The sequence below is a fragment of the Chryseobacterium sp. 1B4 genome, assembly GCF_036631475.1.
In the GTDB taxonomy this organism is placed as follows: domain Bacteria; phylum Bacteroidota; class Bacteroidia; order Flavobacteriales; family Weeksellaceae; genus Chryseobacterium.
The window spans coordinates 1-230,686 of sequence record NZ_JAPNUF010000007.1; the positions used below are offsets into that span (position 1 = coordinate 1).

General features: G+C 38.9%; 202 protein-coding genes, 5 tRNA genes, 33 pseudogenes and 1 CRISPR repeat array (1 of these 241 cut by a window edge). Of the genes and pseudogenes, 159 read left to right on the forward strand and 81 right to left on the reverse strand.

Going from position 1 to position 230,686, the window contains the following annotated elements; genetic code table 11:
• The 12 genes and pseudogenes from OWR28_RS09135 to OWR28_RS09190 all read left to right on the forward strand — a co-directional run.
• Positions 1-800: hypothetical protein (locus OWR28_RS09135; protein ID WP_332386368.1), on the forward strand; the 800-nt coding region annotated here is incomplete at its 5' end.
• Positions 763-1,083, forward strand: coding sequence for a hypothetical protein (locus OWR28_RS09140; protein WP_332386369.1), 321 nt, complete (start codon positions 763-765; stop codon positions 1,081-1,083). The genes OWR28_RS09135 and OWR28_RS09140, both read left to right, overlap by 38 nt.
• A 544-nt stretch (positions 1,084-1,627) precedes the next feature.
• The gene (locus OWR28_RS09145) at positions 1,628-2,524 is read left to right on the forward strand and encodes a helix-turn-helix domain-containing protein (RefSeq protein ID WP_332386370.1); all 897 of its coding nucleotides are present in this window, start codon (positions 1,628-1,630) and stop codon (positions 2,522-2,524) included.
• 156 nt (positions 2,525-2,680) lie between these two features.
• The gene (locus OWR28_RS09150) at positions 2,681-3,718 is read left to right on the forward strand and encodes an efflux RND transporter periplasmic adaptor subunit (RefSeq protein ID WP_332386371.1); all 1,038 of its coding nucleotides are present in this window, start codon (positions 2,681-2,683) and stop codon (positions 3,716-3,718) included.
• A 20-nt stretch (positions 3,719-3,738) separates the two neighbouring features.
• Entirely contained in the window at positions 3,739-3,954 is a 216-nt protein-coding gene (locus OWR28_RS09155; protein ID WP_332386372.1) for an efflux RND transporter permease subunit, read from the forward strand.
• A 138-nt stretch (positions 3,955-4,092) separates the two neighbouring features.
• Positions 4,093-6,875, forward strand: a pseudogene (locus tag OWR28_RS09160) (efflux RND transporter permease subunit).
• 444 nt (positions 6,876-7,319) lie between these two features.
• Positions 7,320-7,736 carry a hypothetical protein gene (locus tag OWR28_RS26925; RefSeq protein WP_494168448.1) on the forward strand — a complete coding sequence of 139 codons (417 nt, stop codon included), beginning with the start codon at positions 7,320-7,322 and terminating at the stop codon, positions 7,734-7,736.
• Positions 7,737-7,738: 2 nt separating this feature from the next.
• The gene (locus OWR28_RS09170) at positions 7,739-8,245 is read left to right on the forward strand and encodes a TolC family protein (protein ID WP_332386373.1); all 507 of its coding nucleotides are present in this window, start codon (positions 7,739-7,741) and stop codon (positions 8,243-8,245) included.
• A 142-nt stretch (positions 8,246-8,387) separates the two neighbouring features.
• Positions 8,388-8,849 carry a hypothetical protein gene (locus tag OWR28_RS09175; protein ID WP_332386374.1) on the forward strand — a complete coding sequence of 154 codons (462 nt, stop codon included), beginning with the start codon at positions 8,388-8,390 and terminating at the stop codon, positions 8,847-8,849.
• A gap of 26 nt (positions 8,850-8,875) precedes the next feature.
• Entirely contained in the window at positions 8,876-9,496 is a 621-nt protein-coding gene (locus tag OWR28_RS09180) for a TetR/AcrR family transcriptional regulator (RefSeq protein WP_332386375.1), read from the forward strand.
• 486 nt (positions 9,497-9,982) lie between these two features.
• Positions 9,983-10,549: a two-component regulator propeller domain-containing protein gene (locus tag OWR28_RS09185; RefSeq protein ID WP_332386376.1), complete on the forward strand. Its 567-nt coding sequence runs from the start codon at positions 9,983-9,985 to the stop codon at positions 10,547-10,549.
• 20 nt (positions 10,550-10,569) lie between these two features.
• Positions 10,570-12,495: an RCC1 domain-containing protein gene (locus tag OWR28_RS09190; protein WP_332386377.1), complete on the forward strand. Its 1,926-nt coding sequence runs from the start codon at positions 10,570-10,572 to the stop codon at positions 12,493-12,495.
• Between the two features lie 103 nt (positions 12,496-12,598).
• On the opposite strand, the gene OWR28_RS09195 is transcribed toward OWR28_RS09190, so the two are convergent.
• The 3 genes from OWR28_RS09195 to OWR28_RS09205 form a co-directional block, all read right to left on the reverse strand.
• Positions 12,599-12,913, reverse strand: coding sequence for a hypothetical protein (locus tag OWR28_RS09195; RefSeq protein ID WP_332386378.1), 315 nt, complete (start codon positions 12,911-12,913; stop codon positions 12,599-12,601).
• A 311-nt stretch (positions 12,914-13,224) separates the two neighbouring features.
• Complete coding sequence (locus tag OWR28_RS09200; protein ID WP_332386379.1) at positions 13,225-13,836, reverse strand: hypothetical protein; 612 nt, start codon at positions 13,834-13,836, stop codon at positions 13,225-13,227.
• 62 nt (positions 13,837-13,898) lie between these two features.
• Complete coding sequence (locus OWR28_RS09205) at positions 13,899-14,111, reverse strand: hypothetical protein (protein ID WP_332386380.1); 213 nt, start codon at positions 14,109-14,111, stop codon at positions 13,899-13,901.
• Positions 14,112-14,834: 723 nt separating this feature from the next.
• Between OWR28_RS09205 and OWR28_RS09210 the strand changes: the two genes are divergently transcribed.
• The 47 genes and pseudogenes from OWR28_RS09210 to OWR28_RS09435 all read left to right on the forward strand — a co-directional run bounded on the left by OWR28_RS09210 (position 14,835) and on the right by OWR28_RS09435 (position 68,092).
• Positions 14,835-15,416, forward strand: a complete 582-nt coding sequence (locus tag OWR28_RS09210; RefSeq protein ID WP_332386381.1) for an NrtR DNA-binding winged helix domain-containing protein — start codon at positions 14,835-14,837, stop codon at positions 15,414-15,416.
• A 15-nt stretch (positions 15,417-15,431) separates the two neighbouring features.
• Positions 15,432-16,916: a xylulokinase gene (locus OWR28_RS09215; protein WP_332386382.1), complete on the forward strand. Its 1,485-nt coding sequence runs from the start codon at positions 15,432-15,434 to the stop codon at positions 16,914-16,916.
• A 106-nt stretch (positions 16,917-17,022) separates the two neighbouring features.
• Positions 17,023-18,350, forward strand: a pseudogene (xylA, locus tag OWR28_RS09220) (xylose isomerase).
• Between the two features lie 94 nt (positions 18,351-18,444).
• A complete protein-coding gene (locus OWR28_RS09225) occupies positions 18,445-21,339 on the forward strand; it encodes a SusC/RagA family TonB-linked outer membrane protein (protein WP_332386383.1) in 2,895 nt (964 codons plus the stop codon).
• A 12-nt stretch (positions 21,340-21,351) separates the two neighbouring features.
• Positions 21,352-23,310 (forward strand): RagB/SusD family nutrient uptake outer membrane protein, encoded by a 1,959-nt coding sequence (locus OWR28_RS09230; protein ID WP_332386384.1) that lies wholly within the window; start codon positions 21,352-21,354, stop codon positions 23,308-23,310.
• Between the two features lie 100 nt (positions 23,311-23,410).
• A pseudogene (gene uxuA / locus OWR28_RS09235) lies at positions 23,411-24,561 on the forward strand (mannonate dehydratase).
• 32 nt (positions 24,562-24,593) lie between these two features.
• Positions 24,594-25,409, forward strand: coding sequence for an SDR family oxidoreductase (locus OWR28_RS09240; RefSeq protein WP_332386385.1), 816 nt, complete (start codon positions 24,594-24,596; stop codon positions 25,407-25,409).
• Between the two features lie 264 nt (positions 25,410-25,673).
• Positions 25,674-27,092: a glucuronate isomerase gene (gene uxaC, locus OWR28_RS09245; protein ID WP_332386386.1), complete on the forward strand. Its 1,419-nt coding sequence runs from the start codon at positions 25,674-25,676 to the stop codon at positions 27,090-27,092.
• Positions 27,082-28,050, forward strand: a complete 969-nt coding sequence (locus tag OWR28_RS09250; RefSeq protein WP_332386387.1) for a sugar kinase — start codon at positions 27,082-27,084, stop codon at positions 28,048-28,050. Before uxaC ends, OWR28_RS09250 begins: the two co-directional genes overlap by 11 nt.
• Before the next feature lie 40 nt (positions 28,051-28,090).
• Positions 28,091-28,723 carry a bifunctional 4-hydroxy-2-oxoglutarate aldolase/2-dehydro-3-deoxy-phosphogluconate aldolase gene (locus OWR28_RS09255; RefSeq protein ID WP_332386388.1) on the forward strand — a complete coding sequence of 211 codons (633 nt, stop codon included), beginning with the start codon at positions 28,091-28,093 and terminating at the stop codon, positions 28,721-28,723.
• 4 nt (positions 28,724-28,727) lie between these two features.
• The gene (locus OWR28_RS09260; protein WP_332386389.1) at positions 28,728-29,180 is read left to right on the forward strand and encodes an MFS transporter; all 453 of its coding nucleotides are present in this window, start codon (positions 28,728-28,730) and stop codon (positions 29,178-29,180) included.
• Positions 29,165-29,440 (forward strand): MFS transporter, encoded by a 276-nt coding sequence (locus OWR28_RS09265; protein ID WP_332386390.1) that lies wholly within the window; start codon positions 29,165-29,167, stop codon positions 29,438-29,440. Before OWR28_RS09260 ends, OWR28_RS09265 begins: the two co-directional genes overlap by 16 nt.
• Positions 29,434-29,655, forward strand: a complete 222-nt coding sequence (locus OWR28_RS09270) for a hypothetical protein (RefSeq protein WP_332386391.1) — start codon at positions 29,434-29,436, stop codon at positions 29,653-29,655. The genes OWR28_RS09265 and OWR28_RS09270 overlap by 7 nt, the downstream gene beginning before the upstream one ends.
• Positions 29,637-29,999, forward strand: coding sequence for a hypothetical protein (locus OWR28_RS09275; protein WP_332386393.1), 363 nt, complete (start codon positions 29,637-29,639; stop codon positions 29,997-29,999). The genes OWR28_RS09270 and OWR28_RS09275 overlap by 19 nt, the downstream gene beginning before the upstream one ends.
• 32 nt (positions 30,000-30,031) lie before the next feature.
• Positions 30,032-30,694, forward strand: coding sequence for a glycoside hydrolase family 95 protein (locus OWR28_RS09280; protein ID WP_332386395.1), 663 nt, complete (start codon positions 30,032-30,034; stop codon positions 30,692-30,694).
• Positions 30,649-32,388 (forward strand): glycosyl hydrolase family 95 catalytic domain-containing protein, encoded by a 1,740-nt coding sequence (locus OWR28_RS09285; RefSeq protein WP_332386396.1) that lies wholly within the window; start codon positions 30,649-30,651, stop codon positions 32,386-32,388. Before OWR28_RS09280 ends, OWR28_RS09285 begins: the two co-directional genes overlap by 46 nt.
• A gap of 17 nt (positions 32,389-32,405) precedes the next feature.
• Complete coding sequence (locus tag OWR28_RS09290) at positions 32,406-32,540, forward strand: hypothetical protein (protein ID WP_332386397.1); 135 nt, start codon at positions 32,406-32,408, stop codon at positions 32,538-32,540.
• 11 nt (positions 32,541-32,551) lie between these two features.
• Positions 32,552-34,270 carry a glycoside hydrolase family 43 protein gene (locus OWR28_RS09295; protein ID WP_332386398.1) on the forward strand — a complete coding sequence of 573 codons (1,719 nt, stop codon included), beginning with the start codon at positions 32,552-32,554 and terminating at the stop codon, positions 34,268-34,270.
• Positions 34,271-34,413: 143 nt separating this feature from the next.
• Positions 34,414-35,790: a glycoside hydrolase 43 family protein gene (locus tag OWR28_RS09300; RefSeq protein ID WP_332386399.1), complete on the forward strand. Its 1,377-nt coding sequence runs from the start codon at positions 34,414-34,416 to the stop codon at positions 35,788-35,790.
• 13 nt (positions 35,791-35,803) lie between these two features.
• Complete coding sequence (locus tag OWR28_RS09305; RefSeq protein WP_332387430.1) at positions 35,804-36,025, forward strand: beta-xylosidase family glycoside hydrolase; 222 nt, start codon at positions 35,804-35,806, stop codon at positions 36,023-36,025.
• 347 nt (positions 36,026-36,372) lie between these two features.
• The gene (locus tag OWR28_RS09310; protein WP_332386400.1) at positions 36,373-36,852 is read left to right on the forward strand and encodes an alpha/beta hydrolase-fold protein; all 480 of its coding nucleotides are present in this window, start codon (positions 36,373-36,375) and stop codon (positions 36,850-36,852) included.
• 210 nt (positions 36,853-37,062) lie between these two features.
• Positions 37,063-37,368, forward strand: coding sequence for a hypothetical protein (locus OWR28_RS09315; protein ID WP_332386401.1), 306 nt, complete (start codon positions 37,063-37,065; stop codon positions 37,366-37,368).
• A 67-nt stretch (positions 37,369-37,435) separates the two neighbouring features.
• On the forward strand, positions 37,436-38,080 hold the full coding sequence (locus tag OWR28_RS09320; protein WP_332386402.1) for an alpha/beta hydrolase-fold protein: 645 nt from the start codon (positions 37,436-37,438) through the stop codon (positions 38,078-38,080).
• Positions 37,981-38,292 (forward strand): hypothetical protein, encoded by a 312-nt coding sequence (locus OWR28_RS09325; protein ID WP_332387431.1) that lies wholly within the window; start codon positions 37,981-37,983, stop codon positions 38,290-38,292. The genes OWR28_RS09320 and OWR28_RS09325 overlap by 100 nt, the downstream gene beginning before the upstream one ends.
• Positions 38,293-38,647: 355 nt before the next feature.
• Positions 38,648-40,212: pseudogene (locus OWR28_RS09330) on the forward strand (glycoside hydrolase family 31 protein); the annotation flags it as partial.
• Between the two features lie 144 nt (positions 40,213-40,356).
• The gene (locus tag OWR28_RS09335; protein WP_332387432.1) at positions 40,357-40,968 is read left to right on the forward strand and encodes a DUF5110 domain-containing protein; all 612 of its coding nucleotides are present in this window, start codon (positions 40,357-40,359) and stop codon (positions 40,966-40,968) included.
• A gap of 12 nt (positions 40,969-40,980) precedes the next feature.
• Positions 40,981-41,337: a hypothetical protein gene (locus OWR28_RS09340; RefSeq protein WP_332386404.1), complete on the forward strand. Its 357-nt coding sequence runs from the start codon at positions 40,981-40,983 to the stop codon at positions 41,335-41,337.
• Positions 41,334-42,008, forward strand: a complete 675-nt coding sequence (locus OWR28_RS09345; protein ID WP_332386405.1) for a glycosyl hydrolase 115 family protein — start codon at positions 41,334-41,336, stop codon at positions 42,006-42,008. The genes OWR28_RS09340 and OWR28_RS09345 overlap by 4 nt, the downstream gene beginning before the upstream one ends.
• 2 nt (positions 42,009-42,010) lie before the next feature.
• The gene (locus tag OWR28_RS26930) at positions 42,011-42,163 is read left to right on the forward strand and encodes a carbohydrate-binding protein (protein WP_494168462.1); all 153 of its coding nucleotides are present in this window, start codon (positions 42,011-42,013) and stop codon (positions 42,161-42,163) included.
• Between the two features lie 117 nt (positions 42,164-42,280).
• A complete protein-coding gene (locus OWR28_RS09350) occupies positions 42,281-44,302 on the forward strand; it encodes an NPCBM/NEW2 domain-containing protein (RefSeq protein ID WP_332386406.1) in 2,022 nt (673 codons plus the stop codon).
• A gap of 3 nt (positions 44,303-44,305) precedes the next feature.
• Complete coding sequence (locus OWR28_RS09355; RefSeq protein ID WP_332386407.1) at positions 44,306-45,712, forward strand: glycoside hydrolase family 43 protein; 1,407 nt, start codon at positions 44,306-44,308, stop codon at positions 45,710-45,712.
• A 139-nt stretch (positions 45,713-45,851) separates the two neighbouring features.
• Entirely contained in the window at positions 45,852-46,370 is a 519-nt protein-coding gene (locus OWR28_RS09360) for a family 43 glycosylhydrolase (protein WP_332386408.1), read from the forward strand.
• The gene (locus tag OWR28_RS09365) at positions 46,337-46,735 is read left to right on the forward strand and encodes a family 43 glycosylhydrolase (RefSeq protein WP_332386409.1); all 399 of its coding nucleotides are present in this window, start codon (positions 46,337-46,339) and stop codon (positions 46,733-46,735) included. Before OWR28_RS09360 ends, OWR28_RS09365 begins: the two co-directional genes overlap by 34 nt.
• Entirely contained in the window at positions 46,702-47,232 is a 531-nt protein-coding gene (locus OWR28_RS09370) for a carbohydrate-binding protein (RefSeq protein ID WP_332386410.1), read from the forward strand. The genes OWR28_RS09365 and OWR28_RS09370 overlap by 34 nt, the downstream gene beginning before the upstream one ends.
• The gene (locus OWR28_RS09375; protein WP_332386411.1) at positions 47,222-48,730 is read left to right on the forward strand and encodes a glycoside hydrolase family 97 N-terminal domain-containing protein; all 1,509 of its coding nucleotides are present in this window, start codon (positions 47,222-47,224) and stop codon (positions 48,728-48,730) included. The genes OWR28_RS09370 and OWR28_RS09375 overlap by 11 nt, the downstream gene beginning before the upstream one ends.
• The gene (locus OWR28_RS09380) at positions 48,694-49,164 is read left to right on the forward strand and encodes a glycoside hydrolase family 97 C-terminal domain-containing protein (protein WP_332386412.1); all 471 of its coding nucleotides are present in this window, start codon (positions 48,694-48,696) and stop codon (positions 49,162-49,164) included. Before OWR28_RS09375 ends, OWR28_RS09380 begins: the two co-directional genes overlap by 37 nt.
• A gap of 162 nt (positions 49,165-49,326) precedes the next feature.
• On the forward strand, positions 49,327-50,115 hold the full coding sequence (locus OWR28_RS09385) for a hypothetical protein (protein WP_332386413.1): 789 nt from the start codon (positions 49,327-49,329) through the stop codon (positions 50,113-50,115).
• Entirely contained in the window at positions 50,082-50,546 is a 465-nt protein-coding gene (locus tag OWR28_RS09390; protein ID WP_332386414.1) for a GDSL-type esterase/lipase family protein, read from the forward strand. Before OWR28_RS09385 ends, OWR28_RS09390 begins: the two co-directional genes overlap by 34 nt.
• Positions 50,547-50,665: 119 nt before the next feature.
• Entirely contained in the window at positions 50,666-53,086 is a 2,421-nt protein-coding gene (locus OWR28_RS09395; protein WP_332387433.1) for a glycosyl hydrolase 115 family protein, read from the forward strand.
• 267 nt (positions 53,087-53,353) lie between these two features.
• Positions 53,354-56,092 carry a T9SS type A sorting domain-containing protein gene (locus tag OWR28_RS09400; protein WP_332386415.1) on the forward strand — a complete coding sequence of 913 codons (2,739 nt, stop codon included), beginning with the start codon at positions 53,354-53,356 and terminating at the stop codon, positions 56,090-56,092.
• 296 nt (positions 56,093-56,388) lie between these two features.
• The gene (locus tag OWR28_RS09405) at positions 56,389-59,022 is read left to right on the forward strand and encodes a glycoside hydrolase family 3 C-terminal domain-containing protein (protein WP_332386416.1); all 2,634 of its coding nucleotides are present in this window, start codon (positions 56,389-56,391) and stop codon (positions 59,020-59,022) included.
• A 197-nt stretch (positions 59,023-59,219) separates the two neighbouring features.
• Positions 59,220-61,073: an alpha-L-arabinofuranosidase family protein gene (locus OWR28_RS09410; RefSeq protein WP_494168449.1), complete on the forward strand. Its 1,854-nt coding sequence runs from the start codon at positions 59,220-59,222 to the stop codon at positions 61,071-61,073.
• 128 nt (positions 61,074-61,201) lie between these two features.
• Entirely contained in the window at positions 61,202-62,902 is a 1,701-nt protein-coding gene (locus OWR28_RS09415; protein ID WP_332386417.1) for a ribulokinase, read from the forward strand.
• A 27-nt stretch (positions 62,903-62,929) separates the two neighbouring features.
• On the forward strand, positions 62,930-63,640 hold the full coding sequence (locus OWR28_RS09420) for an L-ribulose-5-phosphate 4-epimerase (RefSeq protein ID WP_115956358.1): 711 nt from the start codon (positions 62,930-62,932) through the stop codon (positions 63,638-63,640).
• 39 nt (positions 63,641-63,679) lie between these two features.
• Complete coding sequence (gene araA / locus OWR28_RS09425) at positions 63,680-65,176, forward strand: L-arabinose isomerase (protein WP_332386418.1); 1,497 nt, start codon at positions 63,680-63,682, stop codon at positions 65,174-65,176.
• Positions 65,177-65,203: 27 nt separating this feature from the next.
• Complete coding sequence (locus OWR28_RS09430) at positions 65,204-66,361, forward strand: aldose epimerase family protein (RefSeq protein ID WP_332386419.1); 1,158 nt, start codon at positions 65,204-65,206, stop codon at positions 66,359-66,361.
• Between the two features lie 3 nt (positions 66,362-66,364).
• Entirely contained in the window at positions 66,365-68,092 is a 1,728-nt protein-coding gene (locus tag OWR28_RS09435) for a sodium:solute symporter family transporter (protein WP_332386420.1), read from the forward strand.
• A gap of 125 nt (positions 68,093-68,217) precedes the next feature.
• Here OWR28_RS09435 and OWR28_RS09440 read toward each other — a convergent pair.
• Positions 68,218-68,903 (reverse strand): annotated as a pseudogene (locus tag OWR28_RS09440) (NUDIX hydrolase).
• 513 nt (positions 68,904-69,416) lie between these two features.
• On the opposite strand from OWR28_RS09440, the gene OWR28_RS09445 reads away from it, so the two are divergent.
• From OWR28_RS09445 to OWR28_RS09495, 11 genes and pseudogenes are all read left to right on the forward strand, one after another.
• Positions 69,417-69,881, forward strand: a complete 465-nt coding sequence (locus OWR28_RS09445) for a beta-L-arabinofuranosidase domain-containing protein (RefSeq protein WP_332386421.1) — start codon at positions 69,417-69,419, stop codon at positions 69,879-69,881.
• A pseudogene (locus OWR28_RS09450) lies at positions 69,878-70,590 on the forward strand (beta-L-arabinofuranosidase domain-containing protein); the annotation flags it as partial. The gene OWR28_RS09445 and the pseudogene OWR28_RS09450, both read left to right, overlap by 4 nt.
• A 33-nt stretch (positions 70,591-70,623) precedes the next feature.
• Positions 70,624-71,790, forward strand: coding sequence for a DUF6805 domain-containing protein (locus OWR28_RS09455; protein ID WP_332387434.1), 1,167 nt, complete (start codon positions 70,624-70,626; stop codon positions 71,788-71,790).
• Positions 71,791-71,823: 33 nt separating this feature from the next.
• The gene (locus OWR28_RS09460; RefSeq protein WP_332386422.1) at positions 71,824-73,272 is read left to right on the forward strand and encodes a sialate O-acetylesterase; all 1,449 of its coding nucleotides are present in this window, start codon (positions 71,824-71,826) and stop codon (positions 73,270-73,272) included.
• Positions 73,179-73,727, forward strand: a complete 549-nt coding sequence (locus OWR28_RS09465; RefSeq protein ID WP_332386423.1) for a hypothetical protein — start codon at positions 73,179-73,181, stop codon at positions 73,725-73,727. The genes OWR28_RS09460 and OWR28_RS09465 overlap by 94 nt, the downstream gene beginning before the upstream one ends.
• Positions 73,728-73,755: 28 nt before the next feature.
• Positions 73,756-75,201 carry a glycoside-pentoside-hexuronide (GPH):cation symporter gene (locus OWR28_RS09470; protein ID WP_332386424.1) on the forward strand — a complete coding sequence of 482 codons (1,446 nt, stop codon included), beginning with the start codon at positions 73,756-73,758 and terminating at the stop codon, positions 75,199-75,201.
• Positions 75,170-76,321 (forward strand): endo-1,4-beta-xylanase, encoded by a 1,152-nt coding sequence (locus OWR28_RS09475; protein ID WP_332386425.1) that lies wholly within the window; start codon positions 75,170-75,172, stop codon positions 76,319-76,321. Before OWR28_RS09470 ends, OWR28_RS09475 begins: the two co-directional genes overlap by 32 nt.
• Before the next feature lie 20 nt (positions 76,322-76,341).
• Complete coding sequence (locus OWR28_RS09480) at positions 76,342-77,070, forward strand: family 43 glycosylhydrolase (RefSeq protein ID WP_332386426.1); 729 nt, start codon at positions 76,342-76,344, stop codon at positions 77,068-77,070.
• Positions 77,013-77,315 carry a hypothetical protein gene (locus OWR28_RS09485; protein WP_332386428.1) on the forward strand — a complete coding sequence of 101 codons (303 nt, stop codon included), beginning with the start codon at positions 77,013-77,015 and terminating at the stop codon, positions 77,313-77,315. The genes OWR28_RS09480 and OWR28_RS09485 overlap by 58 nt, the downstream gene beginning before the upstream one ends.
• Positions 77,316-77,667: 352 nt before the next feature.
• Positions 77,668-78,566: pseudogene (locus tag OWR28_RS09490) on the forward strand (alpha-glucuronidase); the annotation flags it as partial.
• 39 nt (positions 78,567-78,605) lie between these two features.
• Entirely contained in the window at positions 78,606-79,373 is a 768-nt protein-coding gene (locus OWR28_RS09495; RefSeq protein WP_332387435.1) for a hypothetical protein, read from the forward strand.
• Between the two features lie 138 nt (positions 79,374-79,511).
• Here OWR28_RS09495 and OWR28_RS09500 read toward each other — a convergent pair whose 3' ends face one another.
• Positions 79,512-80,093, reverse strand: a complete 582-nt coding sequence (locus tag OWR28_RS09500) for a hypothetical protein (protein ID WP_332386429.1) — start codon at positions 80,091-80,093, stop codon at positions 79,512-79,514.
• Between the two features lie 155 nt (positions 80,094-80,248).
• Here OWR28_RS09500 and OWR28_RS09505 point away from each other — a divergent pair, with 155 nt between their 5' ends.
• The 23 genes and pseudogenes from OWR28_RS09505 (at position 80,249) to OWR28_RS09610 (ending at position 96,795) form a co-directional block, all read left to right on the forward strand.
• The gene (locus tag OWR28_RS09505; RefSeq protein ID WP_332386430.1) at positions 80,249-80,455 is read left to right on the forward strand and encodes a hypothetical protein; all 207 of its coding nucleotides are present in this window, start codon (positions 80,249-80,251) and stop codon (positions 80,453-80,455) included.
• A gap of 115 nt (positions 80,456-80,570) precedes the next feature.
• Positions 80,571-81,119: an AraC family transcriptional regulator gene (locus OWR28_RS09510; RefSeq protein WP_332386431.1), complete on the forward strand. Its 549-nt coding sequence runs from the start codon at positions 80,571-80,573 to the stop codon at positions 81,117-81,119.
• Positions 81,120-81,283: 164 nt separating this feature from the next.
• A complete protein-coding gene (galK, locus tag OWR28_RS09515; RefSeq protein WP_332386432.1) occupies positions 81,284-82,468 on the forward strand; it encodes a galactokinase in 1,185 nt (394 codons plus the stop codon).
• A complete protein-coding gene (locus tag OWR28_RS09520; RefSeq protein WP_332386433.1) occupies positions 82,452-83,501 on the forward strand; it encodes a UDP-glucose--hexose-1-phosphate uridylyltransferase in 1,050 nt (349 codons plus the stop codon). Before galK ends, OWR28_RS09520 begins: the two co-directional genes overlap by 17 nt.
• 139 nt (positions 83,502-83,640) lie before the next feature.
• Positions 83,641-84,377 (forward strand): annotated as a pseudogene (locus OWR28_RS09525) (HAD family hydrolase).
• Positions 84,378-84,409: 32 nt separating this feature from the next.
• Positions 84,410-84,616, forward strand: coding sequence for an ArsR family transcriptional regulator (locus tag OWR28_RS09530; RefSeq protein WP_332386434.1), 207 nt, complete (start codon positions 84,410-84,412; stop codon positions 84,614-84,616).
• A 275-nt stretch (positions 84,617-84,891) separates the two neighbouring features.
• Positions 84,892-85,143 carry an alpha/beta hydrolase gene (locus OWR28_RS09535; RefSeq protein ID WP_332386435.1) on the forward strand — a complete coding sequence of 84 codons (252 nt, stop codon included), beginning with the start codon at positions 84,892-84,894 and terminating at the stop codon, positions 85,141-85,143.
• Complete coding sequence (locus tag OWR28_RS09540) at positions 85,038-85,712, forward strand: alpha/beta hydrolase (protein ID WP_332386437.1); 675 nt, start codon at positions 85,038-85,040, stop codon at positions 85,710-85,712. Before OWR28_RS09535 ends, OWR28_RS09540 begins: the two co-directional genes overlap by 106 nt.
• Positions 85,713-85,728: 16 nt before the next feature.
• Entirely contained in the window at positions 85,729-86,040 is a 312-nt protein-coding gene (locus OWR28_RS09545; RefSeq protein ID WP_202842857.1) for a phosphoribosylpyrophosphate synthetase, read from the forward strand.
• 33 nt (positions 86,041-86,073) lie between these two features.
• Positions 86,074-86,706 carry a hydrolase gene (locus tag OWR28_RS09550; protein ID WP_332386439.1) on the forward strand — a complete coding sequence of 211 codons (633 nt, stop codon included), beginning with the start codon at positions 86,074-86,076 and terminating at the stop codon, positions 86,704-86,706.
• A 64-nt stretch (positions 86,707-86,770) separates the two neighbouring features.
• On the forward strand, positions 86,771-87,121 hold the full coding sequence (locus OWR28_RS09555) for a hypothetical protein (RefSeq protein ID WP_332386440.1): 351 nt from the start codon (positions 86,771-86,773) through the stop codon (positions 87,119-87,121).
• A complete protein-coding gene (locus tag OWR28_RS09560; RefSeq protein WP_332387436.1) occupies positions 87,117-88,112 on the forward strand; it encodes an alginate export family protein in 996 nt (331 codons plus the stop codon). Before OWR28_RS09555 ends, OWR28_RS09560 begins: the two co-directional genes overlap by 5 nt.
• 20 nt (positions 88,113-88,132) lie before the next feature.
• A complete protein-coding gene (locus OWR28_RS09565; protein WP_332386441.1) occupies positions 88,133-88,876 on the forward strand; it encodes a M17 family peptidase N-terminal domain-containing protein in 744 nt (247 codons plus the stop codon).
• Between the two features lie 6 nt (positions 88,877-88,882).
• Positions 88,883-90,036 (forward strand): annotated as a pseudogene (locus OWR28_RS09570) (amidohydrolase).
• A gap of 2 nt (positions 90,037-90,038) precedes the next feature.
• Positions 90,039-90,770: an amidohydrolase family protein gene (locus OWR28_RS09575; protein WP_332386442.1), complete on the forward strand. Its 732-nt coding sequence runs from the start codon at positions 90,039-90,041 to the stop codon at positions 90,768-90,770.
• A gap of 12 nt (positions 90,771-90,782) precedes the next feature.
• Positions 90,783-91,208: a DoxX family protein gene (locus OWR28_RS09580; RefSeq protein ID WP_332386443.1), complete on the forward strand. Its 426-nt coding sequence runs from the start codon at positions 90,783-90,785 to the stop codon at positions 91,206-91,208.
• Position 91,209: 1 nt separating this feature from the next.
• Entirely contained in the window at positions 91,210-91,683 is a 474-nt protein-coding gene (locus OWR28_RS09585; RefSeq protein ID WP_123899386.1) for a Dps family protein, read from the forward strand.
• A gap of 3 nt (positions 91,684-91,686) precedes the next feature.
• Positions 91,687-92,352 (forward strand): YoaK family protein, encoded by a 666-nt coding sequence (locus OWR28_RS09590; protein WP_332386444.1) that lies wholly within the window; start codon positions 91,687-91,689, stop codon positions 92,350-92,352.
• A gap of 159 nt (positions 92,353-92,511) precedes the next feature.
• Entirely contained in the window at positions 92,512-94,665 is a 2,154-nt protein-coding gene (locus OWR28_RS09595) for a histidine kinase dimerization/phosphoacceptor domain -containing protein (protein WP_332386445.1), read from the forward strand.
• A 78-nt stretch (positions 94,666-94,743) separates the two neighbouring features.
• A pseudogene (locus tag OWR28_RS09600) lies at positions 94,744-95,543 on the forward strand (sigma-54-dependent transcriptional regulator); the annotation flags it as partial.
• Between the two features lie 155 nt (positions 95,544-95,698).
• A pseudogene (locus OWR28_RS26935) lies at positions 95,699-95,803 on the forward strand (AAA-type ATPase lid domain-containing protein); the annotation flags it as partial.
• A 78-nt stretch (positions 95,804-95,881) separates the two neighbouring features.
• A complete protein-coding gene (locus OWR28_RS09605) occupies positions 95,882-96,028 on the forward strand; it encodes a helix-turn-helix domain-containing protein (RefSeq protein ID WP_332386446.1) in 147 nt (48 codons plus the stop codon).
• Between the two features lie 125 nt (positions 96,029-96,153).
• A complete protein-coding gene (locus tag OWR28_RS09610) occupies positions 96,154-96,795 on the forward strand; it encodes a TMEM175 family protein (RefSeq protein WP_332386447.1) in 642 nt (213 codons plus the stop codon).
• On the opposite strand, the gene OWR28_RS09615 is transcribed toward OWR28_RS09610, so the two are convergent.
• From OWR28_RS09615 to OWR28_RS09670, 12 genes are all read right to left on the reverse strand, one after another.
• Positions 96,774-97,100 (reverse strand): AAA-type ATPase lid domain-containing protein, encoded by a 327-nt coding sequence (locus OWR28_RS09615; RefSeq protein ID WP_332386448.1) that lies wholly within the window; start codon positions 97,098-97,100, stop codon positions 96,774-96,776. The genes OWR28_RS09610 and OWR28_RS09615 overlap by 22 nt on opposite strands.
• A gap of 2 nt (positions 97,101-97,102) precedes the next feature.
• Entirely contained in the window at positions 97,103-98,332 is a 1,230-nt protein-coding gene (locus OWR28_RS09620; protein WP_332386449.1) for a sigma 54-interacting transcriptional regulator, read from the reverse strand.
• A 312-nt stretch (positions 98,333-98,644) separates the two neighbouring features.
• The gene (locus OWR28_RS09625) at positions 98,645-99,466 is read right to left on the reverse strand and encodes an alpha/beta hydrolase (protein ID WP_332386450.1); all 822 of its coding nucleotides are present in this window, start codon (positions 99,464-99,466) and stop codon (positions 98,645-98,647) included.
• Between the two features lie 50 nt (positions 99,467-99,516).
• A complete protein-coding gene (locus OWR28_RS09630; RefSeq protein ID WP_332386451.1) occupies positions 99,517-100,035 on the reverse strand; it encodes a thioredoxin domain-containing protein in 519 nt (172 codons plus the stop codon).
• Positions 100,036-100,037: 2 nt separating this feature from the next.
• Complete coding sequence (locus OWR28_RS09635; protein WP_123899497.1) at positions 100,038-100,499, reverse strand: redoxin domain-containing protein; 462 nt, start codon at positions 100,497-100,499, stop codon at positions 100,038-100,040.
• A gap of 37 nt (positions 100,500-100,536) precedes the next feature.
• A complete protein-coding gene (locus OWR28_RS09640; RefSeq protein ID WP_332387437.1) occupies positions 100,537-101,616 on the reverse strand; it encodes a cupin domain-containing protein in 1,080 nt (359 codons plus the stop codon).
• A 91-nt stretch (positions 101,617-101,707) separates the two neighbouring features.
• A complete protein-coding gene (locus tag OWR28_RS09645; RefSeq protein WP_332386452.1) occupies positions 101,708-102,265 on the reverse strand; it encodes a hypothetical protein in 558 nt (185 codons plus the stop codon).
• A gap of 202 nt (positions 102,266-102,467) precedes the next feature.
• Positions 102,468-103,019 (reverse strand): putative antibiotic biosynthesis monooxygenase, encoded by a 552-nt coding sequence (locus tag OWR28_RS09650; RefSeq protein ID WP_332386453.1) that lies wholly within the window; start codon positions 103,017-103,019, stop codon positions 102,468-102,470.
• 22 nt (positions 103,020-103,041) lie between these two features.
• On the reverse strand, positions 103,042-104,178 hold the full coding sequence (locus OWR28_RS09655; protein WP_332386454.1) for an NADH:flavin oxidoreductase/NADH oxidase: 1,137 nt from the start codon (positions 104,176-104,178) through the stop codon (positions 103,042-103,044).
• On the reverse strand, positions 104,111-106,294 hold the full coding sequence (locus OWR28_RS09660) for an ATP-binding protein (RefSeq protein ID WP_332386455.1): 2,184 nt from the start codon (positions 106,292-106,294) through the stop codon (positions 104,111-104,113). The genes OWR28_RS09655 and OWR28_RS09660 overlap by 68 nt, the downstream gene beginning before the upstream one ends.
• Before the next feature lie 129 nt (positions 106,295-106,423).
• Positions 106,424-107,119 (reverse strand): LytR/AlgR family response regulator transcription factor, encoded by a 696-nt coding sequence (locus OWR28_RS09665; RefSeq protein ID WP_332386456.1) that lies wholly within the window; start codon positions 107,117-107,119, stop codon positions 106,424-106,426.
• Positions 107,120-107,173: 54 nt separating this feature from the next.
• The gene (locus OWR28_RS09670; protein WP_332386457.1) at positions 107,174-107,647 is read right to left on the reverse strand and encodes a Dps family protein; all 474 of its coding nucleotides are present in this window, start codon (positions 107,645-107,647) and stop codon (positions 107,174-107,176) included.
• Between the two features lie 258 nt (positions 107,648-107,905).
• On the opposite strand from OWR28_RS09670, the gene OWR28_RS09675 reads away from it, so the two are divergent.
• Positions 107,906-108,571, forward strand: a complete 666-nt coding sequence (locus OWR28_RS09675) for a Crp/Fnr family transcriptional regulator (protein WP_332386458.1) — start codon at positions 107,906-107,908, stop codon at positions 108,569-108,571.
• 16 nt (positions 108,572-108,587) lie between these two features.
• On the opposite strand, the gene OWR28_RS09680 is transcribed toward OWR28_RS09675, so the two are convergent.
• The 9 genes from OWR28_RS09680 to OWR28_RS09720 form a co-directional block, all read right to left on the reverse strand.
• Positions 108,588-109,409, reverse strand: coding sequence for a sugar phosphate isomerase/epimerase family protein (locus tag OWR28_RS09680; RefSeq protein ID WP_332386459.1), 822 nt, complete (start codon positions 109,407-109,409; stop codon positions 108,588-108,590).
• Positions 109,410-109,427: 18 nt separating this feature from the next.
• The gene (locus tag OWR28_RS09685; protein ID WP_332386460.1) at positions 109,428-110,234 is read right to left on the reverse strand and encodes a carbohydrate porin; all 807 of its coding nucleotides are present in this window, start codon (positions 110,232-110,234) and stop codon (positions 109,428-109,430) included.
• Positions 110,231-110,836, reverse strand: a complete 606-nt coding sequence (locus tag OWR28_RS09690; RefSeq protein ID WP_332386461.1) for a carbohydrate porin — start codon at positions 110,834-110,836, stop codon at positions 110,231-110,233. Before OWR28_RS09690 ends, OWR28_RS09685 begins: the two co-directional genes overlap by 4 nt.
• A 5-nt stretch (positions 110,837-110,841) precedes the next feature.
• On the reverse strand, positions 110,842-112,086 hold the full coding sequence (locus tag OWR28_RS09695; RefSeq protein ID WP_332386462.1) for a sugar MFS transporter: 1,245 nt from the start codon (positions 112,084-112,086) through the stop codon (positions 110,842-110,844).
• Positions 112,087-112,097: 11 nt separating this feature from the next.
• Positions 112,098-113,012, reverse strand: coding sequence for a carbohydrate kinase (locus tag OWR28_RS09700; protein ID WP_332386463.1), 915 nt, complete (start codon positions 113,010-113,012; stop codon positions 112,098-112,100).
• A 53-nt stretch (positions 113,013-113,065) separates the two neighbouring features.
• On the reverse strand, positions 113,066-113,365 hold the full coding sequence (locus OWR28_RS09705; protein ID WP_332387438.1) for a substrate-binding domain-containing protein: 300 nt from the start codon (positions 113,363-113,365) through the stop codon (positions 113,066-113,068).
• Positions 113,308-113,832 (reverse strand): hypothetical protein, encoded by a 525-nt coding sequence (locus tag OWR28_RS09710; protein ID WP_332386464.1) that lies wholly within the window; start codon positions 113,830-113,832, stop codon positions 113,308-113,310. The genes OWR28_RS09705 and OWR28_RS09710 overlap by 58 nt, the downstream gene beginning before the upstream one ends.
• The gene (locus OWR28_RS09715) at positions 113,802-114,071 is read right to left on the reverse strand and encodes a LacI family DNA-binding transcriptional regulator (RefSeq protein WP_332386465.1); all 270 of its coding nucleotides are present in this window, start codon (positions 114,069-114,071) and stop codon (positions 113,802-113,804) included. Before OWR28_RS09715 ends, OWR28_RS09710 begins: the two co-directional genes overlap by 31 nt.
• Before the next feature lie 471 nt (positions 114,072-114,542).
• Entirely contained in the window at positions 114,543-114,935 is a 393-nt protein-coding gene (locus OWR28_RS09720; RefSeq protein WP_332386466.1) for a hypothetical protein, read from the reverse strand.
• Positions 114,936-115,536: 601 nt separating this feature from the next.
• Between OWR28_RS09720 and OWR28_RS09725 the strand changes: the two genes are divergently transcribed.
• The 3 genes from OWR28_RS09725 to OWR28_RS09735 all read left to right on the forward strand — a co-directional run bounded on the left by OWR28_RS09725 (position 115,537) and on the right by OWR28_RS09735 (position 118,588).
• Complete coding sequence (locus OWR28_RS09725; RefSeq protein ID WP_332386467.1) at positions 115,537-115,920, forward strand: 5-fold beta-flower protein; 384 nt, start codon at positions 115,537-115,539, stop codon at positions 115,918-115,920.
• Between the two features lie 144 nt (positions 115,921-116,064).
• On the forward strand, positions 116,065-117,864 hold the full coding sequence (locus OWR28_RS09730) for a hypothetical protein (protein WP_332386468.1): 1,800 nt from the start codon (positions 116,065-116,067) through the stop codon (positions 117,862-117,864).
• A 181-nt stretch (positions 117,865-118,045) separates the two neighbouring features.
• Positions 118,046-118,588, forward strand: coding sequence for a hypothetical protein (locus tag OWR28_RS09735; RefSeq protein WP_332386469.1), 543 nt, complete (start codon positions 118,046-118,048; stop codon positions 118,586-118,588).
• 110 nt (positions 118,589-118,698) lie between these two features.
• Here OWR28_RS09735 and OWR28_RS09740 read toward each other — a convergent pair whose 3' ends face one another.
• The 6 genes from OWR28_RS09740 to OWR28_RS09765 form a co-directional block, all read right to left on the reverse strand.
• On the reverse strand, positions 118,699-119,157 hold the full coding sequence (locus tag OWR28_RS09740) for an organic hydroperoxide resistance protein (protein ID WP_332386470.1): 459 nt from the start codon (positions 119,155-119,157) through the stop codon (positions 118,699-118,701).
• Positions 119,158-119,168: 11 nt separating this feature from the next.
• Complete coding sequence (locus OWR28_RS09745) at positions 119,169-120,497, reverse strand: epoxide hydrolase family protein (protein ID WP_332386471.1); 1,329 nt, start codon at positions 120,495-120,497, stop codon at positions 119,169-119,171.
• Between the two features lie 341 nt (positions 120,498-120,838).
• Positions 120,839-121,645, reverse strand: a complete 807-nt coding sequence (locus OWR28_RS09750; RefSeq protein ID WP_332386472.1) for an SDR family NAD(P)-dependent oxidoreductase — start codon at positions 121,643-121,645, stop codon at positions 120,839-120,841.
• 85 nt (positions 121,646-121,730) lie between these two features.
• Positions 121,731-122,318: a TetR/AcrR family transcriptional regulator gene (locus OWR28_RS09755; protein ID WP_332386473.1), complete on the reverse strand. Its 588-nt coding sequence runs from the start codon at positions 122,316-122,318 to the stop codon at positions 121,731-121,733.
• A gap of 403 nt (positions 122,319-122,721) precedes the next feature.
• A complete protein-coding gene (locus OWR28_RS09760; RefSeq protein WP_332386474.1) occupies positions 122,722-123,858 on the reverse strand; it encodes a PKD domain-containing protein in 1,137 nt (378 codons plus the stop codon).
• A 398-nt stretch (positions 123,859-124,256) separates the two neighbouring features.
• Positions 124,257-127,259 carry a reprolysin-like metallopeptidase gene (locus tag OWR28_RS09765; protein ID WP_332386475.1) on the reverse strand — a complete coding sequence of 1,001 codons (3,003 nt, stop codon included), beginning with the start codon at positions 127,257-127,259 and terminating at the stop codon, positions 124,257-124,259.
• A gap of 416 nt (positions 127,260-127,675) precedes the next feature.
• Between OWR28_RS09765 and OWR28_RS09770 the strand changes: the two genes are divergently transcribed.
• Positions 127,676-128,137: a hypothetical protein gene (locus OWR28_RS09770; protein ID WP_332386476.1), complete on the forward strand. Its 462-nt coding sequence runs from the start codon at positions 127,676-127,678 to the stop codon at positions 128,135-128,137.
• A 473-nt stretch (positions 128,138-128,610) separates the two neighbouring features.
• Positions 128,611-128,889 carry a LuxR C-terminal-related transcriptional regulator gene (locus OWR28_RS09775; RefSeq protein ID WP_332386477.1) on the forward strand — a complete coding sequence of 93 codons (279 nt, stop codon included), beginning with the start codon at positions 128,611-128,613 and terminating at the stop codon, positions 128,887-128,889.
• 238 nt (positions 128,890-129,127) lie between these two features.
• On the opposite strand, the gene OWR28_RS09780 is transcribed toward OWR28_RS09775, so the two are convergent.
• Complete coding sequence (locus OWR28_RS09780) at positions 129,128-129,487, reverse strand: hypothetical protein (protein ID WP_002978832.1); 360 nt, start codon at positions 129,485-129,487, stop codon at positions 129,128-129,130.
• A gap of 238 nt (positions 129,488-129,725) precedes the next feature.
• On the opposite strand from OWR28_RS09780, the pseudogene gnd reads away from it, so the two are divergent.
• The 5 genes and pseudogenes from gnd to OWR28_RS09810 all read left to right on the forward strand — a co-directional run bounded on the left by gnd (position 129,726) and on the right by OWR28_RS09810 (position 136,000).
• A pseudogene (gene gnd, locus OWR28_RS09785) lies at positions 129,726-131,142 on the forward strand (NADP-dependent phosphogluconate dehydrogenase).
• A 12-nt stretch (positions 131,143-131,154) separates the two neighbouring features.
• Positions 131,155-132,637 (forward strand): annotated as a pseudogene (gene zwf, locus OWR28_RS09795) (glucose-6-phosphate dehydrogenase).
• A gap of 130 nt (positions 132,638-132,767) precedes the next feature.
• Complete coding sequence (gene pgl, locus OWR28_RS09800; protein WP_332386479.1) at positions 132,768-133,373, forward strand: 6-phosphogluconolactonase; 606 nt, start codon at positions 132,768-132,770, stop codon at positions 133,371-133,373.
• A 788-nt stretch (positions 133,374-134,161) separates the two neighbouring features.
• Positions 134,162-134,743: a TetR/AcrR family transcriptional regulator gene (locus OWR28_RS09805; RefSeq protein ID WP_332386480.1), complete on the forward strand. Its 582-nt coding sequence runs from the start codon at positions 134,162-134,164 to the stop codon at positions 134,741-134,743.
• A gap of 723 nt (positions 134,744-135,466) precedes the next feature.
• Complete coding sequence (locus OWR28_RS09810) at positions 135,467-136,000, forward strand: TetR/AcrR family transcriptional regulator (protein ID WP_332386481.1); 534 nt, start codon at positions 135,467-135,469, stop codon at positions 135,998-136,000.
• A gap of 67 nt (positions 136,001-136,067) precedes the next feature.
• Here OWR28_RS09810 and OWR28_RS09815 read toward each other — a convergent pair whose 3' ends face one another.
• The 6 genes and pseudogenes from OWR28_RS09815 to OWR28_RS09840 all read right to left on the reverse strand — a co-directional run bounded on the left by OWR28_RS09815 (position 136,068) and on the right by OWR28_RS09840 (position 143,069).
• Complete coding sequence (locus OWR28_RS09815) at positions 136,068-137,537, reverse strand: peroxidase, FMP-type (protein ID WP_332386482.1); 1,470 nt, start codon at positions 137,535-137,537, stop codon at positions 136,068-136,070.
• 74 nt (positions 137,538-137,611) lie between these two features.
• A complete protein-coding gene (locus OWR28_RS09820) occupies positions 137,612-139,066 on the reverse strand; it encodes a ferritin-like protein (RefSeq protein ID WP_332386483.1) in 1,455 nt (484 codons plus the stop codon).
• 4 nt (positions 139,067-139,070) lie between these two features.
• Positions 139,071-141,146, reverse strand: coding sequence for a GMC family oxidoreductase (locus OWR28_RS09825; protein WP_332386484.1), 2,076 nt, complete (start codon positions 141,144-141,146; stop codon positions 139,071-139,073).
• Positions 141,143-141,589: a hypothetical protein gene (locus tag OWR28_RS09830; RefSeq protein ID WP_332386485.1), complete on the reverse strand. Its 447-nt coding sequence runs from the start codon at positions 141,587-141,589 to the stop codon at positions 141,143-141,145. Before OWR28_RS09830 ends, OWR28_RS09825 begins: the two co-directional genes overlap by 4 nt.
• Before the next feature lie 449 nt (positions 141,590-142,038).
• Positions 142,039-142,464 carry a RidA family protein gene (locus OWR28_RS09835; protein WP_332386486.1) on the reverse strand — a complete coding sequence of 142 codons (426 nt, stop codon included), beginning with the start codon at positions 142,462-142,464 and terminating at the stop codon, positions 142,039-142,041.
• Between the two features lie 159 nt (positions 142,465-142,623).
• Positions 142,624-143,069 (reverse strand): annotated as a pseudogene (locus OWR28_RS09840) (FMN-dependent NADH-azoreductase).
• A gap of 266 nt (positions 143,070-143,335) precedes the next feature.
• Between OWR28_RS09840 and OWR28_RS09845 the strand changes: the two are divergent.
• Both OWR28_RS09845 and OWR28_RS09850 read left to right on the forward strand, forming a co-directional pair.
• Positions 143,336-143,692 carry a winged helix-turn-helix transcriptional regulator gene (locus OWR28_RS09845; protein WP_312285451.1) on the forward strand — a complete coding sequence of 119 codons (357 nt, stop codon included), beginning with the start codon at positions 143,336-143,338 and terminating at the stop codon, positions 143,690-143,692.
• Between the two features lie 106 nt (positions 143,693-143,798).
• Positions 143,799-144,395, forward strand: a complete 597-nt coding sequence (locus OWR28_RS09850; protein WP_332386487.1) for a Crp/Fnr family transcriptional regulator — start codon at positions 143,799-143,801, stop codon at positions 144,393-144,395.
• Between the two features lie 13 nt (positions 144,396-144,408).
• On the opposite strand, the gene OWR28_RS09855 is transcribed toward OWR28_RS09850, so the two are convergent.
• A complete protein-coding gene (locus OWR28_RS09855; protein ID WP_332386488.1) occupies positions 144,409-145,251 on the reverse strand; it encodes a universal stress protein in 843 nt (280 codons plus the stop codon).
• Between the two features lie 40 nt (positions 145,252-145,291).
• The gene (locus tag OWR28_RS09860) at positions 145,292-145,723 is read right to left on the reverse strand and encodes a MarR family transcriptional regulator (RefSeq protein WP_332386489.1); all 432 of its coding nucleotides are present in this window, start codon (positions 145,721-145,723) and stop codon (positions 145,292-145,294) included.
• A gap of 220 nt (positions 145,724-145,943) precedes the next feature.
• On the opposite strand from OWR28_RS09860, the gene OWR28_RS09865 reads away from it, so the two are divergent.
• Entirely contained in the window at positions 145,944-146,297 is a 354-nt protein-coding gene (locus OWR28_RS09865) for a DUF488 domain-containing protein (protein WP_332386490.1), read from the forward strand.
• Positions 146,298-146,316: 19 nt separating this feature from the next.
• Here the strand turns inward: OWR28_RS09865 and OWR28_RS09870 are convergent, their stop codons facing one another.
• From OWR28_RS09870 to OWR28_RS09890, 5 genes are all read right to left on the reverse strand, one after another.
• On the reverse strand, positions 146,317-146,904 hold the full coding sequence (locus OWR28_RS09870; RefSeq protein ID WP_332386491.1) for a hypothetical protein: 588 nt from the start codon (positions 146,902-146,904) through the stop codon (positions 146,317-146,319).
• Positions 146,894-147,523 carry an MFS transporter gene (locus OWR28_RS09875; protein WP_332386492.1) on the reverse strand — a complete coding sequence of 210 codons (630 nt, stop codon included), beginning with the start codon at positions 147,521-147,523 and terminating at the stop codon, positions 146,894-146,896. The genes OWR28_RS09870 and OWR28_RS09875 overlap by 11 nt, the downstream gene beginning before the upstream one ends.
• An 88-nt stretch (positions 147,524-147,611) precedes the next feature.
• Positions 147,612-148,157 carry a helix-turn-helix transcriptional regulator gene (locus tag OWR28_RS09880; RefSeq protein WP_332386493.1) on the reverse strand — a complete coding sequence of 182 codons (546 nt, stop codon included), beginning with the start codon at positions 148,155-148,157 and terminating at the stop codon, positions 147,612-147,614.
• A complete protein-coding gene (locus OWR28_RS09885) occupies positions 148,121-148,525 on the reverse strand; it encodes a hypothetical protein (RefSeq protein ID WP_332386494.1) in 405 nt (134 codons plus the stop codon). Before OWR28_RS09885 ends, OWR28_RS09880 begins: the two co-directional genes overlap by 37 nt.
• Before the next feature lie 161 nt (positions 148,526-148,686).
• A complete protein-coding gene (locus OWR28_RS09890) occupies positions 148,687-149,202 on the reverse strand; it encodes a hypothetical protein (RefSeq protein ID WP_332386495.1) in 516 nt (171 codons plus the stop codon).
• A 116-nt stretch (positions 149,203-149,318) separates the two neighbouring features.
• Between OWR28_RS09890 and OWR28_RS09895 the strand changes: the two genes are divergently transcribed.
• The 4 genes and pseudogenes from OWR28_RS09895 (at position 149,319) to OWR28_RS09910 (ending at position 153,030) form a co-directional block, all read left to right on the forward strand.
• Positions 149,319-149,819, forward strand: a complete 501-nt coding sequence (locus OWR28_RS09895; protein ID WP_332386496.1) for a GntR family transcriptional regulator — start codon at positions 149,319-149,321, stop codon at positions 149,817-149,819.
• Positions 149,795-150,555: pseudogene (locus OWR28_RS09900) on the forward strand (aminotransferase-like domain-containing protein). Before OWR28_RS09895 ends, OWR28_RS09900 begins: the two are co-directional and overlap by 25 nt.
• Before the next feature lie 468 nt (positions 150,556-151,023).
• A complete protein-coding gene (locus tag OWR28_RS09905; RefSeq protein WP_002978882.1) occupies positions 151,024-151,200 on the forward strand; it encodes a BF3379 family histone-like protein in 177 nt (58 codons plus the stop codon).
• A gap of 258 nt (positions 151,201-151,458) precedes the next feature.
• Positions 151,459-153,030, forward strand: coding sequence for a M20/M25/M40 family metallo-hydrolase (locus tag OWR28_RS09910; RefSeq protein WP_332386497.1), 1,572 nt, complete (start codon positions 151,459-151,461; stop codon positions 153,028-153,030).
• Positions 153,031-153,095: 65 nt separating this feature from the next.
• Here OWR28_RS09910 and OWR28_RS09915 read toward each other — a convergent pair whose 3' ends face one another.
• Both OWR28_RS09915 and OWR28_RS09920 read right to left on the reverse strand, forming a co-directional pair.
• Positions 153,096-153,746, reverse strand: coding sequence for an HAD family hydrolase (locus OWR28_RS09915; RefSeq protein WP_332386499.1), 651 nt, complete (start codon positions 153,744-153,746; stop codon positions 153,096-153,098).
• Positions 153,747-153,787: 41 nt separating this feature from the next.
• Positions 153,788-155,908 (reverse strand): annotated as a pseudogene (locus OWR28_RS09920) (Tex family protein).
• Positions 155,909-156,129: 221 nt separating this feature from the next.
• Here OWR28_RS09920 and cas9 point away from each other — a divergent pair.
• From cas9 to OWR28_RS09940, 4 genes and pseudogenes are all read left to right on the forward strand, one after another.
• Positions 156,130-160,361, forward strand: a pseudogene (gene cas9, locus OWR28_RS09925) (type II CRISPR RNA-guided endonuclease Cas9).
• Between the two features lie 12 nt (positions 160,362-160,373).
• Positions 160,374-161,267: a type II CRISPR-associated endonuclease Cas1 gene (cas1, locus tag OWR28_RS09930; RefSeq protein ID WP_332386500.1), complete on the forward strand. Its 894-nt coding sequence runs from the start codon at positions 160,374-160,376 to the stop codon at positions 161,265-161,267.
• Positions 161,264-161,602, forward strand: coding sequence for a CRISPR-associated endonuclease Cas2 (gene cas2, locus OWR28_RS09935; protein ID WP_007842732.1), 339 nt, complete (start codon positions 161,264-161,266; stop codon positions 161,600-161,602). Before cas1 ends, cas2 begins: the two co-directional genes overlap by 4 nt.
• 58 nt (positions 161,603-161,660) lie before the next feature.
• Positions 161,661-164,476: a CRISPR direct-repeat array (repeat unit 47 nt; unit sequence GCTGTGATTAATCACGAAGGTAATAATTTTTGAAAGCAATTCACAAC).
• A gap of 619 nt (positions 164,477-165,095) precedes the next feature.
• The gene (locus OWR28_RS09940) at positions 165,096-165,773 is read left to right on the forward strand and encodes a YceI family protein (protein ID WP_332386501.1); all 678 of its coding nucleotides are present in this window, start codon (positions 165,096-165,098) and stop codon (positions 165,771-165,773) included.
• A gap of 79 nt (positions 165,774-165,852) precedes the next feature.
• Here OWR28_RS09940 and OWR28_RS09945 read toward each other — a convergent pair whose 3' ends face one another.
• Positions 165,853-166,209 carry a hypothetical protein gene (locus tag OWR28_RS09945; protein ID WP_332386502.1) on the reverse strand — a complete coding sequence of 119 codons (357 nt, stop codon included), beginning with the start codon at positions 166,207-166,209 and terminating at the stop codon, positions 165,853-165,855.
• Between the two features lie 80 nt (positions 166,210-166,289).
• Between OWR28_RS09945 and OWR28_RS09950 the strand changes: the two genes are divergently transcribed.
• From OWR28_RS09950 to ychF, 6 genes and pseudogenes are all read left to right on the forward strand, one after another.
• Positions 166,290-166,544 (forward strand): DUF1294 domain-containing protein, encoded by a 255-nt coding sequence (locus tag OWR28_RS09950; RefSeq protein WP_332386503.1) that lies wholly within the window; start codon positions 166,290-166,292, stop codon positions 166,542-166,544.
• Between the two features lie 111 nt (positions 166,545-166,655).
• Positions 166,656-166,862, forward strand: coding sequence for a bacteriocin-like protein (locus OWR28_RS09955; protein ID WP_332386504.1), 207 nt, complete (start codon positions 166,656-166,658; stop codon positions 166,860-166,862).
• 135 nt (positions 166,863-166,997) lie between these two features.
• Positions 166,998-168,802, forward strand: a pseudogene (typA, locus tag OWR28_RS09960) (translational GTPase TypA).
• Positions 168,803-168,932: 130 nt separating this feature from the next.
• The gene (locus OWR28_RS09965) at positions 168,933-170,549 is read left to right on the forward strand and encodes a glycoside hydrolase family 10-like protein (RefSeq protein WP_332386505.1); all 1,617 of its coding nucleotides are present in this window, start codon (positions 168,933-168,935) and stop codon (positions 170,547-170,549) included.
• 243 nt (positions 170,550-170,792) lie between these two features.
• Complete coding sequence (locus tag OWR28_RS09970) at positions 170,793-171,344, forward strand: ferritin (RefSeq protein ID WP_142722778.1); 552 nt, start codon at positions 170,793-170,795, stop codon at positions 171,342-171,344.
• Positions 171,345-171,524: 180 nt separating this feature from the next.
• Entirely contained in the window at positions 171,525-172,616 is a 1,092-nt protein-coding gene (ychF, locus tag OWR28_RS09975; protein ID WP_332386506.1) for a redox-regulated ATPase YchF, read from the forward strand.
• A gap of 168 nt (positions 172,617-172,784) precedes the next feature.
• Here ychF and OWR28_RS09980 read toward each other — a convergent pair whose 3' ends face one another.
• Positions 172,785-172,943, reverse strand: a complete 159-nt coding sequence (locus tag OWR28_RS09980; protein WP_002978915.1) for a hypothetical protein — start codon at positions 172,941-172,943, stop codon at positions 172,785-172,787.
• A gap of 235 nt (positions 172,944-173,178) precedes the next feature.
• Here OWR28_RS09980 and OWR28_RS09985 point away from each other — a divergent pair.
• Both OWR28_RS09985 and OWR28_RS09990 read left to right on the forward strand, forming a co-directional pair.
• Positions 173,179-174,116, forward strand: a pseudogene (locus OWR28_RS09985) (helix-turn-helix domain-containing protein).
• Positions 174,117-174,205: 89 nt separating this feature from the next.
• Positions 174,206-174,969, forward strand: a pseudogene (locus tag OWR28_RS09990) (SDR family NAD(P)-dependent oxidoreductase).
• A 74-nt stretch (positions 174,970-175,043) separates the two neighbouring features.
• On the opposite strand, the pseudogene OWR28_RS09995 reads toward OWR28_RS09990, so the two are convergent.
• A pseudogene (locus OWR28_RS09995) lies at positions 175,044-176,191 on the reverse strand (methionine aminotransferase).
• Positions 176,192-176,432: 241 nt separating this feature from the next.
• On the opposite strand from OWR28_RS09995, the gene OWR28_RS10000 reads away from it, so the two are divergent.
• The 11 genes and pseudogenes from OWR28_RS10000 (at position 176,433) to OWR28_RS10050 (ending at position 185,946) form a co-directional block, all read left to right on the forward strand.
• A complete protein-coding gene (locus OWR28_RS10000) occupies positions 176,433-176,939 on the forward strand; it encodes a DUF2867 domain-containing protein (protein WP_494168463.1) in 507 nt (168 codons plus the stop codon).
• Between the two features lie 229 nt (positions 176,940-177,168).
• Positions 177,169-179,055, forward strand: coding sequence for a DNA topoisomerase IV subunit B (locus OWR28_RS10005; RefSeq protein WP_332386507.1), 1,887 nt, complete (start codon positions 177,169-177,171; stop codon positions 179,053-179,055).
• Between the two features lie 110 nt (positions 179,056-179,165).
• On the forward strand, positions 179,166-179,642 hold the full coding sequence (locus OWR28_RS10010; RefSeq protein ID WP_332386508.1) for a hypothetical protein: 477 nt from the start codon (positions 179,166-179,168) through the stop codon (positions 179,640-179,642).
• Between the two features lie 7 nt (positions 179,643-179,649).
• Positions 179,650-182,239: pseudogene (locus OWR28_RS10015) on the forward strand (DNA gyrase/topoisomerase IV subunit A).
• 36 nt (positions 182,240-182,275) lie between these two features.
• Positions 182,276-182,916 (forward strand): annotated as a pseudogene (locus tag OWR28_RS10020) (rhomboid family intramembrane serine protease).
• A 31-nt stretch (positions 182,917-182,947) separates the two neighbouring features.
• Positions 182,948-183,451, forward strand: a complete 504-nt coding sequence (locus tag OWR28_RS10025) for a hypothetical protein (RefSeq protein ID WP_332386509.1) — start codon at positions 182,948-182,950, stop codon at positions 183,449-183,451.
• Positions 183,452-183,477: 26 nt separating this feature from the next.
• The gene (locus tag OWR28_RS10030; RefSeq protein ID WP_332386510.1) at positions 183,478-183,693 is read left to right on the forward strand and encodes a hypothetical protein; all 216 of its coding nucleotides are present in this window, start codon (positions 183,478-183,480) and stop codon (positions 183,691-183,693) included.
• A gap of 47 nt (positions 183,694-183,740) precedes the next feature.
• On the forward strand, positions 183,741-184,034 hold the full coding sequence (locus OWR28_RS10035) for a helix-turn-helix domain-containing protein (protein WP_332386511.1): 294 nt from the start codon (positions 183,741-183,743) through the stop codon (positions 184,032-184,034).
• A 159-nt stretch (positions 184,035-184,193) separates the two neighbouring features.
• Positions 184,194-184,730 carry an SDR family NAD(P)-dependent oxidoreductase gene (locus OWR28_RS10040; protein WP_332386512.1) on the forward strand — a complete coding sequence of 179 codons (537 nt, stop codon included), beginning with the start codon at positions 184,194-184,196 and terminating at the stop codon, positions 184,728-184,730.
• 20 nt (positions 184,731-184,750) lie between these two features.
• Positions 184,751-184,978: a hypothetical protein gene (locus OWR28_RS10045; protein ID WP_332386513.1), complete on the forward strand. Its 228-nt coding sequence runs from the start codon at positions 184,751-184,753 to the stop codon at positions 184,976-184,978.
• The gene (locus OWR28_RS10050; RefSeq protein WP_332386514.1) at positions 184,975-185,946 is read left to right on the forward strand and encodes an NAD-dependent epimerase/dehydratase family protein; all 972 of its coding nucleotides are present in this window, start codon (positions 184,975-184,977) and stop codon (positions 185,944-185,946) included. The genes OWR28_RS10045 and OWR28_RS10050 overlap by 4 nt, the downstream gene beginning before the upstream one ends.
• A 51-nt stretch (positions 185,947-185,997) precedes the next feature.
• On the opposite strand, the gene OWR28_RS10055 is transcribed toward OWR28_RS10050, so the two are convergent.
• The 10 genes and pseudogenes from OWR28_RS10055 to OWR28_RS10110 form a co-directional block, all read right to left on the reverse strand.
• Positions 185,998-187,539 carry a lectin-like domain-containing protein gene (locus tag OWR28_RS10055; protein WP_332386515.1) on the reverse strand — a complete coding sequence of 514 codons (1,542 nt, stop codon included), beginning with the start codon at positions 187,537-187,539 and terminating at the stop codon, positions 185,998-186,000.
• Positions 187,540-187,546: 7 nt separating this feature from the next.
• The gene (locus tag OWR28_RS10060) at positions 187,547-188,119 is read right to left on the reverse strand and encodes a phage tail-like protein (RefSeq protein WP_332386516.1); all 573 of its coding nucleotides are present in this window, start codon (positions 188,117-188,119) and stop codon (positions 187,547-187,549) included.
• A 510-nt stretch (positions 188,120-188,629) separates the two neighbouring features.
• Positions 188,630-188,988: pseudogene (locus tag OWR28_RS26940) on the reverse strand (DUF4180 domain-containing protein).
• Positions 188,989-188,990: 2 nt separating this feature from the next.
• Positions 188,991-189,830, reverse strand: coding sequence for a serine hydrolase domain-containing protein (locus tag OWR28_RS10075; RefSeq protein WP_332386518.1), 840 nt, complete (start codon positions 189,828-189,830; stop codon positions 188,991-188,993).
• Positions 189,808-190,011 carry a hypothetical protein gene (locus OWR28_RS10080; protein WP_332386519.1) on the reverse strand — a complete coding sequence of 68 codons (204 nt, stop codon included), beginning with the start codon at positions 190,009-190,011 and terminating at the stop codon, positions 189,808-189,810. Before OWR28_RS10080 ends, OWR28_RS10075 begins: the two co-directional genes overlap by 23 nt.
• Before the next feature lie 27 nt (positions 190,012-190,038).
• Positions 190,039-190,886 (reverse strand): annotated as a pseudogene (gene prmC / locus OWR28_RS26945) (peptide chain release factor N(5)-glutamine methyltransferase).
• On the reverse strand, positions 190,887-191,645 hold the full coding sequence (gene yaaA, locus OWR28_RS10095; protein ID WP_332386521.1) for a peroxide stress protein YaaA: 759 nt from the start codon (positions 191,643-191,645) through the stop codon (positions 190,887-190,889). It abuts the pseudogene before it with no gap.
• A gap of 29 nt (positions 191,646-191,674) precedes the next feature.
• The gene (locus OWR28_RS10100; RefSeq protein WP_332386522.1) at positions 191,675-192,142 is read right to left on the reverse strand and encodes a CPBP family intramembrane glutamic endopeptidase; all 468 of its coding nucleotides are present in this window, start codon (positions 192,140-192,142) and stop codon (positions 191,675-191,677) included.
• Between the two features lie 13 nt (positions 192,143-192,155).
• Complete coding sequence (locus OWR28_RS10105) at positions 192,156-192,350, reverse strand: hypothetical protein (RefSeq protein WP_332386523.1); 195 nt, start codon at positions 192,348-192,350, stop codon at positions 192,156-192,158.
• Positions 192,351-192,360: 10 nt separating this feature from the next.
• Positions 192,361-192,972, reverse strand: a complete 612-nt coding sequence (locus tag OWR28_RS10110) for an L-threonylcarbamoyladenylate synthase (protein WP_002978952.1) — start codon at positions 192,970-192,972, stop codon at positions 192,361-192,363.
• A 101-nt stretch (positions 192,973-193,073) separates the two neighbouring features.
• Between OWR28_RS10110 and OWR28_RS10115 the strand changes: the two genes are divergently transcribed.
• The 5 genes from OWR28_RS10115 (at position 193,074) to OWR28_RS10135 (ending at position 193,590) form a co-directional block, all read left to right on the forward strand.
• Positions 193,074-193,146, forward strand: a tRNA-Met gene (locus OWR28_RS10115).
• Between the two features lie 38 nt (positions 193,147-193,184).
• A tRNA-Met gene (locus OWR28_RS10120) sits at positions 193,185-193,257 on the forward strand.
• 38 nt (positions 193,258-193,295) lie between these two features.
• A tRNA-Met gene (locus tag OWR28_RS10125) sits at positions 193,296-193,368 on the forward strand.
• A gap of 38 nt (positions 193,369-193,406) precedes the next feature.
• A tRNA-Met gene (locus OWR28_RS10130) sits at positions 193,407-193,479 on the forward strand.
• 38 nt (positions 193,480-193,517) lie between these two features.
• Positions 193,518-193,590, forward strand: a tRNA-Met gene (locus OWR28_RS10135).
• A 111-nt stretch (positions 193,591-193,701) separates the two neighbouring features.
• Here the strand turns inward: OWR28_RS10135 and OWR28_RS10140 are convergent.
• Together OWR28_RS10140 and OWR28_RS10145 are read right to left on the reverse strand one after the other, a co-directional pair.
• Complete coding sequence (locus OWR28_RS10140; RefSeq protein ID WP_332386524.1) at positions 193,702-193,953, reverse strand: Ada metal-binding domain-containing protein; 252 nt, start codon at positions 193,951-193,953, stop codon at positions 193,702-193,704.
• 12 nt (positions 193,954-193,965) lie between these two features.
• The gene (locus OWR28_RS10145; protein WP_332386525.1) at positions 193,966-194,679 is read right to left on the reverse strand and encodes a 2OG-Fe(II) oxygenase; all 714 of its coding nucleotides are present in this window, start codon (positions 194,677-194,679) and stop codon (positions 193,966-193,968) included.
• 192 nt (positions 194,680-194,871) lie between these two features.
• Between OWR28_RS10145 and OWR28_RS10150 the strand changes: the two genes are divergently transcribed.
• Positions 194,872-195,327: a GNAT family N-acetyltransferase gene (locus OWR28_RS10150; protein ID WP_332386526.1), complete on the forward strand. Its 456-nt coding sequence runs from the start codon at positions 194,872-194,874 to the stop codon at positions 195,325-195,327.
• A gap of 256 nt (positions 195,328-195,583) precedes the next feature.
• On the opposite strand, the gene OWR28_RS10155 is transcribed toward OWR28_RS10150, so the two are convergent.
• The 3 genes from OWR28_RS10155 to OWR28_RS10165 all read right to left on the reverse strand — a co-directional run bounded on the left by OWR28_RS10155 (position 195,584) and on the right by OWR28_RS10165 (position 198,090).
• Positions 195,584-196,744, reverse strand: a complete 1,161-nt coding sequence (locus OWR28_RS10155; protein WP_332386527.1) for a T9SS type A sorting domain-containing protein — start codon at positions 196,742-196,744, stop codon at positions 195,584-195,586.
• A gap of 89 nt (positions 196,745-196,833) precedes the next feature.
• Complete coding sequence (locus OWR28_RS10160; protein WP_332386528.1) at positions 196,834-197,433, reverse strand: Crp/Fnr family transcriptional regulator; 600 nt, start codon at positions 197,431-197,433, stop codon at positions 196,834-196,836.
• 75 nt (positions 197,434-197,508) lie between these two features.
• The gene (locus OWR28_RS10165; RefSeq protein ID WP_332386529.1) at positions 197,509-198,090 is read right to left on the reverse strand and encodes a hypothetical protein; all 582 of its coding nucleotides are present in this window, start codon (positions 198,088-198,090) and stop codon (positions 197,509-197,511) included.
• Positions 198,091-198,425: 335 nt separating this feature from the next.
• Here OWR28_RS10165 and OWR28_RS10170 point away from each other — a divergent pair.
• The 7 genes and pseudogenes from OWR28_RS10170 to OWR28_RS10200 form a co-directional block, all read left to right on the forward strand.
• Positions 198,426-198,785: pseudogene (locus OWR28_RS10170) on the forward strand (BlaI/MecI/CopY family transcriptional regulator); the annotation flags it as partial.
• Between the two features lie 67 nt (positions 198,786-198,852).
• Positions 198,853-199,623 carry a M56 family metallopeptidase gene (locus OWR28_RS10175; protein WP_332386530.1) on the forward strand — a complete coding sequence of 257 codons (771 nt, stop codon included), beginning with the start codon at positions 198,853-198,855 and terminating at the stop codon, positions 199,621-199,623.
• On the forward strand, positions 199,551-200,765 hold the full coding sequence (locus OWR28_RS10180; protein WP_332386531.1) for a hypothetical protein: 1,215 nt from the start codon (positions 199,551-199,553) through the stop codon (positions 200,763-200,765). Before OWR28_RS10175 ends, OWR28_RS10180 begins: the two co-directional genes overlap by 73 nt.
• 57 nt (positions 200,766-200,822) lie before the next feature.
• Positions 200,823-201,725 carry a GLPGLI family protein gene (locus OWR28_RS10185; RefSeq protein ID WP_332386532.1) on the forward strand — a complete coding sequence of 301 codons (903 nt, stop codon included), beginning with the start codon at positions 200,823-200,825 and terminating at the stop codon, positions 201,723-201,725.
• 144 nt (positions 201,726-201,869) lie between these two features.
• On the forward strand, positions 201,870-202,436 hold the full coding sequence (locus OWR28_RS10190) for a sugar O-acetyltransferase (RefSeq protein WP_332386533.1): 567 nt from the start codon (positions 201,870-201,872) through the stop codon (positions 202,434-202,436).
• 21 nt (positions 202,437-202,457) lie between these two features.
• Complete coding sequence (locus OWR28_RS10195; RefSeq protein ID WP_332386534.1) at positions 202,458-202,865, forward strand: hypothetical protein; 408 nt, start codon at positions 202,458-202,460, stop codon at positions 202,863-202,865.
• Positions 202,811-203,323, forward strand: a complete 513-nt coding sequence (locus OWR28_RS10200; RefSeq protein WP_332386535.1) for a GLPGLI family protein — start codon at positions 202,811-202,813, stop codon at positions 203,321-203,323. The genes OWR28_RS10195 and OWR28_RS10200 overlap by 55 nt, the downstream gene beginning before the upstream one ends.
• A 70-nt stretch (positions 203,324-203,393) precedes the next feature.
• On the opposite strand, the gene fsa is transcribed toward OWR28_RS10200, so the two are convergent.
• Complete coding sequence (gene fsa, locus OWR28_RS10205; RefSeq protein WP_002978975.1) at positions 203,394-204,047, reverse strand: fructose-6-phosphate aldolase; 654 nt, start codon at positions 204,045-204,047, stop codon at positions 203,394-203,396.
• A gap of 274 nt (positions 204,048-204,321) precedes the next feature.
• Between fsa and OWR28_RS10210 the strand changes: the two genes are divergently transcribed.
• Positions 204,322-204,828: a YdeI/OmpD-associated family protein gene (locus OWR28_RS10210; protein ID WP_332386536.1), complete on the forward strand. Its 507-nt coding sequence runs from the start codon at positions 204,322-204,324 to the stop codon at positions 204,826-204,828.
• Positions 204,829-204,867: 39 nt separating this feature from the next.
• Here the strand turns inward: OWR28_RS10210 and OWR28_RS10215 are convergent, their stop codons facing one another.
• Entirely contained in the window at positions 204,868-205,398 is a 531-nt protein-coding gene (locus OWR28_RS10215; protein ID WP_332386537.1) for a tetratricopeptide repeat protein, read from the reverse strand.
• Between the two features lie 194 nt (positions 205,399-205,592).
• Between OWR28_RS10215 and pepE the strand changes: the two genes are divergently transcribed.
• The 4 genes and pseudogenes from pepE (at position 205,593) to OWR28_RS10235 (ending at position 209,790) form a co-directional block, all read left to right on the forward strand.
• Positions 205,593-206,285 (forward strand): dipeptidase PepE, encoded by a 693-nt coding sequence (gene pepE / locus OWR28_RS10220; RefSeq protein ID WP_332386538.1) that lies wholly within the window; start codon positions 205,593-205,595, stop codon positions 206,283-206,285.
• On the forward strand, positions 206,285-207,136 hold the full coding sequence (locus OWR28_RS10225; protein WP_332386539.1) for a hypothetical protein: 852 nt from the start codon (positions 206,285-206,287) through the stop codon (positions 207,134-207,136). The genes pepE and OWR28_RS10225 overlap by 1 nt, the downstream gene beginning before the upstream one ends.
• A 148-nt stretch (positions 207,137-207,284) precedes the next feature.
• Positions 207,285-208,616: pseudogene (gene dacB / locus OWR28_RS10230) on the forward strand (D-alanyl-D-alanine carboxypeptidase/D-alanyl-D-alanine endopeptidase).
• A gap of 57 nt (positions 208,617-208,673) precedes the next feature.
• A pseudogene (locus OWR28_RS10235) lies at positions 208,674-209,790 on the forward strand (sensor histidine kinase).
• 121 nt (positions 209,791-209,911) lie between these two features.
• Here the strand turns inward: OWR28_RS10235 and OWR28_RS10240 are convergent.
• The 9 genes and pseudogenes from OWR28_RS10240 to OWR28_RS10285 all read right to left on the reverse strand — a co-directional run bounded on the left by OWR28_RS10240 (position 209,912) and on the right by OWR28_RS10285 (position 218,686).
• A complete protein-coding gene (locus tag OWR28_RS10240) occupies positions 209,912-211,057 on the reverse strand; it encodes a M61 family metallopeptidase (RefSeq protein WP_332386540.1) in 1,146 nt (381 codons plus the stop codon).
• A complete protein-coding gene (locus OWR28_RS10245; protein WP_332386541.1) occupies positions 211,021-211,623 on the reverse strand; it encodes a M61 family metallopeptidase in 603 nt (200 codons plus the stop codon). Before OWR28_RS10245 ends, OWR28_RS10240 begins: the two co-directional genes overlap by 37 nt.
• Before the next feature lie 269 nt (positions 211,624-211,892).
• A pseudogene (locus OWR28_RS10250) lies at positions 211,893-213,521 on the reverse strand (M1 family metallopeptidase).
• A 139-nt stretch (positions 213,522-213,660) separates the two neighbouring features.
• The gene (locus OWR28_RS10255; protein WP_332386542.1) at positions 213,661-215,304 is read right to left on the reverse strand and encodes a GEVED domain-containing protein; all 1,644 of its coding nucleotides are present in this window, start codon (positions 215,302-215,304) and stop codon (positions 213,661-213,663) included.
• Positions 215,289-216,092, reverse strand: coding sequence for a reprolysin-like metallopeptidase (locus OWR28_RS10260; RefSeq protein ID WP_332386543.1), 804 nt, complete (start codon positions 216,090-216,092; stop codon positions 215,289-215,291). The genes OWR28_RS10255 and OWR28_RS10260 overlap by 16 nt, the downstream gene beginning before the upstream one ends.
• Positions 216,089-216,370 carry a hypothetical protein gene (locus OWR28_RS10265; RefSeq protein ID WP_332386544.1) on the reverse strand — a complete coding sequence of 94 codons (282 nt, stop codon included), beginning with the start codon at positions 216,368-216,370 and terminating at the stop codon, positions 216,089-216,091. The genes OWR28_RS10260 and OWR28_RS10265 overlap by 4 nt, the downstream gene beginning before the upstream one ends.
• A 44-nt stretch (positions 216,371-216,414) precedes the next feature.
• Positions 216,415-216,615 carry a hypothetical protein gene (locus OWR28_RS10270; RefSeq protein WP_332386545.1) on the reverse strand — a complete coding sequence of 67 codons (201 nt, stop codon included), beginning with the start codon at positions 216,613-216,615 and terminating at the stop codon, positions 216,415-216,417.
• Between the two features lie 220 nt (positions 216,616-216,835).
• Positions 216,836-217,643: pseudogene (tatC, locus tag OWR28_RS26950) on the reverse strand (twin-arginine translocase subunit TatC).
• Positions 217,644-217,726: 83 nt separating this feature from the next.
• Positions 217,727-218,686, reverse strand: a complete 960-nt coding sequence (locus tag OWR28_RS10285; protein ID WP_332386548.1) for a KpsF/GutQ family sugar-phosphate isomerase — start codon at positions 218,684-218,686, stop codon at positions 217,727-217,729.
• A 157-nt stretch (positions 218,687-218,843) separates the two neighbouring features.
• On the opposite strand from OWR28_RS10285, the pseudogene recQ reads away from it, so the two are divergent.
• From recQ to lpdA, 5 genes and pseudogenes are all read left to right on the forward strand, one after another.
• A pseudogene (gene recQ / locus OWR28_RS10290) lies at positions 218,844-221,044 on the forward strand (DNA helicase RecQ).
• A gap of 203 nt (positions 221,045-221,247) precedes the next feature.
• Positions 221,248-222,324: pseudogene (locus OWR28_RS10295) on the forward strand (glycosyltransferase).
• Positions 222,325-222,581: 257 nt separating this feature from the next.
• A complete protein-coding gene (locus OWR28_RS10300; RefSeq protein WP_332386549.1) occupies positions 222,582-222,731 on the forward strand; it encodes a hypothetical protein in 150 nt (49 codons plus the stop codon).
• A 39-nt stretch (positions 222,732-222,770) separates the two neighbouring features.
• Positions 222,771-223,157: a cupin domain-containing protein gene (locus tag OWR28_RS10305; protein WP_332386550.1), complete on the forward strand. Its 387-nt coding sequence runs from the start codon at positions 222,771-222,773 to the stop codon at positions 223,155-223,157.
• A 130-nt stretch (positions 223,158-223,287) separates the two neighbouring features.
• Positions 223,288-224,697, forward strand: coding sequence for a dihydrolipoyl dehydrogenase (gene lpdA, locus OWR28_RS10310; RefSeq protein WP_332386551.1), 1,410 nt, complete (start codon positions 223,288-223,290; stop codon positions 224,695-224,697).
• A gap of 121 nt (positions 224,698-224,818) precedes the next feature.
• Here the strand turns inward: lpdA and OWR28_RS10315 are convergent, their stop codons facing one another.
• Positions 224,819-225,265 (reverse strand): hypothetical protein, encoded by a 447-nt coding sequence (locus OWR28_RS10315; RefSeq protein ID WP_332386552.1) that lies wholly within the window; start codon positions 225,263-225,265, stop codon positions 224,819-224,821.
• Between the two features lie 134 nt (positions 225,266-225,399).
• On the opposite strand from OWR28_RS10315, the pseudogene OWR28_RS10320 reads away from it, so the two are divergent.
• Positions 225,400-226,223, forward strand: a pseudogene (locus OWR28_RS10320) (CvfB family protein).
• A 39-nt stretch (positions 226,224-226,262) separates the two neighbouring features.
• Here the strand turns inward: OWR28_RS10320 and OWR28_RS10325 are convergent.
• From OWR28_RS10325 to OWR28_RS10335, 3 genes are read right to left on the reverse strand one after another with little or no spacing between them, the layout of a single operon-like run.
• The gene (locus OWR28_RS10325; RefSeq protein ID WP_332386553.1) at positions 226,263-228,353 is read right to left on the reverse strand and encodes a T9SS type B sorting domain-containing protein; all 2,091 of its coding nucleotides are present in this window, start codon (positions 228,351-228,353) and stop codon (positions 226,263-226,265) included.
• Positions 228,323-229,495: a hypothetical protein gene (locus OWR28_RS10330; RefSeq protein ID WP_332386554.1), complete on the reverse strand. Its 1,173-nt coding sequence runs from the start codon at positions 229,493-229,495 to the stop codon at positions 228,323-228,325. Before OWR28_RS10330 ends, OWR28_RS10325 begins: the two co-directional genes overlap by 31 nt.
• The gene (locus OWR28_RS10335) at positions 229,417-230,169 is read right to left on the reverse strand and encodes a DUF7948 domain-containing protein (protein WP_332386555.1); all 753 of its coding nucleotides are present in this window, start codon (positions 230,167-230,169) and stop codon (positions 229,417-229,419) included. Before OWR28_RS10335 ends, OWR28_RS10330 begins: the two co-directional genes overlap by 79 nt.
• Before the next feature lie 165 nt (positions 230,170-230,334).
• On the opposite strand from OWR28_RS10335, the gene OWR28_RS10340 reads away from it, so the two are divergent.
• A protein-coding gene (locus tag OWR28_RS10340; RefSeq protein ID WP_332386556.1) for a TetR/AcrR family transcriptional regulator crosses the window boundary here: on the forward strand, positions 230,335-230,686 show its 5' portion. The gene runs 242 nt beyond the window's last position; the window shows 352 of its 594 coding nt (coding positions 1-352); the start codon lies at positions 230,335-230,337; its stop codon lies off the right edge, out of view.

Below are 230,686 nucleotides of genomic sequence, written 5' to 3' on the forward strand. Positions count from 1 at the left end.
AGACAAAGCTGAGATTGATAGGATTAATATTTTGTTTTTCTACTTCAGAAGATGAAAAAATTAGCTTTGATGAATTTCTCAGTCAAAGAATTACAATTGTTGAGGAATTAGAAAATAGACCGCTTTCCACTATAAAAGAAAACAGAGAAGAAGCTGTATTAGAATTTAATAAACAAAAGGATGAATATTTTAAACTCAAAGATTATATTGAAAGATTTGAGAATAAATTAAGAATCGAAAAGCAACAATTTGCAAGCATAAATAAACAATTAAGCATTGTAGAGTCCGAGATTAAGGACCATATCAATCTACAAAAAGTTTTTAGTGAAAACATCATCAATGAGAGGGGAGCAAATCATTGCCCAACTTGCTCTCAGGAAGTTACAACTGATCTTATTTCTACAAATAATATAAAAATTCCCCAACTTACTCTAGAAGAGAATACCAACTTTTTGAAAAGTCAAAAGAAAATTATTGAGTCTTCTATTGGAAGTTTGAAGGAGACTGTAGGTGAAAAAGAAACGCTTTTACAATATTTTAAAAATTCGCTTCGGCAAAAGGAAATATTAATAAAATCACTTTCAAAAGATTTGATCGCAGATGATAGAGCTTTTTCAGAATCAGAAGTGGTAAAAAAACTTCAGTTAGAAAGAGAAATCGAAAGTTTAAGACTACTTAAAGAATCTATTACAGAGCTAAAAAATGAACTGGAAGCATTAGCCAATAAATATCACAATAATACCATAGAAATTGCAAATTTGGATGAATCAGAAAAAGGAGGACGAAGTAAAATTATCTGATTTTGAAACTCAATATAAGGATTACCTTTTTGGATTTGGTTACGAGAGTAATGAAAAATATCAAATTTCAATAAATAGAAAAGAACCATTTAAATATTTTCCAGTATATAAGAATCATAGAAATGATACTATACCTCAATCAATTCGTATCAATTCTTCTGCTTCAGACTTTGTTCGAAACATTTGGGCTTATACAATAGGTTTATTGAATAATGGAACTAATCATCCCGGTGTCATAATTTTTGATGAACCAGGACAGCACCGGACAAATTTGAGTAGCTAAAATCACTTTTTAAAACTACATCTGAAATAACGAAGAAACAGACCATAATTTTCACTTCTATTGATAAGCCTCTTCACAATGAGGAAAACGAAAAAATTGACTTGGATATCCTAATAGAAGATTTAGACAATTCTAAGTACAAATTAATAAGGCTTAATAATGTTCATAAGGTAATTGGGAAGTTATAAGTTAGTTGGAAGAATCTTACCATGAAGAAAGTTTCTTAATAGGTTTATATAGTGAGAAAATGTAATTTATATTATCTTAACATCTCGCAAGGTCATAAAAGTGTTTAAGAAGATTACATCTGATTAAATATCAAGTATCAAGAGTACATAATCGCCTTAAATCCTCTAGGAGAGAGTTCGAGTTTTGTACTGGTAAGGTCACTTATCGCCCCTTATTTAGGGGCTTTTTTATTGGGATATACACATAAAAAACTCTTTTCCTGTATCGACACGATAACGCTAAATAATAAAAAATAGAGATGTCAAATGGTATTGAGTAACAGCTGTAATATTTAATTTTGTACCAAAGAAATATTTTGGAAAAAGCAACTTTTCACAGCCATAAGGAAATTCTTGAAATTCTGGGTGAACAAGATCCGCACAGTGATTTTCATGTTCATTATATAGACCGGTATTTTGAAGAGAATCCTATTTCATATCCTTACAAAACGGATAATTCTGCTCTTTTGCTTTTACTGGAAGGTGAAATGAAAATTAATATTAATCTGGAAATGAACCACATTAGTAACAATAGTATTATTTTCCTTCCTTCACAGTCCTATACTCACATTATCAATATTACGAAGAATATAAAATGTATAGCCATAGCTTTTTCAGACGACTTCGCTTTTTCAAACTTAAAAAACTATAACGATATCAATATTGTACGTCTGCTTTCAGACAACAGTACGCTTGTTATTTCTTTATCTTCCGATGAAAGCAGAAATATTGTGAACCTTACGGATAATCTGCATAAACTGAATTCTGACCGGGAACAGCTTCATGCCATGGAAAGGATTTATCATTATTTCAACGCACTTGCTCTGGAGCTCAGGGTTCTGCACAGTCTGGCGGAGGAGAAATATCACCCCAGAACGAGCAGACAGAAATCCTTGATTCAAAATTTTATGACCCTGCTTTCCTCTCATTGTAAAAAAGAACGTTCCGTACAGTTTTATGCAGACAGATTAGCTGTGACTCCGGGATACCTTTCTAAAGTTTTAAAAGAAGCTTCAGGGCAAACGGCAAGCGATATTATTGAAGAAGCTGTAGTAATAGAGGCACGGGATCTGCTTCAGAATTCAGAATGGACAGTTGCTCAGATTGCTGATCAGCTTCACTTCAGTGATCAGTCTTTTTTCGGAAAATTCTTCAAAAAGAAAATGAAGGTCTCACCCAAAGAATTTCGGAAACAACAGAATTCTGCTTTGTAAATGTGAGTACTTTCGGATCATTAATATATTTTCACTAGTATCGAAATAGACCAGTTTTGGCAGAAAAGTAACCTTTTTTTGATTTTTTACTGATGGATATTTGCAGAATCAGCCAATAGAGTTGTGCTGACCGGTAAATATAAATTTCAAAAAATTATGGTGATTAATTTAAGAAGTATTTCATTAAGTATGTTTTCTGTATTGATGTTATACTCCTGCGAAAGCAATGACAAAACAAATACAGAGAAAAAAGTATCTTCACAGCAGGTTTCCATACAGACTGTCCAGCTAACCCATCAACTTCAAAATTTAACATACAGTGGGAATATAGAAGCGGATAATTCTGTTTCTATAGGCTTTAATGTTCCCGGAAGAGTGGTAAGCATCAATGTACAGGAAGGACAACGCATCAGCAAAGGGCAGCTTTTGGCTGTTATTGAGCAGAATACTTATTCAAATGCTTTTGCCGTTGCCAATGCAAGTCTGGAACAGGCCCAGGACAATTTTAAACGGCTGGATCAGCTTTATAAGAAGCAAAGCCTTCCAGAGAGAGACTATATCTCTGCTAAAACTGCACTTGCACAGGCAAAAGCAAACAGAGAATCTGCAATTAAAAATTTACAGGATACAAAGCTGTATGCGTCATTTTCCGGAATAATCTCTCAAAAATTAACTGAGGCCGGAGGATATGCTGCCCCGGGAGTTCCCGTTTTTAATATTGTAAAAACAGACAACGTATATGCAACAGCGTCTGTGACAGAAAATGAAATAGGAACCCTGAAGATAGGAACGCCGGCAGAAATTACAGTTCCGGCATTAAATAAAAAACTGAACGGAACAATTACCATTATTAATCCTCAGGCAGATAATCTTTCCAAGACATATAAGGTGAAAATAAGGCTTTCAAATCCGGGTGGTCAGCTGATGCCCGGAATGATTGCCGATCTGAATCTCAACACCGGTGAGAATATTCCTTCTATTATTATTCCGGCCCAGGCTGTTGTGCGGGATCCGGACAATGTGAGCTACGTATACCTGGCTAAAGAAAACCATACAGCATTTAAGAAAAGAGTAGAGATAACGGGAACAGCCGGTTCTAATGAGGTCGTCATTGCAAAGGGCTTGCAGCAAGGTGATAAGCTTATTGTTGAGGGACAAACCAAATTAACTGACGGCAGCAGAATAGCATTCTAATCAATCGAAAAATAGAAGAAATGACCAAAAGAAAAATGCATTTTCTGGAAGCTGCTATGAAACATAAGCAGGTAGTGATCGTATTGGTTGTACTGCTGATGATAATGGGAATATTTTCATTAAAGAATATGCCAAGAAGTGAGAACCCCAGAATAGAAATGCCGACTGCCATGGTATATGCTTTTTATCCCGGTGCTGATGAGCATCAGGTTGAAGAGGAAGTGGCTAAAAAATAGAACAATATCTTTTTCCTTTGAGGAAATCAAAAAGAAAAAGGTAAAAACGGAAGTTAAAGAAGGTCAGGTTTTTCTGACGGTAGAAATTTTGCAGAAGTCAAAGACCGTAAGAAATTCTGGCATACCCTGCAGCTTGATATGGACGCAAACCTTCGCTCCAAACTGCCGGCAGGAGTTATCGGCCCTTTTATAAACAGCAATTTTGCAGATGTTACAGCGATGATTGTTTCGGTATCATCCAAAGAAAGATCGTATGCTGAAATTGAAAAATATATTGATAAACTGGAAGATGGATTAAAAGTTATTCCAACTGTTTCCAAAATCAACAGGTCCGGAGGGCAGAGACAGCAGATTTATATTAAGATCAATGATCAGAAACTTCAGCAGTATGGTTTTGATGTTTCAACTGTAATGAGAGCATTACAGCAGCAGAATGTTACAGGATATTCCGGTGAGCTGTCAATGGGATCCAATAATATTATTCCTGTCTATACCAACAGCCGGTATAAAAATGAAGCCGAAATAGGTAATCAGATTGTTTATACCACTCCTGCGGGAGCTGTTGTACGCCTTAAAGATGTTGCTGAATTAGAAAGACGTTTTGAGGAAAAATCATCATTTGTAAAAGTTGGAGATGAAAATGCAATGGTTCTGACCATTGATATGAAGCCAGGAAATAATATTGTTGCTTTCGGTAAAGAGGTTGATGAAAGAATTGCTGAGATACAGAAAACTTTCCCTCCTGATATCAAGATGAATACCATTGTTGATCAGCCGGAAGTTGTGCGTGAAAGTATCAGCCATTTTATGGTGGAGTTTGGGATGGCGATTGGTTCTGTAGTTCTTGTAGTGATGCTTCTGTTACCATTCCGGGTGGCTGCGGTAGCTTCTGCTGCTGCCCCAATTTCAGTGATCATTACATTTGGAATCATGCAGATTGTAGGCCTGGAACTTCATCAGGTAACACTGGCTGCACTCATTATCGTATTGGGAATGGTTGTAGACAATGCCATAGTGGTGGTAGATAATTATATAGAAAAACTTGACGAAGGAGTTACTCCGTGGACTGCTGCCTGGCAGGCTGCACAACAGCTTTCTATTCCTATCTTCTCAGCGACAATGGCTATTATCTTTGCCTTTGCTCCATTGGCCTTCTTTATGGAAGGGATTGCCAAAGACTTTATGGTTTCGTTGCCTGTGACCGTCGCGATAGCATTATTAACTTCAATGTTTATCGCCCTTCTTTTTACTCCCTACACATGCTATATATTTATCAAAAAGGGACTGAAGCACAAAATGAGTGACAGGCCTTTGAAGAAGAGCCTTTTAGATCATCTTCAAACCATCTTTGACAAAGGTGTGGAGAAGGCATTTAAATGGCCTAAAGTAACAATGGCCATTGGCGTCTTATCTGTTTTTGCAGCGTTCTTTTTAGCAGGAAATAAGGTAGACAGTGAGTTTTTCCCGATCAGTGAAAGAAACCAGTTTAATATGGAGGTCTGGATGCCTAACGGCTCTTCACTGGATAAAACAGAAGCACAGGTAAAGAAACTGGAAGAGCTCCTGAAGAAAGATAAGAGGGTCGTTAATATGACAAGCTTTGTAGGAATGAGTTCTCCAAGATTTCATACATCATATGCTCCGGAGACTCCCAAAAAATATTTTGCACAGGTTTTCATCACAACTTCCGGAAGTAAAGAAACCGATGAAATGGTAAAAGAATATTTGATCAAGTTAAAAAACTTTGTACCGGATGGAGCTGTTAAATTAAAACAATTGAGTTTCCAGGAAGGATCTCCTATTGACATACGAATTATAAGCGACAATGAAGCTGATCAGAAAAGAACGGCCCTTCAGGTAAAGAAGATTCTGGAAGAGGCGGAAGGGACGAACTATGTGAGGCTGAGTAATGAGTCTGACTATATGGGCGTAAAACTGAATGTAGATGATGTAAAGGCTAACAGGCTGGGGATAACAAGCCAGATGATTACCCAGACATTGGGAGCAGGATTGAAAGGATATTCCGTATCAACCATGTGGGAAGGAGACAAGCCTGTTGATATTTTCGTACGGTATGACTCTGCCAGCAGAAGAGATCTGGAGGCTGTTCAGAATTTACACATCACTTCTGTGTATGGAACTAAAATTCCTCTGAAAGAAGTAGCTTCTCTGGAACCGGAATGGCACACAGGTCTTTTGACCAGGAGAAATGGGCTTAAATTATTAAGCGTCTACTCAGAGGCACAGATGGGAATAAAACCTTCACGAATCTTAAAAAATATACAGCCTAAGATTGATGCATTACAGCTTCCTGCGGGAACTACACTTCAATACGGAGGAGACGCAGAATCCAGTGAGGAAAATGCTCCGGGAATGGGACTGTCCTTGAGTGTCAGCCTGATACTGATCTTTTTGACTCTTTTATTCCAGTTCAGAAGCCTTGGGAAATCATTGATTATCTTATGTACTTTCCTTTTAAGTCTGTTCGGTGCCTTCTTCGGATTGTATATTACAGGCAACCCTTTAGGAATGACCGGCTTTATGGGGATTATCAGTCTCATAGGGATTGTGGTACGTAACGGAATTATTCTGGTTGATTATGCTGATGAACTGATCAGGGAACATGGTTATAAGCACAAAGCAGCAGCTATTGCCGCCGCAAAAGAAGAATGCGTCCTATTTTCCTTACTTCAGCAGCTGCAGCAGTGGGAGTTGTACCTATGATTATCAGCAAATCTCCGATGTGGGCACCTTTAGGAAGTGTCTTGGCTTTCGGGTTGATATTCTCAATGATCCTGACCCTTTTTGTAGTACCGGTCATGTATTATAAGCTGCTTAAAGATCCTTTGGTGAAAGAGGAAGCACCGGAAGATCAGTCCGGTGAAGATGAAATTTTATACAAACCAAAGCCGGCTCATTAAATGCTTTAGAGATTCCTTTTATTTTCAGTTCTGCCTCATTTCCTGTTGGAATTGCCGGATACAACAGGTATGGGGTAGATTTTTCAAAATTAAATTTAAACCAATGAATATAAAAAAAGTCTTGCTCGTCTTTCTGATAGTTTCTGGACAAGCTGTCACCGTAAAGGCACAGAAAGAAAACTAGGATTAGAAGAAATCAAATCTTTAGTTATTCAAAACAATAAAAAGCTTAAAAAAGCACAAAATAATATAGAATCGGCGTTGGCCGCAAAAGCAGCAGCAGAAGCTTCCAATAAGCCTACACTGGAAGGAAGTGTTACGGGAACCTATTTCACAGAGCCATTAACCGCTTTTTCCTGAAGTGATGGGAAATACATCCTTATCGGTTACCCAGGTATTATATGCAGGGGAAAAATTAAAAATGCCACTGCCCTGAAATCTGTATTGGTAGATATCCAGAAAGATCAGAAAAACCTTACAGAAGATGAGGTGCTGTTAAAGGCTGAAAAGACTTACTGGCAGATTATTAATGTAAAAAATAAAGTAGCACTGGCAAAAGAATACATCCGTCTGCTGAGCTCCTTAAGAAAAGATTTGAAAAATGTTTATGATGCAGGCCTTACTTATAAAAATGACCTTCTGAAAGTGGAGGTCCAGCTTAATGAAGCAGAACTAAACCTTACCAAGGCCAATGATGGATTAACGCTGGCTAAATTAAGCCTTGCCCAGCTTATCGGAAGTACAGACACGGATTTTGATATAGACAATACCCTTGATGGGAATTTCGGTTTGGTGGGTCAGACCGATATTAAAAACTCCATTACAAAAGACCCGAGATTTCGATTTTATCAAAATCAGTAACAGTGAATGAGATACAGGAAAAGCTACTGGAAGGAGACCGGAAACCGACAGTTGCCCTCTCCGGGTATGGCTTTGCCGGATTGGGTAAACATGCGGATCCCGTTAATGGAAAAGATCTTGTAAAAGGCTTTGTGGGAGTGCTTTCTGTAAATATTCCCATCTATGACTGGGGAGCCAGAAAACAGAAAGTAAAGGAACAATATTATAAAACCCAGGCGCAGAAAGAGGAACTGGAAGAAACAAAAGAAATGCTTGAGCTGGAGGCACAAAGTGCATGGCTGTCCCTTAACCAATCTGTCAAAAAAATTGAATTGGCAGAGAAATCAAAAAAACAGGCAGAAGAAAATCTAAGACTGAATCAGGACCGTTTTGATGCAGGAACAGTTATAGGGGAAGAGGTATTAAAAGCCCAGGTTCTGTGGCAGCAGGCAAATACCGATATTATTGATGCCCAGACAGAATATAAGATAAATGAAGCCGCCTATAAAAAAGCAATCGGGGAATATTAATTTAAAAAGAAATCAGATGACGGAAAACAGTAAACATATTGCAGCATATTTTACAAATGATCAGTCTCTGAGGCTTATTATCCCATCAGGAACAGTAAACCCACGCCCGACAGAAATTATATTTTAACTAAAAACAATACCAATGGATGATAACGTGTATTCATCGTTTTCCAATAAAATTACCTTTGATCAGATGTGGCAGCTTATCATAGAAATAGGGAAGTGGGATCAATGGGATTTTAATATTGAATATTCTTCAAAAAACGGGAGTTTCTCCTCCGGAAATGGCATTCACTTAAAGAACAGAATACTTCCACAGTCAGGTATGGTTATTTTTAACAGAGATGACTTAGGGAAAAGAATAGTTTATCTACTGGTATTTCCATTAAATAATCTATTCATTTCATACTATCATGTACGGTTGGAAGATGGTGTGGATATTATTGTAACCCTGTCTATGCATGGTATTTTATCTCCTTTTTGGTATCTGATTTATGGCAGGGCTATCGCAAAAAATTTTCCTGAAGATATTAAAATGATGATTGATGAGACAATGGTCAGGAAATTTAAGAATAATTTGATTGATAGCCCTGCTGTATTTTAGTTCATCATTAAAAATAACTTATAGAAATGACCACCAGACAAAAAATAATGCAGTCTGCAAAAACCTTAATTTTCGGAGAAGGAAAATTTAATTTACTGCTCTCAGAAATTTCTGATAATGCAGGCATCAGCCAAAGTACTTTACATTATTATTTCAGAACACGTGAAAAACTATTTATAGTTGTAGAGAATGAAATGATTGCAGAATTTATGGAAGAAGGGAAAAGCTGGATCACATCTGGCTTACCTATACGGGAAAAAGTGGAACTGTATATCTCTACTTCGTACAAAAGACTTTCTTTATATCCATTCGCAGACCTTTACCTTTTAAGCCGTATAAATAGGAAGTCTGATACTTACACTGATGAGTTCCATAATGATATCATGCAGTTTTCATCCGAAATACAGAGGGCGATCAATACAAAAATTATCACACGATATGATAATCCTGTTCATTTTATCATCAATATGATTTCTCTTACGGCACATCCTTTCATATTATTGGAATTGCTGCAAAAGACACACGTTATTGAACAGTCTGAAAAGCATAATATTCTGGAACACCAGAAAAGAATAATTATTGAAAATTTATTTTTTGATCACAGCAGAGATTGCTTTTGTTTTATATTGTTTAGAAATAGTACATAATCATTAAAATTAAATCTTTTTTCCTTATAAAGAACATAATAGAAATATATACTCCATTCAATAAAAGCTACCGCATCATTCCTTAGTGGATAGTTTTTGTGTGTAAGAAAATACCACAAATAGGTAATTTCGAATTAATTATTTGAATATCCGTAAGAAAGGTATATTTTTGCAGAATACAATGTGAAATCATACTTAATTTCATTTGTTAACTAAAAACTAATTACACCATGAAAAAAACTATCCTGGATTTTATTTTATTATTCCATCCACATTGATTGTTTCCAACAATTAAGAACATCATCGGACCCTGAAAATTTCTTTGGAAATATAAGCTGTATCTATCGGTATGGCTTACTGATTATTTCTGAAGCAGAACTTTCTGGGAGTTCAGAAACCATGTAAACAAAGCGGAACCGAAAAGCTAAACGAGTAGGAAGAACATTAGCAAACTTAAACATGAAGAGAATTATTTTACTAAAAACCATGAAAAAACTTTATTTTTTACTATTAATTTGTATTTCATTTTCTGCATTGGCGCAGACGTATACGTACACGACGTACAATACCTCAAATTCAGCAATAGGAAGTAATTATATTGCTGACATTAAAACAGATACCAATGGATTATTGTGGCTGGCTACTTACAACGGTGTTTCTTCTTTTAACGGAACCGCTTTTACCAACTATAATACTGCGAATTCCGGTATTGCATCTAATGCAACTCTAAAAATTGAAATTGACGGCCAGAACAGAAAATGGATCGCGTCTCAATTTAATGGGATCATCTTATACAATGGTACAGGTTGGACCAATTATACCACGTCTAATTCGGGACTTCCCAGCAATGAGATCATCGATATAGCGGTTGACGGGCAAAATAACCTTTGGGTTGTAACACCTGCAGGTCTTACAAAATTCAATGGTACTACCTGGACGACTTATAATTCAGTATCAAATTTAAATTCAGTAGCAACTGACAGTAATAACGGAATCTGGGTTACAAATGGGGAGTATTATACAAATTTAATGGTGTTGATTTTAATTTTGTAGCCCAGGGAACTCAAAAAATATTGAGGATTGCAAACAATACCATTTATGTAAAAGGATCTGATAGTTTAATTACTTTAACGACAAGTGGAACTAACGTTACATTTATTTATCAGAATAATTCCTGTCTGGCAGGATACAATCCCAATGCATTAGATGTTGACAGTAGCAGCAAAGTATGGATCGGATTTAATGGTGCAGGCCTGCAAAACTTTACAAATTGTACGACCTATACCAAAACCAATACAAATTCAGGTTTGCCTGACGACTATTTTAGTGCTGTCAGAACACAATCTTCAGGAACTATCTGGCTGGGAACACTGCAGCTTGGTCTGGTAAAAATGACACCAGCCGCAACCGTTTGCAATCCACCTACCCAGCTGTATACTTCTAATATCACATCTAATTCTGCTACCCTTAACTGGCTGCCTTCAACATCGGCACCTAACGGAGGGTATTATTATGTTTACAGCACCAGTCCTACAATGACAGGTTCAGCTACTGCCAGCTCTTCTACAACTGCGAATATTGCCAATTTACTTCCTAACACGACTTACTATTGGTGGGTCACTGCAAATTGCGTTACCAGTCAGAGTACATGGGTTCCGGGAGGAGCTTTTACTACACTTCCTGCCCAGACGGGATGCTGGAAAACAGTAAGTGCAGGATATCTTCATTCATTGGGAATAAAAGCGGACGGAACGCTTTGGGCCTGGGGTAATAACAGCAATAATCAATTGGGAGACGGAACCAATATTAACCGAAATAATCCAGTCCAGATAGGAACAGAAACCAATTGGAAAAAAGTTTTTGCAAGTGAGAAATATAGTGTTGCTATCAAAACAGACGGAAGCCTTTGGGCATGGGGAAATAACCAGTTCGGGTATTTAGGAGACGGAACAACTGCCAACAGAACAACTCCTACAAAAATAGGGACAGCTACAGACTGGGAAGATATTGCAGTTGGAGGCAGTCATAATTTAGGTCTGAAATCAAACGGAACGCTTTGGGCCTGGGGAATGAATATAAACGGAGGTCTCGGAGACGGAACAACTACTGATAAACTTGTACCTGTTCAAATAGGGACAGCCAATTGGAAAAGCATTGCTGCCGGTAGTTTTTATTCAGTGGCAGTAAAGACGGACGGTACATTATGGGCCTGGGGATACAATGGGCATGGACAATTGGGCGATGGTACTTTAACTAACCGTATGGTGCCGAAACAGATTGGAACCAGTACCGATTGGGCGGATGTGGTTACAGGGAATTCACACACTGTAGCAAGAAAAACAAACGGGCTTATTTATACCTGGGGCTTCAACGAATCTGGTCAGCTGGCTGATGGAACTACCGCTAGCAGATCTACCCCTTATTTAGCCGCTGATGGAATTCAAAAAGTTATTGCAGGAAGCTTCAATACCATGGCCATTACAATATCAGGCACCGTGATTGCCTGTGGAAATAATACCACCGGATCTTTTGGCAATAATACTTCTGTAAGCTCTTCAAACTGGGTGAGCCTGGGTGCCAATACGAATATAATCCTTTCTACGGGAGGATGGCATACCTTATCGGTAAATAATGACGGTATCTTAAAAGTATCCGGAGCTAATAACTATGGCCAGATCGGCGATGGTACGAACGTTCAAAAACTTGCATTTACCCAGCTTGCATGTCCGGTAAGTAATTTAGCCGTTGAAGAAATTTCGATAGCCTCTGAAAATATGAAAGTTTTCCCGAATCCGGTACTTGATCGTCTCAACGTTTCATCCGATAAAAATATCCTGTCTGTAGTGGTTTACAATGCAGCTGGACAACAGGTTCTTGTTGAAACTATCAATAATGCTCAAGGAACAGTTGACTTTTCTGCTTTAACGTCAGGAGTGTATATGGTAAAAGTAAATGCTGCCAACAATACTGTAAAAACGGTAAAAGTAATCAAACGTTAAAGAGTAGTTTAAGGCAGTAATTTCAAAGAACTTTTATTTTCTGAGAACAAAACTGAAACTACAATACCCTGCTGTAACAGCAGGGTATTGTTTTTATCAAATATCACTTTTTTACACGTTGTACTTTGCCTTCTACATTGTGTGCACTGTCAGATACGGCAGCATTGATATTGCCTGTAGCATTACCTGTATTATTATTGCTGGTTTTTCTTCCTCCAATGTGAGTTTTTGTATTAATGCTGTCCTGACTTGTTTTGCCGCTTTTCTGGGTATCCGAAGCTGCTGAAACCGCTGTGTCAGAATAATTGCGGTGGGTATTGACAGAATCGGTAACAGAGATATTATTTTCTGTATTGTTCTTTTTGCAGGCTAAAATAATACAGCTGGTGGCTGCCATTGATAAGATTAGATTTTTCATAACATATTTCATAATGGGTTATTGGGCTCCTGAGCTTAATCAAATTTCGATATTTAACTTCTGCAATTATATGAGTATGATCATAACACAGCAATCACAAGCAGACATTCGGCGGAAAAGGATATTGGTATATCGGATGCTAATTGTAAATTAAAAAAGAATTTATTCTTTCACATATCCCTGAAAAAATCTCCCACATTTGATTTGTAAATGCAGAAGAAACCTTATTAAAGAAAAATAAATTTTTAAGTACGCTTGAATATCGTTTAAATAGGTACAATTATTTTAACAAAGTCAGGGTGAAACTGTTTTCAGCAAACGTATTTCTGGATGTATTCGTAGTACAGCCTGCAGCACATCACCTGCATATAGTAAGTTCCGGCCGTCAGGTAAGCTATATTGGAAGTATAAATAAAATCAAAACCTCCCGTGCCGGTAGCCAAATGAATATCCTGGGAAGGAAAGGAAGGGTTTACATATGCTGTTGCACTTTTGCTCAGATTGTAAGCAATAAAGGCTCCGCAGCCTGCCGGGCTTTTGTTGGTAATAAGGCGGGGCGAAACAATATAGTATCCGGGGGCAGTAACGACAGCGCTTGCCCTCACATAGGTCATTGAGCCTACAATATTAACACTATTACCTGTTGTTGAATTAACTATAAGGGCGGAACCGGTAGTATCACGCCAGGTACCGATACCGTTTGAATCAGAAACCAGCACCTTTCCTTCACCCTGGGTTCCGTCTGTAATTTTAATCGCTCCCGGAATTGCTCCGTTGTTGATATCCAATCTTGCCGCTGGAACTGCTGTACCTAAACCTACTCTGTTATTGACGGCATCTACATTCAAGGTTGTATTATCTGCCTGAAAATGACTGGTTCCGGTAGTGGCAGAAGAAGTGAAAGAAAGAGTTTTATCAGCCATTGTTACCACCCGGTCAGATAGAAGCACTCCGTTATCTTTGTATATATTGATATCTGCAGTGTTTATTTCCTGCCATGCTGCTCCATCAAAAAATAATATCCTTCAGCTGTAATGTTTATTGTTTTTGGAGATACGGAATTTACTGCAGAAGTGGCGTAGACAATACTTCCCTTTTGATCCGTTGTATACTGGTTATCTGCTGCTTTAATCTGGTCTCCGGTAAGTCTGGGTGCAATAAGCCCTTCCGGTCTGCTTCCATCAGTAGTTTTTGCCATTCCCGGAAATATTTCAGCTATGTTTTTCAGTTTTATTTTACCTGTTTAAACTTAAAGCTTACAGCGGAAACCTCTAAGACAGATATTACCGTTTAGTGGAATAAACTTAGTATTTACGCATAAAGCATGCCATGATTTTAAGGGTTCGCAGACTATGAATTTTCCTGTTCACAGTATCTCATCATATTAGTGTTTAAGTTAATTGTTTCGTAATTATTTGCAGTTAGGGCATGGAAAATGGTAAATAAAAATCCATTTTTGGTGGCGTTTTATTAATAAAAAGTGTGTTTTTTACATTTTTTTCAAGCAAAATGAAAAAAAAATTAATTCTTCTTATCATAATATTTATTCTGAAAATTCAGATTTTTTTGAAGCTGATTATGATTGCAATTAATTGTGAATTCATATCTTATGAAAATGGTAAGTGTAAAATTAATGATAACCTTATCATAATTTTTATACAATTGATATCATAAAAAATCGATATGTAATGTATTGATAAGCAGTAGATAATGGCGGATTTATTTTTTATTCAGATGAATTTTTATATTTGTAATGTTACCAAAATGTTAACAAACTAATGAATCAGAACTTTATTCATACCTATGTCTCTGTAGATTGTGTTGTATTTGGATTTGACCATGAAAACCGGTTGAATATCTTATTAGTACAACGCCATGTTGATGATATCCCGCTGGAAAAACAAGAAAACTGCCGGGAAGCTTGATCTTTAGCGATGAAGATGTAGATGATGCCGCACAAAGGGTACTTCATGAGCTTACGGGAATAAAGAAAATGGTTCTTAAACAGTTCCGGTGCTTTGCGGATCCTATGAGGGCAAGCAACGTACATGATATAAAATGGATGGATAAGGAATACAAGCATCATATAGACAGGATCATCACAGTGGCTTATCTTTCCCTTTGTAAAATAGACCATAAGATCAACAGTACAAAATATGATACTGTAGACTGGTATCCTGTTGATGAGGTGCCGATACTGCCGTTTGACCATAACAAGATTATCAGTGAATCCCTGATTGAGATCAGAAAATGGATTGAATCCGATTTTTCCATTATTTTCGAGCTGCTGCCGAAAAGATTCACCATAAGACAGCTTTATCAGCTGTACAGCGCTTTAAGCGAAAAAAATATTGATATAAAGAATTTCCATAAAAAAATATCTTCATTCCCCTATATTGTTCCTTTGGACGAAATCCAAAAAGATGTATCACACCGTGCCGCAAGATATTACAGGTTTGATGCTAAGATTTACAAGAAAAACAATACAAAACTTATAAAATAATCTTTTTTAAATATTATGTACTTACTAGGCTATGACATTGGCAGTTCTTCTGTGAAAGTTTGTCTCATCGAGGCATCCAGTGGAAAAGTGATTGCTTCTGAATTTTCTCCCAAAAAAGAAATGAAAATCACTGCTATAAATCCGGGATGGGCAGAACAAAATCCAGTTGACTGGTGGACCAATCTGAAATTGGCGCACGAAGCTGTCATGCATGAATCTGGGGTACATGCTGAAGATATCAAAGGAATCGGAATTACCTGGCAGATGCATGGGTTGATTCTGGTAGATAAAGATCAGAACCTTTTAAGACCTTCAATTATCTGGTGTGACAGCCGTGCTGTACCTTATGGTGAGCAGGCTTTTAAAACCATAGGCGAAGAAAAATGTCTTTCCCATCTTTTAAATTCACCGGGAAACTTTACAGCATCAAAGCTTGCGTGGGTAAAAGAAAATGAACCCGAAATTTTTGAAAAGATAGACAAAATAATGCTTCCCGGAGACTATATTGCCATGAGACTCTCCGGACAGATAGGAATGACCATTGAAGGGTTATCAGAAGGAATTTTCTGGGATTTTAAGAACAACTGTATCTCGGAAGATATCATTAACTATTATGGAATTCCTAAAAGTTTTTTCCCGGAAATTGTTCCCACGTTTGGTATTCAGGCAACAGTTTCAAGAGCAGCAGCGGAAGAACTAGGCTTGAAAGAAGGTACGCCTATCTCTTACAGAGCGGGAGACCAGCCCAACAATGCGCTTTCCCTGAATGTTTTTAATCCGGGAGAAATTGCCTCTACAGCAGGAACTTCAGGAGTGGTATACGGAGTTCTGGATCAGCTGGAATATGATAAATTATCAAGGGTAAATACATTTGCCCATGTCAATTATACACCGGAACAGATCAGACTCGGGGTTTTGCTGTGTATCAACGGAACCGGTATTTTAAATTCATGGTTAAAGCACAATTTTGCAACCTCACTTTCTTCTTACGGGGATATGAACGATATGGCTTCACTTTCACCTATCGGTTCAAAAGGGTTAAGTATTATTCCTTTTGGAAACGGAGCAGAAAGAGTGCTGGAAAATAAAGATACAAGCTGTTCTATTCACGGAATTAATTTCAATATACATACTAAAGGAGATATACTGCGTGCGGCGCAGGAAGGTATTGTATTCTCTTATGAATACGGAATGGATATCATGAGAAATATCGGAATGGATATCCAGGTCATCCGTGCAGGAAATGCCAACATGTTTTTAAGTTCAATTTTTCGCCAGTCGCTATCCAGTGTGAGCAATGCGGTCATTGAACTTTATGATACCGATGGAGCGGTAGGAGCAGCAAGAGCTGCCGGAATGGGAATAGGATTTTATTCAGATTCCAGAGAAGCATTTTCTTCACTTGAACAGATAGCGGTGATAGAGCCTGAACACGAAAAACGGGAACAATATTTAGAAGCTTATGGCAGATGGAAACATCATCTTAACGAAATAATCTAGGACCATTACAACAGTATTTTTCATCCTCTTACTGACTCTTAAGAACCAGTGAGAAGGGGAGCTCTACGCAAAAAATTAAAAATAAATAAAAAATAATCAAATAAATATGAACACTTTAACAGGTACAAAAGAGTTTTTTACGGGTATTGAAAAAATTAAGTTTGAAGGGAAGGAGAGTAAGAACCCGTTGGCATTCCGCTATTATGATGCGGAAAAGATCGTGATGGGAAAACCTATGAAAGACTGGACCAGATTTGCGATGGCATGGTGGCACACCCTGTGTGCAAACGGAAGTGATCCGTTCGGGGGACCTACCATCCACCACCCATGGGATATCGGAAATGATCCGGTAACAAGAGCAATGCACAAAATGGATGCAGGTTTTGAATTCATGTCTAAAATGGGCTTCAGCTATTACTGCTTCCATGATATTGATCTGGTAGACCCAGCGAATAACTGGAAAGACTACGAGAAGAATATGCAGACTATTGTGGAATACGCCAAACAAAAGCAGCAGGAAACAGGAATTAAGCTTTTATGGGGAACAGCGAATGTTTTCACCCATGAAAGATACATGAACGGAGCCTCTACAAACCCGAATTTTGATGTAGTGGCATGCGCAGGAACGCAGGTTAAAAATTCAATAGATGCAACGATAGCGCTTGGTGGTGAAAATTATGTTTTCTGGGGCGGAAGAGAAGGATATATGAGTCTTTTGAATACTGATATGAAGCGTGAAAAAGATCATCTTGCACGTTTCCTTTCCATGTCGAGAGACTATGCACGTCAGCAGGGCTTTAAAGGGACTTTCCTGATTGAACCAAAACCAATGGAGCCTACCAAACATCAGTACGATTATGATTCTGAAACCGTAATCGGATTCCTGAGACATTACGGATTAGACAAAGACTTTAAGCTGAATATCGAAGTGAATCATGCTACATTGGCAGGACATACATTCGAGCATGAGCTTCAGGTAGCTGTTGATGCAGGACTTTTAGGAAGTATTGATGCCAACAGAGGAGACTACCAGAACGGCTGGGATACGGATCAGTTCCCGATCGATTATTATGATATGGTTCAGGCATGGCTGGTACTGCTTCCGGCAGGAGGTCTGGGAACAGGAGGAGTAAACTTCGACGCTAAAATCAGAAGAAACTCTATTGATGCTGAAGACCTATTCATTTCTCACATTTCAGGAATGGATGTATTTGCAAAAGGTCTTCTTGCAGCAGCTGATATTCTTGAAAATTCGGATTACAAAAACTGAGAACAGACCGCTATGCTTCTTTTGATAACGGAAACGGAAAAGCATTTGAAGAAGGCTCGCTTACCCTGGAAGATCTGCAGAGAATCGCTCACGAAATCGGCGAACCACAGCCAAAAAGCGGAAAACAGGAATTGTTTGAGGCTATCGTGAATATGTATATATAATAAAAAAATAAAAGGCTTATAAACACTAAGGATTTTTATACACTATAATTATTAAACAGCCTTTTATTCAACAACTAATACTAAAATAATAATTATGAACCGATTTTATTTCAATAAAAGCAATAGAGCCGCATTATTCTTTGCAATGACTTTATTGCCTTCCGGCATAGCATATTCACAGGTTAAGAAAGATACAGTAGCTAAAGAAAATAAAATAGATGAAGTTGTTGTGATAGGATATGGAACCCAGAGAAAAGAAGCTGTAACAGGTTCTGTAGCCACTGTAAAAGGAGATGCCCTGCGTGAAGTACCCTCTGCCAACATTACCCAGGCATTACAGGGAAGAACGGCAGGGGTAGATATCTCGCAAAGTTCCACTAAGCCGGGTGCTGCCATGCAGATCCGTATCAGGGGAACAAGATCCCTGACAGGGGATAATAACCCGTTGATCGTACTGGATGGTATTCCTTTTGTGGGATCGCTGGGAGACATAAGCTCAAGTGATATCAAAAGTATTGACATCCTGAAAGATGCCTCCGCTACAGCCATTTACGGGTCAAGAGGAGCAAACGGTGTTATTCTCGTTACCACCAACAGAGGAGCAAAAGGGCAGAGACCTAAATTCACCTATAACACCTTTACAGGAGTTCAGACTTTGTTTTCAAAATATCCGATGATGGATGGCCCTCAGTTTGCAAAGCTGCGTGCTTATGCCATTCCTGCAGGAAATACAACACCGTTGTATTCAAACGGGGCTGATGAAAACAACAGCGTCAATACGGACTGGCAAAGCCTGTTTTATAAGCCGGCGATGATGACCAGCCACGACATCGGGGTTTCAGGAGGAACAGAAGGCGGAAATTATAATGTGGGATTATCCTATTTTAAACAAAATGCGTTAATTCCTGTTCAGAGTTACGAAAGATTTGCCCTGAGAATGGCGATTGACCAGCAGGTAGGATCTGTCTTTAAGTTTGGTTTTACAACCAATACAAACTATTCCGTTTCGGAAGGAAACGGAGTAAATCCGGGGGCGGTTCTGGGATATTCTCCTATTGCCGATCCTTACAATGCGGACGGAAGCCCGAAAAGAGTAATGAGCACCGCAGGAGGTATCGATCAGACATGGATTTATACCAGAAAAAGCCTGGAGAGCCTGGCAGACAAATATATTGATGAAACCAAAGCTTTTGCATCCTATAATAACCTTTACGGAGAAGCCAGCCTTCCCATCAAAGGATTGAAATACAGGTTAAATGTAGGGTTGGATTTCCGTACCTCAAACAGCGGAAACTACAGTGGTGTGGGAGTATTCAATACAAACCCTCTGGGGCCGTCAGCGGCAGGAAAAGGGAATAACCAGACTTATCACTGGGTATTGGAAAACCTCCTGACGTACGACCGTACATTCGGAAAACATAAGATCAACGCTGTCGCATTATACTCTGCGGAACAGAATAAATATACAAGCTCATACATGAGTGCAAAAAATGTCCCTGCAGACTTTTTCCAGTATTATAACCTGGGACAGTCGCCTCAGGCAGACATTACGGTAAGACCTGACGACCAGGTGTATTCGAAAACCGGTTTGCTTTCTGCCATGGGAAGAATCATGTATACCTATGATAACAAGTATATGCTTACAGCAACACTCCGTGCCGACGGATCTTCTAGGCTGGCACCGGGTAACAAATGGCATACATATCCCGCATTATCATTAGGATGGAATGTTACCAACGAATCTTTCATGCAGAATATCAAAGCAATTAATCTCCTTAAATTCAGAGCAGGATGGGGGCAGACTTCCAATCAGGCAGTAGATCCATACACTACGATGGGAAGATTTAATGTTGCTCCTTATAATTATGGGCTTGCAGGAAGTACAGGGATTTACGGAAGCCAGCCGCCAAACCCGAATTTAGGATGGGAATATTCAAAAACACAAAACTACGGGGTAGATTTCGGAATACTGAACAACCGCCTTACGGGAAGTGTGGAATATTACAAAACCCATACCTATGACCTGCTGACACAGAAAAGTCTTCCGGCATCAAGCGGTTGGTCATCCATTGTTTCCAATGTGGCAGAAACAGAAAATAAAGGATTGGAAGTTTCCTTAAACGGGGTAATTTTTGATAATCCTGATGGATTTACGTGGGAAGCAGGAGTTAATTTTTATACCAATAAAAATAAAATTTTATCACTTGCTTCCGGAACACAACGTGATATCAATAACTTATGGTTTGTAGGACATAATATTAATTCATTGTATGACTATCAATACATCGGTCTTTGGCAGGCTGGTGACCCGTATCAGAGCATTCTGGAGCCGGGAACTGCTGCTGATGTGGTAGGATCTATCAAGGTTCTTTACACCGGAGGCTATAATGCCGACGGAACTCCGGTAAGGGCAATAGGACCTGATGACAGACAGATTTTTGATACCGCTCCGAAATTCCAGGGAGGATTTAATATGCGCTTTGCCTACAAGAATTTTGAGCTAAGTACAGTAGGAGCTTTCCAGCACGGAGGAATCCTGGTGAGTACTATTTACGGATCTGCAGGCTATCTTAACAGATTAACGGGAAGAGGAAATAACGTGGATGTGGATTACTGGACAGAAGATAATACCGGTGCCTATTTTCCGCGTCCGGGACGTCATTTGAGTGGTGACAATCCGAAGTATTCTTCTACTTTAGCGATGTTTGATGCTTCTTACCTTAAACTTCGTACCATTACATTAGGCTATAATGTCAATAAAGACTTTTTAAAAGATTTGAAAATCAACAGCTTAAGAATTTACTTCACCGTAACCAATCCTGTAGTATTATTCTCTCCTTATCATAAGTTCTCAGGAATGGATCCGGAACCAAACTCTTTTGGAAATGAAAACCAGGCAGTAAGCGGATATCCAAACCGCCAGCTTGTTATAGGAGCCAACAACCCTTCCACAAGAAATTACTTAATGGGACTTAACTTAACCTTTTAAAACTGTACTGTCATGATAAATTTTAACAAAAAACTGCTATTAGGAGCAATCTTTTTATCCTTAACATTTACAGGTTGTAATGAAATTCTTGATGAACAGCCAAGAGCAATCTATACAGCTGACTATTTTAATACACCGGACGGGGTTAATCAGGGATTTACAGCTTTATACAGACAGATGAGATTACTGTATGGCAATGGCTACTTTATGAGCAATTGTCAGAACGGAACTGACGAATCTACCTGGGCACAAAGTGCGGATGGTAACTTTAAAGAATTGGATATGTCCGGAAACGGGATTATCAATTCCAATACTTTTCCTACAAGTATGGTCTGGAACTCTGTGTTCCCGTATATCAATACTGCCAACGGAATTATTGAAAAAGGACCAGGATTCGGAATTGCAGAATCTATGATCTCTGAAGCCCGTTTCTTCCGTGGATTTTACTACTTCATGCTCGTACAGACCTATGGAGGAGTTCCTCTGGATTTAGGGGCAGGAGAATTGAAATATAACACTTTACCTTCCACCTCTTCCGCAAGAAATACCGTGCCGGAAGTATATACAAAAACTGTTTTTGCGGATCTTAAAAAAGCAATAGAAAACCTGCCTGCCTCACCAAGAGTAACCGGAGGGGTAACCAAAAATGTAGCAAGATTGATGCTTGCCAAAGCTTACCTTACTTATGGATGGTGGCTGCAGAATCCAAACGGCATTCCAACTTACCCTGAAGTGGCAAGAACTGATCCTGACGGGCACAATGCCCAGTGGTATTTTCAGCAGGCTTATGATATCGCCTTGGAAGGAATCAACAATCCCGGGCCTTACGCGCTTCAGCCTACCTTCTATGATGTCAATGTAGGTTCAAATGACAGGAATACCGAATCGATGCTTTATGCAGACCATACACAATCAAGTACTTATTATAACGAAAGCGACCCTGTAGGATTTGGATCAGGCTGGGCTCCGGACAATTTTGCAGCATGGATGCAGACCTGGAACTATACTGCCATCAAAAGTAGTAAAACAACAGCATGGGCTGGCGCAGACGTTGTAAGTTCAGTACAGAGAGAAGCGGCACAGTCACTGGGACGTCCTTGGGTTCGTATGTGTCCTACGTTGGGAGTTATTAAAAATACTTTTGCAGATAAAACCAACGATTCCCGTTATGATGGAACTTTTGTAACCACCTACAGAGGAAACTGGAACAAAAATGGAACAGGCCTTACAACGGTTCCTGTACTTTATAACGCGAATAATTTACCTGTACAGCCGGGAGGAGCTATCTTAAGCTTCCTGAATGATGACAGCCAGATGCCTTCTTATCCTACAGGATCCGGACAAAGCGGTGTAGGAGCAGGAACCCTTCCGGGGAGAGCAGACTGGGTCATTGCACCGAACGGAATCAGCAGAATTGTATACCCTGGTTTATGGAAAATAGGAACTTACCGTACCGATGATCCGAACGGTTTAGGATATCCGAATGCAGGATTAACCCGCCCTTTCAGTGTCGCTAAGTTTTCAGAATTCTATTTTATCGCAGCGGAAGCAGCCGTAAAAGGAGCTGCAGGATCTATGACAGCCAGAGACCTTATCAACGTAATCCGTGCCCGTGCCGGAAAATGGAAGTTCAATAATGCCCAGAATACCGCTTATGTAGCAGATAACAGCGCTGCAATGACAGCGGCCACACCAGCCGTAATTACCATTGATTATATCCTTGCAGAAAGATCCCGTGAATATTACGGAGAATTCTACAGATGGTATGACTTGGTACGTACACAGAAATGGGGAGATTATGCGGCAAGTTATCAGATCGGAGGTGCTTCTTATGGAGACCACAGCCCGCAGACGGTTACAAGAACCATCAAACCTTTTCACTATCTGAGACCTATTCCTCAGAGTCAGATTGATGCGATGGAAGTATCAGCAGATATTAAGGCAAAATACCAGAACCCCGGATACAACTAATTTCATTCTACATTCATATCAGCAACAGAGTAGGTGTGAAAACACCTGCTTTGTTTATCTGAATTAAAACTTTACATTATGGAAAAAACCTGGCGTTGGTTTGGAAAAAGACAAAATACAGCTGAACACGCTTCGTCAAATAGGAGTAGAAGGCATTGTTTCTGCGCTGCATGATATCCCAAACGGAGAAATCTGGAATTTAGAGGCCGTCAATGATTATAAAAACTATATAGAAAGCCACGGACTTCGCTGGTCTGTTGTGGAGAGTCTTCCCGTAAGTGAAGCTATCAAATACGGAGGTGAAGACCGTGACTCTTTAATAGAAAATTATATTACAAGCCTTGAAAATCTGGGTAAAGCAGGAGTTACAACAGTTTGCTACAACTTTATGCCCGTTCTCGACTGGGCACGCACCGACCTCTTTCATGAATGGGAAGACGGTTCGTCATCACTTTATTTTGACAAAGCCAAGTTTGCCTACTTTGAAATTCATATCCTTCAAAGAGAAGAAGCCGAAAACGATTATACTTCAGAAATTCTTCAAAAAGTAGAAGAATTAAAAAATAGCTTAACGGAAAAAGATAACAATGACCTGATAGATTCAGTCATTGTAAAAACACAGGGATTCGTGAACGGAAATATCAGAGAAGGTGAATTGAATCCTGTAGAAAAGTTCAAAAGTTTACTGGCATTGTATGAGGGTATAGATAAACATCAGCTTCGCCGGAATATGAAATATTTCCTTGAAAAAATAATGCCTGTCTGTGAAAAGTGGAATATCCAGATGTGCGTACATCCTGATGATCCGCCGTTTTCACTATTAGGCTTACCAAGAATAGTGACCAATGAAGAAGATATTGACTGGTTTCTGAAAGCTGTTGATAACCCTCACAACGGGTTAACATTCTGTGCCGGATCTCTAAGCGCTAACCTTCAGAATGATGTTCCCAAGCTGGCGCAGAAGTTTGCCCACAGGACCAGATTCGTTCACCTGAGAAGCACGAATGTCTTTGAGAACGGTGATTTTATCGAGGCTCATCATCTGGGAGGAAGAGGAAAACTCATTGAAGTGATCCGTGTATTCGAAAAAGAGAATCTGATCTTCCGATGAGAATTGACCACGGAAGACTTTTAACAGAAGATTTTGACAAAGGATATAATCCCGGCTATTCATTTTTAGGAAGAATGCTGGCATTGGGCCAGATCGAAGGAGTAATGGCTGCCGTTCAGTCAGAATTACAGAAAAATTAATCTGCGTTTGTAATAAAATAGTAAAAAGTAAAATGAAAGACCTGTTTAGTATTAAAAACAAAGTAGCAGTCATCACAGGGGCTTCAGGCGTTTTGGGAGGCAGCCTTGCCAAAAGTTTTATAGAGGCCGGAGCAAAAGTTGTTGCATTGGGAAGAAACCAGGAAACATTGGATGCCCGGGTAAAAGAGCTTACAGATCTGGGAGGGGAAGCACTTGCTGTAGAAGCCAATGTGATGGATATTGAAAGCCTTGAAGCTGCTTCTGTGAAAATAAAAGAAAAGTATGGACGTATTGACATTCTGCTCAATATAGCCGGTGGAAATATTCCGGCAGCCACTTTAACTCCCGAACAGTCATTTTTTGATATGAATATGAAGGGATGGGCAGAGGTTACCGATCTTAATATCAATGGAACCGTTTACCCGAGTTATGTTTTCGGAAAAGTAATGGCGGAGCAGAGGAGCGGCAATATTATTAATATTTCTTCAATGGCTGCTTACTCAGCGATTACAAGGGTAGCCGGATATTCTGCCGCCAAATCGGCAATCACCAATTTTACCCAATGGCTGGCCTCTGATCTGGCATTGAAATTCGGAGATAAGATACGGGTAAATGCTGTGGCTCCAGGTTTTTTCATTGGAGATCAGAACCGTGCTATTCTGTTGAATCCGGACGGAAGTTTAACCGAGAGAAGTAAAAAAGTGATGGCGAAAACCCCCATGCAGCGATTTGGGGAAGTAGAAGAACTGAACGGGGTTGTGCAGTTTCTGTGTTCCGATGCCGCAAGTTTTATTACAGGAGCACTGATTCCTGTTGACGGAGGTTTCAGCGCATTCAGTGGAGTATAAAAAATTAATTTCTTCATATATAAATTGGAACAGGACCTTAATGGTTTCATTCAAGGTCTTGTTTTTAAAATCCAGACTCACTTAAAGTCTGACTATGTAAAGAGAAAATCCTTGATTTTCATCTTATGTGAACTATGCTGCAGAATCATTTTAAACTTTCTTAAGTGAGCTAAAGTGTTTTAAAAATAAAGCTTTTGTGACTTTTGTGGTTTTGCAAAGGTTAAACAAATTTAGAATTAAAATTCAGGATTATAACAATAAATCATGAGTCATTCCATTAAAAATAAAGAAGTTTTCGGAGAATTGTTTTTGCTTGAATCGGCAAAGGCAGAGAATCTGTATTTCGGTTATGCTAAAGATATGCCGGTTATAGATTACCACAATCATTTGGAGCCGGACGTTATTGCGGCCAATCAGAATTTCCGTTCTCCAACCGCTATCTGGCTGGATGGTGACCATTACAAATGGAGAGCCATGAGAAATTTTGGCATTGATGAACAGTTTATTTCCGGAAATGCTTCAGATCACGAAAAATTTATGAAATGGGCAGAAGTGGTGCCGTATACCCTTCGGAACCCACTGTTTCACTGGAGCCATCTGGAACTCAAAAATCCTTTTGGGATCAGTGAATATTTATCATCCGATAATGCAGATACTGTCTATCATCAGATGAATGAAAGCCTGCAGACATCCGTTTTTTTGCCACAATCCATTATTGAAAATTTTAAGGTAGAAGCGTTGTGTACTACGGATGATCCTGCTGATGATCTGGCTCATCACAAAGCATTAAAAAACAGTGGATTTAAAACAGCTGTTCTTCCGGCTTTCCGCCCCGATAGCTATATTAATATCATTAATCCTGAACAATATCTTTCAGGAATCAAAAAGCTTGAAGAAGTCTGTGGGTTTTCAATCACATCAGCTTCTGATCTGTTGGATGCACTTCAGGGCAGAATCAATTATTTTGCGGAAACAGGAGCAAAAGTAGCCGACCACGGCTTTGAATATTTTCCGGATACCACAAAATGGAACCATAACCTTGAAAAAGAGTTTTCCGGATTTCTGAAGGGTAATCTGCCAACGTTTTCCGATCCGGATGCATTATGCGGCTATTTGCTGAAAGAGCTTTGCAAAATGTACGCAGAAAAAGGCTGGGTACAGCAGTTTCATGTAGGGGCAACCCGAAACAACAATTCAGAAATGTTCAGAAAAATGGGGGCCAATGCAGGATATGATGCCATTGGCGAACTGTATTATGCCCAGAGGCTGAGTGTTTTGCTGGACAAGTTGAATACAGAAGGAAAACTGGCCAAAACCATTATATACAATCTGAACCCGGCATTTAACGAAGTTCTGGCATCCCTTGCCGGAAACTTCAATGAAGGAGGCATCAAATCCAAAGTACAGTTTGGAGCAGCATGGTGGTTTCTCGATCAGCTGGACGGGATGACGAAACAGATGAATACGCTTTCCAATATCGGTCTGATCAGCACTTTTGTCGGCATGTTGACCGATTCCCGAAGCTTACTGTCATTCTCAAGACACGATTATTTCAGAAGGCTTTTATGCAACCTGTTCGGAAGTGAAATGGAAAGAGGGCTTCTTCCCGATGACGAAAAATGGGTAGGAAAAGTCATTCAGGATATCTGTTATCACAATACAAAAAATTATTTTGAAATATAAAACCATGCAGGATTCAGCAAAAATACTATGTTTCGGGGAACTGCTTCTTCACTTTGCCCCGGATTCCGAAGGGAACTGGCTCAATGAGCAGTCTCTGAAGATCTACGTGGGCGGTGCTGAATACAATGTAGCGTCAGCGCTTTCCCAGTGGAAGAATCCTGTGAAATTATTATCAGCTTTACCGGAGAATTTCGTAGGGAACCAATTGGAATATCAGCTTAAAAATAAAGGAATAGAAGTCCTTGCAGAAAAGAACAAGGGAAGAATAGGAACATTTTATCTTTCTTCCGATGGCGATATGCAGAATGCTTCAGTGGTTTACGACCGCTTTCCGTCTGTTTTTACCCAATCGGATTTTGAAACTTTCAGTGATGAAGAAATATTTTCAGGAGTAAAATGGCTGCATATCAGTACCATCACACCTGCTTTGAGTGACTATGCATTCCGCACATGTCTGCATATCATGAAAGAAGCCGGAACAAGAAATATTACGGTTTCCCTGGACCTGAATTACAGAGCGTTGCTTTGGCAAAACCAGCATCCTTATAAAATTAAGGAACTGATGCCTTTTGTCAACGTTCTCATGGGAAATATCTGGTCTGTAGAGCAGTTTCTGGAAATTCCTGTTGAGTACGTGCTTAACGGGAAATTTGATGATGAAAACCTTCTGAAACAGGCTGAAAAAACAGCGTTGGAAATCCGGAAACAATTCCCGGCTGTGGAAAAAATTGCGAATACTTTCCGTTTTACAAACGGCGAACAGGTGAATTATTTTGCCACCTTATTTACTGATGGGAAACTTTTGATTTCAGAAAAGTATAATGCAGAAAAAATTGAAGAAAGGGTAGGAAGCGGTGATTCTTTTATGGCCGCTTTGATTCATGGAATTTTAAGAGGAAATCCTGATCAGCAGATCCTTGAGGATGCGACAAAAGTTGCTTTTAAAAGCTTTTTGTAAAGGGAGATACCATTGATGAAAGCATTAATATCGAAACATTATGAGTGAAATAGTACAAAAAATAAAAGACCAGAAAATAGTTCCGCTTTTCTATAACGAATCGTTTGAAGTCTCAAAAAATATTATAAAAGCTTTATACGAAGCGGGAATCCGTGTGATAGAATATACCAGCCGCGGGCATCAGGCATTGGAAAATTTCACCAGACTGAAAGAAATTTCCCATACAGAATTTCCAGGCCTTCTGTTAGGAATAGGGACGGTAAAAAACGTACAGGAAATGGATGATTATATTCATGCAAAAGCAGATTTCATCATTACACCGGTCATCAGTGAAGCATTGGTGAAACATGCGCTTGAAAGAAATATCCTTTTGATTCCGGGCTGTTTTACCCCTTCCGATATCAATATTGCCTATCAGAATGGCTTAACACTCGTTAAAATATTCCCGGCTGATGCTTTAGGGAAGAACTATATCAGATCGGTACAGCCTGTTTTCCCGGGAATGAATTTTATGCCCACCGGAGGGATCCATGCTGAATTTGAAGATATTATGGAATGGCTCAATGGCGGAGCTGCAGCAGCAGGCTTGGGAAGCTCACTCATCGGAAGAGATGTTAATGAAGAAGAACTGGCTCATAAAACAAAAAATTTATTACAACAACTTAATCCATAATTAAATGCAGGCTCCTCAAAACCGCAATATAAGATGGTGGATGCTGTCCCTTGTCTTTCTCGCCACTACGATCAATTACCTTGACCGTCAGGTAATGGGTTTGCTGAAACCTGTACTGGAAAAAGAATTCAGCTGGGACGAAAAAGATTACAGCTATATCGTTATGGCCTTTACCACGACTTATGCTATCGGTTATATGGCGATGGGAAGGTTTATAGACAAGGTGGGAACCAAAATCGGGTATGCTGTTTCCCTTATTGTATGGAGCCTGGCCTCTATAGGACATGGTTTTGTGAAAAGTACCATCGGGTTTATCATTGCGAGAAGTACTTTGGGAATCAGTGAGGCAGGAAACTTTCCTGCTGCCATCAAATCTGTAGCTGAATGGTTTCCGAAAAAGAAAGAGCACTGGCAACGGGAATTTTTAACTCAGGAGCAACGGTGGGAGCTATTTTAGCACCGCTGCTGGTTCCGTTCATTCTCGGACATTACGGCTGGAGGCAGACTTTTGTATGGATCGGAGCTTTGGGTATGGTTTGGATTATCCTTTGGTGGAAATTCTATGCCGTTCCGGAAAAAGCCAAAAATCTCAGTAAGGAAGAACTGCAGTACATAAAAAGCGATCAGGCCGAAAAAACAGAGGAAAAACCAAAATTCCTTTATCGGAATTACTCAAATATAAAGTCACATGGTCATTTGCCATCGGTAAAATGTTAACCGATCCTATCTGGTATTTCTTTATGTTCTGGCTGCCGGCCTATTTCTCGGATGTCTTCAAAATGGATTTAACAAAACCATCCTTTCCGTTAATTATTATTTACAGCGGAACTACGATCGGAAGTATCGGCGGAGGATATCTCTCATCGTTTCTGATCAAAAAGGCTGGGCCATCGGAAGAGCCAGAAGCATTACGATGTTACTGTTTGCATTGATGGTGGTTCCGGTCATGTTCTCAAAATATGTAGATAATATGTGGATGATCACGATCATCATTGCCTTTGCAACAGCCGCGCATCAAGGTTGGGGAGCCAATCTTATGACAACGGTTGGAGATCAGTTGCCTAACAGCTACGTCAGTTCTGTCATTGGTTTTGGAGGAATGCTCGGTTCAGCGGCAGGAATTATTTTTCCTTTGTTCATCGGAATCATTTTAGACACCTTCAAAAAGGCAGGAAACGTCAATGGCGGTTACAATATTATTTTCTTTATTGCAGGAATTTCATATGTTGCCGCATGGGGACTCATTTCGGTGATTAACAGAAAGAAAACAGTGTAACAATAATACAGTTTGAAATTTAAAAAGTAAAAATGAAATCCGGGCTTTACATGACCATAGGTCTTCTGATCAGTATATTTTCCTTTGCCCAGAAAGGAGGAAAGTATAAGCTGTGGTATGACAAGCCCGCAAAACAATGGGTGGAAGCTTTGCCGGTAGGAAACGGAAACATTGCAGCGATGGTGTATGGAGATCCTTACCAGGAAAAACTTCAGCTGAATGAAGGGACATTCTGGTCCGGGGGGCCTTCCCGGAATGATAATCCGGATGCACCAAAAGTCCTGGATTCCATCCGCTATTATTTATTTAACGGAAGCTATAAAAGAGCCCGGATCCTGGCGGATAAAGGACTAACAGCAAAAACAGTTCACGGTTCGGCATTTCAGAATATGGGTGATTTTACGCTGGATCTGAATCATCTTAAAGATATCAGTAATTATTACAGAGAACTGGATATTGAAAAAGCGATCGCAACCACTACATTTACTTCTGGTGGCATTAATTTTAAAAGAGAAGTTTTCGCCTCGGTTCCTGATCATGTGATTGTCATTAAATTGAGCTCAGACCACAAAAATGCATTGAATTTTACAGCGAAATTCAATAGCGAGCTTAAAAGAACGTTAAGGCTATTGATGCCAATACCTTACAGATGGATGGAATTTCTTCTACATTGGACGGCATCCAGGGTCAGGTGAAATTCAATGCGCTGGCGAAATTCATTACCAAAGGCGGGAAAACTCAGACCTCAGAGGCCGGAATTTCAGTAAGCAATGCTCATGAGGTCATGATTCTTATTTCCATGGCCACTAATTTTACAGACTACAAAAATTTAAATACAGACGAAGTTGCAAAAGCCGGAAAGTATATTGAAACAGCAGCAAATAAAAGTTTCAAAACTTTAGTTCAAAACCACCTGAATGCTTACCAGAACTATTTTAAAAGAGTAAATCTGGATTTAGGAACTTCTGAAGCTTCGAAAAATCCAACGGATATCAGAATTAAAAATTTTGCCAATGGTTATGATCCTGAACTCATTTCATTGTATTATCAGTTCGGACGCTATCTCCTGATTTCCTCCTCTCAGCCGGGTGGCCAGCCTGCCAATCTGCAGGGGATCTGGAACAATTCCAACAAACCGGCCTGGGACAGCAAATATACCATCAACATCAATACGGAAATGAATTACTGGCCGGCAGAGAAGACCAACCTTCCTGAAATGCATGAACCATTGATCCAGATGATAAAAGATTTGAGCGAAACAGGAAAGGAAACAGCAAAAACAATGTACAGCAGCCGTGGCTGGGTAGCACATCATAACACCGATATCTGGAGAATAACAGGGGTAGTGGATTTTGCCAATGCCGGAATGTGGCCCATGGGCGGAGCCTGGCTTTCACAGCATTTATGGGAAAAATATTTATACAGCGGAGACAAAAATTACCTGAGAACAATTTATCCTGTTCTGAAATCTGCAGCACAGTTCTATGAAGATTTCCTGATGGAAGAACCTGCACATCACTGGCTGGTAGTAAGCCCGTCAATGTCTCCCGAAAATATTCCGCAGGGACACCAGGGAAGTGCTCTGGCAGCAGGAAATACAATGGACAATCAATTGATGTTCGACCTTTTCACCAAGACTAAAAAGGCGGCACAGATTCTCAATACAGATGCAGATAAAATTCAGGTCTGGAACACGATTATTTCAAAATTACCGCCGATGAAAATCGGAAGCTACGGACAATTGCAGGAATGGATGGAAGACCTGGACGATCCTAAAGACAACCACAGACATGTTTCCCATTTGTACGGATTATTTCCTTCCAACCAGATCAGTCCGTTTACCACACCGGAATTGCTGGAGGCTTCCAGAACCGTACTCATTCACCGCGGAGACGTATCCACAGGCTGGTCAATGGGCTGGAAAGTCAATCTCTGGGCTAAATTGCTGGATGGAAACCATGCCGGCAAATTAATCAGAGACCAGCTGACGCTCGTAGAAAAAGACGGTTGGGGCAGCAAAGGCGGAACATATCCGAATCTTTTCGATGCACATCCTCCATTCCAGATTGATGGAAATTTCGGCTGCACTTCCGGGATTACCGAAATGCTTCTGCAGACTCAGAATGGATTTATAGACATGCTTCCCGCACTTCCGGAAACGTGGAAAAGCGGCAGCATTTCCGGGCTGAAAACGTATGGAGGATTCGAAGTCAAAGTGATCTGGGAAAATAATAAAGCTAAAGAAATTACCATAAAATCCGGATTGGGAGGAAACTGCAGAGTCAGGCTTCCAAACGAAATGCAGCTTTCCGGAAACACAAAACTGAAAAAAGCAGAAGGTAAAAACCCGAACTCCTTTTTGAAATTCCGGAAATTCCTAAGCCGTTGATATCCGGCAAAGCAACATTGAATCCTGTTGAAGTTAAAACTGATCTTATCTATGATTTCCCGACTGAAGCAGGAAAGGTGTATACATTAACATGGAGTGATAAAAGCTCTGAAGGACAATCTGAAACTAAATCTATCTACAATAAAAACTAAAAAATCTATATATGAAAAAGAGTCTAATGAATCCTGTTTTTTTAAGAAATAAAACCCATGTTATTGCAGTGGCAGCCTTACTTTCCATCAGTAATCTCTCTGCACAGACTTTTTCCGACTTCAGCTACCGTGGAAACGATAAAATATATAATGACAACCCTCTTAAACCGGACGAGTTTTATTCTCCGATTTTACAGGGCTGTTACCCCGATCCCAGCATTACCAGAAAAGGCGAAGATTATTATCTTGTGAATTCCTCATTTTCAATGTTTCCGGGAGTCCCGATTTTTACCTCTAAAGATCTGGTAAACTGGAAGCAGGTGGGACACGTTTTAGACAGGCCTTCACAGCTTAAAGTTGAAAAATCAGGCGTTTCCCATGGAATTTATGCACCGGATATCAAATACAATAAGCACAACGATACTTTTTATATGATCACTACCCAGTTTGCAGGTGGTATCGGAAATATGGTCGTAAAAACAAAAGATCCGGCAAAAGGATGGAGCGAAGTTCAGAAACTGAATTTTGAAGGTATTGATCCTTCTATCTTCTTTGATGATGACGGAAAAGCATATATTGTTCATAACGATGCCCCGCCACAAGGTACCGAACAGTACAACGGGCATCGTGTTATCAAGATGTGGGACTATGATCTCGAAAAAGATCAGGTAGTTGCGGGCTCGGACAAGATTATTGTAAACGGCGGCGTGGATCTTTCCCAAAAGCCCATCTGGATTGAAGGTCCCCATATTTACAAAAAGAACGGTAAATATTATCTGATGTGTGCAGAAGGAGGAACCGGCGGTAATCACAGTGAAGTTATTTTTATGTCCGATTCTCCGAAAGGACCTTACGTTCCGGCTGGAAACAACCCGATTCTGACACAGCGCTATTTCCCGAAAGACAGAAAAGAAAAAGTAGACTGGGCAGGCCATGCAGACCTGGTAGAAACGCCGGACGGCCAATATTACGGAGTATTTCTGGCGATACGCCCGAATGAGAAAAACAGAGTCAACAAAGGCCGTGAAACATTCATCCTTCCGGTTGACTGGAGCGGAAAATACCCGGTTTTCCAAAATGGACTGGTTCCGATGAAACCCAAACTGAAATTACCTGCAGGTGTTCAGAATCAAACCGGGCAAAACGGATTTTTACCCAACGGAAACTTTACCTATACTGATAAACTAACCGATAAAAACCTTGACTTCCGATGGATTGCCATGCGTGGACCTCGTGAAAGCTTTATTACGGTTACAAAAAACGGTGTAAAAGTAAACCCTTTTGCAACCAATATCAAGGCATTGGCTCCGGTTTCGGCACTGTTCCACAGATTGCAGCATGAATCATTTGAAACTTCTGTAACCCTGGATTTTAAACCTAAATCAGAAAAAGAACTGGCAGGAATTACCTGTTATCAAAGTGAAACATTCAATTATGTTTTCGGAATCACGAAAAAAGATAAAGATTTCTACATCGTATTGGAAAGAACAGAAAAAGGACAATCAAAGCTGATTGCCAGCGAGAAGATTTCATTATCCAAACCGGTTAAACTGCAGGTGGTTGCCGATAAAGATGAGCATAGCTTTAATTATTCTCTGGATGGCAAGAGCTATAAAAATCTTGGCGGGCCGGTTTCAGGAGATATACTTTCTACGGATGTTGCGGGAGGTTTTACAGGAAGTCTTATCGGGCTGTACAGTACTTCTTCCAACGATATTGTACCGCAATAGTATGAAAGATCTGTCATTCCGAATGAAACGAAGTGAATGAATAATCTCGTCTTTTACTGACAGCAGAGAAAAAATACTTAGTGACAGCAATTAAGTATTTTAAATTGAAAAACTAAGCGTAAAACCAAACACAGTAGTATATTTTGAAAATCAAAAAATCTTATATAGTTTCTTTATTGGGATTTATCGGGCTGAATCTTCTTTCAGCCCAGGTAAATCCTTCCGGAAAACAGGGGACAGCATTTACCAATCCTATCATCTGGGCAGATGCACCGGATTTATCCATTACCAGAAACGGAAATGATTTTTACCTGATCAGTACCACCATGCATCTGATGCCGGGAGCTCCGGTAATGCATTCCAGGGATCTGGTACATTGGGAAATGTCCGGGTATGTTTTCGATACTTTGAATGATAATTCAAAATATGATTTATTGAACGGAACCGTTTACGGCAGAGGCCAATGGGCTTCTTCAATCCGTTATCATAAAGGGAAATATTACGTTTTATTCTCTCCGAATGATGAACCTTTCAAATCTTATTTCTATGTGACTGATCATCCCGAAAAAGGAAAATGGAAACTCATCACCAGAACACGGCATTTTCATGATGCTTCACTGTTTTTCGATGATGATGACAAAGTATATGTTTTCACTTCCAACAAAGTTTTTGAACTGAGTCCTGATTTTAAAGAGGTTATCGGAAATCCGGATGGAACTGAGGTATTTCAGAAAGATGCTTCGGAGACCGGACTTCTGGAAGGAAACCAGATCATCAAAAGAAACGGGAAATATTATATGATGATGATATCCTGGCCCAAAAACGGAAAACGCCGTCAGGTAGTCTACAGAGCAGATAAAGTGACAGGTCCTTACGAGAAAAAAGTAATTCTGGAAGACGATTTTTTAGGATTTTCCTATGCAGGGCAGGGCGCTTTGATTGATGATAAAAACGGAAACTGGTATTCCCTTATTTTCCAGGACAGAAACGGAGTGGGACGCGTTCCGCTGCTGCTTCCCGTACAATGGGAAAATGACTGGCCGGTATTGGGAGATAAAGGAAAAGTTCCTTTGAAAGGAGAAGTTCCGCTTCCGCCATTCAAACCCAAAAATCATCTGGTGGAAAGCGATGAATTCTCTGACAAAAAAATGAAAATTCAATGGCAATGGAATCATAACCCTGTGAATGAAGCATGGTCTTTATCCGAAAGAAAAGGCTTTCTGAGATTGAAAACCAGCAGGGTTGTAGATAATCTGTACGCTGCACCCAATACTTTGACCCAGAGAATGGAAGGCCCTACTTCTTCAGCAGTTGTTGCCATGGATCTCAAAGAAATGAAAGATGGGGACGTTGCAGGTTTCAGTGCTTTCAACGGGGATTCCGGGATTTTATCAATAATAAAGGAAGGTAAAGAAAAATTCATTGTTTTTTCAACCAGCGAAGTGAGCCTGGACAATAAAACGAAAGCCATTACTGGAGTTAAAAAAGAAGAAAAAACGGATTCCTCTCAATTCGGATAAGGTTTTCCTCCGTATTGATGCCGATTTTAACCTCGGGAAAGATCTTGCAGACTTTTATTACAGTACGGATCAGAAGAACTGGACGGAAATGGCAAAAGACTACAAAATGATCTTTGATTACCGGAGATTTTTTATGGGATCAAAATTCGCAGTTTTTAATTATGCGACTAAAAATACCGGAGGTTTCGTAGACGTGGATTTTTTCAGAGTCAATAAAGCCGGGAATGAAAAATAATAAAATTAACAGTGAAAAGTCTGCTGTAAACAGATAAATAAAATAAGTATTCAGATGTTTAAACTTTATTAACCACAAAAGTCAAAGGGTTTCATTCTAAAACACTTGAGTTCACTTAAGTAAGTTTAAAGTGATATCGCAGAAAAGTTCACATAAGATGAAAATCAAAGATTTTCCCAAAACCTAGGTGTACTTATTACACATGAAGTTTGGCTCTGAAAAGATTAAAGTGTTTAAAACTTTTGTGTCTTTTGCGGTTAAAAAATAATCAATTATAAAACTTTAAAACAGCGTTGCTATTATTTTTTTATCTGAAATAATAAGTGTAAAAAATACAAATAAAAATCATGAATAAATCAGTTGTATGGGCTTTAGGACTTGTTTTGTCGGGAATGTTTGTTTCCGCACAAACTCTTGATAAACAGGCGCCGCAGGGTTTCGATGTGGAAAATACTGCTATTTCCCACGGGAAAATTGACACGATTCAATACCAGTCAAAAACTGTTGGAACAACAAGGAAAGCTTTGGTTTACACACCGCCGGGATTCAAAAAAGGGGTAAAATATCCCGTTCTTTATCTTCTTCACGGCATTGGCGGAGATGAAAAAGAATGGTTCAGCCAGGGAAAGCCCAATATTATTCTGGACAATCTGTATGCACAGGGAAAACTGCAGCCGATGATTGTTGTGCTGCCTAACGGTCGTGCAATGAAGGATGACAGGGCGACGGGAAATATCATGGCTCCGGATAAAGTTGAAGCTTTTGCCACCTTTGAAAAAGATCTGCTGAATGATCTGATTCCGTTTGTAGAAAAAATATCCGGTTAAAAAAGACCGTGAAAACCGTGCATTGGCAGGACTGTCAATGGGAGGGGGCAGACACAGAATTTTGCGTTTGGAAACATCGGTAAGTTTGCCTGGCTGGGTGCATTTTCTTCCGCACCCAATACGAAAGAACCCAATAAGCTTTTACCCAATCCGCAAGATGCGTTAAAGCTGAAGCTGATTTTTATTTCCTGCGGTGATGCGGATGGGCTGATGCCTTTCAGTAAAAGAACCAGCGATTATCTGAGAAAAAATAAAATCCCCCATATTTTTTATATAGAGCCGGGTGGCCACGATTTCAAAGTCTGGAAAAATGATTTGTACATTTTTTCACAGCTGTTGTTCAAGCCGGTTGATACAAATAAATTTGATGGATTTACCGTTTTGGGAACTCCTGCAGCAACCAATATCAGAAATGCTCAGTATCCTCAGATCTTTCCCGACGGAAGGGTGATGTTTAAAGTGAAAGCTCCGGAAGCGCAGAAAGTTCAGATCGATTTAGGAAAAAATATGACCTGAAAAAGATGCTGACGGCTTCTGGACAGGCATAACCGATCCTCAAAGCGGAAGTTTCCATTATTATTCTTTGCTGATTGACGGTGTTGCGGTTGCAGATCCGTCCAGCGAAACATTTTACGGAATGGGAAGGTATGCCAGCGGAATTGATATTCCTTTTGAAGGAGATGATTTTTATGCCTTAAAAGACGTTCCGCATGGTGATATCCGTATTAAAAATTTCTATTCTAAAATCACCAATTCCTGGAGAAGGGTTTTTATTTACACCCCGCCGGGTTACGACCAGAATCCTGCTGAATCTTATCCTGCACTGTATATTTTACATGGCGGAGGGGAAGATGAAAGCGGCTGGGCCAGCCAGGGTAAAACCAACCTGATCCTGGATAATCTGATCGCAGAAGGAAAAGCAGAAAAAATGGTCATCATTATGCCGGATGCCAATATCGGACAAGGAGGGATCCGGAATTTTGGTGAGCGCAATCTTCAGATGTTTGAAAAAGAACTGAAGGAATCCATCATTCCGTTTGCCGAATCTGATTACAGAATAAAAAAGGTAAAGAAAACCGTGCATTGGCAGGACTTTCCTTGGGTGGAATTTATACGCTGTATGCCGGAATTCAGAATTCTGATATGTTTTCCGGCCTGGGAGTTTTCAGTTCAGGATATATGCTGCCGATGCTCCAGGATGTTGCCGATAAACAGTATAAATTTTTAAATCAAAATAAATCTGCTTTTTCATCCAATGTCAGAAATTTCTGGATTTCAATGGGTGGAAAAGATGATATTGCTTATGAAAACGGTCAGAAAATGCTGAAAGAACTGGATAAAATAGGAATTACATATTCTTACACCGATTATCCGGGAGGTCATACATGGCCGGTTTGGAGAAACAGCCTGCATCAGTTTGCCCAGGTACTTTTTAAATAGTAAAGCTAGAATCACAAAAGTCACAAAAGCTTTCATTTAAAGCCACTTGAGTTCGCTTAGTAAGTTTAAAATGAAACTGCAGAAAAGTTCATATAAGAAGGCATCAAAAAACTTAAGTGTTTAAAACTTTTGTGCCTTTTTTGGTTAAAAATAATAAATATAAAAGTTAAGACAACTTCAATATTTTAAGTTAATGGTATAAATAGAAATAATTCAAATCTGAAATGAAATGCGCTTTACAAAGATGAACATCAAAACTTCCACTATTACGGTCATCATGTTTTCCGGAATAGTAATAATCAATGCACAGTCTTATCAAAAAACAGATTCAGGATTGAAGTTTTCTGCTGATCACATGAATGTTGAAGTGAAATTGTATGGAGAAAATACGATTAGGATTATTAAATATCCTGCAGGCAGATCATTTGTCAAAAATAGTTTGTCGGTCATAAAGCAGGAGCAGAAAATTAAATTCTCAGTTTCAGAAAAAAATAATATTATTTCATTAAAAACAAATGCTCTGCTGCTTTTCATTAATAGTAAAAATGGAGTGATCACCTATACATTACCATCCGGAAAAGAGCTTTTGAAAGAAACCGCAAATGATTTCAAACCATTTAATGATGCCGGAACGCAGACTTATTCCGTAAGACAGGATTTTCAGCTTGAAAAGGATGAACCCATCTACGGTCTGGGAATCCTGCAAAATGAAAAAATGTCCCAGCGGAATACCGATGTAAAAATGATCCAGAATAATACCTGGGATTTTGTGCCTTTTTTTCAGTCTGTAAAGGGATACGGTATCTTTTGGGATAACTATTCGCCGACACAATTTACGGATACGCCTCAGAAAACATCCTTTTCATCAGAAGTGGGAGATGGTATAGATTATTATTTCATCTACGGAAAAAACGCCGATGGAGTCGTTTCCGGAATGCGTGATCTTACGGGAAAGGTACCTATGCTTCCTTTATGGACATATGGCTACTGGCAAAGCAAAGAACGTTACAAAAGTCAGGATGAACTGGTGGACGTTGTTAAAAAATACCGTGATCTGAAAGTTCCTCTGGACGGGATTATACAGGATTGGCAATACTGGGGAAATAATTACCAGTGGAACGCGATGGATTTCATAAGCCCCGATTTTCCGGATGCTAAAAAATGGTACAGGATATCCATGGCATGAATGCCCGTCTTTCGGTTTCCATCTGGTCATCATTCGGGCCAATGACCAAACAGTACCGTGAAATGGATTCAAAGGACATGCTTTTCAATTTCAGCACGTGGCCGGAATCAGGCAGGGAAGTCTGGCCTCCGGACATGAATTATCCTTCCGGTGTACGCGTTTACGACGCTTATAATCCGGAAGCCAGAAATATATACTGGAAATATCTCAACAAAGGCGTGTTCAGTCTAGGTGTAGATTCCTGGTGGATGGATTCAACAGAACCCGATCATCTCAGCCAGAAAGCGGAAGATCTGGATACTAAAACTTACCTTGGCTCTTTCAGAAAAGTAAGAAATGCGTATCCGCTGATGACGGTAGGCGGTGTTTACGACCATCAGCGTGAAACCACCAGTGATAAAAGGGTTTTTATTTTAACAAGATCAGCGTTTGCAGGCCAGCAGAGATACGCCGCCAACACCTGGTCCGGTGATGTCAATTCCTCCTGGGAAACATTACGTAAACAGGTACCGGCAGGATTGAACTTCAGTCTTACCGGAAACCCGAATTTCAACTCCGATATCGGAGGTTTCTTCGCCGGTACTTACAAAAGAAATGGAGGTTCAAAAAATCCAATGTTCCAGGAACTGTATGTCCGGTGGCTGCAGTATGGAACCTTTACGCCGATGATGCGCTCGCACGGAACTGATGTTGCGAGAGAAATTTACCAGTTTGGGAATAAAGGAAACGTTGTTTATGATGCGATAGAAAAATTCATCAGACTGCGTTACAGTATGTTACCGTATATCTATTCTGTTTCCCATGATGTTTCAAAAAACGGGTCAAGCTTTATGAGAGCCCTTTCCATGGATTTTCCTTCAGACAGAAAAACATGGGATATGAATAATGAATATCTTTTTGGAAAATCATTGTTGGTAGCACCGGTTCTCAATGCCCAATATACCCCTGAAAAGGCCGTTAAAACTGATGAAAATGAAGGGTGGAATAAAACCGATGGCAACAAGGAAAATTCAGTTTCCAACATAGATTTTACCCAAAATAAAACCGTTAAAGTTTATCTCCCGGAAGGAACAGATTGGTTCGACTTCTGGACCAATGAAAAACACAGCGGAGGGAAGGAAATTCAGAAATCTGTCAATCTTCAAAGCATTCCTTTGTATGTAAAAGCAGGAAGCATTATTCCCTTTGGTCCTGATGTTCAATATGCCACTGAGAAAAAATGGGATCATCTTACGGTAAAAGTTTATCCGGGAGCAGATTCAGATTTTATTTTGTATGAAGATGAATTTGATAATTATAATTATGAAAAAGGCAATTACACTGAAATCCCTTTTCATTGGAACGAAAAATCAAAAACACTGACAATAGCTGCCCGAAAAGGAAAGTACAAAGGAATGATTGAGGCAAGAACTTTTATTGTAGTTCTTTCGAATGGTCAACAAAAACCAGTGAATTATTCCGGGAAAAAAGTGAGTATAGATTTTAAATGATAAACCTTATTCATGAAAAAGCGTCACAAAAATAATAAATTGTTAATCCTGTTTCTGTTTTTTGCAGCAAGATTTTTTGCCCAGCAAACCTCAGGAATTCCGGAAAATATCATTTCAGATGATAGAGGTTTTCCTATTGTTTCAAAAGAAGGAAAAGTTACCGGTTTATTTTATGACCAATCAGAAAATATTGCCGTCATTCGTGCTGCAAAAGACTTACAGACCGACATTCAGAAAGTGACAGGGAAACTGCCCAATTTGGGAACAACAGACACTTCCAACGAATTTGAAATCATCATCGGAACTGTTGGAACCAATAAACAGATTGATCAACTGATTTCCTCAAAAAGATCAATACTAAAGATTTGAAAGGAAAATGGGAAAGTTTTGTAATAACGACCATAGAAAATTCAAAATTTCAAAAACAGCTCATCATCGCAGGAAGTGACAGACGGGGAACGATTTATGGAATTTATGAAATATCAAAACAGCTTGGTGTTTCGCCATGGCATTGGTGGAATGATGTTCCCATTCGGAAACGTCCTTCAGCATATGTTATTCCGGGATATTTTGCTTCGGGCGAGCCAAAAGTTAAGTACCGTGGAATTTTTATTAATGATGAAGAACCTGCTTTTGGAACCTGGGCAAGAACGAAATTCGGAGGTATCAACAGCAAAATGTATGCGAATATGTTTGAGCTTCTGTTACGTCTAAGAGCCAATTATCTGTGGCCTGCCATGTGGGGAAAAGCCTTCAACGAAGATGATCCGCTTAATCCGAAAGTAGCCGATGAATATGGAATCATAATGGGAACTTCACACCACGAACCGATGATGAGAGCCCAGAAAGAATGGGGAAATCACCGTAAAGAATACGGAAACGGAGAATGGAATTACCACACCAATAAAGAAGCACTCCTGAAGTTTTGGGAAGACGGATTCCGTCGTAACAAAAATTATGATAATCTCGTAACAATGGGAATGCGCGGTGACGGCGACGAACCGAAATTCGTGCTGATGCGGTTGACGGGGAGGTTTTAGGAATTGTAAAAGTAACAGGAAAAGCCGAAGGTGATATTTTCAAAACCATTAAAACACCGGTGAAAACAGTTACAGGTATTCATGATCTGTACTTCGTATTTAAAGGAGATAGAGATCTTTTCTATTTCGATTGGTGGAAGTGTAATGAAAATTAAAGCTGAATTCAGGAATATCAATAGAAATGGGCTTTAGCCCATTTTATACAGAAGTAGGTGATTGGTTTTAACCAAAACGTATTATTATGAGTTACATTAATTATTAAAATTTTAAAAATGTTCAGATTTAAACTTTTTGTTCTCAGCTTTCTCATTGTCGGATGCTATTTAAATGCACAATCGACCGTTTGGTTAGATCAGTTGGATTTGAGTGTTGTAACACAGGGACACGGAAAACCCGGCATCAATACTTCGGTGGATGGAAAACCTATAACCATTGCCGGCGAAGTTTTCAAAAGAGGCTTCGGAACCCACGCTGAAAGTTCTTTACTGATTACATTAAACGGGAATGTCAAAAAATTCTCAGCCTTAGTAGGAATAGATGATGAGATCAAAGGACAGAACCCTGCTTTGGAATTTGAAATTTACGGTGACAACAAAAAACTTTGGTCTAGCGGAGTAATGAAATTAGGCGATAAAGCAAAGCCTGTTTCCGTTTCGCTGCAAGGTGTGAAACAATTAGAATTAGTCGTAACAGACGGCGGAAACGGACCTTATTATGACCACGCCGATTGGGCAGATGCTAAGTTTGAAACAGCGGATGGTACAAAACTGATAACATTTAACCCGGTTTCGTCAGTACCTTATATTTTGACGCCAAAAGCTGCGGCAATTCCAAAAATTAATTCAGCAGGCATTTACGGAGTTCGTCCTGGCTCACCTTTTTTGTTCAGGGTTGCAGCAACGGGCGACAGACCGATGGCTTTTACGGCAAAAAATCTTCCCGAAGGTTTAAAAATCGATGCTCAAACCGGAATTATTACCGGGAAAATAGAAACAAAAGGAAATTACGAAGTTGTATTGACTGCTGAAAATGCAAAAGGTTCAGCTTCAAAAAAATTGAAGATAGAATGTGGAGACAGAATCGCCCTCACCCCTACAATGGGCTGGAATAGCTGGAACTGCTTCGGGCATGAAGTTTCTGCCGAGAAAGTGAAACGTGCAGCAGATGCCCTTATAAAGTCAGGACTGATCAATCACGGATGGAATTATATCAATATCGATGATTCCTGGCAGTTTAACAGGGAGGGGAAAGACCCTTCATTCCAGGGAAAAATGCGTGATGAAAACGGTTATATCCTGACCAATTCCAAATTTCCGGATATGAAAGGCCTTGCAGAGTACTTGCATAACAATGGACTGAAAATGGGAATTTATTCTTCCCCCGGTCCATGGACCTGTGGCGGATGTGCAGGAAGCTACGGTTACGAAAAACAGGATGCTGAAAGCTACACTAAATGGGGCGTTGATTACCTGAAATACGACTGGTGCAGCTATGGCGGTGTGATTGACGGGCTGCCGGATAATGATCCCAATAAAGTTCCTTCTCTTGCTTTTCAGGGCGGCGGGGATCCGGATAAAGGCGTGAAACCGTTCCAACTGATGGGAAGCCTTTTGAAACAGCAGCCCAGAGACATAGTCTACAACCTCTGCCAATATGGAATGGGCGATGTGTGGAAGTGGGGTGATGAGGTCGGTGCGCAATCCTGGCGTACCACCAATGATATTACAGACACTTGGTCAAGCGTAAAGAATATTGCCCTTGCTCAGGACAAAGCTGCTCCTTTTGCGAAACCCGGAAACCGGAACGATCCGGATATGCTGGTTGTTGGCGTTGTCGGTTGGGGAAATCCACATCAGAGCCGTTTGAAGCCGGATGAACAGTATCTCCATATGAGCTTATGGAGCATTTTTTCAGCCCCGTTGCTCATTGGCTGTGACCTTGAGAAACTGGATGATTTCACCCTAAACCTTCTGACCAATGATGAGGTTATCGCCGTCAATCAGGATGCTTTGGGAAAGCAGGGCGTTTGCTTGCAGACCATCGGCGAACTCAGGATGTATGTCAAAGAACTGGAGGACGGAAGTAAAGCAGTAGCTTTTGCCAATTTCGGAAGGGAAAAAGTAAAGCTGCCGTATAAAGATTTTAAAAAATTAGGAATTTCCGGTGTTCAGACGGTTCGTGACCTTTGGAGGCAGAAGAATATTGCAGAAATCAATACGGACAAAAAAGTCTTTCACTGGACATTCCGGCACATGGCGTTGCTTATTATCAATTCATTTCACTCAAATAATTAAAATATGAATCAGCGAAACCTAAAATATAGTATACTTTCTTTTCTGTTGGCAGGGATCGGTATTTCTGCGCAGAATCCGGTTATTCAGACCCACTTTACGCCAGATCCGGCTCCCATGGTCTATAAAGGAAAAATGTATGTTTATACAGGGGATGATCAGCCGGGATTTGATTTTTATACAATGACCAGATGGCGGGTGTATTCCACAGCAGATATGGTCAATTATACAGACCATGGTTCGCCTATTTCTTTAGAGTCTTTCAGCTGGGCACGGGACAGGGCCTGGGCAGCACAGTGTATTGAAAGAAACGGAAAATTCTACTGGTATATCTGTGCACAGACCGTTGACAACAATATGGCTATTGGGGTAGCGGTGTCTGACAGTCCTGCCGGGCCGTTTAAAGATGCTTTGGGAAAACCTCTGATTTCAACCGGAACCTGGGATAATATTGATCCTACGGTTTTTATAGACGATGACGGACAGGCTTATCTGTACTGGGGAAACAGTAAATTATTTTATGTGAAACTTAATAAAGACATGACTTCTTATCAGGGACAAATCACAGAAATTCCACAGTCTGCAGAAGCCTTCGGCGGGCTGAGACGTCCCGGGAAAAGTGATGAAGTTCTGCAAAAGCAGGAAAAATTTGATGATGTTTATGTAGAAGGGCCATGGCTTTACAAGCGTAACAATCAATATTATATGATGTATGCCGGAATGACCGGAAGGACAGAATGTTTATCCTACTCAACCAGCCCTTCACCAACCGGGCCGTGGAAGTATCAGGGAAAAATAATGACCGACCAGCCGACCAACAGCTTTACCAATCACGGTGGAATTATTGATTTCAAAGGAAAGTCCTACCTGTTTTACCATACCGGATTATTGCCGGCTGGCGGAAGCTACGGACGTTCAACGGCTGTAGAAGAATTCAGATATAATGCTGACGGAACTATTCCGAAGATCACAATAACCAAAGAAGGCGTATCTCCGGCAGGAACCTTAAATCCATACCGGAGAACAGAAGCAGAGACCATGGCATGGTCGGAAAAATGCAGCACTTCCGAAAACAAAAAAAACGGAGTGTATGTCTCTGATGCCAGAGCCGGAGGGTATATCAAAGTCCGTTCGGTGGATTTTGAAAAAGGAGCTTCCGGATTTTCAGCTTCCGTGGCCGCAGGAATTGATGGCGGTATTCTGGAAGTACATCTGGATGATGTTAAAGGACCGAAAATAGCTCAGATGGAGGTTCCAAGAACCGGTGGCTGGGAAGAATTTAAAACGCAGACAACAAAAATTTCAGAATCCGTTTCCGGTGTTCACGATCTGTATTTTGTGTTCCAGGGAAAAAATATTACGGCAGGAAGAAAGCTGTTTAATTTCGATTACTGGAGTTTTCAGAAAAAATAAGATAAAAATTCCCCTTCTTTGGAGGGGTGGCAAAAAACCGGAGATTTTTTGACGGATGGTTAAAATGGCTTGTGTAACAATCTGAGAAACCAGATTTCGAAAACCTTAACGCTCCTTAGTGTTCAAATAAAAGTTAAATATGAAAAAAACAATAAAAGCAATACTTTATCTCTGTTTAACAGGATATTCGGGAATATTATTTTCCCAGAACCCTATTATTCAGACTAATTACACTGCAGATCCTGCACCAATGGTCTACAATGACAGGCTGTATGTGTACACCACACACGATGAAGACGATTCTACCTGGTTTACCATGAACGACTGGAAAGTATATTCCACGAATGATATGGTGAACTGGACAGATCACGGGACAATCCTCTCGTATAAAGATTTCGACTGGGCGAAACGCGATGCCTGGGCCGCACAATGCGTAGAAAGAAACGGAAAGTTTTTTTTATACGTTCCGATGTGGTCCAAAACCAATAACAAAGGCGCTATAGGGGTTGCCGTTGGCGATAGTCCGTTTGGACCTTTTCATGATCCGCTGGGAAAACCTCTTGTTCAGAGCGAATGGGGGATATTGATCCCACGGTTTTTGTGGATGATGACGGACAGGCACACATGTACTGGGGAAATCCCAAACTTAAATACGTAAAACTGAATGAAGATATGATCTCTTATTCCGGAAATATTACAGAAGTTCCGATGACTGAAGAATCATTTGGAAAAAGGGACGGAAAACCTAACCCGGAAAGACCCACAAAATACGAAGAAGGCCCGTGGCTGTACAAAAGGAAAAACCTGTATTATCTTTTCTGGCCGGGTGGCCCGCTTCCTGAATTCATAGGCTATTCTACAGGAAAAACAGCACAGGGACCCTGGAAATATGGAGGCATTGTGATGCCTACGGAAGGAAAATCATTCACCAATCATCCCGGTGTTATTGATTTCCGGGGAAAACCTATTTCTTTTATCACAATGGTGCATTGCCGGGCGGCAGCGGGTTTACAAGATCGGTAAGCCTGGAAGAGCTTACATTCAATAAAGACGGTTCTGTTTCACCGTTTAAAATGACCAACGGAATTACAAAAGCTATCGCTGCAGTTAATCCTTATTCATTCAATCAGGCGGAAATGATTGCCTGGTCGGAAAATGTAAAATCCTATCAGAATAAAGAGGCTGGTGTTTTCATCAAAGCAAAGAAAAATGGAGCGTATACCAGTGTAAAGAATGTGGATTTCCGGAAAAAAGGAGCTGCTGCTTTCTCCGCAAGGGTAGGAACTACCCATAACAGTGATGTAACAATGAGTGTTCATCTGGATGCTGTGAACGGCCCGGTTGCTGCAACGGTAAAGATTCCGCTGACAGGTGGGGATGACCGCTGGGAAACCGTAAAAGTTCAGCTTACTGAAAAAATCACCGGTGTTCATGATCTCTATTTTGTATTCAATGGAAAAGCCTCAACAGATATTATGTATTTCGATTACTGGACCTTTCTTGAAAATAATGAGTTATGAGAAAAAAGTTTTATATATCGTATTCAGCCTGTTTCTGATCTGCAAAAGCTTTGCGCAGGTAGCAGAAATTTCAAGTCCTGACGGACATCTGAAGATTCATGTTTTTTCAGAAGACGGAAAAGCCTTATATGATGTTATCCTTCAGGGAAAAACAATGCTTGAAAAATCCCCGCTGGGTTTGGTAACCAATGAGTCCGATTTTTCAAAGAATCTGAAATTTACCGGCAGTAAAAAAGATATCGTTTCTAAGAAATATACGAACGGAAAAATCAAAAAATCTGAGGTCAATTATAATGCGAATACTTTGACCGTTAATTTCACCAACGCAGACCAGCATCAGATAGGCATTGAATTTCAGGTCAGCAACAACAATATTGCTTTCCGCTACCATATTCCACCGGTGAAAGAACGGCTGAGTGTTGTGGTACAGTCAGAAACCACAGGGTACAGATTCCCGTCACAGTCCACTACTTTTCTTTCCCCTATGATGAAGCCGATGACGGGATTTGCCCGTACAGCGCCAAGTTATGAAAGTGGTTATAAAGCCGATGCTGAGCTGGGAATACCATCTGATTATGGGTACGTCTTCCCTGGGCTGTTCCATATCGGAAATGAGGGCTGGGTATTACTTTCCGAGACAGGAGTGAACAGTACGTATTGTGCTTCACACCTTGAAACTACAGCAGAAAAAAGTCTTTATAAAGTAGCTTATCCGAATATTGCTGAAAATAACGGTTTCGGAAGTACCGGAGCAGCTGTTTCTCTTCCCGGAAAAACACCGTGGAGAACAATTACAGTGGGGAATTCTTTGAAATCCATCGTAGAGACTACGATTCCTTTTGATGTCGTGGATCCGATGTATGAGCCTTCACAGGATTATCAGTTCGGGAAATCTACCTGGAGCTGGATTCTGTGGCAGGATAACAGTATGAACTATGATGACCAGGTGAAATTCATCGATCTCGCTGCTGCGCTGAAATATCAGTTTATTCTTATTGATGCGCTTTGGGATAAAAATATTGGAAAAGAACGAATGAAAAGCCTCGTTCAATATGCAAAATCGAAGAATGTCGGGGTATTGCTTTGGTATAATTCCAACGGAGCAGCCAATGATGCACCGATGGGACCGAGAAACAAAATGAGTTCATCCGTTGAACGTAAAAAGGAAATGAAATGGCTGAAAGAAGCAGGGGTAAAAGGACTGAAAGTGGATTTCTTCGGAGGAGACAAACAGGAAACCATGCGTCTTTATGAAGATATTTTATCAGATGCCAATGATTATGGACTAACCATTATTTTTCACGGAGCCACTTTGCCGAGAGGCTGGGAAGTGATGTACCCGAATTATGCAGGAAGTGAAGCGGTTCTGGCCTCAGAAATGCTCTATTTCTCAGAAGATGTACGGAAACAGGAAGCTTTTTTGCCACGCTTCATCCTTTTATCAGGAATACGGTGGGAAGTATGGAGTTTGGCGGGACTTTCCTCAACAAATATTTAACAAAATCCAACAGGGATAAAAATAAAAGACATACCACAGACGGCTTTCAGCTGGCTACGGCAGTGCTGTTTCAGAATCCCGTTCAGATGTTTGGTATCATGCCGAATAACCTGACCGATGCTCCGGAGTTTCAGCTCAGCTTTATGAAAGAAGTTCCGACCCTTTGGGATGAGACAGTTTTCATCGACGGTTATCCCGGAAAATATGCTGTGGTGGCGAGAAGACATCAGAATCAATGGTATGTGGCTGGTGTAAATGCTGAAAAACAATCCCGGAAACTGAAAATAAAACTTCCGATGTTTGCCGGGAAAACCGTAAAGCTTATCAATGATGATGCAAAAGGAAGCTCATCAGAGAAAGAAATAAAAGTAAATGTAAAAGGAGATTTCAGCATTGAAATTCAGTCGCAGGGTGGTTTTGTACTGAAAAATTAACAGAAGTAAACCTTATAGGTTTTTAAAACCTATAAGGTTTGAAGAGATTGGGCTTTGCCTGCAGATCTATGCTGCAGAACCGTTTATCAGTACTGAGAAAATCCCCCGACGGAGGATTTGTAGTAAGAAATTAAAGGCTTGATAAAACAAAAAACAGAAAAAATGCGCTTCAAAAACTTATACATCTTTATCATCTCGGGATTTTTGGTTTCCTGCTCTTCCTCACAAAGTCTGGAAAAGCAGTCATCCAAAGACCGCTGGCTTACCACCTGGGCAACAGCTCCCCAATTGGTGGAACCCAAAAATCTTCCACCGGAACCGGGGCTTTCGGGGAACACCCTGCGTCAGATTGTGCGTGTATCTGTAGGTGGAAAAAAACTGCGGTTACGTTTTTCCAACAAATATTCCATGGATAGCCTGGCGGTAAAAGCCGTTTCTATTGCCGTGCCATCCGATAGCAGCAATGTGGATGCAGCCACTATCAGATCATTAACGTTTGAGAAGAAAAACAATTTTAAAATTGCTCCCGGATCTGATATTTATTCTGATGAGGTGAACTTTAATCTGAAGCCTAATTCGCTGCTGGCCATTACCATTTCTTACACAAAAGTAACCCAATCCATTACCGGACATCCGGGTTCAAGAACAACTTCTTTTATTGTTAAAGGTGAGCAGACCAATGCTGCGGTATTTAAAAATCCTGTAAAAACAGATCATTGGTATTCGCTTTTTAACATTGATGTGAAGACCGTTGAACCTTCATATGCTGTGGCAGTCATGGGAAATTCTATTACCGACGGAAGAGGGTCGGGAACCAACAGACAGAATCGCTGGCCGGATATTTTTTCTCAGCGGTTACTGACGAATCCTTCTACCCGGAATATAAGTGTCCTTAATTTCGGGATTGGGGGAATTGTGTGGTCCGTGGCGGACTGGGCCCTACAGCATTAGACCGTTTTGATTATAACATTCTCAATCAGCAGGGCGTAAAATGGCTGATCATTCTGGAAGGAGTGAATGATCTGGGAGGAACAAGAGATCCTGATGATGCTTCCAAAAGAACAGAAGAGCTGATTGCCGCTTATCAGGTAATGATTGATAAGGCACATGCTAACGGAATTAAAGTATACGGAGCCACGATTCTTCCTTTCGCGAAGTCGTTTTATGACAAACCTTTCCGTATTGAGGCCTGGAAAAAAGTAAACGACTGGATCAGAAACAGCGGGAAGTTTGATGCCGTCATTGATTTTGCCAAACACATGCAGAGTGAAAATCCGGAGGTCATCTTAAACGATATGCACGATCATGATTTCCTTCATCCCAATGAAGCCGGCTACAGAAGAATGGGAGAATTTGTTGATCTGAACTTATTTAAAAATTAAAATCAAAAAGATATAGTATGAATTTTACAAAAAACATTTCGTTGTTTCTTACATTGTTGTTTATATTTTTTGTAAAAGCAGCCGAACCTTTTATTTCTTTTGCTAGGACAGAAAATTCGGTGGTATTGAAAGAAAACAATTCAGGGTTGATGCTGTTTTCAGATAACGATTCGGACAAAGGAATTCTGCGTGCCGTTACGAATCTTCAATCCGATTTTCAAAAAGTAACCGGTGTTCTGCCGCATCTTATTTCCCAAAATTCCAGTGTGACCGGAATGATCATTATTATTGGTGAAGCAGGTAAAAGCAAGGCCATTGATGGTTTAATAAGACAAAAAAAGCTGGATGGAAAGGCATTGGCAGGGAAAAGGGAAAAATATATCATTCAGAATGTCAGTAATCCTTTTCCGGGCGTTTCTGAGGCTATTGTGATTGCAGGAAGCGATAAAAGGGGAACTGTTTATGGGATCTATGAAATGTCTCAGCAGATAGGCGTTTCGCCCTGGTATTACTGGGCAGATGTTCCGGTTCCGGTAAAAGAAAATTTATATTTCAAAAAAGGAATCTATACCGATGGAGAGCCTGCGGTAGAGTATCGCGGTATTTTCCTTAATGATGAAGAGCCTTCACTCGGAGGATGGGCGAGAGCAACTTTTGGAGGGGTAAACAGTAAATTTTATGAAAAAGTTTTTGAACTGATTCTGCGTCTTAAAGGAAACTATATCTGGCCTGCAATGTGGGGAAAGGCATTCTATGACGATGATGCTCTGAGCGGACCGTTAGCGAATGAAATGGGTGTTGTCATGGGAACTTCGCACCATGAGCCTATGGCTTTGGCACAAACCGACTGGCACAGGTATATCAAAAAAAATAACCTCCCGAATGTCTGGGACTACTCTAAAAACGCAGAAGTGCTGCAAAAATTCTGGAAATCCGGACTCGAAAGAAGCAAAAACTGGGAAAAGCTCGTTACAGTGGGAATGCGGGGTGACGGCGACGAAGCGATGGGAGAAGGAACCAATATTTCCCTGCTCGAGAAAATTGTAAAAGATCAGCGCAAAATCATTGCAGATGTTACGGGGAGAAAAGCAGAGAAAACACCTCAGGTCTGGGCACTGTATAAAGAAGTTCAGGACTATTATGATAAAGGAATGCGGGTTCCGGATGATGTGATCCTGCTGTTCTGTGATGATAACTGGGGAAATGTAAGAAAGCTTCCGGACCTTTCAAAACCTTTGCATAAAGGAGGCTATGGAATCTATTACCACTTCGATTATGTAGGAGGTCCGAGAAATTCCAAATGGATCAACATAAGCCCCATCCAGAGAGTCTGGGAACAGATGAATCTTTCTTATGAACATAAGGTAGATAAGCTTTGGGTAGTGAATGTGGGAGATTTAAAACCCATGGAGTTTCCGGTCAGTTTTTTTCTGGAAATGGCCTGGAATCCCAAACAGTTTAATGCTAAAAACCTTTTGGAATATACTGAAAAATGGGCTGCTCAGCAGTTTGGTGAAAAACACGCAAAAGAAATTGCGAAGATGATTAATCTGTATTCCAAATACAACAGAAGAGTAACTCCTGAAACCCTTGACAGCAAAACGTACAGCCTTGAGAACTACCATGAATTTGAAACGGTTTTAAATGATTACAGAGCATTAGCCGTAGAAGCTTTACGGTTAAAAGAGCAGATTCCGGCAGAATACCAGGATGCCTATTATCAGTTGGTTTTGTATCCAATAGATGCGTGCAGTAATTTATACGAAATGTACTACGCAGTAGCAAAAAACAGGGAACTGGCAGCGAAAAAAGATCCGGAAGCTAATTTCTACGCAGATAAAGTGAAGGCATGTTTTGAAAGAAACGCTTATCTGGACAATCAATACAATAATGTGATTGCCGGCGGGAAATGGAAGCATATGATGGATCAGATGAGGATAGGATATAAAAGCTGGGCAGACGGAAAAGAAAATATAATGCCTGAAGTGACCTATATTTCTGATGCTGAGATTCCCAAAGAAAAGATATTTCAGGAGAAAAACGGGTGTGTTTCCATTGAGGCAGAAAATTTTGCAAGAATGAGCAATTCTGACCGGATCCATTGGGAAGTGATTCCTGATTTCGGAAAAACAAAGTCGGGAGTGACAACGTTTCCACAGAATGCCTATCCAAAAGCTGATGAAAATATCTGGCTTGAATATGATATAAACTTTGAATCCAAAGGAGAATTTGAGGTTGAGCTTCTTTTAGCACCGACTTTAAATTTTAACCACAACAAGGGACTCCGTTACGAAATTTCATTGGATGATCAGCCTGCACAGGTTGTGAATTTCAACGGCCATTACAAAGGAGAATTGGGAAGATGGCAGTCAGAACATATTATTAAATCCGTTACAAAACATTCGGTTCAGCAGGCTGGAAAACATACCTTACGTTTCAGAGTGCTGGAACCCGGCATTGTCCTTGAAAAACTCCTGATCAACACCGGAGGATTAAAACCTTCTTACCTGGGCGCTCCAGAAAGTGAAATGCTTCACTGAGTGACCAATACTCATCACAAACAATACTTTAATTATGAAACACTAATCTTAATTCACATTCCAATCTGAAATACAGTTCCCTGACAGAGAATGAAGAGAAAAACAGCGGATGATTTTGTAAACAGCTTTATTTAACAGATCGCTGCCTGATCTATTTCAGGGTATTTTCCTGACGGTTTCTGAAAATGAACTGTCTTGATAGGGAATCTATTGCCCTTACTTTAATTGTTAACAGTCAAAATCACGAATATTTAAAACTAAACCATTATGAAAAAACTTTTAAATCTTGTCAGCATTCATTCTGTATGCTTGTTTTTCAGCTGTCTGGTGCATGGGCAGCTTACCACTGTAAAAATTGATAAGAACACATCTTATCAGAAAATAAAAGGGTTCGGGGGATTTGTATGCAGTCCCCAGTTTGCGTATAACCATATGTCTACCTCAGAAATTCAGACGCTTTGGGGCGCTTCCAGTGAAGGCGGATATAATATTATGAGATTATATATCCCTGAAAACAGCAGCAACTGGAGTTCCGTACTGGCTACAGCACAGCTGGCCAAATCTATGGGACTTACCATTTTTGCTTCGCCCTGGACCATGCCTGCAGCCTGGAAAACCAATAACCATGTCAATGCTGTTTACACTGATGCTAACGGAGTACAGCAGATCGGATATTTAAAACCGGAAAATTATCAGGACTATGCCCTTTATCTTAACAGTTTTGTTACCTATCTTCAGAACAACGGAGTTGATCTCGATTATATCTCCATTCAAAATGAACCGGATGAAATGGCCCAGTATCAGGGATGTATATGGACGCCTGCACAGATTACCACTTTTATCAAGAATTACGGGCAGCTCATCAATTGTAAAGTGATTGCCCCGGAAAGTGTGGGATTTACGGATAATTTTGCCAGTGCGTTGCTGGATCCTGCGGCAATGGCTAATTTTGAAGTGTATGGCGGGCATCAATATGGGCTTATGCAGTCTACCTACAAACAATTTCAGAATTATAACAAAGAAATCTGGCAGACAGAATATCTGATCAACTGGAACTCTTCATCTACCCAGCCGGCCCGTGACTTCAGCTGGAATACAGATGCGTTTACTTTCGCCGGCAGTGTCAACAATGCATTATTGGGTAATGTCAATGCCTGGATCCATTACTCTGCCAAACGTTATTATGGCTTAATGGGGGACGGAACTTACGGAACTCCTGCAGGTGTAATGACCAAAAGAGGCTATATTCTTTCACATTATGCCAAATACACAACAGGAAAGACGAGAATAGAAGCCAAATGGGATGACAAAACCGGAGTATTACAGGGATCTTCCTATATTTCCCAGGATGGTAATCAGGTCGTTCTTATGGTCATCAATCCTTCTCAGAACACGTATAGTTTGAAGGTTGACCTGCCTTTTTACACAACTTCAGGAACAAAAGTACTGACCAATACACAATCCAATATGGTGAGTACACCTATTTCTTTGAGTACGGCAACATTCCGGCCTACTGCTGATATCAGCCCTTCCAGTGTCATGACATTTGTTTTTAACAAAAGCGGCGACAGGCCTGCTTCTCTCATGACAGGCGGAGATATTCATTATAATAAAATCGAAACACAAACGGCTACCAGTACATCTTTTGGAACAGGATTCAATATCAGCAATACAACGGTGACATTCTCCAATCCAAGTCCTCTTATCAGCAATAATATGACTGCGGCTAACGGATATCTTCAGCTTAATGACCGGTATAATAAGCTGATCCTGCATGTAAACAGCTATACAACGGCGGGACAAAGCTATTCGGACAATACTACTTTATACTATATCAACAGCCAGGGGGTAACGAAATCATATAATTACGGAAAGATTAATTTTCCGCAGGGAGGAAATTTCGATATCACATTCGATATTTCAAGACAGGTGCTTACAGACGGATGCAAAGGAATTTTAGGACTGAGAAATTCCAATTACAGCTCTGTCCTTACGCTTAATCTGGGCGATGTTTATTTCAATGTGGGTAATGAAATTGCTTCAAAATTCGGAGGTACCTATTCTGCAAGCGACAGCTATCTGATGGATGCCCTGGAAAATGGCTACTACACTTCTGTAGACTTCAGAAATACAGCAGGAATTACTTCCTCCAATAACTGGCAGCCTATGAGTGCTAACACTAACAGCATTTATTATGTGAATTCAAACGTAAGTTCATCTGCCGATAATGTGATCTCCGGTACTACATGTTCAAATCTTGTCCTTTCCGGTCAGGGTATGGATTTTCAGGTACCATTTAACTTTACAGCCAATACAGCTTCTTACAGCCGTACATTTAATGGTTACGATGTGCTGATCCTGCCGTTCCAGGCTAATGTGCCGTCCGGAATTACTGCCTATACGATGTCACCGGGAGCAAGCAATATCAACTGTACCGCAATTTCAAACGGAATCATTCCTGCAAACACTCCGGTAATCATCAACGCGACAGGAAATATTACTTTCAGCGGTACAGGAAACGTCTCCACTCCTAAAGCAATTACTGTTAACCAGATGAACGGAGTTTATCAGAGCATTAAAGTTCCTGCCAACGCTTATGTGCTGAAAACAGAAAACGGAGTAACAGGCTTCTATAAAGTAACAGCCGGAAGTGAACCTGTAATAGGATCTTTCAAAGCCTATCTTACAGAAGAAAATGCCTATTCTGCCAACCTTCTTCCTTTAAATTTCGGATCGTTAAATGCCAGAAACATTCCTGATGAAGCTAAAAAAGAAGTTGTGAAAATATATCCTAATCCGGCAAAAGCAGACCTTTTCATTGATTCTGATCTTTCAGAAGCTGCTGCCACCATTTTTGATGCAAAAGGAAGTGTCATCAGAGCCGGATTGAAAATAAGTTCAGGGAAAAACCAAATTAATGTGGGAGATTTCCCCGCGGGTATTTACTTTATTGAGGTTGCTCAAAAAAATAATACAGTAGTAAAACAAAAATTTGTCAAAGAATAAACTGAATCCAAAGCCATCATGAGCATTGCTTATGGTGGCTTTATTTCCACAATTTGGTAGATGAAAACCAAAAGTAAGCAGGATTTACCATTAATTTAAGTGTATTATTTACATTTATTTAAAATAGAACGTTATATTTGTTTTTTAGTGCATTTCTGCTCAGTGACAGGGGCAATTTGTATAAAATAATAATGAAAACATAATTATCGGTGAAGATCTGTGAAATCAGTGGTTTGAAAAATATTAATCACAAAATTCACAGCCTTTTTCCGGATTTTATTGAAACCATACTACCTATGAAAAGCATTGTATCAATCCTATGTGTAACCCTGGCAGCACCTTTATTTTTTGCCCAGAGCCATTATAAATACCCATTCAGAAACCCGGAGCTTCCGGTTAATGAAAGAATAGAAAATCTTATCAGCTTACTCACAACAGAAGAAAAGATAGGGATGATGATGGATAACTCCCAGGCAGTTCCCCGTCTGGAAATTCCTGCCTACGGATGGTGGAATGAAGCACTGCATGGGGTGGCAAGAGCAGGAACAGCTACTGTTTTTCCCCAGGCAATAGGAATGGCAGCTACATGGGATGTTCCGGAACATTTTAAAACGTTTGAAATGATTTCTGATGAAGCACGGGCAAAATACAACAGGTCTTTTGATGAAGCCCAAAAAACAGGGCGGTACGAAGGACTTACCTTCTGGACCCCCAATATCAACATTTTCCGTGACCCAAGATGGGGAAGAGGCCAGGAAACTTATGGTGAAGACCCTTATCTTACCTCTGTTCTGGGTGTTGCAGCGGTAAAAGGCTTACAGGGAAACGACCCCAGATTTTTTAAAACCCATGCCTGCGCCAAACATTTTGCGGTACACAGCGGACCGGAATGGAACCGCCATTCTTACAACGCAGAAATCTCAAAAAGAGATCTGTATGAAACGTATCTTCCTGCTTTCAAAGCATTGGTTCAGGAAGGAAATGTAAGAGAAGTGATGTGCGCCTACAATGCCTTTGACGGACAACCGTGTTGTGCCAATAATACGTTGCTTACTGAAATTCTCCGTGGAAAATGGAAGTATGACGGAATGGTGGTCTCAGATTGCTGGGCACTGGCCGATTTCTTTCAGAAAAAATACCATGGCACCCATCCTGACGAGAAAACAACCGCAGCAGATGCTTTGAAACATTCTACAGATCTGGAATGCGGAGATACCTATAACAATCTGAATAAATCCCTTGCAAGCGGGCTGATTACCGAAAAGGATATCGATGTATCGATGCGCCGAATCCTGAAAGGCTGGTTTGAGCTGGGAATGCTTGATCCGAAATCTTCCGTTCACTGGAATACCATTCCATATTCTGTAGTCGATTCTGAAGAACATAAAAAGCAGGCACTGAAAATGGCACAAAAATCAATTGTGCTGATGAAAAACGAAAAGAATATTTTACCTCTCAGCAGAAGTATTAAAAAAATTGCAGTTGTAGGACCAAACGCCAACGACGGATTGATGCAGTTAGGAAACTATAACGGAACTCCTTCTTCCATTGTAACGATTTTAGACGGAATCAAAACCAAATTCCCGAATGCTGAAATTATTTACGAAAAGGGAAGTGAAGTCACAGATCCTTCGTCCAGAACGTCACTCTATCAGAATTTTATCAGTCAGAAAAACGGCGCGAAAGGAATGAAAGTAGAGTTCTTCAATAATAATGAATTCAAAGGGCAGCCGGCCAATACTTCCGTAAACTCAACTGCCATCAGTTACAACAGTTTTGGCGGGACTCAGCTTGCTCCCAATGTAGGAAGAGAAAATACCTCAGCTGTTATTTCAGGCATTTTCAAAAGTACTTATACAGGAGATGTTATATTTTCTGCGTCTACCTCTGATATCTATACACTTTTCGTGGATGGAAAAGAAATCGCAACAAGGAAAGGACCTGACGCAAGACATCCTTCAGAGTTTCCTGTAAAAATGGAAAAAGGAAAAGAATATCAGATAGAACTGCGTCATACACAAAAAGGAAAATATGTGAACATCACCTTTGAAGTGTACAGAAAAGACCCTGTTAATTTTGCTTCGGTCAGAGAAAAGGTGAAAAGTGCGGACGTCATTGTCTTTGCAGGCGGACTTTCTCCAAGCCTGGAAGGTGAAGAGATGATGGTAAATGCAGAAGGTTTCAGAGGAGGTGATAAAACCTCCATTGCTCTTCCTGAAGTCCAGCGGGAACTGCTGGCGGAGCTGAGAAAAACGGGAAAACCTGTTGTCTTTGTTCTTTGCACCGGAAGTGCCCTGGGATTGGAACAGGATGAGAAAAATTATGATGCTTTACTAAATGCCTGGTATGGCGGACAATCCGGAGGAACGGCCGTTGCAGATGTTTTGGCAGGGGATTATAATCCTTCGGGAAAGTTACCCGTTACTTTTTATAAAAACCTTGAACAGCTGGACAACGCTCTTTCAAAGACAAGCAGGCACGAGGGATTTGAAAATTATGATATGCAGGGGAGGACGTACCGTTATATGACGGAAAAACCTCTTTATCCGTTCGGGCATGGCCTGAGCTATTCAAAATTTGTTTACGGAGATTCAAAGCTGAGCAAAAATACGATCGGTACCGACGAGAATGTGACAATCATAATTCCGGTAACCAATATTTCAGAAAGAGATGGAGAAGAAGTGGTTCAGGCCTACATCAAAAGAAACAATGATGCCCAGGCGCCGGTAAAAACGTTAAGGGCTTTTGAAAGGACTTTAATCAGATCTAAAGAAACAAAAAACATTCAGCTGACCCTCTCTAAAGATTCATTTGCGTTCTACGATGAAAAAACAGATGATCTGGTTTCAAAACCCGGCGATTATACCATTTTTTACGGTGGAACTTCTGATAATGCCGGGTTGAAAACGATTCCGTTAAAAGTAAAATAAAAAATGATTAGGAAGACTTGTAAACATTGCAAATCCTGATGCAACTTTCAAAATATACGATCTATGACAACCAAAAATAAAATATTTTCCATTGCAATTTCCCTCAGTGCTGCTTTTTTTCGGCTCAGAATAATACGGTCCGTACTTTTAACCTGGATCTGAAAGAAACCTCTGCTCCTGTTAAAATACAGCCCACCATGTACGGGATTTTCTTTGAAGACATCAATTTTGCAGCAGATGGCGGATTGTATGCGGAACTGATTAAAAACCGGAGCTTTGAATTTGACGAACCTTTCACAGGATGGAAACAGCCTAACACAAAAACACTTTCTCCTAATCTGGATTCCGGGTTTCTGACCATTTATTCCAACCCAGCAAAAACCAATAAAAATTACGCGAGAATTACCGTTCTGAACGATAAAAATTATATTCTGGAAAATGAAGGATTCAGAGGAATAGGTCTTCATCAGGGAGAACAATATGATTTCAGTTTTGATCTGGAGAATGTTTCAGGAAATATTGCTGCAGTAAATGCAAGTCTTGTTGATGAAAACGGGAAGGAAATTTCTTCAGCTTCCACGCTCATCAAAGGAAAGGGGTGGCAGAAGTATACAGCCGTTTTCAAAGCACCGAAAACCGTTGAAAAAGCAAAACTACGGATTACATTTACCGGAAACGGTATTGTCAACATGGATATGATCTCACTTTTCCCTCAGAATACCTGGAAAGGGAGAAAAGGAGGCTTACGAAAAGATCTCGTTCAGAAACTATACGATTTGCAGCCCGGATTTTTAAGGTTTCCTGGAGGCTGTATTGTAGAAGGAAGAACTTTGGCAGAACGCTATCAGTGGAAAAAAACAATTGGAAATGTTGCAGACCGCGAACACCTCATCAATAAATGGAGCACAGGATTTCCGCATCGGCTTACACCGGATTACGGACAGTCTTTCGGACTGGGATTTTATGAATATTTCCAGCTTTCCGAAGATCTGGGTGCAGAACCTGTTCCTATTCTGAGCTGTGGAATGGCCTGCCAGTTCAATACTGCAGAGCTGGTGAAAATGGAAGACCTCGATCCTTACGTTCAGGATGCCCTTGACCTTATTGAATTTGCCAACGGAGATTCCGGAACAAAATGGGGAAGAATCCGTACTGAAATGGGACATCCAAAGCCTTTTAATCTAAAATTTATCGGAGTAGGAAATGAACAGTGGGGAGCAGATTATATTGAACGTTATAAAGTATTTGAAAAAGCCATTCACACAAAATATCCTGATATGAAGATCATCTCCGGAAGCGGGCCGTCACCCGATGGCGAATTCTTCGAATATGGCTGGAAAGAGCTGAAGCAGCTTAACGCACAGATGGTAGATGAGCATTACTACAATTCTCCCGAATGGTTTATGAAAAATGCAGGCAGATACGACCAGTACGACCGTTCCGGACCAAAAGTCTTTGCCGGAGAATATGCAGCCCAGTCTGTAGGAGTAGTAAAGCCTGATAATAAAAATAACTGGCTGACGGCCCTTTCAGAAGCTGCATTTATGACAGGTCTTGAAAGAAACGCAGATGTTGTCTATATGACTTCCTATGCACCGCTTTTTGCCCATGCTGACGGCTGGCAGTGGACACCTGACCTTATCTGGTTCAATAACCTGAAATCCTATGCAACCCCGAATTATTATGTTCAGAAATTATTTTCCAACAATAAAGGAACGGATGTACTGAAAATAGAAAGCAACGGAAAAGCAGTATCCGGTCAGGAAAAGTTATACGCTGCAGCAGTGAAGGACACTAAAAATAAGGAGATTATTATTAAAATCGTCAATACTGATACTCAGGCTAAAACGGTTACTATCAAACCAGGAACTCTGAAAACGGGTAAGAAAATAACCAAAATCCTCCTGTCTGCCCCACAGCTTTCTACTGAAAATAATTTCGATGCTGAGCCCATAAAACCTGAAGAAGAGATTTCTGAAGTCAAAAATGGTGAAATTTCAACGGAAATTCCCGCCAGTTCTTTAGTTGTTTTAAAGCTAGAAATAAATTAATTAATTGATATACAGTTATTTATTAAAAATAAGTGTATTTTATACATTTATTTAAAATAGAATCTTATATTTGTTTTTATCTCATCAGGAGAATTTAAAATCTCAATAATCAAAAACGTTTCACCACCATGAAAAAATATGTTATCGGGCTGGACTACGGTACAGATTCCGTACGGGCCGTCCTTATTGATACTGAAAACGGTTCTGAAATAACTTCTTCAGTCAGCTATTACCAGAGATGGAAAGAAGGTAAATTTTGTAATCCCGCAGCCAACAGTTTCAGACAGCACCCTTCAGATCATATTGAAGGCCTGGAAAAGACTATTTCAGAAGTAGTAAAAGAAAGCGGGATACCGGCAGAGCAGATCGTCAGTATTTGTATTGATACTACAGGTTCTTCGCCGCTTCCTGTAACCAACGATGGAACAGCTCTGGCACTGGTTCCGGGATTTGAAGAAAATCCCAATGCCATGATGGTTTTATGGAAAGACCACACTGCCATTCGTGAAGCCGAAGAAATCAATACCCTTGCGAGAACCTGGGGTGGTGAAGATTATACAAAATATGAAGGCGGTATTTACTCTTCAGAATGGTTCTGGGCCAAAATACTGCACATCAGCAGAGCTGATGCAGAAGTAAAAAATGCAGCTTATAGCTGGATGGAACACTGTGATTATCTGACTTTCCTTTTATCAGATCATAAAGACCTGGCCACGTTCAAAAGAAGCCGTTGTGCTGCCGGCCACAAAGCCATGTGGCATGACTCGTGGGACGGTCTGCCTTCCGAAGAATTCCTCAACAGGCTTGATCCATCTCTGGGAGCGCTCAGAGCAAGACTATACCGTGAAACCTATACTTCAGATGAAATTGCCGGCTACCTGAATGAAGAATGGGCTGCAAAAACCGGTCTTACCACCAAAACCATCATTACCGTAGGAACCTTTGATGCCCATTCAGGAGCTGTAGGAGCCAGAGTGGAAGAAAATACACTGATCAGAATCATGGGAACTTCTACCTGTGATATTATGGTAGCCTCACAGGAAGCTATCGGGGATACAACTGTAAAAGGAATATGCGGACAGGTTGAGGGCTCCGTAATTCCCGGACTGATAGGGCTTGAAGCAGGGCAGTCCGCCTTTGGAGATGTGCTCGCATGGTATAAAGATATCCTGATGTGGCCGGTTCACCAGGTGATGGTGCATTCCGAAAGTATTTCAGACGAGCAGAAGATAAAGCTTGCTGAAGAAATGGAGGCAGGGCTTATCAGAAAATTAACCCTTGAAGCAGAAAAAATTTCTCTTTCAGATACCGTTCCGGTTGCATTGGACTGGGTCAACGGAAGAAGAACACCGGATGCAGACCAGGAACTTAAGGCAGCCATCAGCCAGCTTTCTCTGGGAACAAAAGCACCCCATATTTTCAAAGCTTTGGTGAATGCCATTTGTTTCGGAGCTAAAAAGATCGTTGACCGTTTTGAAGAGGAAGGGGTGAAAATCAATAAAGTGATCGGAATCGGAGGAGTAGCAAGGAAATCACCGTTCATCATGCAGACACTTGCTAATGTTCTGGATATGCCGATTGTGGTTGCCGCTTCGGACCAGACTCCTGCGTTAGGGGCTGCTGTTTATGCGGCAGTATCAGCAGGAATTTATCCTACCGTACAGGAAGCAAGCATGAAAATGGGCTCCGGATTTGAAGCGGAGTACCAACCCAAAGCTGAAGAAGTGCTGCACTACAGAGAATTAATGCAGCAATACCAGAAACTCGCTGATTTTGTAGAATACAATACCAGGTTGAAAAACAACAGAAAAGAACTTCAGAACTCCTGAATATTAACCTTTTGAATGATACCCAAAATGAATACTTATAAAGAACTCCAAAGAGAATGCTATGAAGCGAATATGCAGCTGGATGCGCTGAAGCTGGTGGTCTATACCTTCGGGAATGTGAGTGCTGTAGACCGTGATAAAGGTGTTTTTGCCATTAAACCAAGCGGTGTTCCCTACGACATTTTAAAGCCGGAAGATATGGTGATTCTGGACTTTGATGCCAATATCATTGAAGGCAGGCTCAGACCCTCTTCCGATACCAAGACCCATGCTTATCTGTATAAAAACTGGGAAAATATCGGTGGAATTTCCCATACACATGCCATCTATTCCGTGGCATGGGCACAGGCACAAATGGATATCCCTGTTTTCGGGACCACCCATGCGGACCATCTTACGACAGATATTCCCTGCGCTCCGCCTATGCGGGATGAACTGATTGAAGGAAACTACGAATACAATACAGGAATACAGATTCTGGAATGCTTTAAAGAAAAACAGCTCTCTCCGGAAGAAGTAGAAATGGTCCTGATCGGCAATCACGGTCCGTTTACCTGGGGAAAAAATGCGGAGAAAGCAGTCTACAACAGCAAAGTGCTGGAAACCATTGCCGAAATGGCTTATCTCACCAGGCAGATCAATCCTGATGCAGAACGTCTGAAAGATTCTCTCATCAAAAAACACTATGAACGTAAGCATGGCAAGAACGCCTACTACGGACAGGAATTTAAACACTAAACACTTCAACATAAACAACTATTAACGATCAACAAAATTATGTTAACACCTCTCAATACCAAAGAAGTATGGTTCATCACAGGAAGTCAGCATCTATACGGACCCGAAACACTTGCCCAGGTGGCAGAACACTCACAGAAAATAGTGGCAGAACTTGAAAAATCTTCTTTCATTCCGGTAAAAGTCATTGTAAAGCCAACGGTAAAAACTACCGAAGAGATATTTGAAACCATTGCAGCAGCCAATCAGGCAGAAAACTGTATAGGAATTATTACCTGGATGCATACCTTTTCACCCGCCAAAATGTGGATCAGAGGGCTGAAAATTTTACAGAAACCTCTTCTGCATCTGCATACCCAGTTCAACAGAGATATTCCGTGGTCTACCATGGATATGGATTTTATGAATCTTAACCAGGCAGCTCACGGAGACCGTGAATTCGGTTTCATGGTAAGCAGACTCCGAAAAAACAGAAAAGTAGTGGTAGGACACTGGTCAGAAGAAAGAGTTCAGAAGCAGATTGGTGACTGGAGCCGTGTTGCTGCAGGTTGGGACGACTGGCAGGGAGCTAAATTTGCACGTTTTGGAGATAATATGCGGTTTGTAGCCGTTACAGATGGAGATAAAGTGGAAGCTGAAACTCAGTTCGGTTTTTCAGTCAATACCTGGGGAATCGGTGATCTTGTAGGCGTTATCAATTCTGTAAGCGAAGGAGAAATTAAAAACCTTATGGAAGAATATGAATCTTCTTATCACATGGCAGCATCCCTTTTAGAAGGAGGAGCCAACAGAAGTTCATTGCACACCGCAGCAAAAATTGAGTTGGGACTTGAAAAATTTTTAAAAGACGGAGGATTTAAAGGATTTTCAGATACCTTTGAAGACCTTCACGGACTGGAACAGCTGCCGGGAATTGCCGTACAGCGCCTGATGCAGAAAGGATACGGATTTGCAGGTGAAGGAGACTGGAAAACAGCAGCGCTGGTACGTGCCATGAAAACAATGGGGCAGGGTCTGGAAGGAGGAAATGCTTTCATGGAAGATTATACCTATCATCTGGATCCTTCCAATCCTTCTATTTTAGGTTCCCATATGCTGGAAGTAGACCCGGTTCTGGCAGCCGGAAAACCTTCATGTGAGATCCATCCGCTGGGAATAGGGGGAAAAGCAGATCCGGTTCGTCTTGTCTTTAACTCCAGGGGAAATATTGATTCCCTGAACGCTGCACTGATGGATTTTGGAAACCATTTCAGGCTGCTGATCAATAAAACCAGGGCATTGGAAATTACAGAAGAGCTGCCAAAACTTCCGGTAGCAAGAGTCTTATGGAAACCTCTTCCTGATTTATATACCGCTGCAGAAGCCTGGATACTGGCTGGAGGGGCACACCATACATGTTACAGTGAAAATATTTCAGCAGAACAGCTGGAGGATTTTGCTGAGATAGCGGGGATTGAATCATTAGTCATTGATGAAGATACCAAAATGCGTGACTTTAAAAATACACTTCGTTGGAATGAAATGTATTATCGTTAATTAATTTTAAAAAATATGTAAATAATTATGAAAAAAGCAACACATAATGGCATTTTTATTTTATTATTTTTAATTATTTTCGGCTGCAGAAAAGAAAATAACAAACAGGATATTTCAGGAAAAATGGAGAATGTGCATACTTCAGACTATGGAGTGACGCCAAAAGGCGATTCTATTAAAAAATACACGCTGACCAATAAAAACGGGATGAAAGTTGAGGTCATCAACTTCGGGGGAATTATCACTTCTTTAACCGCCCCGGACAGGAAAGGAAAATATGAGGATATAGTCCTTGGCTTTACAAAACCTGAAGGGTATTTCGATGGCAATCCTTATTATTTCGGGGCATTGATCGGAAGATATGGCAACAGGATTGCCAACGCTAAATTCACACTGGAAGGTAAAGCATACGAAATCGATAAAAATGATGGTCCCAACAGCCTTCACGGAGGAAAAGAAGGATTTCACACCAGATTCTGGAATATTGAAGTCGTAAAGGATGCAAAATTTCCGACATTGAAGTTATCCTATACCAGTGCAGACGGTGAACAAGGATATCCGGGAAAACTGACAGCAACTGTTTTTTATACCCTTACAGACGACAATGCTTTGGAAATTTCCTATGAAGCAGAAACCGATAAACCTACCGTGGTGAATCTTACCCAGCATTCTTATTTTAACCTGTCCGGAAATTTCACTAAAACGATTACCGATCATGAACTGCAGATTAATGCAGATCATTTTCTTCCGGTGAACGAAACCTTAATTCCTACCGGTGAGCAGAAAGCCGTAAAAGGAACTCCTTTTGACTTCACGGTTTCAAAACCAATTGGAAAAGATATCAGTGCAGAAGACGATCAGCTGAAAAAAGGAAAAGGATATGACCACAACTGGATCCTGAATGGAAAAGGCCTGAGAAGCATCGCTAAAGTGTATCACCAGGGAACTGGAAGGCTGATGGAAGTCTTCACGGATGAACCCGGTGTGCAGTTTTATTCCGGTAATTTTCTTGACGGAAAGTTTGATACCAAAACTGGCGGTAAAAATGAATTCAGGACAGGATTCTGCCTGGAGACACAGCATTTTCCGGATTCACCGAACCAGCCTTCTTTTCCTTCCACAGAGTTGAAGCCCGGACAGAAGTATCAGTCGAAAACCATCTATAAATTCTCCGTTAAAAACTAAACTATGGGAAAATTAGCAACTATTGATATTATCATATTCCTGATCTATTTCGTAGTGGTGGCTTCCTACGGACTATGGATCTATAAAAAGAAAAAATCTGAATCTACAGGAAGTAAGGACTATTTCCTGGCAGAAGGATCTTTGACCTGGTGGGCGATCGGAGCCAGCTTAATCGCTTCCAATATTTCTGCTGAACAGTTTATCGGGATGAGCGGTGAAGGTTTCTTTGTCGGAATTGCTGTTGCCGCTTACGAATGGATCGCTGCCGTTGCGCTGATCATCATTGCGGTCTGGTTTATTCCGATCTATCTTAAAAATAAGATTTATACCATGCCTCAGTTCCTTGAGAGAAGGTATAACAAATCTGTTTCATTGATCATGGCAGTCTTCTGGCTGTTTCTGTATGTCATCGTGAATCTTACTTCCATTCTTTACCTTGGTGCTCTTGCCATTGATACTTTATTAGGAGGAGAACATCTTCACGGTATTATGATCGCTCTTTTGCTTATGGCCCTTCTGATCGGTCTGGGTGGTATGAAAGTGATTGGATATACAGACGTTATACAGGTGGCTGTCCTGATTATCGGAGGTTTTGCAACGGTGTATATGGCGTTGCAGATTGTAGACCAGAGAATCAATGGCGCGGCTGTAGGAAATGCGCTGGCAGGATTCAATACCCTGATCAATGAGGCTCCGCAGCACTTTAAGCTGATTCTTCAAAAACCAACAACTACCACCACCACTTTGGCAATGCCTCAGAACCTTGATGTACAGAAGTATGTTGTGCTACCAGGTTTGGCCATGTATTTTGCAGGTCAGTGGATTGTTAACCTGAACTATTGGGGCTGTAATCAGTACATCACCCAGAGAGCTTTGGGGGCAGATCTGAAAACGGCAAGAACAGGGATTCTGTTTGCTGGTTTTCTGAAATTATTCATGCCTGTCATTGTAATGCTTCCGGGAATTGCGGCTTACGTTTTATATTCCAAAGGACATCTTCCGGGTTTCAACGGAGTGAAGGACGGAGCCTACTCTGCAATATTGGGATTCTTACCTGTAGGATTGAAAGGGTTGGCTATTGCAGCGTTAACAGCAGCAATTGTAGCTTCACTGGCAGGAAAAGTGAACAGTATCTCAACCATTTTTACACTGGATATCTATAAAAAATACCTTAAAACAGATGCCACTGAAATTCAGATGGTGAGAACAGGCCGCTGGGTCATTATTATCGCGATGATGGCTGCATTGGCTTTTACCTGGACAGACGTTCTGGGAATTGGTGGTGAAGGAGGCTTCACGTTCATTCAGAAATATACGGGCTTTATCAGTCCGGGAGTTTTTGCCATGTTCCTTCTGGGAATGTTCTGGAAAAGAACAACGGGTACAGCGGCTTTGGTAGGAGTAATTTTAGGCTTTGTTCTTGCGATTTTCTTCAACAGCTTTGCCGTAGGAATTTTCGGGAAAGAAACCTGGATGTATACCGCATTCACTTATGAAAAACTGGAGAACGGGGTAGTGCATACCATTACCGAGATTCCTTTCCTGATCAATATGGGATGGTCATTCTTTATCACCATAATCGCCATGATCCTGATCAGTCTTGCAGGTCCGAAAATTAACCCTAAAGCCTTCGCCATTGATGTAACAATGTTTAAAGTAGACAACAGAACTTTGGTATTGATCGTGATGACACTGCTTTTACTGACTGCCTTGTATGTAAGGTTCTGGTAAAAGTGAATAGTCAATAGTGAATTCGTTTCACTTGTCAATTTTTTAAAATTCATTATTGACTTGCGAAGCAAATTGACTTTTCATATAATAAAAAACAGGATGCTTAAAAAGCATCCTGTTTTTTATTATATTTTAAACATAAATCCCTGCGAGATTTTTTTGTTATATTTTTTTCGTCAAAGCGGTAGAGGAAAGATCCTTTTCTGGACGAGGTCATATCCTTTTTGTTGGTATTCACAAGGATATCCATACTGTTGATCTTGCTGGTAAAATTCCGCTTGTCAAATTTTTCATCAAAAATAGCTTCATAAAGATTCTGAAGATCCTTCATCGTAAATTTTTCAGGAAGAAGCTCAAAACCTATAGGCCCTGTGGAAGCTCTTCTCCTCAGCCTGGCTACGGCATCCTTTACCATTTCATTATGATCGAAAATAAGGTCAGGCGCTTTCTGCAGTTCAACCCATTTTGCACTGTACTGCTCATTGATCTGAATATCTTTCTCAATATTGATCAGTGCATAATAGGAGATAGACATGATTCTGGCTGTTGGCTCACGCTTGATTTCCGTATAACATTTCAGCTGCTCAAGATAGATGTTTTCAAGACCGGTCAGCGTATACAAAACCCTGTTGGCCGCCTCATCAGAAGTCTCATCACTGCCAATGAAGCCACCCATGAGCGACCATTCACCCATCTGAGGTTCAAAATTTCTTTTTACCAGAAGGATTTTAAGATTTTCGCCATCAAAACCGAAAATGATACAGTCAACGGCAACAAGGTGTTTGGGATATTGGGAGTAATCCTCAGTCATCTTTTATAGTTTACTGCAAATGTAAAGCTTTTATAGATACGATATTATATAAATGTAATTCTTACACTTTTAAATCCGGATGATTTATTTCATTAAAATTATTTTTAAAGGATATTTTGGGAGCTAAAACAGTCAGTAAAACCGGAAAATATCACTGAAATCAGGTTAATCATACATGAATTGAATGTTAAAATTGTGTTAAAATTAAAATAAGGATTGATAATAATCAAGAAAAGAGACTTAACGTTAAAAATACGATAAGGTATTTGCTGTATCGTTGAAATTTTTACCAAAACATATCCTGAATTCATTTTCATAGGGAATCATATGATTTTAAGGTTTTGTTTCTCTGTTAATTAATTATCTTATTTTTTATGATAAGCTAATGTGTTTTTTGTTGTTTTTAGGGCTTTATAGAAAGTTTTAAATGAAAAAATAAGTCAAATAGACTCAGGAAATGTTTCGTATATTGAATCTTTCCAGTATTTTAGAAATGTTGAATTAACATTTATAATGGCCCCGAAACTTTCTGCTTTTTTATTGTGTTTTGCTTCATTTGCCTCAGCTCAGATGAAGGAGAAAATCCATTATTTTCCTTTGGAAACTGTAAAATTATCAGAGAGCGTTTTCAGCAAAGCGATGGCGGCAGACCATAAATACCTGATGGCTTTGGAACCGGATAGGTTGCTGGCTCCTTATCTTAAAGAAGCCGGATTGAAACCCAAAGCAAATAATTATCCCAATTGGGAAAATACAGGGTTGGACGGCCACATAGGAGGACATTACATTTCAGCATTATCCCTGATGTATGCTTCTACAGGAGATCCTGCAGTACAACAGAGAATTGATTATATGATCAGTGAACTGGCACGCTGTCAGAATACCTCTCCGGACGGATACATTTCAGGAATTCCCGACGGAAAAAAATCTGGAAAGAAATTAAACAGGGAAACATTCGTGCTTCAGGCTTCGGTTTGAATGACCGGTGGGTACCTTTATATAATATTCATAAACTGTACTCAGGATTACGCGATGCCTATTGGTATGCGAAAAGTGAAAAAGCAAAAACAATGCTGATCAGACTCACGGATTGGATGATGAATGAAGTATCCGGCCTTTCCGATGAGCAGATACAGGATATGCTGCGCAGTGAACATGGAGGGCTTAACGAAGTTTTTGCAGATGTTTATGAGATCAGTCATGACCGGAAATATCTGAAACTGGCCCACCGTTTTTCCCATCAGGCTATCCTTACGCCACTTTTATCAGGGGAAGATAAGCTTACAGGACTTCATGCCAATACACAGATTCCAAAAGTAATCGGATACAAACGTATTGCCGATCTTGAAAATAATACATCCTGGAATAATGCCGCTGATTTTTTCTGGCATACCGTTACTGAGAAAAGATCTTCAGTTATTGGAGGTAACAGTGTGAGCGAGCATTTTAACCCTGTCAATGATTTCAGCAGCATGATAAAAAGTATTGAAGGTCCGGAAACCTGCAATACCTATAATATGCTGAAGCTGACCAAAGAGCTTTATGCAACGCTGCCTGAATCTTACTACATCGATTATTACGAAAAAGCATTATATAATCATATTCTTTCCACAGAAAATCATGATCAGGAGGATTCGTGTACTTTACCCCTATGCGTCCCGGGCACTATCGTGTGTATTCACAGCCACAGACCAGCTTCTGGTGCTGTGTAGGATCTGGAATGGAAAACCATGCCAAATATGGGGAAATGATTTACGCCCGGTCGGATAAGGATTTATATGTAAACCTGTTTATCCCTTCCACGCTGAAATGGAAACAGCAAAAAATAGTGCTCCGTCAGGTCAATAACTTCCCGGAAATTCCTGAAACAACATTGATTTTCGATGCTGCAGGAAAGTCAGAATTTGATTTAAAACTGAGATGTCCGGAATGGACCACACCTTCAGAAGTACAAATTCTGATCAACGGAAAACAGGAAAAAGTACAGCGTGGTTCTGACGGCTATTTTACCCTGACTAAAAAATGGAAAAAAGGTGATGTTGTGAAAATGATTTTACCGATGCATCTTTCTGCAGAACAGCTGCCTGACCATTCCAATTATTATGCATTTAAATACGGTCCTGTAGTGCTTGCCGCAACATACGGAACCGAAAACCAACAGGGACTTCTTGCGGACGATAGCAGAGGCGGCCATATTGCTCATGGTCCGCAGATTCCTTTAAATGAAATTCCTGTTATCCTTGGAAATCCTTCCGAGGTGGTCAATCATGTTACGCCTTTGAACAATAAACCTCTAAACTTTGCCGTTAAGGGGCTTTATCCGGCTGAAAAATTCGGCAAAGGCCTAAGTCTTGTGCCATTTTACAGTATTCAGGCAGAAAGATATATTCTGTACTGGCCACAGGCGGACAAAAGCGGAATAGAAAATATACTGAAGCAAAGAGCAAAAGAAGAAGCAGAAATCAGAAAGCTGGATATGATCACTGCAGATAAAATCCAGCTGGGTGAACAGCAGCCGGAATCAGATCATTTTATAGAAAGCAAGGACTCCGGTACAGGATATATGGAAGACCGTCATTTCCGTGATGCCAAAGGCTGGTTCAGTTACCAGATGAAAAATAACGGAAAAAATGCTTCATACCTTTACCTGCTTTATTTTGATGACAATAACAGCCGTACGTTGAATATTGAGATCAACGGTAAAAAAATTACTGCTCAAAACCTGGAAGGAAAGTCCGGAGCTTCACCTCAATATCTGGTCATTCCGATACCGGATTCAGAAAAGAATAAAGAAACTCTTACGGTGAAATTTCTGGCAGAAGAAAAATTGATGACCGCTAAAGTCATTGAATTGCGGTTACTGACAGAAAATTACGAAAAGAAATAAAGCTGAACCAATTTTAAAAACAGATTTTTTCCCATGAAAAACAGAATCCTATGCGTATTATTTTTTCTTGCAGCCATTTGCAGTTTTCATGCAAAAGTAAGGCTGCCTGCTTTGGTTTCAGATGGAATGATCCTTCAGAGAAATCAGGATCTGAAGATCTGGGGGTATGCAGATGCAGGAGAAAAAATTACGGTTAATTTTATCAATAAAGCGTATCATACAACAGCCGACCCAAATGGAAACTGGTCTCTTATGCTTCCAAAGCTTAATGCCGGCGGGCCATATACCATGTCAATTAATGAGATCACTCTTAAAGATATTCTTATTGGTGATGTGTGGGTAGCTTCAGGACAATCCAATATGGAACTTCCGATGCGGAGGCTCACACCTCTTTATGAAAGCGAAATTAAAAACGCCAATAATCAGAATATAAGATTCTTCACAGTTCCGCAGAAATACAATTTTAAAGCGCCACAAAATGATCTTGACGGTGGGAAATGGGAAAGTACCAATCCTCAGACTATTCTTGATTTTTCAGGAGTTGCCTATTTCTTTGCCAAAGAACTGAATGAAAAAAATAAAGTCCCTGTAGGAATTATTCATACCAGTCTGGGAGGCTCTCCGGTTCAGGCCTGGATGGATGAAAAATCACTGAAAAAGTATCCGGGATATCTTGCGGAAGCAGAAAAATGGAAAAATGATGACCTCATACAATCTACAGAATCCCAGGAAAGATCATTGAGCAAAGCATGGTATGCAGAGCTGGATCAGAGTGATATTGGGTTCAATCAGCACTGGGAAAAAGATAACGCCAATGATTCCGGATGGAAGACCATGATGGTTCCGGGATCATGGGAAGATCAGGAAGGTTCGTTTGACGGTTCGGTATGGTTCCGTAAAGAAATTATCCTGCCAAAAGGAGTGGATCAGAAAACAGCATTTCTCAATCTGGGAAGAATAAAAGATGCTGATATTACCTACATCAATGGAGTAAAAGTAGGCAATGTAACCTACGAATATCCGCCACGCTGGTACGACATTCCGAAGGGTGTTTTAAAAGAAGGAAAGAATATCATTACGGTAAGAGTCATCAATGGCAGCGGAAAAGGACAGTTTATAGCTGATAAACCGTATTATTTAGAAATTGACGGACAAAAAACAGACCTTAAAGGCGAGTGGAAATATAAAACAGGAGCAAAAATGGAGAAAATGGCTCCCGGACAAACATTTATCCGCTGGAAACCGGTAGGACTTTACAATGCCATGATTAACCCGCTGATCAATTATAAAATCAAAGGATTTATCTGGTACCAGGGTGAAAGCAATACCGGGGTCCCAAAAGAATACGGTGATTTGCTGTCAACCATGATCTCAGACTGGCGTTCAAAATGGAACAAAAAAGATATGCCGTTCCTGATTGTACAGCTGGCCAATTTTATGGAAAAAAGGATGAACCCATTGAAAGTAACTGGGCTGAGCTGAGAGAACAGCAGAGACAGGTTTCTCTGAATGTTCCTTATTCAGGACTTGCGGTAACAATAGATGTGGGAGAATGGAATGATATTCATCCCTTAAATAAAAAAACAGTGGGTGACAGGCTTGCTTTACAGGCTCTGAAAGTTGGTGAAGGCAAAAAAATCATAGCTGACGGACCCGTTTATCAGTCGATGAAAACAGAAGGAAATACCATGATACTATCCTTTAAGCCCGGAACAGATGATCTGGTACAGGGAAGCCTTAAAGGTTTTGCCATACAGCAGAAAGACGGCAGCTATGAATGGGCAAAAGCAGAAGCAAAAGGAAATAAAGTGATGGTATGGAATGATCAGGTCTCAAACCCAGTCAATGTACGCTACGACTGGGCAGACAACCCGGACGGCAATCTTAAAAACAAAAGCGGGCTTCCTGCTTCACCTTTTACAACAGAAAAAAATTAATTTAACATAGAAAACCTTATCAAAATCAATGGATAATCAGCCACAAAAAATATCGGTAGTAGAGAAAGTAGGGTATAGCCTGGGAGATCTGGCGGCCAACCTTGTTTTTCAGACCTTAGTAACTTACCTGACTTATTTTTATACGGATATTTACGGACTCAAAGCGGAAGATGCTTCTGTCATTACCCTTACCGTAGGTTTAATTGCCGGATTTGGTTTTAACCCGCTTATCGGAGCACTGGCAGACCGAACAAACTCACGATGGGGGAAATTCCGTCCATGGATTTTATTTACCGCTGTACCGCTTGGTATTGCAGCACTTTTAGCCTTCAGCACACCTCACTTTTCTTACCAGGGTAAAATGATTTATGCTGCAGTTACCTATTCATTATTATTGTTATTATATGCTTCCAATAACTTACCGTATGCTGCTCTGAGCGGTGTTATCACGGGAGATATGGGAGAGAGGAACAGTATTTCTTCATACCGTTTTGTAGCAGTGATGTTTGCACAGTTCTTTGTACAGGTATTTATGCTGCCTATCATTCTATATGTTGGGCACGGAGACAAAGCACAGGGGATCGAGACCGTTATGACATGGCTGGCTGTGATCGGATCCGTCATGTTACTGATTACCTTTTTTACCACCAGAGAAAGAATCATTCCCAAGCCGGAGCAGAAATCAAGTCTGAAAGAAGATTTAAAAGATTTATTCCAGAACAGACCCTGGATTATTATGCTTACCGTGACCGCATTTATATTCATCACGCTGGCCATGAAAGGAGGATCTTATGTATATTATTTTAATAATTATGTGGATGAGAATGCTCTGAAGAACTTTATTTCACCCATTACAGCATTCTTTAATTCTGCAGGGATGAATTTCTTCGGGGAAGACCCGAAGTCTGCAGGGTTCGGATTGTTTAATGCAGGAGGAATTGTAATGATGATTATAGGAATTACCTTCTCTAAAAAACTGGCAGACCGGTTTGGAAAACGGGATACTTTTATCGCTTCATTATTTATCTCTACACTTTTCATTCTGTTCTTTATATTTTATCCTCCGAAAGCAGTGGGAATTATGTTCCTGTCGCAGATTTTACACGGATTCTTTTACGGGATCAGCACGCCGCTTTTGTGGGCTATGATTGCTGATGTGGCCGACTATTCGGAATGGAAAAATAACCGCAGGGCTACCGCTATTATCTTTTCTGCCATGATGGTAGGACTGAAAGTTGGTCTCAGCATCGGAAGCTCTCTGGTAGCTTTGATTATAGGAAAATACGGATACATCTCCGTACACGGAAGCGAACAGGTGATTCAGCCTGAAACAGTGGCGGCAGGAGCCAAAATGCTTGTGAGTATTTTCCCGTCCATACCGTTTTTCATTGCCTGCGGACTGCTTTTATTCTACAAAATCAACAAAAAAATGGAAGTTCAGATTGAAAAAGATCTGGCTGAAAGAAGAAAATAAAACGATTACTATGAAACGTATTTTAATTGGTTGGGCGGTTATTACCGCTTCCGGGCTGTCGGCGCAGAAATCTGGCAGTACATTAAAAAAAGCATTTCAGGATAAATTCTATATCGGAACTGCCATGAGCCTTCCCCAGATTGACGGAACAGATCAGAAAGCTGCAGCGATTATCAAAAAACAATTCAGCTCTGTTGTTGCTGAAAATTGCATGAAATCGATGTTTCTGCAGCCTCAGGAAGGAAAGTTCTTCTTTGATGATGCCGATAAATTTGTTGATTTCGGGATGCAAAACAATATGTTCATCATCGGACATACGTTAATCTGGCATTCCCAGCTTCCAAAATGGTTTTTTGTGGACAGCAACGGAAAAGATGTTTCTCCGGAAGTATTGAAGCAGCGCATGAAAAACCACATTACAACCGTAGTTTCCCGTTACAAAGGAAAAGTAAAAGGATGGGATGTGGTCAATGAGGCTATTCTTGAAGACGGATCCTACAGAAAAAGTAAATTTTATGAAATCCTGGGTGAAGATTTTATTCCTTTGGCGTTTCAGTATGCACAGGAAGCCGATCCCAATGCAGAATTATATTACAACGATTATAATGAATGGTACCCTGAAAAGGTAAAAACAGTCATTACAATGGTTGAAAAACTTAAGTCAAGAGGAATCCGTATTGATGGAGTAGGAATGCAGGCCCATGTCGGGATGGATAACCCTTCCATCGATGAATATGAAAAAGCAATTCTGGCATATTCCAATGCCGGAGTTAAGGTCAATATTACAGAACTGGAAATCAGTGCACTGCCTTCTCCATGGGGAAGCTCTGCCAATGTTTCGGATACTGTTGCCTATCAGAAAGAAATGAATCCTTACACCACAGGACTTCCCAAAGAAGTAGAAATGAAATGGGAAAAACGTTACCTCGATTTCTTTGGTTTATTTTTGAAACATAAAGATAGAATAAGAAGGGTCACCTTATGGGGGGTAACCGACAAGCAGTCCTGGAAAAATGATTTTCCGGTAAAAGGAAGAACAGATTATCCGTTACTGTTTGACAGAAAAGACCAGGATAAACCTGTAGTACAAAAAATAATAAAGCTGGCAGAGAAAAATTAAATCAATAGAATTTTTACTTAATGAAAAAATCAAAATATTTATTCCCGGAAGATTATATGGCAGACCCTTCCGTTCACGTTTTTGAAGATAAAATCTATATCTATCCTTCTCACGACCGCGAAAGCGGAATTGAAGAAAATGATAACGGAGACCATTTCGACATGAATGATTACCATGTCTTCTCAATGGATGATGTGGACAGCGGAGAAATTAAAGACCATGGCGTAGTTCTTTCGGTAAAAGATATTCCTTGGGCGGGGAGACAGCTTTGGGATTGCGATGTTGCCTTCAAAGACGGCAAATATTATATGTACTTTCCTCTGAAGGATCAGAATGACATTTTCAGAATCGGTGTTGCTGTGAGCGACAAACCTTACGGTCCTTTCGTTCCTGAGAAACATCCGATGATGGGAAGCTACAGCATCGATCCCTGCATTTTTGAAGATAAAGGAAAATATTATATGTATTTCGGAGGAATCTGGGGTGGACAATTGCAGCGCTACAGAGATAATAAAGCACTTGAATCTGCTGTAATTCCCGAAAATAATGAACCTGCAATCCACTCAAAGGTGGCTCTACTAAGCGATGATATGCTTGAATTTGCGGAAGCTCCTAAAGACGTCGTGATCACCGATGAAAACGGAAAACCACTGCTTCATGGTGATAAGCACCGCTTTTTGAAGCATCATGGATGCATCAGTACAATGGTACATATTATTTCTCTTATTCTACAGGAGACACCCACCTGATTTGTTATGCAACCGGGGATAACCCTTACGGACCGTTTACTTTTCAGGGGGAAATTCTTACTCCGGTGGTAGGATGGACAACCCATCACAGCATCGTGGAGTTTAAAGGAAAATGGTACCTGTTTTTCCATGATTCTGTTCCGAGTGGCGGTAAAACATGGCTGAGAAGTATGAAAGTAATTGAACTGGAATACGATCAGGAGGGCAAAATCAAGACGATTGAAGGTCTGGAAGACCGGTCATAGTCATCTTTAATAACTTAAAATTTTTCAATGCGATATCTGAGATTCAACATTCTATTTTTTCTGATCATTCCGTTACTGGTTTTTGCGGAGGACGGAAGTCAGCTCTGGCTTCGGTTTCCTGCAAAGAACGGAATATCGGCAGATCAAATTATTGCCAAAGGCAGCAGTCCAACCCTGAATATTGCCAGAAAAGAGCTGGGCAGCCACTGGCAGGGACAGGCGGTGGAACTTCGTACAGAAAAAAGACAAAAACCTGAAAGACGGTTACAGGATTGTTTCCACGCCTGAAAAAATCGTTATTTCTGCAGGAAAAGAAATAGGATTGTTGTACGGGGTCTATCATATCTTACGATTGCAGCAGACAAAAGCAGATCTGTCTCATTTAAATACTGTTGAAAAACCATCATACGATGTAAGAGTTCTGGATCATTGGGATAATCTCGACGGAAGTATTGAAAGAGGATATGCCGGAAGATCACTCTGGAAATGGGAAGATTTACCGGGTAAAATTTCTCCGCGCTATGAAGAATATGCAAGAGCGAATGCTTCAATAGGAATCAATTCCGTTGTTTTGAATAACGTGAACGCATCACCCAATATGCTTAGGGAAGATTATCTTAAAAAGTAAAGGTTCTGGCTGATATTTTCAGGCCTTATGGCATTAAAGTATATCTTTCCGTCAATTTTTCTTCACCTAAAGTGCTGGGCGGATTACAAAATTCAGATCCGTTGAATAAAGACGTACAAAAATGGTGGAAAGATAAAGCTGCTGAAATTTACAGGTTAATTCCCGATTTCGGCGGATTTTTAGTGAAAGCCAACTCCGAAGGGCAGCCCGGACCTCAGGATTACGGAAGAACCCATGCAGACGGAGCCAATATGATGGCAGATGCCCTGAAACCTTACAATGGGATCGTCATGTGGAGAGCCTTTGTCTACAGCCCGAGCAAAGACGACAGAGCCAAACAGGCTTACCTTGAGTTTGTTCCTCTGGACGGTAAATTCAAAGATAATGTGATTATTCAGATCAAAAATGGTCCGGTTGATTTTCAGCCGCGTGAAGCATTTAATCCTCTTTTCGGTGCCTTAAGAAAGACTTCCGAAATGGTAGAATTTCAGATCACCCAGGAATATCTGGGCTTTTCAAATCATCTCGTTTATCTGGCCCCTTTATTCAAGGAAACACTGGATAGCGACACTTATTCTGACGGCCAGGGTTCTACGATTGCTAAAATCACAGACGGTACTTTAAGACCCGCAAAAATTACAGCTATCTCTGCCGTTGCCAATATCGGGGAGGATACCAACTGGACGGGACATCATTTTGCACAGGCCAACTGGTATGCATTCGGGAGATTAGCATGGAATCATCAGCTGGGTGCAGAGCAGATTGCCGATGAATGGATCAAAATGACCTTCACAGACGATCAGAACTTCCTGAATCCGGTAAAAGAAATCATGCTTTCATCCAGAGAAACTGCTGTAGATTATATGATGCCGTTAGGGTTACACCATATCTTTGCGGGAGGACATCACTATGGACCTGAACCATGGGGTGACTATAAAGGCGGAAGACCGGACTGGTCACCTGTCTACTACCATCAGGCTGATGCCCAGGGATTGGGTTTTAACAGGACAAAAACAGGAAGCAATGCGGTTTCACAGTATTTTCCACCGCTTAATGAAAGATACGGGAATATCTCAGCCTGCCCGGAAAATCTTATTCTGTGGTTTCATCATGTTCCGTGGGAGTATACGATGAAAGATGGAAAATCGCTGTGGGATGAACTGTGCTATACGTATGATTCCGGGGTGAAAAAGGTAAGGGATTATCAGAAAACCTGGGATAGAATGGAACCTTATATAGATAAACAAAGGTTTGCTGATGTTCAGTCAAAGCTTAAAATTCAATCTAAGGATGCGGTATGGTGGAAAGATGCCTGTCTACTTTACTTTCAGACTTTTTCCAAAAAACCGATTCCTTATGACATTGAACGGCCTGTTCATGAACTGGAAGATCTGAAAAAGATTAAACTGAGCATGGGGCATCACAATTAAAAAATGAGGCAGCTCTTTTTCCTGATTGGAAATGAGCTGCCTCAAAACAATAAACTGTAAGTAAAATTTTAATCCAAAAATAATTTGGAATGATCGATAGGTCAATCTATCTGTATATTCCGTTTTATCGGAGAGAAATTATCTTATTAAAAACATTTCCGTTTTCTTCAACCTGGATGATGTATTGGTCTGCGGTTTTAGGATCAAGATCAAAAGTGATATCCACTTTGCCGTCAGCATATTTTTATTTGAAGTATAGTACGTTGTATTGGAAAGATCATATACTGAAATGCTTACAGGTCCTTTTACATCAGACATGTGAAGTTTGGCCATATGCCCGGAAATCGTATATTCAGGCTTATGCACAGCGCTTACAGGTGTTTTTTCCACCTCCATTATATTATCAGCATTGATTTTGATTTTGTATTTCTCTATCTTCGTTTCTGATTCTGCTACCAGATAATACGTCCCAGGTGTAAAACTTTGAAAATCATACGTTTTGATCACATGGTCTCCATCTGCAAGATTTTCTGAAAACAGCTCGTCATGGGCAGTGTTATAGACAAAAACAGAAACACTTTTAGCATTTGAAAGCTCAAAGTTTAACGTTTTGGCCTCTACGTTTCCAAAGGAAAGGGAAAAATCTCTGTCCTTACTCATTACATTTGCTGAGAACAATAAGGTTCCTGCAAAAAATACGGCTTTTAATAATGTGCTCATGGGTTAAGGCTTTTAGGATTACTATTGCAAAGCTATGGCAGCAATAATTCTCAGGCTATAATTAAATTTTCATATTGATGTACTATATTAACCTTGTTGATTGATATAAATGTATTATTTGTTAATTTTGCATATGAAATCATTTGTTTTGCACTATGAAACATGTAAATCCTTCTTTTGAGGCGATAAGGCCCACCATAGGAAGCAGTTTTACCAGCCTGAAATTTCTCACCAATGAGAATATAAAATCCCATGTCTGGCATTACCATCCTGAGATTGAGCTGATCTTTGTATGCAAAGGTTCCGGGAAAAGGCAGATCGGAAGCAGTATTTCCTATTTTTCAGAGGAGACCTTGTGCTGATAGGAAGCAATCTTCCGCATTGCGGACTGACCAATGAAAGTACGCATAATGAGTATGAAATGGTAATCCAGTTTAAACCTGATTTTTAGGAGAACCTATCTGGGATATACCGGAGATGCAAAGGATTTCTGCTCTGCTTGAAAAATCAAAGGCAGGAATCGTCTTCGGGGAAGAGGTGAAGAAAAAAATAGGAAAAGAGATTACTGAGATGCATGAAACCTCCTCACTGGACAAGCTGTGCAGATTTCTGAAAATATTGGACGAACTTTCTGTGACTCAGGATTACAGGATTTTAAATGCGGGAAAATATTACCTTCAGACCCAGGTGGAAGACAATGAAAGGATCAATCTTATATTCAATTATGTTAAAGATCACTTCAAAGAAGCCATAACCCTCGAAGAAATGGCTGATCTTGCCAATATGAAAGTACCGTCTTTTTGTCGCTACTTTAAAAAAATTACCAATAAAACTTTTACGCAGTTTGTTAATGAATACAGAATTACCCATGCCCTCAAACTTCTGGCAGAACAGCCTTTAAGCATCACGGAAGTCTGCTTTCAATCGGGGTTCAACAACTTCAGTTATTTTAACAGGACTTTTAAAGAATACATCCAGAAAAGTCCTTCACAATACCGTAAAGAATTTAATTATTTTATGGAGTAATTCACAGTTGGATTTAAAAATAAGGCACTGTTTTGGAATGTATTGAAATATAAGTGTATATTTAACACTTATAAACAATATTTGTAAAGTATAATTTCTCTGTTATAAATTCAGTAGTTTTATACTTGAGATCCCCAGGATCTGTTTGATCAGATAAGATTGATATGCATGAACAGTTAATCAACCCAACCCTACAAAAGTTTAGGACCGAATTCAAAGAAGAGGCTGAACATATTTTCCTTTCTCCCGGTAGAATAAATATTATCGGTGAGCATGTAGACTATAGCGATGGCTTCGTATTGCCTGCTGCCATAGACAAATACATCTGTTTTGCTGTCCGCAGACGGCCAGAGACCAATTTCTGCAGGATCATTGCCAAAGATCTGGGAGAAGAATATACATTTGATGTCACAAAGAAGGTAAAGCCGGTACAGCAGATGTGGATGAACTATATTCTGGGCGTTTTCAGCCAGCTGCAGCAACAGGAAAATCAATTTTGCGGAATGGAAATTGTTTTCAGCAGCACCATTCCGATGGGATCAGGACTTTCTTCCTCGGCTGCTCTTGAATGCGGTTTTGCCTATATCCTCAATGAACTTTTTGATCTTCATCTCACCAGAAAAGAAATCGCAGTGATCGGACAAAAATCAGAACATACTTTTGCAGGAGTTCAGTGCGGAATTATGGATCAGTTTGCCTCCGTTTTCGGGAAGGAAAATAAGGTCATTATGCTCGACTGTAATTCCCTGGAACATCAATATTTTGATGCTGACCTTAAAGGATACAGCTTATTGCTTTTTGACAGCTGTGTAAAACATAGTCATCTGACATCCGGATATAATGAGAGGCGTAAAGATGTAGAACACGGTAAAAAAGTCTTATGGAAAAAATTCCCTGAAGTAAAGAAGTTCCGGGATTTTACCGCAACTATGCTTGGCACTGTTAAAGAGGAAATGGGAAGTATTTCACACAAAAGATGCCTCTACTTACTGAAAGAAATTAAGAGGGTAGAAATGGCGGCAAAAGCTATTTCAGAAGGAAATATTGAATATCTGGGAAGACTTCTCACGGAAACCCATGCCGGGCTGTCCACTGAATTTGAAGTCAGCTGTAATGAGCTGGATTTTTTGGTTGAAAACACATTGCAGCAGGAAGGTGTGCTGGGAGCAAGAATGATGGGAGGAGGTTTCGGAGGGTGCAGCATCAACCTGATTCAGGAAGATAAAGCTGAAAAAGTAATTCAGGCTATCAGTGAAAAATATCTTGAACATTTTAATATCCAGATGAAAGTTTACCAGGTTAAAATTTCAGACGGGATAAAAGAATACACCAATGAATACATCATTTGATCCTAAAAAACATCCCCACAGAAGATACAATCCTCTTTTGGATGAATGGTTACTGGTTTCTCCACAGCGGGCAAACCGTCCATGGCAGGGGCAGAGAGAAGAATCGGCAGAAGAAAACCGTCCCGAATATGATCCGGACTGCTATCTCTGTTCAGGAAATATCCGTGCTAACGGAGACCGCAACCCTGAGTACAAGGGAACTTACGTCTTTAACAATGACTTTGGAGCATTGCTGAATGAAGAAGTTGAGTTTTCTGAAAATCATTCCGGATTTTTTACCCTTCTTCCGGAACGCGGGATCAACAGGGTGGTTTGTTTTTCCGAAAATCACAGTCTTACCTTGCCCGAAATGCCTGTGGAACACATCAAAAATGTGGTGGATGTATGGCAGGAGCAGTTCAATGAACTGGCTGCTCTGGACCATATCAATTATGTGCAGATTTTTGAAAATAAAGGAAGCATTATGGGCTGCAGCAACCCACATCCGCACGGCCAGATATGGGCACAGTCGTCCATTCCGGCAATGGTTCAGAAAACCCAGAATCAGCTGAAATCTTATTTTGAAAAAAATAAAAGAACATTACTGGAAGATTATCTTGAGCAGGAAATCACCGCTGGTGAGCGCATCGTGACAGAAAATGAACACTTTGCCGCATTGGTACCGTTTTGGGCATCGTGGCCATACGAAACAATGATGATCAGCAAACAGAAAAGAAAAAATATTGCGGCATTTTCTGAAGCAGAAAAAGAATCTTTTGCAGCCATACTCAAGGATCTGACCACAATATATGACAACCTTTTTGAAACGTCATTTCCTTATTCTGCAGGAATTCACCAGTCTCCTACAGATGGCAAAGAACATCCGGAATGGCATTTTCATATGCACTTTTATCCTCCGCTGCTCAGAAGTGCGGAAGTTAAAAAGTTTATGGTAGGATACGAAATGCTGGCTGAGCCTCAACGGGATATCACCCCGGAACAAAGTGCCACAATATTAAGAAACCTTTCCACCATTCATTACAAGAAAAAATAATAAATCAATATCTTTGAAAAGAATAAGCAAATTATGATGCTGCCAGGTACAGAATTTCGCTTTTCCCAATAAAATTATGGAACAGATTAAATTAATTGTGACGGACATGGATGGAACGTTTCTCAACTCCAGCCATGAAATGAGCCCTGAGTTTTCAGAAGTTTATAAAGAACTGAAAAAAGAAATATTGTATTTGTGCCCGCAAGCGGAAGACAGATGCCGGGTATTACCCATTATTTCGGAGAGATAGAAAGTGAGATCGGTTTTATTGCTGAAAACGGAGGGTACGTGATCTATAAAGACCAGGAGCTTTTCGCCGATACGCTGGAATACAAATATATTGTTGACATCATTAAAGCAGTCCGTGAAATACCGGGTGCCAAAGCCGTATTGTCAGCTAAAAAAATGGCGTATTACGAAACCGAGGATCAGCAGTTTGTAGACTTTTTCTCAAAATACTATACTGAAAACATGAAGAAGGATGACCTGACGGAAAAAATTGATGATACCGCCTTTAAGATAGCAGTTTATCATCCTGAAGGTTCTGAAAAGTATTTGTATCCGGCGCTGAAAAGATTTGAAGAATTCGGTCTGGAAGTAGTGGTTTCAGGAGCATATTGGCTAGATGTTATGAATAAGGATATCAATAAAGGAAATGCCCTGAAAATTCTCCAGAAATCGCTGGGCATCTCTCCTGAAAATACGATGGCTTTCGGGGATTATATGAACGATATAGAAATGCTGAAGAATGCCAAATATTCATACGCCATGCAAAATGCCCATCCGAATGTAAAGCAGGTGGCTAATTTTGAAGCATGTACCAATGACAGCTTCGGAGTTTTAAAAACGATTAAGGATTATCTGCATTTGAATTAATGCAACCAAATAATACCAATTAAACTAATAATATGAATACATCAACCGGCAGAAAACCCGCTAAGACCTGCTATGAGCATATCGGCGGAAAATTAGGGCAGCTTCTTTTAGAACAATTTGTTGAGAAAGGCTGGATTGCCAAGGAAAATCCTGCAGACCGTCATTATTATATTACCGAAAAAGGGCAGGAAGAATTTACAAAACTGGGTCTTGACCTGTCACAAATAAAGGAAGAATAATAGCCACCATAGCAGCTTTCCGGTATACAAACTATTAATACTATTATTAAAAAAATCAGACATATGTCTGATTTTTTTGTTTTTAAGCATGCAGCCATGCATTAATGGCTGCATGCTTTTCATATAAATTACAATAGATGAATCATAAAACTACGATATTTCGTAGTGTAATTTACTGACTGTTTTTATTAATGTGCTGAAAGCCAATTTCTTTATTGTTTTGGGTTGTTTTTTGGCATTATGCTCATAAGTTTAATTCAAAAAATAGTACAACAATGAGCACATTAACATTAAAAGACGGAACAGAAATTTTTTACAAAGATCAGGGGCAGGGACCTGTATTAATGTTTCACCACGGCTGGCCTTTATCATCAGACGATTGGGATGCACAGGTGATCTTCTTTTACAGAAAGGCTACAGAGTGGTTACCCATGACAGAAGAGGCCACGGACGCTCCAGCCAGAACATCTACAATCACACTATTGAACAATACGCTTCTGATGCCGCAGAACTGGTTGAATTCTTAGATCTGAAAGATGTTGTACACATCGGACACTCAACAGGTGGTGGTGAAGTAATCCGTTATGTTAACAAATACTCGAACGGAAGAGCTAAGAAAGCGGTTTTGATCAGTGCCATTCCACCGGTAATGGTGAAGAGTGAGACGAATCCTGACGGTGTTCCTATGGAAGTTTTCGATAATATCAGAGAACAGACGATGAACAACAGAAACCAGTTTTATTACGACCTTACTATTCCTTTCTATGGCTACAACAGAGAAGGTGCTGATGTAAAGGACGGAGTACAGAGAAACTGGTGGAGACAGGGACTGATGGGTGGCATTATTGCTCATTATGACGGGATCAAAGCCTTTTCAGAAACCGATTTAACCGAAGATTTAAAAGCTGTGGATATTCCGGTATTGGTTCTTCACGGTGAAGATGACCAGATCGTACCGATTGAAAATTCAGCAATAAAATCAGCCAAATTACTGAAGAACGGAAAGCTGATCACCTATCCTGGTTTCCCTCACGGTATGCCGACGACAGAGCATCCAACCATCAACAAAGATATTTTAGCTTTTATCACAGAATAATCAGCATTCTTTACAAATGAATACGATACAGCCAGCTTTTGATACGTTGACTGAGGCCGTTCAGTGGCTTAATCAAAACGGATATACAGAAGATTTTAACCTTAAAAATGATTGCATCAGGCTCAATAACTTTCTTGATGTCTCTCCGGAAGATTTTAAAATACGATACACATTCCGCTTTGAAGGAGATACCGATCAGGGAGATGAAGAAGTAGTCTACGGCATCGCTTCCGACAAGTATTCTGTGAAAGGCATCCTGACGAGCGCTTACGGAATCTATGCTGATACTGTAAGTACAGAACTCATCAGAAAACTATCATCCCATTAATTTAACCCCAATTATTTAAATAAAATAAACTTTATGAAACCATCATCAAAACTACTTTCTCCTGAAAATCATGCACTGGTACTGATTGATTTCGAAGGACAAATGGCATTTGCCACCAAAAGTATCTCTATGAACGAACTGCGTAATAATGTTGCGGTACTGTGTGGGGCATCCAAAATATTCAATGTTCCTACCATCGTTACTACGGTTGCAGAACAAAGCTTTTCAGGTCCTGTTTTCCCGGAAATCGAGGAAGCATATCCTATGGCAACCTCAGGGTATATCGACAGAACTACTATGAATACATGGGAAGATGAAGCTGCTTATAAAGCAATTGTGGGAACACAGAAACAGAAGCTGGTTTTCGCAGGATTATGGACAGGCGTTTGTATTGTGGGTCCTGCATTATCTGCACTTGAGGAGGGCTATGACGTGTATGTCATTACCGATGCCTGTGGCGATGTGAGTGATGAGGCGCATGAAAGGGCTGTGCAGAGAATGATCCATTCAGAAGTAAAGCCTATGACTTCCATTCAGTATATCCTGGAACTTCAGAGAGACTGGGCACGTCAGGAAACCTATGGTCCTGTAACTGACCTTATGAAAAAATATGGGGCTTCTTACGGATTAGGAATTCATTATGCTCATCATATGCTGAATCATTAAATATAATATACCATTTTCAATGTTGAAATCTGCACCTTCAATACTGTTTTTAAAAGCTTTTATCATGACCGTTCTTGTATGTTCTGAAACTTTATCGTCCCAGAGCTTTAAACTTCTGCGGTATGATGAAAATTATGAATATCTGAAAGATTCCACAAAGAGCTTTTATGATAACATTAAATATCTTCCTCTCAATAAAAAGAAAGATATCTATCTCTCATTGGGTGGCGAAGCAAGGTATGAATATGTGGATTTCAGCAATGAAGATTGGGGCAGGCTTAACATAGGGCACAACGACTTTTTCTTCAGCGCTATGACCTTCATGCAGACTGGCATTTCGGGAAAAACTTCAGAATATTTTCACAGATCAGAAGCGCTTTGCAAAACGGAAGAAAAACGGTTCAAGAGGCATTGATGAAGACCAGCTGAGTATTCAGAATCTCTTTCTGGATGCAGGTTTGGTGAACAGGGAAGATCAGAAGCTGATAGTGAGACTGGGAAGACAGGAGCTGGACTACGGTTCCGGCAGATTAATTTCTGTAAGGGAAGGGCCGAATGCAAGGCTGTCTTTTACAGGAGCCAAAATCATGTATTCCTATAAAAATGTTTCTTTAGATGCTTTTGCGATGATGGCAGACTCTGTCAATACCGGAGTTTTTGATAATACCATTTCAAAGCAGCTTAACCTTTGGGGACTTTATTCCAAAATTATTATTCCTGAAGCCGGAAATCTGGATCTCTATTACCTCGGCATCCGAAGAGACGAATCTGTTTTTGAAGCAGGAACAGCCATAGAAAAAAGGCATACGGTCGGCGGAAGACTCTGGAAATATGGCGGCGGATTTATCTATAACCTGGAAGCTGCCTATCAGTTCGGACGTTTTGGAAACGAAAAGATCAGTGCCTGGACGGGCTCTGTGGATGTAGGGTACCTCTTTGAAAACCTTACATTCAAGCCAAGCATCAATCTGAGAAACGATTATATATCAGGAGATCATTCTAAAAATGACGGAAAGCTCAATACTTTTAATCCTTTATATCCGAAAGGAGGGTATTTCGGCTTCAGCCCGCAGGTGGGACCTGTCAATTTAATTGATATTCATCCGTATATGACCCTTGATCTGACTTCCAAACTCAAAATGCAGCTGGATGTTGTCTTCAACTGGCGATATTCCCTGAATGACGGAGTTTACCGGCCAAGCGGCGCATTGAACCGGCCCGGAAGCAGCTCAGATAAAAGGTATATCGGAACGGCTTATTTAACCAGCTTTACCTATAATTTCAACAAGCATTTCTCTCTGGTGAGCGGACTTCAGTATTTCCACAAAGGGCCTTTTATTGAAGATATCATTCAGGATGCAAAAAGCGGTGTTTTCTGGAATATCAGGCTGGGATTCAAATTTTAATCATTACTAAACCATTTATTATGCAAAATTCAATTTCAAAATACATCAATTGGTCAAAAGCATTCTTTACAGCATTGATGTTGGCAACTGCGGGAACCCACTTCGTTTCAGCACAGGCTGCCGCAGAAAAAACAGCTATTGGAACCTCAAAAACATGGGGAACCGTTGACGGTATTTCTGTTGTAGGACTGGTTCAGGGTCCTTCTGCCGCCAAAGCAGATTTACAGATCGCCTGTGTTTTCGAGTATACGGAAGGCGATATTTTCAATCCGCCGGCGCTTCCCAAAGAACTGAACGGAATGGTTCATCTGGATGAAGCACTCAAAGGAATAATTACAGAAGTCCGTAAAAAAGGACAGTTCAAAGGACACGCTTTGGAAACCTTATTAATTAATCCTCCGAAAAGAAGCCTTGCCTCAGGGAAATTATTGCTGATCGGGCTGGGAAACAGAAATTCTTTCGATGCCGAACTCATGAAAGAAGTAGGAAGTGTTGCCATGAGAGAAGCTTTGAAACTGCAGGTACATACCGTATCATTTGCCAGCGATATCAAAGATGCCGGAATTGATTCTCCAACCGCTTTAGTGGCAGAAAATGTGGTTTTGGGCGCTTTTGATGCCTACCGTACACAGTCTTATTTAAATAGTCAGCATTTATCCGATACAATAAAACTAAAAAAACTGATTCTGCTGGCCGGGCCGTCATTTTTCACCGTTGCCGGAGGAGGAATTCAGGATGCTATTTCAACGTTGAACACCAAATAATTAAAGATGAAAGCAGATCTTATTGTATACAACGGAAAAATACACACTTTCAATAAAGAAACTCCGGAAGTTTCTGCAGTCGCCATTAAAGACGGGAAAATTATTGCGGTTGGAAATGACGGACTGGCAGACCAGTTCGCAGATGAATCCACGGAACTGATTGATCTTAAGAAGAAAAGAGTGGTGCCGGGAATCAATGATTCTCACATCCATCTGATTCGTGGCGGATTGAATTACAATCTGGAATTAAGATGGGATGGCGTTCCTTCACTGGCTGATGCGCTCAGAATGTTAAAAGACCAGGTAGACCGTACACCTTCCCCGCAATGGGTTCGTGTCGTAGGAGGATGGTCCGAATTCCAGTTTGCAGAAAGAAGGATGCCAACCCTGGAGGAAATTAATGCTATCGCTCCCGAAACACCTGTTTTTATCCTGCATTTATACGACAGGGCTTTAATGAACAGAGCTGCATTAAAAGCAGTAGGATTTACCAGGGATACCCCGGCTCCGGCAGGCGGACATATTGAAAGAGATGCTAACGGGGAACCCACAGGGTTGATTATTGCCACACCCAACGCCATGATCTTATATTCAACACTGGCAAAAGGCCCGAAGCTTTCTTACGAACACCAGCTGAATTCTACCCGACATTTTATGACAGAACTGAACCGGTTCGGAATTACCAGCGTCATTGATGCCGGCGGAGGATTTCAGAATTTCCCGGACGACTATCAGGTGGTTAATGAGCTGAATGAGAAAAACAGCTTACCGTAAGGATCGCCTATAATCTTTTTACCCAGAAGCCTAAACATGAATTTGAAGATTTCAGTGATTGGATCGACACCGTAAAATTATATCAGGGCGATGACATGTACCGTCACAACGGGGCAGGAGAGATGCTGGTATTTTCGGCAGCAGATTTTGAAGATTTTCTGCAGCCAAGACCCGATCTGCCTGAAAATATGGAAGCAGATCTTGAAAAAATAGTTCGCTTACTGGTAGAAAACCGCTGGCCATTCAGGCTTCACGCCACCTATAATGAAAGCATCAGCCGTTTTTTAAATGTTTTTGAAAAAGTAAACCGGGATATTCCTTTCAATGGTCTTCCATGGATTTTTGATCATGCAGAAACCATTGATGAAAAAATATCGAACGGGTGAAAATGCTTGGCGGCGGAATCGCTATCCAGAGCAGAATGGCTTACCAGGGAGAATATTTTGCAGACCGTTATGGTTCCCCGGCAGCAGAAAGTACACCACCCGTGAAAAAAATGCTGGAAATCGGAGTTCCTGTAGGAGGAGGTTCGGATGCCACGAGAGTAAGCAGTTACAATCCTTGGGTTTCCATGTATTGGCTGACCGCAGGAAAAACTGTTGGCGGACTTCAACTGTATCATGAAACAAAGCTGGACAGGTCAACTGCACTGGAACTGTATACAAAAGGCAGTGCATGGTTCTCTCAGGAACAGCAGAAAAAAGGCGATATCAGAGTGGGAATGTTTGCCGATCTGGCAGTTCTTGATCAGGATTATTTCACGGTTGATGATGAAGAGATCAAAAATATTGAAGCGGAAATGACCATTGTAGACGGGAAAATTGTCTATGCAAAAGGAACCTTTTCATCCTATGCACCGCCATCTATTCCTGTGCTTCCGGATTGGTCTCCAACGAATCTTTATAACGGATATTACCCTACCGGAGGACATTTTCAGAAAGAAATCGAAAAAAATGCGAAACAGGATTTAAAAGCTCCGTTAGCTTCGCAGATTCACAGCTGTGCAGGAAGCTGCGATATTCACCATCATAACCATAACCAGGCAAGAATGAGCAATGTGCCCGTTAATAATTACCATACATTCTGGGGAGCTTTAGGCTGTTCGTGTTTTGCTTTTTAAATATCAGTATATATGGAAATTTTAAAACAGATCCTTTCATCGGATTTAGGCTCATCATTCAATGATGCTTCATTTCTGGTTTTCCGGGTACTCCTTGCCATTCAGCTGTTCAGAGTGCATGGTTTAAAGAAATTCAGGCTGGAAAACGGACAGAGGGAAGTGATTCCAAATCCTCTGGGATTGCCTGATCAACTCAATGCCATCGTTGCATCATTGGCCGATCTGGTGGTTCCGTTTCTGATCATTTTAGGATTGGGAACCAGGCTTGCGGTTTTACCGACAATCGGGGTGACGGCTATCGGATATTTTGTGGTTCACAGAAAAGATTCACCGGAAGTGCGGGACGTTCCTTTCATGTACACCCTTTCCCTGTTACTGGTTCTTGCATTGGGAGCAGGAAGATATTCACTAGATTATTACATATTAAATACATTATAAAATGAAAACTTCAATCGGAATTAAAAACGAAAATTTAGCAAAAGTTGCTGAAGTATTGATTACCACTTTAGCAGATGAATTTGTATTGTATACCAAAACAAAAAAAGCGCACTGGAATGTGGAAGGACCGGACTTTTACAATAAACACCTGTTTTTCGAGGCACAATACGGACAGCTGGACGACATCATCGATGATCTGGCAGAAAGAATCAGAACACTGGGACATTACGCACCGGCCACTTTAAGAGAATATCTTGCATTAACGCATTTGTCTGAGCATCATCTGGAATCGAATGACAGCCTGACTTACATCAGGGCACTTCTTTCCGACCATGAAAGTATCATCATTCATCTTCGTGAAAATATTGAAAACTTCGCTGTCGAATTCCGTGATTCAGGGACAAGTGACTACATCACAGGATTACTGGAAACTCATGAGAAAATGGCCTGGATGCTCCGTTCACATTTACAATAAAAAATGGAAGTAAAACATAATATCGGTTTTGTCACCTTATTGTTAACCATGATTGCCGGATATTGCGATACCGTGACTTTTGTATCGGCAGATGCCCTTTTTTCGGCCCATGTTACGGGAAACTTTATTGTCTTTGCCTATCAGTTTGTGAAAGGATCGGATATTCATGCCTGGGTAAAGCTGCTTACTTTTCCGGTCTTTATTCTTGCGGTTATGGCAGGAGGAAGAATCGCCGGGAAAGTCATCAACCATTATACCCTGTTGTTCTGGGAAGGAGCATTGCTTTTGTCGGCCGGAATTATTGTTGCCGTTTTCAGTTACTATGGAACATTTTCAGAAACCGTGATGTATACTGTGGCTATGATTACCGTTTTTGCAATGGGACTTCAGAATGCTTTCGGAAAACTCTATGCAAAGGAAACCCATGGCCCGACTACGATGATGACAGGAAATGTAACCCAGGCCTCCCTGGATTTCGGAACGCTGTTGTCAAACGGTTTTCACCACCCTGATGCATGGGCAAGCCTGAAGAAGCAGCTGGTTACCATACTTGGATTTCTGGTAGGCTGTTTTTTAGGGGCTTATGCAGGAAAACAATATGGGTTGGTAACATTGGTTTTACCCGGACTGGCAATGATCATCTGCTATTTTTACCACCGTAAAAACTAGCACAGGACTATGGCAGATTACAGGATAATAGATTACCTTTAAAAAATGAATTTCAGTCTTTATTTTTTATCTAAAAATCTACTTAAAATAGTATGTTTTTCGTTGATTTTGATGTTTTCATGCAATATAAAAGCACAGACTCAAGAAAATCCTGCACTGTTGAGAAAACAGATTTCCTCTTCCGCCAATACCGCTCAGAAAATCACTTTATTGCTGCGCCTGAGTGACTATTACATTACCAAAAAAGGAGAGTTGAAAACTGATCTCGACAGTGCCGCTATTCTGAACAGACAGGCAAAAGCACTCAATATGAAATCCGGGGATCCGATGTCTGCCGGAAAAATCATCTTTCTGGAGGCTAAAATAGATAAAGAAAGAGGCCGCAAAACGATTGCTTTTTCCAACATGAAACAGGCGCTTTCTTATTTTGAAAACCATCATTTTAAGGAGCAGGCCGGAGAAGCATACAATGAATTATCATATATGTATGACAATAAACCTGAATACTTTGATACTAAAATCAAACTGAAAGAAAAAGCATTGGAACGTTTTAAGAATTCAGGATCAAAACTGAATCAGGCAGGCGTTTTAAAAGATCTTGGTGAGCTTTACTACATCAAAGAAAATTCTGATAAGGCACTGGGCTTGCTCAGGCAGTCCCTGTCTGTTTATCAGTCCGTTAAATTCAAAGAATTGCAGAGTGTTTATAATCTTATCTCCCAGGTCGAAATTCAGAAGGCAGATTATGAGGAAGCACTCCGTTATGGTCTTCTGGCAGAAAAAACAGCCGAAAGTGTGAATGATTATTCTTTGCAGATGTGCTCTATTTACAGCAATATAGGAATGGTGTATTATTATCTCCGTAAGAATGACGATGCCATGAAGTATTGGGAAAAATCACTGGCCACGGCAAAGAAAAACAAAGATAACAGCTACATCAGAACGGTGGCCAATAATATTTCTACCATGCTGATCAGGCAGAAAAAGTTTAAGCAGGCCATTACCATGATTCAGGAGTACAGAGAAAAGTATCCCATTGTAGACAAGGATTTTGAAATGTCAGAAAACTATATCCTGTTCAGTACCTACACTATTTTAAAGCAGTTTAACCAAGCTGAGGTCTACTACAAAAAACTGGTAGCCTATTACGGTGAAAATGCGGAAAAAAATAACCAGCAGGCCTCATTGCTGCGAAGCTTTGTTTTCTATCATTACCAGACCCGGAACTTTGATAAAATGTACCGTGAAGCCAGACTTTTTGATTCAATTGCTAAAAATAACGGAAATGATATGCTTCGTTCGGAAAATCATTTAATGTGGTTCAAAGCAGATTCCATACAGGGAAAATACCTTGATGCCATACAGCATTATCAGCTGTACAAGAAACTTTCCGATTCTGTTTTTAACGGTGAAAAAAGCAAGCAGATCAACAGTCTTAAAATTCAGTTTGAGACGGAACAGAAAGATAAAAACATTCAGCTGCTGACCCAGAAAGCCAAACTTCAGGATATTAAGATTGCCAATGACACCTTTATCAGATATGTTTTCATCGGGAGTATTCTGGCGCTGATCCTTTTTGCTGCTTTGCTGTATAACCGTTCAAGGTTAAAAAGCAATGCCAATAAAAACCTGGAACTGAAACGTAAGCAGATTGATGAACAGAACGAACAGCTGAAAAAATTACTTTCCGAGAAAGAATGGCTTTTAAAGGAAATCCATCACAGGGTTAAAAATAACCTGCAGATTGTGATCAGCCTGCTGAATACACAGTCCGCTTATCTCGACAATGAAGATGCCCTGATGGCTATCCAGAACAGCCAGCACAGAATGCATGCGATGTCCCTGATCCATCAGAAGCTTTATCAGTCTGACAATCTTTCAATGATTGACATGTCATGGTATATTTATGAGCTGATTACCTATATCAAAGAATGTTATTCATCTGACAGGAAAATTAATTTTACAGTGGATACCGATAAAGTGTTTCTTGATGTGGCACAGGCCGTTCCGATGGGATTGATCGTCAATGAAGCAGTCAATAATGCCGTAAAATATGCGTTTCCGGATGACCGCAAAGGTGAAGTTTCTGTTTCATTTAAAAATACCGGTGAAAACCTTTGTGAACTGAAGATTTCAGATAATGGAGTAGGACTTCCGGAAGATTTTAATATCGAAGAAACAGAATCTTTGGGGATGAATCTGATGCGCGGGCTTACCGATCAGCTGGACGGAACCTTCCATCTCGAAAACAAAGGTGGCTTAAAAGTCACCATTACCTTCAGAAAAAATACAGAAATAACTCCTTCAAATTAAAGGCTGATTATTATGAAAGAAAAAATATTAATTGTAGAAGATGAATTTATTGTAGCCAATGATCTGAAACTGATGCTGATGAAAGCCGGTTACCAGGTTACGGGCATTGCATCTTCAGTGGTTCAGGCCAGAAAACTGATTGCAGACAACAAGCCGGATTGGGTACTTCTTGATATCATTTTAAAAGGTGACCTCACAGGAATTGATCTTGCCTGGGAACTGCGTGAGATGAACCTGCCTTTTCTTTATATTTCAGCCAATACCAACCAGTCTACCCTGGAAGCAGTAAAGGAGACACAGCCCTACGGGTTTATGGTAAAGCCTTTCCGGGAGCGTGATATGATTGTTATGCTTGACATTGCCAGATACCGCTATGATATGGAAAGAGGCTGTGAATTGTGTACTGATACCGGAAATAACGAAGTGATTGAAGGAATTATCGGGAAAAGCAAGGTACTTCTGGATGTTGTTGAAAAAATAAGAATAGTCGCTCCTACAGATACCTCTGTTCTGGTGGTCGGGGAAAGCGGAACAGGTAAGGAAAAAGTGGCTCATTCCGTTCATGAGCTTTCAGACCGCAGCGCTCATCCTATTGTTGTAGTCAACTGTGCTGCACTGCCGCATGCGCTTATCGAATCCGAGCTTTTCGGGCATGAAAAAGGAAGCTTTACCGGAGCCAATACATTGAGGATCGGAAAATTTGAACAGGCTAATGGAGGAACCGTCTTCCTGGATGAAATAGGAGAGCTTCCATTGGATTCGCAGGTTAAACTGCTGAGGGTTTTACAGGAAAAGAAATTGAACGGCTGGGAGGAAATAATACGATTAAAGTAAACGTAAGAATTGTTGCAGCAACCAACCGTTCCCTGGAAAAAGAAGTGGCGGAAGGAAGATTCAGGCTGGATTTGTATTACCGTTTGAATGTATTTCCTATTGAGCTGCCTCCGTTGAGAGAACGAAAGGAAGATATCGTATTGCTGGCCCATTTTTCCTGAATAAATATGCGGCTTCCTCAAGAAGAAATATTACATCCATCAGTGAAAAAGCGCTGGAGCAGCTGCTGAATTATCACTGGCCCGGAAATATCCGTGAGCTGGAACATCTTATTGAAAGAAGTGTTCTTCTGGCTAAAACTACGGAAATAGAAAACTTTGATCTGCCTCAGATTATTGAAAAACCTACAGAAACACAGAGTCCGCTGAAATCATTGGAAGATATGGAAAGAGATCATATCATGAGTGCGCTTCAGACTTCCAACGGAAAAGTTTCCGGACCCGGCGGTGCTGCAGAGCTGCTGAAAATACAAGCTCAGACTTTATATTCCAAAATGAAAAAACTGGGAATTGATAAAGGGTATAAATAATCCCGGGCAAAGCTAGCCGGAGACCATATTTTCTTTCAATTTTCAATAATTACTCTTCAAATAATTGAAGATACCATCATTATGTCTTTACACAAAATATCAAATCATAAATCAATCAGGTAATTATGGAAAAAGAAACGCTCAGAATAGAAGGATTCAGCGATGGTGTTTTTGCAATAGCCGTTACGCTTTTGGTGCTGGATCTTCATTTTCCTGAAGAACATTCAATACAGAACGGGAATGATCTGCTGGTCTTTCTGAAGAATCAATGGCCGGCATTTCTGGCATTTATCCTTTCATTTTTCAGCATTTTCATCATGTGGGTGAATCATCATAAGATTTTCAAACAGATCTACAGCCGGAATTCCGCAATTATGTTTGCCAACGGGCTGATCCTTTTCCTGGTTTCGGCAGTTTCTTATCCTACCGCTTTGCTGGCAAGGTATTTTGATGGTGAAGCCTCTTCTGTTGTTGTGGCACTTTATACCGGTATTTTTGTTCTCATCAATCTTGCTTACAATTTATTATGGTTTCTGGCCACCCGGAATAAAAAACTTTTACGCCCCGGCATTACCGATGCTGCCATAAAAAAGATCCGTAATAATTACTTATACGGGCTTCCTATTTATATTATTGCATTAATCCTGTCATTCTGGATCCCGGCAGTTTCCCTGATGATCATTTTAGGACTTTGGATTTTCTGGGCGTTGTCTTCAGGAAAAATAGAAATGGGGCTTGACAAACATTATTCAGATTCCCTGAAATAGTGCTTTTTCTCTATTCCAAGTTTCTGCATTTTTGATACCAGCGTTGTTGGTGGTAATCCCAGCAGTTTCGCAGCACCTGTTTCCCCGAAAATACGGCCGTTACATATTTTGATTATTTTTAAAATATATTCCTTTTCAAACTCCTGCAGCGTTTTAACCTGAAAATCCTGATCCGTATTTTGATAATTGATAATTGTTGGAAAATCCATTTCCCTGATCATATCTCCTTTTGCAGTCAGCATGCTTCTTTCAACAATATTTTCCAGCTCGCGGATATTACCAGGCCATGGATTGGCGGTCATCATTTTTATGACTTTCTGAGAAAACCTGTAATCTTTTTGCCTGTCTTTGAATATAATTTTTCAAGAAAATAATCTGCCAGCAAAGGGATATCTTCTTTTCTTTCCCGCAAGGCAGGAAGATGGATAGGAAATACATTCAGCCTGTAAAAAAGATCACTTCTGAACCGTCCTTCCGCCACTTCTTTTTCAAGTTTCCTGTTGGTAGCCGTAATGATCCGTACATTTACTTTTATTCTTTTGTTTCCACCGATTCTTTCAATTTCTTTTTCCTGGAGAACTCTCAGAAGCCTTGCTTGTAATTCCAGGGGAAGTTCACCAATTTCATCCAGAAAAATAGTGCTGTTATGGGCCTGTTCAAACTTCCCTTTCCGCTGCTCAGTTGCTCCCGTGAAGCTTCCTTTTTCATGCCCGAAAAGTTCGGATTCTATTAAATTGGCAGGAATAGCCGCACAGTTTATCCTGATCATCTTCTTCCCCGAAAATTCTGAAAGCTCGTGAATTGCCTGTGCTATAAGTTCTTTTCCCGTACCCGTTTCTCCAAAGATAATCACATTGGATTGTGATGGAGCTGCCTGCGAGATCTGTTCGAAAATAAGCTGCATGGCTTCACTTTGCCCCACAATTCCCTGAAAGCCGTGTCTGCTTTTCTTTTCTTCTTCAGTTTCTTTCGGAAAATTCCGGATATTTCCCTGAAATGTTTTCAATTGCTCCTGAACATCAATATTATGAAGGGTAATGGAAAGCTGGGTAGAAATGGCGTTTAAAATCCTTTCCGGAATACTGTCTCTTGACATAAAGCTTCTGTAGAAAAGGAAAAGTACATTTTTACTTTCACTGACAGCCGGAAGTCCCAATCCGACAGCCATCCGCATTCCCGAATTTTTAGCTTCAGTAAAACAGGAAGGAAGAGGTGACCCTTCTTTAAGATCAAAAAGCAGCGGTTCTGCGGAATCAAGACAGTTTTTTAAATACCTGTCAAGCTGTTGATCTGTGGTATGGTTCTGATTTTCAATCCGGCCGCCGAGTATTTCAATAGTTCCTTTTACATCCCTGATAATCATACAATCATTGAATCCCAGTTCAGTTTTGAAAGATTTATGGATAACAAACTGAAGCTGTTTCTTATCTAAAATGGTAGAAAACTCTTTGGTTAAACGGGAAATCATAAGCTGTTCTTTCTGCATGTCCTGCAGGCGTTTCATCATTTCTGCATTGGGATCAGAAGGCTTACTCATAGAAATTCTTACTTGAAAGTTTAAAGATAGGAAAAATTGAAAAGATTTATATATGAGTGATTACAATCCCTGAAATAAAAGTTTAACCTTTATTTGTTAAGTGTATGGTAAGACATTAAGAATAGTAAGATGATCTCTGTTTTAATCATAAGAAACCGAAGGCTGAAGCTAAAGTGGACATCTTTACCCATTCTTTACACTTACAATAACTAAAGTGTCTGAACTTTTGTGCCTTTTGTGGATGAAAATGATTGAAATAAAAAAGATGAACTTTAAAGGTTCATCTTCAGTATATTGAGAAAAGATCTGTTTTTAAGATATGATAAATTCCAAGAGGTCTTTATTGATAGTCGGATGCTCTGTAGTCGGCATACCGTGAGGGAAACCAGGATAGGTGATCAGCTTTCCGTTCTTTAATAATTTAATGGATTTTAATGCTGCATTGGCAATGGGAACAATCTGGTCATCTTCACCATGCATCACCAAAACAGGAATATCCACAGCTTTTAAATCTTCGGTTAAATCGGTTTCTGAAAAGGCTTTGATCCCGTCATAATGAGCAACAATGCCACCCATCAGTCCCTGTCTCCACCAGTTTCTCTGTACTCCGTCTTTTACATCAGCACCTTCTCTGTTGTAGCCATAGAAAGGGAAAGTCAGGTCAAAATAAAATTGGTTTCTGTTGTTCATCGTCTGTTCCCTGATGTTGTCAAAAACTTCCATAGGAACGCCGTCAGGATTGTTTTCACTCTTCACCATTACCGGTGGAATGGCACTGATAAGAACTGCTTTCTTAGCTCTTCCATTGGAATATTTGTTGACATAACGGATTACTTCACCACCACCTGTTGAGTGTCCGATGTGTACAACATCTTTCAGATCTAAGAATTCAACCAGTTCTGCGGCATCAGAAGCGTATTGTTCAATAGTGTGATTGTAGATGTTCTGGCTGGAGCGTCCGTGGCCTCTTCTGTCGTGGGTAACCACTCTGTAGCCTTTCTGTAAAAAGAAGATCACCTGTGCATCCCAATCGTCTGATGATAAAGGCCAGCCGTGGTGAAACATTAATACAGGTCCCTGCCCCTGATCTTTGTAAAAAATTTCTGTTCCGTCTTTTAATGTTAATGTGCTCATGTTGTTTATTTTTAATGTTATGAATTGATTTTGTTTAAATATTTTTCTGATTAATAGGCAGTATTTTCACGTACCAGCTGAAAAAGGTCTTCAGCACCGCCATTGAATTTATTTCCGTTAATGAAAAAAGAAGGTGTTCCGTTTACGCCGCTGATGATACCGCTTTCAAAGTCTGTATCTACTTTTTCTGCCAGTTCCTGCTTATGGATATCCGCTTTGAACTGGGGAATGTTGAGTCCCAGTTTTTCTGCAAGTCTTAGCGGGAGACTGTCATCCAGATGAGCCTGGTTTTCATAAATAGCATCATGCATTTCCCAGAATTTTCCCTGCAAAGCTGCGGCTTCTGCTGCCAGCGCTGCCGTTCTTGCATACTGATGCATTTCTGACAGCGGAAAATTTCTGAATATAAATCTGATCTGATCTCCGAATTCCTTCATTAATTCTTTAAGGACCGGATAGGCTGCTCCGCAGTAAGGACACTGATAATCCCCGTATTCTACAATGACTAAGCCGGCATCTGAGTTGCCCTGAGTGTGGTCAGCACTGCTGACTGATGGTTTAAGTGACATAATTATTTCGTGTTAAGGTTTTCTAATGCTTCTAAAATTCCATCTGCGCCAGGATTGATGGCGGTGGGAGAGAGGTAGCTCCATTCGATGATGCCGTCTTTATTGATGACAAAAAGGGCTCTGTTGCATTCTCCTTCTTCGTCATTGTAAACACCATATTTCCTGGCTGTTTCTCCCTTGGCTTCAAAATCTGCAAGCAGTGGAAAGTGCAGGTTTCTTGATTGTGAAAATGCCAGGTGGCACCATTTGCTGTCTACGGAGATTCCGAAAATCTCCGCATCATATTTTTTGAAATACTTCAGCATTTCGTTGTATAATGCCATCTGGTCACTACACACCGGGCTCCAGTCTGCCGGGTAAAATGCAAGGATAACATTTCGTCCTCTGAATTCGGATAAGGTAATTTTCTGGTCCGGGGTTGCAAATAATGTAAAATCAGGGGCAACCGTATTTTTTTCTAGCATAGGATTAGTTTTTTAATGGTTGGAATTGGTTTTGGAATTATTTTCCAGGTTTGATGAATACTTTCGTTTGCGGAAACTTCTCTATTTTTCCTTCTTTCAGTCCAAAATTGGTGATGACCACATCTTTCGGGTTTCCTGCCAGCCACTCGCTGATATCAATGGATTCGTAGGTGCCGCTGTTAAATCCGATTAAGACTTTACAGACCGTATCTCCTGTATTTTTGATATAATGCCCGGCTCCCATAGGTACATAGCCTACATCACCTGCATTGAACTGCTCCGTCACAGAAACTCCTTCTGCCAGGAACACCGACATTTCTGCCTGTCCGGAGATAAAATACTGCCATTCGTCCGCATTGGGATGCCAGTGCATTTCTCTTAAAGCACCGGGCTGCAGTTCCAATATAGAACCCGCCATTGTGGTGCTGATCGGAAATTCCTTACGGGTAACCAATCTTTGCAGACCACCACCGGGAATGATTCTTGGCTGCTGGGAATGCAGAGGATAGCGGTGCAGGCTAGTCAGTTCAATATCTGATTCCTCGGGACGGGCTGCAGCATTCACGGACAGTTCATCCGGAACAACTCCTGCTGCGAAGTAAACCTCTTTCTGCGGAAGTTCTGCCACTTCTTCAAGGCTCAGACCTAAATTCTGTGCAACGATTTCAGGAGGCATACTTGAAACAAAATCTGTAACGCTGAAGGTATGGTCTTCTGAAAAATTACCGTTGTCAAAAATCAGGATAAAATGACATTCTTCTGTTCCTGTAGCCTGAATGGAGTGTCCGTAACCTTTTGGAAAATACCAGACATCACCCGGCTCAAAATTATCAGTATAACTTCGTCCGTCCGGATGGATAATGGTGGTACGTACCGTTCCTGAAATCACATACGCCCATTCTGCGGCATTGGCATGCCAGTGAAGTTCTCTCATGCTTCCGGGCTGTAATCTCATGGAAACTCCGGCAATACCTACAGAAGCAGGGAATTCTTTTACGGAAGCACCTCTTGTTGTTCCACCGTCACTGGTACGCGGTTCTTTTTTTCTAATTCGTATCTGAAACTTAATGATGATGGATTCATAGTATTGTTTTTTGTGATTAATTCTTTTTGCTATTGTAAAGCTACTCCTGAATTTTACTTTTACCTGATGTCATTCGGTGAAAAGGCAAAATGAGTCGTTGAGGATATAGAGGTTCTGCCATTTTTTAAAAAGGCTGGTTATATTGACCTGTCAGTGCTTTATTTTCAATGCTTTTTGCAAAATTCGGGGTTTCCTCATGATTATGGGCGTCAGAAGCTGCCTGTCTGGATGCAGCGGCATCTGCAAGGTTGATTCCGTGTTCTTTCAGATATTCAAACATTTCGGGAGTGGCTGTCGCATGAATTTCATTGGTGTAAAGACAGGTCTTTTCATCAGTCTTTGTTACTTTCAGTTCCCATAAGACCTGAACTTTTGTACGTCCGTTTTTTGTAATTGAATCAGAGATGGAAAGCATGCGGCAGTAATCGGGACGGTGAACATCTGCAACATAATGCTGAACCATCAGTGCATCTCCGATCGTTTCTACATTTAAAGACACTGGCTTACCGTCAAAAGTAACTGAAATAGCAGCTCCGATATGCTGGGTAGAGCAGCGTTGGTATTCCGCGTCCGGCAGATTAAGCAGCCAGTCTGCGATATTCACTTTTTCAATGGGTGCATTGATGATGGCGTTTACACTTGAATGCGATAAGGTATTTTCGGGAGTTTGTAAGATTTCCATAATAATTGATTTTGATTGTTTATCTTATTGATGATGTAAAGCTACAACCCGGTCATTTTAATTTTGCCTGCTGTTCGGTAAACAGGCGGAAAGTGTCGTTGAATAAACTGGTGATGTTCAAATGGTAACAGGGCGAACGTTCCTGAAAACAAAAAAATCACTGTGGGTTACAGTGATTGATATGAATAATTTTTAAATGGGGCTATTGATACAGCCATTTTTTGATCAGTCTGGTATAATTGGGCATCACGGCAAATACCATCAGAAAAACAATAATTCCGGAATTGATGAATCCGTCAGAATAATGATTGGCTGGAATATGTAAATACCGTAAAACAGGAATTATTAAAGCAGGAATAAGTACAGACAGCGGGTAAATAGCTGACCAGGTTGCCAGAAACTGTTTCCAGCGTACCGGAACCTTATTGCCTTCATTTTCTGCAGTAAAAAGAAAATCCAACCCGGATCTGATCTGGTAATGATCATTTTTTCTGAACAGCGGACTGGCTTTCTCAATGAGTTGTTTCCGGTCCTCTGATTCTATCCACATTTTAAGATGGTTTATCGTATCAAAACGGATAATGACGGTATATACAAAAGTCAGATCAGGAATCGGACGAACGATCTGAAGATCAATAAAACCTTCAGAATGTTTGGTAACAGGAACAATTTCGTCCAGCCATTTTTCATACTGTGATTGTTTACCATCCAGAATATGATGGGTAATCACTACGGAGGCGCCTTGATTTTCCATAACTGATTTTTTAAGGTTTTATTTAATACGCTCTTTTATACTGCCAGGGAATTTCTGTTTCAGTACCTAATGCTTTAGCAGAATGGATGGCAAAATAAGGATCTCTCAGATGTTCCCGGGCGATGATCACCAGGTCAGCATCTCCGTTGACAATAATATCATTGGCCTGTTCTGCTTCTGTAATCATTCCGACAGCTCCTGCCAGAATCCCGGTCTGCTCTTTAATGGCTTTTGCAAAAGGAACCTGATATCCCGGAAACACTTTATCCTTGCTTACATTGGTAAATCCTCCGCCGGATGCCGTAATGAAATCTACACCATTTTCTTTAAGAATTTCCGAAAGTCTGATACTGTCTTCCAGAGTCCAGGCTTCATCCGATTCTATATAGTCAACGGCAGAAATTCTTACAAAAAGAGGCATTTCAGCAGGAATAACTTTTCTGATTTCCTGAACAGTTTCTACAAGAAAACGGATCCTGTTCTCAAAACTTCCGCCATATTCATCCTGTCTTTTATTGATTACTGCAGAATAAAACTGATGAAATAAATAACCATGGCCTGCATGAAGCTCAATGGTATCAAAGCCTGCTTCAATGGCACGAAGGGCTGCCTTAATAAACTTCGTCTTCAGTTCCTGGATCTCATCAATCGTGAGTTCTTCTGCAAAAACTCCGTTGAATTCGTGGGCAGAAGAAGATTTCACCGTCCAGCCTCCTTCTTCCGGAGTAAGCGGTTTCATTCTGTCATTGGGATGCTTCAGGCTTCCTTTTCCTCCGGCGTGCCAGAGTTGAACTCCTATCTTTGCGTCCTGCTCGTGGATGAAATTCACAATGTTTTTCCATGCATTTTCCTGTTCATCGTTCCAGATTCCTACATCAGATAATGTAGCCAGACCTTCTTGTGAAACGGCGGTACATTCTGTAAGAATTAATCCCGCTCCGCCCACTGCACGGCTTCCGAGGTGGACAAGGTGCCAGTTGCCGGGAACTCCGTTTTTTGCACTGTATTGCTGCATGGGAGATAATGCAATCCTGTTTTTAAGGTAAGGTTGCGAATGTGTATGGGTGAAAATAAATTCATTTTTTTCTTTTTTAAATTGTTTTTGAAAATGCTTCAGCTTCAGAAACCGCCTCTGATAAAATTTTCTGTACTTCTTCAAGTATTTTTTGCAGATCAGAGCTTTCTGCTGAAGCTGTTTCAAGAATATCGAGTTTTTCCTTTAAAAGAGGATGTAATCCCATGATGGCAATGCTGGATTTCAGATCATGAGCCCACAGTTTAACACCGGCAAAATCCAGATTTTCATAGGCCGTTGTCAGTTTCTGTACATGGTTGGGAATGTTTTCAATAAACTGTTGGGTAACCATTTGTTCGAAACTTCTATCACCACCGCTTACGGTCTGCATATAAGTGAGATCAATATACTGAAAGCCGGATGATGGATTTTCAATTTTCTTTTCGTTTTTATTCTTTTCTTTAAACCCGAATTTGGAAATCAGCATAAACAGTTCTTCTTCATTAACAGGTTTGGAAATGTATTCGTTCATCCCGCGGCTCAGGCATCTTTCTCTTTCGCCTGCCAGCGCATGGGCGGTCATTGCAATGATCGGAATATCCAACCTGAGTTCTTCCCGGATTTTCTGGGTAGCTGTATACCCGTCCATGTGCGGCATCTGTATATCCATTAAAACCAGGTCGCATGCATTGCTTTTGAGATAACTGACTGCTTCAAGACCGTTCGATGCCATATGAAAATCAATATTCCATTGGGAAAGCAGATGCTTCATCAGGCTTTGATTAATGACATTATCATCAACCACCAGAACTTTCAGGGGGTTGGATTTATCTTTAAAATAATGCGGATCAGCGGCTGGCAGCACGGTAAGCTGCTCTTCAGCAATTCCGTAAGGAATATAGAAATGAAAGGTAGTTCCTTTCCCTTGTTCACTGCTTACTTCTATATTTCCGTTCTGCAGGAGAATTAAGCTTTTCACGATGGATAAGCCTAGCCCTGTTCCTCCATAATTTCTTGTCGTCGAATCTTCTCCCTGGTTGAATCTTTCGAAGATTTCAGTAAGCTTTTCTTTGTCGATTCCAATTCCCGTATCTGAAATTTTAAATCCGAGAACTGCGTCTTTCTCCGTCTGCTGTTTACTGTAGATTTTAACAAAGATATTTCCCTGATGGGTAAATTTTATGGCGTTTCCGATGAGGTTTACCAAAATCTGCGTCAGTCTTGTGGCATCTCCTACCAAAGTATCAGGAATGGAAGGGTCAATGGTACTTGAGAGGGTAAGTCCTTTCTCTCTGGCCCGTTCTGTAAAAAATGTTTCTACGGAATTGACCAGTCCGTTGATGCTGAAAATTCCGGGGGTAATGCGCATCATTCCTGCCTCTATTTTGGATAGATCAAGAATGTCATTGATGATGGCCATCAGGTTTTCCCCGGAACGTTGTATGGAAGAGACAAATTCTGCTGAAGTTTCATCCAGAGGACGTTTTTGCAGTAAATTGGTGAAGCCAAGAATCCCGCTTAAAGGAGTCCTGATTTCGTGGCTCATATTGGCAAGGAAATTTTCCTTGGTTTGTGCTGCTACCAATGCTTTTTTCTCGGCAATATCAAGTTCGTTTATGAGTAATCTCTGACGTTTAAACTGTCTGAGGATGTGATAACCTACGACAGAACCGCTCAAAATCAGTAAGATCAATATTGAAATATCATAAAATCTTGCTTTTTGTCCCATTTCTTCACTTTTCTGGCTGAGTTCAACCATATTCAGCTTTCTGCTTTCATATATTTTAGCCGTGATGCTGGTGATTTCATTGGAGATCTTCCTGGCACGCGGGTTGGCAATGGAGGTATTGTCGTCCATATTTCCAACGGACAGATAACGGTGCAGAAGCTTGTCTTTGGTTGTCTTCTTTTCCATGGCAAGAACGCTTAACCGGTGGATCAGCTTTTCTTCTTCAGCATTTACATTGTCTTTGGACAGAGAATCCAGAAAATTTTCAATCTGACTGATTTTTTGATCGATGCCTTCGAGATGCGTGGTGTCATTCGTTGCAATGGAAGCTCTGATTCTGCTTTCCACGCCCAGAATATCACGGTCAATCTCCCGTAAATGATTGCTGGAACGTAATTCGCTCAGCAAGGTATTGTTATTCTGAATCAGCGCCTTGGTATTGCCTGCAGAATTGAGCTGAACAGCTATCAACAGGAGTGAGCCTGCAATAAATGTCAGGATAATAAAATAGCTGAATCGCTTGTTATCCATTACTGAAGATATATTTTTCATAATAACGGTCTGATTTAAAATAAAATACCGATAAAGGTTGATTAAACCCTAAACTATTCAGGGATTGAGATCAAAAAACGAAGTCAGATTTCTGATGGCCGGCAACGGCTAAAAGACATTCATTCTGGTGTTGAGAGCTTTCCTGTAGGCATCTGCCACGGGAATGAATTTACCGTTGATCATAATACCGCCGTCCTGAAGGGTGTCAATTTTACCTACAGAAACAATGTAGGAACGGTGGACTCTTATAAAATGATCCTTAGGAAGACGTTCTTCAGCAGTTTTCATTTTACCGTGAATGGCAAACATCTTTTCTTTGGTGTAAAACTTTACATAATCACCCATGGCTTCTGCATAGAAAATATCATCCAGCTTTAAGCGCCTTGTAATATTGGAATCCCTCACGAAAAGGAATTCATCCCTTGTGATTTCCACATTTTCTTTTCTGCTTTCAAGAATCGTCTGCGCTTTGCTTACTGCCTGCAGAAATCTTACCGGCATAATGGGCTTCAGAAGATAATCTGCAATATTAAGCTCAAAGGCTTCCAGTGCATATTCCTTTTTTGAGGTCGTGAAAATAATGATGGTCTCTTTACCGGAAAGGGTTTTCGTGAGCTCAATCCCTGTCATTTCCGGCATTTCTATATCGAGAAATATCAGATCGACTGAATGGGCCTGAAGATAATGGTAAGCATCTATGGCACTGGAAAACTCGCTGACAATGGAAAGATCCGGAACCTGTTTCGCGAGGTGGGCTAATGTTGTTCTTGCAATATCATTATCATCCACGATTAAGGCTTTCATAGGTATAGTTGTTTATGATTTACACAAAGATAATTATAACTTTTTTATTTTGTGTTATCTGAAATAGGAACGGATCATCCATGCCATTTCTTCATGGGTTTCCATCAGTCCTGTAATAAAATCGCTGGTACCGTAATCTTTATAGGTTTCTGCAAATGGAGTGATATTTCCGCGAAGAAATTCGATGATGCTTTCATGATCGCTTAACAGATCTTTCATGTATCCGAGACCGTCATTTGTTCTTTCGCTGTATTCCGTTAAATGGGTCAGTTCCAGGTAGATTTTCATAGTCGCCGGTGCATAATGCCCGATTTTACGCATCCGTTCTGCAACGCTGTCCATCAGTTCATCCAGCTGTTTGTACTGTTCTTCAAAGAAAATGTGGTTGGCATGGAAGTTATCTCCGGTTACATTCCAGTGGGCATTTCTTGTTTTGATGTAAAGAATCGTTTCGTCTGCCAGTAATTTTGCTAATTGCTCTGCAACGGCTTCAGTGTTTTTTTCTGTAATTCCGATTTTTGTTTTCATAATAATAAGATTTTAGTTGAACATTATTGCCTTTTTCTGATGTAAAGGTCTGTAATAACACAACAAAACTGTCTGAAATTTCGATGAACGGGCAGAAAGACTCGTTGAACGGGCGGGCAGATTCTCTGGGCTTTATACGTTGATATCTGAAATAGAAAAAACTTATCGGTATATTGTACTTTACATATGCTTTAAAAATAAATTTGCATTCTTTTTTCACCTTTGAACATAAAAATTACTAAAGCAATAGAATACTTTATGATAAATAACCAGTTTATTACTGAAAAATTTGGATTCCTTGGATCAGACTTTATCCGTGAACTTGAAAAATGCTGTGTAATCACGGATATACAATCTAAAACGGAGATCGTAGGCCCGGGACAAAGGATTCATTATGTACCCATTCTGATCAAAGGTTCTGTAAAGGTTTTTACCCTTAACGAAGGAAGAGAGCTTTTATATTATTATATGAAGCCGGGGGAAAGCTGTATTATGACCTTTGCTTCCATATTCAAAAACTGTATAAGTTCCGTATATGCTTATGCCGAAGAATCATCCAAAGCACTCCTGATTCCTGTTTCCAGCCTGCTTACGCTGATGAGCAGTTTTCCGGGGATGAATAATTTTTTCTATAATGAATACGACAGCAGGTTTACTGCGCTGATGAACATGGTGAATGATGCTGTTTTTCATAAACTGGATACCAGAGTATTTAATTATATCAGCCAGCGTTCTGTTATTACCGGATATAATCCTGTAAAAATTACCCATAAAAATATTGCATCAGCTTTGGGAACATCCAGAGAAGTGATAAGCCGTGTTCTTAAAAAGCTCGTTAACGAAGGGAAGATTATCCAACACAAAACGGCTATTGAGATAATAGCCGTGAAAAATGGAAATGAATCATCATTGAATATTGATTAATTTTTTAAATGCTTCCTTAAAAAAGCAAGACTTCCTTCAGCCAGCTCCTGCGCTTCATGGGGTGATTGCTGCCATAAAGAAACCTTTTCCTGCATTCCCGGAATTGAGGAACTGAAATTTTCAAGAACCAGATTCCCTTCAAAATTGATTTTTTCAATGCCGAGAAGAATTCTTCCCAATTGATAGTGCCTTCTCCCGGCATCCCCCGGTGAGACTCTGTAATATGGATGTGCTTCAGCATTTTTCCGGAATTGATGATCGGGTCATAGAAATTCTTTTCCTCGATATTCATATGGAAGGTATCAAGGTGAAGGAAGAGATTATTTCTGCCCGTTTTCTTAATAAGTTCCAGGACATTTTCTGCTGTATTGCAGACATAGGATTCATAACGGTTTATAGGCTCTATGGCAATATCTATATTTTTTGTTTGGGCATAATCTGCCACATCGCACCATACTTCAGCAATGATTTCTTTTTCGTTTTCTGTGAGTGGTTTTCCTGTAAAAACACCGATTCCGCTATGCAGGACACCAGCCAGCAGATGGGTTTCCAGTTCATCAACTTTATCAATTGCTTTTTTGATAAGTTTTTCCGCAGCTTCAGGATAGAACGCAATATGAGCATCTTTGGGAAGATTCAGTGAACAGACGGCTTCCAGATGGTTGTCTTTTAGCTGTCTTTTTACGGTGGCCGCATCAAAATCCATTGATCCGGGCAGCAGTATTTCGATCAGATCAAACCCGGCCTGTGCCGTTTTTTCTATCGCATATTTTCCTGATGCTGCATTCCATAACGGAGTCATCCAGGAGAGCAGAGAAGCTCCTAATTTTATATTCATTATTTTATTTATTTTAATTTAAAAAATCCACCATTCTGTGCGTATTCCGAAATAAGTGCCGAATCTTTTGGCTCCTGACTGCTGTAAAAACGGTGAGTAAAGACTGTTCATAGCCTGATCATTATACCTTGATACTTCTGCAATAAAACGGATGTGAGGTCTTGCCCAGACACTTCTTTCCGCCGTAGGAACAATGGTGGGAGCCAGAACAAATTTCATCATCGATGCTGCATCCTGCGTTCCGTTTTTACGGGTTGCATAGTGAAACTCGGAGAGAATATGGAACCAGTTGTTATAATAATAAGTGGCCCTGATTCCTGTATTAAATTCTGTTTTCCTGTTGAAAATTTCACGGCTATAATAATCCGGAGCTTTATCAGTACTGCCTGATCCTCCTTTACTTTTGGTAAAAACAGCATAGGGATTAAGCGACCAGCGATTAGAGATGTTCCAGAGGAAATGTTCAACAACCGTAAAAGAGTAAGCTCCTTTGTATGTTTTTGTCACCTCATCAGGAGCTCCGTAGGTGCGCCAGGTCTGTGTATTTCCATTATCGCCTCCATTGGCAATTCCGGTCCCGTATCTTACAGAAAGCTGATTGAATGAACCCGGAATTGCTGTTGCCATATCGGTATTTAATTTAGCCCCAAAAACCCATCCCTGATCCGACGGGTATTGCTCCACGGAATTTTCCCCTGACTTTTCTACATGATGAAATTCCGCCAGTAATTTGAGCTTGTGCCTTGTATTTTTAAATGGCAGCGTCTGTTCCAGGACAAAAACTTCCCTTTGCCTGTAGATCAGGTTTTTTGACCCGCTGATCACATTGGTGTAGGAATAGGAGTGGAGTTGCTGGCCGCAGTATCAATAGCTGCCGGGAAAAACATTGAAAACCTGGTGTTTTTATGCCTTACGCCCCAACCGGTTGCAGAATGATCATCAAAATAAAAGTAATCGGCAATGTGAATGTCATCATATCTCAGCCATCTTGATCCGGCCCAGACATCCCAGTCACTTCCCATAATGTTTCTTGCTTCAACAAAGGCTTCCGGCAAGGCAATAATCATCCCCTGATTGGATTTTGAATCTACATTTCCCAGAAAAGTTCCCCCTGAATAAAAACTCAGCCTCGCCTGCATATCGATCTTTGTACTTTTTGTACTGTCACCGTTTACCACCGGACTAAAATGGAAAGCAGGTAAAAAATCTACATAATCTCCCTGATCCATTCTGCCTCCTAAAGATCCCTGGTTGTTCAGATTCAGTTGTCTTCCTGTCTTTCCATCGGCATTTGGAGAATAACCTGCTCCGATTCTCCCGGTTGTACCAAAGGAAAATTTCTTATTGGTTATTGTGATCTGGGCATTAATTCCCCTGCCGGCGCATACAAGTAAAATGCACCAGACTAATAAAAGCTTTATTTTCATAGGGATTATTTAAGTGTTTTGGGCTTGTAGAATTTTAATGCAAATAATAAAATAACAACATAGCAGAGAATAGGAAGGAGGTAGGCATGTGCAATATCTTTTTCTGCAATTCTACCCATTATCGGAGGAAAAACAGCACCTCCAAACATCGCCATAACCAGGAATGATGAAGCCTGCTGAACTTTTGAACCTAATCTTTTAAGCCCAAGACTGAAAATAGTAGGATACATTACACTCAGGAACAGGTTGAGCAAAATAAGGCTGATAAATGATACCCATCCGAAACTCTGTGAAATAATAACGCACAGAACGATATTACAGGCTGTAAAGATCGCCAGCAGTTTGTTGGGAGCAATGAATTTCATCAGGAAGGTTCCGATAAATCTTCCGATCATCATCATTGCCATGCTCAAAGAAAAATAATAGGAAGCCTGTATCTCCGGAAGGTGCATTTTTTCGACACCGTAATTGATAAAATAAGCCCATGTTCCACCCTGTGCGGCAATATTGAAAAACTGGGCAATGACTGCAAATATAAAATGCCTCTGCTTATAAAGCGGTGCATGAGGATCTGATACGGAAACATCTTCTCCTTTTTCATTTTCTGAAATGATGATATCTTCCGCATGAGGATCTTTAAGGTCCGGCACTCTGATAAAGCTGAAAATAATGGTAATCGCGAGAATGACAATCCCAATCCATGTATAAAGATTTTTTACTGAATCCAAAGATCCTGATCCGGAATCAGGCGTCCCGAAAATGAAATATCCTCCCAACAAAGGGCCGATAATGGCTCCCAAACCATTAAAAGACTGGGCGAAATTAACTCTCTGATCACTTGTTCTTTCATCCCCCAAAGCGGCTACAAAAGGGTGGGCTACCGTTTCAAGGGTTGCCATTCCCATTGCAAGAACAAAAAGAGCCAATCTGAAAAAGTTAAATGAAGAGGTATCTGCTGCAGGGATAAACAAAAAAGATCCCAAAGCGAACAGTGACAGCCCTAAAATAACTCCCAGCTTATACCCGAACTTTTTCATAAATAATCCTGCCGGAATGCCCATAAGCGCATAAGCCCCAAAAATGGAAAGCTGCACCAGCCCTGATTTGGACTTCGAAATGTGAAGCACATTCTGGAAATGTTTGTTCAGGACATCGCCCATGGTAAGGGCAATGGCCCAGAAAAAGAACAGAGAGGTAACAAAAGAAAGGATGATATAGTATTTCTTATCTGTAAATTTTGGAGTATTCATATCGTATGTTTTTAAGAGGTTTTACAGCTGTTTTTTTCTCTGAATGCCTTGAATTCTTCATAAGTATAATCAGGGCATGCCCCTGGTTTCGAAGTGATAAAAGCACCCAGTGATGTGGCCTGTTTCATGATCTCTTCCGGGGATCTTCCCTGAATTCTTTTAGACAGGAACCCGGCCAGAAAAGAATCTCCGCTGCCCACGGTATCTGCAATTTCAATATGAACTGCCGGAAAATTATAGGCAGTATTCCCCACAAAATATCGGGCGCCTTTACTTCCTTTGGTAAGGACAATTTCATTGAGGGTAAAATAGTCCTGAAGATGTCTGATGCTCGTATCTTCGTCAATATACTCTTCACCCAGGTATTCAAGGATGGTTCTGAGTTCTGCCTTATTCATTTTAACAAGGTCAGCTTTATGCAATAATTTTTTAATGAATTCAAAATCAATAAAAGGAGGGCGGAAATTAACATCAAAAACCCTGAATTTTGAGTATTCCAAAAGCTCGAGCAGGGTATTTTGGGAAGCTTCACTTCTAGTGATCAGACTTCCAAAAACAAAAGCTTCTGAGTTCTGTATCAGTTCCTTATGTTCCGGCAAAGGCTGGATATAGTCCCAGGCAACATCCTGCACAATATCATATGCTGCCTCTCCATGCTCATCAAAATCGGCAATGACAGTTCCTGTGGCTTTTTCCTGGTCTACCTGTATGAAATCTGTTGTTATTCCCCAATCCTGAATCTGATGAAGAAGGCGGTGCCCTAATTCATCATTTCCTATACGGCTTAGCATTTTGGTATCAATTCCCATTTTGAAAAGATTATAAGCAACGTTAAATGGTGCTCCGCCAGCTCTGGATCCGGTAGGGAAGATGTCCCACAAAACCTCTCCAAAGCAAACTACATGGTTGAATTTATTTGTTATCATATTAGGTTAAACGTTTAAGTTGTTATTTAAAAAAAGTTTTTATATCAGATTAATTATTTTAAAGATGCTTTAGCAACCAGTTTTGCGGATAATGTTACTCTTTTTCCGGTTGCCGTATAATCCGTGATTTGCCCGTCCAGAAGCTTAATAGCCTCTTCTGCCATTTCTTCAATTGGCTGCTGGATGTAGGTAACCTCCGTAGGAAAAAGGTCATAGGCATCCGTTTCATCAAATGCGATTACAGATACCTGCTCAGGAACTTTTATATTGTTTTTCACGAGGTAGGAAAGCCCCGCTACCGCAAGTTTATTACTGGAAAAATAGAGTGCTGTATTTTCAGGTTTTTTTCCCAGGCTTTTTCAAGCTGCACATGTACCTCCTGGGCAATATTTTCCAGTCCTACCAGGAGATATTGTATTTCAGCTGATTTTTTGGAAGAGCTTACCGCTTTTTCAAAACCATGCCGGCGGTCAAGCAGATGCGGGAGTTCAGTTTCATAGCCCACGTAGATCATTTTGTCAAAATCCTTATTAAGGAGCAGGCTGGCTGTATGCTCTGCGATCTCCTGATTATCAATGGTAATTCCGGGAACAGAAATACCTTTAAGGTACCTGTCAATCGTTACAACAGGGTATTTAAGCTGAATAAGGTTTTCAAGTGTTTTTTCTGATCCTGCTACAGGCGCAACGATCATTCCATCCACCTGCTGCTGTGAAAAGAGCCCAGTAAGCTTTTCAAATTTTTCTGCATTTTCATCAGAACTGCCGATGATGAGGGTATAGCCCAGCTTTAACGCTTTATCTTCAAGATTCCTTGCCATATGCGAGTAGAAATCGTTGGAGATATCTGCAACGATGAGCCCCAGCAGCTTTGTCTTATTGGTTTTAAGGCTTTTTGCGATCTTATTGGGAGTATAGTTAATCGTTTCAGCAATTTCAAAAATTTTTTCCGGGTCTCCTCGCTGATGCGCTGTCCTTCCTTTCGGTTGAGAACATAAGATACTGTGGCTACGGAAACTCCTGCCAGCTTAGCTATATCTTTAATGGAAGACCTTTTCATTTTAATTTTTAATGCACAAAAATATTTCAGAAAATAGTAAAAAAACAATAGCTGTGTTTTTTTGGTGGTTTCAGAAAAAAGTGTAATTTAGCGCAATTTTTTTAAATGATTTAATTATTTATATGTCAGATAGTTAGGTATTTTCGGTTGTTTTTAATGTGAACAAATTGTTAACTGATTCATTCAGGCTGGTTAAATTTGGTTAAACGTTTATCCTTAAAATTTTTAAATTAAATTATAAACTGCTAAAGATGTAAAATTTTCAACCGGATTTCGCCACAGTTTGATTATAGGTCAGTATATCTTTGAGACTGTCTTCTGAAACTGAAACTGCAGAAACAGGAAAACAGCCTCCTGTAAATTAATCTTAAAGATCAATTTATTTCTTTGCTTTTAAAGTCAGATTATCCATATAAACGGCCTGATGTACTCCATTCAGTAAAACTTTCAACCCCAGATGGGAATCTTTTTTTAATGAAATGGTATATGTTTTTTCTCTCCGGTTATTTTTGAAGGTTTGGTGATTGAAGCATATGACTTGGCATCTGAAGGACTGCCTACTGAAAAAAGTTCCAATGTTGTGTCCCCTCCATTATCTGAAAGGTCAAGAGAGAGGGTATAGGTACCTGCTTTAATTTCCGGGGTTACCAGGTACATATTTTCTCCGGGATTGTTCATGGAATAAAATATAATCCTTTTATCACTTGCGTACAGCATAGCTTTCCCGGACTGTACAGTCCAGCATTTATTGATATCTTTCCAGGTATCAAAGTTTTCTGTAAGATCAGATACCGGTTTACACTGTGCGTTTGCCTTCAGAAATCCTCCGGCAACAGCTATTCCCATCAGTACGATTTTTTTCATGTATTATTTTTATTTATAATGAGTAAAAATAAAGAAAAAAGGGATACGGAATGGTGATATTTTTATGATTTAAATTAGCTGCTGAAGATGATTAATCAATAAAGCATAACTGATTTTGGTTAAGAAAAAGTTGTTTAAACTTTACAAAACCATACAAGTCACAAAAGGTTTCATTGTAAAACACTTGAGTTCACTAAAGTAAGTTTAAAATGATACCGCAGAAAAGTTCACACAAGATGAAATCAAAGATTTTCACAAAACTGAAGTGCACTCATTATGTATAAAGCTTGGCTCTAAAAACTTAAGTGTTTAAACTTAAGTGTTTAAAAATAATGAATATAAAACTTTAAACGGTTCCAAACATAAAATAAGCTTCCTGTTAAAGAAAGCTTATCTGATTTCAAGTAAGATGTAATTATAAACAAAACTCAAAAATAAGATTAATAGGATCAGATCATTATGAGTGTGATCATATTCAGTAATGATCGTTGAAATTATGGTAATATTATTTTCATTGTCCTTACTGATTTATTAATGTCATTGAGAAAAATCAGAATAAGAATCTTAACTTAGATTTAATCTTAAATAAAACATGAAAAACATGAAAAAAATACTATTTTTTATCATCACAATAACAAGCATAACCTTTACAAAAGGACAAACTATTGAATCAGGCAGCCGAAGTACCATCGGATACATTAAAAGTGACGGCACAATCGAAAATAGCAGTCATGCGGCCACAGGTTATATCAGAAACGACGGAACGATTGAAAACAGCAGCCATTCAACGATTGGATATATCAGAAATGATGGGACCATTGAAAACAGCAGCCGTTCTACAGTAGGTTATGTGAGGGAAGACGGAACCGTAGAAAACAGCAGCCGTGCTACTTTGGGATATATTAAAGATGATGGAACAGTTGAAAATGCAAGCCGAAGTACGATAGGGTATGCCCGCGGGATAAAAAAGAATGGGTGGCTGTAGTCTATTTCTTTTTTAAGCTCTAGAAGAAAATTTTGTTGCCGGACAGCTTTATTGTTTCTGATATTTTTTTGCTTTTTATATGCTTAAAGCCTTTTGTTGGCTTGCAAATTGATACTACAAACTGAATTGAATTTTTGATGACTAATGGCTAGAACGACTGTAACTCTGATTTTCCTTTTAAGTGGTTTTTTCTTTTTAAATGCACAGGAGAAGAAAGACTCGCTTTATTATAAAATAGAAAAATTTTCGGACAAAAGAAAGGTTACCAAATTCATTCACCGGTTTATATTTCGTAGAGAACCGGATTCTACTTCTGTAAAGTCCAACACTGAAAAGCTTTCGCAGAAGACTTATGACAAAAAAATCATCAGAAATATCAGGATAGAAACCATTGACCCTTTCGGTTACAATTCCAAAGACAGTAAAGAAGTAGGCAGATGGTATGACTGGATAAAAGATCATCTTCATTCCAGTACCAGAAGATCAACGGTCAATAATTTTTTGCTTTTTGAAGAAGGAGAAGAGTATAATGCCCAAAAGCTCTATGAATCTGAACGTTTGCTGAGAGCAATGCCTTTTATAAACAGGGTTAATATCAGTGTTTCCGACAGTACTTCGAGTAAAGATTCTATAGATGTTGTGGTAAAGGTACTTGATTCCTGGAGTCTGAAGCCGAGAATCAGCTATTCCGGAAGCAAGATTGGTCTCGGGGTTACGGAAGAGAATGTCCTGGGTCTGGGTCACACGCTGGACTTCCTTTACAGAAACGATTCCAAAGAAAAGCAGGACTATTTTTTAGGCAGCTATACCACCCATAATCTTTTTGGGACCTATATCAATGCCCAGATTCTTGGAGAACGGGACTTTTCAAAAAATGAAAGAATTAATTTCAGCCTCACAAGAGACTTTTTCTCCCCTTTAACGAAGTGGGCAGGAGGTTTTACATTTGAATATTTTATGCGGAAGGTTTTACTTCCGACAGAAACGGATACTGCTTTTCCTGAAGTTCAGATTAAAGTGTACAGTCAGGATTTATGGGGAGGGTACCAGATTCCGGTTTCGGCTGAACCCCGGGAAAAAGTTTCCAGTAACATTGCTATAATAGGAAGATTTCAGAATTATCAATATAAAGACAGCCCGGGAATAGACCGGTACAAATATTTCAGTTCTTACAACAGTTTTCTGATGTCCGTTGGGTTTATTCAGAGAAACTTCTCGGTCCAGAAAAATATTTTCCAGTATGATTTGCCGGAGGATATTGCTTATGGTAATTCTGTGAACATTATTGCCGGTGGCTTATCCAGAAATAAAGAAGTGAATCCGTATGTGGGAGTTTCTGCATCTTACGGCCGTTTTACGAAGTTGGGATATTTCACAGTGAAAGCACAGTTTGGAAGATTCTTTAATGAAGACAGCCAAAACAGGGAGTCTTTCCGCTTTGACGGAACGTATTTTACTAATCTTATGGACTGGAAATTTGCCAAAGCAAGACATTTCTTTTCCCCGACTTTAGCACTGGGAAATCCGCAGCATAATTACTCTTATAAGGATAGAATAAATCTTTCATCCCCGGACGAATTTCCGGTTTACAATTCAGATTACATCGGAACAAAAAAACTGGTTTTAAGATATCAGCTCCAATTGTTTATAAATAAAACCTGGAAGAATTTCCATTTCAGTCCTTATTTAACCACGGCGGTGGGGTGGCTGGGAATGCCTGATGATAAGCTGTTTAAAACAAAAGCCAATGCAAAAATCGGAATCGGTGTTTTAATTAATAATCCGTATCTGGTGTTCAACAGGATTCAGATTTCTTTCATGTATTATCCACGGGTTCCATTTGATAATAACTCTGTTTTTGATTTTAACAGTAACAGAAATAACCTGTTACCAATGAACAGCTTTGCCACGGAGGTTCCTCATTTTGTCAATTTTGGAAATTAATAACAGATAATCTATCCGGCACATACCCCCTGAAAACAATCGCTTTTAAGGGGGATATTTTGACCGGGCCTGACATAATAGTACCCTAATGGGTAATTGACAGGTTATGGTATAATTACAAAATTTGTGATAAACATAACCCAAAGCTAATACCTATGAAACCATTGAATTTTTTCTATTATTGACGGCACTTTTTACATCTGTGGGTTTTTATGCACAGCAAACTGGTACAACACAGCCTGTACCAAAGGTAATTCCGATAACAGATGCTGAAAAGTGGATTGCATTTTCTCCCATTTTGCTCTTTCTTTTAATTACATGTATTGTATTTTTTAAACTGAAAAAAGACAAGGTATCTTTAAAAGACCTTCTTTTGGATAAGGATGCGAATGTTCAGCTGGAAGAAGAAAAAACAAAACAAACGGTAGCTTTTTTAGCCGCTTCTTCTGAAAGCCGGCAGGCAATGAAGGAAGCTGCAGCAACAGTTGATAACACAGCAGATTCCAATTCCGAAAAACCTAACACCAGTGTTAGCCGTTTTCTTGCGTTTATAAGCGGGCTTGTTTCTGTAGGTCTGGCTTGTGTCCTTACCACTTTTGCCATCTGGAACTATTTTGATGTCAATAATTTTCCGGATCTGAATAACCTTGTCGGTGTTTTACTTACACTGGGAATTGGAGTAGTGCCTTATGCATTTAATAAAATCACTACGGCAGCCAAATAGACAGGCTTTTTATATCCGGATTATCTTTTTCAGACAGATTTCAGCAAATAGAAACCTTCCTGCCAAAAGCCAGGAAGGTTTTATTCAAAAAGAGATAAACATTCTGAAAACTACACAACTACATCGATCTTTACATTAATATTTCCGCGGGTTGCTTTTGAATAAGGACATGTTGCATGGGCTGTTTCCACCACTTTTCTGGCTTCATTTACCAGCAGACCCGGTAAAACGACCTGTAAATGGGCCTGCAGAAAAAATCCGTCATCATTGGTTGCCAGATCAATTGAGGTGTTGACAGACAAATCCTGAGGAAGATTAACCCCAATTTTAACAGCCCCCAAATGCATAGCTCCGATAAAGCAGGCTGACCAACCAGCTGCCAATAGCTGTTCCGGATTGGTTCCGTTTCCTTTTGAACCTGGAGGCGTCAGTTCAATATCTAACTTTCCATCGCTGCTTTTTGCTTGTCCGTTACGGCCTCCGGTTACGATAACATTACCGGAATACAACACTTTACTGATATTGATTACTGTTGTATTTTCTACTTCCTGAATGGTATTTAATTCCATATTTTTATTATTTAGAGTAAACGATATTGTTGATTGATATTTTTAAAGTTTTTTCTTAAATCTTTGAAAGCGGCTCTAAGTTCTTCCGTAAAGATCTGTGGCTGCTCCCACGCGGCAAAATGTCCTCCTTTCGGTGCTTTATGGTAATAATATAAAGTAGGGTAGGCACTTTTTGACCAGCTTTCCGGTGCCTGATAGATCTCGTGAGGAAATACCGAAATGGCCACAGGAATCTTAATGTCTTTTGTTTTCTGTGCTTCAGCACTGAAATTATTCTTGTTATTTTCCCAATAAAAACGGGAAGAAGATGCTCCTGTATTGGTAAGCCAGTAAAGGGTAATATCATCCAGGATCGCATCGCGGCCTATTACATTTTCAGGATGAAGATCGCTTTCGCTCCATTCAGCAATCTTTTCATAAAGGAATGCTGCTAAAGCAACCGGAGAATCAGAAAGTAAATATCCTGTTGTCTGTGGACGTGTTACCATCATTCCTCCATAGGCTGCATTTCTTCCAAAGAACGTACTCATCGCATTATAAGCTTTTGCTTCTGAAGCGGAAAGTCCTAATGGAGCAGGATCACCCGCATTTATAGGTTTTACAAGCTCAGCAGGAATAGTGGCCGGCATTGTCAGGTGAATTCCCAAAAGACCTGAAGGAGCCTGTTTGGCTAATGCATCGGATATTACTGAGCCGTGGTCACCGCCTTCGGAAACATATTTTTTGTAACCCAGCCGCTTCATCAGCACATCCCAGGCACGGGCAACGCGATCAGGGTTCCAGCCCAGTTCAGAAGGTATTTCTGAAAAACCGTATCCCGGAATAGCCGGAATAATTACATCAAATGCATCACTTGCCTTCCCTCCGTATTTTACAGGATCGGTCAGAGGACCTATCGCATTAATAAACTCCAGCGGAGAACCTGGCCAGCCATGGGTAAGGATTACTGGCATAGCATTGGACTCTTTAGACCGGACATGGATAAACTGGATATCAAGCCCGTCAATTGTGGTTACAAACTGTGGAAGTGCATTCAGTTTATTTTCCACCTTTCTCCAGTCGTATCCGTTACCCCAGTACGTAATCAGTTCTTTTAGCTGTTCAAGCTGAATTCCCTGTGAAGCATCATTCACCGTTTCTTTATCCGGAAAACGGGTTTCAGCGATACGTTTTTTAAGATCGTCCAATTGAGATTGCGGAATACTGATGTGAAAAGGACGGATACTGGTATCAGATTTTGCTGATAGAGTAGAAGTCTGATTAACTTGTGCTTTAGCAACAGCAGGTGTACTTAAGATAAAAGTGGCTGCGAAAAGGATTGTTGAAATTGTTGTTTTCATTGTTTTGCTGTATTAGATTTTAAATCTGTTTTCTTTTGATGAGACAAAATTATGCTCCGGTGAGCAGCTGTTAAACGGGTAACTTGTTCAGGTGGCCATATTTGATTGTGAAGCAGACATTAGGAAAGGTGAAGAGGATCGTTAATTATAAATGATGAATGATGAATGATGAATGATGAATGATGAATGATGAATGATGAATGATGAATGATGAATGGTGAGTGGTGAGTGGTGAGCGAGTGAAAAAAACTGTGGAAATTAAACTGTTACTTGGCAGAGAACAAAAATTAGCTCCGTTTAATCAAAAACGGAGCTAATTTTTCGGCTGTATTTTTTAAAGATTATCCGTGAGCTTCAACAGATACGTCGTTCCATTCTTCCCAGACTTTCAATCGCTGTTCATAATTGTGTTTTACAAAGGGCAGCGCCACTTTCCCAAGCAACAGACGCAATGGAGGATTTTCAGTTTCGGCCAGTTTTATAAGTGCCGGAGCTGTAGCTTCTACACTTCCGAAAGATGTTTCTGCTTCTGAAAAGGCTTTTTTGACATCATCATAAACAGGATTACTTTGCGTATTAATTCCTGTATGCCAGATATTGGAAGCATATCCGTTTGGTTCTACCAAAGTGACATTGATGCCGAATCCTTTTACTTCTGTTGCTAAAGTTTCACTCAAGCCTTCCAATGCAAACTTAGAAGCATTATAAAGCCCCATAGTTGGTAAAGTAGCCAGACCTAAAATAGAAGAAACCTGAATGATATGACCGCTTTTCTGATTTCTCATTACAGGAAGCACTGCCTGTGTAAGCCATAAAGTTCCAAAGAAATTTGTTTCAAACTGTGCTCTGGCTTCCTGCTCGCTTGTTTCCTCTATGGCACCTGTTAATGCATACCCCGCATTATTGATCAGGATATCAATGCTGCCAAAGTGCTGTTGTACCTTCTGAACTACCGCTAACGATTCTTCTCTTTTGTCTACATCTAAAGATAGTGGTAATACGGAATCTCCATATTTCTCTTTCAGATCATGAAGTGTTTCCACATTTCTGGCTGTTGCCGCTACTTTGTATCCTTTTGCTAAAAAAGCTTCTGCCCATGCCTTTCCGAAACCTTTTGACGCCCCTGTAATTAAAACTGTTTTTGACATTGTTTTGTTTTTTAAATTGTTATGATTGTATTTTTAAAAAGAATTATTTTAAATGACCGATCGGTCATATTTTGAGTAAAAAAAATTACACTGTATTTTCTTCAATCATTTTTTTAAGACTGTTGACAATAGTTATCATTTTATCATTATTTCCAGCCATTCTTGACATTAAGTGTCCCCCTTCAAGCATTGCAAACACAACTGTGGCAAAGTCCGATGCATTCCAGTCTGCCCTGAATTCTTTGTTGGCAATTCCTTTTTCTATAATACCGGAAAGAAGTTTTTCTCCCTGCTTAATTCCACGGTTTACTTTTTCTTTTACAACAGGATTGGTATCATCAGCTTCTGTTCCAAAGTTTAACAAAGGACATCCTCCAACAACCGGTGGATGATTGGGATCACTGAAAAAATCAATATATGCCAATAATTGTTCCCTGGAAGTTTTGAATCTGCTTAAAGCTTTTTGAAGTTGGTCACTCAGCATTTGCATATTATGCTCAACAGCGGCGCAGGCCAGCACTTCTTTATTTTCAAAATGGACATACATACTGCCCTTGGACAGCTTGGTGGCTTCCATAATGTCACTCATAGAAGTAGCTGCAATTCCTTTTGTGTTAAAAATAGGAGCTGCCTTTTCTATAATGAACTGTCTGGTTGCTTCACCTTTTGCCATGATGATAATAAATAATGATGCAAATATATGACCGATTGGTCATAAAAACAAATTTTATTTGATTCAATTTTGAAAAAAATATAAATATTGTTATAAATTCCAGGTAACAGGGTTTTATTTTCTGTTGTAAGATGTTGTATTGTTAATCAGCTTGATATGTTTTAATTGGAAAAATCTAATAGCTATGAATCTGAAACGACTTATTTCCAATAGAATTTTTTATGAAAAATCAATTCAATTGAATCCTCATAATGATCATACAGTGAAAATTTTGCAGACATTAAAAAAGGAATAATGTACATAGGTTTAATATAAAAAGCAGAAACTACCCGGAGTTTCTGCTTTTTTATTTATTTAACGATCTTAATGTTTTCCCTACGGTCATTTTCATACAGAATACTGATTATGTAACCCCTTTGCCATACGTTGATAAATCTAATTTTATATCACGGGAATGCATGTGTTTCCATTCGGAAAGTTTTCTTTGAGCCATGTCATAAACAATAATGTCCTTTATTTTTTCTTTACTCTTAAGATAACAGAAATCCTTAACAGGATTAGGATAAAATGTAAGCTCAGACTGTACTTCAATATCCATAGTTCCAAGAGAACCGACATTAATTATTTTACTGAAGGTTTCTAAACAGGAGTTTTTATTAACAGTAAGATAAACCGTATAGCTTCCGGGAGCGGTATACTGATGAGCCGGATTTAACGATGAATCAGTGGTGCCATCTCCGAAATTCCACAATACTGAATTGTAATTCGCTGATTGATTGGTAAAACTCACAGTCATTCCATTGATTCCCGCTATAAAATCTGAATGAAGATGAAACACATTACTGTTCCATTGCGCCGGATTATTAAAAAAGACCTGATCAGCAATGTTCTGAAAATTTTCAGCAGTATTTTGAGAAAGTCCGTTATAAAAATTGGATGGAAAGACATGGTCCTGGAAAATAGCGGAATATATAGAAGCTGCTACAAGATAACTTCCTTTGGGCCCGGGATGAATATCATTATAAGATCCGTGAAGTGCCAGGTCCTGTGAAGAACTGTAGTAATGCCTTGCAGATTCACCGGCAGGTATTATTTCCACCTGCATGAGATTAGACATCTTTGTGATGGAATCCTTTATTTTCTGCTGGAAATTGAAATAAACATTGTATTCATTCGCAGATGGTACTCCGTAAGGAATTTCATACAGAAATATTTTGGAACAAAGGCTGTACTTCCGGGTAGAATCCCTTATTTTGCGTCCGCGCTCAGCTGTTACAGAAACAGGGTAAGAATGACCGGCAGATTCAGCCGTTCCGGGCTGCATGATAACATATTTATAGTTTTTAGATCTTATTTTCTGATACAGCGACGGATCATCTACGTGATTGACAAAACCGGTTCCCCCGGCGTATGCGTCGTTATCGAAACATTTTTCCCCCTTTGAAGCCGCTATATTTTTGAAAATTTCAGGCATGTCATTAAAATAAGTGACGCTGTTTCCTATAAACAGAACCTCATCAGACTGACAGAATGATAACACTGAAAAACAAGTACATATAAGAAAGAGTAGTTTTTTTATCATATTATAGCTTTTTAAGTTCTTAATTAAAAAAGGTACCTGCAAAAAACCACTTATGATGCAGGTACACAATACAAACGGTGATTAAAAATGTGTTTTTATCAATATAGAGCTATATACTTCTCTTTATTCGTTTTTTATTATTAAACCTTTTAAAAAGTACCTGCAGGAAACCCAATCTATACTGCAGGTACTTCATTAAAAGGTGTTTAATGAAAATGTTAGTTTATTTACTTTGTTAGAGATTTTGATTTACTATGATTTATTGATTGGGCTGGATTGTTCTAAAAAGAAGCTTGGAAAAGTACCTGCAGGTATTACAGATGATCTGCAGGTACACGGTACATCAATTATTACAACTATTTCTTGATTAATTTTGTATGATAAGTCGTCTTATCGTCTTTTATCGTAATCACATAGACTCCTTTGATCAATGAAGCAACACTGATTCTTTGTCCCTCCGCTTTTCCTTCCTGAACAAGTCTTCCGTCTGCACTGTAGATTTTGTAATCTGCTTTACCTTTCAGGTTTTTCACTTCTACAAAAGTATCCGCAGGATTAGGATATATGTTAATATCAGATGATGACTGAACTGATTCTTTAACACCAAGTGCCGCATTGATCTTTACAGAAAAATCCCATACTGAGCCTCTTGAGAAAAGTTCTCCGTTAGCATCTACAGAAGGACTTGAGCAGGCATCAGCTGAAGCGTTAAAAAATCCACTCGCTACTCTCATTCTTAATGTTTTATCGCCGTTATAAGCATCAGCCGGAACTGTAAATGCAAAACTTCCCTGATGTCTTTGGTTGGCATTAGGAATCGCTCCGTTAATACCGATTCTTTCGGAAGCCTCAAACACTCCGTTTCTGTTGTAATCAATCCATGCCTGTACCCAATCCTGAAAGTTTCCGCCTGCACGGTTGGCATACACAATATAATTCAGGTTGTACTGGGCTCCCTGGGTAAGCTGAATCAGTTTTGCAGGATCTTCCGAATAGTCCTTATAGGCATGCTGAACGGTTGTCCCGTTGCCTGCTAAATCCACATTGGCTAAAGTTATTCTCAATATCCCACTGAAATACTGACTGTTTGTAGTGTTTCCTCCTGTAGTCATCAGACAGTAATCATATCCTGTACGTAATCCTTTGGTTTTAAAATTATAAACAGGAGAAAACCCTCCGGGAACATTATTGATCACAGATGCAACACGAACTTCATAAGAAGTTTCATCGTCAAGATTGTTCAGGAACACTGAATTAACCGGGCTAACGGCATTGGTCCAGTTTCCGGCTCCTGTTTTTCTGTAATTCACAGAATAGGTTGCTCCCGGTACATGGTTCCATGAAACGGTTGCTGAGGTTTTTAATATATCATTATCGAACGCAGCAAGTCCTGTTGGAGAATTATTTAAAGAAGCGGGAGCATTTCCTACAGCCAAGGTAGGAGAGACCGCATAAAATATATTTCCTACCGCTGAAATTCTCAGTTTAATATTTCCCTGAAGCGCGGCCGGCATCTGTATATCAAAACTTCCGTCATTAGGAGTTGAAGCCACCAGTTCTGTCCATGCTGATCCGTTAATCAGATCGGTTGTATATTCAATCTTTACATTGGCAACATTATAGGGAGCCTGGTTGGTATTGGCAACATCCCATGAAATGGTATTGGAAGCATTATTATACAGGGTAGTAGAAGGCGTTAATCCTTTGAATTTAAAAGGTCCGTCATTTCCAACGGTTACTGTATTTTCTGCAGAAATCGTTAAAGGTCTGTTCGGGTTATTATCACGTACCGTTACAGCATAATGTAAAACTCTGGGAATGTATGAAACTGTTTCCCATGTATCTTTATTAGTCAGTTTACCGCTCATCACAATAGGCAGGCTTGGAAAATATCTTCTTCCTGAAGCCACTGCAGGAAAAGAACGGGTAAGAGAACCTTCAGGATTGAAGCCCCAGCCACTGTCTCCTGAGATGGAACTGGTAGAGCCTACACTGTCATACTGTTCCCAGTTATAGGTAAACTGATCTCCGTTGGCATCTACTGCATTAGCATCCAGATAGTAGGCTGTGCCTTTAGGAATAGTATAGGAAATAAGCGGAGTAATGGCAGGTGCATTATTATTGGCAATATTTTCAGCTATGCCGCATCCCACTTTACCTTCAAGGTTGGTAAGGATTTGATTGATGGATGAATAGTGGAAATACGCATCACTGTTCATCTGAACATTATTGGCAGTGATCCCTGCATAAGCCATAATGGTTGTACCTCCTCCCGGTTCTATATTGACATCTGAGCTTTCAGTCACGGTAGAAAATGTGTGATTCCCTCCAAGCTGATGTCCCATTTCATGAGCTACATAATCAATATCAAATGTATCTCCTACGGGGTTCTGATTTTGCGTAAATGCAGAACCTTTACCCAATGGCTCTGCTGCGTTAGGGTTGGTACATATACATCCTATACATCCTGCATTTCCATTTCCTCCGGCAGCATTAAAGACGTGTCCTATATCATAATTGGCATCACCTACCTGAGTACTTAAGGTTTGTTGCAACTGGCCGTTTAAATCATCCGTATAAGGATCATTTGCAGGATTAACATAGATAATATTGGGAAGATTCTGTATATTCAGATGAACGGCAAATTCTTTTTCAAAAACACCATTTACCCGTGTCATCGTATTATTCATCTGAGCAAGTGCACCTGCAACCCCGCCAAAAAGCGTTGTATATTCACCCGTTGCAGACAAGGCAAGTCTGTACGTTCTGTATCTTGAAGCGGCAGGTCTTCCGGTAATATTGATTCCGGCAAGTTTATTTTTTCCGGAATTTTTCAACGATTTGATGTCCAGTTCTTTTTTGCCTTCCATATTGCAGCTGAAGCCATGTTCGGAATCTGTTCTTTCGGTTTTATAGAATACTCCGTAGGTCTTTTTATCCGCTGTAATAGGTTCTATAAACTGAAAAATACCGTCTTTAATGATCATTGACTGTATTTCTGTAGGGGACGTGCTGAACCTTATATATTTGGAAGGGTCATCAATTCCCACTCCTATATAAGATCCTAATCCGTATTTTTCAGCCAGTGATTTTTCCATTACTGGATTGCTGTACACAGCAAACTTTTCTATAGTGCCTTCTGCAGTTGGTAATTGAATCGTTACTGCTTTTGCATGAGCGCCGGTTTCTTCAGCGTTTTTTAATAACTGTATCAATGCAGTAATATCAGTTTTGTAAGCATACTTGATTTTTACCTCTCTTCTGATCTCTGACACTTTCTGTGAAGAGGGATCCCATCTTTGGGCATTGGAAAGACAGAAGCCTGAAACCAAAAATAATGATAATAGAGTTTTTCTCATTTTAAAAATTAGGTTTTAAATAGTGGTATTGTGAAGAATGAATATAATATTCGACTATTCAAAAGTAATTGCTAATTTTGTATTATAAGCAGTATTATATTGTGATTTTCGCAGATTGTGTATGTAATACGTATGTATTTCGGGCTAGGTAGAAACGATGTAGTATTAATATTGCATTTTTATTTTTGATAGATTATGATGAAAAAACTAATTATTTTATTCTTTTTTATTTCTTCCTTCTTCTATGCACAGCACACGGAACAACAAATAAAGAATATTGTTTTTGATATAGACTTTTCGACCGCCGGCCCTAAAGAGATCAAACAGATTGACAGTCTTATTGCAGTTTGTAAAAAAAATCATACAATGATTGTGTAGCACTGGGGTATCTTAAGATTGCGAATATCTATGATAAAATGAATGACACCAGGAAGTCATTTTATTATATCAATAAAGTAGAAAACGAAAACCTCATCAATTCTGATACCGATTTTGAAGTTATCTTTTATGTTCATTTGCAGAAGTCTTTTTTATACCGGAAATTAGGTGAAAGGGTTGCTTCTTTTAAGGAACTGGATGAAATCTATGATAAGGCAATGAAGACGGGGAATGCTTATTTTATTTATCTGATCAACAGGCAATATGCTGATAAATATATCGAAACCAATAAGCAGCTCGCATTAAAGTATAGTAAAATTGCGTATAAATTTTCAAAAATATACAGAGAAAATAAGGGTAACCGTTACCGGATTGATAAAAACAGATTGGGTAACAGTTATAAAACCTCAGCTTATCTCGGAGGAATATATACTGATCTTAATAAATTGGACTCTGCCAAAATCTATATTGAAGAAGCGATTCAGGATGAAAAAAAGTAAATGATATTAGTCTGAAATATATAACTTCACTGTATGCCGGAAGATATTTTAGTACGATCAAAAATGTTGAACAGGCACAGCACCATTTATGGATTGCCAAAAATATTGCTAAAAACTACCTTAAAAGTGAAAACTATCAAATTGCGGTAGGGGATGAGCTTAATGCTTTATATGAAAGTACTGGTCAGAAAGATAGTATTGGTTACTATTCCAAATGGCTGGTAAGTATAGAAGAGGTAAACCGTGAGCAAAATCAAACACTGAATGACACTGTAGACAAGCAGAATGAATTAGAAAATACTAACAGAAAAAAGGAAACAAAAGAGCTTTTTTTCATTTTATCATTAAGTATTGCAGTATGTATTCTCTTTATTTTCCTTTTTCTGTATTATTATAGAAAACATAAAAGTAAAAACCTGGATAAAATAGATATCCCTCATCAGTTACCGGTACAGGAGAGCATTTTTAAAGAAGTGATACAGCTTGCCAAAGAAAATAATCCTGAGTTTTTAACCCGTTTTAATGAGTACTGTCCTCGTTTTTCAGAAGAGCTGCTGAAAGTCTCTCCTTTAAAAATATCAGAAATAAGGTTCTGTGCCTATATCTACCTGAATTTTTCAACAAAGGAAATAGCAGAATATACATTTACTTCAGTGAGGACGGTACAGACCAAAAAGTATAATCTAAGGAAAAAGCTGAATATTCCTGGTGATATGGATATCTATGTATGGTTTTCAAAATTATTGAAATAAAATAAAGCAATATCTAAAATAAACTAGACGCAATTACTTATGGTTGAAATAGGGATGCATTGCCGTGCATTGCAGAGAAGCAAATCATTTGAAAGAATCGGAACGAAAAGATAATCAAAGCAATAAAGAATAGTTTGATCTATAGTCTGGAAGTATTGTAAAAAACAAATTTTTTTATATACTCTTTCCTGAGAATTCTCCTCCTGCAAAAATACGGAAGGAGAATACCCGGAACAGCTTAATTAAGCTGATAATTTGCGATCACTAAACTCAGGATGAAATGAACATAATTCTGCTCTACCTCTTTTCTGTTAATCAGTTTGTTTTTGTACTCGTAAGAATTCAGGTCTCTGGATAATTTCTGATAGGTTTCAAAATCATCACCTTTTACCTTTACTCTTATATTGCCATCTTTTCTGTTAATCAATACATCATCCAAAGTTCTTACTTTAAATAAAACTTCACATAATGTAGGACGAGCCTTCATGGAACCGATATATCTTTCAACTATATTAATCTTGAACGAATCAAATATGATGTTATTAAAAACGATTTTAGAATTAGGCTCCTGAGTGTTGAGTTCAAGTTTATAGTTCATTACTTTATAAATTTTGGCAAATATAAGTTTAATTATGCCAAAAAACAGACTGTTTTAATAGATCATTCCCATATTAATGATTGAATTTTATTCTTTACACTCAAAATCATATGAAAATGTGAATATTAGAAGGCTGAAATGAAAGTGTTGGAAACTTTTCTTTTCATTTATTTTTTCCTTATAGCCATTTGCGTAATTTTATTCTCTGTATAACAAAATTCATATTAATACCAATATAATGGAAAGATATAGTTATGGAATGGTTGGCCTTGGAGTAATGGGGCGGAATCTGCTTTATAATATCGCTGACAACGGTTTCTCAATCGCAGGATTTGACCTTGATCAGGAGAAAATCAGAGAACTGGAAGAAGGAGCCGCTTCAGCAATGAAAGTAAAAGGTACAGGCACTCTGGAAGATTTCGTATCCGCGCTGGAAGTCCCGAGAAAAATCATTCTTATGGTTCCTGCAGGCAAACCTGTAGATGCAGTGCTGGGAAACATTACCCCGCTTTTAACTGAAGGAGATATTGTCATTGATGCAGGAAATTCTTATTTCGAAGACACCAACAGACGTGTTGCTGATCTGGCATCCCAAAAACTGCATTTTATGGGAATGGGAGTTTCAGGGGGTGAAAAAGGGGCCAGAACAGGTCCCAGTATAATGCCGGGGGGATCCTGAAGCATTTAAACTTCTGAAGCCAATGCTTGAAGCCATTGCAGCAAAAGTGGATAACGAAGCATGTACAGCCTACATGGGGAAAGGATCTGCCGGAAACTATGTGAAAATGGTACACAATGGTATTGAATATGCAATCATGCAGCTTATCAGTGAAGCGTATGACCTGTTGAAAAGAGGGGCAGGCTTAAATAATGATCAGCTGTATCAGGTTTTCAAAGAATGGAATAACGGAGAAATGAACTCATTCCTTATTGAAATTACCAGAGATATTTTCACCCAGAAAGATACATTCACAGATGGCTATCTTGTGGATCAGATTTTAGATAAAGCCGGCGCAAAAGGAACCGGAAAATGGACTTCTGAACAAGCTATGGAAATTGGGGTTTCTATCCCTACCATTGATATAGCGGTAACATCGAGAATTTTATCTGCATATAAAGAAGAAAGAGTTCAGGCTTCTGAAATATACTCCGAAAAAGAAATTATAAAACCTGAGGATACAGAACAGTTTATTAAAGAAGTAGGCGATGCTCTTTTCCTTTCTACATTAATCAGCTATGCACAAGGTTTATCTTTACTGGTAAAAGCATCTGAAGAATATGGTTTTGAAATTCCGTTAAAAGATGTTGTAAAAATCTGGAGAGGAGGATGTATCATCCGTTCTGTGCTGCTGGAAAAATTCTATTCTGCTTATACTCAGAATCCTCATCTTTCCAACATTCTGCTTGATAAAGAAATTTCAGAACTTGTAAAATCAAAAATCAAAGCTTTAAGAAAAACTGCCGGATATGCTGTAGCAAACGGAATTTCCAGCCTGGGAATCCAAACTGCCTTAGGATATTTTGATGCCTATACCACAGAATCTCTTCCTGTGAATCTGATCCAGGCTCAGCGTGATTATTTCGGAGCTCATACTTACCAACGTATTGACAGGGAAGGTGTTTTTCATACTTCCTGGCAAAGTACAAACAATTAAAATTCGGAAAAAATGAATCAACACAAAGTCTTGCAGCCAACAAATATCGTTATTTTTGGTGCTACAGGCGATCTGGCAAAAAGAAAACTTTTTCCGGCATTTTATAACTTATATATTGATGGGAGAATGCCCAAAGGCTTTAATATTATAGCATTGGGAAGGGCGGAAAATACCGATGAACTTTTTAGAAATTACATCAGGGAAAACCTTGAGAGTTTCTCCAGAAAAAAGTGACTTCTGAAGACTGGGCAGGCTTTCAGGCTCACATTACTTACTTTCAGCATCAGCTGGATGAAGAAAGCTCTTATCAGAATCTGCAGCAGAAACTGCAGGATTTTGATTCCGTTTACGGAATGAGAGCGAACAGGTTATTCTATCTTTCAATCGGACCCAATTTTATCTCCACGATTTCCAACCATATTAAAACCACATCGCTGGCTTCCGATCCTAAAAAAGACCGCATCATTATTGAAAAACCATTTGGCCACAATAAGCAGTCAGCAATTGAACTGAACAGTCTTCTGGCAAAAACCTTTGAAGAAGAGCAGATCTACCGTATCGACCATTATCTGGGGAAAGAAACAGTGCAGAATATACTGGCGTTCAGATTTGGAAATTCAATTTTTGAACCTTTATGGGATCATAAATATATAGAATCAGTGCAGATTACGGTAGCCGAAGAGGTCGGGGTAGAGACAAGGGGTGCTTTTTTACGAACAGACAGGGGCATTAAGGGATATGATTCAGAACCACCTTTGTTGCAGATTCTTTGTATGGTCGCCATGGAACCGCCGGCTTCATTACAGTCTGGTGAGATCAGGGACCGTAAAGTGGATGTGCTGAAATCAATCCGTAGAATATCATCCGATCAGGTTGACCATTACGCTGTAAGAGGCCAGTATGGAAAAGCAACAATCAACGGTGTTGAAGTAAAAGGATACCGCCAGGAGGATGGCATTGCAGGAGATTCCAATACGGAGACCTTTGCTGCAATAAAATTCTATCTGGATAATGAAAGGTGGCAGAATGTACCTTTTTATGTTCGTACCGGAAAGAAAATGAAGGAAAAGCATTCCTATATTACAATTCAGTTTAAGCCGCTTCCTCATTCTACATTCTCAGACAGCCCGCATCATTTGTCAGCAAACAGGCTGATCATTAATATTCAGCCTATGATGGATATCAGACTTCAGTTTATGACGAAAAAACCGGGTCTGACATTGGACTTGAAACCGGCAGAAATGATTTTTGATAATTTTGCCTGCCAGGAAGATACTCCGGAAGCTTATGAAACCCTTTACAGGACGCTCTCTTAGGAGATCTTACCTTATTTATGCGTTCCGATCAGGTAGAAGAAGCTTGGGACGTTGTTACCACCATACAGGAAGCCTGGGAGAATAATAAAGACTTATCTTTCCCGAATTATAAAGCCGGAAGCTGGGGACCTGAAGATGTTAATGCTTTGGTTGAAAGACAGGGGCACAGCTGGGTATAAACAATATAAATTTAAACAGACAAAAAATGAATATTACAGTATTTGACGATCTGGAAAAACTGTACACAAAGGCAGCAGATGCATTTGTTGACCTTTCAAAAAATCTATTCAGAAAAACGGCCGTTTTGTAGTGGCGCTTAGCGGAGGCTCTTCTCCCAAAGCCATTTTCAAACTACTGGCAACGCCGGAGTATAAAGAACTGATTGAGTGGAATAAAATCTACTTTTTCTGGGTTGATGAACGTTGGGTTCCTTTACATGATGATAAAAGTAATTTCCGCATGACGGATGAAGCTCTTCTCAGTCAGGTTCCTGTAGATAAAAATCACGTGTTCCCTATGTATGCTGAGGGAATCAGTCCCGAAGCTTATGCGGAAACCTACGAGCAGCAGATCAGGAATGTTCTTGGTAATGAGGGAACTTTTGATTTTATCCTTTTAGGAATGGGAGATGATGGGCATACAGCTTCTCTTTTCCCAGGTGAGGCCGTTTTGGAAGAAAAAGAAAAGTGGGTTTCTGCCTATTATCTTAAGCCGCAGGAAATGTTCAGGATTACCTTGACAGCACCTGTCATCAACAAAGCAGAAAATATTCTGGTAATTGCATTTGGTGAATCCAAAAAGCACGCATTGAATGAAGTGCTGAACGGTGAATATAACCCGTCTTTGTATCCATTACAGCTTATTGAGAAGAAGGAGGGATTTCAGTTTTTCACAGACGGAAAAGCAAAAGGGTAGCACAACTTAAACTTTATAAAAATGAGACTGTCCTCGGACAGTCTCTCTTCATATCAACTATTTTGATACCGTACCGTCGGTATACAATTTTCTGCAGATTTAATCCAAAATCAGAACTAAATTAAAACAGTATCACTAAAGAGCTAATGATACTGTTGCATTGTGCTTTTACCTTAGTTGCATTTTTTCGAAATTTTTATTTTCCATCCACATAGTGTTCTATATAAAATGGTTATTAGTTTGAAGCAAATATACAAAATAAGACACTACGTAGTGTCTAAATTGAAAAAAAATTGAAAAAAAATGTTAAATTTTTAAAGTGGGAGATAAAACCCTTTCCTACAGTGACTTTACATAAATTTAAAAATCAGAAAAAGCCAGATCTTATCAAATAATCAGCTAAAATATCTTGCAGAATATTCATAACTGTTAAAAAATATCTTTAATAAAAGGCAGCACTATTACAATGATAATGCTGCCTGAGTAATGTTTACCTCAGTTATTGAATATAAAAATATTTTAACTGAGGGAACTAACGGTACAATCTGATCTCAATCAACCTCACAACTTTGATCATCCGTTTCAATAGAATGGTTATTAGTTTTTGCAAATATATATATTTAGACACTAAAAAGTGTCTAAAATGAAAAAAAATTCATAAACTTGTACGATTGAAAGTTTGTCATGGAAAGAAAGTCAGCAGCAGGAAGCATTCGGAATAAAGAACGCAGTAAAAAAAGTTCCTGGATGCCGTTGGTAAAATACTGAGAACAAAAGGATATGCCGCCTTGAGAGTAAGCAGTATTGCTGCGACTGCCGGAGTAGATAAGAAAATGATCTATTCTTATTTTGGAGGCTTAGATGGTTTGATTGATGAATATCTCCTGTCACAGGATTACTGGAGTAAAGCAGCCATTGAAGAAGTTGAAAAAATAAGGCTGCAGTTAGATGACGGAGGAAAATCTTTCATGGAAAAAATGCTTCCGGCAAAATTTGATTACGTGTATACCCATAAAGAAGCACAAAAATTGCTTTTATGGTGTTTATCCGAATCCCGGAAGTCTTTAAAAAAACTTAACGAAACCCAGGAGGAAAGCGGAGAATATATTTTTAAAATGTTGATGAATCCCTATTTTAAGGATAAAACTGAAGATGTGCGCTCTGTCCTTGCAATTATGATTTCAGGATTGTATTACCTGAATATGTATGCTGCGATGAATGGAAGTGTTTTTTGCGGAATAGATGTCAACACCATTAAAGGACGGGATAAAATCAAAAAAGCAATTTCATTCCTGCTCCATCAGACTTACGAAAATCTGCAGGCTTCTGATAAAAACAAAACCATTAGAAATCTAATGGTCTGTCTATAAGTTGTGTTTCTACCTTAGTCGATTCGTTTCGAAATGCTCTTAAAGTAAGGGAACTCAATAATACAATGTGAATTGTTTTATTTTTCAACCTAATAGTGTTTTAAAATATATAGATGGTATTAGTTTGTACAAATATATAAAATAAGACACTACGTAGTGTGTAAAATTGTAATATTTTTTTATTATTTTATTTAATTGATTGGAATTCAGTGTATTATTTTTTATCATTGATGTGAAAATTTCTTTTTATCTATACTTGTGGTTAAGTTTAATCATAAAATATTTAAATATCAGCATCTTTTACTAACTAAAGAATAGGGATAAGAATATCGGTAGGAAAATATTTTATTTCAAAACGTTTTTCAGAATAAAAACAATATCACCATGAAACAATAATACTGTTTTGTTTTTTTTCCTCAGTTGATGATGACCGAAATATTTTAAACTGAGGGAACTAACAGTACAATCTGAATAGTTTTATTTTTTCAAATCTGATAGTGGTCCTGTCTGCTCAATGGTATCAGTTTTTGCAAATATAGACAAACTGATGTTATTAGACACTGTACGGTGTCTAAAATAATAAAAAAAATTCTTAAACTTGTATATTGAATGTTTAGTCATGGAAAGAAAGTCAGCATCAGGTAGTATCAGAAACAAAGAACGAAGTAAGAAAAGTTTTTAGATGCCGTTGGGAAAATACTGAAAACTAAAGGACATGCAGGGTTGAAGATTAATGATATCGCTGCTACTGCAGGGGTAGATAAGAAAATGATCTATACCTATTTTGGCGGAATGGATGGCCTTATGGACGAATATGTCAGAACACAGGATTTTTGGGTAAAAGTAACCAGTGAGGAAGTGGAAAAGATGAAACCGAATCTTGAAGATGGAGGCAGAGAATTTATCGAGCATATGCTGCTTTCCCAGTTTGATTACGTATACGCCAATAAAGAAGCCCAAAAACTATTGTTGTGGACTATTTCTGAGCCCCGGAAATCATTAAAAAAACTGATTGACACTCAGGAGGAAAACGGAGAATATATCTTCAAACTATTGATGGAATCACGTTTCAAAGATAAAATGGATACCTATCGTTCTATTATGGCTATCATGGTTTCAGGATTGTATTACCTGAATATGTTTTCGTCTCTGAACGGAAGTATTTTCTGTGGTATAGATACCAATACTCCTGAGGGACGGGAAAAAATCAAAAAGGCAATATCTTTCATGGTAGAGCAAGCCCACGATAATCTTTAGTCTATTATAAAGAACATAAAAAAAGGGACAAACTATTGTCCCTTTTTTATTTGATACTTATGGCAGGCTATCCTTTATGGTAAGGACAGCCGGAAGCTGCACCGGCATTTACTCCGGTACTAAAGAACTGCTCTTCAATTACTTTTCTCTGATCCTCAGGAATATCTTCTATTTTACGGAGCGTGTTCACCTGGATGTGGGGCCAGCTCGTGGTACCACCGTCATTTCCGAAATCAAATTCGAAAAATACAATCTGCTCATATTGCAGCTGAAGAATTTCTTTTCCGTTTTCAATCACTGTTTCAATCCACATATTCATATCCACCTCAACGGTCGGGACAAAACGGTTAACAAACGGAACATTTAAAATTCCGCCCTGCGCTCCTGTTTTCATCTTGGAAGACATTCTTATATGGACATAATTGCTGACTTCCTGACCTCTTAATGTATCTCTAAGTCTTAAATCTGGCCGTACAGAATAAGGATACAGATCATCAGCCAGTATTCTCTGGGTGTAAATCTTATTTGACCCAGGATCATTATCATCATTAAGTGTTTCATGCACCCATTCCGGGGCCGGTTTGTCAAGATCAATAATTTTTTCCGGTGTTACTCCGGCATTTCCCATGGTACGGGAAATTGAAAGATGATTGGTTTCCCATGCCTCTTTACCGTAAGGGAACTTAGGAGAACCATTGATTAAATAAAAGGTTTGATCAGCAGTATTTTGCGGGACAATATCTCCAAGCAAAGTAATGGTGCTTCCATGCGGAATTACTCCGCTTCGGGAGATAGAGTAGTCCGGGATAAAATAAGGACCATCAAGTCCTGCTCCCGGCTTTATTTCCTGGGCGGGAATGATTTCATAATAAGGCTGTCCTGGTTTCAGCTGACTCTGAAGAATGTACTGCGGGTTTGCCTCGCCGTCCGGTGTTATCCTTAGCAAAGGCTCATCTCTGTATTCGCCGGTATATCCATACTTAGCATCTTCTGTTGAAACGGCATGAATACCACGGTCTCTTTCAATAGATTCTTTGGTAGCCGCATGATTATAGACATCGCTCAGCCAAAGATACATTCCGTTTTCTTCATGAATAGGAGTGTATTTTAAAGCTTCCTGCCCCTGCACGGCAGTTACACTTTTAATGCTTTGCTCATATTTAACCGCTCCGCAGAAAAGCTCACTGGCCCCGCCACGGTTACGTACACCGCCGGGAACAATGGAAAAGGTGAGTTTCTCAATATACTCTTCACTGGTGAAAGCAAATTTTCCGGGAATTGTCCCCGGGTTGGTTCCCGGAGAAGGCATAATTGTAGTATGGACACCGCTTGCCAATGAAGGGTTGGTAATATCTTTATTGTGGTTTACATTGTAGCTTACCCATGTGCCATTTAGTGCGGCAAGAATTCCGTAATCTACGTTGCTTTCAATGGACTGCAGGTGGTCTTCTCTGAATGGCCTTACCGGATCATCAATAAGAAGCTTGGAATAGCCATCCATGAGTTGAGCCAGATTAATTTGATTTTGGCCCGGCATTCTGCGGAACAGCTGTTCTCCTCCTGCTTCAGGACTCTCTTTTTTCTTTTAAGCATGATATTTCGTTTTTATGGTTACAGGTCGATATATTCAAATGTTGGCCCCGCATTAGTCTGAGCATCCAACGGTTGTTTCATCAGATTAACAGCCTGCTCTTTCAAAGCATACATATACATAATGGATTTTTCAAGCTCTTTCTGATTTCCTTCCACAGCACTCTGAATGGCATCCAGCAGACGTCTGTAAGTCTTATTAAATTCAACACCCTGGGCATATAATTCTTTGTTTAGCACATAATCTGCCAGCTTAGGATTAGGTTTCATCGGATACGCCTCATTCCAGTCTACCGGAAGATCTTTTCCTGTAGGCGGTGTGGTTACAGGCATCATTCCGTTTTCATCCATGAAAGGCTTATAGTTTCCTCCCAGATAGAAATGCTCATGGAAAACTTCTTTGAATCTGAAATAATGAGCCAGTTCAACCCCTTCTTCAAACTGAGAAGGATCTACATCGAAAATAGAATCATCAGCTCCTTCACCCTGGCCTTTGATTTCCTGGAAAACAGCAATAACTCCGGATAAAGCTTCCACGGAATGCAGTTTTCCGCCACTTCCGTAATATTGCTCAGGACGGATCTGTTTTTCCGGCTTTCCTGTGAAAATTCCTCCTTTATCTAAGTCCTCGAAGTTCTTTGGTAACGTTCCATGTGTTTTGTAATAAGCAATGATCTGAAAAACAACAATGTAGAAGAATAAAACATCATAATACTCACCAATGGTGTGTACATTTTCTATGATGAAACCTTTCATGTTTTCAAGAGTCCAGAGGTGGTTTTCCTGTACGGCTGCTCTCTGAGAGTATAATTCAGAAGTTTTCGTTTCGTAGTCATATTCAGGAGCTTTTACCACAGATGCACTTGGGCTTTCAATGGCAATAAACGTGGCAATACTGTTGCTTGAAAATGTTTCCAGACCTACATAGAAATCAACATTCATGGGTAGTTTCATAGGATAAGTAGGGTAGTTCTCCTTTTGGTTGACGGAAGGCTGAATACCGATGGCATTCAATACATTACAAACCATAATCAGATGAAGCATTTCCTCTACGGCAACACTTCTGATGATTTGTGAAGCCAGAGCATTGGTTCCGTCTTTGATTGAATACAAAGCCGTAAGATAAGGTGGAATGGTAGAATGTTCAATAAGAATTGCAGTCTGCAAAAGGTCCTGTAAAATCGGTTTGTAATCAATTTCTGTTAGCGCTTTTTTTATTTCTGAAATTCCTGAACCGAACTGAGATTCCAGATAGGCATTAAAATCTTTAATCTGATCATTCAGTAAAAGATTGGTTACTGTTTTACTGTGATGCTTTAATCCTTCTATCCAGTCTTCTTTGCTCAATGTTGAATCAAATAATAAAGAAGATAATGAAACCGGTTCTATAATGACTGCGTTTCTTGCCGCCGCCATTCTTCCTGCTGTTAATGTCTCCTGTGGTTGTGCTGTTTTATTGATAAGTCTTTGTCTCATGTTGTTATTTTTTAAGTTGAATTTCAAGATCAGCAAGGATGGATTCTACCGAACGGATCGTGAATGCTGATAATGTTAAAGTTGGATTTGAAGTTCCCAGTGTGGTCATATTTCCTGCGCCTACGACGTATAAATTCGGGTGATCCCAGGTTTTGCAGTAGCTGTTGGTCACGGATTCTTCAGCTTTAGAGCCCATTCTGTGAGTTCCTACGATGTGTCCTGCGCCGTTGTAAGAATATCTCACTCCGTTGTAGATCACAGAGTTTTTATCTTCTGCAGTATATTTTGTACAATCATCAATATGTAATCTTTTAAACATTTGATCCGAAGCATCTTTTGCCTGCTCCATAGCTTTCATTTCGTACTCTGTAAGCTCATAATGAATAACAGGGCGTGGAATTCCAAGTACGTCCAGATATTCATCATTAATGGTTACTCTGTTATTGGGATTCGGGAGCTGTTCAATTTCAAAATGAAATAATACCTGTTTTGAAAGTCTGTCGGTGAGCAGTCTTCTTAATTCTGTCCCAAACTGTTTCTCTTTGATAAAGTAGGCCACATCGGAACCCGGGGAAAATGCCGGCCAGCCCCATCCCCAATTGTCAAGCGGAGAGATCCATGCAGAAAAGTCCTTTCTGAACGCTCCGTCACGGAAAGAAGAAATGTTGGTAGTAGAGCCCGGACCTCTGTACGGATATACCGGTTCAGGGAAAAGCCCCCATGTTAGCATTACCATATGGTCCATCAGGTTTCTTCCCACCTGATCACTGCTGTTGGCTGCTGTTTTTACACCATCTGACGTTGTATATTTGGAATTCAATAAAATTTTGGGATTTTCAAAAGCATTGGCTGCCAGAATGACGATGGCGTCTGACGTATCAATAGATTCTTCAACAAAATCGGTTTTTTCTTTTGAGGGATATCTTCTCAGATGGACTTTTGAAATTTTATAACTATCATTTGGATCAATGCTTAACCTGTAAACCACACTCTGTGCCTGAATCTGCATGAATGGATTACGGCTCAGGTTATCGTTATCATTAACTTTATATAAAGCTTTTTTCAATGTTTTTAAGGCGTTGTACTTCGCCTGAACAGGACAGATCGGAACACAGGATGCATTCCCTTCGCAGCGTTCGCCCATATAAGGGTTCCACACAGAACCGAGAGCTTTGTATTCTTCTTTTCCGGAGCTGTCTAAAACCAGTTGATATCCTGAGTCCTTTGGTTCTGCTTTAATGATCTTTGTTTTTCCGTATTTTGGGTTAGGAACGGAATTTCTTCCCTGTGGAGAAGGCACCAGCATTAAAGGAATTTCTCCTGAACTCAGCTTTACACTTGTCCCTTTAAGTCCCTCAATAATCTTATGATCCATATAGCTTTGTGGGATTTCCTCCATCGGGAATACATAATTTCCATAATAGTCTTCTGTTTTCTCTTTAATCGGATATTCCTGTTTCGAAACATCCCTGGAAACCCCGATTTCAAACTCAGCCATCTCATAATAAGGCCTTAATTCTTCATAGCTTATCGGCCAGTCGACAGGAGTTTTCTCATCAGAATCCGGCTTTGGAATCTTAATGCCATATTTTTCGGTAAGTTTGAAATCGTTGGGAAGCATTCTTGGAGTGGTTCCCAGCCAGTGAAGGGTAGTTCCGCCGCCTACTCTTATCGCATCACTGGCAAACGGCATCGGCCCAAACTGAACCAGATAGCCTTTTTTATCCGGATACGGCTGGACAATATGTTCCATATCCAAAACGTTGGGAGAAGGAGCCTGCTTTAAGTTCGGATAAGGAGAGTTGGGAACTTTGGCTTCCTCTCTGTAAAAAGTCCGGATATACTCATTATAAGTGGTCATTGAAGATACGGAATCCAGCTCAATACCTGCTTCCAGGCCTGCTTCGTACATAAGTATGGAAATCTCCTTAATGTTATCAGATTTTCCCGCATCTGCACGGTGGATCATTTTTCCTTTGGTGATGTCAAATACATGGTCGGACAATAGCTTTGCGATTAATGACCCTGCGATCCCTGTACCTACAATGATCACATCTTTTTTGTTATTGGTTGGATTCATGAGTGGGTGTTTACAGGTTTAATATTCCATGATTTGTAGCCAGGCTGTTTTGCTCCCGGCGGATGAGCGTGCATCAGGTTCCATACAAGGCCTTCCTTGTAAGAAAGATCATTGATGTAAGCACCTTCCCAGGTTCCCAGATACCACAGGGTGATTACTTTTCCGGCAATGTCGTTCATTCCAGGGTTGCCAATAATTTCGGATTGAATAGCATTTTTTAATGCTTCCTCACCGGAGGAATTTTCAAGGATATTTTTAGAAACCGTAAGGAATTCTACGAAAGTGGCTGCTTCCAGGCTTTTTAGAACATACGTGTAATAGGTTTCTGCAAGCCCCGTTGACTGCAGTTCGTTTACTGTGAACCCGGTAAGCGCTTCCGAGATAGACATGAACACGTCGAAATAATAATCGTCGACGTTGAGAATTTTGTTAATAATATTCATTTCGTAAAAAATTTGGATTCAATATCTTCAACTCCCTTTTAACAGGAGGTTATCAAGCTGATTGATCTACAGCTGCCGGATTTTCAGATATCACTCCCTTTTTCAGAAATGATTGAATATATTTCAGGCGATCCATAGTATCAGTTTTTGTTTATCCGAAATTAATCACATCCCGGCAGATAGGATTCAGTATTTCTACGTAATTTGAATTAATAATGTTTTAATTTTTTGTAACAAATCCTTTGTTGGAAGTGTTTTTCAGATATTTTATTTTCACATAGTTTAGAATTATTTTAAATAATGTGGTATCTTGCCGTTTAAAGACACCGGATAAAAACAGTGATGATTGCCTGTGATATAAATAAAAAATGCCTGAATTGAATATTCAGGCAGGATTTAAATGAATAAGGCTGAAGGTAAGAATTATAATATCATTGTATCAGATATTCCTAGCTGTCAAGCTGTTCCATAGCAATTGCGTCTATTTCAAACAACATTCCGGGTAAAGCCAGCTGGCTTACAGGAATAAGTGTACTTGTTGGCAGCAATGTAGATTTCCAGACTTTCCCGGCTTCTTCTGCCCATATCTCAAGTTTTTCCTGATTGTGACCAACAATAAGCAGGGTAATTTTAACAATATCATCAAACGTCATTGAATGGCTCTGTAAAACGATCTGTAAATTTTTCAAAGCATCCTGAACCTGAGTTTTAAAGTCATCTGCCAATACATGATTTTCACCAACACCGCCGCTCTGTCCGGATATAAAACACATCCTGGAAGGAGATTTCACAGAGATACTGTGAGAAAAACCATAAGGGGCGGGATTAAATAACTCAGCAGGATTGATCAGTTGGGGTTGTTTATTGTTTTCCATAATCTTTCATTTCATAAAGTAAAAATGATAGGAAAAAATTGAAAAAGCCTTTACATATGTTGAGGGAAATATTTTTTAATTCTTTATATACTTTCGTGAATAATAAAATTCTGATACAAAAAAATGCTGTTCGGAGAAACAGCATTTTTTGTTTTTATTCTACAACAATACTTTCAATCCCTTTTGCAGGGCCGTTTCCTGAACGACCGGAACAGAAAGTCCTTCTGCACGGACAACGGAAATATCCGTCATTCCCATAAATCCAAGTGTTTTTTCTAAGTAAGGAATTACGAAGTCGTAAGCCTGTCTTTCCCTTCAGAATATACGCCGCCACTTGAAAAGACAAGGTATACTTTTTTATTTTTCACCAGGCCTTCAGGGCCGTTTTCGCTGTAGCTGAATGTTTTTCCTGCTCTGGCAATATGATCAAGCCATGATTTCAGTGTAGAAGTGATACTGAAATTGTACAGCGGCGCTTCGATAACAATAATGTCAGCCTCCTGAAGCTCATCAATTACCGTATCCGAAAGCTTTACAATTTCCGACTGTTCAGAAGTCCGGTTTTCAGCTGGTGTAAAGAATGCATTGATATGCGCTTCTTCCAAATGAGGAAAAGAGGATTAGCCAGATCACGTTTTTTTAAAATATGGTCAGGATACTTGGCTGTGATTTTCTCTACAACTGCATTTCCCAGTTTTTTACTGATTGATGATTCACTTCTCGGGCTCGAAGTAATATGAAGTACTCGTTTCATTTTTTATCTTTTTTAAAATTAATGTTCCAAAATTATCTATATTTACTAATAAAAAGATAGTAGTTACCGAAAGGTTAGTAATAACATTTAGGTTAGTAACAGAATAAAACAGAGGCAATGGAAGAAGAAAAAATAGTGTATTCAAGGCCGCAATGCAGTAACCATCTCTCTGCTACAGAGGATGCATTATATGTTCTCGGAGGCAGATGGACCATTCGTGTAATGATTGCGATCCTGGGAGGGCACACCCGCTTCAATGAATTACAGCGTACCATCAAGGGAATATCTGCACGGGTATTATCCAGTGAATTGAAAAAACTGGAAGTTAATCATCTTGTGGAGAGAACCGTTATTACAGATCAGAAACCTGTGCTGGTAGAATATGTTCCTACAGAGTATAGCGAATCTCTGAAAGATGTCATTGCTGCTTTGGCAGACTGGGGAACAAAACACAAGAAAAAAATCACTGCATAATAAAAGAATAAGCGGTGTTGCAGCAAAGTCACTTTTTCTGTGGTATATGTTAAGTTGCAACTTTGCTTGTACTTTAAGTATTTTTACTCAAATTAATAATGGCAAGATGATCATATGCGAAGACTTATTATTTTCCCACGGAGCCGGTCTGGAAAGGTATGAAGCAGGAGAAACAATTTTTCAGGAAGGAACCGCTGCAAAATACTATTTCCAGATCAGATATGGCACTGTGAAACTGAATACTTTATTGGAAGACGGGAAAGAATTTGTTCACGGGCTTCCTTTTGATGGTCATTGCTTTGGTGAAAGTTATTTATTTACCGGGCATCATTACGCCGTTAACGCTGTTGCGGTAACCAGCTGTGAAATTATCAGGCTTCCCAAAACGAGATTTCTTGAAATATTGCTGGAAAAACCAGCATTAATGCTTGAAATCAGTAAATATACAGCAGACAGGCTGCATTTCAGGTATATGATCTCCAGCTTTCTGGCTATTTCAGATCCTATCGTAAAGCTGGTGAAACTTTTTGACCATCTTAAAAAATATTTTGGATTTGAAGAAGCTTATTCATTCCTTATTCCCTATACCAGACAACAGATTGCGACACTCACCGGTCTCCGGGTAGAAACGGTAATCAGATATGTCAAAAAAATGCAGGAGCAGAAACTCGTTAAAATAGAAAGCTCTAAAATTTATTATTAATCAGTCAACCGGGTTATTTCAGGATGAGCACGGGCTGATGGGTATTCTGGTAAATTCCTTCGGAAATGCTTCTGCTTGCCAGATAGTATAAAAAGCTGTGCTTACCGGGCAAAGCAATGATAAGATCGGCTTCATGAGTGGCTGCAAACATCAGAATTCCATTAATGACATTTTCATCATGGGAGTAATAAATGCTGCTTGGGATTTCCGTTAAATGTTCACGGATGTAGTCTTCCAGCTCTTTTTTCTTGTTTTCATCTTCTTTTTCGCGGGTATTGATATTTAAAAAAGACAGATGCACATCCTGCTTATGAATGAGAGATTTATGATGAAACAATCTTTCTAACCGTTTAATTCCGTTGATATCACAGGGGATAAAGATATTTTTAGCAGGAGTATAGTGATAGCTGTTGGGAACAATTAAAGTCTTCACAGGACTTGTTCTTGCAATGCTTATGATATTGTCAGATACAAAACTTTCAGTGGCAGATGTCTGATCGTCACTTCCCAGAATAATCAGTTCTACAGACGGTTCATCTTTTAAAAGTTCATTGATACTTCTGGTAAGAGCCCAATCACTTAAAATTCTTGAAACCTTGATCCCAGGTGATTTTTCTGTTACAATGCTGCTTAACTGATCAAGTAATGATTCTGTTCTCTGCAATAGATTGTTGACATTTTCCTCATTTACAAAAGAATGTCCTTCTGCAATATGCAGATAGTCAAACTCAGATTCTCCTGCTGTTTTTAAGAGGATGATGTTTTGATAGCCGTAGGTTGTTGCCCAGTCTGCGGCGACTCTTACTGCATTTTCTGTAGTTGATGTAAAATCAACAGGTACAAGGATTGTTCTCATATTGTATCATGTTTTGATCCTGGTTATTCCAGGTTTGCTGTCATTTTTTTACCAGTAACAGTGCTTTGCTGATCTCTTCCTCATCAATGCCGTCAACTGCTTTTTTATAAAGATCCAATGCCCATGGATAAACGGTTTCCACAATCTGTTTACCCTTCGGTGTTAAAAAGACCTGCTTATTTCTCCTGTCGTTTTCATCAGCTATCCGCTTAACAAGATCTCTTTTTACAAGGCTGTTGATGAGATAGGTAATACTGGATTTGTCTTTGCTTACTTTATTTCCTATTTCCTGCTGGTTGATTCCGTTATGGCGTGAAAGCAGCCCCAGAATCTCGATCAGTTCAAAAGACAGGTCCGGATCATATTCATTAACGGTAGCCTGGATTTTCTGCCGGAGACGGCTTTTCATCTCACTCATTGCCAGACCAAGCTCCAGAGCCAGCTCAGAAATATCATTCTTTTTTGCAGACATACTTTACTTATATAATGATAAACAGGATAAGAGCCATACACAAATGGATTTTTAGCATCACTTATCCTAACAAATATACGAAAATTAGTTTTAATTAAAACTAATTGGATGTTAAATAATAGCTGGAAAAGAATAATTAAACCGGGATGTACTTTTTGCAGGAATAAATTTTGCTGTTGTTTATACAATGAATTTTAAAGTGTAATTTAAAACAGTAATCATGCCTGAAATTGTGTTAAAAAGAGTTTATGAATCTCCGTCTCCGGACGACGGATACCGTGTCCTGGTAGATCGTCTGTGGCCCAGAGGACTTTCAAAAGAAAATGCTGATCTTGATGAATGGGATAAAGACATTGCACCATCAACAGAATTAAGGCTTTGGTTTCATCATGACGTCAGGTTATGGGAAGAATTCTCAGAAAAATATATAAAAGAACTTCATGAAAGTAACCTTGGGAAAGATTTCCTGAAACGTCATGAGAAGTATAAAAAAATTACATTGCTGTATGCAGCCAAAGATGAAGAACACTGCCATGCGATTATTTTGAAAAAATATCTTGAAAGTATACAATAAGACATAAAAAAGCAGAGAATCAACTGATCTCTGCTTTTTCTTTTTTAACAGCCTGATGCATCATCATAATAATCCCGAAAAGAAAACAGGCGATGATCAGATAGCGCCAGGAAAGATCTTTCTGCTCACTTACCGTTCCGCTTACCGAAATGATAAAGCTTGTTACAGAGGTGATCACATATACCAATCCGCCCATCAGTCCGCCCGCAGTTCCTGCATTTTTAGGAAAGTAAAGCATACTTGTTGTAAAGAACGAGGTAAATAAAATTCCGGAGCAGATATGGATGAAAAACGCGAAAGGAATCATAATAAAAAGACTCTCCGCAAAATAACTGGTGATAATCAGCCCTGCGATGAGGATCAGCTGGAGAAAAATAGGCTGTAAAATCCTTGATCTGAAACCCAGAGTCAGTCTGCGTTTCCCGATAAAACCTCCGATCATCCAGGAAAATCCCAGGATCAATGTACAATATCCGATCACAACCGGAGTAAAATGAAACGTATTTTCAATAATAAAAGGTCCGGTAATATTAAACAACATTACAATGGAGTAGCTCAGTCCTAAGATGAAAATTCCCAGCATAAAAATCCTGTTCTTAAGCATCATTTTGTAAAGGCTGATATTCTCCGAAAGATTCAGTTTCTTTTTTTGGGAAGGCTCTCCCCGCTGAAGAACCATTCAAAAGGAAAAGAACTCCGGCGTATGCGGCAAGGAAATAGAAATTGGCATGCCAGTTAAATATTTTCTCAAGATAACCTCCGAGGAAAGGGGCCAGAATAGGACCGCAAGACCATACAATGGTAAAATAACTCAGATAGTGCTTCACTTTCTCTGCATCATAAATATCTACGAAAATAGCACGGGTAGCCACAACAAGCACTGAAACGGCTGCCCCCTGAAGTATACGAAGCAGGCAGATCAATAAGATGCTGTTCGTCATAGTAATTAAAATACTCGTCAGGATTAGCAGAAATAAGGCGATCAGTTTGGGACGGTAGCGGCCGATGCTGTCCAGAATTCCTCCCACAAACAACTGGGAAATCCCGTAGCTCAGAAGGTATGATGTTAAAGTAATCTGGATATCTTTTTCTGATACCATCATTTCTTTCGCCATAGAGGGAAACGATGGTAGATAAATGTCTGTGACAAACCCGGAAAGCGGGATAGACACGAAAGCCATAATGGTAATTAATCTGATTCGTTGTTCAGATGCTTCTCTCAACATGTTCATTCATTTTTTACTATGCAAAAATAAGTCAGGAAATAGGAAAGTGAATTTTAAAAGACAAAGTAAAAATTACAAAAATCAAAGATTAAGATAAATTCTTAAATTTTAATGGTGAAGTGCGGGCGTGCTTTTTAAAGAAATTATTAAAGTGGGCAGGCTGGTCAAATCCTAACGTATAACCAATCTGGGCAATATCCCAGTTCGTATACTTCAGCAGATTTTTGGATTCTTCAAACATTTTTTCCTTGATAATCTGAGTGGTCGTAAGATTTGTCACAGATTTTACAGAAGAGTTCAGGTGATTGACATGAACGTTCAGGTGTTCGGCAAAGTCGGAAGGTGTTTTTAAAGCCAGAGGATAAGCAGGTGAATCCAAAGGAAATTGTTTGTTGAGCAATTCATCAAATAGTTTGTATAAACGCACATTTGCAGGAAGCTCATTCGGATTGATATCTTCTACACGGTTTTCAAGAGCCAGATGCATAACAGATGCCAGATTGCTTTTGATGCTGCTGCAGCGGAAAGGATAAGTGGAGTTGTTCATTCTGTACATCTGCTCGAAATAAAGTGTCGCCAGCTGGGTTTGTTCCTCTGTCAGAAAAACAACAGGCTTGCTCCATTCTTTGAACATCGACGTTTTTTTAAACAGATTGAATTCAGTGTTTCCACTAAAAACTCCTGGTTGAACAAACAAAAGTAACCTTCCTGTACATCACTCTCACACTCCCATGAATACGGAATACCCGGAGATGGAAAGAATAGGGCAGGGCGGTCAATATACAGCTGATGTGAACCATAATGAATCGTTCCTTTTCCAATAATAAAGCTGATTTTGTAATAATCACGGCGGTTATAGGGGCTTTTGAAGCTGCAGTATCTCCGCATGGAAATATTGAAGTGGGATTTTCCCGTTTCAAAGTCTTCAGAATCAAACATTTTGATCTGATCTCTGCGGATGCGTCTGTAATAATCTTCTATGGTTTCCAGCTGATCACTCATAAGTAAAAATTATAAAAATCAAAGATAAGCAAACTGCTGTTCACTCATGATAATTTTAAGTGCGATAATAAGAATCAGAATTATAGTTTTTCTCGATTTCAGCATATTAACAAAAAGTTACTGTTTAAAATATACGTAAATCTGTGTCCTGTGGTTAAGAATCAGCTTTTATTAATTTCCAGTTCCAAAATATGTGATGGAAGCTGAAAAGGACCCGTTTTTGAAATATCCGCAGCTACAAAGCCGGACTCTTTTAAAAACTGTGTAAGCGGATCATGGTCCAGCATATTGATCCATATAATATCCGTGAAGTTTACTGCTGATCTGCATTTTTTCCAGAGCGACTGTCTCGTTTCCGGAGTGTCAAACTCTGAAAGAATCACAAAGCTGATTTCTGTTGCCCGCTTTCCTTCAGGAATTCCGGGATGAAGTGAACCGCCTTTAATAATGCTGTACCCGATAGGTTTCTGGTCAGCATAGATCATGATCAGCTGGTTGGAAAGATTATTAAGGTCATTGATCATCTTTCTCGGATCTATATCGTTGTGAATATATTTTTTAATCTGCTCCTCACTTACGAAATCCTTATATAATGTATAAACAGAAGAATCAATAATGGTTATAAGATCAGAAATTCCTTCTTCAGAACCTACTGTAAATTTTGAAATAATATCCATAGGGATTTTTTTATTCAAAAATATAAGATTAATCTGTTCAAAAAGGATACAGTTTGCTAAAATATAATCGGTACAGATGGATATTTTTATAAATTTGTTCAGTACAGCTGATATGTATGATGAAACCCTATAAGTACGAAATTTTTGCAGCCGCAATAGAAGAACAGATACGCAGTGGAATGTTACAGGAAAATGACAGGCTTCCTTCTGTTCGTGAGATGAAGAGAAAATATAAGCTGAGTACAAGTTCTGTACAAAACGGATTTGAATATCTTATGATCAAGGGACTGATCAGGAGCAACCCACGGTCCGGATATTTCGTCAGGAGAATTCAGGAAGAAAATATCCCGGAAGTGAAAACAAAATTCCCGGCGGTCGTAAGAGACGAAGTGTTCATGAAAAACATCATGCTGACTTCCAAAAGAACCTCAGAATCCAGCTCTTTTAATACGGCAGTGCCCGGTGATCTGCTAATTCCGCAGAAGCTTATTCTGAGAACAATGCAGGAAGTTATCCGTGAAAAAGGAGCATCTCTTCTCAGGTATTATCCCTCAAACGGATTGGAAGCATTAAGGATGCATATTGCAAAAAAATGGGAGTCTATGACTGTACCTTAAATCCTGATGAAATCATTATCACTGATGGTGCTTTGCAGGCTCTTACCATTGCTTTAAAGTCGGCTGCAAAAGCTGGTGATGTGGTAGCTGTTGACAGTCCCTGTGTATTTTCTGTGCTGGAAGTAATTGCCCATCTGGAGCTGAAAGTGATTGAAATTCCTGTAGATTATAAAAGGGGTTTTGATACTGAATTCTTCAGAAAAGCATGTAAGGAGAACGATATCCGTGCTTTGGTTGTTACTCCGAATTTTCACAACCCTACAGGAGTGCTGATGAATGATGAAACAAAAAAGAAATTCTTAACATTGCTGAAGCTCATCAGTTATCTATTATTGAGAATGATATGTATTCTGATCTGTATTTTGGCGAGCAAAGACCACGCTGTATAAAAAGCTTTGATACGAAAGGTCAGGTCATGATCTACTCATCATTTTCAAAAACACTTTCGCCGGGAATCCGCCTGGGCTGGCTGTATGCCGGTAATTTGTATGCAAAATCTGAAAGAGTGAGGTTTGCTTTGGGACGGTCTGTTTCTCCGGTATATCAGGAACTGGTGCTGAAGCTGCTCCAGGGAAACAGCTATGAAAGGCATCTTCAGTCCTTCCGGAAAAAACTTAATCAGCAGGCTGTTCAGGTATTGGAGGCCTTAAGGAATTTTTTCCTGAAGGCTCTTATTTTCACAGACCGCAGGGAGGTTACAGCATCTGGGGGCAGCTTCCGGAAAGTACAGATATAAAAAGGTTTTATGAGTATTGTGAGCGGCACCGTATTTTATTTACTCCCGGAGATACCTTTTCTTTTATGGACAGATATCATTACCATTTCAGGATTATTTTTGCAGAAAGAATTACTTCTGAAAGTATTGTTTTGCTGGAAAGTGCAGGCAGGAAAGCAAAAGAATTGCAGATGTAAATCATTAAGAGCTATAAAGGTACATCCAAAGATTTTATAAGACCTGTAAAGCGGAGTGATCTTGATTTTTATTCGGTTCCCATTGATTATTAACGGTTTAACTGAGTGTTGGTTTGTACTCCATGTAATATCAGGTTATATGGTTGATTTCTACAATAATTCATTTTCATTGTAAAAATTAAATTGAAATTAAGAAAGACTCAAAAAAAATAATAAAATCCGCTATTTTTTTCAGCACAATTAGGCTGGAATCACCATAAAACCTATATTTGCAGCCTAAATTTTTAAATAAATGAAAGAACTAATTGAAAAAATCAACGCAGAATTTGAAGCGTTCACAACTGAGGCAAACCAACAAGCGGAAAAAGGAAACAAGGCTGCTGGTACAAGAGCTCGTAAAGCAGCTTTAGAACTAAGCAAATTGTTCAAAGAATTCAGAAAAGTTTCTGTAGAAGAAGCTAAGAAATAATTCACCTTTAACCGGCTTTTGAAGCCGGTTTTTTTTATTCCTTAATAGAATGTTTTTTTGAATTGTACCGTTCATTAGAACTAATCTAAGAATCACTGTTCTCCTTGGTCTTTTTTATAAATTACCAACATTCGCTGATTTCTGTTATTATTTTTTAGCTAAAAATGTTGATAATATCTTGTGAATGCCTCTTTTTTTAGGCTTAATCTTTCATCATCTCCCTGAATTCTGCTATCTTTAAGCCAATCAATATATATTATGAGGATAAATAGATTTTTTGCAGTGCCTGCAGTAGTGCTGGCTGCCCAGTTTTCATGGGCTCAGATAAAGGTTGATCCCAAAGAAAGGTTAGACCCTGTCGTAAAAAGTTTTGTAGATGAAGTTAATAATAATTCCCAGCTGGAAAACCTGGCGTATGAACTGCTGGACGGGATCGGGCCACGCCTTGTGGGAACTCCTGAAATGCTTGCCGCAAACGAATGGAGTGCCAATAAGCTTCGTTCATGGGGAGTGGAAGCCAATCTTCAGCAATTCGGAACCTGGAAAGGATGGCAGAGAGGAACAACGCATGTTGATATGATCTATCCGCGGGTAAAATCTCTTGCAGCAACACAACTGGCGTGGAGTCCGGCTACTAAAAAAGCAGTTGAGGCAGAAGTGATTATTCTTCCGAAAGCATCTTCCAAAGCAGAATTCGACCAATGGCTTCCTTCTGTGAAGGGGAAAATAGTGCTGATGGCACAATACCAGAAAATCGGGCGCTCTGATGAGCAGATCAAAGAATTTGCTACTCCTGAGCTGTATGAAAAGCTTAAGGCAGAAAAAGAGCAGGCTGCCAAAGACTTTACAGCGTATGTGAAAAATATCGGATATGATAACAACAGCCTTCCTGAAGCGTTAGAAAAAGCTGGTGCAGCAGGTATTGCCATTTCAAACTGGACCGGTATCATGGGGGCTAACAGAATATTTGGAGCAAAAACATCCAGAATTCCAATGATCGATATTGATGTGGAAGACTATGGAATGCTTTACAGAATAGCGGAAAAAGGCGGGAAGCCTAAAATTAAAATTGATGCCCGGTCAAAAATACTTCCTGAAGCTAAAAGTTTTAATACAATCGGGATGATCAAAGGAAAAGAAAAGCCAGATGAATATGTTATTCTTTCCGCTCACCTTGATTCATGGGACGGCGCCCAGGGCGCTACGGATAACGGAACCGGAACGATCACGATGCTTGAAGCGATGAGGATCCTGAAAAAATATTATCCTAACAATAAGAGAACAATTGTCATTGGACTTTGGGGAAGCGAAGAGCAGGGACTGAACGGTTCAAGAGGGTTTGTTGCAGATAACCCTCAGATTATAAAAGGAGTACAGGCCGCTTTTAATCAGGATAACGGTACCGGTCGTGTGGTAAACATCAGCGGTCAGGGATTTGTAAAAGCTTATGATTATATCGGAAGATGGCTTGATGGTGTTCCTAAAGCAGTAAAGGCTCATATTAAAACTGATTTTCCTGGAATGCCGGGTGGCGGAGGTTCTGATCATGCTTCTTTTGTCGCAGCAGGAGTACCGGGATTTTCTTTAGGCTCTCTGAACTGGGGCTACTTCGGATATACATGGCACACTACAAAAGATACCTATGACAAGATTGTTTTTGATGAGGTAAAAAATAATGTGATCTTAACGGCTGCATTAGCATATATGGCTTCTGAAGACCCGGAATTTACCAGCAGAGAGAAAAGAGCAATGCCTCAGGATGATAAAGGGGAAACGGTAAAATGGCCGGAAGTAAAAGAACCCAGAAGAAGTTCTAAGGAGTACAAGTAAATAATTTCTTCTTTAGAAAAAATATAAGGCTGCCTAACAGGCAGCCTTTATTTTGATATATAATCTTATTTTACAATATCAGAAATATGAACCTTTAAATCAGAAAACGTAATAAGGGATGGCTCATAAAGAGATTCAGCTAACTTTCCAAAACCATATTTACAGAAAACAAACGGAAGTCCATTAGTCTTTGCTGAATCATAATCGGTTTGGGTATCACCTATGTATACAGAATCTTCAAAGGATAGCTGATTTCTTTCCATAAGAAGCCTGATGTTGTCAGCTTTTGGCTTTTGGGTTCGCCCATGAGACTCAAAGTCCGTAAACAGATCATTGAACCTGTAATATTCTAAAAATGATTCAATATAACCATCCTGGCAGTTGCTTACAATAAAAAGAGCATGAGTATTGGCCAGGCTTTTCAATGTATCTTCCACGCCGTCATATAAAATTCCGCCCTGTATACGCAGGATTTTATTTTCTTCGGCTACTATTTCAGAAAGAAGATCCCGTACCTGAAGATCTGAAATTCCCGGAACAATATCTTTGATAATATCGTGAGCTAATAAACCCATGTACTGATCCATGTCTTCGGGCTTTATTTCTCTTTGGATTAACTGATGTTTACCCAATACCTTATTCCATATTTTGATGATCGTTGCTCTGGGATCCCATAATGTGCCATCAAGGTCGAAAATTAAGTTCTTTGTGTTCAAAATAAAAATTTTGTGTTTATACTTTAATCTGTAACAGCGATTTACAAAATCATACTCAGCTGTACTCTTTTTCTTGCCTCATCCACATCGGTTACCTTTACATGGACATGCTGGTGAAGCTTTACTACTTCATTGACATCGGAAACAAATCCGTCTTTCAGCTGGGAAATATGAACCAGTCCGCTTTCTTTAATTCCAAGATCTACAAAGCATCCGAAGGCTGTAATATTATTGATAATTCCAGGAAGAATCATACCAGCTTTTAAATCTTTAATGCTTTTAACATTAGGATCGAATTCAAATACTTTGGCGGCCTTTCTTGGATCCAGTCCCGGTTTTTCAAGTTCTTTTAAAATATCCTTAATTCCCAGGATCCCGATCTCTCCGGTAATATAGTTTTCCGGTTTTACCAGAGCTATTTTTTCTTTATTGGCAATCAGTTCATTGGTTTTAATTCCTAAGTCTTTGGCCATTTTCTCAACAATTCCATAAGCTTCAGGGTGCACGGCAGAATTATCCAGAGGGTTTTTAGCATTTGTAATTCTTACAAAAGCTGCTGCCTGCTGAAAAGCTTTATCTCCAAGTCTCGGAACTTTTTTAAGCTGCTTTCTGTCTTCAAATGCTCCGTTTTCAGTACGGTAACTGACAATATTTTCAGCCATTTTTTCCCCGATCCCGGAAACATAGCTTAAAAGGGATTTGCTGGCCGTATTTAGGTTAATTCCCACAGAATTTACACATTTCATTACAGTAGAATCCAGCTCATTTTTTAACTGGGTCTGATCCACATCATGCTGATATTGCCCGACACCAATAGATTTGGCGTCAATTTTCACCAGTTCTGCCAGCGGATCAGAGAGTCTTCTTCCGATGGAAACGGCTCCACGAACAGTCACATCATAGGAAGGAAACTCGTCTCTTGCAATTTTACTTGCAGAATATACTGATGCTCCGGCTTCTGAAACCACGAAAACCTGCAAAGGCTTATCAAAAGCAATTTTTTTGATAAAGAACTCTGTTTCACGGCTTGCGGTTCCGTTACCAATTGAAATAGCTTCAATATTATAGGCATTTACCATAGAACGGATTTTTTCATTGCCATTCCGCTTTCATTCTGTGGAGCATGAGGGTAAATGGTTTCGTTGTGCAACAGGTCACCTTTTTCATCCAGACACACCACTTTGCAGCCGCTTCGGTATCCCGGATCAATCGCAAGGATTCTTTTCTCTCCCAAAGGTGGAGCTAAAAGCAGCTGGCTTAAGTTTTCAGAGAAGATTTCGATTGCTTTTTTGTCTGCCTTTTCTTTGGCTTCCTGCAGGGCTTCATTAGAAATGGCGGGCTCAAGAAGTCTTTTATAGCTGTCTTTTATGGCCAGCGAAATCTGGTCCGAGCTTTCATTATTGGATTTGATAATTGCTTTTTCAATACCATCAATCGCCTCTTCTTTGTCTATTCCTACATTCGTTTTGACGAAGCCTTCCGCTTCAGCTCTCAGCATGGCCAGAAGTCTGTGGGAAGGAGTTCTGTTAAGGCTTTCTTCCCATTCAAAATATTGAGAGAATTTTTGTGCTTCCTCTTCGTCTTTTTTAGCCTTTACAACTTTTGAAGTAATAACTGCCTTACGCTGAAATAATCTGCGGAGATTTTTACGGACGTACATATTTTCATTAATCCATTCTGCCATAATATCTCTGGCCCCTGAAGTGCTTCCTCTTCGGATGTAACTTCGCCGCTGAGGTATTTTGATGCCAGGAACCGCACATCATTATTCTTTTGACTCATAATCATTCTGGCCAAAGGTTCAAGCCCTTTTCCTTGGCAGCATCAGCTTTGGTTTTCTTACGCTTTTTAAAAGGTAAATAAAGATCTTCCAGCTCCTGGATATCAAAGCTTTCTTCTATTCTCTGTTGCAGTTCAGGTGTTAAGAAATTTTGCTCTTCAATAGATTTTAAAATAGATTCTTTTCTTTTAACAATCTCTTCAAACTGCCTGCTTATTTTTGAAATCTGTTCGATCTGTGTTTCATCAAGATTTCCGGTTTTATCTTTCCGGTAACGGGAAATAAAAGGTATGGTGCAGTCTTCTGCTAATAGTTGTAACGTATTGTTGATGCTCTTTTCAGAAATATTCAGCTGTTTCTGTATAAATTCTACGGTCGTCATTGTTCTGTTTTCGTAGGGCTAAAATAGGGTTTTAAAACGAAAAAAGGCGAGTTGCCCCGCCTTGAATGTTTTCACAACGGAATAATCCTTATTGTGAATTGCTTTTCAAAATTATTGATACAAATATAGAAGAAAAGTTCTTAAGTTGATTTACGGGAAACCTCATTTTAAATAAATTTTTTCTTTCTATTTTTATATGGTATCAAAAATTAATAACGATGATTAAAAATATACTTGGACTGGATTTGGGAATTTCATCAATTGGCTGGGCTTACGTTCAGGAGGATCCCGAAAATTTTGAAAACAGTAAAATTATCAAATTAGGAGTTCGTATTACAACCTTTGACAATTTTGTAAGCACTAAAACAGGAAAAGAATCTAAAGAACCTGAAAAGGATTTTAAAGGAGGAAAAGGGATTTCTCCAAATGCAGGAAGAACTTTAGCAAGAAGTGCGAGAAGAAATCTTCAAAGATTTAAGTTAAGAAGAGCCAATCTTATTGATGTTTTAAAGAAGAATAATATTCTTAAAGAATCTGACTTACTTACCGAAGTTGGTAAAAATTCAACATTTCAAACTCAGGAGTTAAGAGCAAAGGCAGCAAAAGAAAAAATAGAACTTTCAGAATTGGCCAGAGTTCTGCTGCTTATCAATAAAAAAAGAGGATACAAAAGCAGCCGTAAAGCTAAAAATGAAGAGGATGGACAGATTGTAGACGGAATGGCTGTTGCGAAAAAATTGTATGAAGAGAATGTAACACCCGGAGAATACTCATATCAACTTTTACAGCAGGGCAAAAAGCAATTGCCTGATTTTTACCGTTCAGATTTACAAGCAGAATTTGATAAAATTTGGGATTTTCAAAAGCAATTTCATCCTGATATTTTTACTCAGGAGCTTTACAAAGATTTGCAGGGGAAAAATAAAAACGCTACCTGGGCAATTTTGCAAGAGCCTCTTTCTCTTGTAGGCATCAAGCAAATAGGAACAGTTCAGGAAAAAAAGGTTGAAAAATACTTTTGGAGAAGTGAAGCTGCAAAAAGACAATTGGATTTTGAAAGCCTTGCTATTGTATTTCAGGAAATTAACAGCAATCTGAATAGTTCAAGCGGTTATTTAGGAGCGATTAGTGATCGGAGTAAAGAGCTTTATTTTCATAATCAAACGGTGGGCGAATATTTATTTCAACAGTTGAAAGCGGATCCTCATTCAAAGCTTAAAAATCAGGTTTTCTACAGACAGGATTACTTAGATGAATTTGAGAAGATATGGGAAACTCAATCGACACATTATAATAAAGAATTAACGAAGGAATTAAAGGAAGAAATCCGGGATATTGTCATTTTTTATCAGAGGAAGCTCAAATCACAGAAGGGTTTAATCAGCATCTGTGAGTTTGAAAACAGAGAAATTGAAGTTACAGAAAACGGAAAAACAAAAAAGAAAACAGTTGGGCTAAAAGTGGCACCGAAATCATCTCCTTTGTTTCAGGAGTTTAAAATTTGGCAAAGATTAAATGATTTAGAATTTACGAGTCTAGAAACAAAAGAAAAATTTCCTTTAGAAGTGGAACATAAGGAAATTCTGTTTCAGAATTTAAATATAAAAGGAAACTTATCTTCAAAAGAATTAATAGAACTGCTAGGATATTCTTCAAAAGATTGGAAGTGTAATTTCAAAGAACTTGATGGAAATAAAACTAGTGAAAATTTATATACTGCTTTTCTAAAGATTATTGCCAGTGAAGGAATAGAATTCTCAAAAGAATTTAAATTAACCATTGATGATGAAATTAAGGTTTCTAAAATAAATGCTTCTGCAGAGATTATAAAATTATTTGTTAGAGAGAAGCTGTCAGAAATGGGAGTTAATACATCTATTCTGGATTTTAATCCGGAATTGGAAGGAAATGATTTTGAGAAACAGGCTTCTTATCAACTGTGGCATTTGCTGTATTCTTATGAAGGTGATGATTCTCCTTCCGGAAATGAAAAATTGTATGAGTTGTTGGAAAAGAAATTTGGATTCACAAAAGAACATTCCAAACAATTAGCCGAGATTGGTTTTTCCCAGGATTATGGGAGCCTTAGTTCTAAGGCGATGCGAAAGATCTATCCCTACATTAAAGAACATAAATACAGCATAGCCTGTAATTATGCAGGTTACAATCATTCTAAAAATTCTTTGACCAAAGAGCAATTGGAGAACCGGATTTTGAAAGAACAATTGGATATCCTTCCCAAAAACTCTTTACGAAATCCTGTCGTTGAAAAGATTTTGAATCAAATGATCAATCTTGTGAATGAAGTTTCTAAGGAATACGGAAAACCTGATGAAATAAGAATTGAATTAGCGCGAGAACTCAAACTTAATGCGGAAGAACGCGCTACAATGACTTCCGAAATTAATAAAGCTACCCTACAACATCAGAAATATAAGGAAGTTTTACAGAGAGAATTTGGTATTAAAAGTCCTTCAAGAAATGATATCATCCGATATAAATTATATTTGGAATTGGCAAATAATGGTTTTAAAGATGTATATACGGATGTAAAAATTGAACGGGAGAATTTATTTACTGAGAAATATGACATCGATCACATTATTCCCCAATCCCGTTTCTTTGACGATAGTTTCTCTAATAAAGTATTAGTCCCAAGAAGTGCTAATCTTAAAAAAGGAAATTTTACGGCTTTCGATTATCTTGAAATGGAAGGGAAGGAAAAATTAGAGAAATTCCTCAATATTATAAAAGATCTGTATGACAAGGGAGCAATTACTAAAGCGAAATATGAAAAGCTACAGAAAAAAGGCTCTGAAATAGGAGAGGGGTTCATTGAAAGGGATTTACGAAACACACAGTATATTGCTAAAAAATCAAAAGAAATACTTTTGGAATTACCAATTCTGTTATTGCCACTTCAGGAAGGATAACAGACAAGCTTCGTGAGGATTGGAATCTTATTAACACAATGAAAGAACTTAATTTAGACAAATACAGAAAATTAGGTCTTACAGAAACGGTGATCAATTCAAAAGGAGAGGAAAAACAGAGAATTATTAACTGGACAAAAAGAAATGACCATCGTCACCACGCAATGGATGCTTTAACGGTTGCTTTTACCACACATAATCATATTCAGTATTTGAACTACTTAAATGCTAGAAAAGATACCAAGCATAAAGAACACCAAAATATTTTTGCGGTTGAAAATTTAATTACTGAGATCATTGATAAGAAAAATGGTTCAAAGGAAAGAAGATTCAAGGAGCCTTTCAAAAATTTTAGAGCTGAAGCCATAAAACATTTGGATGAAATATTAATTTCTCATAAAGCTAAAAATAAAGTAGTTACCAAAAACACGAATAAAATTAAGAAAAAGGGAAGTGTAATTGCAAAAACAGAGCTGACCCCGAGAGGGCAGCTACACAAAGAAACAATCTACGGAAGTTCAAAATTTCTTACAACAAAAGAAGAAAAAGTATCAGGAAAATTCGACGCTGAAACTATTCAGAAAGTTCAAAATGAAAAATATAGAAATGCTCTGCTAAAAAGATTACAAGAGTTTGGTGGGGATTCTAAAAAAGCATTTTCAGGCAAAAATGTTATTTCTAAAAATCCAATATTTCTTAATGTCGGAAAAACGGAGCAATTACCTGAAACCGTAACTTTAGCCTGGTATGAAACCGGTTATACGATTAGAAAAGCTGTTAATCCTGATAATTTTAAAGATTTTAAAAATATTGAAAAGGTTATTGATAGGGGAGTTCGCGATATTCTAACTGAAAGATGGAAACAATTTAACTGTAATCCTAAAGAAGCCTTTTCTGATTTGGAAAAGAATCCAATCTGGCTTAATAAATCAAAAGGAATTTCAATAAAGACGGTTACTATTACAGGGATTAATAATACCGAAGCTTTACATTATAAAAAAGATCATTTAGGAAACGAAATTTTAGATGAAAACGGCCAAAAGATAGCCGTTGACTTTGTGAGTACAGGAAATAATCATCACGTTGCAATTTATGAAGATAACAATGGTAACTTAAAGGAGAAAGTTGTGAGTTTTTATGAAGCCGTTGAAAGAGTGAATCAAAATTTGCAAATTATTGACAAAGAATATAATTCAGAGTTAGGCTGGAAATTCTTATTTACATTGAAACAGAATGAAATGTTTTTATTTCCATCAGAAGATTTTGATCCGAAAGAAGTAGATTTATTTGATAAAAAGAATCTGAGCTTGATTTCTACGAATCTTTATAGAGTGCAGAAATTTGGAGATATTTCTACATCAGGTATTTGGTTTAGGCATCACTTAGAAACAAACGTAGAGACAAATGCAAAATTAAAAGATAGTACATTCAAAGTTATTCAAAGTACAAAAAATTTAAAAGGCCTTGTGAAAATTAGACTCAACCATCTGGGAAAAATAGTTCAAATTGGAGAATATTAAAACTTTTACAAAATGATTACCCGTTCCATCTACATCGGAAATCCCGCTTATCTTAAGCTCAAAGACGAGCAGATGAAAATCCTATGTCCGGAAACCAAAACGGAAAAGGGTAGTGTTCCTGTGGAAGATTTAGGCTTATTGATGCTGGATCATTATCAGATTACTATTTCGCACAATTTGATTCAGAAAATGATGGGAAATAATGTTGTAGTAGTGAGTTGTGACACGCATCATCTACCGCATGGAATAATGCTTCCGCTGTATGGACATACCGAACATTCAGATCGGGTAAAAGATCAGCTGGAAGCAAGTGAGCCTCTTAAAAAACAACTTTGGAAACAGACGGTGGAATATAAAATTGAAAACCAGAAAAATGTTCTGATGAAACTGGGTAACTATTATGAGCCGATGATTGAATATCAGAGAAATGTAAAGTCAGGCGATATAACGAATATGGAAGGGATCGCGGCACAGCATTACTGGAAATACCTCATCAGCCTGGATTTTTTGAGGCAACGTTTCGGAGATTCACCTAATCAGTTTTTTAATTTTGGATATGCCGTGCTCAGAAGTATTGTTGCAAGAGCTATCGTGGAAACCGGATTATTGCCTGTTCTCGGCATTTTTCATAAAAATAAATACAATCCGTATTGCCTTGCCGATGATATAATGGAACCTTACCGTCCGTTTGTTGATTTACTCGTGATGCAATGGTTGAAAATTCATTCTGATACTGAAGAACTGTCGAAAGAATTCAAGGCTCATATTCTGCAGATTGCAACCAAAGATGTGCGTATTGATGACAAAACAAGACCGTTGCTTGTTGCTGTGAAAATGACGGCTTCGTCACTTTACAAATGCTACACAGGAGAAAAACGACTGATCTCTTACCCTGAACTGTTATGAATGCCGAAAGGTTTAATGCATACCGGATTATGTGGGTTTTAGTATTATATGATCTCCCGACTGAGACCAAAGCGAATATGAAAGATGCTAACCGCTTTCGCAAGGCGCTCATTGATGATGGTTTTACTTTGTTTCAGTTTTCCATGTATGTGCGCCATTGCCCAAGCAGGGAAAATGCTGAGGTTCATATTAAAAGAGTCAAATTTATGCTTCCAAAAGCCGGGAAAGTTGCCATTATGTGTATCACTGACAAACAATTTGGAGATATTGAAATCTTCTTTGCCAGGAATAAGGAAGAGCCACCTCCAACCTTTCAGCAACTCGAATTATTCTGATTTTTTGATCCTGATTAAATAAATAAATCCACTGAAATTCAGTGGATTAGATTTTGAGGCTGTGATTAATCACGAAGGTAATAATTTTTGAAAGCAATTCACAACAATTTAAATAATAGTTCCAATTTATCACCGGCTGTGATTAATCACGAAGGTAATAATTTTTGAAAGCAATTCACAACCATTAACGCAAAAGATAAAATATTAAACCAGCTGTGATTAATCACGAAGGTAATAATTTTTGAAAGCAATTCACAACGTAAGGCTCGTTTAACCAAGCTATATCCTGGCTGTGATTAATCACGAAGGTAATAATTTTTGAAAGCAATTCACAACTACTGACTCTTCAACCGGAGAAAGCACCAAGCTGTGATTAATCACGAAGGTAATAATTTTTGAAAGCAATTCACAACTATGATCGCTTCTTTTTCCATATTAAGTCTGCTGTGATTAATCACGAAGGTAATAATTTTTGAAAGCAATTCACAACGACATTTTAAAAGAACAGACAGGATTCGAAGCTGTGATTAATCACGAAGGTAATAATTTTTGAAAGCAATTCACAACTTTTCTACCCCAAGTACTTTCATACCTATCGCTGTGATTAATCACGAAGGTAATAATTTTTGAAAGCAATTCACAACTAATGTTTCCATTTGTAGATTATTTATTTTGCTGTGATTAATCACGAAGGTAATAATTTTTGAAAGCAATTCACAACGTGTCCAATCCTCATTTAAAGCTTTTACAAGCTGTGATTAATCACGAAGGTAATAATTTTTGAAAGCAATTCACAACACGGATCTTAAAAATATACAAAATGAAAGCGCTGTGATTAATCACGAAGGTAATAATTTTTGAAAGCAATTCACAACTTACGGAATCCTCTAACTGAATCAGAAGCAGCTGTGATTAATCACGAAGGTAATAATTTTTGAAAGCAATTCACAACAAGCACAAAGAAACTGGTAAAACAATTCCTGCTGTGATTAATCACGAAGGTAATAATTTTTGAAAGCAATTCACAACTCTCTGAGCATTATTATAATCAGTTACTCCGCTGTGATTAATCACGAAGGTAATAATTTTTGAAAGCAATTCACAACACCGGAGAGATTCACCCCGAGTTACCGTTTGCTGTGATTAATCACGAAGGTAATAATTTTTGAAAGCAATTCACAACCTTGGCAGTATACTGGATAATGTTTGTGTGGCTGTGATTAATCACGAAGGTAATAATTTTTGAAAGCAATTCACAACTATTGACAATCAATTGTATGATAAGCCTGTGCTGTGATTAATCACGAAGGTAATAATTTTTGAAAGCAATTCACAACTTTTAAATTCATCAGAGAGAGGATGAAAGAGCTGTGATTAATCACGAAGGTAATAATTTTTGAAAGCAATTCACAACGGTATGGAATCATCTGATCATCCATTGTTAGCTGTGATTAATCACGAAGGTAATAATTTTTGAAAGCAATTCACAACCTACTGCGTCTCGGTCCTTTTCATTGTAGTGCTGTGATTAATCACGAAGGTAATAATTTTTGAAAGCAATTCACAACAGTCAGATAGTAATTATTTTCAAGTCCGTTGCTGTGATTAATCACGAAGGTAATAATTTTTGAAAGCAATTCACAACTACAGTGATTTTCAAATCTTTTCCTTGCTAGCTGTGATTAATCACGAAGGTAATAATTTTTGAAAGCAATTCACAACTGGGCTACCCTAGTACAGTAGCCGAACAAAGCTGTGATTAATCACGAAGGTAATAATTTTTGAAAGCAATTCACAACACTGGATTGAAATACCCTCCATCAACTCTTGCTGTGATTAATCACGAAGGTAATAATTTTTGAAAGCAATTCACAACATTTGATACAACCATGATGGAAGTAGGTTCGCTGTGATTAATCACGAAGGTAATAATTTTTGAAAGCAATTCACAACTGACAATTGATGGTTTTGCCAAAATTGCGTGCTGTGATTAATCACGAAGGTAATAATTTTTGAAAGCAATTCACAACTATTGGATAAACCACCATTAAATGAGAATTGCTGTGATTAATCACGAAGGTAATAATTTTTGAAAGCAATTCACAACGAGATTTCGGAACACAGATAGTTCACGGATGCTGTGATTAATCACGAAGGTAATAATTTTTGAAAGCAATTCACAACTTCTAATGTCAATAATCTTTCTTTCCTATTGCTGTGATTAATCACGAAGGTAATAATTTTGAAAGCAATTCACAACCTGTAGTTTAACGCGATATTGTGGACCGGAGCTGTGATTAATCACGAAGGTAATAATTTTTGAAAGCAATTCACAACATTCCAGATCTGTTTCTGTCACAAACTCCCGCTGTGATTAATCACGAAGGTAATAATTTTTGAAAGCAATTCACAACACTTTGAAAAGAAAAAATAGAAGTGTTTAAGCTGTGACTAATCACGAAGGTAATAATTTTTGAAAGCAATTCACAACTAATTCAGTATAGAATCCATACTCTAAACAGCTGTGACTAATCACGAAGGTAATAATTTTGAAAGCAATTCACAACACACTAATAAAAGCAAATAATTTATCTAATGCTGTGACTAATCACGAAGGTAATAATTTTTGAAAGCAATTCACAACTCATATGGATCTGAATATCCATCCAAAAATGCTGTGACTAATCACGAAGGTATAATTTTTGAAAGCAATTCACAACATCGTTACGGATCCACCGTAAATGTAAATGTTGTGACTAATCACGAAGGTAATAATTTTTGGAAGCAATTCACAACTAAATAGCATACGGTGAGAAATTCAGTTATGCTGTGACTCATCACGAAGGTAGTAATTTTTGAAAGCGATTCACAACTGATCTTTTTCAAAAGACTTTATTCGGATGGCCGTGTCCAACCACGAAGGTAATAATTTTGAATCATAATCTAAGGAGGCTGTGACTAACCACGAAAGGTAATAAATTTTGAAAGCAAATCACAACTAATTAGTATTTTTGGTATTCACTTTAACAGCTGTGACTAATCACTAGAGTAATAATTTCTAAAAGCAATTCACAACCACGAGATCCTGCGGGGTCTCTACGATGAAGCTGTGACTCACCACGAAGATAATAAATTTTGAAAGCAATTCACAACGGGGTTTGGTTTTGGGTTTTTCATTGGTTTGCTGTGACTCACCACGAAGATAATAAATTTTGAAAGCAATTCACAACCATATGATGCAATATCATAAACTCCTTCTGGCTGTGACTAATCACGAAGGTAGTAATTTTGAAAGCGATTCACAATTGCCATGACCGAAAACATGAGAAAGCAAGAGCTGTGACTAATCGCGATGATAAGAATATCCTGCAAAAAGATCTGTAATTCATATAAAATACCACATTTCTTGATGTATGATAAGGTGTCTCCCAATAGGTTTTTCTATTTTTGTACCCGAAAACAACAAAATTCAAACTTTTTTAAACAGTTCAATATGAAAAAAATTAGCGTAATTGCATTAGTAGGAGTAGGATTGCTTTTAGCATCATGTAATAAAGAAAAATCGGCAGAATCTGCAGCTACGGCTCAGGAGCAGGCAGTAGCTGAGAGCAAAGGTGAAACACTTGCGGTGGATACAGTAGCTTCAGTAGTAAACTGGAAAGCATTCCATAAAGGAGGTATGGCACCTCGTTGGGGAACTCTTACTGTAAAATCAGGAGATATCAGTGTTGATGCAGGTCAGGTTGCAGCAGGAAACTTTATTATTGATATGAACTCTATTAAGGTAGATCCGGCTTCAGTAACAGAGAAAGATAAAAAGCCGGCAGATCTGGAGGCTCACCTTAAAAATCCTGATTTCTTTGATGTAGCGAAAAACCCTACTTCAGATTTCAAAATCACAAGTGTTACAGATTTGAAAGATGCGCCAAAAGATGCAGTAGCAGGAGCTAATAAAACAGTAAGCGGAAACCTTACATTATCAGGAAAAACAATGAATGTTACTTTCCCTGCTAAAGTAGATGTTACTGAAAACTCAGCAGCTATTCAGGCTAAATTCACTGTAAACAGAGCAGATTGGGGAATCAAATTCGGTACTTCAGAAGCAGATCCTGCAGAATGGATGATCAGCAAAGATATCGAAATTGCAATCGATGTAAAAGCTAAAAAATAAGTTATTCAACTTTATAAATACCGGGCTGTCTTCATCAAGACAGCCCGTTTATTTTTTGAATTCTATCAAAAAGAATAACCTAGTTCAAAATCTCAGAATTCCGGATCCTTACACAAAATTCACTTCCAAGATATAAAGGATTGCCATGCTTTTCAGACCAGAATCCATCCAGCACGTCCTTATTCAGACAACGATAGACCGCAACGCCTTTATAGATTTTGTGATCTTCACCTTCGTAATTAAAATTAATAACCAGTATCTGGTCTTTATAAAATCCGGTGCCATTTTGTATATGATCACCAATAATCCATTGGGCAATGATACGGTTGTTGTCATCAATGGATAAAGTTAATATGCCATGATATGTGGGTAGCGAAGATTCTTCCTGATTACTTCCTTCAATAGAATAGCTTCCTGCGAGATCCTGTGCTGTCATTGATTTTATTTTAGGAAGTGCAAATTTATAAAATCCTGTTCTGAAATTAAACTCTACTTTTGCAGCAAATTAATTAAAAAATGATTCCTTTTCTGTTCATTATAAATCTGATTACATTTGGAGCTTTTGGCTTTGATAAATGGCAGGCTAAAAAACATCAATGGAGAATTTCTGAGAACACTCTTCTAGGAATCTCACTGCTAGGTGGGATATTGGGAGCTGCTTCAGGAATGATTATTTTCAGTCACAAGGTTTCTAAAAAATCTTTTCTTGTGAAATTTATATTGGTGGTTTTAGTTGATCTGGTATTGTTTTACAGATTGATGAGACACTGATATCTAAATAGTTATCCATGTTGTTTCAAATGTTAAATGTTGGTATGAAATAATTTTTGTTAGGTATTTTTTATAAATTTATCATGCTAATAACAAATAAAATAAAACAACATGAGAAATCTTAGAAAAATCTCCAGAACCGAAATGAAATCAGTTCAGGGAGGAATTGTAAAAGGAATGGTAAGATGCAAAGATGCAGAGACGTGTGTCGTAAGATGGGGTTGGGCCACCGGATCCTCCAGTAATTGTGCAGAATTTGACATCATATGTGGAGAGCCGCCTGCAGTAGATCCATGTGAAATACAGGCTTGCGTATAAATAATTTAGAGAGTGCTTTTGGGCACTCTTTTTTATGGTTCTGTCAATAAGTATTTTAAACAAAATATTAAATATTTAGAGAACTAAATAGTTTTTCATTAAAAATCACTACTTTTGCACCCGTAAAAATCTTTTATGCAAAACATTAGAAATATTGCGATTATCGCACACGTTGACCACGGAAAAACGACTTTGGTTGACAAGATCATTCACGCTACCAACATTTTCAGAGAAAATCAGGAGAGTGGGGAGTTAATTATGGATAACAACGATCTTGAAAGAGAAAGAGGATCACGATTTTATCCAAGAATATTTCTGTTACTTATAAAGACACAAAAATTAACGTAATTGATACTCCTGGTCACGCCGATTTTGGTGGAGAAGTGGAAAGAGTATTGAAAATGGCTGATGGGGTTATTTTGTTGGTGGATGCATTCGAAGGACCAATGCCGCAAACAAGATTCGTACTTCAGAAAGCTTTGGAATTAGGATTAAGACCATTAGTAGTTATCAATAAAGTAGATAAACCAAACTGCCGTCCGGACGAAGTTCACGATCAGGTATTTGACTTATTCTTCAACCTTGAGGCTACTGAAGAACAGTTGGATTTCCCAACATTCTACGGTTCTTCTAAGCAAGGTTGGTTCAACACTTCATTAGAACAAACGGAAGATATTTTACCATTACTGGACGGAATTTTACAATATGTTCCGGCTCCTACTGTGACTGAAGGGAATCTTCAGATGCAGATCACTTCCCTTGATTACTCTTCTTTCCTAGGAAGAATTGCAATCGGAAAAGTGACAAGAGGAGAGATTAAAGAATCTCAGTGGATCGGTCTTGCTCAGGCAGACGGTAAAATTGTAAAAGGAAAAGTAAAAGAGCTTTACGTTTTTGAAGGATTAGGAAAGAAAAAAGTAACAGAAGTACAGGCAGGTGATATCTGCGCTGTAGTAGGTTTTGATGCTTTCCAGATCGGAGATTCTTTCGTAGATCTTGAAAATCCTGAGCCATTGGAAAGAACTGCAATTGATGAGCCTACACTGAACATGACGTTCTCTATCAACAATTCACCTTTCTTCGGTAAAGATGGTAAATACGTTACTTCAAACCACCTTAAAGAAAGATTAACTAAGGAATTAGAGAAGAACCTTGCATTAAGAGTACAGCAGACTGATGATGCCAATACTTTCCTTGTATTTGGTAGAGGTATTCTTCACTTGTCAGTTTTGATCGAAACCATGAGAAGAGAAGGTTACGAAATGACGATTGGTCAGCCACAGGTTATCCTGAGAGAAATTGACGGAGTAAGCTGTGAACCTTACGAATCTTTGGTAGTAGATGTTCCTGAAGAATTTGCTTCAAGAGTTATCGATTTGGCTACGCAAAGAAAAGGTGATCTTCACATTATGGAAACTAAAGGAGAGATGCAGCATATGGAGTTCGAAATTCCTTCAAGAGGATTGATCGGATTACGTTCTCAGATGTTGACAGCTACTGCCGGTGAAGCTATTATGGCACACCGTTTCACAGAATACAAGCCTTTCAAAGGAGCTATTCCGGGAAGAAACAATGGAGTACTGATCAGTAAAACTACAGGTCCGGCTACAGAATACTCAATCAACAAACTACAGGATAGAGGTAAGTTCTTCGTTGATCCGGGTGAGGAAATCTACACGGGAATGATCGTTGGAGAACAAAACAAACCTGGAGATTTGGTAGTCAATATCGTAGAAGCAAAACAGCTGAACAACATGCGTGCTGCCGGAAAAGATAAAGATACAGGAGTTGCTCCGAAAATCTTATTCTCACTGGAAGAATGTATGGAATACATCCAGGCTGATGAAGCCATTGAGGTTACTCCGAATTTCATCAGAATGAGAAAGAAAATTCTTTCCGAAGAAGAAAGAAAAAGAGTAGAAAGATCTGCAAAAGCATAATAAAAATCTTATACATAAAATCAAAGCCTCGATTTTCGAGGCTTTTTTCTATACCTACTCATTAAAATGCTTATTTTGGCATAATAATCTCTGAGAAATAAAAAATAAATTTTAAAGTAGTTTTGTGACTATGAGAATGAATAAATTAAAACTTATCGTTTTATTAGGTGTTTTTGCTTCTTACACTACCTCATGTTCCGTTCAGAATAATGTTGTAAAAGCACCTTCCACGAAGAATCCGACAAAACCCGCCAACAATACAAACCCGCCAAAAGTAAATCCTGCAGCTACAAATCCGGCAACGGGAGCTGCCGTATCAACAGAAGATAATTTCAGAACCAATCTTCCGGAAATCAAAAGAGAATTCCGTGGAGCATGGATTGCGAGTGTAGCCAATATCAACTGGCCTTCAAGAAATGACCTTACAGTAGAGCAGCAGAAAGCAGAGGCAATCAGTATGCTTGATATGTTGAAAGATAACAACTTCAATGCAGCTATTTTTCAGATCAGACCTTCGGCAGATGCCCTTTATACAAGTAATATTGAGCCGTGGTCATATTTCCTGACCGGAGAAACGGGAACTGCACCTTCTCCCAACTATGATCCGCTTCAGTTCTGGATAGAAGAAGCCCATAAAAGAGGCCTGGAGCTGCACGTCTGGTTAAATCCATACCGTGCACATCATACCAATGGTGGTGCTGTCAATAAACTGTCTATGGTCAACAAACTGTCCGATATTGTCGTAAGATTAAAGAACGGAATGTACTGGTTTGATCCTGCTAATCCGAAAACCCAGGGACACGTATCAAATATTGTGAAAGATATCGTAAAAAGATATGACATTGATGCCATTCATTTTGACGATTATTTCTATCCGTATGCAACTTATAATAAAGGCGCAGATTTTCCTGATAATGCAACCTGGAATGCTTATGTAAGCAGCGGAGGTACTTTATCCAGAGCAGATTGGAGAAGAGACAACGTGAATAAATTTGTGGAACGTATCTACAAAGAAATTCACGCAGAAAAAAATAATGTAAGATTCGGGATCAGTCCGTTTGGGATATGGAAACCCGGATATCCTGCAGGAATTGTAGGCTCTTCACAATATGACGAGCTGTATGCAGATGCTAAATTATGGTTGAATAAAGGCTGGGTAGATTATTTCTCACCACAGCTGTATTGGCCTATTGATTCCAAAGGACAGAGTTTTGAGGCCCTGTTGAGCTGGTGGCAGTCAGAAAACACTATGAACCGTCACTTATGGCCGGGACTGAATACTGTTGAGATTAAGGTGTCCGACCGTCCTGCAGAAATTAAAAACCAGATTGCCATTTCAAGAAATATCCTGAAAAACGATGCCGGGGAAATCCACTGGAGTATCGCTGGGCTTACCAAGAATCCAAACATGCTTCCTGCTTTGAAAAGCGGACCGTACAACGAAAAAGCATTGGTGCCGAAATCTCCATGGATAAAGGCTGTTCCATTGCAGACCCCTACATTGTTTATTGCTGATAACGGAAGCTTTGTGCAGACAAGCTGGAGTACAAAAAATGCCGCTGATGTATTCCTGTGGGTACTTTTCACTCAATACAACGGAGTATGGCAAACAGAAATAGTAACACTGGATACCCTTTCAAAAGACATTCCTAAGACTAAAGACGGTAAAAAACTGAATGCAGTAGCTATTAAAGCCATCGACAGATTGGGAAATGAAAGTGATTATACAGCAAGAAGAATTAAATAGCTGGGACAAGATCCGCTCCCCATATCTCATTGCGAACCTTCAGGTGAAACAATCTCAATACTAAATTTTAAAACCGGTTCTCAGACAGAATCGGTTTTTATTTTAGAATAACTATAAATTATTAATTTAAAATACTGAAAACCAGTTGTATTTTAGAGACTGTTATATTTTTAAAAGTAAGATAAAAACTGTATCGGAATCATTTTTGCATGAGTTATCCCATAATCATCAAAATATAACATTATGAATACCAAAAGACTTTCCGACAACATGGAAAAGGCATTAAGTGACCAGATGAATAAGGAAATTCATGCATCACACGTTTTTTTATCTTATGGAATTTGGGCTGATGATAAAGGATATCAGGGAATTGCCAATTTTCTTTACCGCCATGCTCAGGAAGAAAGAAATCATTCGATCAAATTCATGGAATATATTTTAAACAGGGGAGGAAAACCAAAAGTTGAAGCTATTCCGGCTCCTCCGGCAGATCCTGAAAACCTTACGGCTTGCTTTGACGGGGTTTTTAAGCATGAAGTAGACAATACAACTGCTATTTACAGAATTGTAGATCTTTCGATGGAAGAAAAGGACTGGGCAACATGGAATTTCATGCAGTGGTTTGTACAGGAACAGATTGAAGAAGAAACATTGGCTCAGAATTTAATTGATAAATTGAAAATTGCTGGTGGAGACAGAGCCACAGATGAATCTTTATTTACTTTAGATAAAACTTTACAGGAAGCACCCAATGACGTTCCGCTGGCTCAGGAAGCTACCGGAGACAATCCGTAAGGTCATTCGGTGAAATCCAAACTTTTGAAAATCTGTCAGAACACTGGCAGATTTTTTTATTATGAAACTCGTTCAAAAATCACTATCTTTGCGCACTCGTAATTCAAGGTTCGGAGTTCAATGTTTAAAGTTGCAGAAACCTTGGGTTGCCACTAAACCTTAAACTTTGAATTTTACAATATGAAATGTGGAATCGTAGGCCTGCCGAATGTAGGTAAATCAACACTTTTTAACTGTCTGAGCAATGCGAAAGCTCAGTCTGCAAACTATCCTTTCTGTACTATTGAGCCGAACTTAGGGACGGTTTCTGTACCGGATCAGAGATTGTTTGAACTGGAAAAAATCGTAAAACCTGAGAGAGTTTTGCCAGCTGTAGTTGAGATTGTTGATATTGCAGGTCTGGTGAAGGGAGCCAGCAAGGGAGAAGGATTGGGGAACCAGTTCCTAGCCAATATCCGCGAGTGTGAAGCGATTATTCACGTTTTAAGATGTTTTGATAACGGTAATATTGTTCACGTAGAAGGTTCAGTGGATCCGTTAAGAGATAAGGAAATTATTGATATTGAGCTGCAGCTGAAAGACCTTGAAACAGTAGGAAAAGCAGTTGAGAAAGCTAAAAAATTCATCAAGTCAGGGAAGAAAGAGGATATTCTTACTTACGAAACCCTTCAGAATTTACAGAAATTTCTTGAGGATGGTAAAAATGCAAGAGAATTCGCTACTGATGATTTTACAAAATCAATTATCGGAGAAGTTCAGTTATTGACCAATAAGCCGGTACTTTACGTTTGTAATGTGGATGAAAACTCTATCAAAAACGGAAACGAGTGGATCGGTAAGATTGAAGAAATGGCTCAGAATGAAGGTGCGGAAGTAGTGGTATTGGCTGCACAGATTGAAGCTGATATCAACGAGCTTGAAACTTTTGAAGAAAGAGAAATCTTCCTTGAAGAACTGGGACTTACAGAACCGGGAGTTAACCGTTTGATCAGAAAAGCTTATGATCTTCTAAAACTTCAGACCTATTTTACAGCCGGAGTAAAAGAAGTAAGAGCATGGACTATCGGGCAGGGCTGGACTGCTCCACAGGCTGCGGGAGTTATTCACACAGACTTCGAAAAAGGATTTATCCGTGCAGAAGTGATCAAGTATAACGATTATATTACCTACGGTTCAGAAGTAAAAGTAAAAGAAGCCGGAAAACTTTCTGTGGAAGGTAAAGAATATATTGTACAGGATGGTGACATCATGCACTTTAGATTCAATGTATAAATAAAGTATTAAAGTTAGTTATAAAGAAAAGCGCTTCCATGTATTTGGGAGCGTTTTTTGCATTCATATGGCTTTAACTTTAATTAGCAATGGTATTAAGATGAATTAAATTTGATGTCGTACAAAATGAAAATCGCTCCCGTTAGAGAGCGATTTTATTATTTGAGCTTAAAGTTCGATACCGGGCTGGCATTGTATTTCTGCACAGGTAAAAGAATATTTCTTGCAGGTGAGGTCCGGAAGCAGGCACATTTCTTTTCCTCCGGTTATTACTCTTAACTGTTTTTTGTTCAGTTTTTTCCCTTGTTTTAAGTTTTTGTTTTCCATTATTTTGATTTTTAGTGAGTTAGTTTTAACGAATGTATAAAAAATAAATGAAATATATCACGGCATTTAGAAAAAAATGAAAGTCTTTTTGATGGCTTATCCTATTATTGATATAAATATTAAACTTAATGATATAGCGGTTCATCGCCTAAAATAGGGTATTTTGCTTTGGAAATTTATTTTAAAACTGAAATGTTTATAACTTCGTATATTTGAATTTTACAAATCATTTGTGATGGAAAAAGTAGCACACACTTCACTGGAAGATTTTTACAGGGAAATGGCAGCCAAGCTCGGCAAAGACCTTGAAAGTATTTTTCCGAAAGGACTTCATAAAGACATAGGACATTTTAATGTCTTTGATATTGCGCAAACGATTGAGAAGGTAAAAACTACCTCGGAAATGCCCTACAACAGAAGAAAGTACTATAAAATCAGTTTTATAAAAGGGAGGAACAGGGCAGAATATGCAGACAAGGTTATTTCTATAAAACAGAATGCCTTATTATTTGCAACCCCAAAAGTTCCTTATCACTGGATACCTGAAGATCCTGACCAGTCGGGAAGTTTCTGCGTTTTTACAGAAGATTTTTTCATTAAGGACAAATCTTATTATCACCTCGAAGATCTTCCCATTTTTCAGCCTGGAGGAATACCTGTCTTTGAAATTGATGATGAACTTGCAGAAGAGATTGAAAACCTTTTTAAAAAATAAAGAAAGAAATTGAATCTGATTACGTATTTAAATATGATCTGATCCGAAACTATGTGCTGGAATTAATCCACTATGGACAGAAATTACAGCCGGCTTCCAAAATATCAGCATCCAATGATGCTTCCATGCGGGTGGTTTCTTTATTTATAGAGCTGCTGGAGAGACAGTTTCCTATCGAATCCTGGGAGCAGCGGCTGCAATTGAAGACAGCTAAAGATTATGCAGACCGGCTGGCGGTTCATGTCAATTATTTGAATAAAAGATTAAAAGAAAGCACCGGAAAGACAACCACAGAGCTTATTTCTGACCGTATTGTTCAGGAAGCCAAAATACTTTTAAAACAGACAAAATGGAATGTTTCGGAGATTTCTTATGCGCTGGGATTTGAAGAAATTGCTCACTTTTCCAATTTCTTTAAAAGAAAAACAACCTTTACTCCATTGGAATTTCGTTCCTGATTTGAATTTTGCAAATTTCGGATTGATTCAGGCAAACACTTCAGTCTGAAAATATCCCAACTTTGTATCATCAAAATAATCAAAATACAATGAACACAAAAACAAATATTGCACTGGTAACCGGAGGAAGCCGTGGATTGGGAAAGAACTCAGCCCTTAAAATTGCTCAGAAAGGATTAGACGTTATCATTACATACAGAAGCAACAAAGAAGAGGCGGATGCTGTGGTGAATGAAATAAAATCGATGGGGAGAAATGCTATTGCGTTTCAGCTGGATACCAAAGATATAAAAAGTTTCGATGCTTTTGTAAAAGATGTAACGGATCATTTGCAGGAAAACACGGGAAGTACCCATATTGATTATCTTATCAATAATGCAGGTACAGCTTTATATTCACCAATTACGGAAGTTACGGAAGAGCAGCTGGATGATGTGGTGGATATTCACTTCAAAGGCGTGTTTTTCCTGACTCAGAAATTTTTGCCATTTATCAATGATGGAGGGGAATTATTAATGTGTCCTCAGGATTGGCAAGGTTTGCAACGCCAGGTTCTTCTGTCTACGGATCAATAAAAGCCGGGGTAGAAATGCTGACGAAATATATGGCTAAAGAGCTGGGGCCGAGAAAAATCAAAGCTAATGTGGTGGCTCCGGGAGCTATTGAAACCGATTTCGGCGGAGGAAGAGTGAGAGATAATGAAGAAATCAATGCAATGGTAGCTGGGGCAACAGCCCTGGGAAGAGTAGGCCTGCCTGATGATGTTGGTGGAGTGGTAGCCTTCCTGTGCACAGAAGATGCAGGATGGATCAACGGACAAAGAATTGAAGTTTCCGGAGGAATGTTTTTATAACATGTAAACGGATAGTCATTATTGAATAAATCGGCCGGCTCATTTGAGCCGGCCGATTTATTTATCTATTGTCATTAGATCTTTGAAAGGTTTTCAAGAGCCTTTTCTAACGTTTCCCTTTTCTTGGCAAAACATAATCTGATCACATTTTCATTCAGTTTATTTTTATAAAAAGATGAGAAAGGAACACTGGCTACCTTATGAGTAATGGTAAGTTCAGAAGCAAAATCAAAATCATTTTTATCCGAAATCTTATCATATTTTACTGCCTGGAAATAAGTCCCTTCACAATCCAGCAGTTCAAACGAAGTTCCTTCCAGACCTTTTCTCAGAAAATCTCTTTTTCCTGGAAAAATTGGCTTAGCTGGCTGTAATGTTCATCATTTTTCATGTATTCAGCCAATGCCAGCTGGATAGGAGTGTTTACACAGAATACATTGAACTGATGAACCTTTCTGAATTCATCCGTAAGATTTTTAGGAGCGGCACAATAACCCACTTTCCAACCCGTAACATGGAAAAGCTTCCCAAAAGAGGCAACAAGCAGGCTTCTTTCTTTCAGTTCCGGATATTTACAGATGCTTAAATGCTGTTTTCCGTCAAAAACTATATTTTCATACACTTCATCACTCAGGATAAGAATGGAAGTTCCCTTTACCAGGTCAATCAGCTCCTGTAGATCATTTTCTTTCAGGATTTTTCCCGAGGGATTATTGGGGTTGTTGAGAATAATCATTCTGGTCTTTTCGCTGATAAGTTTTTTTACAGCAGTCCAGTCGATTTCATAATCGGGAGCTTTCATTTCAAAACGTTTTACAACACCTCCGAAAAGCTCTACAGTTGGTTCATAACAATCATAAGCCGGTTCGAAAATAATTACCTCGTCATCTTTTTTTACAAATGAGGCAATCGCTGTAAAAATAGCCTGAGTTCCACCTGCAGTAACCGTTATTTCAGAATCCGGATGATAAACTGCCTGATGGCTGTTTTCAATTTTTCTTGCAATTTCTTCCTTTAAACCGATCATTCCGCCTAGAGGGGCATACTGGTTGTAACCTTTTTTGATAAAATGATCCACGTGATTCAGCAGTTCGGCATCAGGCATAAAATCAGGAAAGCCCTGAGACAGGTTGATCGCTTCATTTTCATTGGCGAGCTGAGTCATCTGGCTGAAAATAGTAGTTCCTACATTGGAAAGTTTTGATAAAGGAAGTTGTATCATAAAAACAGTTTTGTTGACCGAATTTAATGAAATATTTAAAACAGTTTGAACTTATGACAATAAAAATCAGAAAATGATAAAAGCAGAGCTGATACTCGTTAAAAGTTTATACGTTTCAATGTAAAAATTATTTTAAACATTTGTTTAAATTTTCTTTTTGAATCAGCAGAAATAACCCTACATTTGTTTGACAAACAACCATTAAAAACGAGGACAATGAAGATTAAGAAAACAGAGTTTCCTGAAAAATCCGTTTTATCAAAGGAAAAAAGATTTCGATTATATCGATAGTTTTGAAGGGGAATTTGCGGATGGCGGCCGGAATATTGATATCTCAGAAATAGGAAAAGCTTTTTTTACAAGCGGCCCCAAATGGGGTAAGAAAATGTTTGCTTTCAGGAATAAAGCAGTGGGAATATTCGGACTGAAAACCGGATCTGAAACGCAGCAAAAAGAACAGGATTTTAAATGCGAAGTAGGAGAGCGTGCAGGACTTTTTAAGGTGTTTAATAAAACCGGCAATGAAATTGTTCTGGGAGAAGATGATAGGCACCTGGATTTCAGGGTATCCCTTTTAGTTGACAGGAGTAAGGTACATCCTGATGAAAATTCACTTACCATTTCCACCACCGTAAAGTATCATAACTGGCTGGGCGTGCTTTATTTTCTGCCTGTACGGCCTTTCCATAAGCTGATTGTACCTGCTATGCTGAAAAATATGATTGGGCAGCTGGAAAGTAAAAAATAAAATACTGATCTGCGGATACAAAAGCAAAGCTCTATAATTTTAAATACATTAATGAAAATTTTCAGAATTAAAATGAATTTCGCCTGCTTTTGTATACCAACAAATTTAAAAGGCTTAAAAATCAATGACTATTCTTCTCATTGAACAATAAAAGTTAGGAAAAAATGACTTTTAAAATTCGGATAATTTTGGACAATTTTGTATTTTTGTATGTTTGCTGAAATCATATATGTCACAAGAAATAAATCCAACCTATTCCGAAGATAATATCAGAACCCTCGATTGGCAGGAACACATCCGTCTGCGCCCCGGTATGTACATCGGGAAGCTCGGTGACGGGTCTTCTGCTGATGACGGTATTTATATCCTGTTAAAAGAAATCCTTGATAACTCTATTGATGAGTTCAGGATGAGGGCAGGAAAAAGAATTGAAATAAAGCTGGACGACGGAAAAGTCACAATCCGTGACTTCGGACGTGGTATTCCGCTAGGGAAAGTCGTAGATGCGGTTTCAAAAATGAATACCGGAGGTAAGTACGATAGTAAAGCTTTTAAAAAATCTGTAGGATTGAACGGGGTGGGTACCAAAGCGGTAAATGCCCTTTCCGATTACTTCAGAGTCCGCTCTTTCCGTGACGGAAAAATGAAAGCTGCCGAATTCTCCCGGGGTATGATCAAGGAAAACTTTGAGGAAAAAGAAACTTCGGACAGAAACGGTACTGAAATTTCTTTTATTCCTGATGGAGAAATCTTCCTGCATTTCAAGTACAGAAAAGAGTATATCGAAAGAATGCTTCGCAATTATGCGTATCTGAATCCGGGACTTAAGATTCTTTTCAACGGAGAAACCTATTATTCTGAAAACGGTCTTAAAGATTTATTGGAAGAAGAGCTGGAAAGTGATATCCTATATCCGATCGTCCATTTAAAAGATGATGATATTGAGGTGGCTATTACCCATTCTGACAAATCTCAGACAGAAACCTATTTTTCGTTCGTTAACGGACAGAATACGACGCAGGGAGGAACGCACCTTAATGCTTTCCGTGAAGCGTATGTAAAAACGGTTCGTGAGTTTTTCAATAAAAGTTTTGATGCTTCGGATATCAGAAAATCTATTATTGCAGCAATCTCGATCAATGTGGAAGAACCGGTTTTTGAGTCCCAGACCAAAACAAAATTAGGGTCTAATGACATGGGACCGAACGGACCTACAGTCAGAACCTTCATTATCGATTTCCTTAAAAGCAAACTGGACAATTTCTTACATAAAAATCCTGAAATAGCAGAAGCAATTCAGAGAAAAATCTTAATTTCCGAAAGAGAAAGAAAAGAACTTTCAGGAATTCAGAAGCTGGCCAGAGAAAGAGCTAAAAAAGTATCCCTTCACAATAAAAAACTTCGGGACTGCAGACAGCATTATAATGATCAGAAAGCCGAAAGAAAAGGAGATACCCAGATCTTTATTACCGAAGGAGATTCGGCTTCAGGATCTATTACAAAATCCAGGGATGTGGAAACGCAGGCGGTATTTTCACTGAAAGGTAAACCTCTGAACTGCTATGGCCTTACCAAGAAAGTGGTATATGAAAATGAAGAATTTAACCTTCTTCAGGCAGCTTTAAATATTGAAGAAAGCCTGGAAGACCTTAGATATAATCAGGTAATTATTGCTACCGATGCCGATGTTGATGGAATGCACATCCGGTTGCTGATGATTACTTTCTTCCTGCAGTTCTTTCCTGATCTGATTAAAAACGGGCACCTTTATATCCTTCAGACTCCTTTATTCAGAGTAAGAAACAAAAAAGAAACCCGATACTGCTATACAGAACTGGAAAGAGTAAAAGCATTAAACGAACTGGGAAAAAATCCTGAAATCACACGATTTAAAGGATTGGGAGAAATTTCTCCGGATGAGTTTAAGCACTTTATTGGTAAAGATATCCGTTTAGAACCTGTAGTGGTGGGAAAAGACCAGACGATTGATCAGCTCCTGGAATTTTACATGGGAAAAAACACTCCGGACAGACAGACTTTCATTCTTGAAAACCTTGTTGTAGAAGATGACTCTGATATTGATAAAAAAGAAATTCTGGATGAAGTAGAAAATTAAACTTAAAACTTAAAACTTAAAAACTGGTTGTAAATACCAGTATATTGACTGAAAAAACACAATTTTGGATGAAGTAAGAATTATAAAACTTACACAGCCAAAAAAATAAAATGAGACTAAGTAACCGTAATAAAGCATCAATTTATAACTCTTTAAGTACGCTGCTTTTGATGATAACCGCATTTGGTATAATTGCATTTATTGCTAATGAATACAGGTTTAATGTAATAGGTAAAGAAAGTTATTTATTGATTATTGTTCCCGTTCTGCTGCTGATCATATTTTACATCAGCGGAAGGCAGATTTTTGAATATGACAGCGATGGAGAAGCTTTGAATTTTAAAAACAGGAATATCATTCCATTTTTAGACAAGCCTCTTCACGACGAATTTCCAAAATACAAACTGATAAAATATGATGTGGTCAGTATTCTCTTTTTCAAAAGATTATACATTACCGTTTCCAGCAAAAATAATGGTTCTACAATACTTAAGTACCAGATCTCTTATTTGAGTAGAAAAGAAGTAAACGATTTAAAACTCTCTCTGAATAAAGTAGTGAAAACTAATAAAGAGAACAAAGATTAAAAAACAGATGACGACAGAAGAATATTCGCATGAGGGTGAAAGCTTGAAGAAAGTTTCCGGTTTATACAAAGACTGGTTCCTTGATTATGCTTCCTATGTAATTTTGGATAGAGCTATCCCTTCGATATACGATGGTTTAAAACCCGTTCAGCGAAGAATCATGCACTCTATGCGGGAACTGGAAGACGGCCGTTACAATAAAGTGGCCAATATCGTGGGAAATACCATGAAATATCACCCGCACGGTGATGCTTCCATTACAGACGCCATGGTGCAGATCGGGCAGAAAGAGCTGTTGATAGATACCCAGGGAAACTGGGGTAATATTTATACAGGAGACTCTGCTGCTGCTGCGAGATATATTGAAGCAAGACTGACTCCCTTTGCACTTGAGGTGGTCTTTAATCCTAAAACTACAGAATGGACAAAGTCTTATGACGGAAGAAACAATGAGCCCATTGATTTGCCTGTAAAATTTCCTCTGCTCCTTGCACAGGGAGTGGAAGGTATCGGGGTAGGACTTTCCACGAAAATACTCCCTCATAACTTCAATGAGCTTATCAATGCCTCTGTAGCGTATTTAAAAGGTAAAAAATTTGAACTGTATCCCGACTTTCTAACAGCCGGTTATCTTGATGTTTCTGAATATAATGACGGCCACAGAGGAGGAAAAGTAAGAGCAAGAGCAAAAATTACCCAGACGGATAAGCACACATTGGTGATTTCCGAACTTCCATACTCCAAAACAACAACCGATCTTATTGACTCTATTTTAAAAGCCAATGAGAAAGGGAAGATCAAAATTAAAAAGATTGAGGATAATACTTCAGATAAAGTAGAAATCCTGATTCATCTTCATAATGATGTTTCGCCGGATAAAACCATTGATGCCCTGTATGCCTTTACAGACTGTCAGGTAACTATTTCTCCGAATGCCTGCGTTATCGTGGGAGATAAGCCGATGTTCATGAATGTATCTGAAATTCTGAAAATGAATACAGATCATACAGTATCCTTACTGAAAAAGAACTTGAAATTGAGCTTCATGAACTTCAGGAAAGCTGGCATTTTTCTTCATTGGAAAGAATTTTCATAGAGAACAGGATTTACCATGACATTGAAGAAGTGAAAACGTGGGAAGATGTATTAAAGACCATTGATGCCGGATTAAAACCTCATACAAAACATCTTTTAAGAGCCGTTACAGAAGAGGATATCTTAAAACTGACAGAGATCAGAATCAAGAGAATTTCTAGATTCGATTTAGATAAATTTAAAGAAAATATTGCATCGCTGGAAGGCAAGATAGAACAGGTAAAATACAATCTGGAGAACCTGATCGCTTATGCTATTGATTATTATTTAAATATTCAGAAAAAATACGGAAAAGACAAACAGAGAAGAACTGAGCTCAGAATCTTTGATACGATTGATGCTACAAAAGTAGCTGTAGCCAACGAAAAGTTCTATGCGAATTTTGAAGAAGGCTTCATCGGTACATCACTGAAAAAAGACCAGTATTTGTTTGACTGCTCTGATATTGATGATATCATCACCTTCAGAAAAGACGGAAGTATGAAGGTTGTAAAAGTGGAAGCAAAAACTTTCATTGGAAAAGATATTCTTCACGTTGCCGTATGGAAGAAAAACGACAAAAGAACAGTGTATAATATGATTTACCGCGAAGGAAGGGAAGGGCCATATTATATGAAACGTTTCTCTGTAACAGGGGTAACCAGAAATACTGATTATCCGTTAGCTTCAGATAAAAAAGGTTCGGAAACCCTGTATTTTTCAGCCAACCCCAATGGAGAAGCAGAAACAGTAACAGTACTTTTAAAGCCGAATCAAGAATCAGAAAAAATAAAATGGAGATCAACTTCTCTGATCTTGCCATCAAAGGACGTGATTCCAAAGGAAATCTGGTAACAAAATATGCCGTAAAGAAAGTGGATCTGAAGGAAGAAGGAGTTTCTACCCTGGCTCCAAGAAAGATATGGTTTGATGATACCGTAAGAAGACTGAACGCGGATGCAAGAGGAACATTACTGGGAAGCTTCAAAGGAGATGACAAAATCCTTACCATCAATACAAACGGTGAGGTAAAACTGGTTTCTTTCGATCTTGGCAACCGTTTTGATGATGAATATCTGGTACTGGAAAAGTGGAAACCTGAACAGCCGATTACCTGTATTTACTATGACGGAGAAAAAGATATTTATTTCATTAAGAGATTCTTACTGGAAAATACAGTTAATGTACAGACTTTCATGCCGTCTGAACATCCGAAATCCTTCATTGAAAATGTAATTGTTGCCAATGATGCCACGGCAGAGATTATTTTTGCGAAAGATAAAGGAAAAGAACGTGAGCCGGAAACGATAAATATTGATGAGTTCATAGCGGTAAAGGGAATAAAGGCAATCGGAAACCAGTTTACCAAGTTCAAAGTGAAAGCTATCAATATTACCATTCCTGAGCCGGTGGAAGAAGAACCTGAAGTATACGAAGACCCTGAACCAACCGGGGATCTTGACGAAGACGGAGGAATGATCGGAGATCTGTTTCAGGATGACGGGAACAAGGAAAATGAATAGATTCCTGTCTGTTCCGGTATAATATAAAAAAATATCATGGATACAATTGTTATCATTATCATTGCTGCCACATGTATTTTCAGTTACATGGGGTTCAATAATACAGCATTATTTGAAAAATATAAATTCAATGTCGCGGCTATTGCCAACCGAAAAGAATATATCAGGCTGATCAGCTCTGCATTTTTGCATGCCGACTTTATGCATTTATTTTTCAATATGCTTTCCCTGTATTTTTCCAGGAAGTAGTTATTAGTTTCTTTGGTGAAACAGGATTTTTAATCCTTTATTTTGGATCCATGATCCTTGGGAACTTATTCAGTTTGCAGATCTATAAAAATCAACCGTGGTATTCCGCAATAGGAGCATCTGGAGCCGTTTCAGGGATAATCTTTGCATCAATAGCGATGGCTCCGAATGAGATCAGTGTCAACTTCTTACCGGGATGGTTATTCGGGACCCTGTATTTCGGATACTCAGTGTATATGATGCTGAACCCTAAACAATGGGATAATCTGGGACATGCAGCACATCTGGGAGGTGCTTTTTTCGGATTGGTCTATTCTATTGTGATGCATCCTCAGCTGGCCATGAGCAACAGCCTTTTCCTGGGAATCATGTCGCTTCCGCTGATTTATTTAGGATATGAAATTTTTGTAAGGAAACGAATAGGATAAAAGACTATTTTTAAACAAAATATCAAAACCAATGAACACATCAGAGTTAAACAGTTTCATCGTGATACTTATCTATGGTTCATTGGTTTTGCTTTCTCTGCTGAAGCTGGCCAATCCTTTGAAAGTAAACCATAAGGCTAACTTCTGGTTTGGCATATTTCTTTTTCTGTGGTCTACCTTTTGGCTGGATGAGGTTCTGTTTCTCATTACCGGCTCAATAGTAGAATTCCATGCTCTCTTTTGGGTCAGATGTATCCAGTTTTTTACACCTATTGTTTTTTACTTTAGTGTGCTGTTCTATACCAACCCTTCCTTTACCTTTAAAATCACGGATATAAAGTTTTTATTGCTTCCCGCAGCTTTTCTGGGTTGTCTTATGCTGGTGAAAATGGGGTATGAGACACCATTTCAGTACATCAGTATTATTTTAATCCTGATTCAGGCTTTTTCTATACCCTGCTTTCCTACATTACCATCAGAAAACACCAAAGGAGAATCCAGCAGTTTTCCTCCAATACGGAAGGTATCAATCTGAACTGGCTGGAGTATATCATTCTGGTAGTGCTTATCGTCAACATCATTTATATCATTTATAACCTGTTCTATGATCCGAAGTCACTGAACTTCTTTATCAACACTGCTTTTTTACTTGTGATATACTGGGTGGGATACTATTCCATGAAACAAAGAGAGATCTATCCTCTGGAAGAAAAACAGAGAGAAGAACTGATCTCTATTAATGAAGATTCCGGCTCGGAAGAAGTGAAGAGAAGCTGATTTCTGATGAGGAATTGTTAAAGGTTAAAATTTCCCTTGAAACTCTTATGGAAATACAGAAACCTTATCTTGACAGCGAGCTGAATCTCATCAGGCTGGCGGAAATGCTGTCCGTTTCTACCCATCATTTATCTTATGTCATCAATACAGGTTTCGGGAAAAATTTCTTTCAGTATGTGAATGAGTACAGGATAGACCACGCCAAAAAACTTCTGAAAGAACCGGACAGCAAATTATCTATTCTGGGAATTGCTTACGAATCCGGGTTCAATTCCAAAACTTCTTTTAATACAACCTTTAAAAAAGTGACCGGACAAACTCCTTCCGAGTTTAAAAAATAAGTTCTGGTTTATAAGTTTTAACTTTTTATCGGTTTTAAATTGCTGATTTTTAGAATTTTGATATTTTTATTTTTCTCTGTTTAAAATCTGTTCGTCCGGATAATCCTGAACACTGGAACCTTGCTTCCACCATAGCTTTGTACCATAAAATGTAAACTTATGGATACCAAAGAATCATATGCGGTAGTAACGGGAGCAAGCCAGGGACTTGGAAAATCATTCGCTGAACAACTGGCAAAACAAAAGATCAATGTTATCCTTGTAAGCCTTCCGCATCAGAATCTCAAAGAACTTTCCCGCAAACTCGAAAAGCTGTATGCAATAAAAGTTCAGTATTATGAAACAGATCTTTCCGTGAATGAAAATGTCATGAAACTTACCGAATGGCTCAATCAGTCTTTTGCCATTCATATCCTGATCAATAATGCAGGAATTGACGGAACTCAAAAATTCACAGAAGCCACTTCTGATTATATCAATACCATTTTGCAGGTGAATGTGGCGGCCACTTCTTTAATTACCCATCAGCTGCTTCCCAATCTTTTAAAACAGCCGAAAGCTTATATTCTGAATGTTTCAAGCATGGCTGCATTTTCTCCGATAGGCTTTAAGACGGTATACCCGGCATCAAAAGTTTTATCCATTCCTTTTCAAGAGGACTGCATGAAGAGCTTAAAGGTACTAACGTCTTTGTAAGTGTTGTCAATCCGGGTGCGATGAAAACCAATACGGATGTTTGTAAAAGAATAGAAAAGCAGGGCTTTATGGGTCGGTTAACGCTTTTAGATCCTGATAAGGTAGCTTCTTACTGTATCCGGCAGTTATTTAAAAAAGATTCCGTAATTATGGTGAATCCAATCAGCTGGCTGGTGATGAAAATTTTACCCATATGGATAAAGCTGCCATTAATGACCCAGGCAATAAAAAGAGAGATCGAAGCATGAAAAAAATTTGCATAACCGGAGCTACAGGGCTTCTGGGAACTAATGTTATCCTTAAATTATTACAAAATGGTTATTCTGTTATTGCTCTGGTGCGCAAGAAAAGCAGCTGGCTGGGTGAAGAAAACGAAAATCTGAAACTGATAGAAACTGATCTTTTATCTGACGTTTCAGCTTATCTTAATAATATCGACTGTATCATTCATATAGCCGCAGAAACACGTCAGAATCTTATAAATTATGATGAATACAGGAAAGTGAATTACGAAACGGTTGTAAATCTGTTCACCTGTGCAGAGCTGGTGGGCGTAAAAAAGTTTTTATTTGTAAGCACGGCAAATACCATAGGATTTGGAGAGACAGCATTCTGGGGAAGTGAAAAAGCACCGCAGATATATCCTTTTACCCATTCATGGTATGCCCAAAGCAAGCTTGCTGCTGAAGATTATCTTTTAAAAAACTTTAAAAATACTGAGATTGTCATTGTAAATCCTACCTTTATGATCGGAGCTTATGACAGCAAGCCAAGTTCAGGAAAAATTATTTTCTGGGCCTGGAAAAAGAAAGTAATATTCTATCCGAAAGGAGGGAAGAATTTTGTACATGTGGAAGACGCTGCCATCGGGGTAGTGAATGCGATTGAAAAAGGGCGGAATGGTGAGAAATACCTTTTAGCCAATGAAAATTTGAGCTACAGAGAATTTTTCCGGAAAGTAAACCGGATTACCGGTCAAAAGCCAGTCATGATAGCTTTTCCCGACAGGGTATTGAACTTTCTTGGATTAATGGGTGACGGCTTGCGAAAATTAAAAATAAAAACCCATCTCAGCGCTTCCAATATGAAGGCACTTCAGATCCGTAATTATTATAACAACCGGAAATCGGTAGAAGAACTTGGGATCAGTTACCAGCCTGTTGATAAAGCAATTGAAGATGCTGTACGGTATTTTGTGAAGAATAAAAAACATTGATTTTTATCCGTTAAAAATAAAAAAACCAGCTGTTGAGCTGGTTGTGTCAAATTATCTTGTAATTTTCTGCGTTACATTTTTATTGGAAATAGCATAGGCCTTGCTGCAGTTATTTGAACCTGAAATATTAACCTGTACCAATGCAGGCAATGATCTGTATTCTTCCTTATTGTAGGGAGCTTCTGTACCATTGCTTCCACCACCTTTAATATCATATTGTATTTGAGCCACTCCGGTAAACCCAACCGAGGGCTTGAAAGAAAGCGCTCCGGTAGTGGGAAAATAGGTCCATGTCCCCTGACTGTTCGTATAGACACCGCCTGTTATATTCGGAATCACAGCTCCGTTATTGTCCAGAAAACGGAATGAGTTAAAATCGAGATTATCGTACGAAAGCGTTGGCGGATTCTGACCGTTTGCTGAAGAATAGGCGGCATCATTAAGTAAAGGATAATAAGTAGATTTAATCCCCGGACAGCCTGCAAACAGATCATCCGTTACTTCGGCTGCATAAGGTCTTGTAACCCCCAGATTTTTCAACAAATGTATATTTCTGGCAGCTCCGGTAGAAGCCGCAAAACCAATTCTGAAAGTAGGAGGAGGTGAAGTATCCAGCGTTCTTACAGTAGTGTTGGATATGGTAGTCTCAGTATATTTCAGAGAAGTCGGGTAATAATAATTATCAATCACTTTTTCTTTCACAGTTCCGTGCTGTATTTCCAGGGTGACATTGTAGCCTCCGGCAGGATTGGGAACCAACGTAATATATGCTTTACGGAATCTTGCATCATTTTCATTCTGAGGAATTGTAGTTCCGCCACTTTCAATACTGAACTGCTGAAGATTCGGATTTTTGATACCGATATATTTTCCGGTCTGGGTGTCAAGATAAGCAGACCTGTTGCTGCTGGAGGGAGCTGCATTGGTAGCAGTACTGTAAAGCAGGGGATAACCGTTATATCCGGCAGGCTCAGCTGATGACAGGTATTGGTTGCCACGTTTTGCTCTTAGAGATACATTGCTTCTCCCATTTGCCAGTGTTACGCCAAAAATCCCGTTTCTAATCCTTTCAGTCTGTTTAAAGCTTGTTTTAAAATTCCCGAACTCATCCAGGCCTATTCCCAGATAGGCTCCTCTCAATCCTTCCGTAGATTCACCGCCACGTACAAAACTATATCCCAGTCCTCCGCCAAAATAGCCGAGATTGAGCTGCTCCTTAGGAATGGAACCATCTACTAAAAATATTGAAATACCATCTCCTCCGTTAGTATTTCCCCCGTAAATGGCAAATTCAAATTCGAATTTGATTCCCTGGTCACTTTTGAATATTTTATCTGCAAGGATAACTCCTCCCGAAATATTATTCACACTCCGGGTAAGCCTTAGCCCATCCGTGGTAAAAGTAGCATCATTCTGAACACCGCTGGTAGTCACCTTATAGGCCTCCTGAGGCTGTAATCCCTGTGTAAAATTGACAAAATAAGGATAACCGGTTCCCTGTTCATTCTGAGCCTGGATATTCTGTGTGAACATCATTAAAGGAAGCAGAAACAAAGCTTTTTTGTATTGTACAATTGAGGTACTTTTTATCATAGCTCAATTATTTAACAACAAAAACAATATTAATAAAAGAACAGTCTGTTGCTGCAGCCTTCACGTCGTAAGTCATTACACCATCATCAGAAATAGAAATATTACTGAATACATTGGGATCAGCGTCGGTTACATAATAATAAAGGTCTTTGCTTGAAGGGAAAAAAGGAATCGCAGCAGGAGCGCTGGTACTCTTCGCTTTTGGAGAACCGAACTGAGTTTTATACAGGGTATACAAATCTTTAGTCCGGCCATTGGCTGTGGTTGAAGTGTCAAAAGAAACACTGGGCATATAAAACATTTTTACAGCATTACTGCTGATACATAGCCAATCAGGTTTGGTTGGGGTTCCTATATTCTGGCTTAAACATTTCTTATCGGTGTCGTAGATAAGAAGAGAGTTGGCCGGATTGGCAATAGCATCTCTTTTTGCTGTGGTAAGTCTTGGTATCAGCAATCCTTTATTCTGACTGTAAATATCCAGCATGGCACTTCCGTCAGGCGTAGAGGTGTTAATGCCAACTTGGGCAAAAGAAAATGAACTAACTAAAACGATTGGTAGAAATAATTTTTTAATCATGATGAATTAATAATTTTTTATCTGTGTATTTTATGTGTTTATGTTGTGTTTTTTGAAAATCTGATCAGCTTTATTCCCAATGGATATAAGCATTTATGACAATTCATTGGAATAATGATTTGTACTGATATAATGGCGTGATGGGGTTCTCAGTCCCAAAACCAAGAACAGATTTAACCCGCATGTCTTAAAGAGAACATACCATGGCTTTTACCTGAAAGGATCGATAAAGTAAATTGATTTAAGAAGTCTGTAATATTGAATATATGACAGTGTATAAGTGAAAATCATAATTTGTGTGTTTTTGCAAATATACGAAAAAAACACTGAAAAGCCTGCTTTGAAGGGCTTGTGGATTGATTTAACACTATTTGTTAGTTAAATTACTGTGTTTTAATTTAAATTTTTATTAAAATAATAAGATTTATAAATTATTTTTAATGTATAAAATATTGCGTTCTTAGCCGTTGTATTATTTTTTTCAGCTGTTTTTTAAAATAGCTGAAAAATTTATTGTGAGAGCTTTTTTAATGCATCTTCCAATAATGCTACAAAATTGACATGTCTTGTCTTATTGCTTTCAAAAATAAAATCCTTTATGCTTTTACTTTCATATTTACTGAAATCACCAACAATAGCTAATCCTATTCGATAGTTTGAGAATTTCTGAAGGATTTCACCTGCAATTTTTGTTTTTAAATCAAAGAATTCCGGCGTGATGTTTTTTCATAAAGAATTACTTTGTCAAACCCCTGATAATAAATATTTCCCATGAGATCAAGCCCATCCTGTGCAGATTGGATAACCATATTGTCAGAAATTATTTCTGCTATTTTTATAGTGTTGATTTCGTGTGGTTGAATAATCATGTTTACTGTATTGTTTTTTTTATGTCGTATAAAAAGTTTCCTAAAGGAAATGCATCTCCCTGATTGGTAAGCGCAATAATGCAGCTGTTATGCTTTAAATCTCTCCAGAATAAGGCTTTAAAGCCGTTCAGACCACCTGTGTGCATTGCTGATTTTCCGCCATTTTTATTCTCTATAAACCATGCAAAACCGTAGTCTGATATCTTTCCGTTGGACAATGGGAAAGGAGAATACATCATATTGGTATTTTCTTTGTTAATTAAGCTATAGTTTCGTAAAGCCTGATCAAATTTATAAAGATCTTCAGGAGTAGAGTAGATTCCACCATCACCGGTTGTTAAAATTGAATAACCATCAGGCCGTTTTTGTTTATTATATCCTGATGCTTTATTCTGAATAACTGTACCAGGTTCATATACATAAGTGTTACTCATTTTTAAAGGAGTAATAATCTGCTCATTGATATAGGTGCTGTAAGATTTCCCGGAAACCTTTTCAATAATCCGGGATAGAATAATATATCCGCTATTACTGTATTTAAACTCGCTGTCAGGAGTGAAATCAAGATTTTTAAGATCAGACAGCCAGTTCATTACTTCCTGATTGGTTAATCCCTTTTTAGAAAACAGATTTTCATAATCCCTGATTCCCGAAGTATGGTGCAAAAGCTGTCTGATCGTAATGTTTTTAGCATACTCAGGAAGCTTTATGAACCGGGAAGCTTTATCATCAAATTTCAATAAACCTTTTTGCTCCAGCATGATAATAGCTGCTGCCGTGAACGGCTTACTGAGGGATGCAATATAAAATGAAGTGTTTTTATCTGCCTTCAGTTTTTTCAAAATTGCGGAAACCCAGAGCAGTATCACAGACAATCTGACCGTCTTTTACAATCAGAACCGAACCGTTGAATTCTCCTTTATTGTAATATCCATTTATAACATCCTGAGGGTTCTGTTTACAGGATACCAGCTGAGTAATGAGTAAAACAAAGATGAGAAAGTTCCATGTCAAAGTTTTCATAGGTTGGTTATATGGAAGTAAAATTACTTATTTTCTTCCATAAATAAACCTGTCATTTTCAGATAAATCCTTCAATAATTGAGCGTTAGAAAAGTATTGATACAGTTCCAGCGTTTCGGGTCCTAATTTCTGGTTGATTTCTAAAAATAAAAGTCCATCCTCCGGTAAATATTTTTTGGCGTCTTCTGCAATTTTCCTGTAAAAGATCAAAGCATCAGCAGTGGGGGAGAAAAGAGCCATTTTAGGTTCAAATTCTTTCACTGAATCTGCAATTTCAATCGCTTCCTCAATCCCGATGTATGGCGGATTTGAAATGATGATATCATAGCTTTCACCCAATTCATAATTAAGATAATCTGCGTGGATAAAATTGATCTCCAACTGATGGTACTCTGCATTTCTTTTGGCGGTATCCAGGGCTTTTTCAGAAAAATCAACAGATGAAACATGGGCTTCAGGAAAATACTTTTTAAAACCAAAGGAATAATTCCGCTTCCGGTTCCGATGTCTAAAATTTTTACATCCTGAACCTTAAACTTTGAATTTTTAATCTCCCTTATTGCGATTTCCAGCAGCTCTTCCGTTTCAGGACGGGGAATCAGTACATTTTCATCTACGAAAAACTTCATTCCGTAAAATTCGGTTTCACCCAGTATCTGCTGGTAAGGTCTTCCGGTTTTAAGTTCTGAGACGAGATGGCCAAGTTTTTCTTTATCAGCCGTTACAAGTTCCTGTTCGGAAAATCTTCTTTGCTGGAAATTATCAAAACCTGTAATCTGATGAATGAACAAAGACGATAAAAATGCACTTTCCGACTCAGTATAAAGGCCGGAAAGTTCTGTTTTGAAATATTTTTTAAAGGCTGAAATTGTCATTTATCTTGTAAAAACCAGTTTTGTATCTGTGGATTTTTCTTCATCAATTCTGTATCCTTCATAGTTGAATGCTTTCACATCCTCCAGGGTCTTGGCGTTGGTTTCTGCACAGAATCTTACTACAAGGCCTCTTGCATGCTTGGTGTAGACTACAATGGTCTTTAGTTTCCCGTCTTTTAATTCGTAAAAATCAAAGTCAATTACTTTATGGTTCAGCTTTTTTCTGTCGATTACTTTTCCGTACTCATTGCTGGCAAGATGAAGTAAAATTTCTCCTTTTTTCATTTCGGAATTCAGTTGTTCCGTGATCTTTACTCTCCAGAATTCATACAGGTTTCTGTATTGCTCAAATTCAAAAGGACGTCCCATTTCAAGCCTGTACAGCATTACTTTATCCGATGGTTTCAGTAAACCGTAAAGTCCGGAAAGGATTCTGTAATTTTTCTGAAGGTAATCTACTGCATTTTTATCCAGTGTTTTGGCATCCAGCCCCCTGTAAACTTCTCCTGTAAAGGCAAACATAGCCGGAGCAGATTCTTTTGCGGTAGGTTTGGATTTCCATTTTTGATTTCTTTCCCAGTTTTCATCAGCCAGTTTAGCTGATATTTCCATCAGTTCGGAAAGATATTTTGGTGATTTTTCTTTTAAATAAGATTGTATGAATGCAGCATCTTCAATGAATTTCGGGGTAGTGGTTTTCAACAGGTCCGTTGAATTTTCTACGTTCATCAGTTTTGCCGGGGATGTTATAATTTTCATAATGTTAAAATACAGATAAGTGTTTAATATCAATAAAAATTCATACCTGTCATTGCTATAAAATCAATCATAAAATGACAGATAATCAGAACTTTAATGTTTGAATAGCGTTTGTAAAATAAGCCAAAAACAAGTCCGATAAACAAAGGCCCGAGAACCTGGGCTATGGTACCGTAAGTGCTATGCAGAATTCCGAATAAAACAGCTGAAATAATAATTCCTATTGCCGGATTGTAAATTTTTTCAATCCTGGACTGTATATAACCCCGCATCAGGAATTCCTCTACAATAGCTGCTGTAAGTGATGTAAAAGTAATTAAAAAATAGTTGTTTCTGAAAATAGGTATAAGATTCAGAAGCTTATCACTTACTTTTTCCTTTATAACAAACATACTAAAGGCATTCAGAATAGCTCCGCCGAATATACAGATAAAATATAAGCTCAGAACAGCTTTGATATAAAATCCTATGGCATATTTTTTCTCTTCTTTAAGCAAAAAAGAACTTTTCTCAACAAAAATACTGTACAGGAATACAATAATCAAAATGATCCACAGTATAATTCTGCTGAAAAAAATGATCTGCTGTAATTTTTCTTATTCCTGTAATCAAAGTGATCGCCGGATTAGAATAAAGCATCGCAGCAGCTAAAAGAATAAAAGTAAGTAAAATTCCTGCGGCATATTTCCCGGTAAGACTCATCATTCATTTTGAATTAAATAATTCCTTTTCCCTGACGGATAATCTCAGGTTCTCCTGATGTAAGATCTACAATAGTGGATGCCACATTATCCCCATACCCTGAATCAATCACAATGTCTACCAGGTGATCATATTTTTCTGCAATAAGCTCAGGATCGGTAGAATATTCAATGATTTCATCATCATCCTTAATGGAAGTTGAGGCAATAGGGTGTCCCAGCTTTTCAACAATAAGCTGCGGAATCGGGTGATCAGGAACACGGATCCCGATTGTTTTGTGACCTTTATAGGCTAAAGGTAAACTCTTATTGGCTTCCAGAATGAAAGTAAACGGACCCGGGAGATGGCTTTTCAGAAACCGGAAAACAGAGGTATCAATAGGTCTTGTAAAGTCGGACAGATGGCTGAGATCATTACAGATAATTGAGAATTTTGACTTCTCAAGCTTCATTTTTTTGAGCTGGGCCAGTTTTTCCATGGCTTTTATATCAAAAATGTTACAGCCTAAGGCATAAACCGTATCTGAAGGATAGATGATCAGCCCGCCATTATTTAATGTTTTAATGACCTCATTCACAAGATTTTCCTGTGGGTTGTCCGGGTAAATTTTCAATATTTTTGCCATAGAACAAAGATACAAATAATAAAATAGTTTTTATAAAAGTCCTTTATTTAAAAGAAAAATTAGGATTTTTAAAAATTATTCGTACCTTTGCAATCCAATATCGCGGGATGGAGCAGTAGGTAGCTCGTCGGGCTCATAACCCGAAGGTCATCGGTTCGAGTCCGGTTCCCGCTACTAAGCCAGTGTTTTCGGTAAACACTCTAAAAATACACCGCGGGGTGGAGCAGTAGGTAGCTCGTCGGGCTCATAACCCGAAGGTCGCACGTTCGAGTCGTGTCCCCGCTACTAAGCCAGTGCTTTCGGTAAGCACTCTAAAAATACACCGCGGGATGGAGCAGTAGGTAGCTCGTCGGGCTCATAACCCGAAGGTCATCGGTTCGAGTCCGGTTCCCGCTACTAAGCAAGCGTTGTCGGTAAACGCTCAAAAAATATACCGCGGGATGGAGCAGTAGGTAGCTCGTCGGGCTCATAACCCGAAGGTCATCGGTTCGAGTCCGGTTCCCGCTACTAAGCAAGCGTTGTCGGTAAACGCTCAAAAAATATACCGCGGGATGGAGCAGTAGGTAGCTCGTCGGGCTCATAACCCGAAGGTCATCGGTTCGAGTCCGGTTCCCGCTACTAGACGAAAGAGAAGCAATAATATTGCTTCTCTTTTTTTGTGGCGTTTATGTAAACAAAGCGAATCAGTCCCGGAATGAAATTTTGCCGGGCACAGGCCTTATCTTTAAATTACAGCATCAATATTCTTTGCTTCCACTGTTGATAAGCTTCCCTCATACAATGTCCGCAGGGACGGTAGCTGTTTTGTAATGCCTCTTCCTCATCCTTGAAGAAAACCCTGTTTTCCATCTTCATTCTTTTCCCGGATTTGCAGCCAAGCAATCCGTAGATTTTTAATTTTTTATTTCCTCCAAAACAAATTTCTCTGCTGTGGATTTTACTTCTTAGATTTCCGGGGGATAGTTGCGAATGAAGAATCATAATAGGTAAAAACTAATTGATTGCATCATGGAAAATAATGCCCAAGGCACAGCGGTTTCCTTCTTTAACTTCACTTACGCCATGTTTCATATTAACCCTGTAATATCCTTTTGTACCTTTTTCCGGTTTAAACTGAGTCGTGAAAATAAGGGCATCTCCTTTTTCAGGCTTTAAAACGACGGCTTTTGACTGTGCTCTCGGAGTTTGCTGGGTAAGCACAAACTCCCCACCCGTAAAATCCTTGTCAGGTTCGCTAAGCATTAATACAATCTGAATAGGGAAATATATATCCCCATATAAGTCCTGGTGCAGCGTATTAAAACCACCTTTTCCATATTTCAGAATTAAAACAGTAGCTTTTTGCTGTCCGTTGGCATGACATTGATCCAGAAATTCCTGATGCTGCAAAGGAAATTGAGTGTCAATATGTAATGCTTTAAACCATGAGTTGGCCGTCGACGCCAGATAAGGATAAATAGTTGTTCTTATGGTTTGAATCATTTCAGGTAACGGGTAATTAAAGTACCTGTATTCCCCAAGGCCGAAACGGTGTCTGGCCATCACCACTGTTTTGCGGTAAAGAGCAGAATGGTCATAATTGGATTTCAATACTTCGCAATCATCCTCAGATAACAGTCCGGGAATAATGGCATATCCGTTTTGATGCATTGTTTCCGTAAGTTGCTGCCAGTCTGTATTTTTTATTTTATGAACAATATCTTTCATTGGTTTGATTTTATCTGCAAAAATCTGACGCTGTTCAGAATGATACAATCCGAAACATGCGGTATTTGCGATTTACAACTTAATAATTACCAGATGCTGCTTATCTGGCCTATTGATTTACTATTTTTCTGGATGATGTCACCGGTCCTGTTTAAGGCTACTTTTGCCATGTAATAAAAAATATAAATAACAATGAATTACACTATGAAAAAGGCAAGCCTTGAAGATCTTGATGAAACGGCTGAGTTGTTCAACCTTTACCGTGTTTTTTACAGACAGGAACCGGATGTTGAAAAAGGAAAAGCTTTTCTCAAAGAACGGTTTTTAAACAGTGAGTCGGATATTTTTCTTGCCATAGCTGATGGGAAAGCAGTAGGATTTGTACAGCTTTATAAATTATTCCATTATACGAAACTACAAAAGCAGTGGTTATTAAGCGATCTGTTTGTTCACCCTGATTACAGAGGAAAAGGACTTTCTGTAGCATTAATTGACCGTAGTAAGCAATGGTGCGAAGAAACAGGAGCATGTGGGTTAATGCTTGAAACAGAAAAAACCAATACTATCGGTAACATATTATACCCACGTTGTGGATTTGAGTATGATGGGATGCACAACTATTACCATTGGTGGAGACAGGAAAAGTAGTATTACTTCTACAATGTTGAACGTATAATTCTACAGGTATTGTTCTACTGATAGAGGGCTTAGACCTATTTTTGTAAAGCTCTTACAGATCATGGGTAGGACAGTTGATCTGTAGAGTGTATGCAAAAAAATCTCTGCCTAATTTTCTACTTTTTCCCCAAGGGTTTTATGATTAGTACCACAAAACTGCTTTTCCGGCAGAGATTTTTTGCTTTAAATTTACTTTATCAATCTGATCGATCTGTAAAGATATATTTTAAATAGTCAATGAATTAGTTGATGATGATTTTTGGATAACGGGAGGAAGATTATGATTATTTTTAACAGATAATAAATAGATTCCCTTTACCAGTTTACTTAAATCCAGAGTATATTCCGCCCTGCTGTTCAATTTTATTTTATCAGATAGCATGAGTTTTCCGGTAAGATCATAAATTGTTAATTCAACATCAGGGTAATTTTTAGGGAAACTTAAGGTTATAAAATCTTTGGAAGGAACAGGATATATTGAGATTCCTTTATCTTCAGCCCTATCGGAAACAGATAGATTACTGCTGTTCTGATTAAAGAATTCCCATATTTTCTGAGTGTAAGAAATATCATTTTGTGGAGTAAGCCATACATGGCCTGCATTATTCACTTTATAAAGTTCAATCACAGCACTGTTAGCCGGGCTGGTGTATTTGTAATGGTCTACAGTAAATCCGTCATTGGAAGTATCAGGAAGAAGTGTATGTATTGCTGTACTGTTTGAAGAATTGTTGTTTTTCCAGTAGCCGATCATTTCGTCTACAGAATTTCCGAAGTTGTTGTTACTGTAGCCAATAGTTGTATCAGAAGTCCCATGGAAATGAGCAATAGATACCGGACGTCCCGGAGTTCCCACGGCCACAGGTAAAATTCCGTTTCCGAAAGTACCCGCCACAGAGGCAAAAACCTTTATTTTATCATTTAAAACCAATGCCAGTCTTTCTGTCATAAACCCACCCATAGAAAAGCCACAGGCGAAAACTTTATTAGGGTTAATGTTGTAGGTCTGCTTTACAGTATCAATAAGAGTACTGATGAAACCAATATCATCTACATTAGCGTTGGGAGTATAAAAAGAATACCCTGCCCCTGAATTCCAGGCTGTACCGGATAAAGGATCGCTCAATGCCTGCGGGCAAAGCACAATGATATTATTGGTTTCAGCCAGTGCTGCAAAACCAATATTCCTAAAATTATTCATAGTATCTCCCAATCCGTGTAATGTGATAACGAGTGAAGCCGGATTTTGAGCATTATAATTGGAAGGCACATAAATAGAATATTCCCTGAGCCCGGAACTGTGCTGGATAGTTGCAGTCTGCCATTGCTGACTGTAAAAAATACCAGTGATCAACAAAAATAACAATAGAATCGATTTCTTTACCATATCTTTTTTCAAAGATATTAAAGCAGTATCGATAGCCAATTTGACAAAAATCAAATAAAAAAACAAATGTTTTAACAAATGTCAAACATCTATTTTCTAGATCTTATTCTGCTTAATGTCTCCTGTGTAATCCCTAAAAAAGAAGCAATCATGCCCAATGTAAGAAGCTCTGCAGCTCTGGGATGTGATTTTATGAAGTCATCATAACGCTCTTCAGCAGTTTGAAACAACATCCTGTCAACTCTGTTCTGTGTCATAATCAATACACTGCTCATGATCATCCTATACAGATATTGAATGTCAGGAAATTTTTCAGAAAGTTCCTCAAGATCATCATAGCTTAATTTCCAGAGCAGGCAGTCATCCAGCAGCTCTATTCCCCTTTTATCCGGTTTCTGGCGGATAAAGCTGACAATTGATAAAAGTAAAGTTCCTTCGCCTCTGAAGCCGTCAGTGATATCTTTTTCATCTTTATAGTAAAAAATACGGGCTGCTCCCTTCTCGATAAAATAGATGTGCCGGCAGATATGTCCGGGCTTTACCAGGATGCTGTTTTTAGGAAGTTCCTCTTTTTGCAGTTTTGTAAAAATGGCCATCATTCCTTCAAGGGATAATGAAACAGGTGGAGCGTCTTTATTATCAAGCATTGAGCTGATATAGGATTTGATGGCAGTAAAAATATGAAGCATATTGTGACAGGGTAAGCTATGAGTATTAAAAAATCCCACTTTTCGGAGTGGGATTTTTTAATTTTATGATAAATATTATTGAGCCAGTTGGGCGTAAGGGGTAAGCTTGTTGTCGTCAGACATCGTCTGCCCCAGAAAATCTCTTTTCTGATCAGCTTTCATTCTTCCTGCCGCTTCATGGGCGTTGAAGTAAGCCTCACTCAGTTTTGTAGCGATATCAGCTGGTTTAAAATCAAATTTAGTATCACCATCTACACCTAAATATCCGTTCTTTCTTGTAAGGTTGGTGATGTAATTATTATAGTTGATCATGGTACCTCTGAACATATTGTTATGGTATTCCATGCATTTTTTAGCTTTTTTAGAAGAATTGTTCAGGATACAGTTTTTCATATTGTTTCTATACAAGAACCATTCAGATTCCAAAATACCGTATTCTTTACCTAAAGCAATCTTTCCGTTGTTCACTATATTATTATCTCCTTCTTTAGTCGCAATCGTCTGAAGATGTTGAATAACCAATGGAACGGTAGCTTCGATTTTTGATTTTGTATCTTTTAGTATGCTAAGATCGGCAGCAGGAGAACCCTTTTTTTGTGCTGTAGTAAGGTTAAAAATAAGCAGTAATAGTACAATCAATAAATTATATCTTTTCATGAGAAATTTTTAAAGCACTAAAATAAATATAATTTCCCGGTTAAAACAAATTCATTTTAATTTTATTTAATAAAAATTAACAAGTTTTAAGAATTTACACCTTAAATGCTTCTTTTTATATGGATTAAACAGGTGTTTTTTTCACTCCTTTAAAAAATTAATATATTTTAACTATTTTTATTGTGTTGATTTACAGATTCTTATGATTTTTATCCGGTTTATCACTAAAAAAATAGTTGTTTGATTCAATTTTATTTCTACATTTGTATAACTAATTTCTTAGTGATATGGGATTAAACTATTTTGTATCACAATAATTGATAAATGAACAGGATATGAAAATTCAGACTTTAACAAAAGCAGAAGAACAGGTAATGCAGTATTTATGGAAAATAGAAAAAGGATTTCTTAAAGATGTTCTTGATCTTTTTCCGGAACCAAAACCGCATACCAATACAGTCTCTACTATTTTAAAAGTATTGAAGGACAAAGAGTTTGTAGACTATCGTGTACATGGGAGACAGCATGAGTATTTTCCACTTGTTTCAAAAGAGCAGTATTCCGGGAAGACCATGAAAAGCCTTGTGAAAAACTATTTTAAAGGTTCTTACAAAAGTGCCGTTTCATTTCTGGTAGAAAAAAATGAAATGACGGTGGAAGACCTTGAGATGCTATTGGATGAACTCAAAAGAAAGACTAATACCTATGGAAGCAATACTTTTATACTTTGGAAAAATTATTTTATGTTCGGGTGTAACGTTTTTGTACTACCAGCTGTCTTTAAAGGACAAGACATTCCATCATTATAACAGATTTTATCTGCTGGCGGCGATTGTGATTTCGCTGTTATTACCGCTCATAAAGGTAGATGATTTTACGATCGAGGTAAATAGTGATATGTATATGCTTCTTGACAGGATACAGAATTTTAATACAGAAAAAACTATAGACAATGGTAACCTTTATTTTAACCTTACTTTTTCAGCTCTGGGACTGGTTTCTCTCTATTTTCTAGGGAAGCTTATCTATGGGATTTTTAAAATCCAGCAGTTTAAAAAACAGTTTCAGAAAGAAAGTTTTGACGGGATCAACTTTTACCGTACAGACCTTAACGAAGCCCCGTTTTCCTACTTTAAAAATCTTTTCTGGAAGAATGCTATTACCCTGCATTCTGATATCGGAAAGCAGATTTTAAAGCATGAGATGGTACATATTGAGCAGAAACACTCCTTTGATAAGATTTTTATCGAGATTATAACTTCTGTTTTCTGGTTCAATCCGTTCTTTCATATCATTAAAAAAGAAATTAATCTTATCCACGAATACCTGGCTGATAAAAAAGCCGTAAAACAATCGGACACCAAAGCATTTGCGCAGATGCTTTTAGCAAGCCACTTTTCCGGAACACAGTTGCCTGCTGCCAGTCCGTTTCTAAGTTCAAACCTTAAAAAAGACTTAAGATGTTACAAAAACCAAAAACCAAGTTCGGATATGCGCGAAGAATTTTTGCATTACCGGTTTTATTCTCAGTAGCCTTTGCTTACCTGGTAAATGCGAAAAACAGAGAAATTGAGGAAACCAATATCAGCATTCAGAAAGCGGTTTCACAAATTAAGAAAGACACAGTAAGACCTGAAAAAATACAACAGGAACAAGTTGCAGATCCAATACCGGAATTGCCTAAATTAAAAGCAAAATCAGCGGAACTTCAAAAAGAACTTAATCAGAAAAGTAAAGAATTAAGTAAGCTGAAACCTGAAACTTCAGCCTTTGATAAGAAAATAGAAGAAATTAACCAGCTTGCCTCAGAGATGGGGAAAATAGGGGACGAAACCTCCAGACTGGTGGATCATTATTTCAAATCTCCGGAATGGAAAAATAAAATGCTGGCTTTGGATAATATGAAAGTAGAATTGCCGGATTTGTCCAACCTTGATATTGACGTTGATTTTCCGGACCCACCAGTACCACCGGATGCGCCGGGAACTCCTCCGGGAGCGCCAAAAGCACCAAAGGCTCCAAGAGTATTTTACTTCAAAAATAATAACGCTGTCCACTTCAAAGATCTGAGCGGTAAAGAAAAGGCTGAAATCCGTAAAGCGATGAAAGAAGCCAGAAAAGCAATGAAGGAAGGGGAAAAAGCCAGAATAGAAGGTGAGAAGGCAAGAATTGAAGGAGACAGAGCAAGAATAGAAGGACAAAAAGCTTTATTGGAAGGTAACCTGGCCAGAGCAGAAGGAGCTAAAGCCAGAATAGAAGGGGAAAAAGCAAGAGCTGAGGGAGATAGAATCCGGAAAGAAAATATAAGAATCCGAATAGATGGGGATAAAATCAGAAAAGAGGTTGAAAGAGCCCGTGCAGAAGCCGAAAAGAGATCATTCAGCTTTAAAGACGGGACCTTTATAAAAGTGACCAACGCTTCACCTGATGTTATCGTAATGAATGCAGACTTTATCAAAAAAGACGGTAACGGAAACATCGCTATGAATGGAGTGAAAAATTTCAGAATAAGCGGAAATGATGATGTGAAATACAAGTATTATATTGACGGAAAGGAAGTTTCTAAGAACGATGTTAACTCATTAGATACAAGCAATATATCGAAAGTTAATGTCAATACTCAGAAAAATGGAGATTTTAAGCAGGGGGAAGTAAGAATTGAAACAAAGAAATAAAGTTCCATCAGGCTTTGTCAGTTTCAGATTGGCAAAGCCTTTTTTTAAACATATATTATGAAAAGTAAAATTCTATTTTTTGTATTTCTGGGTGGGCTTGTCAGTGCACAGGTCAACAGGTTTTTTTATGAATATAAGTTTATTCCGGATTCCAATAATAAGGAAGATGTAAAGACAGAAATGATGATGCTCGATATTGATAAAAACGGATCAAGCTATTACAGCCGTGATAAATTTGTAGCAGATTCCACCGCAAAAGCAGAACTTGAAAAACAGTTGAAAGCAGGCAGCGGAAATATAAGCATCAACAAAAGAGAAAGGCCGGGGCAGGTTTCCTATAAAGTAACCAAACAATACCCGGATTTTAAAACGTATCTCTTCAGAAGCATTTCTACAGATAAGTATAAAATAAAAGAAGACCAGAAACCGGAATGGAAAATATTGCCCGAGAAACAAAAAATAGGAGCGTATCAGGCTCAGAAAGCCACTGCCAGCTTTGGAGGAAGGGAATGGACAGCCTGGTTTACAACAGATCTTCCTTTTCAGGATGGGCCTTATGTTTTTTACGGACTTCCCGGCCTTATCGTAAAAATTGAGGATACCACCGGATCGCATATAATGACGATGATAGGTAATAAAACGATTAATACTCCGGCCGGTGAATCGGAAATGCAGATGCCTGATCATGTAAGAGCGCTGGGGATAGGCGGAAAAGAGCTGGAAGTAACAAAAGATCAGTTTAAAAAAGTATGGAAGGCTTATGTAAATGATCCTGCCAAGAATATGAGAGAAATGTTAATGAAAAATGGTGATGGCAATACCAAATTTAGTTTCAAGCTGAGAACAGGGGACGGCAAAGAAATCTCAGATCCCAATCAGGTACTTAGGGAAATAGAAAAAAATACTAAAGAAGCCTTTAAGAAAGATAACAATCCGATTGAACCGGATCTGGTAAATTAAAAATTATATTTTCTAATATCTGCAGGATGGCATTTTTGTCATCCTGTTTTTTGCTTGACAAAAGAAATCAAAAAGTGACCATATCAATTCATGATGTTATGATATATTTTTTTATCTTTCAATAAGAAACTAACTTTATATCTTATGACAGAAAAGGAAAAATGTGCAGCCGGACTTTTATACAACGCCAACTATGATAAAGAACTGATACAGGAACGCCTTGCGTGCAAAGATTTATGTCAGGAATATAATGCTTTAAAAAATTCCGATTCAGGAAACAGATACCAGCTTCTTAAAAAGATTATCGGCAGTATAAAAGAAAATATCTGCATAGAACCCAATTTCTGGTGCGATTACGGATATAATATAAAAGCAGGAGAAAACTTCTATGCCAATCATAACCTTGTTATTTTGGATTGTGCCAAAGTAGAGTTTGGTGATAATGTGTTTATCGGCCCCAACTGCAGTTTCTATACCGCAGGCCATCCGCTTGATGCACTGCAAAGGAATGAAGGGCTGGAATATGCACATCCGATAAAAGTAGGCGATAATGTCTGGCTGGGTGGAAATGTAGTTGTACTTCCGGGTGTTTCTATTGGAAATAACTCGGTGATAGGGGCAGGAAGTGTTGTTACAAAAGATATTCCTGATAATGTAGTAGCTGTGGGAAATCCGTGCAGGGTTGTTAAAGCAATTGTAAAAGAAGACTAAATAATTTTCAACTAATACTCTATGAAAAAAATAATTGTTGCATTCAGTCTGCTGTTGGCTCTTGCAGCTAATGCTCAGAATCAGAGATTTATTTATGAATATAAATACAGTATTGATTCTACTGCCAAAGGCAAACCCGAAACTGAAATAATGTTTCTGGACGTTGTTTCCAAAGGATCCAAGTTTTACAGTAAAGATGTTTTTGAATCAGATTCCCTTATGACTGCATCTATGGAAAAACAATTACAGGCTGGAAGTACAGAAGTCAATTTTTCCGGTATTAAATTTAAAGGTAAGGTGCTTTATAGTGTTGAAAAAAGCTATCCTGATTATTCAGTGAGTTTTTTAACAATTTATCTGCGGATGAATATTTGGTGCAGGATGAAAGAAAGCAGGGATGGCAAATCCTTCCGGAAAAAGAAAAAATAGGAACATTCAATGCTCAGAAAGCTGTTTGTAACTTTGCGGGCAGAAAATGGATAGCGTGGTTTACACCAGATCTGCCCATCCAGGATGGCCCTTATAAGTTTTCAGGACTTCCGGGATTGATTGTAAAGATAGAAGATGCTTCCCGAACGCATTCATTTGAATTAAAAGGAAGTAAAAAACTTCCGGCCGGATACGAGTGGAAGAGTACCAAAGAAAAAGAAAGGTTTAATGCACTGGTTACTGTAACGGAAGTAAAATACCGGAAAGCTTTCAAAGAATATCTTGCTGATCCGATGAAAAGTGAAAAACAAATGGTAGCTCAGGGAATTGAAATTCAGGAAATAGACGAATCCGGAAAATTGATTCCTATTGATAAAGCACAAAAAGCTAAAGAAATAAAAAAGAAGAATGATCTTAAAAAGCAGAACAACATCCTGGAACTGGATCTGCTGAAATAAGATTGGACATAAAAAACAAAATCCCGGAACTTTGTTCCGGGATTTTTATATCTGAATCTAGAGTCAGTGATTATGCCAATTTCTGAGAATCTGCAACAAACTGAGCCAATCCGCTGTCTGTTAACGGGTGCTTCAATAAGCTCAAGATCGGAGGAAGTGGGGATGTAATAACATCTGCTCCGATTTTAGCACAGTCAATAATATGCATTGAGTGACGGATAGAAGCTGCAAGGATTTCAGTTTCGTACATATAGTTATCGAAAATTAATCTGATTTCCTGGATAAGATTCAGACCATCTGTAGAAATATCATCCAATCTTCCAAGGAACGGAGATACATAAGTAGCTCCTGCCTTTGCTGCCAAAAGAGCCTGCCCCGGAGAGAAGATCAATGTACAGTTGGTTTTGATTCCTTTGTCAGAAAAATATTTTAAAGCTTTGATTCCGTCTTTGATCATCGGAATTTTTACAACGATATTAGGGTGAATCGCAGCCAATTCGTCTCCTTCTTTAATCATTTCTTCGTATGTTGTAGAAAGAACTTCTGCAGAAATATCTCCATCTACAAGCTCGCAGATCGTTTTATAGTGGTTTTTGATGGCTTCAGCTCCCTGAATTCCTTCTTTTGCCATTAACGAAGGGTTGGTTGTTACACCATCTAAAATTCCAAGATCTCTTGCTTCCTTAATTTGCTCTAAATTAGCTGTGTCAATAAAAAATTTCATTTTGATAAATAGATTTATTAATACAAATATAGGGAATTAATTGGGTTCTGAAGTATGAATTTTGAGTTACGGGGTTCCGGAATTCGGGGTTTGGAGTTTGCGGGTTTCTGGGTAGGAGCGTGAGAGGGTTTGAGAGTAAACGGGTTGGGATGTGGGAGTATATGAGAGTGGTTGTTTTTGAAATAATAAAAAAAGAAATTTCATACATATTCGTCAAACTGTTATTTTTGCTTCTAGTTCTAGCTTCCAGCCTGATCGCTTTAAATTATTAATTATGGAAAACAAGAGTTTCACCGCTACATTGGAAATCATAGGAATTAACCCTTTTGTATCTGTTCCGGAAGAAGTACTGAACACGATTTTTGAAAAAGCAGGCAGAAATAAAAGTCCTATCCCGGTAAAAGGAACTGTGAACGGAAAGGAATTTAAACAAAACCTGATGAAATATCTGGGAGAATGGAGGCTGTACGTAAACCTCATCATGTTGAAAAATTCACCCAAAAGAATAGGAGAAATCATTGAAGTAGTACTGGAGTATGATGATTCCGACAGAAGTATTTCCATCCATCCCCAACTGGAAAAGGCCATTAAAGAGAGCAGCCTGGCAACGGAAAACTTTGAAAAGCTGATTCCCTCGAGGAGACATGAGCTGATCCGGTATATCAATAATTTAAAAACCGAAGTCAGTATCCAGAGAAATATTGAGAAAATCATTCGTCACCTGCATGGTGAAACCGATTTTTTGGAAAGAAAATTAAATAAACTAAGTATTCGTCATTGATAACAAAAATGCCGGAAAACTTTCCGGCATTTTTATTTACTAAGAATTTAATGTTTTGCTAAGTTTCAGAGCATCCTCGTTGGTCGGGTCATACTGAATTGATTTAGCAATATGCTCCTTAGCTTTATTTGGATCAGTTTTCTGTTCTGAGAAGGCAAGATAGAAATAGGCATATGCCAGGTTTTTCTTATTTTGCTCTACCTCTTCAGGTTTTACTGTTGCAATATACTTTTCGTAAGCAATTTTTGCATTGGCATCATCTTTAGCAGACTGATAGGCATAAGCCTGGCTGTAATAAGACGGAGCCCAGTCCGGTAATAAAACAGAGATTTTTTTCCAGGTATCAATGGCATTCGTCCAGTCTGATGCATCCTGGTAAGCTGCTGCTAATTTTGCTAAAGATTCTGTATCTTTTGGATTGGCCTCAACCTGCTTTTTAAGTCCTTCAATAGTTGGATTCGCTGTCTGGCTTGTTGTGGCCGAAGTTTCCGGTTGAGTTGTTTGTGCATTTACAAGACTTACACTTCCTGCTAGTATCAAACCTAAGAATAGGCTATTAATTTTACTCATTTTCATAATCTTATATTTTAAAGTCAAAATCTAAAATTCAATAATAATTCCACAAAATCTAAAATTTTAGAGGCTTTAAGTTTTTTTAGAAAATATTAACGGGATTGTTGTTTTTTTTAATTTAATTTTTGATTCGTTAATCTTTGAGGTTATCTTTGTCCTTCATTTTTATTAATACTATATAATTTCGTCACATGAATATCATATTAGCCTCAACATCCACACTTTTTGGTGGAGAATATCTGGAATACCTGAGAGAAGAATTAATCCAATTATATAAAGGTATTGACGAAATCGTGTTTATTCCTTTCGCGCGCCCGGGAGGTATTTCCCATGATGATTATACTGCAAAAGCGCGTTCTTTCTTTGAAACCATCAATATAAAAGTAAAAGGGCTGCATGAATTTGAAAATAAAGCAGAAGCCCTGAACCAGGCAAAAGGTTATTTTACGGGAGGAGGAAATACTTTTTTACTGGTTAAAACATTACATGAAGAAGGGCTGATGTCTGTTCTGAAAGAAAATGTATCAGCCGGAAAAGCTTATCTGGGATGTAGTGCCGGAAGTAATATCGGAGGCCAGAATATGAAAACCACGAACGATATGCCGATCGTATATCCGCCAAGCTTCGATTGCATGGGGCTGGTTCCTTTTAATATCAATCCGCATTACCTGGATCCTAATCCGGACCTGAAGCATAACGGAGAAACCAGAGAAACCCGTATTAAGGAATTCCTTACCCAAAATGACATCAAAGTGGTGGGACTCAGAGAAGGAAACTGGATCAGAAAGACCGGAGATTCAATAACCGTTGAGGGAAGTGAACTGACAAGGATTTTTGAAAAAGGAAAAGAGCCTTACGAAATTGAAGCAGGAAGCAGACTTTAATGAACGAAAAAGAAATAAATCTTTTCATAGAACGTAACCTGACTAATTTTTCAGTGAACAGCACCGGATGGGACGGACTGATCCGGAAATTACTGTATGAATTTGCCACTGCAGGCTGGAATCCGGAGCATAATGTATTTGGAAAAGAAAAATTTGGCGGATTGAGATGCTATACCTATTCTGAAGATGAAACACTCAATAAAAAGCTTAAAGAAATTAAAGACAAATATTCAGAATTGTCTGTTAAAACCTGTGAAATCTGCAGCAGTGAAGGTAAAATGAGAACTATAGGTTCGTGGCAGACCACATTGTGCCTGAATCATTTTCTGGAACAGCAGCCGGTGATTGAAATCGATGGCAAACAGAATATCAGGAGAAACAGTAAGATCATTCTGAATATTAAAAATATCATTAAAGCTGAGATTGAACACGATCTTCAGAAATTATGGCTTTATACCAATCGGGAGCAAGGGACTTGTTTTTCATGGCAGGAGCCTAATTATTACCTGCTTTTAAAAGCTATACCGCTTTCGCTTTTCCCGAAAGACAGACGAGTTGAAATTTCAAATTTATTTCAAAACTTGCAGGATTGTGAAATATGCGGTTATAAGGCTGTTCATCAGAGAAATTGCCTGCGGTGTCATAATGAACCATGGAGTGGATCCGGATTTTTTATTCAGGAGTACAAAGAAAAATCAGACTATATTAAGGATTGCCAGATGGATATTTTCATAGATGAAGATGATTATGAAAAATATTTTAAATACGACCGGTCATTTGAAAAATCTCCCGGCCACCAGATTCTTTTCACTTCAGATGATCTCAGGGAGTATGAAAAGCTTTTATTTTAACTATATTTGATTAGAATTTAGACATACGAAAAAGGTTCAGGCCATGGAACATCAGTACCATTGCAATGAACTGTTGAATGCTATTTGTTTAGACCCAAATTAACAATGTAATGAAAAAACTCTTGCTGTACTTACACTTTCTGTACAGATCGTTACCGCACAGAATATCGCCCAGAAATTAGACAAAGCCACAAAGGATCTTATGGATTCTTCGGGAGCGGTTTCTTCCGGCTTATCATTTTATGTTTCGGATGAAAACGGTAATCTTATTTATGAATATCAGGGAAACAAAGGCCTTTCTACAGCTTCTACACAGAAGATTTTTACGGCAGGAGCCGCACTGGAAACTTTAGGGAAAAACTATACCTATACCACCACGTCAAGTTATTCAGGAAACATATCAGCAGGAACTCTGAACGGGAATTTGTTTATCAGTTCCAACGGTGATCCTACATTGGGAAGCTGGCGGTATGAGGGCTATAAACCTGAGAATTTTAAAAGAAGCTGATAGATGCCATTAAAAATTCAGGAATAACAAAAATATCAGGTGACCTCGTCATTGATGATTCTTATTTTGACCATCAGACGATTCCGGGAGGCTGGCCGTGGGATGACCTTGGCAATTATTATGGTGCCGGTGTATGGGGAATCAACTGGAAAGAAAACCAGTTTGATATTACTATTAACGGAACCGATTTTAAAAGCTTCTCTTATCCGCTGGAAGGAGTGAAATGGCTGAATGATCTGAAAACAGGGGAAGCTCAGACCAAAGCCTGATCTTTACGGCTCCTCATTCTGATGTTGCGCTGATTAACGGGATGCTTCCATCGGGAAAAACTGTTACGGTTTCCGGTTCTACTCCCAATCCGCCGCTACAGCTGGCAGCAGAAGTAAAACAATGGCTGAAGGAATCGGGTATTGAGCTTTCGGGAAAAGCAATAACAAACTCGCAGCTTGAAATTGATGGAAAACAGGCTTTGGAAGCTCCGAAAAATAATATTATCCTCACTTACCAATCGCCGACTCTGGATAAAATTGTATACTGGTTTCTGAGAAAAAGTATCAATCTGTATGGTGAAACATTGATTAAAACTTTAGGAAAAGAGAAAAAGGAAATTCAGGCTTCAAAAGCGGTGTTTCTTATCTGAAAGAATTCTGGAAGTCAAAGGGAATCAATCCGAATATGATCAATTTTGCAGATGGAAGCGGACTTTCCCCACAAAATTATGTGGCCGCAAAAGCAGAAGTGCAGGCTCTTTTATATGCTAAAAAACAATCCTGGTTTGAAGCATACTATGACGGATTTCCGGTTCAGGATAATGGAATGAAGATGAAAAGCGGAACGATGAGAGATACCAAATCTTTTGCAGGATATCACACCGCAAAGGATGGAAAAAAATATGTATTTTCGATTATTATCAATAACTATCAGGGAAGTGGAAATACAGAGCTTCAGAAAATCCTGAATGTTTTAAAGTAAATACCTTTGAGAAAATCTATCCTCACCAGGCTGAATAACTGGATCATTTTTGTTGTGATGACTACTTTGGTGATTGCCATTATAGTAGCTTCAACATCGCTTATTAATTTTCTCAGAAAAGAGGAGATCAAAAGGATCAGTCTGCTTTCCAAAGCGATAAGAATACAGCAGGAAGTGAAGACTCCCGATACGGATGTTCTGGATCTACTGCCGGATATCCTGAACATCAATAACACGATTCCGTTCATCGTAACAGATAAATATAAAAATCCGATTCTTGATCTCGGATACTACAGAAATATTCCTGAAAGTACGATCAAAAACCCTGAAAAACTACAGGATCTGATCCGGAATATGGAGAAAAATTATGATCCTATTGAGATCAAAGTTCCGGATGGAAATAACCAGTTTGTGTATTATGACAACTCACGCCTGCTTAATAACCTCAGGTATTCTCCTTACATTCTGGGACTGTTTATTTTGTTGTATTTTGGCTTTTCTTTCTGGTTTTTCAGAACCATCAAAAAGACAGACGAAGGATATCTCTGGGCAGGTCTGGCAAAAGAAACAGCCCATCAGATCGGAACACCTTTATCATCTATGATTGGCTGGATAGAAATTATGAAGCTGGATAACCCGGATTCGGAAGGAGTGCATGAGATTGAAAAAGATATTGAAAGGCTTAGAACCATCTCAGAACGGTTTTCAAAAATAGGATCCGTTCCTGAGCTGAACGATAGAAATTTCAATAAAACGATTCAGGAGAATTATGATTATTTAAAAACCAGAATTTCCAGAAAAATCAATTTTACCCTGAATCTTCCTACTTATACCGTTCTGGTGCCCCACAATAAGATCCTGATAAGCTGGGTGATTGAAAACCTGGTAAAAAATGCTGTGGATGCCATGAAAGGAGAAGGAGCCATTACAATATCTGTTTTTGAAAGAAATAAAAATATTTTAATTGAAGTAAAAGACAACGGAAGCGGAATGACAAAACAGCAGGCACGAAATGCTTTTAATCCCGGTTATTCTACCAAAAAGAGGTTGGGGACTGGGATTGTCACTGGCCAGAAGAGTCATCCATGAATACCACAACGGAGATATCAAGATTTCCCAGACGGAAATAGGAAAAGGAAGTACCTTTAGAATAACAATCAGAAAGGAGGAGTGATGCTGGCTTAATGAGTTGTAAACAGAAACCTGTCAGGTTTGAATGTTAAAGAATAAGAATAAAGAATAAAAGATCATCCTTAGAAAATAAAAAGCGGGGAAATTTTTCCCCGCTTTTCTCTTTATTTTTTACCAGTGAGCCACTGGGTCTGTAATTTCAACTCTTCCGGAGTCGGATTCGCTTTAAATACTGGAGTTTCCATGGTCATTTTATCCAGTATTGCCTTTCCTTTCAGCGTCATTTTCTCTTTTTTACCGGCATTATCTCTCAGGATGGTTACCGTTACTTCCTGTCCGTCTTTAATGGTTCGGGTATATCCGATAAAGTCCTGTACTTTTTTAATATCTACTGTTCTTCCATCAAGGGCAAGTACCTGGTCAGTGATTTTAAATCCTATACTTTTTGCAAATGGAGACAGTGCAGAATGTTCGTCAAAAGCAAAAGCATTGGTCTTGTCATCAAAACCTGTCTGGTTCGGATCTTTGATAAACCAGAAAATAGGCTGGCTTTCCTGCTTTTTAATATCTACACCTACCATGCTCAGGTATTGTGCATAAGGCGTTGGCTGGTTTCCTGCAATATATTTGTTATAAAATTCTTTTACCTGAGGGTATCCGGTTACCGTTACCAGTTCGTCAATCAGCTTATCATCTTTGAAAGGTTTGTTTTCACCAAATCTCTGTGACAGTTTTCTGATCATATCACGGTATCCCATTTCTCCGTTGGAAAGTTTTCTGAGCTCAATATCTAAGCACATCGCTAAAAGTGCTCCTTTCTCATACACATTTCTGTACTGATCTTTGTAAGGTTCAACCAATACATTTTTACTCATTACCGTAAATGGCATTGTATCATCATAGCTCTTCGAGTTGGCGATTTTCTCACCAATTCTTCGCAGGAACTGGTCTTTATCGATCAGACCTTCCTGGATCTGGAATAAATTGGCAAAATATTCCGTTCCGCCTTCGTACATCCATAAGTGCTGTGACATTTTCGGATCTGCGTAATCAAAATAGTGGATTTCTTCAGAATGGGTCTTCAGAGGGTTTACCGTATGGAAAAACTCGTGGGACACCACATCAGTAATGGTGTTGTCAATAGCATCTTTAGGCATTGCTTCAGGAAGCACAACGCTTGTGGATTCATGGTGCTCCAATGCTCCGAAACCTTTTACCGACGGACCGTCACCTCCGGAAAGATAAAGCATGATCGCATACTTTTTATTTGTATTCATATCTCCCAGGAATTTCTTCTGAGCAATAACCATTTTTCAAGATTGTCTTTGAAATCAGCGGCTTTATATTTTCCTGTCGGGGAATATACACCCAAAACAAGATCCATCCCTCCAGCATTGAACGTGATATAATCCGGCTTTGTATACATAAGCGGAGAATCTGTCACCTTCGCGTAATTGGCAAGGGTATAGGTATCTGTAGATTCAGATTTATCCTGATCTACCAACGCTGTGGTTCCGTAAAAATCGGTTGGTTTCTGAACGATCAGCTGATACGGAACATCCTGCATATTCTCAATATATCCAATGAATCCGTGGGTATTGATCATATATACTTTTCCTGCCTCAATATCGGTTCCAGACGGAGAAAATACAGCTTTATGTTTGGAGGTATCCGTTTCTTCATCAAAACTGTCATTGACAAGATAAGAGATTTTGGAAAGGCCCTGGGCATTTTTCAATGAATAGGTATTGTCATTTACTTTGGTATACGTAAGCTCTTTTCCTTTGTTGTCATAAAATTTAATTCCTTCGATGAATCTTCCGTAGTCATCTACAGAATAAGTACCGGAACCGTTTTGGGAAATGAAATTTAACATCCCCGGATTTCATTTTCGGGAATTCCATGGTAACGGCTACTTTATCATCTTTTACATTAACAAGGTCAATGGTTGTTTTAATAGACTGGGCATTGGCCAAAAAAGCAGCAAAAATACCGAGACTAAGTACTGTTTTTCTCATTAGGTTTACATTAATAGTTAAATAGTTGCTTTTTTTATCAATTTGTTACGGAAAAAGTATTAAACTTTTCTTAAAATTTTAAAGAAAAAGCAAAAGGCAAATCTGCTGGTATGCGGATTTGCCTTTTTTATTGAGTGTTAGTATAATTGATATAATAGTTGGGATTAAATTCAACCGGATTATTCTTTTTAAGCTTTACCGTCTGCCATTCTTCCGTTGGATTTATAGTCTGATCGCCATTAATGATAACGGGTAATTTCAGGTTTTTTACCACATCTGTATAACGGAACTTTAAAGTATCACCATCCTGAGCATATTCCAGGGTTGGGATCTTTACCGTTCGCAGATACTGGTCAAAAACAGTAGAAAAATCGATTCCGGACTTTGAGGAAATATAATTTTCAATCTGTTGGGTGGTAACAGTCTGATGATAAAAATCTTTATTCAAGCCTCTTAAAATCTGTCTGAATTTTTCATCATTATTGATGACCTGTCTTATCGTATGAAGCATATTGGCCCCTTTCGGGTACATATCTCCGCTGCCTTCATTTCTTACGCCGTATCTGCCAATAATAGGAATGTCATTATCTATCAGTTTCCTGATCCCCTGAACATAGATGTCAGCAGATTTTTTGTCCATATATTTTTTCGTGAAAAGAGTCTCGGAATAATTGGTGAAACTTTCATGGATCCACATATCAGCTGGTCCTTTGCGGTAATATTATTGGCGAACCATTCATGGCCGCTTTCATGAATAATAATGAAATCCCAGTGTAACCCAACTCCTGTTCCGGAAAGATCTCTGCCAAGATAGCCGTTCTGATATTTGTTTCCATAGGCTACATTACTCTGATGTTCCATGCCCAGGTGAGGAGACTCTACAAGTTTGTATGAATCTTCATAAAACGGATATGGACCAAACCAGTATTCAAATGCGGATAGCATAGGTTTTACCTGTTGAAACTGTTTTTTTGCCTTGTCCAGGTTATAGTCAATTACCCAGTAATCCAGGTCTAGTTTTCCTTTTTCTCCTTCAAATACATCTTTAAAATTTACATATTTTCCTATACTCGGAATAATGGAGTAGGGGTTGATAGGATTTTTTACCTCCCAGGTATAAGTAGTTTTGCCACCCGTTATTTTTTTATTGGTTAGCCTACCATTACCGACACCTACCAGATCATTAGGCGTTATAATTTTCATGATGATCCCGTTATCAGGTTCATCACTCCAGATATCTTTGGTAGGAAGCCATATGGAAGCTCCTATTCCCTCATCAGCAGCAGTCATCCATGGATTTCCTTTTTCATCTTTAGTGAAAACCCATCCTCCGTCCCATGGTGCATTTTTAGCAATGGTTGGCTTTCCGGAATAAATGACGTTGATGGTGTATTTTCCCCTTTTTGAATTTTTTATTTGTTGTAATGAAAATAAAATCCCCATCCTGCTTATAATTGGCAATAGGAAAGCTTCCTTCCACCTTGTCAGCTTTCATAGGCTGCTGAAGATCAATCTGGAAAACAGGATTGGTGACATCTTTTATAATCTCAAAGCTGATTGTATTATTTCCTTTGATACTTTTCTGTTCAAAATCCGGTTCTACAGAAAGATCATACTTTTTAACATCCCAAAAATTACGAAACTCCGTATTGGAACCCTTTAAAGTATCCTGTTTGGTAAAAACCTTTCCTTTCTCAAAGAACTGCCCGAAAACCAATCCTGATGCAAATAACAGGGTATATGACAATTTTTTCATTTAAACTTTATTAATAATCTTTTCAAAAGTATAAAATTAAATTAATAGCCTTATGCAGAAAATTAAATTAAATACAGATTTTAAGAAGGCATGAAAAAGCCCGGCCATTAATGACCGGGCTGTAAAAACAAATTCGTTTTTATTTTTTGATGAATTTCAGGTTTGTAGTAGCACCTTTATCTTCAATTGAAATGATATACGCTCCTGTACTTAATTTTGAAACAGGGATTTTATTATCATTAATCTGGCCGTTCATTACTTTCTGACCTGCCATATTGGTGATGATAAACTGAGCTTTAGATGAAATCTGAGTTACATGTAATACATCACTTACCGGGTTAGGATAGATCTGAATAGAGCTCTTGTCTTTTACCGTCTCATTCGTGGAGAGCTGCTGCTGGATAAGTACCGGATAGTCTTCAACTTCACCGTACTGCTGATTGCTGCATCCGCTGTTTGGCTGGCTTTCATATCCCAATACCACTCTCATAATAACGTTTCCTCCGGTATAAGCATCTGCAGGTACAGAGAATGTTCCGGAAACCGGTGTCGCTATGTTAGGTGCACTGGTGTAGATTACTTCAGACGAAGAGAATACTCCGTCTCTGTTGAAGTCGATCCAGGCTGTTACTCCGTCATTGTATTGTGCGCCTGTCCATGCTTTGGTAATACTTATGTTGTTTCCAGAAGAACCAGACATAAGAGTGATCAGCTTCGAAGGATCGGAAGTGTAATCCGTATAAGCAGTATTGCTGCTGCTGTTTGAAACAGGGTTCATTCCCGAAGGCGTTACCGTCACATTGGAAATATATTCGTCAGCTGCGTTTGTTCCCGTTATTGAACATTTAGCAAATGAAGACGTTGTAAAATTGGTTGATGCTGAATAAGAACCCAGCGTACCTCCGCAGACATTAGCCACCTGTACTTCGTATTGGGTTGATTCGGTAAGCCCTGAAATGGTATATGAGTTCGTTGAAACAGGAACAGTGGTCCATGTGGCTGTCCCTACTTTTCTATATTGTACAGAATAGGATGCTCCTACCAGAGCTGCCCAGTTTACAGAGGCCGAAGTTCTTGTAATTCCGGTTACAGTAATTCCGGTTGGAGCAGATGTTGCACAGGCGCTTGCAGATGCGGAAACGGTAGCATTTCCAATCGCATAGAATACATTATCAACAGCACTTACCCTTATTTTTACACTGGCACCTGTTGCCAGAGAGGAGAATGAGAACGGTTCAGCGCCATCATTCGGAGTAGACGGGGTAATCACTGTCCATGTATTTCCATTGTCTGTAGTATAATCTATTTTAACATTCTGTACATTATACGGAGCATTATTGGTGTTTACCACATCCCATGTCACCGCTCCCGGGGTATTATTATAAACAGTAGTTGAAGTTACTTTAAACGGACCTTCGTTTCCTATATCCACTTTCATCAGGCTGCTCTGTGTCTGCTGCTGTGCAGCATCAGGATTATTGTCTCTTACGGTTACCTTGAAGTTCATCGTTCTTGGGATGTTGGATACCGTTTCCCAGTCTGCAGCACTGGTAAGAGTGCCATTAAGAACATTTGAAAACTTAGGGAAATAACGTGTAGGAGAAGTTGTAGGCATCAGCGATCTGAAGTTGGCCCCATTATTTCTGGTGGCACTTACCGGTCCGAAAGCAGAAGTTGCCAGATCATATTGCTCCCAGGTATATGTCATCGGATCATTTTGGGTGTCTGTTGCAGAAGCGGTTAACACAAAAGCTGTTCCTTTAGGGATCATCTTACTGGCCATTGGCTGGATAGCAGGAGGGTGTTGGCTACTGTAGTAATAATACCGCAATCCTGAGAATTGACATATGCTCCTACTTCCTCAATATTTTTAGTATGGAAATAAGCATCAGAATGCATCTGAACATTATAGTTGGTAATACCGGCATATCCCATAATAGTAGATCCGGATCCCGGTTCCATATGGGCACCATGCAAAGCAATAGACATTGTATGTGCAGCACCGAACTGATGGCCGATTTCATGAGCTACAAAGTCTATATCATAATTATCTCCGAAAGGCTGGTCTGGAGTAGAGGGTGATGTGATTCCTGCACCTTTTGAAGTTGCATCCGTATTGCTTGCAGGGTTTCTGCAGACATTTCCCACATCTCCGGCACTTCCTCCGCCGCCTCTGTGGCCAAAGAAATGTCCTATATCATAAGCGTTGTTACCCACTCCTGCTGTATTGGTAAGAGTTTGCTGAAGCTGAAGGTTCCATGCTGCAGGAGCACTGTATGTACCATTTGAATTGGTTATTACATCCGAATAAGGATCCGTAGCGGGATTTGGAAATATGAGCTGAGGAAGATCCTGCACAATCATATGAATTCCGAAATCTTTTTCGAAAACACCATTTACACGGTTCATTGTTGCATTAATACGTGCCGCTGCCAAAGGAACGCTTCCGGCAAGCTGTGTATACTCACCGTTTACGGAGATGGCAATTCTATAGGTTCTGTACTTTTGCTCACTGCTTTTATTAAAACCTCCGCTGTTCAAAACACTTTTTGTCTTAAGCAGCTTATTCATCTCTTTTTTTGCTTTCTCAGGCTCAGAAGTTCTGCATTCGAAAGGATCTTCATGAGATTTATTGGATTTGAAAAAGACTCCGTATACATCTTTTCTTTGTTGATGGGTTCTATGAATTCATATTTTCCTGTATTGGCATCAAATACCATGGACTGGAAGTCACTAGGTGCAGTACTGAACCGGATTCGCTTATGCAGGTTGTCCAGGCCGATACCCGAATAGGCTCCCAATTCATACCGTTCTGCCATGGACTTTTCCACTACAGGCGAGCTGTACACTGAAAATCTTTCAATTTTTCCGTTAGCTGCAGGGATAGAAACAATTACAGGGGTTCCCCTGTACCTGCTTCAGGAGCATTTTTCAGCTGATCTCTCAATGCAGAAAGGTCAAATTTATAGGCGTATTCTACCTTTACTTCTTTCCTTACCGGCGTCACTTTCTCCGAGACCGGTTCCCAGCGTTGTGCCTGTAAACCACTCAGACTTAAAGCCAATGCACAGACGAGAATAATTTTCTTTTTCATATTATTTTTGATTGTATTTAAAGTTTTAAATATAGTGTATTTTTTAAAACTTTTGTTGATAATTCAGTGTTAATTGTTCCTAACTTGATAATATTAGTTAAATTTTGTAGTTGTTTTAAATTGAATTAAGAATAAATATAATTAAGGTTAATATTTTTATATAAAATAAGCGCTACCATTCCGTTGAATAGTAGCGCCTGTATTTTTGGTAAAATATTAATTATTCTTGTACTGCAGGAAGGTTTCCATTACTTTTCTGAACCTTTTTATAAGTGAATGTACACATCATAATACTGAATTCATATAAGATCAGCAGTGGAAAGGCAGCCATCAGCATACTTAAAACGTCAGCAGGGGTAATGATTGCAGCAACTACCATAATCAGAACAATAGCGTGACGACGATAGGTTTTCATGAACGCAGGCGTAAGAATTCCGATGCTGGTAAGGAAATAGATGAGGATCGGGAAAAGGAATATAACACCCATACCCAAAACTACCTGTAAAAATAAAGTGGTATAGTCACTTAAGTCATAAAGCGGAACAATAATATCCGAAATTTTAAAAATAACTCCGAAATTAACAGCAAACGGAAGGATTAAAAATAACCGCATAATACTCCGGTCATGAAAAGCATCCATACTGCATTGATGATATAAATAGAATTCTTTTTTCTCTCGGGTGTAAAGCAGGACTGATAAAACGCCACAGCTCCCATACAATATAAGGAAACGCAGCCACCATTCCGCCGAAAACCGATACAGCCATCATTACATTGAACTGCTGATACAGCCTCTGTACGCGGACAGGAAAATCTTTTGGAAGATGAATACTGTCTTCCCCTAAGATCATTCTTGAAAAATGATTAACAAGCCTGAAGGTAGGGAAATCATTTCTGGTAGGCCCGAAAAAGATATGGTCCATAATCCAGTTGATGTTAAAGCCCACTACAAAAGCAGCAATTATGATAGCAATAATCGAACGGATCAGGTGTCCTCTTAATTCTCCTATATGTCCAAGAAAGGACATGTCTTTACCTTCGCTCACAGAATAAAATTTTTAAAGGGCAAATTTATAAAAAAAATGACAGAAGTGAGTCTGATTTCTCAGTTCTAATTGATTCCTTCATCCAGCAGCTTATGCAGATCTATGATCCCGAAATATTTTCCGTTTTCTGTAACGACCAGCTGGCCGATATTATTTTCTTTCAGGATTTTCATCGCTTCTTTGGCAAGAGCATCTTTTTCAATGGTTCTCGGGCGGGCAGACATGATGTCTTTAGCCAGTACCTTGCTGATATCTTCGCCTTTCATCAGCATTCTTCTCAGATCTCCGTCTGTGATCACACCAATAATCTGGTCTTCGTTGGTTACCACCGTAATTCCATGGCTTGATGCACTGATGGAAATAATGACGTCTCTTATCGGAGAATCTTCAGTAACCCGAGGTTTTTGTGAAGATAAAAATTGCTCAACTTTAGAAGTTAGGTTTTTTCCTAAACTTCCTCCCGGGTGGAATTTGGCAAAATCATTGGCCCTGAAATCGTTCAGTTCCATTAAAGCAACAGCCAAAGCGTCTCCTAATGCCATTTGTATAGTGGTAGAGCTGGTAGGTGCAAGTTTATTGGGGCATGCTTCCACATCAACATGAGTATCCAGAATAACCTCTGAAAATTCAGCCAGCTTACTGGTCTTATTTCCCGTCATTCCGATCAAAGCAGAAGAGTAATCTTTTAAATAAGGAACCAGGTTGGCAATTTCAGGCGAATTTCCGGAATTGGAGATGCATAAAACCACATCCTGCTTCTGAATCACTCCAAGATCTCCATGAATAGCTTCGGAAGCATGTAAAAACTGAGAAGGGGTTCCTGTAGAATTTAAAGTGGCCACAATTTTATTCCCGACATGGGCAGATTTTCCTATTCCTACTACAATGAGTTTCCCTTTTGCCGAATGAATAATCTCTACTGCACGGGCAAATTGGTCATCAATTCTGTTTTTTAATTTTTCCAGTTCAGAAATTTCTATTTCTAAAGTGCTTTTTGCAATTGATATAATGTTGGTTCTATCCATTTTACGATGATAAGGTATACAAAAAGTTCTTAAAAAACGTTATATTTTAAAAAGAATATTTAATATAAATTTTATTTTTTATAAATTCGTTCGCTTTTATTTTAAGCAGAATTTTTATAACTTTGGGTGAGATGCAAATTTAGCAATAGAAAATTAGATGAGCGCAAAAAAAGCCAATTTATCAGGCGAATTGAAAAGTATTTTGGGTTTTCTACATTTAAGGGCCAGCAGGAACAGATTATAGACAACCTATTAGGAGGGAAGGATATATTTGTTTTAATGCCTACAGGTGGCGGAAAATCATTGTGTTACCAGCTTCCGCACTTATTTCGGAAGGTACAGCAATAGTAGTTTCGCCCTTAATAGCATTGATGAAAAATCAGGTAGATGCAGTAAACGGCCTTTCATCTGATGATGGGGTAGCCCATGTACTGAATTCATCATTAAACAAAACACAGACCAAACAGGTTTTTGACGATATAAAAAGCGGCAAGACCAAACTTCTGTATGTAGCTCCTGAATCATTAATTAAAGATGATTACCTGGATTTTTTGAAAGAGGTGAAAATTTCTTTCTTTGCTATCGATGAGGCCCACTGTATTTCAGAATGGGGCCATGATTTCAGACGGAATACAGAAATCTGAAACAGATTATAGATAAAATTGCCAATGTACCGGTGATTGCTTTGACGGCTACCGCCACTCCTAAGGTTCAGGATGATATCCAGAAAACTTTAGGAATGACCAATGCATTGGTATTCAAAGAAAGCTTCAACAGACCTAATCTATACTACGAAGTACGTCCGAAAGTTAATGTAGACAAGGAAATCGTTAAATTTATCAATCAACATAAAGGGAAATCAGGAATTGTATACTGCCTGAGCCGAAGAAAAGTTGAAGAGTTTGCCCAGCTTCTGCAGGTAAACGGAATCAATGCGCTTCCTTACCACGCCGGTCTTGACCAGAAGGTCAGGGTGGCGAATCAGGATAAATTCCTGATGGAAGAAGTAGATGTAATTGTGGCAACCATTGCTTTCGGGATGGGAATTGATAAACCGGATGTTCGTTTTGTGATCCATTACGATTTCCCGAAATCACTGGAGAGTTATTACCAGGAAACAGGAAGGGCAGGAAGAGACGGGGGCGAAGGCCACTGTCTGGCATTCTATGATCCGAAGGATATTGAAAAACTGGAAAAATTTCTGGCTCAGAAACCCGTGTCTGAAAGAGAAATCGGATTACAGCTTCTGAATGAGGTAGTAGGCTATGCTGAAACTTCAATGAGCAGAAGACAATATATCCTGTATTATTTCGGAGAAAGTTTTGATCCGGTAAAGGGTGAAGGTGCCAGGATGTGTGACAACTCTTCCAACCCGCCAAAATTAAAAGATGCAACTGCCGATTTGAAAAAAGTGCTGGAGCTGATTAGTGATACAGGAGAAAAATTCAAGGCTAAAGACCTTATTTCTGTTATTGCAGGGAAAGAAACTGCGGTAACAAAATCTTACAAACTTGAGCAAAGTTCTTATTTTGGTTTCGGAAAAGAAGAAAAAGACAATTACTGGAAAACGATTTTGAGACAGGCCACTGTTCAGAATTTTTTACAGAAAGATATTGAAACATATGGTGTTTTAAAGATTACCGACAAAGGAAGAAATGTCCTGAATGGTAAATCTAAAGATGTCTTTTTAATCGCAGAAGACAGAGAATTTGATCTTACCCAGGCAAAGGCAGAGAGCGATCAGGTACAGCAGCAGGCCGGAGGAGGTCTGGATCAGAACCTTTTCAATCTGTTGAAAGAATTGAGAAAGAAAGTAGCCAGAAAGCACGGAATCCCGCCTTATACAGTGTTCATGGATCCAAGTTTGGAAGATATGACGGTTCAGTACCCGATCACGGTAGATGAAATTACCAAAATCTATGGGGTAGGAGAAGGAAAAGCCAAAAATACGGTAAAGAATTTGCAGATTACATTAAAACCTACGTAGAAGATAACAACATCGAACGCACTCAGGATATGGTATTGAAGCAGGTGGCCAATAAATCAAGCCACAAAGTATTCATTATCCAGAGCACCGATAAAAAGATTGATCTTGAGGATATTGCAAGAGCCAAAAACCTTTCTATGGATGAACTCCTGAAAGAAATGGAGAGGATCGTGTATCAGGGAACCAAACTGAATATCGATTATTATATTGAAGACAATTTTGATGAAGACATTGTAGACGGTTTCATGGAATTCATGAACGAATCTGAAAGTGACAGCATGAAGGTATTGCTGGATGAATTCGGGGATGAACTGTCTGATGAAGAAGTGAGAATGCTGAGAATCAAATTTATCAGTGACGTAGCGAACTAAAAATCATTATAAAATATAAAATAAGCTCTTCAGATGAAGAGCTTATTTTATTATAAGTTCGTTTAAACTTTTAATTCGAATAAACGCAAATCTTCATTTCTTTTTAAAAGCTTAGTTAATTTCTGTTAATAACCGCCCTAAACGGTCATCTTCTTCCTTCCAATATTTGAAAGATAACTAAACTTTTTAGTAACTTTGATAAGATGAAAAAAATATCTGTCATATTTATTCTGCCAGACTTAGAAACCGGGGCGCAGAGAGGATTGTTACCACTATAGCAAACCATCTTTCCAGAGATCGGTTTGAACCTAAGATTTTGCTGTTACGTAAACAGGGCGGATATTTGAATTTCCTGAAAAAAGATGTCGAAATTATTGATATCAATACCGAAAGAATAAGACATTCATTAAGACCTATTTTAGGAGAGATCTACAGAAGAAAACCGGATATTGTTTTCTCTGGCTTTGGTGAGGTAAATGCCTACCTGTCTCTGTTTATCAAACTATTTCCGAGAACGAAATTCATTGCCAGGGAAACCAATGTTGTGACCCAGCATGTCACCCGTAAAGAAATTAAATTTTTCTACAATTTTTACAATAATTATCAGAAAATCATTGCCCAAAGTGATGATATGCTCAAAGATCTTGTTGACAATTTTAATATTAAAAGAAAAAATCGTCAAAATCAACAATCCTGTAGACTTTGATTTCATTGAAGAGAAAATGGCCTTGTCATCAAAACCTGATTGTTTCAAATATAATTATAAGAATGTGGTTGCCATTGGTAATCTGTCTTCCAGAAAAGGATTTGATAATCTTCTAAAGGTTTTTTCAAGGCTTAAAAATGAGAATATCATGCTTCATATTTTAGGAGATGGAAAAGATAAAGATCTTCTGCTTCAGACAAAAGAACTTTTAGGACTGAAAAAAGTGATCTTTCATGGAAGGCAGGATAACCCATACCAATACTTAAAATTTGCTGATTTATTTGTCCTGTCTTCAAGATATGAAGGTTTTCCCAACGTTCTTCTGGAGGCGGGTGCGTGCGGAACTTATTCCCTTGCCAATAATTGTCCCGGAGGAATTAACGAGATTATTCAGCATAATATAAACGGAGAAATTGCAGATATTGAAAATCATGACCGATTTGCCCAGGAGATTGTGAGGATTCTTCAGAGCAATTATAATCGGGATGCTATTAAAAACTCAATTAAATCAAGATTTTCGAAGAATATTATATTGGACAAATATGAAAAGGTGTTACTCGACTTAATGAAGTAGCTCATATTGTATATTTGAATTATGGTGTTTTATTTCTTTAAATTTGGGGCTAAAATAAATCGTAATGAATAAAATCCCGAAAATAGGATGCGCCTGTGAAAACCTGACTTCCATTATACAGAATTCAGAAGTTCAGAATTAGGTATAGATCATACTAACGGAAGATATGGAGAAGTAACGATTCAGCAGTGCAAGTTGTGCCAGAGAATATGGGTTCATTATCTTGTGGAGTATGAACATTATTCCAAATCAGGAAGATGGTACAAAGGAATTGTTTCGAAAAAGACCGGCCTCATATCACTCCGGAAAATGCTGTGGAGTATCTGGAAAGCCTTGAATGGTATGTTTACGGAGGTTCATTTTTTGAAAGTACGGGAACTATCGGACAAGGAACGTTGAAAGTGTAATTTTTTGTGCTGACTTCTTAAAATTTAAATATCCAATCCATGAAGCCATTTATAATTGCTGCTGTAATGCTTAATTCTGTTGCAATGATAGCTCAGCAGAAGGCAATCTCCAGAAAAGAGCTGTTAAAAACTGTTATTGATCAGAAAGTAAAATCTACAGAGATCCAGGAAATAACAATGGCTGCAGGGCAGGGAGCGCCCGAACATCTGCACCCTTGTCCCGTTTTAGGGATAATCAGTTCCGGTGACGCTGTTTTTCAGATAGAAGGACAGGAGAAAGTGATACTTCACAAAGGAGATGCTTTTTATGAGCCCAAAAATGTGAGAATTCTTCATTTTGATAATGCATCAGCTGAACAACCACTTGTCTTTACCGCAATGTATCTGAAGGAGGGAAATGAGGAAAATATAAAGTTCATAAAATAATACTTTTCATAAAACTAAAGCATATAATTATCATTTTTAAAATTGATAAAACTCACTTTGGTGCTTGGTAATTTATATGTAAATTTGTGAGAATTAAGATAGATAATAATAAACAAATTCATACAATAACATGAGTCAATTCGATGTTACCGTAATAGGTTCCGGTCCCGGTGGTTATGTTGCAGCGATCCGTGCAGCACAATTAGGTTTCAAAACAGCAATTATTGAAAAATATTCAACTTTAGGCGGAACTTGTCTTAACGTTGGATGTATTCCGTCAAAAGCGCTTCTTGACAGCTCTGAGCATTTCGAAAATGCAAAGCATAATTTTGCAGGTCACGGAATCATCATCAATGAGCCGCAAGCGGATATCGCCAGAATGATCGAACGTAAAAACGAAGTGATCAAACAAAATACAGACGGAATCAGCTATCTGATGAACAAAAATCAGATTACTGTTTTTGAAGGAGTAGGAAGCTTCGAATCTGCCACTCAGATTAAAGTGACTAAAAACGATGGTTCTTCTGAAACAATCGAGTCTAAATATACCATCATTGCAACAGGTTCTAAACCGTCTACATTACCTTTCATTACTTTAGACAAAGAAAGAGTGATTACTTCTACGGAAGCTTTAAACCTTAAAGAAATTCCTAAGCATTTGGTAGTAATCGGTGGTGGTGTTATTGGTCTTGAACTGGGTTCAGTATACCTGAGATTAGGAGCACAGGTAACAGTTGTTGAATTTATGGATAAAATCATCCCTGGAATGGATGGAGCTTTAAGCAAGGAATTGACTAAAGTTCTTAAAAAACAGGGAATGAAGTTTATGCTTTCTACTGCGGTTTCTGCGGTGGAAAGAAACGGAGATACTGTAAAAATTACAGCTAAAGATAAAAAAGGAGAAGAGGTAGTAGTAGAAGGAGATTACTGTTTGGTTTCTGTAGGTAGAAAACCTTACACAGACGGTCTTGGACTTGAAAAAGCAGGTGTTGAGCTTGATGAAAGAGGAAGAGTAAAAGTAAATGATCATTTACAGACTAACGTAGCCAATATCTATGCAATCGGTGACGTTATCAAAGGGGCAATGCTTGCTCACAAAGCTGAAGAAGAAGGAGTTTTCGTTGCTGAAACATTGGCAGGACAAAAACCTCACATCAACTATAACCTGATCCCTGGTGTTGTTTACACATGGCCGGAAGTTGCAGGAGTTGGTAAAACTGAAGAACAGCTAAAAGAAGAAGGTGTAGCTTACAAAGTAGGATCTTTCCCGATGAGAGCTTTAGGCAGAAGCCGCGCAAGTGGTGACGTAGATGGTCTTGTGAAGATTATTGCAGACGAAAAAACTGATGAGGTTTTAGGTATGCATATCGTAGGAGCAAGAGCTGCTGACCTTATTGCTGAAGGAGTAATTGCTATGGAATTCCGTGCAAGTGCTGAAGACATCGCAAGAAGTTCCCACGCTCACCCGACCTATGCTGAAGCAATTAAAGAAGCGGCATTGGATGCTACGGCAAAAGACCAATCCATATGTAATATTTGATTAAAAGATTTAATCATTTAAATATAAAAAGGAGAAATCAATTCGGTTTCTCCTTTTTTGTATAAAAATCGAATTAAGTTTTCAAAATTTCATCTATTAACAATTAAAATAATAACGGTTTTTACATTATTTTCATTTTATCATAAAACTTAGAATATTTAGGTGCGATATTGAGCTGTACTCCGAAGGTTACCCCTTTAAAATATTTTTCTTTATGAATAGGAAAAGCATATCCGGTATTGAGAAATATTGCATTAAATAATGAGACGCCTATTCTTGGTTCCAGGGAATAGGGATTGCCGGATGCTCCAATCAAAAGTCCGGCACGAAGAAGATTGATGTTCATCTCCGGAATAAATTTATCTGTATCATTAACGCGGGTATAAAGTAAAGAAGGGCCCAGGATAATGGAACCATCATAGCTATTCCCCAATCTGTATTCTAACCCTGCCTGCAGGACGTTCCGTCCGGTGTAACGGTATGAAATATTCAATGCAGTTTTCTCTAGAATCTGGGCTTTTGAAAAAAACATTGAAAAAAACAGAAACAGGATACCATATTTTTTCATGATTATTTTTGTTCAAATGTAAGTGTTTTATGGTCTTTATGAAAGATGAAAATAAGCCTTTAAAGAATTATAATGGTATTGACTAGGTTCGCATCTTCAAATTTCCGTAACTTTGTCAGCTAATTTTATCATCAATGCAACTCGGAAAAACTCAAACTTTAACAATTTCAGAAAAATTAATTCAGGATGGATCCTCGTAGACCAATCCGGTGAGAAAGCTTTTCTTCCCAAAATTTTCATTCAGGATGAGAAAGAAACAGGTGAGGAAGTTGAAGTATTTGTGTACCAGGATGACGATAAATTAAAGGCAACTACTGAAATTCCATTAGCTGAAGTGGGAGAATTTGCAGTAATGAGCTGTGTACAAAGTCTTCCAAGCGGAGCTTTTATGGACTGGGGAATTATTAAAGATTTATTTATCCCTTACAAGCAGCAGAAAACAAAAATAGTAGAAGGGAAAAGATATCTGGTATATATTTATGTAGATGAAGATATGGAGTTGATTACCGGAACTACAAAATTCAAAAGGAATCCTCAGTATGACGAACTTCCTTTCAAAAAAGGGGATAAGGTAGATCTGATCATGATGAACGAAAGTGAACTGGGCTGGAACGTGATCATCAATAAGCAATACATTGGTCTTATCTATGCTTCAGATGTTTTTAAAAAGCTGTATCCGCTGTCAGAAGAAAAAGGATATATCAAAACAATACGTGAAGACGGGAAAATAGACGTTTCTTTACAGCCGGAAGGTTTTGAAAATATCGACGAGTTCAAACAGAAAATTCTGAGCAAGCTGGAAGAAAATTATGGACTTCTGTATGTCTCTGACAAGTCTTCTCCTGAAGAGATCAAAGATGAGCTTCAGATGAGTAAGAAAAACTTTAAAAAGGCGATCGGAGGACTTTATAAAGATAAGGTTATTGATATTTTAGACGATAAAATCAAATTATTATAAAACTAAAAACGGGCAGAAATTTCTGCCCGTTTTATTTTATCACCGGTTCTTGATCAGAAGCCATCCGTTATAGATTCTTCCGTCAGAAACTTTTATGGTGTACCAGTAATTTCCTGTAGAGACCGGGTGTGATTCATATTTCCCGTCCCATTGGAAAGGTCTGTTTTTAATGATTTCTCTATAAATAGTAACTCCTCTTCGATCATATAAACTGACTTCGGTTCCCGGATAGTTTTCCAGTCCTGCAATTCTCCATGTATCATTGATTCCATCACCATTGGGACTAATCGCATTGGGAATATTAAAGATTGAGAAGCTCTTTTGTCCAATGATACATCCGGATTTTGTTCTTACATAAACAGTATATTCTCCTATATTCAGATTGGTGAAGATATTGGAATCCTGCCATGTAAAATTGTTTAAAGAAAACTCATAATTTCCGCTCTGAGAAAGAATAACGGTCGCTTTATTATTCGTGATATTTACAGAAACAATATGGGCTAAGACAGAATAGCTCACCTGAGTGGAACCTGTATTTTCACATCCGAATATATTGGTCACTTTCACAGTATAAGTTCCGGGAGTCGTTACCGTAATTGTCTGAGTAGTTGCTCCGGTATTCCATTCGTAAGATTTAAATCCTGGTCCGGCATCCAGTACAACTGATTTTCCTTCGCAGAAATCAAGTGTATCAGGTAACTGAACAATAGGTTTGGGATTTAATGTAAGGTTTAATCTTACCACTTTAAAGCATCCGTCCGGTGTTGCAACTCTTACGTGAATAAGTGTTGTTCCTGTATTTAAAACATAAGCTGAAGGATTGGATATAGCATTTCCTGCGGTGTCAGTATAAGTGAAAATGTAATTACCCGGATTATTGATAATACTGGCTTCATAAGAATGAAGATTAACAACCATAGAATTCGATGTGGTTGTATTACACTGCACTAGCGTAATATCTTTTGCCGGAACATTATCTGTAGAAAGTGTTACTGTAATGGCCAGTTTTTCAGATTCACAGTTGTTTAAGGTCTGGGTTACAAAATATGTTTGCCCGTTTACAAGAGGAGTTGTTATTGGGATTATATTTCCTGCAGCATTGTAGAATTTCAGAGATGTTCCTGTTACAACAAGTTTTTCTAAAGCAGGATCGGCAGAAGCGCAGAAATCCTGATTTATATTGGCTGTTGGTTTAGGAGTTGTATTTACTGTTGCCAGGATAGCTGTTTTATTACTTTCACAGCCGTTAATGGTCTGAGATGCATAATAGGTCTGTCCATTGATAAGAGCAGCTGCAGTTGATAAAACATTGCCTGTGGCATCATACCATTTTATATTCTGACCTGTAATCTGAATGTCAGAGATCTTTGGATTATTGGTGGCACAGAAGGTTTGTTGGGTGTTTGTGGTGGTTGGAACAGCAGGAGAGACTATAATTATATTCTGATTTTGAGTCGCAGTATTTCCGTTTCCATCGTTATAGGTCCAATGGATGATATAGTTTCCTGGGATGGAATAGGATAAAGGATCTGTTGTTGTTGCTGTAACAGTTCCTGCACAGTTATCTGCAGCAGTAGGAAAACTCGTAATTGTTGTATGGCAGTCTCCTGTAATATCTGCCAGAGTGGCAATATTGGGAATAGGAGCGATATTGTCACCCACAACAACGTTTACTGTGAAAGTTCCATCACAGGCTCCGGATCCTGAGACCTGACATGTATATGCACCGGCATTGGCTGCTGTTGCATTGGGTATTGCTGGGTTTTGCTGATTGGAAGTAAAACCATTAGGCCCTGTCCAGTTGTATACTGTTCCTCCTGTCGCGTTCAGCTGAAGCATACCGTTAGGACATACGGGAGAATTAGATGTCACAACAGCAGTTGAAGTGCAGTCCTGAAATTTAGCGATAAAAATGTCGTTTCCGCCTCCTGGTGATTGTTGAAAAGTTCCTGGTGTAGCAATGCCGGAGGTATTTCCGCCTGACATTCCGGCAAGGTAAATAGCGCCGTCATTATCTTTTGTAACTTCACTTTGTTGTGTGGCTCCATTTCCTGTATAATAAGTTCCCCATTCTTTTACATCATTCTGGTTATATTTAATTAGGAATGAAGAAATATACATTGCAGGCATTCCCATATAGGCTCCGGGGTTGATATGTCAGGTTGCCCGCTTGAATGCAGTCCGGTAAAGAAAACGTTTCCGGAAACGTCGGGATATGCTAATAGCTGGGGTTCACCTGTGAAATTGAAATAATTTTTTGTAATAGTATTGTTGGCCAGGTTTACCCTCCAGATTCCTGGTTGTCCCAAAGGAAAAGCGGACGTAGAATATTTCCCTGGCAAAATTAGAGTATTATTTACAATCCTTGCTTTCCATATAAGTTCTGATCCTGCATTGCCATAATAGCTTGAACGCAGGATGGTATTCCCTGATTTTGAAAACTGTATATAAAGTCCGTCTGATTCACCGCCTTTTACAGGTTGAAAAGCATTAACCATAGGAATTGTTGAAGATTGCGTAGCACCAATGATTTCAAGATTGTTATTCGAAGAGAAAATCTGAAAAACTGAAGTGGAACCATCGCTGCTCCCCAAATAAGTTGCCCAGTCAACACTACCGTTTGTTGAATTTAAAGATGCTAAAATTCCATCTGTGTATCCGATAGGAGTAGACTTTGTGGGCTGCATTGCATTAACAGTAGGGAAATCAGTGCTAAAAGAATGTCCTCCAATATAGACGTGGTTTTGATTATACGAAACCGAATAAAGCTCACTTTGTCTGGTAGAAACGAACTCTTTTTGAAAAGCAAGGCCGCCATTACTATTAAATTTTACTAAAATAATATTTTCATTATATGGCCCTCTCTGAACTCTTCCTCCAGCATAAATGTTAAAGCTTTCATCAAAATCTACATCGCCAAAAACATCTGTCATTCCAAAGCCATAATAAGTTCCCCAAAGTTTTTGCCCATTTTTTGTGAGTTTCATCAGAAATGCATCAAGTCCGCCGGCAACATTTTGCTGATAAGTTCCGCTAGTAGCAAAGTTTGTCGTACTATTTGTGGTTCCAAACAAATAACCGGTACTCTCAATATCTGTTTTGATCCTGCCATAATCATCACCAAATCCTCCCGCATAGCTTCCCCATATTCTTGTGGGTACAGGATCTATAACCATTATTTTATCAGAAGTATTTAATGGGGTGTTAAACCCGAAAGTCTGATCACCAAGATCTTTAAAAGAAACATCAATGCTTGTTTTTGTATTTCCCAAAATCCAGCTGTTAGGAATATTTTCGTGCATTTCCCAAAACGGACATTCATAGCTAGTTTTCCATCTTTTATCAAAGTAGGGGCACCGTTAAATTTCATTTTAATATCTGAAATTTTTCCACCAGGATTGATGATGAAGTTATATTCAATGGGTTTTAATGTATCATTGGGTTTGAAGAATACCAAATCAATATGAGGATATATATTCTTATAGCTGATTTTTTGATATCGGTGAACATTCGTAATACCTTTTGAGTTTTCCGGCAGATTATAATAATTTTCGTAATCAGGTGATTTCCCTTCAGGTAAAATAGTAACTTTTTTATTTGAATTGATAAGCTCAATGTCTATTCTGTGAATTAATTTTTCATAAATGTACTGATCTATATCAGATGGCGTTGGCGTTGGAACTGTATTTTTTGTTTTTTTTGAAAAATCAGGATTTAAGGTTTTCTTAGTTTCATATATATCATAAGAAAAACCATTAGAACGCAGCTGTACATTCAGACCATTAGAGTGAAAAAGATATTTCACATCGTTATTTTCTTTGCCATTCTGATCTATAATTTGCCCTCTGTTTTCATAAAAGTGATAGAAATTGTTTTTAGAAATCTTCTTCTGTGAAAATAGAAGTGCTATGCTCAAAATTGAGAACAGCGAAAGAATTTTCTTCATTGGTTATTAATTTTTGCGGCAAAGATATAAAAATAGACTTCTTATTAAATAATAAGTAATCGCAAACTTTACCATAGAAATATGACGGATGTCATAACTTTTTTGTTTAACAATTTTGTCAAAAATAAATTTTAATATAAATTTGCACAAATTTGTTTAACAAAAATGTCAAATCAAGCAAAAAAAGACCAAACACAGGAATTAATCAAAGAGACAGCGAAGAATTTGTTCTTTGTGAAAGGAAAATTTGATGCTACTACGCAGGAGATCGCCGATGAAGCAGGAGTAAACAGGACTCTTATTAATTATTATTTCCGATCACGGGATAAGCTTATTCAGATCATCTTTGACGAAGCACAAAGAGTAGAACAGGAAAAGTCGAAGATCATTCAGGATTCTGATCTGCCCTTCAAAGAAAAGATCAGCAAATTCATAGAGAGCAGTCTTTCTACAAGTCTTCAGTATCCCTATCTGGAAACCTATATTGTGTCACAGATTAATAAAGGGACCGGCCATC

Bases quoted from the DNA above. Each gene is read 5' to 3' on its own strand.
- OWR28_RS09575 (WP_332386442.1), top strand. From the start codon at position 90,039: ATGCTTGGCGGCGGAATCGCTATCCAGAGCAGAATGGCTTACCAGGGA.
- OWR28_RS09950 (WP_332386503.1), top strand. From the start codon at position 166,290: ATGATTCCTTTTCTGTTCATTATAAATCTGATTACATTTGGAGCTTTT.
- OWR28_RS09215 (WP_332386382.1), top strand. From the start codon at position 15,432: ATGTACTTACTAGGCTATGACATTGGCAGTTCTTCTGTGAAAGTTTGT.
- OWR28_RS10010 (WP_332386508.1), top strand. From the start codon at position 179,166: ATGAGACTAAGTAACCGTAATAAAGCATCAATTTATAACTCTTTAAGT.
- OWR28_RS09155 (WP_332386372.1), top strand. From the start codon at position 3,739: ATGACCAAAAGAAAAATGCATTTTCTGGAAGCTGCTATGAAACATAAG.
- OWR28_RS09955 (WP_332386504.1), top strand. From the start codon at position 166,656: ATGAGAAATCTTAGAAAAATCTCCAGAACCGAAATGAAATCAGTTCAG.
- OWR28_RS09880 (WP_332386493.1), bottom strand. From the start codon at position 148,157: ATGTTCAAAGAATGGAGCAAGCCTGTTGTTTTTCTGACAGAGGAACAA.
- OWR28_RS10335 (WP_332386555.1), bottom strand. From the start codon at position 230,169: ATGAAGAAAATTCTTTCGCTGTTCTCAATTTTGAGCATAGCACTTCTA.
- OWR28_RS10050 (WP_332386514.1), top strand. From the start codon at position 184,975: ATGAAAAAAATTTGCATAACCGGAGCTACAGGGCTTCTGGGAACTAAT.
- OWR28_RS09830 (WP_332386485.1), bottom strand. From the start codon at position 141,589: ATGAATATTATTAACAAAATTCTCAACGTCGACGATTATTATTTCGAC.
- OWR28_RS09580 (WP_332386443.1), top strand. From the start codon at position 90,783: ATGGAAATTTTAAAACAGATCCTTTCATCGGATTTAGGCTCATCATTC.
- OWR28_RS09340 (WP_332386404.1), top strand. From the start codon at position 40,981: ATGAAAAAGCGTCACAAAAATAATAAATTGTTAATCCTGTTTCTGTTT.
- OWR28_RS10080 (WP_332386519.1), bottom strand. From the start codon at position 190,011: ATGAAAACTTTGACATGGAACTTTCTCATCTTTGTTTTACTCATTACT.
- OWR28_RS09470 (WP_332386424.1), top strand. From the start codon at position 73,756: ATGGATAATCAGCCACAAAAAATATCGGTAGTAGAGAAAGTAGGGTAT.
- OWR28_RS10255 (WP_332386542.1), bottom strand. From the start codon at position 215,304: ATGGCCAGTAAGATGATCCCTAAAGGAACAGCTTTTGTGTTAACCGCT.
- OWR28_RS09605 (WP_332386446.1), top strand. From the start codon at position 95,882: ATGGAAAGAGATCATATCATGAGTGCGCTTCAGACTTCCAACGGAAAA.
- OWR28_RS09280 (WP_332386395.1), top strand. From the start codon at position 30,032: ATGAAATCCGGGCTTTACATGACCATAGGTCTTCTGATCAGTATATTT.
- OWR28_RS09715 (WP_332386465.1), bottom strand. From the start codon at position 114,071: ATGAAAAGGTCTTCCATTAAAGATATAGCTAAGCTGGCAGGAGTTTCC.
- OWR28_RS09315 (WP_332386401.1), top strand. From the start codon at position 37,063: ATGCCTTTCAGTAAAAGAACCAGCGATTATCTGAGAAAAAATAAAATC.
- OWR28_RS09635 (WP_123899497.1), bottom strand. From the start codon at position 100,499: ATGCTAGAAAAAAATACGGTTGCCCCTGATTTTACATTATTTGCAACC.
- OWR28_RS09435 (WP_332386420.1), top strand. From the start codon at position 66,365: ATGGGAAAATTAGCAACTATTGATATTATCATATTCCTGATCTATTTC.
- OWR28_RS09825 (WP_332386484.1), bottom strand. From the start codon at position 141,146: ATGAATCCAACCAATAACAAAAAAGATGTGATCATTGTAGGTACAGGG.
- OWR28_RS10105 (WP_332386523.1), bottom strand. From the start codon at position 192,350: ATGATGAGTCTTACCGGGAAATATGCCGCAGGAATTTTACTTACTTTT.
- OWR28_RS09905 (WP_002978882.1), top strand. From the start codon at position 151,024: ATGAAAGAACTAATTGAAAAAATCAACGCAGAATTTGAAGCGTTCACA.
- cas1 (WP_332386500.1), top strand. From the start codon at position 160,374: ATGATTACCCGTTCCATCTACATCGGAAATCCCGCTTATCTTAAGCTC.
- OWR28_RS10315 (WP_332386552.1), bottom strand. From the start codon at position 225,265: ATGAAAAAATATGGTATCCTGTTTCTGTTTTTTTCAATGTTTTTTTCA.
- araA (WP_332386418.1), top strand. From the start codon at position 63,680: ATGTTAACACCTCTCAATACCAAAGAAGTATGGTTCATCACAGGAAGT.
- OWR28_RS09730 (WP_332386468.1), top strand. From the start codon at position 116,065: ATGGCTAGAACGACTGTAACTCTGATTTTCCTTTTAAGTGGTTTTTTC.
- OWR28_RS09545 (WP_202842857.1), top strand. From the start codon at position 85,729: ATGAATACGATACAGCCAGCTTTTGATACGTTGACTGAGGCCGTTCAG.
- OWR28_RS10300 (WP_332386549.1), top strand. From the start codon at position 222,582: ATGGTACAAAGGAATTGTTTCGAAAAAGACCGGCCTCATATCACTCCG.
- lpdA (WP_332386551.1), top strand. From the start codon at position 223,288: ATGAGTCAATTCGATGTTACCGTAATAGGTTCCGGTCCCGGTGGTTAT.
- OWR28_RS09665 (WP_332386456.1), bottom strand. From the start codon at position 107,119: ATGAAAGCCTTAATCGTGGATGATAATGATATTGCAAGAACAACATTA.
- OWR28_RS09585 (WP_123899386.1), top strand. From the start codon at position 91,210: ATGAAAACTTCAATCGGAATTAAAAACGAAAATTTAGCAAAAGTTGCT.
- OWR28_RS09965 (WP_332386505.1), top strand. From the start codon at position 168,933: ATGAGAATGAATAAATTAAAACTTATCGTTTTATTAGGTGTTTTTGCT.
- fsa (WP_002978975.1), bottom strand. From the start codon at position 204,047: ATGAAATTTTTTATTGACACAGCTAATTTAGAGCAAATTAAGGAAGCA.
- OWR28_RS09510 (WP_332386431.1), top strand. From the start codon at position 80,571: ATGCAAAGGATTTCTGCTCTGCTTGAAAAATCAAAGGCAGGAATCGTC.
- OWR28_RS09670 (WP_332386457.1), bottom strand. From the start codon at position 107,647: ATGAAAACAAAAATCGGAATTACAGAAAAAAACACTGAAGCCGTTGCA.
- OWR28_RS09485 (WP_332386428.1), top strand. From the start codon at position 77,013: ATGCATCAGTACAATGGTACATATTATTTCTCTTATTCTACAGGAGAC.
- OWR28_RS09680 (WP_332386459.1), bottom strand. From the start codon at position 109,409: ATGAATATAAAATTAGGAGCTTCTCTGCTCTCCTGGATGACTCCGTTA.
- OWR28_RS10150 (WP_332386526.1), top strand. From the start codon at position 194,872: ATGAATTACACTATGAAAAAGGCAAGCCTTGAAGATCTTGATGAAACG.
- OWR28_RS09385 (WP_332386413.1), top strand. From the start codon at position 49,327: ATGCGCTTCAAAAACTTATACATCTTTATCATCTCGGGATTTTTGGTT.
- OWR28_RS09780 (WP_002978832.1), bottom strand. From the start codon at position 129,487: ATGAACTATAAACTTGAACTCAACACTCAGGAGCCTAATTCTAAAATC.
- OWR28_RS09675 (WP_332386458.1), top strand. From the start codon at position 107,906: ATGATAAATAACCAGTTTATTACTGAAAAATTTGGATTCCTTGGATCA.
- OWR28_RS09150 (WP_332386371.1), top strand. From the start codon at position 2,681: ATGGTGATTAATTTAAGAAGTATTTCATTAAGTATGTTTTCTGTATTG.
- OWR28_RS09610 (WP_332386447.1), top strand. From the start codon at position 96,154: ATGGAAAAAGAAACGCTCAGAATAGAAGGATTCAGCGATGGTGTTTTT.
- OWR28_RS09500 (WP_332386429.1), bottom strand. From the start codon at position 80,093: ATGAGCACATTATTAAAAGCCGTATTTTTTGCAGGAACCTTATTGTTC.
- OWR28_RS09350 (WP_332386406.1), top strand. From the start codon at position 42,281: ATGTTCAGATTTAAACTTTTTGTTCTCAGCTTTCTCATTGTCGGATGC.
- OWR28_RS09420 (WP_115956358.1), top strand. From the start codon at position 62,930: ATGAATACTTATAAAGAACTCCAAAGAGAATGCTATGAAGCGAATATG.
- OWR28_RS10180 (WP_332386531.1), top strand. From the start codon at position 199,551: ATGTTACAAAAACCAAAAACCAAGTTCGGATATGCGCGAAGAATTTTT.
- OWR28_RS09505 (WP_332386430.1), top strand. From the start codon at position 80,249: ATGAAACATGTAAATCCTTCTTTTGAGGCGATAAGGCCCACCATAGGA.
- OWR28_RS09355 (WP_332386407.1), top strand. From the start codon at position 44,306: ATGAATCAGCGAAACCTAAAATATAGTATACTTTCTTTTCTGTTGGCA.
- OWR28_RS09815 (WP_332386482.1), bottom strand. From the start codon at position 137,537: ATGCCGGGCCAAAATCAAATTAATCTGGCTCAACTCATGGATGGCTAT.
- OWR28_RS09185 (WP_332386376.1), top strand. From the start codon at position 9,983: ATGAAAAAACTTTATTTTTTACTATTAATTTGTATTTCATTTTCTGCA.
- OWR28_RS09295 (WP_332386398.1), top strand. From the start codon at position 32,552: ATGAAAAAGAGTCTAATGAATCCTGTTTTTTTAAGAAATAAAACCCAT.
- OWR28_RS09875 (WP_332386492.1), bottom strand. From the start codon at position 147,523: ATGTTGAGAGAAGCATCTGAACAACGAATCAGATTAATTACCATTATG.
- OWR28_RS09180 (WP_332386375.1), top strand. From the start codon at position 8,876: ATGACCACCAGACAAAAAATAATGCAGTCTGCAAAAACCTTAATTTTC.
- OWR28_RS09310 (WP_332386400.1), top strand. From the start codon at position 36,373: ATGAATAAATCAGTTGTATGGGCTTTAGGACTTGTTTTGTCGGGAATG.
- OWR28_RS09205 (WP_332386380.1), bottom strand. From the start codon at position 14,111: ATGGCAAAAACTACTGATGGAAGCAGACCGGAAGGGCTTATTGCACCC.
- OWR28_RS09820 (WP_332386483.1), bottom strand. From the start codon at position 139,066: ATGAGACAAAGACTTATCAATAAAACAGCACAACCACAGGAGACATTA.
- OWR28_RS09410 (WP_494168449.1), top strand. From the start codon at position 59,220: ATGTACGGGATTTTCTTTGAAGACATCAATTTTGCAGCAGATGGCGGA.
- OWR28_RS10240 (WP_332386540.1), bottom strand. From the start codon at position 211,057: ATGGTTATTGCTCAGAAGAAATTCCTGGGAGATATGAATACAAATAAA.
- OWR28_RS09750 (WP_332386472.1), bottom strand. From the start codon at position 121,645: ATGTCAAAAACAGTTTTAATTACAGGGGCGTCAAAAGGTTTCGGAAAG.
- OWR28_RS09230 (WP_332386384.1), top strand. From the start codon at position 21,352: ATGATAAATTTTAACAAAAAACTGCTATTAGGAGCAATCTTTTTATCC.
- OWR28_RS09755 (WP_332386473.1), bottom strand. From the start codon at position 122,318: ATGGCAAAAGGTGAAGCAACCAGACAGTTCATTATAGAAAAGGCAGCT.
- OWR28_RS09695 (WP_332386462.1), bottom strand. From the start codon at position 112,086: ATGAATACTCCAAAATTTACAGATAAGAAATACTATATCATCCTTTCT.
- OWR28_RS09940 (WP_332386501.1), top strand. From the start codon at position 165,096: ATGAAAAAAATTAGCGTAATTGCATTAGTAGGAGTAGGATTGCTTTTA.
- OWR28_RS09400 (WP_332386415.1), top strand. From the start codon at position 53,354: ATGAAAAAACTTTTAAATCTTGTCAGCATTCATTCTGTATGCTTGTTT.
- OWR28_RS10060 (WP_332386516.1), bottom strand. From the start codon at position 188,119: ATGATTAAAAAATTATTTCTACCAATCGTTTTAGTTAGTTCATTTTCT.
- OWR28_RS09625 (WP_332386450.1), bottom strand. From the start codon at position 99,466: ATGAGCACATTAACATTAAAAGACGGAACAGAAATTTTTTACAAAGAT.
- OWR28_RS09480 (WP_332386426.1), top strand. From the start codon at position 76,342: ATGAAAAAATCAAAATATTTATTCCCGGAAGATTATATGGCAGACCCT.
- OWR28_RS09140 (WP_332386369.1), top strand. From the start codon at position 763: ATGAATCAGAAAAAGGAGGACGAAGTAAAATTATCTGATTTTGAAACT.
- OWR28_RS09275 (WP_332386393.1), top strand. From the start codon at position 29,637: ATGTTACTGTTTGCATTGATGGTGGTTCCGGTCATGTTCTCAAAATAT.
- OWR28_RS09335 (WP_332387432.1), top strand. From the start codon at position 40,357: ATGAATAATGAATATCTTTTTGGAAAATCATTGTTGGTAGCACCGGTT.
- OWR28_RS09460 (WP_332386422.1), top strand. From the start codon at position 71,824: ATGAAAAACAGAATCCTATGCGTATTATTTTTTCTTGCAGCCATTTGC.
- OWR28_RS09770 (WP_332386476.1), top strand. From the start codon at position 127,676: ATGAATGACACCAGGAAGTCATTTTATTATATCAATAAAGTAGAAAAC.
- OWR28_RS10040 (WP_332386512.1), top strand. From the start codon at position 184,194: ATGGATACCAAAGAATCATATGCGGTAGTAACGGGAGCAAGCCAGGGA.
- OWR28_RS10305 (WP_332386550.1), top strand. From the start codon at position 222,771: ATGAAGCCATTTATAATTGCTGCTGTAATGCTTAATTCTGTTGCAATG.
- OWR28_RS09910 (WP_332386497.1), top strand. From the start codon at position 151,459: ATGAGGATAAATAGATTTTTTGCAGTGCCTGCAGTAGTGCTGGCTGCC.
- OWR28_RS10260 (WP_332386543.1), bottom strand. From the start codon at position 216,092: ATGAATAAGCTGCTTAAGACAAAAAGTGTTTTGAACAGCGGAGGTTTT.
- OWR28_RS10140 (WP_332386524.1), bottom strand. From the start codon at position 193,953: ATGATTCTTCATTCGCAACTATCCCCCGGAAATCTAAGAAGTAAAATC.
- OWR28_RS10285 (WP_332386548.1), bottom strand. From the start codon at position 218,686: ATGGATAGAACCAACATTATATCAATTGCAAAAAGCACTTTAGAAATA.
- uxaC (WP_332386386.1), top strand. From the start codon at position 25,674: ATGAGTCATTCCATTAAAAATAAAGAAGTTTTCGGAGAATTGTTTTTG.
- OWR28_RS09690 (WP_332386461.1), bottom strand. From the start codon at position 110,836: ATGAAAATAAAGCTTTTATTAGTCTGGTGCATTTTACTTGTATGCGCC.
- OWR28_RS09405 (WP_332386416.1), top strand. From the start codon at position 56,389: ATGAAAAGCATTGTATCAATCCTATGTGTAACCCTGGCAGCACCTTTA.
- OWR28_RS09860 (WP_332386489.1), bottom strand. From the start codon at position 145,723: ATGTCTGCAAAAAAGAATGATATTTCTGAGCTGGCTCTGGAGCTTGGT.
- OWR28_RS09200 (WP_332386379.1), bottom strand. From the start codon at position 13,836: ATGGCTGATAAAACTCTTTCTTTCACTTCTTCTGCCACTACCGGAACC.
- OWR28_RS09865 (WP_332386490.1), top strand. From the start codon at position 145,944: ATGCCTGAAATTGTGTTAAAAAGAGTTTATGAATCTCCGTCTCCGGAC.
- yaaA (WP_332386521.1), bottom strand. From the start codon at position 191,645: ATGAAAATTATAACATCCCCGGCAAAACTGATGAACGTAGAAAATTCA.
- OWR28_RS10055 (WP_332386515.1), bottom strand. From the start codon at position 187,539: ATGATAAAAAGTACCTCAATTGTACAATACAAAAAAGCTTTGTTTCTG.
- OWR28_RS09520 (WP_332386433.1), top strand. From the start codon at position 82,452: ATGAATACATCATTTGATCCTAAAAAACATCCCCACAGAAGATACAAT.
- OWR28_RS09430 (WP_332386419.1), top strand. From the start codon at position 65,204: ATGAAAAAAGCAACACATAATGGCATTTTTATTTTATTATTTTTAATT.
- OWR28_RS10025 (WP_332386509.1), top strand. From the start codon at position 182,948: ATGAACACATCAGAGTTAAACAGTTTCATCGTGATACTTATCTATGGT.
- OWR28_RS09565 (WP_332386441.1), top strand. From the start codon at position 88,133: ATGCAAAATTCAATTTCAAAATACATCAATTGGTCAAAAGCATTCTTT.
- OWR28_RS09885 (WP_332386494.1), bottom strand. From the start codon at position 148,525: ATGAGTGATCAGCTGGAAACCATAGAAGATTATTACAGACGCATCCGC.
- OWR28_RS09970 (WP_142722778.1), top strand. From the start codon at position 170,793: ATGAATACCAAAAGACTTTCCGACAACATGGAAAAGGCATTAAGTGAC.
- OWR28_RS09360 (WP_332386408.1), top strand. From the start codon at position 45,852: ATGAAAAAAACAATAAAAGCAATACTTTATCTCTGTTTAACAGGATAT.
- OWR28_RS10160 (WP_332386528.1), bottom strand. From the start codon at position 197,433: ATGCTTCATATTTTTACTGCCATCAAATCCTATATCAGCTCAATGCTT.
- OWR28_RS09615 (WP_332386448.1), bottom strand. From the start codon at position 97,100: ATGATGACCGCCAATCCATGGCCTGGTAATATCCGCGAGCTGGAAAAT.
- OWR28_RS09845 (WP_312285451.1), top strand. From the start codon at position 143,336: ATGGAAGAAGAAAAAATAGTGTATTCAAGGCCGCAATGCAGTAACCAT.
- OWR28_RS09455 (WP_332387434.1), top strand. From the start codon at position 70,624: ATGGAAAACCATGCCAAATATGGGGAAATGATTTACGCCCGGTCGGAT.
- OWR28_RS09550 (WP_332386439.1), top strand. From the start codon at position 86,074: ATGAAACCATCATCAAAACTACTTTCTCCTGAAAATCATGCACTGGTA.
- OWR28_RS09720 (WP_332386466.1), bottom strand. From the start codon at position 114,935: ATGAAAAAAATCGTACTGATGGGAATAGCTGTTGCCGGAGGATTTCTG.
- OWR28_RS10325 (WP_332386553.1), bottom strand. From the start codon at position 228,353: ATGCCTGCAATGTATATTTCTTCATTCCTAATTAAATATAACCAGAAT.
- OWR28_RS09445 (WP_332386421.1), top strand. From the start codon at position 69,417: ATGGCCCCGAAACTTTCTGCTTTTTTATTGTGTTTTGCTTCATTTGCC.
- OWR28_RS09980 (WP_002978915.1), bottom strand. From the start codon at position 172,943: ATGGAAAACAAAAACTTAAAACAAGGGAAAAAACTGAACAAAAAACAG.
- OWR28_RS09555 (WP_332386440.1), top strand. From the start codon at position 86,771: ATGACCGTTCTTGTATGTTCTGAAACTTTATCGTCCCAGAGCTTTAAA.
- OWR28_RS09175 (WP_332386374.1), top strand. From the start codon at position 8,388: ATGGATGATAACGTGTATTCATCGTTTTCCAATAAAATTACCTTTGAT.
- OWR28_RS10195 (WP_332386534.1), top strand. From the start codon at position 202,458: ATGAAAAAAATAATTGTTGCATTCAGTCTGCTGTTGGCTCTTGCAGCT.
- OWR28_RS10270 (WP_332386545.1), bottom strand. From the start codon at position 216,615: ATGAAAAAGAAAATTATTCTCGTCTGTGCATTGGCTTTAAGTCTGAGT.
- OWR28_RS09530 (WP_332386434.1), top strand. From the start codon at position 84,410: ATGAATACATCAACCGGCAGAAAACCCGCTAAGACCTGCTATGAGCAT.
- OWR28_RS09895 (WP_332386496.1), top strand. From the start codon at position 149,319: ATGATGAAACCCTATAAGTACGAAATTTTTGCAGCCGCAATAGAAGAA.
- OWR28_RS09855 (WP_332386488.1), bottom strand. From the start codon at position 145,251: ATGAGAACAATCCTTGTACCTGTTGATTTTACATCAACTACAGAAAAT.
- OWR28_RS09380 (WP_332386412.1), top strand. From the start codon at position 48,694: ATGGAGTTTGGCGGGACTTTCCTCAACAAATATTTAACAAAATCCAAC.
- OWR28_RS09415 (WP_332386417.1), top strand. From the start codon at position 61,202: ATGAAAAAATATGTTATCGGGCTGGACTACGGTACAGATTCCGTACGG.
- OWR28_RS09255 (WP_332386388.1), top strand. From the start codon at position 28,091: ATGAGTGAAATAGTACAAAAAATAAAAGACCAGAAAATAGTTCCGCTT.
- OWR28_RS09240 (WP_332386385.1), top strand. From the start codon at position 24,594: ATGAAAGACCTGTTTAGTATTAAAAACAAAGTAGCAGTCATCACAGGG.
- OWR28_RS10145 (WP_332386525.1), bottom strand. From the start codon at position 194,679: ATGAAAGATATTGTTCATAAAATAAAAAATACAGACTGGCAGCAACTT.
- OWR28_RS10245 (WP_332386541.1), bottom strand. From the start codon at position 211,623: ATGTTAAATTTCATTTCCCAAAACGGTTCCGGTACTTATTCTGTAGAT.
- OWR28_RS10185 (WP_332386532.1), top strand. From the start codon at position 200,823: ATGAAAAGTAAAATTCTATTTTTTGTATTTCTGGGTGGGCTTGTCAGT.
- OWR28_RS09285 (WP_332386396.1), top strand. From the start codon at position 30,649: ATGGATGGAATTTCTTCTACATTGGACGGCATCCAGGGTCAGGTGAAA.
- OWR28_RS09465 (WP_332386423.1), top strand. From the start codon at position 73,179: ATGGAACAAAAAAGATATGCCGTTCCTGATTGTACAGCTGGCCAATTT.
- cas2 (WP_007842732.1), top strand. From the start codon at position 161,264: ATGAATGCCGAAAGGTTTAATGCATACCGGATTATGTGGGTTTTAGTA.
- OWR28_RS10215 (WP_332386537.1), bottom strand. From the start codon at position 205,398: ATGAGTAAAATTAATAGCCTATTCTTAGGTTTGATACTAGCAGGAAGT.
- OWR28_RS09700 (WP_332386463.1), bottom strand. From the start codon at position 113,012: ATGATAACAAATAAATTCAACCATGTAGTTTGCTTTGGAGAGGTTTTG.
- OWR28_RS09765 (WP_332386475.1), bottom strand. From the start codon at position 127,259: ATGAGAAAAACTCTATTATCATTATTTTTGGTTTCAGGCTTCTGTCTT.
- OWR28_RS10210 (WP_332386536.1), top strand. From the start codon at position 204,322: ATGGAAAACAAGAGTTTCACCGCTACATTGGAAATCATAGGAATTAAC.
- OWR28_RS09740 (WP_332386470.1), bottom strand. From the start codon at position 119,157: ATGGAATTAAATACCATTCAGGAAGTAGAAAATACAACAGTAATCAAT.
- OWR28_RS10035 (WP_332386511.1), top strand. From the start codon at position 183,741: ATGGAAATACAGAAACCTTATCTTGACAGCGAGCTGAATCTCATCAGG.
- OWR28_RS10045 (WP_332386513.1), top strand. From the start codon at position 184,751: ATGAAAACCAATACGGATGTTTGTAAAAGAATAGAAAAGCAGGGCTTT.
- pepE (WP_332386538.1), top strand. From the start codon at position 205,593: ATGAATATCATATTAGCCTCAACATCCACACTTTTTGGTGGAGAATAT.
- OWR28_RS09630 (WP_332386451.1), bottom strand. From the start codon at position 100,035: ATGTCACTTAAACCATCAGTCAGCAGTGCTGACCACACTCAGGGCAAC.
- OWR28_RS09645 (WP_332386452.1), bottom strand. From the start codon at position 102,265: ATGGAAATCTTACAAACTCCCGAAAATACCTTATCGCATTCAAGTGTA.
- OWR28_RS10110 (WP_002978952.1), bottom strand. From the start codon at position 192,972: ATGGCAAAAATATTGAAAATTTACCCGGACAACCCACAGGAAAATCTT.
- OWR28_RS09945 (WP_332386502.1), bottom strand. From the start codon at position 166,209: ATGACAGCACAGGATCTCGCAGGAAGCTATTCTATTGAAGGAAGTAAT.
- OWR28_RS09835 (WP_332386486.1), bottom strand. From the start codon at position 142,464: ATGGAAAACAATAAACAACCCCAACTGATCAATCCTGCTGAGTTATTT.
- OWR28_RS10155 (WP_332386527.1), bottom strand. From the start codon at position 196,744: ATGGTAAAGAAATCGATTCTATTGTTATTTTTGTTGATCACTGGTATT.
- OWR28_RS09365 (WP_332386409.1), top strand. From the start codon at position 46,337: ATGTACTGGGGAAATCCCAAACTTAAATACGTAAAACTGAATGAAGAT.
- galK (WP_332386432.1), top strand. From the start codon at position 81,284: ATGCATGAACAGTTAATCAACCCAACCCTACAAAAGTTTAGGACCGAA.
- OWR28_RS09225 (WP_332386383.1), top strand. From the start codon at position 18,445: ATGAACCGATTTTATTTCAATAAAAGCAATAGAGCCGCATTATTCTTT.
- OWR28_RS10190 (WP_332386533.1), top strand. From the start codon at position 201,870: ATGACAGAAAAGGAAAAATGTGCAGCCGGACTTTTATACAACGCCAAC.
- OWR28_RS09710 (WP_332386464.1), bottom strand. From the start codon at position 113,832: ATGGCAAGGAATCTTGAAGATAAAGCGTTAAAGCTGGGCTATACCCTC.
- OWR28_RS09660 (WP_332386455.1), bottom strand. From the start codon at position 106,294: ATGGATAACAAGCGATTCAGCTATTTTATTATCCTGACATTTATTGCA.
- OWR28_RS09650 (WP_332386453.1), bottom strand. From the start codon at position 103,019: ATGGAAAATCAAGGCGCCTCCGTAGTGATTACCCATCATATTCTGGAT.
- OWR28_RS10165 (WP_332386529.1), bottom strand. From the start codon at position 198,090: ATGAAAAGATATAATTTATTGATTGTACTATTACTGCTTATTTTTAAC.
- OWR28_RS09590 (WP_332386444.1), top strand. From the start codon at position 91,687: ATGGAAGTAAAACATAATATCGGTTTTGTCACCTTATTGTTAACCATG.
- OWR28_RS09870 (WP_332386491.1), bottom strand. From the start codon at position 146,904: ATGATGCTTAAGAACAGGATTTTTATGCTGGGAATTTTCATCTTAGGA.
- OWR28_RS09260 (WP_332386389.1), top strand. From the start codon at position 28,728: ATGCAGGCTCCTCAAAACCGCAATATAAGATGGTGGATGCTGTCCCTT.
- OWR28_RS10005 (WP_332386507.1), top strand. From the start codon at position 177,169: ATGTCACAAGAAATAAATCCAACCTATTCCGAAGATAATATCAGAACC.
- OWR28_RS09535 (WP_332386435.1), top strand. From the start codon at position 84,892: ATGAGCACATTAACATTAAAAGACGGAACAGAAATTTTTTACAAAGAT.
- OWR28_RS09270 (WP_332386391.1), top strand. From the start codon at position 29,434: ATGTTAACCGATCCTATCTGGTATTTCTTTATGTTCTGGCTGCCGGCC.
- OWR28_RS09620 (WP_332386449.1), bottom strand. From the start codon at position 98,332: ATGAGTAAGCCTTCTGATCCCAATGCAGAAATGATGAAACGCCTGCAG.
- OWR28_RS09725 (WP_332386467.1), top strand. From the start codon at position 115,537: ATGAAAAAAATACTATTTTTTATCATCACAATAACAAGCATAACCTTT.
- OWR28_RS09195 (WP_332386378.1), bottom strand. From the start codon at position 12,913: ATGAAAAATCTAATCTTATCAATGGCAGCCACCAGCTGTATTATTTTA.
- OWR28_RS09745 (WP_332386471.1), bottom strand. From the start codon at position 120,497: ATGAAAACAACAATTTCAACAATCCTTTTCGCAGCCACTTTTATCTTA.
- OWR28_RS10225 (WP_332386539.1), top strand. From the start codon at position 206,285: ATGAACGAAAAAGAAATAAATCTTTTCATAGAACGTAACCTGACTAAT.
- OWR28_RS09375 (WP_332386411.1), top strand. From the start codon at position 47,222: ATGAGTTATGAGAAAAAAGTTTTATATATCGTATTCAGCCTGTTTCTG.
- OWR28_RS09890 (WP_332386495.1), bottom strand. From the start codon at position 149,202: ATGGATATTATTTCAAAATTTACAGTAGGTTCTGAAGAAGGAATTTCT.
- ychF (WP_332386506.1), top strand. From the start codon at position 171,525: ATGAAATGTGGAATCGTAGGCCTGCCGAATGTAGGTAAATCAACACTT.
- OWR28_RS09850 (WP_332386487.1), top strand. From the start codon at position 143,799: ATGATCATATGCGAAGACTTATTATTTTCCCACGGAGCCGGTCTGGAA.